Here is a 227,557-nt window from a genome sequence, read left to right as displayed (position 1 = left end):
AGGCTTCACCCAACGGTACAGGGGCTGCGCCTGTTCGAGGAAGTGCAGCGCTCATGGTACGGGCTGGACCGCATTGTCAGTGCAGCGGAAAGCCTGCGCGAGTTTCGGCAGGGCGAGCTATCGATTGTCTGCCTGCCCGTCTTTTCACAGTCTTTTTTGCCGACGCTGCTCCAGCCTTTTCTGGCCCGATATCCGGAGGTGAATCTCACGATTGTCCCGCAGGAGTCACCGCTGCTCGAGGAGTGGCTCTCCGCACAGCGCCATGATTTAGGCCTGACCGAAACCCTCTCTACGCCCGCGGGAACGGAACGCACGGAACTGCTCTCTTTAGATGAGGTGTGCGTGCTGCCAGCCGGGCACCCGCTTGCCCGCAAGCAGATTCTGACGCCAGCGGATTTTCACGGTGAAAACTACATTAGCCTGTCACAAACCGACAGCTACCGGCAGCTGCTGGATTCACTGTTTGCCGAGCATCAGGTGAAGCGCAGGATGGTGGTCGAGACCCACAGTGCGGCCTCCATTTGCGCCATGGTGCGCGCCGGGGTGGGCGTTTCGGTGGTGAATCCACTGACGGCGCTGGATTACACCGGGCGCGATATTGTCATCCGCCCGTTTAGCCTGTCAGTCCCGTTCACCGTGAGCCTGATCCGCCCCCTCCATCGCCCGGTCTCAGCGCTGGTGGAGGCGTTTACGGAGCACCTGATAGCCCATGCCCGTCAGGTGGCGCTTCGTTTATCCGATCGGCAAAGTTTATGACAGCATAAACTCCACGGCATCGGCGGCATGAATCGCGGCGGTATCGAAGACCGGAATCGGGCTTTGCTCAACCGGCACCAGTAAACCGATTTCCGTACAGCCGAAGATCACCCCTTCCGCCCCCTGCTGCGCGAGTTTTTCAATCACGCTGACGTAATATGCACGGGATGATTCGCTAAAGGTGCCGAGGCAGAGTTCATCAAAGATAATCTGGTTGATGCGGGCCCGGTCAGCCTCATCCGGGATCAGGCTTTCAATGCCAAACTGGCTGCTCAACCGACCGCGGTAAAAATCCTGCTCCATGGTGTAGCGCGTTCCCAACAGCGCCACACGACGTAACCCGGATGCGGTGATGGCCCGCCCGGTTGCATCAGCAATGTGCAGGAAGGGCAGCGAACAGCGCACTTCGATATGGGACGCGACTTTATGCATGGTGTTGGTACAGAGCAAAATCCCCTCTGCTCCCGCACGCTCCAGCCCCAGCGCGGCCTCGGCCAGTATTTCCCCGGCTTTATCCCATTCACCGCTCGACTGGCAGGCTTCGATTTCATGGAAATCTACGCTGTGCAGCAGCAGGCTGGCAGAATGCAGGCCCCCCAGACGTTGCTTCACCCCTTCATTAATCAGGCGGTAATAGGGGATTGTCGATTCCCAGCTCATCCCCCCTAACAGGCCGATCGTTTTCATCATCCCTCCTTATGTGTTTATCCCAGTGAAGCAAACTTGTGATCGTGTTTCCAGTTCTTTGTCACGTCGTTTCTTTTTAACCCATGGTGATATAAATTAAATGAAACATTGTTTTAATGCATTCTGGGGTGACGATATGTTTATTTTCCACAACGAGACCATGCTTGACGATCTGGGGAACGGCGTGACGCGCCGTATTCTTGCCCATGGCGGTAAAATGATGGCGGTGGAGGTGAATTTTGAACAGGGCGCGACAGGCCCACTGCATAACCATCCTCATGAACAGTTAACCTATGTGCTGTCCGGCGAGTTTGAGTTCACGATTGGAGACGAAAAACACGTGGTGACGGCCGGGGATACCCTCTACAAAAAGCCACATGTGATGCACGGCTGCGTGTGTCTTAAACCCGGCACGCTGCTGGATACCTTCACGCCGGTACGTGAGGATTTTTTGAAATAAAAAAAGGGCGCTGATGACAGCGCCCTTCTCGTCTGCGTTTTTTATTCCGTTACAGGCTCGACCAGAGGATTGCGGCTGAGCATGGCCTCACGCAGTAATACGCTGCCACAGGCAAACAGCCCGCCCAGCAGTCCCGCCAGGATCACAATCAGGGCTTTGCCCGGACCGTCTTTTTTCACCGGCATGGATGGAGAGAGCTGATACTTGAACGGTTCAAGTTTGACGTCTTCGACAGACAGCTTTTTCAGCTGCGCCAGGTAGTATTCCCGGTTCTGGAAGTCCGCGTTCAGCTCAGCGATGTCCTTGAGATTTTTTTCAATCTGCAGTTTTTGCGCAATACCGTCGGCACCGAGCGCGACGGAATAATCCGGATCGTCTTTAACCGCCTGACCGTTGCTGTAGACCGGCTTTTTGATACCCGCCGCGTTGGCCACTTCCAGAGAATAGTTAAGACGCTGCAGATTGGTGTTGTGAACATTCGTCAGACGTACCCGATCCAGCTCCAGCTGTTGCTCCACCACTTTGGTTTTCAGGGTGATCTGGTTACGGATATTCTCCATGGTTTCCTGCTCAACAATCTGCGAGATGTAATCCACGTAACCTTTAAGAACCGTTTGCGCATCCCCCGCCGTCGGCGCGGTGAAGCTCAATGTCCACGAGACGTACGGCGCTTTATCCGCGTCTTTTGCCAGAGTGTTATCTACCGCTTTCATCTTTTCGGAGATATTGACCACCGCACGATGCAGCTCAAGCGGATCCACATCAGTGCCTTCCAGCTGTGCCATCACGTAAGGTGAGGATTTCATGTACTCCTCAAGCAACGACTGCGACTGGAACTTTTTAATAAACTGGTTAAACACGTCCGGACGGGTAATTTTCACGTCCACGTCGAGCACCTGCAGGGCCACCATCATCTGGCGCAGCGGGTTCCACTGCGTCTGTTCCGCCGGTGTGATCACCGCTTTACTGGTCCATTTTTGTGGCAGTAAGAACGCGATGGCCAGTCCAACCAGTGCGAATGCGAAGGCAATCACGACGATACGTTTTTTTGCCGCCAGAAGAACTTCTAACAGTCCCAGAAGGTCAATTTCTTTGGAACTGACTGCCGGGGCCGCGTAATGGGGGAAGTCGAGATCCGTATTTTTTTTGAAATCCATTGCTGACATAGCCATTCTTCTTTTGAGGGTGCAGACCATTTCTGCCTGATTGGTTACAGTGGTCCGATGATACAAGAAAGTAAGAATTATCTGAACGAAAGAATGATCCAGCTGTAGACCTGCTATCTGAATTAGTAGTTAGTTTCTCCACGGTATTGTCTTTATTAATCATCCAGTTCTTTCCGCCCGCCCTCCTCTCTCTTCTTTGAACGCCTGAAATAGCGCAAAAATGCCATCCTCATCACCTTATTGAAACACCGTTTCGACTTTGATCACATTTCCGCTATTAAGCGAATGACGCAGAAACAAATAGCAATAATATAAAATAAAACGGCGTTTTATTATCCAGGAACACGAGTTCTACCGTATTGAAACCCAGGCGTTTCGCTCAACGATGAAATCGAAAAAAGTCTTATAAAACAAAGTTAAATGAAGTAACCGTGACACGTATTACCCAGAACATCGCCGTTCAGGCTCGGTTTCGACAGCCTGAAAGGTTGTTACAGACGCAGATTCCGTTTTAAACCATTGATTACCAGGTAGGTAAGTATGAATGAAAACAAGCTGCTGGGGCTCGCGTGGATATCACCCTACATCATTGGGTTGATACTCTTTACGGCTTTCCCCTTCGTCTCATCGTTTTTCCTGAGTTTTACGGATTATGACCTGATGAGCCCGCCGGTATTTAACGGCATTGAAAATTATCGCTACATGTTTACGGAAGACACGCTCTTCTGGACATCAATGGGAGTGACGTTTGCGTATGTATTTCTGACCATCCCCCTGAAACTCGCCTTTGCATTAGGGATTGCGTTTGTTCTGAACTTTAAATTACGCGGTATTGGATTCTTCCGTACCGCCTACTATATTCCGTCGATCCTCGGCAGCTCCGTGGCCATTGCTGTTTTGTGGCGCGCGCTCTTTGCCATTGATGGTCTGCTGAACAGCTTTATTGGCGTATTTGGTTTTGACCCGGTGAACTGGCTGGGTGAGCCCTCGCTGGCCCTGATGTCGGTCACCCTGCTGCGCGTCTGGCAGTTCGGTTCCGCGATGGTCATCTTCCTGGCCGCGCTGCAAAACGTACCGCAGTCGCAGTATGAAGCGGCGATGATCGATGGGGCATCCAAATGGCAGATGTTCACGAAAGTGACCGTGCCGCTGATCACGCCGGTGATTTTCTTCAACTTCATTATGCAGACCACCCAGGCGTTCCAGGAGTTTACCGGACCGTATGTCATTACCGGCGGCGGGCCAACGTATTCCACTTACCTGTTCTCACTCTACATCTACGACACCGCGTTCAAATACTTTGACATGGGTTACGGCGCAGCACTGGCGTGGATCCTGTTCCTGGTGGTGGCCATTTTTGCCGGTATCGCCTTTAAGTCATCGAAATATTGGGTGTTCTACTCCGCCGATAAAGGAGGCAAAAATGGCTGATATCCAACAACTTTCCACGGCGAGGACGATTGCCGAGCGTGAAGTCGCCCGCACGCTGCGCAGAGAGAAAATTAACGCCGCTGTGCGCTACGTGATCCTGCTGTTTGTCGGCCTGCTGATGCTTTATCCGCTGGTGTGGATGTTCTCGGCGTCGTTTAAACCGAACCACGAGATTTTCACCACTCTCAGCCTGTGGCCTGCCCATGCGACCTGGGACGGTTTTGTGAATGGCTGGAAAACCGGCACCGAATACAACTTCGGCCATTACATGCTGAACACCTTTAAGTATGTGATCCCGAAAGTGATCCTGACCATTATCTCCTCCACCATCGTGGCGTACGGCTTTGCGCGCTTTGAAATCCCGTGGAAGAAATTCTGGTTCGCTACCCTCATCACCACCATGCTGCTCCCCAGCACCGTGCTGCTGATCCCGCAGTACCTGATGTTCCGTGAAATGGGCATGCTCAACAGCTATATGCCGCTGTACCTGCCGCTGGCCTTCGCCACCCAGGGGTTCTTCGTCTTCATGCTTATCCAGTTCCTGCGCGGCGTGCCGCGTGACATGGAGGAGGCGGCGCAAATTGACGGCTGTAACTCGCTTCAGGTGCTGTGGTACGTGGTGGTGCCGATCCTGAAACCGGCCATTATCTCCGTCGCCCTGTTCCAGTTCATGTGGTCAATGAACGACTTTATCGGGCCGCTGATTTATGTCTACAGCGTGGATAAATACCCGATAGCACTGGCTCTGAAAATGTCCATCGACGTCACCGAAGGGGCGCCGTGGAACGAAATTCTGGCAATGGCGAGCATCTCCATTCTGCCATCCATCATTGTCTTCTTCCTGGCACAGCGCTACTTCGTCCAGGGCGTCACCAGCAGCGGAATTAAAGGTTAAGAGGGAAATATTATGGCTGAAGTTATCTTCAACAAACTGGAAAAGGTCTACTCCAACGGCTTTAAAGCGGTACATGCCATTGACCTGAAAATCGCTGAAGGAGAGTTCATGGTGATCGTCGGCCCCTCCGGCTGCGCCAAATCCACCACCCTGCGCATGCTGGCCGGCCTGGAAACCATCAGCGGGGGTGAAGTCCGCATCGGCGATAAGATTGTGAACAACCTCGCGCCGAAAGAGCGCGGCATTGCGATGGTGTTCCAGAACTACGCGCTCTATCCCCACATGACGGTGCGCGAAAACCTGGCCTTTGGTCTGAAGCTGAGCAAACTGCCAAAAGATCAGATTGAATCTCAGGTCAACGAAGCGGCCAAAATCCTTGAGCTGGAAGAGTTACTCGACCGCCTGCCACGCCAGCTTTCCGGCGGCCAGGCACAGCGCGTGGCGGTAGGCCGTGCGATTGTGAAAAAGCCGGATGTATTCCTGTTCGACGAACCGCTGTCAAACCTCGACGCCAAACTACGCGCCTCAATGCGCATTCGTATTTCCGACCTGCACAAGCAGTTGAAAAAATCCGGTAAACCGGCGACCACCGTCTACGTCACCCACGACCAGACCGAAGCGATGACCATGGGCGACCGCATCTGCGTGATGAAACTCGGCCACATCATGCAGGTTGATACCCCGGACAACCTCTACCACAAGCCGAAAAACATGTTCGTGGCAGGCTTTATCGGCGCGCCGGAGATGAACATTCGTCAAAGCCAGCTGGTGGAAAACGCCGGGAAACTGCACATCGCCATCGGCAATGAAACCATGCCGCTGAACGCCGGGATGCAGGAGAAAGTCTCCGCTTATGCCGGGCAGGCCATTTACTACGGCGTACGTCCGGAATTCGTTTCCCTCTCCGACGCACCATTCGTTGACGGGGGCTGCAGTGGCGAAATGGTTCGCGTGGAAAACATGGGCCACGAATTCTTCGTCTATCTGAAGGTTGCGGACTACGAACTGACCGCCAGAATTCCTTCCGATGAAGCTAAGCCAATGATTGATAAAGGCCTTCATCGCAAGGTGTATTTCAGATTTGATATGAATAAATGTCATATTTTTGACGCAAAAACTGAACAGAACCTCTCTCTCTGATGGAGTTTATAAAAATGAAAAAAGTGCTTTTAAGCGCAGCAATCTCCGCGACGCTGGGCCTTACCGCTTTGCCATCGATGGCGCAAGATGTCGAATTACGCATGTCCTGGTGGGGCGGTAATGGCCGCCATCAGGTGACGTTGAAAGCGCTGGAGGAATTCCATAAGCAGAACCCGGATATCAACGTTAAAGCAGAGTACACCGGCTGGGATGGGCACCTCTCCCGCCTGACCACTCAAATTGCGGGCGGCACCGAGCCGGATGTGATGCAGACCAACTGGAACTGGCTGCCAATCTTCTCGAAAACCGGCGACGGGTTCTACGACCTGAACAAAATGAAAGACGTGATCGACCTGACCCAGTTCGATCCCAAAGAACTTCAGTCCACCACCATCAACGGCAAGCTGAACGGCATTCCGATCTCCGTCACCGCACGCGTGTTCTACTTCAACGACGAGACCTGGAAAAAAGCCGGTATTGCATACCCGAAAACCTGGGACGAGCTGATGGCGGCGGGTAAAACCTTCGAGAGTAAACTCGGCAAGCAGTACTACCCGGTCGTGCTGGAGCATCAGGACACGCTGGCGCTGCTGAACTCGTACATGATTCAGAAGTACAACATCCCTGCCGTGGACGAGAAAACCAAGAAGTTCGCTTACAGCAAAGCGCAGTGGGTGGAATTCTTCCAGACCTACAAAACGCTGGTGGATAGCCACGTCATGCCGGACACCAAATACTATGCGTCGTTTGGTAAGAGCAACATGTATGAGATGAAGCCGTGGATCCAGGGAGAATGGGCGGGAACCTACATGTGGAACTCCACCATCAACAAGTATTCCGACAACCTGAAGCCACCGGCAAAACTGGTGCTGGGCAGTTACCCGATGCTGCCGGGCGCAACCGATGCGGGCCTTTTCTTCAAACCGGCGCAGATGCTCTCGATTGGTAAATCCACCAAAAACCCGGAAGCGGCGGCGAAACTGATTAACTTCCTGCTGAACAGCAAAGAGGGAGTAGATACGCTGGGTCTGGAGCGTGGCGTGCCGCTGAGTAAAGCCGCGGTGCAGTTCCTGACCGAAGACGGCACCATCAAAGAGAGCGATCCGTCGGTCGCGGGGCTGCGTCTGGCGCAGTCTCTGCCGGCCAAACTTTCCGTGTCACCTTACTTTGACGATCCGCAGATTGTGGCCCAGTTCGGCACCTCTCTGCAGTACATCGATTATGGACAGAAATCCGTGGAAGAGACCGCCGCTGACTTCCAGCGTCAGGCTGAACGTATTCTGAAACGCGCTATGCGCTAACGAAAAACCGGGTGGCCTCTTCGCCACCCGGCAACAGACTACACGCCAATATTACGCAGCTTCTCGCCGGACATCAGCCTGCGCTCGATATGCTCCAGCGTGACGCCTTTGGTTTCAGGGATCAGCCAGAACGTGACCCCGATAAACGCGACGTTGAGAACCGTATAGAGCCAGAAGGTTCCTGCCGCGCCAATTGAATCCAGCAGCGTCAGGAAGGTCGCGCCGATGATCATGTTCGACACCCAGTTGGTGGTCGTGGAACAGGTGATACCAAAGTCGCGGCATTTGAGCGGCTGAATTTCGGAACACAGGATCCACACGACGGGCGCAGCGCTCATCGCATATCCGGCAATACACATCATGGTCATGCCAACAGAGAGCCAGGAAAGACCGCTTGAGGCCGTGCCGTTATCAAACTGCATCAGGCAGTAGCCAAGGATCAGCGTACCGAGCGCCATGACGCTAAAGCCAATCTTGAGTGCCGGTTTACGTCCGGCTTTATCCACGGTGAACACCGCGATAAAGGTGGCGAACATAAAGGTCAGCCCCACCACCAGCGTGGCAACCATTTGTTGTTCCGTGGTGGTGAACCCCGCCATTTTGAAGATACGTGGCGCGTAGTACATGATGATGTTCATCCCGGTGAACTGCTGCATCGCCTGCAGCAACATGCCGAGGAACACCGCGCGACGTACGTTGCGGTTGATCTTAAACAGCGCCCAGCCCCCCTGCTTCAGCTTCAGGCTTTCGCGGATCTCGTTCAGCTCTTCACGTGCTTTTTCTGAGGTATCACGCAGCATCCGCAGCACCTCTTCCGCTTCCACATGACGGCCCTTTTGCGCCAGCCAGCGCGGACTGTTTGGCAGGAAAATCACCAGAACAATCAACACCAGCGCCGGGAGCGCCAGTACGCCCAGCATCGCGCGCCAGTTGCCGCTGTAGCTGAAATAAGTGTCAGACAGAAACGCCAGCACGATACCCAGCGTCACCATCAGCTGGTACATACTGATCATCTTGCCGCGCACGTTCTCGCTCGCCATTTCGGAGAGGTACAACGGCGCAGTGTAAGAGGCAATCCCCACCGCCACGCCGAGCAGCACGCGGGAGAGCAGCAGCATTTCCACGTTCGTGGCAAATGCTGACCCAATAGAGCCGGCGACAAACAGAATCGCCCCCACCATCAGGCTGTATTTTCGCCCGAGGCGGAACGAAAGCCAGCCGTTAAACAGTGCGCCGATGGCCGCACCCAGCATCATGCTGCTGACCACCCACTCCTGCAGGCGGTTACTCAACGTAAAGTGATCGGTGATAAAGGGCAGCGCCCCGGCGATCACGCCAATATCCAGACCGAACAGTAAACCGGCCACTGCAGCCGCGATGGAGACAAACTGATTCATGCGTCGGGTATCACGCAACGCGGCGGGCATAAGGGTAGAGTCATTTATAGATGTCATATTTTCCTGCCTGAACAGCGAAATTCGTTAACTGAAATTACGAGATAGCGCGGAAAAGTGTCAGGCCGTAATTCGCGAAGATATGGATTATTTCGCTGTGGCATAGCGTTCTGTGATGGACATTACAATTTCAACTAACGATGAAATACCGCCAGTTTTTATTAATCATTTAATTTTTAAGCAATAAAACTGTGATGCATATCATTTATGATTTTTTAGTATGGATTTTTCGTCTTGAGCCATATGGATAATGGCAATTTTTGAGCAAAAAAAACCTCCACCCACCGGCAGAGGTTTAAGACGGAATACGCAATTAACGCGCCAGCCAGCCGCCATCGACCGCCACGGTATAGCCGTTGATGTAATCGGATGCCGGAGAGGCCAGGAACACGATCGGCCCCTTAAGATCGTCCGGAAGGCCCCAGCGGCCCGCCGGGATACGGTCGAGGATTTCCGCGCTACGCTGTTCGTCAGCACGCAACTGCTGAGTGTTATTCGTCGCCATGTACCCCGGCGCAATCGCGTTGACGTTGATGTTGTGCTTCGCCCACTCGTTTGCCAGCAGACGGGTAACGCCCATCACCGCGCTCTTGGATGCGGTATAAGACGGCACGCGGATACCGCCCTGGAAGGAGAGCATAGAGGCGATATTAATGATCTTGCCGCCTTTCCCCTGGGCAATGAAGTGTTTCGCCGCCGCCTGGGACATAAAGAACACGCTCTTAATGTTCAGGTTCATCACGTCGTCCCAGTCGCGCTCGCTGAAATTAATCGCGTCTTCACGGCGAATCAGTCCGGCATTGTTCACCAGAATGTCGATATGGCCGAATTCCGCCACCGCGCGATCCAGCAGTTCAGGGATGGCGTCAATTTTACGCAGATCGGCGGTCAGGCTCAGAAAACGACGCCCCAGCGCGGTGACGCGCTCGATGGTTTCAGTAGGCTCAACAATGTTAATCCCGACGATATCGCAGCCCGCTTCCGCCAGCCCTAACGCCATACCCTGGCCCAGTCCGGTGTCACAACCGGACACCACAGCCACTTTACCCTGCAGAGAAAATGCATCCAGAATCATGTTTGTTCCTTAATCTTTCAACGCCTGTCACCAACAGGCAGGTTTATGCTTAACTGCCTGCGGCTAGCGCAGATCGTTAACCGCGACGTGGTCCATGTCATCAAAGACCTGGTTTTCACCGACCATACCCCAGATGAAGGTGTACGCTTTCGTGCCTACGCCCGAATGAATAGACCAGCTCGGCGAAATCACCGCCTGCTCGTTATGCATCACGATATGGCGCGTTTCCTGCGGTTGCCCCATCATGTGGAACACGCAGGCGTCCTCGTCCATGTTGAAGTAGAAATACACTTCCATACGGCGCTCGTGGGTATGGCACGGCATGGTGTTCCACAGGTTGCCCGGAGCAAGCTCGGTCAGCCCCATGCTGAGCTGGCAGGTTTCCAGCACATCCGGAACAAAGTATTTATTGATGGTGCGACGGTTGCTGGTGAGGTTGTCACCCAGCGTCACCGGGGCGACATCCGCCGGGGTCACTTTTTTGGTGGGATACGGGGTATGTGCGGGCGCACAGTTGTAGTAAAACTTCGCCGGTTTACCGCTGTCGATGCTGGCGAACACGACCTCTTTCGCCCCTTTACCGACATACAACGCGTCGCGATGACCTATCTCATAGCACTGTCCGTCTACGGTAATGGTGCCGGGGCCACCGATGTTAATCACGCCCAGCTCGCGACGCTCAAGGAAATAGCTCACACCAAGCTGTTTACCCACTTCTCCACCCACGGGGACGGTCTGCGTCACTGGCATAATCCCGCCAACGATAATACGGTCGATATGGCTGTAGACCATGGTGTACTTATCGGCCTCGAACACCTGCTCGACTAAAAACTCATTGCGCAGCCCCTGAGTATCCAGCGTTTTGGCGTGCGCACTGTGGATGCTTTGTCTGACGTCCACCGTAACCTCCAGAAATGATCGTGCCCGCAGGCAGAAAATTAACGAAACGACGTTCCGTTTTCATGATGAGCACAGTCTAGCCCCAGAGAAGGGGGTTTTCAATTACATTTAAAACAACGTTTCATTTTTTCTGTTTGTTTATACCAGAAATGGCGTTCGGATCACGATAAAGAGAGCCAGACATTAATCTCGCCAATGAAACAGACAAAGTGCGCCATCAGTCACACATAATGAAACATTGTTTTGATAATTTAATACTCACTTTTTAATCTACTTTTATCGATCAAAGGAGTGCATTATGGCTAAAGGTATGCGGGTCAAGCTGAACTACGAGGTCAGCCACGATCCGGATACAGGCGTGGAATTCACCCGCCTGACCCCACCCGACGTGACCTGTCACCGCAACTACTTCTACCAGAAGTGCTTCTTTAATGATGGCAGCCACCTGCTGTTCGCAGGGGCGTTTGACGGTCACTGGAACTACTACCTGCTGGATCTGCAGAAGGCCGAAGCGGTACAGCTGACGGAAGGCGCGGGGGATAATACCTTTGGCGGGTTCCTCTCTCCGGATGATAAATCCTTCTACTATGTGAAGAACGACCGCACGCTGCTGGAGGTAGATCTCCATACCCTGGTAGAACGCGAGGTGTACCGTGTCCCTGATGACTGGGTCGGTTACGGTACCTGGGTCGCCAACAGCGACTGCACCAAACTGGTTGGGATAGAAATCGCCCGACGTGACTGGACGCCGCTCAACGACTGGAAAATTTTCCACGACTTCTTCCATAAGGGGCCGCACTGTCGACTGCTGCGGGTGGATCTGAAAACCGGTTTAAGCACCACAATCCACGAAGAGAAAAACTGGCTTGGCCACCCTATCTATCGTCCGTTCGATGACAACACGGTCGCGTTTTGCCATGAAGGGCCGCACGACCTGGTCGACGCCCGCATGTGGCTGGTCAACGAAGATGGTACGCACGTGCGCAAAGTGAAAACGCATGCGGAAGGCGAAAGCTGTACCCATGAATTCTGGGTGCCGAACGGTTCTGCCCTTGTGTATGTCTCTTATCTGAAGGGCCAAAAGGGCCGCACCATCTGCAGCTTCAATCCGGATACGGGCGTCAATGACGCAGTCATGCCAATGCCCGCCTGTTCCCATCTGATGAGCAACGTTGACGGCTCCCTGCTGGTGGGCGACGGTTCAGGCACGCCGGTTGATGTGAAGGATACGCACGGTTACACCATTGATAACGATCCTTATCTGTACGCCTTTGACGTGGCGAAAAAAAGCTACTTCCGCATTGCCCGTCACGACACCTCCTGGGCAACGGTGGCAAATAGCCGCCAGGTCACCCACCCGCATCCCTCCTTTACTCCGGACGAGAAAGCGGTGCTGTTCAGTTCCGATAAAGACGGTCAACCCGCCCTCTATATCGCGAAACTTCCTGAGCAACCTGAAATGTTGCATGCATGATTTGAGTTTGTGTTTCTGTAACTGGCCTTGCCCTCCGTTTCGGAGGGCTTTTTTTTCAGTGGGCTTTTGCCCGTTGGGCGGCGCTTATCAGGCATGAGTAAGCCGGGTAGGCACTGGCGCTACCCGGCAATGTTCAGCGGAATAACGTGATATCAGAAAGAATAGGCCACGCCTAAACGAAGGCGGGTCTGGCGTTCATCGGTGTCTTTCACGCCGATGTTACCCACTTCAACATACGGTGCCCAGTTTTTATCCCATTTATACGCCAGCTTGGCGTTATATTCGTTGGAATAATCTTTGTTATTATTACGAACCATACCTTCAGAACTCTTCGCATAAACATAATTGAGTTCGGTACGCCAGTCACCCATTACCCAGCCAACCCAGGCATCACCACGGTTAACTTTGTCGTCATCTTTATTCGAGCTTGACGGGTAGCGGGTATATTCATAACGATAACGCGCGGCAACGTAGAAGCCGTTGTCGAAACTATATTGCAGATGCAGATTCGGTTTATATATTGTGCGGCTGTCGTTACTTTCAAGGGTAAACGCCGGCGTCAGTGCAATATTCTCAGTCGCTTTCCAGCGCCAGCTAATTTGATCTTCATGCCCGTTACCCACCACATCCGCAAACGGCTGATCGGCTTTATCACCACCGGATTTCCATTTAGCTTCAACAGAAAAACCGACCCCGTTAGCAAAGCGATGTGAGACCGAGACACGGTCAGCATTGGCACCACTGTCGATATATTCATGGCGCAGATCGACGGTAACGGCCTGAGCCATGAAGGACGTACCGATAAAGGAAGTAAGGACCAGAGATTTCTTAAACATGAAAAAACCCTCAACTGAAATAATGTTTCTTATTTATGAAACTGCAGTTTATTTTTTAAAGAACATTATTTTAGTGACAAAGATCGTAATTATTTGTTTCATTTTTTTTGGCAAAGATGGACGTGACACCCATCAACAAACAGGGTGTATTAACGTGAAATTACCGGAGGAGGATCACACTAAGACGTTAACAACGATAATAATTAAGGCCGTAATTATTCAATAACAGAGTGAGAATGTGCTAATAACGGTTAATTCGTCATACGTTATGTAAAAAAAAACCTCCTGAAGGGAGGCTCTTTTATGCGGGCGGATTTTAGCGTTCAATGGCGAGGGCGACACCTTGTCCACCACCGATACAGAGCGTCGCAATGCCTTTGCGGGCATTGCGCTTTTTCATCTCATGCACCAGCGATACCAGAATTCGACAACCGGACGCGCCGATAGGATGACCCAGTGCGATTGCCCCACCGTTCACATTCACCCGCAGGGGATCCCATTCCAGCATTTTGCCAACCGAGATTGCCTGTGCGGCGAAGGCCTCGTTGACTTCAATCAGATCCACATCAGAGAGCTGCCACCCCGCGCGTTCCAGACAGCGACGGGTAGCATAAACCGGGGCGATACCCATTAACGCAGGATCAACACCCACGCTGGCAAATGCCTTAATGCGGGCCAGGACGGGCAGATCCAGCTCGAGGGCTTTGCTTTCACTCATCATCATCACGGCCGCAGCGCCATCATTAATGGAGGAGGCGTTTCCCGCCGTCACTGAGCCCTGAGTTTCAAACGCAGGATTGAGCCTCGCCAGCCCTTCAGCGCTGGCGTCGGTGCGCGGCTGCTCATCGGTATCCACCACGGCAACCTCACCGTTCTGACGCTGCGTGCTGACCGGGACGATTTCATCCCGAAAGCGCCCGGCATCAATCGCCGCGCGCGCTTTTTGCTGCGAGCTTAACGCGTAAGCGTCCTGCAACTCACGGCTGATACCATACTCACGTGCCAGATTTTCCGCCGTCACGCCCATATGATAGTCATTGAATGCATCCCACAGACCGTCATGCACCAGACTGTCGAGCAACTGGCTGTTGCCCAGCTGCGCGCCGGTACGGCTGTCGGTCAGCACGTGTGGTGCCCGGCTCATATTTTCTTGTCCGCCGGCAATCACGACATCCGCTTCACCACACTGAATGGCCTGCGTCGCCAGATGCAGCGCTTTTAACCCTGAGCCACAGACGTCGTTGATGGTGATAGCGGAGACGGTATTGGGCAGGCCGCCCTTGAGCGCCGCCTGACGGGCAGGGTTTTGCCCGGCACCGGCGGTCAGCACCTGTCCCAGGATCACCTCATCAATTTCATGTGCTGCAATCCCGCTGCGTTCCACCAGCGCTTTTACCACTACGCTGCCCAAATCAACAGCCGAGTGGCGTGCAAGCGCCCCCTGAAAACAGCCGATAGCCGTACGCAACGCACCCACTATAACGACATCTTTCATCACAACCTCTGTGTTAAATGACATGACGATAGTAGTGGATTGTTATTGGCAATTATCTTAATTGTTTAAAAATAGTGAGTTTAATCACAAGGATTAGCGCGCATCCTGCAGATACTGCCGCAGCCAGCTTCCGGCAACGCCGGGCGGGGATCGTTTATTCCAGAGCAGATCGATACCGATCGCCCGTGGCCAGCCGGGGACATTCAGCTGCACCAGCGATTTCGCGGCGGCAAATTCATCCACCAGCGCGCACGGCAGCACGCACCAGCCAAATCCCTGCACGGCCATACTCAGCAGTAACAGGTAGTTGGGTGCCGACCAGACGGGTCCGCGTACGAGCGTTGCCTCCCGCTCCAGATAGGTGCTGAGCCGCAATTCCCGCCAGCCGTGCAGCTCATCGGCCTGGATTACTTGCTGCCCGGCCAGAGGATGGTTGGTCGCGACATAGATTGCCATCCGGGTCTGTATCGGCAACCGGGTAAAACCAATATCGGTCGGATAACTGTCACGCGCTTCCGTGAGACCAACCTGCGCACGCGACTTCTGCAGCAGATCGATAACGTCCTCTTCCTCGCCAATCAGGCACTCAAATTCGGTATGGGGAAAGCGCTGGTCGAACTGGTTCATCAGGTCTTCCAGCACGTCCGGGTTGAGGGTATCGGAAAGAACAAACGTCAGGCGCGCCTCCGTTTGTGCCGTTAACGACACCGCCAGCTCGTCAAGCCGCGTGCTGGCCGCGAGGATCGCCTGCACATAACCCAGCACCTGTTCGCCCTGCGCGGTTAACACCGGCTGACGGGCCGAACGGTCAAACAGATCAAAGCCCAGATCGGCTTCAAGATTGGCGATGGATGTGCTCACGGTCGACTGGCTTTTACGTAACCGACGCGCGGCGGCAGAAAAAGAGCCCGCCGCGACGGTCTCAACGAATGCGGTAAGGGCTTCAGGAGAATAACGCATGCACTATCTACTTTTTCGATGGATACCATCTTTAATATATCACCTTTAGCGATAACAATAGGCCGCATCAACGCCAAAATGCGTATTCACGAGGTCTAAAACTATGCAACATCAGGATGCACTCCAACGTAAACTGCCGGAGCGGATCTTTCATGCCGTCTGTTTCGAAGGGATTGCCACGGCGATCCTCGCCCCGACGGCGGCGTGGCTTATGCAACGTTCCGTGGTGGAGATGGGTGGGTTGACCATTATCCTGGCAACCACGGCCATGCTCTGGAACATTATCTATAACGTCGGCTTCGACCGTTTCTGGCCGGTTCACCGCATCACACGCACGGCAAAAATCCGCGCACTGCATGCGCTGGGATTCGAGTGCGGGTTTATTGTGATCGGCGTGTCGATAGTCGCCGCGGTGCTGGGCGTCACGCTGCTGCAGGCATTCACACTGGAAATTGGTTTCTTCCTGTTCTTCCTGCCGTACACCATGTTCTATAACTGGACTTACGATACGCTGCGCGAGAAATTCCTTAAACGTCGCCAGCAGCGACGCGCCCTCGCAGGCTAATTCCCTCTGGCCGGACGCCCGCTCCGGCCAAACTCCTTCGAAGCAACTGCGCTCTCAACCCATAATTATGGTAAATTGCGCTCCATTCTGTTGGTTTGATAGTTGATACGTTGCTCTAATGTCGAAAATTTGGTCAAAAGATGAGACTCTCTGGAGTTTCGCTCTCTATGGCACGGCCGTGGGCGCAGGAACGCTGTTCTTGCCCATTCAGCTGGGCTCCGCAGGCGCTATCGTCCTGTTTATCACTGCCCTTGTGGCCTACCCATTAACCTACTGGCCGCACCGCGCGCTGGCCCAATTCATCCTGTCGTCGAAAACAAAAGGCAATGAAGGGATCACCGGCGCCGTCTCCCATTATTACGGCAGGAAGATAGGCAACCTGATTACCACGCTCTATTTCATCGCCTTCTTCGTGGTGGTGCAGATTTATGCAGTGGCCATCACTAACTCGTTAACTGAGCAGCTGGCAAAACACATGACAGTAGATACCGCCGTTCGCGTGCTGGTCAGTTTTGGCGTGGTGCTGGTGTTAAATCTGATCTTCCTGATGGGACGGCATATCACCATAAAAGTGATGGGCTTCCTGGTGTTTCCGCTGATCGCCTACTTTCTGTTTGTCTCGCTCTATCTGACCGGAAGCTGGCAACCCGCGCTGCTCACAAGCCAGATGGCATTTGACCGCCATACGCTGCATCAGGTATGGATTTCGATCCCGGTGATGGTATTCGCTTTCAGCCATACGCCGATTATCTCGACGTTTGCCGTTGACCGCCGTGAGAAGTTTGGCGACGCCGCCATGGACAAGTGCAAGAAAATCATGAAGGTGGCGTACCTGATTATCTGCCTGAGCGTGCTGTTCTTCGTGTTCAGCTGCCTGCTCTCTATTCCACCGTCCTATATCGTTTCGGCAAAAGAGGAAGGGGTAACCATTCTGTCGGCGCTGTCGATGATGCCCTCTTCTCCGGCATGGCTGGGGATTTCCGGGATTATTGTGGCGATTATCGCCATGTCGAAATCGTTCCTCGGCACCTATTTTGGGGTGATCGAAGGGGCGACGGAGATTGTGAAGTCATCGCTGAACCAGGTGGGCGTGAAAAAGAGCCGCGCCTTTAACCGCGCGATCTCCATCATGGGGGTATCGTTAATCACCTTTGCGGTGTGCTGCATTAATCCGAATGCCATTTCGATGATTTATGCCATCAGCGGTCCGCTTATCGCCATGATCCTGTTTATCATGCCGACGCTGTCGACGTACCTGATCCCGTCCCTGAAACCGTACCGATCTGTCGGCAACCTGCTGACGCTGATCGTTGGCGTACTGTGCGTGTCAGTGATGTTTGTAGGCTAAACGCCCCTGCGCCCGGCGTTCTGCCGGGCGCGTTATTCGTCACGCCCTGAGATGTCGAGCGGAAACGGCCTGTCCTGCACGACCGTTTTCATGACCAGCGTTGAGCGAAGATGCTGAACGCCGGGCATCGCAGAGAGCTTCTCATCATAGAGTTTCTGAAAAGCCGGCAGGTCGCGGGTCACGACGTGCATCAGATAATCAGGATCGCCAAACAAACGCTGCGCCAGCACAATTTGCGGGATCTCTTCCACCGCCTCCTCAAAGGCGCTCACCGCCTTTCTGTCGCCCTCTTTCAGCGTTGCAAACACGATCGCCAGAAAGTTAAACCCCATTTTGGCGGGATCGAGACTGGCCCGGTATCCCGTAATGGCCCCGCTCTGCTCCAGTGCCCGCACGCGCCGGTGACACGGCGAGAGGCTCAGGTTCACCCGTTCAGCCAGCTCCGTAAGAGATAAACGGCCATCCGCCTGCAACTGCGCAAGAATTTTTCGATCGATGCTGTCCATGTGGAAGATTTTGTCAATTTCACCGTCTTTTGAGCATAACATTGAAAACTCATTTCGTCCGGATACCGATATGCTTTCTCTCTGTTGACGGGTGAAATTCTGGAGTTTTACAGACGATGGAAATGAGTATTGTGGCTGGGTTTTGGGTGGTGTCTTTCCTGCTCATCATGACGCCGGGCGCCGACTGGGCTTACGCCATTAGCGCCGGCATCCACGGGCGGCGCGTGGTACCCGCAGTGATGGGCCTCATGTCCGGGCATCTGCTGGCGACACTGATTGTGGTCGCGGGCGTGGGCGTCATGATGGCGCAACATCCGCTGGCATTATCCGGGCTGACAATAGCGGGAGCACTTTACTTGCTGTGGCTTGGTATCTCACTGTTACGCGCTCCTGGCGCACCGGAAAGCGCCACGACCTCGGCGGCAAACTGGAAACAGTGGGCGGTGAAGGGATTATGTATCAGCGGCCTTAACCCGAAAGTTTTTTTGCTGTTCCTGGCCCTGCTTCCACAATTTACTGACCCGAAGGGAAGCTGGTCGGTTGCGATGCAGATGTCCGCGCTGGGCTTGCTACACCTCATCACCTGTACGCTGGTCTATCTGCTGGTGGGATACGGTTCAAAAGCCATCCTGGCCACCCGCCCGCAGGCCGCGCGTCTGGTGAGCAGAGCATCAGGGGGAATGATGGTAGTGATTGCGGTGGTGCTGCTGTTTGAACAGATCAGATGAAAAAACACCGGCCATTGCCGGTGTGTTTCTACGCCCGAATATCGTCATATTCCCGTGTATTATCAAACTCATGTTTGGCAAACGGGCATAGCGGGATAATTTTTCGATTTTCACCGCGCATCTTCGCGACCACTTTTGCTACCAGCTGTTTACCCACACCTTGCCCTTTCAGGCTCGGATCCACATCGGTGTGCTCGATAATGCTCAGATGTTCACCGGTCGGTACGAAGACAATCTCTGCAACCTGGTTACCGTCAGCATCGTTGACGTAAAACTTGTTATGGCCTTCCAGAATATCCATGGTTCCTCGCTTATTTTTGGCGATACTTCAGCGCACCGCTCGGGCAGGTATCAATCACATGTACAACCGTTTCGACGTCCACTTCATCCGGTATAATCCACGGTTTACGTTTCAGGTTGAAGAGCTTAGCGCTCCCGCGCACGCAATTTCCTGAGTGTTTGCAGATCGCGGTGTTGAAGTAAACGTCAATTTTCTCTCCGGTATAGGCCCGGTAGCCTGCATCCAGTAGCGCTTTATCCACAACATTGCCTCTGTAATTATTCGGGTGCTGAATGAAGCATAGCCTTACGCGATCCTGATAGCTATAACCCCCAAAACGAAAAGCCAGGTCACAACTCTGTTTTCGCCAGATTGCATCCCCCATTTCCTCATGTCAGTCTGCGCAGACCGCTCTAATCAGACTCCCCGCATCAGGTCGTATGAAACGCAGACTCTCTTTTCAGGTAAAACTTTTTTTAGCGCTGGTGTGCTTCTCCTGCCTGCTGTTAGTTCTGCTGGGAACCATCCTGTTTCATTTTATTGACCGGCAATTGCATCACGATCTCGGCCAGCGCGCCCGGGTTCAGGCCAGCGAAATCGCGTTGATGCCGGGTCTGGCGGAAAACGTCGCGGCCAGAAATATCCCCGCCATCGCCCGTTTAATTCAGCCTATACGGGCCGAAAGTGATGCCAGTTATATTGTCATTGGCGATACCCGGGAACAGCATCTCTATCATTCAGAATCACCGGAACGCATCAATTTACCGATGATCGGCGGGGATAATGCGCAGGTATTACAAGGTAAAACGATTATTTCGGTGCGTAAGGGTGGGATTGGGGTTTCACTGCGCAGCAAAGCGCCCATCTTTAATGCGCAGCATCAGGTGATTGGGATTGTCTCGGTCGGTTATTTGACGTCGTACATTGCGAATATCAATGCGCGTATTCTCTGGCAGTCCGGGTTATACGGTATGGGTCTGTTGCTGTTACTGTTTATTTTTTCCTGGTTGTTTACCCGCAATCTTAAAAAGCAGATGTTCCGCCTTGAGCCAAAAGATATTGCGCAACTGGTCTTACAGCAACGCGCGCTCCTGGAAGCAATGTATGAAGGGGTATTTGCCGTCAATGAAGAAAAGCAGCTGATTTTAATTAACCGTGCCGCCAGAGAGATGCTGGATATTCATCAAAGTGAGAAAGCGCTTATCGGCAAACCGCTGGAAGACGTTCTGCAAACGTCCCCCGGTTTTTTATCTCAGCGCTACGCCTCGGTTAGCCGCGGCAGCCACGACCAGATTGCGGTGCTTAACCAGCGCGAGGTGATTGTGAACCGCGTGGCGATTGAGGTTGAACCTGGTGTTGAAAGCGGTTGGGTTTATAGCTTTCGCGACAAGAATGATATCAACACTCTCAGCAGCCAGCTAAGCCAGATTAAACGCTATGCGGATAACCTGCGCATTATGCGTCATGAACAGCTGAACTGGACCGCCACGCTGGTGGGGTTGCTGCAGATGAAACACTATGACGAGGCGATCCGTTATATCCAGGCACAGTCAGAAGGGGCGCAGCGCGTGCTGGACTTCGTCTCAGCCCATTTTGTCTCGCCGGCCCTGTGCGGATTGCTGCTAGGGAAATATGTCAGCGCCCGGGAAAAGGGCGTTGAACTGCAATTTGATCCCGCCTGCCAGCTCACCCGCATGCCTGCCAGCATCACGGAAACGGAGCTGGTGTCGGTGATTGGCAACCTGCTGGATAACGCCGTTGACGCCACCCTGAAAGCCCCGGTTCCCGCAGCTGTTGAGCTTTACATTTCCGATCGCAACCAGGAGTTGCTGATAGAGGTGGCCGATCGGGGTTGCGGGGTGGATGAAGCGATGAAACCGCATCTTTTCCGCCAGGGATTCAGCAGCAAGCCGGAAAGCGAGAACGACATTGTGGGCACAGAGCACGGTATTGGCCTGTTTCTGGTGGCAGGCTATATCAACAAGGCGGGCGGCAGCATTGAGATAACGGATAACGCTCCTCAAGGCACGATATTCTCTGTGTTTATTCCCAATCCACTCCCCGTTCGACAGGGCTAACGCATGACCACGACCCGAGCACTTGATGTTGTGATTGTTGAGGATGAGCCGCACCTGGCGGAACTGCATCGCGAGTATATCGAGCAAAATTTCCATTTGCGCGTGGTGGGCATTGCCGCGTCGATTGAGCAGGCGTGTAACCTGATACGCCAGTATCAGCCGAGGCTGATACTGCTGGACAATTATCTCCCGGACGGTAAAGGCGTGGCGTTAATCGATAACCCGCTCCTGAAAAGCTATGAATGCTCGGTGATCTTTATCACCGCAGCCAGCGATATGCAGACCTGTAGCCATGCCATGCGCAGCGGCGCGTTTGACTACCTGATTAAGCCCGTTTTTTTCCAGCGTCTGCACGCCTCGCTGGAGCGTTTTATGCGTTTCATCCACACCGTGCAGCAGGTGAAGGTTGTCGACCAGCATGCGCTGGATCGCCTGTTTAACCTCCCCGCCGCGGACACCTCGCAGACCCCGTCCACAAAGGGTATTGAGCCCCACACCCTGGACCGTATTAAGCGTTTATTTGCGGAACACCCCGAAAAAACAATGTCGGTGGAAGAGGTGGTGGAATACGTCGGGATCAGCAAAACCACGGGCCGCCGTTATCTGGAATACTGCGTGGAAAGTGGGTTAATCAGCATCGAAATGCTGTATGGCAATATCGGACATCCCAGAAGGCTTTACCGCAAAGCGGCAGAGAAAACGTAATCCGTAACCGTTCGTTTGCTAAGCGTCGCGGATTTTATGGTGTTAATTGCTGAAACGACGCCGACAATCACACTTCGGAACCGCAACCCGCGCCCCCCTATTGTCGGCGCGGAGCCATGCGCTATGTTGACAATTAGTTCCTCAAATGTAACTAAAAGGTTAACTATAATGTCGAACATTTTCCGAATTTCTCTGATTACCGCTACCGTACTGTGTTCTGCTTCCGCACTGTCTGCTTTGCCGCAGGGCTACCCTGCTGACTATCAAAAAATGGTCGATGCCGCGACCAAAGAGGGCAAAGTGGTGATCTACTCCACCACCGACACCAAAGCTGCCGGGCCGCTGATTGAGGGCTTCGAAAAAACCTATCCGGGCATCAAAGTTGAATATAACGACATGAACAGCACCGAGCTGTACAACCGTTTTATCAGCGAACAGGCCTCGGGTGGCGGTAGCGGCGATGTGGTCTGGAGCTCCTCCATGGACACCGGGCTAAAGCTCGCCACCGACTACGCCATGGAGTACAAATCACCGGAGCAAAGCCAGCTGCCGAAATGGGCGGTCTGGAAAGATAAAGCCTACGGCACCACCTATGAGCCCGTCGTGTTTATCTACAACAAACGGCTGATCCCGGCGGGCGACGTGCCTGATTCCCATGCGGCGCTGGCTAAGCTTATTGCCAGCCAGACGGATAAATTCAAGAGCAAAGTCACCACCTACGACATCGAAAAATCGGGTCTGGGCTTTATGCTCTCGGTGCAGGATCACAAGGCCGATCCTAACTACTTCAAAACCCTGGCCGATATCGCCAAAGGGGGCTTAGCCGTTCAGTCTTCAACCGGCACCATGATGGAGAGGGTGTCATCAGGGGAAAACCTGATCGGTTTTAATATCCTCGGATCCTACGCGGAAGCGCGTGCGAAGAACGATCCGTCGCTGGGGATCGCCTATCCAAAAGATTACACCCTGGTGTTATCACGCGTGTCGTTCATCAGCCAGCAGGCGCAAAACAGCAATGCCGCGAAACTGTGGCTGGACTACGTCCTGTCTGAAAAAGGACAAAGTATTCTGGCAAGCCAGGCGGATATCCCGTCCATTCGTAACGATATCGACGGCAAAAATGATATCGACGGCCTGACGAAAGTGCTCGGCAATGCGCTGAAACCTATTCCGGTTGATGAAAGCCTGCTGGAGTATCTGCAGCCGAAAAAACGCCTGGAGTACATCAAACAGTGGCGTACCGCCGCCGCCAAATAAGCGTCTGAGCGCGACGCGGGCCGTCGCGCTCCTGTTACCTGAGTTCGTTTTGCTGGGCTGCAACACCAGGGATACCCCATGAATACATTACGCAGAAAGTGGCAAAGCCTGCCGCGCGGTATTGTCGTGTTGATAACCGCCTTGGTTATCTACACGCCGCTGTCGTTTATCGTGATACAGAGCTTCTTGTCCGCACCGTTCTTTTCACCGGCAAAAGAGTGGAGCCTTGAATCATTTGGTTTTATCTTCACCGACCCTGATTTCTATAAGGCGCTGAAAAGCGGTTTTATTCTCGCTTTCGGGCTGGTCATCATCGCCATTCCGTTAGGGGGCGTGCTGGCCTTTCTGATGGTGCGTACCGACCTGCCCGGCCGCCGTCTGATTGAACCGCTGATCCTCGTGCCGGTTTTCGTGTCGCCAATGGTGCTGGGATTCGGCTACGTGGTGGCCGCCGGTCCGGTGGGCTTTTTATCCCTCTGGGCGCAGGCGCTGATTGGTTTCGTACCGTGGAATATCTACGACATGTCGAGCATCGTGGTCATTGCTGGCCTGACGCATGTTCCGCATGCCTATCTCTATATTTCGTCCGCGCTGCGAAGCGTCGGTTCCGATGTGGAAGAGGCCGCACGTACCGCGGGTGCGTCGCCGTTACAGGTGATGACCTCGGTCAGCCTGCCGATGGTGCGACCGTCCATTTTGTACGCCATCGTTCTGCTGTTCTTCCTCGGTCTTGAAGTGTTTGGTCTGATGCTGGTCCTCGGCGATCCGGAAGGCAACATGGTGCTGGCAACCTACCTGTACCAGCTGACCAACAAGCTTGGTACCCCTTCCTACCACCTGATGGCGGCGGTTGCGGTGGTGCTTATCTGTATCACCATTCCGCTGGTCATGCTGCAGCGTCGCCTGATGCGCACCGCCAACCGTTTCGTGACCATGAAAGGCAAAGCGTCTCAGGCCCGGGCCTTACCTCTGGGTAAATGGCGCTGGGTGGCGGGCGCGGTGGTCGCCTTCTGGCTTACCGTCACGATCGGCGTTCCCCTGCTCGGCGTGGTATTGCGCGCGTTTATCTCAAACTGGGGCGTGGGCGTTTCGCTGTGGGACGAGCTTTCCCTCAGTACTTTTCGCACGATATGGGCGCAGCCGAACCTGCTGCGCGCCATCGTCAACTCCATGTCCATTGGGGTCATTGGCGGCGCGCTGGCCGTGGCGTGCTACCTGTTTGTCGGTATCGCCATGCACCGCAAACCGGACAATACCACGCGTTTCCTGGATTACAGCGTCCTGGTGCCGCGCGCCGTGCCTGGCCTGCTCGCGGGTCTGGCCTTTCTCTGGGTGTTCCTGTTCCTGCCGATGTGGCTGGATAACTCGCTGAAATCGGGCTGGCTTTCCGGGTTCGCCTGGAGCGACTGGATGCGTGAAAACCTGATTGTCTGGCTACGTTCACTGCGCAGCACCATATTCAGCGTCTGGCTGGCCTATACGGTGGTCTGGATGGCTTACGGGCTGAGACTCATCTCGTCCACCCTGCTGCAGGTTGCGCCGGAGCTTGAAGAGGCCGCCCGCAGTACGGGGGCTACGCGTGGCCAGATTACCCGCCATGTCACGATCCCGCTCTCCCGCTACGGCCTTATCGGTTCGTGGCTGCTGATGTTCCTGATTTTTGAACGCGAATATTCAACGGGTGTATACCTGCTTTCACCCGGCACGGAAACCATCGGCTCGATGCTGGTATCCCTCTGGGCCGCGGGAGCTATTGATATTGTGGCGGCGCTCTCTTTTATTAACATCCTGCTGGTGGTGGTAGGTCTGGGCATTGCCCTTCGTTTCGGAGTCAAAATACATGATTGAATTAGCGGTTAACGATCTGCACCTGACCTACGGCGACAATCCTGTTTTAAAAGGGGTCTCCATGAACCTCAACCGCGGCGAAGTGGTGTCCCTGCTGGGGCCTTCCGGCAGCGGGAAAACCACCCTGTTGCGTGCGGTGGCGGGCCTGGAAAAACCGACTCAGGGCTCGATTATCATTGGCAAAAACAAAGTCTATGACGGCACGCCGCGCAGCGAGATCCCGGCGGAAGAGCGTAACCTGGGCCTGGTGTTTCAGTCGTATGCGCTGTGGCCGCACAAAACCGTTTTTGAAAACGTGGCCTATCCGCTCAAGCTGCGCAAGGTTCCGGCCAAAGAGATCCAGCAGCGCGTACAGGACGTGCTGGACCAGCTCGGGCTGGGCCATCTGGGCAAACGCCACCCGCACCAGCTCTCCGGTGGACAACAGCAGCGCGTGGCAATTGGCCGGGCGCTGGTCTACAACCCGCCGGTCATTTTACTGGATGAACCGCTCTCTAACCTCGACGCCAAGCTGCGCGAAGAGGCTCGCGTATTCCTGCGTGAGCTGATTATCAAGCTGGGCTTATCCGCGCTGATGGTAACGCACGACCAGAATGAGGCGATGTCGATTTCCGACCGTATCCTGCTGCTTAACAACGGTAAAATCGAGCAACAGGGCACACCGCAGGAGATGTACGGCTCGCCGAAAACGCTGTTTACCGCTGAGTTTATGGGCAGCAATAATCGCCTGCACGGCAAGGTAACGGAAGTACGCGACGGTAAAGCGCGTATCGAAGGCAAAGGCTGGGTGCTGTGGGGCCAGGCCGGTGAAGGGGTACGAAGCGGTGAAGATGCCACCGCGGTGATCCGCGTCGAGCGCGTGGCGGTGGTCGAGGGGCCGGGTGAAAACCAGCTGGCGCTCCCGTTACTGACCAGCATGTATCTCGGCGACCGCTGGGAATACCTGTTCCGCACGCCGGGGGATGATTTTGTCATTCGCGCCTATGGTCACGAGGCCCGGGACCCGCTGCACTGCCACCTTTCGCTGCCTGAAAAGCACGTGTGGATCTTCCCGAAAAACTAAATGTAAAAAGGCTGCGATAAGCAGCCTTTTTTATGCCCGACATACTGCCTGCACACGGCAGTGAAAGCCTTACGTCATCAGCTTACCAGGCAAGACTGCCCGCGCTGAGTCAACGTCCATAAGGTTGTGACCGCCGGGATGAACGCAGACTGACCGGCGTTCAGCGTCATGGTGGCACCCTCGGCGTGGCTGAGCGTGGCACTCCCCTTCAGCACCAGCAGAATTTGCGCACGGTCTGTCCGGATGCTTTGCTGCTCGCAATGTTCAATGACGCTAAAGCGAAAATCCGTTACCGGGATCGGGTATTGCTGCATCCCCTCTTCCCGGTGCGGATGCATCCTGAGGCGGTCGGCTGGGGTTTCGTCAAACACCGTACAGCGCACCAACTCTGCCACGTTGATGTTCTTGGGGGTTAAGCCCGCACGCAGCACGTTGTCAGAACTGGCCATGACCTCTACCGCCGTACCGTTCACATAGGCATGTAGCGTACCGGCGCGCAGGAACATCGCCTCACCCGGCGCAAGCGTAATGCAGTGCAGATACAGCGGGGCCAGAGCCCCGATGTCCCCCGGGTAGTCTCGCAGTAGCCGTTCGATAAAGGGCGCTACCGGAGCAAACACCCCGCATGCAAGTCGCGCTTCAAGACACGTCAGCACGCCCTCTTTTTCCGCCGGCTCAAGCGCCATCAGACGCGTAAAAAAGGCCTTAAGCCCTTCAGCATGCAGGTTGTTGCGAAACAGCGACAGCGCGGACGTCAGGGCCGGGGCATCCAGGCGCAAAAAGTGATTAGCAATCTCCTGATACGGCCGGAAGCCGTTCATGGCCATAAAAGGCGTCAGGGCAAAAACCAGCTCGGGCTTATGGTTCGCATCGGTGTAATCCTCTCCGGGCAGGTTGCCCTGACGGGCGAACCCGTCTTCTGCCTGGCGCTTATTGGGATGTACCTGCAGCGACAGTGCGCGATCCGCTGACAGCAACTTCAGCAGGTAAGGCAACTGCCCCGCAGTTTCTCCCGCGCACGCACCCAACATCTCTGCCGGCCTCTGTGAAATAAGGTCCTGTAAAGAGCGTAACCCTGTATCGGTTTCAATCTCCGAGCAGCCTGCGGGGTGGCTTCCCATCCAGACCTCGGCCTGGGGTTGATCGTCAGGGTTGAGCAGGCCAAAAAGATGATTAAGCGCTACGCGACTCCCCCAGGCGTAATTTTTGATGCCGTTACGCATCCGGTAAAAAGGCTGACTCATTGCGTATCCTTTTCACATTCGCCAGGGGTGAAGCCATTTTCAGCCGCCAGCTGCGCAAACCACAATGCGTTACGTTTGATTTGTCGCTCCCCGGTGGCTAAATCCAGACGCCAGAAGCCATATCGCCGCTTGAAGCTGTTGATCCAGGACCAGTTATCAATGAAGGTCCACTGATGAACACCAAAACAGTTGGCGCCGTCAGCGATACCACGATGCAGCTGAGCCAGATGCTCCTCCATCAGAGCGATACGGAAGGTGTCATCTATCACGCCACCGGCCTGCACCGGCCCTTCGGACTGCAGATCCATCGCGATGCCAATTTCCGCCAGATACCATTTGATGTTGCCGTAGTTATCGCGAATATTGCAGGCAATGTCATAGATAGCTTCCGGGTGGATCTCGTTATTGTCGCGATAAGGGTTAAACCGTCCCTGAGGATCGATGTAATTTTCGAAATAAACTTCCGGCGTGAAGTAATCGAGCGCGTAAACGCTTTCCCGCGCTTTCACCCTTCTCGGCACATAATAATTCACCCCCAGAAAATCAATTCTCGACTGCAGGATCGTCTCCACATCCTGCCGTGAAACCTCTGGTAAGCAGCCGTTTGCGGTTAAGATTTCGCACAGTTCTTTGGGGAATTCATGTTTAACCAGCGGGTCGAGGAAGCTGCGGTTAAACAGCAGGTCGGCATACCAGGCCGCTTTTTTATCGGCCTCGCTGTCGCTGCGGGTATAAGAAGGCGTGAGGTTGAGCACGACACCAATCTCACCCGGCAAGCCCATTTCACGGTAGACATTCACCGCCCTGGCGTGCGCCAGCATAATATTAAAGGCGACCTGAGCCGCCAGTTTGCCATCTTTTTTACACGGATAATGGAAGTCATATAAATAACCGCCTTCCACCGGCACGATCGGCTCATTAAAGGTTATCCAGTATTTCACCTTATGGCCAAACAGCTCGAACGCGGTGCGGGCGAAGCGGGCAAAAAGCTCGGTTACGTAGGATGACTCAAATCCGCCATATGCTTTTTGCAGCGCCTCGGGCATATCAAAATGGTAAAGATTGATGATGGGCTCGATGCCGTTGGCAATCATTTCATCGAAGTAATCGTTATAGAAGCGGACGGCGTCGCGGTTTGGCTGTCCGGTTTTGAAATCATCGATCAGACGCGACCACTGAATAGAGGTTCGAAACGAGTTAAACCCCGTTTGCTTCATCAGGGCTACGTCTTCTTTATATTTACTGTAGGTTTCACAAACGTGCTGCGGACCAATCTGCTGAAAAAAACGCTCCGGTTGTTCGGCAAACCAGCTGTCCCAGACAGAACGGTGCGGCTTATTGGCTATGCCTTCCGTCTGCGGACCTGATGCCGCTGCGCCCCAAAAAAAACCTTCCGGGAATTGATACCGGTTCATAACGCCTCCTGAATGAAAAAAAGGGCTGCCCCGAACAGGGCAGCCAAATAACTACTCTGCAGTGACTTCAATTGATTTGATGAACATATATCCCCAGTCGCCAGAGAACTTGCCAAAGCTAATGGTGTTGTCCCCTGCCCTGAGCGTGACTGGTACGATCATCGTCTGGCCTTTCTCATCCGTTTGCGGGAATTCAATGCTCACCGGCGTTCCGCCGTTCACAATGAACGAGTTTTTCTTACTCCCCCATTTGCCGTTAAATTTCACGTGCAGGGCAAACTTACCGTCCCAGGGGGCGTTAACCTGCCAGGTCACGCTGTCTCCGTCATTGGCAAAAGGACCAAGGAAACCGTCTTCACCAATCGCTAACGTATCTTTATCGCTCTTGGTGATGTTTAGTTTCCCCTTGCTGACGTCCAGCGTTCCGCCGCCAAAATGACAGTAGTCCGCCGGCACGGGTCCCGCCGCGGCCTTCACGCTAACGTTTACCGTCTTGCTGCTTTTCAGCAGTCCATCGTCAGCGGTAAAGGTCAACGCATAGTCACCGGGAGCCGAGAACCAGGCACGGGTTTCCGCTTTGGTGCTGTCACAAAAGTGGACGTTATCCTTGCCTTCGTGATGCCATGCCACGCTGACCTTCGGCTCCGGCAGATTGTCATCCTGCCAGGCCGCGGTGAGCTGAACGCCTTTATCCACGGTGGTAGAGAGCGCATCCTGCAGAGTGATGACCGGCGGCAGGTTTTTCTGCGTATGCTCAAGGCGAATCACGTTTGAAGGCGCAGACTGACCGCTTTCGTTCTTTGCGATCACCCGGTAGTAGTAAGTCTGGCCCAGCGTCAGGCTGCGATAGTCATCACGGAAGAGATCCATTTTTGCCGGATCCCACTCATTTTTGCCGTCAGAGATATCCTGACCAACGCGGGTCCACGGGCCGTGTGGCTGAGTCGCTCTCTCCACATCGTAATAACGCCCGACGGGGGATCCCATCCAGTTAATGGCAAACGGTGAGTTGCTCTCGCGCAGCTTAGGCGCTTCCGGGACCGGTAGAGCCGGCGCCTGACTCAACCCCGCCATTTGCGCCGAGGCGGTTCGCACCAGATTGACGACCTCCATCTCCTGGTTTGCTTTGCCCTCGACCGGGAAGCCAGGCAGGTGGTAGCTGTAGTGCCCGGTAAACTCTTTGTGCCAGTAAAAACCACCATCATGGCGATGACCACGGAAGCCCCAGATAAAGCCCCCCGCCGCCTGCGCGCCGTTGACCTCGGTATGCACAATGGCCTGCATGATAGTGTTAAGGTCTTTTTGATCGAGCAGACCAAATTCGCCCACCAGATAGACCTTTTTGCCGCCAATCGCCTCCAGATCTTTACGAACCTGCTCGGGGTGGTTGTTCTCGGCGTTGGTGTAATAGTGGTTACTGATGATGTCGACGTTCGGATCGTTGAGCGCGAAATCATTCACCTTTTTATAGGTACCATCGACGACAAGCTGATGGGGCGCCCATTTGCGGATCCAGGCCGACGTTTTCTGCAGGAAATCAGCGTTGGTGTTTTCCAGCTCATTACCCGTTTCCCAGGCCATGATCGCCTTTTCATCGTAGTAATGGCGTCCCGTAATGGTGTTGGTACGGGTAATCACCTGACGGATCACATCCTGATAAGCACGGTAGGTTTTACTGTCAGTTCGATAAAAATCTTCCGGCTTTTCATGATAAAACGCGGCCAGCTGTTCGCGTCCTCCCCACCACCACCAGTGGTCAATAAACGGCAGAATCAGGCGCAGCCCCTGCTTATCCGCCTCGGCAATCATGTTGTCATACACTTTCATGGCCGTTTCATTCAGCCGCGGCATGCCGTCCGGCGTTGCCGGTGCCAGAATATGTGTCTCACGTCCGCAGGCAGCATCATTTTCCTGCTGCACGGAAAGCACATATACGCGCTGTGCTTTAGCACCGGTTTGCACCAGCGCTTTGATCCAGTTCTCCTGCTCTTCAGCAGTCGGCCATCTAAAGTATTGCCCCCAGCCGCGCGGATCGGCCTTACAGGTTCCGCGCGCGTCATCTTCTATACGATGCAGCTCCGGGGCGTGGATCCCGGCGAAGCGAAAGACGCGATCGCCATCTTTTAACGCTGCGCCATCGCGAGTAATAAAGTGTTCAAAATGGGATTGCTCGGCCGCCAGAGCCCCCGCGCTTCCCAGCGCGGAGAGTAAGGAGACGAGAAGCAGTTTTCGAATCGGGAAAGCCATCTCTTTTCTCCTCAGAACCAGACTTCAGCCTGCACACCAAAATTCAGCGTATCGGTATCGCCGCTGCGTGAATATCCCCCCGGACTCAGGGTGCCAGTGCTCCAGTCGTAATTTCTGTCCATCGCATCCGAGACGCCTTTATCCCATTTTGCGTAGGTGGCAAAGAAGCGCAGCTGCGGACGGCTCCAGAAACCTGAATCAAAGGTCAGGGTCGGCGCAATGGTCACCTTGGTCAGGCCACCTTTCCCTTTACCGTTTACACCCATGTAGTTTTTATCATCCAGATATTCGTAGCCCACCTCATATTGCATGGCGAAGTTTTTGGTTATCTGATGATACGGACGGATACCCGCTACCCACATGGAACGTCCCCAGCCGTCATCGTCGTTGGTCCACCAGCGGTAGTTTTTGTCTTTCTGATAAAACGCAAAGGTCGATACCTCCACGTCACCCAGGTTGGCCATGCTGTCCAGCACGACGCGCCAGGATTGCGTATCGTCAAGGTTTGCCCAGCCCCAGCCGTTTTTACCCAGCGAATCTGCGGCGGCCAGGCCTTTGCCATACTGGAAAGCGATGCGGGAGTACCCGTTAGTCAGGCCGTAGAAGCTGTCAAAGTTGTACAGCGCCGTCACGCCGTACCCCTTCTCAGCCGAGGTAGGATGGTTTTCATTGCGGTTCATGTGGTGGCCGATAAGTTCGACATCGAGCCCGGTGCCGCCGATCTTTTTAAACCACAGGTTAAGCGAATAGTCGTCCGGATAGCCCTGATCCCCCAGATCTACCGGATAAGCTTTGGCTTCGTCGGTGGTCGAGAAGGCATACACACCCGCATCAAAGCGCGCAAAGCCTAAGTCCAGGTTATCGAACCCGCCCCCGGTTCCGTTGTACTGAATGTACTCCCAGTCGAACTGGTGGCTGGAAAGGTTGGAGCTGCTGTAGCGTTTACCGGCCCAGAAGGTCATGTCCGGGGCAAAATCGAGATTCGTTAATTCAGCAAACCCTTCGCGGAACTGGGTCTCTTTGCCGTCATCGTCAGTACAGTTCCAGTCGGCAGTACATTTGGTCTGGTGCGTCAGGTTGGCCTGAATACGTGCGACTGCACCTGAATCCGACTTCAGCGTCACCGTCGGGATCAGCTCAATTTTGGTATCTTCTTCGTTACCCAGACGCCATTTCCCGTCAGGCATCAGCCCCACCGAATCGACCCGGTTGCCATCGCTATTGGCAAGAATACCCGAGCGTAAATAGCCGTGGAGGGCGAAATCATATTTCTCATCGGCGCTGGCATAACCGCTGATGACAGTAAGAGCAATCAAGGACAGAGGTATTGATTTCATTAACGTTTGCATAGGTTCCCTTTGAATTTTTATTTTCACGGTTAAACGTGCAGGGGAAATGTAAGGATCAAATTCGGAAATGTACATCCACAAACGGAAAGCGCTTTCCGTGCTTGCCGGATTGAATCACAAATTTAAGATCAAAGAGCAAATTTTTGTGAAGAATGTCACGAAATAATCTTCTGCCCATCAGGAACGGGCAGAAGCAGGGAGGCGGGGATTATTTTTCCAGCTGCATCAACTGGCGTTCATGAACCTTGAAGAAGGGGCGATAGAGCATCCATGCATTGAAAAAGGCGAACAGGCACATGCACATATTTTTCCAGCTGCCGTTCGCCGACCAGGCTGCGCCCAGCGGTGAAGGCATAGACCAGGGCAGCATGGCGACGGCTCTGTCGAGCACGCCAAGCTGGGTTAAATACCAAGCTATACAGGCATTTATCAGCGGTACAAACACAAAGGGCAGTAAAAAAACCGGGTTCATGATGACGGGGAAACCAAATAATATCGGCTCGTTAATGTTGAACAGCGACGGCAGAAGGCCAATTTTCCCGACGCTCTTCAACTGCCGGGATCGGCTTCGCATCGCCATAAAGACCAGCGGCAGCGTAGAGCCGATACCGCCAATCAGCAGATAAAAATCCCAGAATCCCTGCAGATAAATATGGGGCAGCACGGCTTCCCCGGCGGCCAGGGCCCGCTGGTTTTCAAACAGATAGGTGAGCCAGAACGGGTTCATGATGCCCGTAATGATCAGGGCGCCATGAATACCGACGAACCATAAAAGATTACACAGAAACAAGGAGATAAGCACCGCCGTAAGGGTATCGGATGCCACGATAAGCGGGCGTAACGCCTCGCCAATCAGCTGTGGCAAAATTTGTCCGGTCGTCTGCAGCATCACGGCATTCATTACGCTAATGGAGAGCATGATCACCAGCAGCGGCATCAGCAGCTGGAAACCATTTCGCGTCATCACCGGTACCTCCTCCGGCAGACGAATGCACCACCCTCTCTTGTAGAAAAACCTTATTATTTCAATAGAGTAAGCGCTTGAAATGAGCGCAGTAAAAAGCCCCATCCCGCCCAGAAAAATATTCGTTGCACCGTTATCCCGAAAGCCAATGAACAGCAAAAAGGAGAGGCAACCGGTGAGTCCACACAGCCGTTCCGGCAGTTGATACTGCTTGGCCAGACTGGCGCTGGCACCAAACGCGACAATCAGCGCCACCAGTCCGAGCGTCAGCTCAAAGGTTGGCAACAGCATCGGACGCAGCAGCAGATAGACGTGCCCGAGGCGCGATGCACTTGAAATGGCGAACGGTGGAAACAGCAGTGGCACCATCAGGCTTCCCACAATCACAAAAGGCATGGCGAGGGAAAAGCCGTCCCGCATCGCGGTAATATGTTGATTTCTGGTGATTATATTGGCTGCTGGTGTGAGACGTTGCTCAATCAAATCCACAGCAACATTCATCAAATGAATGTTCATAACTCGACCTTAATAGTTCGTGAATAGCCGCGATGATCTCGCACATCCGGACAAAGTGAAAGATTCCCTCAGGTGATCGCGGTCACAATTACCTTATCCACCAACGGAAAGCGCTTTCCGTTTTGTTCCATGATGACTATATTCCAGCCATAAGTTCAAAGGAGACGTTATGAAAAAAATCATGTTGTGTTGTTCTGCCGGGATGTCCACCAGCCTGCTGGTGAAAAAAATGGTCGACGAAGCGCAAAAGCGTGGCCTGGAAGCGGAGATCAAAGCGTTTGGCGTGGCCGAATTCGCCGAGCAGGTCGGTCACTATCAGGTGGTGCTGCTTGGACCGCAGGTGAAGTACATGCAAAGCGATCTTCAGAAACAAGCTGATAAATACGGGATCCGTGTTGAGCCTATCAACATGATGGATTACGGCATGCAAAAAGGGGGCGCCGTTCTCGATTTCGCCCTCTCCCTGATAGATAACAAATAACGAAGGGAAAACCCATGAGCTCTCTGTACGCGAAACTTATCCAGGTCATTGAACAGAAAATTACCCCGATGGCAGGCGCCGTCGGGCAGCAGAAGTATGTGACCTCGATTCGTGACGGCTTTATCACCGCCCTGCCGTTCATGATCGTCGGTTCCTTTATGCTGGTGTTTATTTTCCCGCCCTTCTCACCCGACACGTCCTGGGGTTTCGCCCGGGCATGGCTGCAATTCTCCTTGGATCACCGTGAAGCCCTGATGCTGCCGTTCAACTTCAGCATGGGGATCATGACGATCTTCATTTCAGTCGGGATCGCCGCGAGCCTGGCCAAACATCACGATCTGGATGCCCTTACCGCCGGCATGCTGTCGCTGATGGCATTTCTGCTGGTGGCTGCGCCGTTAAAAGACGGACAGATTTCTACCGCCTATTTCTCCGGGCAAGGGATCTTCACGGCCATTCTGGTGGCTATCTACTCTACCGAGCTGTATGCCTTCCTGAAGCGTCACAATATTACCATCCGCCTGCCGCCAGAAGTGCCTACGGGCGTTGCGCGTTCGTTCGAAATTCTGATCCCGGTGCTAGCAATTGTTGTCACTCTGCACCCGCTCAACCTCTTCATTGAGGCTCAGCTCGGCATGATTATTCCGGAAGCGATTATGTCGCTGGTGAAACCGCTGGTTGCCGCCTCCGATACGCTGCCTGCCATTCTGCTCTCGGTGCTGGTGTGCCAGGTTCTGTGGTTTGCGGGCATCCACGGCGCACTGATTGTCACCGGAATTATGAACCCGTTCTGGATGGCGAACTTGTCGGTTAACCAGGCAGCAATGGCTGCCGGTCAGGCGATCCCGCACATTTACGTTCAGGGATTCTGGGATCACTACCTGCTGATTGGCGGGGTCGGCTCCACGCTGCCGCTGGCGTTACTGCTGCTGCGCAGCAAAGCGGTGCATCTGCGTACCATTGGGCGTATGGGCGTGGTGCCGGGGATGTTTAATATCAACGAACCGATTTTATTCGGTGCCCCTATCATCATGAATCCGCTCTTTTTCCTGCCGTTCGTGCTGGTTCCGATGGTCAATGCCACCCTCGCCTACTTTGCCCTTGATTTCGACCTGGTCAGTCGCGTGGTCTCGATGACACCGTGGACAACGCCTGCCCCTATCGGCGCATCCTGGGCGGCCAACTGGAGCTTTAGCCCGGTGATCCTCTGCCTGCTGTGCATGGTTACCTCAGCGGCCATGTACTTCCCGTTCCTCAAAGCGTACGAGAAGCAGCTGCTGGAACAAGAGCATGAAAATGCGGTTGAACAATCTGAAGAAGCGGCACAGTCCGCCTGATAGTAAAAACACAGAGGTTACTGATGGAATTAGAAGAACAGGTCATGGGCATTATTATCAATGCCGGTCAGTCACGCAGTCTCTGCTACGAAGCGCTTGGCTTCGCAAAAAAAGGTGACTTTGCCTCAGCCGACGCGCGGATGAAAGAGGCGGCGCACTTCGCCCGTGAAGCGCATCTGGTGCAAACCCAACTGATCGAAGCTGACGAAGGGGAAGGCAAAACCAAAATGACGCTGGTGATGGTGCACGCTCAGGATCATTTGATGACCTCGATTCTGGCGAAAGAACTGGTGACGGAGCTGATCGAACTGTACCGCACTCGTCAGGCATAACCATTCAGGAGAGGCGCTGGCCTCTCCTTTTCGAGGAACGTATGCACTATCTTGGACTCGATATTGGCGGCACAAAAATGGAAGCCGTCCTGCTTTCGCCTCAGGGCGAATGCCTTTGGCGTAAGCGTCGTCCGACGCAAAAAGAGAGTTATGACGCCTTTATGCACCATCTGCTGGCGTTTATCGGCGAAGCGCGCGCGGTAAGTGAAGTGCCATTCAGTATCGGTATTGGCCTGCCGGGGGCCATCGACCCACAAAGCGGGCTGATTAAAAACTGCAACTGCCTGGTGCTCAACGGTCACGACCTGAAGCATGATTTAGCAAAGCAGCTCAATCAGCCCGTGTGGATAGCCAATGACGCGGACTGCTTCACGCTGTCTGAAGCGGTTGATGGCGCAGGTGCGGAAGCAGATACCGTCTTTGGCGTAATTGTCGGTACCGGATGCGGCGGTGGCGTGGCGGTACATAAGCGTCTGCTTCAGGGGCCAAACGCCATCGCTGGCGAATGGGGACATAACCCGTTGCCTGGCTATGCCCCCGAGACGGATGGTCCGGCGCAGCCCTGCTATTGCGGGAAACATAACTGTATCGAAACCTTTATCTCTGGCACCGGCTTTGCCCGCCGTTATCCCAGCGAACTGAGCGCGCAGGCCATCATTGAAGCGGCGGCCCAGGGAGACCTGACCGCGCGGGCCCACTGGCGACACTTTATCGACGCCTTTGCCCGCAGTCTGGCCTCGGTGATCAATATTCTTGATCCGCAGGTTATTGTGTTGGGCGGTGGGTTATCAAATGTCAGCCAGCTGTACGACGAACTTCCGGCTGCCATCAGGCCCTACATCTTCTCGGAAAGCTGCCGTACCCGTATCGTCCCGGCCCGTTACGGCGACGCCAGTGGCGTGCGTGGCGCGGCGTGGCTACCGGGTTTGCACGCCGCGCAGACGTGAAACCGCCTGTGGGGGGCGCTAAGATTCTTAAGGTGGGTTATGTTAAGATAACCAAAACCCACCACGCAGAAAATGCTATGCCAACGATTGACGATGTATCACGATTAGCCAATGTCTCACGAGCAACCGTCTCACGCGTGTTGACGGGGACGCGCGGCGTGCGCGAAGAGAGCCGTGAAGCCGTGCTGCGCGCCGTAGAAGAGCTTAATTATCGCCCAAGCTTTGCCGCGCAAAACCTGGCAAGTCAGTCATCAAGCTACGTTGGTCTGGTTCTCTCTGCAAAGGATGAAAGCAGCGGAGCACGTTTGCTGCCTGCGCTCTCCCGCGCCATGAAAGCGTTGAATAAAACGCTCATCGTAGAGTACGTAAACGATCCTGTTGAGCAGGCTGTCACCGTTGATGATCTTCAGCGCCAGTGCGTTGCTGTCGTAGTCTTTGGGCCGGTTGCGGCCGGTAGCGCAGAGAATGTCATCTCCTTCGATCGTCCCGTGGTGGATGCGAAACCTCAGGGATATGACTTTGCCTTTGCGACGGAAAGCGCCTGTCGTTACATGACGGGTAAGGGCCATCGCAATATCGCACTGGTGATTGACAGCGAACACGATGACAACAGTAAAAAGATGGTGGAAGGCTATCGCAACGTCCTGCAAAACTACTCTTTGCCGTTTAATCGCCAGCTGGTTTTAACGGCGAATGAAGATGTTGAACAGGCGCTGTTGACGCTTATCAACAGCCTGAGCAAGTTTTCCGCCATTGTGGTTAAACGTGATGCCTATGCCGCTGAAGCGATGCGTCTGTTCCGGGAATTTGGCATTTCCGTTCCGCAGGAAGTATCGCTGCTGAGTCTGGAAGATTCGCCTCTGGCAACCCAGCTCTATCCACAGCTGACCTGTATCTCGTGGCCAATGGATCAGTTGCTCACTCAGTGCGTTGAGCGCATTAAAAGCCTGGTGGATGGCCGACCTGTTCGCACGTCAGAGCTCTCCCCCGTGATTGGTAAACTCACACCTCGCCAGTCGGTGATGGAAAAAAGCTAGCGGGTACGCAGCGATTACCGGCTTAAGGGTGTGATAACACAGTAAACGTTATCCCTGTTCTGGAGCGAGATGATGAAAACCTTTCTGTTCATAAGTGCCCTCACCCTTTTCCCGGCGCTCTCCTGCTATGCCATCGCCCAGGAAACGTCCCTGCCGCTGAAAGAGCAAATTCATACCGATGAAGGTACGTTATGCGTGTATGGCGATGCTTCGCGCAGTGAAAAAGTTGTGATGCAGGGCGGCAACGATTGCCCACAGAGTAAAGCGGCAAAACAGTCCTGATTTTTTTGAAGGGGTGGAGTTATTACCAGGCGGTAAGAATTTACCCCCCTATTTTTTTGATTAAAAGTCAGTCCTGCGACAAATTAAGATGGAGTCTGATCATTAAGCGATAAATGAGGTCTGTACTCGTTATAGCCCTGCCGCAAGCCATTTATGATTTTCCGGGCATGAAAATATCGCTGAATCCATATTCACTCAGACATAACACCCACGGCTTCCCGCTTCACTTCGGATACTTCCATACCGCCAGACTTCTTGCATAAGTTCCAGAAGATGGCGTCTTAAATAGCATCCTTAAGACAGCGTTTCAATGCAAAATCCCAGTCTGGCCTGGCGGAGGATAAAGATGATGTGTTTGTAAAAAACACTTTTTTAAGGGGATGTCCTCATGTTGTTTATACAGATATAACTTACATTGTGATGTGTTAATGAATGGGGAGCAGGTCACGGCGGTTATACCTGAGTTTGTTCTCAACCATCCTCAAGCGGATGTATGGAAACAATAGTCACAATGGAATATCAATATACTGGTGACTTGAAGAAGTAAGATCTTGGGGGCATTCTGCCCCCCTTATCCTTTGGGATACGAAAATTCTGCGGTGACTAAATGCGATTCTGACTTATCAGATTGGACGTCATACGCGAAGTTATATCGTTTTCCAGATGTAAATTTAAATCCAAATACTGGAAGACACTCACCCTTCGGTACATAAACAGGCTTGTCATCGAAAATCTTGTGAAGAGAGTCGCTATTATCGCTATTGATTTGAATAGCAGTGATCCGTTCCTGCGGCTCCAGTGGTGACACCACACAAACTTGATTATCTTTGATTAATGCCGTTGTAGATTCGCGATCTACCATTCGATCACCAGGCCCAGGGCATCCCGTTAAGAGGAATACAACACCCAGCAATATTTTATTCTTCATGTTTAACGCCCCTTCCCTGTTACGATTTTCTGATAAAGCGAGGGGACATCCTGCAACATATCAACGCCCCTGTACATCCCCATGCGCCCTGGTCTCTGATAGTAAGACCACTTACTGATACCATAAACCAGCAGTAACCAGTAATCAGCCAAAATAGAGGCTTGCTGTTCAAGAGAGTAATCAGTGAGCTTTTCTTTATCCAGCTTGTAGGTATATTCAGCAGCCCAGCTAAAAGCCCCCCTCACTCTCACCCATTGCCCATGTTGGTGTTGCCACACATGCCCCAGTTCATGGATGAAAACGTATTTATCTTCGATAAAAACAGAGTTTGCGGAAAAATCTTCTCTGTACATCGACTTTCTGTACCATAACTCTCCGTTGGGAGTCATCGCATAGTTTTGTTTCTGTAGTCCGAAGGGTAAATAGCTGTCGCAATGAATCCAGACACGGCTATAAACTATTGAATCTCCGAACACCCTACGAGCCATTGCAATCTCGCCTAACGTCATCCGGCGTAATGTACCTTCCTCCGCCTGCGCGCTCATAAACTGCCCTCCTTGTATGATTTATCTACATCGTAAAATCATAATTCGAAATAGTCTATACGCGAACTTTAGCCATTCATCAAACGCAGTGACGGTGCAAACACTACTCCCCGTTGCTTTTATCCCCCTCCTCTTGCCGCATAGATTCTATAAACTCTCGTTGCTCTTGTGTGAGTTCAAGCTCATCCAGCAAGCGATCTAACTCTTCTTCAGGTGATTCCTTTTGGTTCTGTCTCTTCCCGATAGCCATGCTCACCCTTGAGTTAATAGGATTAATCTCAGGGTATCCAGGGTGCATAAAATGCGCAACTAACAGATTTTGGACAATAGAAGCCATAAAGCCCCGTTAGTGGTACAAGTAACAAGCGGAGCGTAACGACGTCATCAGATTGTCTGAGGGATCACACCTTATCAGGGTGCTCGTATATCTGTCGAAGCGCTGGAAGAGCCTGTATATCGGGCTTTAATGCGAGTGATCAGTCTGTCGATGCCATAACAATGCCAGGATAGGTTTTTTTCACGTTTTACTATCGCGGTGTGAGGATGCAACTGCCGCCAACGCTGAGTTATCCTGTCATCTCACCGTGTAACTTAGCGTGACAGTTACCAGGGGCGGATCATAGTGGTAGAACCCATAGGCGACTAAAACAGGTAACTATTTAATTTGCTGATAGAGAAGGATTTAAAGGGCTTCTTCAGAAAGGGAGAGACTGGAGCGGGCGAAGGGAATCGAACCCTCGTATAGAGCTTGGGAAGCTCTCGTTCTACCATTGAACTACGCCCGCTTTGAGGTGCGTAAGGCATTATAGACCTTACGCCTCTTCATACAAGCCTCTTTGCAACTAAATGGCGATTATATAATCACTTAGCACTTTGGCTTACTGCCTGGCACCGGAAGATAACGCTGCGGATCGATGGCTGTGGCGCGATAGCGGATCTGGAAGTGTAACTTCACCGAGTCCGTGCCGGTACTGCCCATGGTGGCAATCTTCTGCCCAGCCTTCACATTCTGCCCGTTGTTCACCAGCATCGTATCGTTGTGGGCATAGGCAGTGATGTAATCTTCCCCATGTTTAATCATGATCAGGTTACCGTAACCGCGCAGCTGGTTGCCGACGTAGACCACCTTCCCTGCCCCTGATGCATAGACTGGCGTGCCGCGCGCAGCAGCGATATCAATGCCTTTATTGCCCCCCTCAGACAAGGAGTAAGGCAACACGACCTTGCCGCTGGCAGGCCAGACCCAGCAACGCTGGCCGACCGGAGGCCATGAAGACTGCGGCACCGCGTAAGACGGCGTCACTTTAGCTGTTTTGCCTTTAGAGGATTTCTTCGTTGAAGACGCGCCACCGTTAACCTTCAGTTTCTGCCCCACCTCGATGGTGTAGGGTGGAGAGATGTTATTCAGACGCGCCAGATCCTTCACGCTGGTCCCCGTTGCGCGCGAAATCCGATACAGCGTATCCCCGCGCTTAACGGTATAAACCGCACCGGAATAGCTGCCCATATCCGACGACTTGCTTCCTGAACAGCCTGCCAGTAATAGCGTCAGCGTCAGACAAAAAACGGCGGTAATGGGATTTCTCGTCAGGCTTCCTGCAAACAAAACAGATCCTCGGTCAGCGTGAATGGCGCACTATGATACCAGCCCAGACTGATATGGGTCAGCCCTTTTCCGCTCTTGAGAGCAAACGGCGCATGGAGGAATGCAGTATAATGCAACTGCTGATGGTGCTGAGCCATCCGCATCGTTGGCACTGGAGCATCAATGAGTATTCAAGAACACGTTATTTTGGTAAATGACCAGGGAATGGTGATTGGCACTCAGGAAAAGTACGCCGCGCACACCGCCCACACCCCGCTGCACCTGGCTTTCTCATCGTGGCTTTTTAACGCCAGAGGTGAGTGTCTGGTTACCCGACGCGCCTTAAGCAAAAAAGCCTGGCCAGGGGTCTGGACCAACTCCGTTTGCGGACATCCTCAGTCCGGTGAAAAGACGGAACAGGCTATCATCCGCCGTTGCCGCTTTGAGGTTGGCGCCGAGATCGCCAATATCACCCCCATCGCCGCTGAATTCCGTTACCGTGAAGCCGATCCTTCGGGGATCGTGGAGAACGAGATTTGCCCGGTATTCGCAGCACGCGTCACCAGCGAACTGCATATTAATCACGATGAAGTGTTGGAGTATGAATGGGTCGAACTGGAAGCGTTGTTCCGCGCACTGGACGCTGCCCCCTGGAGCTTTAGCCCGTGGATGGTGCAGGAAGCGACGGTCGCCCGCGACGCGCTCAGGGCCTTCGCGGCGCAATAAAAAAGCCCCTTTCGGGGCTTTTTTTACTGTCTTAACGGCTTACTTCACCGGGCGCATCGCCGGGAACAGGATCACATCACGGATGGTGTGGCTGTTAGTGAACAGCATAACCATACGGTCGATACCAATCCCCAGACCTGCGGTTGGTGGCAGACCGTGCTCCAGCGCAGTCACATAGTCTTCGTCGAAGAACATCGCTTCGTCATCGCCCGCCGCTTTCGCGTTAACCTGATCCTGGAAGCGCTGAGCCTGATCTTCTGCATCGTTCAGCTCGCTAAAGCCGTTGCCGATTTCGCGGCCACCGATGAAGAACTCAAAGCGGTCAGTGATTTCCGGGTTCACATCATTACGACGTGCCAGCGGAGAAACTTCTGCCGGGTATTCGGTGATGAAGGTCGGCTGAATCAGGTGCGCTTCGGCCACTTCTTCGAAGATCTCGGTCACGATACGGCCCAGACCCCAGCTCTTCTCAACTTTGATACCGATGCTTTCCGCGATCGCTTTCGCAGAGTCGAAGTTATCCAGATCGGCCATGTTGGTTTCTGGACGGTATTTCATGATCGCTTCGCGCATGGTCAGTTTTTCGAACGGCTTGCCGAAGTCGAAGACTTCTTCACCGTAAGGCACTTTAGTGGTGCCCAGAATGTCCTGCGCCAGGGTACGGAACAGTGATTCGGTCAGCTCGATCAGATCTTTATAATCCGCATACGCCATATAGAGTTCCATCATGGTGAACTCTGGGTTATGACGCACGGAGATGCCTTCGTTACGGAAGTTACGGTTGATTTCGAACACGCGGTCAAAACCACCGACGACCAGACGCTTCAGGTACAGTTCCGGCGCGATACGCAGGTACATGTCCAGATCGAGGGCGTTGTGATGGGTGATGAACGGACGTGCAGACGCACCGCCTGGGATCACCTGCATCATTGGGGTTTCCACTTCCATAAAGTCGCGGTTAACCATGAACTGGCGGATACCGGCCATGATCTGAGAGCGAATCTTGAAGGTCTTACGGGATTCATCGTTGGAGATGAGATCCAGGTAACGCTGACGGTAGCGCGCTTCCTGATCCTGCAGGCCATGGAATTTGTCCGGCAGCGGGCGCAGGGCTTTGGTCAGCAGACGCAGTTCGGTGCAGTGGATAGACAGCTCACCGGTCTTGGTTTTGAACAGCTGACCTTTCGCCCCCAGGATATCGCCCAGGTCCCACTTCTTGAACTGCTCGTTGTAGATGCCTTCCGGCAGGTCGTCACGGGAGACGTACAGCTGAATACGGCCGCCAACGTCCTGCAGCGTCACGAAGGAGGCTTTACCCATGATACGACGGGTCATCATGCGGCCAGCAACGGCCACTTCGATGTTCAGCGCTTCCAGCTCTTCGTTCTCTTTACCGTCGAAGTCAGCGTGCAGTTGGTCTGAGGTATGGTCACGACGAAAATCGTTCGGGAACGGCACGCCCTGCTCGCGCAGTGCTGCCAGCTTCTCGCGGCGGGTTTTCAGTTCGTTATTAAGATCGACTACCGCGTCAGCGCCCTGTGCTTGTTGTTCAGACATGTTGGTTCCTCATAACCCTGCTTTCAAACTTGCTTCGATAAATTGGTCCAGGCTGCCGTCCAGCACCGCCTGCGTGTTACGGGTTTCAACCCCGGTACGCAGGTCTTTGATGCGGGAGTCATCAAGGACGTAAGAACGGATCTGGCTGCCCCAACCGATGTCAGATTTGTTATCTTCCATCGCCTGTTTCTCAGCATTTTTCTTCTGTATCTCCAGCTCATAAAGCTTCGCTTTCATCTGCTTCATGGCCTGGTCTTTGTTCTTATGCTGGGAACGGTCGTTCTGGCATTGCGTCACCAGCCCGGTTGGAATGTGGGTGATACGCACCGCAGATTCCGTACGGTTAACGTGCTGACCACCCGCGCCGGATGCGCGGTAAACGTCGATACGCAGATCCGCCGGGTTGATGTCGATATCGATATCTTCGTCAACTTCCGGATAGACAAACGCGGAGCTGAAGGAGGTGTGACGACGGCCGCCGGAGTCGAACGGGCTCTTACGCACCAGGCGGTGAACCCCCGTCTCGGTACGCAGCCAGCCGTAGGCGTAATCGCCAATAATCTTGATGGTGACAGATTTAATACCGGCCACTTCACCTTCAGACTCTTCGATGATTTCGGTTTTGAAGCCGCGGGCTTCCGCCCAGCGCAGATACATGCGCATCAGCATGCTAGCCCAGTCCTGGGCTTCGGTACCGCCAGAACCTGCCTGAATATCGAGATAGCAGTCAGCGTTATCGTATTCACCGGAGAACATGCGACGGAATTCAAGCTGTGCCAGCTTCTCTTCGAGCACGTCGAGTTCAGCCACGGCTTCGTTAAAGGTTTCTTCGTCGTCAGCTTCGACGGCCAGCTCCAGTAAACCGGAAACATCTTCCAGCCCCTGAGCCATTTGATCCAGCGTATCTACGATAGCTTCGAGAGAGGAACGCTCTTTACCCAGCGCCTGCGCGCGTTCAGGTTCGTTCCAGACGTCCGGCTGTTCCAGCTCGGCGTTTACTTCTTCAAGACGCTCTTTCTTGGCATCGTAGTCAAAGATACCCCCTAAGAACGTCAGAGCGCTCCGTGAGGTCCTGAATACGGTTTTTTACCGGATTAATTTCAAACATGGTCTGTTTTCTTTTATGGACTTGTCAAAATGCGGTGATAAGAGCGGGATTGTACCGAATCCACGCCCTTTTTTATAGAGATTACTGCCGCTAAATTGGCCAGATATTGTCGATGATGATCTGAAGGGTGCGGTTACCGCGGAACTCGTTTATATCCAGTTTGTATGCCAGCTCAACTTCGCGCACGCCGTTGTCCGGCCAGACAGCGGTATCGACGTTAAAGGCAATACCGTCCAGCAGCGGGCCACCGCCTACAGGCTCGACCATCACTTTCAGATGGCGCTCACCAACAATGCGCTGTTGCAGCAGACGGAAGCGGCCATCGAACAGGGGTTCCGGGAACATCTGCCCCCACGGCCCTGCATCCCGGAGCATCTGTGCCACTTCCATCGTCATCTCAACCGGCGTGAGTTCGCCGTCGGAAACCACTTCGCCCTGCAGCAGGGCCGGGTCAATCCAGTCGGTGACCAGCTCGCCGAACAGACGCTGGAACTCGTCGAACTTCGCCTCTTCCAGCGACAAACCTGCCGCCATGGCATGGCCGCCGAACTTGAGCATCAGACCCGGGTAGAGGGTATCCAGACGCTCCAGCGCATCGCGCATGTGCAGCCCCTGAATCGAACGCCCGGAGCCTTTGAGGGTGCCATCACCAGCCGGTGCAAACGCAATGACCGGGCGGTGGAAACGCTCTTTAATACGCGAAGCCAGAATGCCCACCACGCCCTGATGCCACTCAGGGTGATACATCGCCAGGCCGCCCGGCAACGTATCGCCGCTGCGTTCCAGTTTTTCGCACAGGGTCAGCGCTTCAACCTGCATTCCCTGTTCAATTTCTTTACGGGTCTGGTTCAGGGCGTCCAGCTCATTAGCCAGCACGCGCGCTTCACCAATGTTGTCGCACAACAGCAACGCGACGCCAACGGACATGTCGTCCAGTCTGCCGGCCGCGTTCAGGCGAGGCCCCAGAGCGAAGCCCAGATCGCTTGCCGCCAGCTTGAGCGGATCGCGGTTAGCAATCTCAAGCAGCGCTTTGATACCGGGACGGCATTTGCCCGCCCGGATGCGGCTTAAGCCCTGCCAGGTCAGAATACGGTTATTGGTATCGAGCGGCACCACGTCTGCGACGGTCCCCAGTGCGACCAGGTCGAGATACTCGGCCAGGTTCGGCACGGTAATACCGCGGGCGTCGAACCAGCCCTTATCACGCAGCAGCGTGCGTAACGCCAGCATCAGATAAAATGCCACGCCGACGCCTGCGAGTGATTTCGACGGGAAATCGCAGTCGCGCAGGTTCGGGTTGATGATCGCTTCCGCGGCAGGCAGCGTTTCACCCGGCAGGTGGTGATCGGTAACCAGCACCGGGATCCCCAGCTGATGCGCATGATCGACGCCCGCATGGGAAGAGATCCCGTTGTCTACGGTCAGGATCAGCTGTGCGCCGCGGGCATGGGCCTGATCGACCACTTCCGGGCTGAGGCCGTAACCATCTTCAAACCGGTTCGGCACCAGATATGTCACGTTGTCGCAGCCCAGCGCGCGCAGGCTCAGCACGCTCAACGCGGTACTGGTTGCGCCATCAGCATCAAAATCCCCCACTACCACAATGCGCGTACCTTCACACAGCGCGTTGTAGAGTATTTCTGTGGCTTTTTCGATGCCGTTTAACTGCTGCCATGGCAACATCCCTTTAACGCTGCGCTCAAGGTCGGCAGCGGTACGCACGCCACGGCTGGCGTAAAGCCGCTTTAACAGCGGCGTGAGGTCGTCAGGCAAATCAGCATGTTCAACCGCCTCGCGGCGGCGCAGTTTTATTGGGGCTTTCACGCGAATTATTTACCACCAAACTGTTTCTGGTGCGCGTCGAGGAACTCTTTCATCTCTTTAGGTCCCTGATAACCCGGAACAACATAGCCATTGCTCAGGACAATCGCTGGCGTACCGTTCACGCCAAACTGCACACCCAGCGCGTAGTGGTTAGCGATATCAATGTCGCAGGATGCAGGCTGCACGCCTTTGCCATTCATCGCGTCATCAAAGGCTTTGTTGCGGTCTTTCGCACACCAGATAGCTTTCATATCCTGCTCTGGCTTGCTCTCAACGCCCGCGCGCGGGAAGGCCAGATAACGCACGGTGATCCCCAGCGCGTTGTAATCTTTCATCTCTTCATGCAGCTTATGGCAGTAGCCACAGGTGATGTCGGTGAAGACGGTAATGACGTGTTTTTCCTGCGCCGCTTTATAAACGATCATCTCTTTTTCGAGCGCGTTCAGGTTTTTCATCAGCAGCTGGTTGGTTACGTTGACCGGCTGTGCACCGCTCACGTCGTACATTGGCCCCTGAATAATGTGTTTTCCGTCTTCGGTCACGTACAGCACGCCGCTGTTCGTCAGAACCGTTTTCATGCCGGCAACCGGTGCAGACTGGATATCACTGCTGGTGACGCCAAGCTTCGCCAGAGACTGTTTGATAGCGGCGTCATCCGCATGGGCAAAACCGGTAAATGAGGCTGCCAGCAGGGTGAACAGCGCGAAAGACTTTTTCATATAAGATCCTAATTCGTCGGCACTCACGCTCGCGGGTGGTGCTGTTGGTGTAGCTGCCGCAGCCGTTCCGTCGCGACATGGGTATAAATTTGGGTCGTGGAAAGATCGCTGTGTCCCAGCAGCATCTGCACTACGCGCAGGTCGGCGCCGTGGTTCAGCAGATGCGTCGCAAAGGCATGACGCAAAACGTGTGGCGAAAGCTTTTCACTGTCGATACCCGCCAGTGTGGCGTAATGTTTGATGCGATGCCAGAACGTTTGCCGCGTCATCTGTTGTGCGCGCTGGCTGGGGAACAAGACGTCGATTGAAGCGCCATTAAGTAACCATGGACGACCGTGCTCCAGATACGTTTCCAGCCAGTACACCGCCTCTTCACCCAGCGGCACCAGCCTTTCCTTGTTTCCTTTACCGATTACGCGAACCACGCCCTGACGAAGGCTAATGTCGCTCATCGTCAGGCCGACCAGTTCAGAAACACGCAAACCGGTAGCATACAATAGCTCAAGCATGGCTTTATCGCGTAACTCCAGCGGCAGGTCAACTGCGGGTGACTGTAATAATCTCTCAACTTGTGCTTCGCTGAGATCTTTCGGCAGCCGCTGCGGGAGTTTCGGGGAGGCCAGGAGCGCGCTGGGATCGTCTTCGCGAATTTTTTCACGGTTGAGGTGCTGGAACAGCCGACGCATTGCGCTGAGCAAACGTGCGGAACTGGTGGCCTTGTAGCCCCCTTCCATCCGCTCGCCCAGCAGCGCCTGCAGGTCGTCGCTTTGGGCGTTCGCCAGCGACAGCCCACGGTGCGCCAGCCACTCCACCAGCATGGTGAGATCGCGCCGGTAGGCACTGAGCGTATTCTCGGCCAGGTTCTTCTCCAGCCACAGAGCATCGAGAAACTGTTCGATGAGTGCGAGATCCTTTTCCACATCAGCCCCTTTGATTCTGCAGTCAGGCCATTATGCCTGATTGCTACCGGTTTCTGGTACACTACGCGCAAAGTCAAAGCAAGAATTGAGATAGTCACGCGATGAATATTGGTCTGTTCTATGGTTCCAGCACCTGCTACACCGAAATGGCGGCTGAGAAAATTCGGGACATCATTGGCCCGGAACTGGTGACGTTGCATAACCTGAAAGATGACGCGCTTACACTGATGGAGCAGTACGACGTGCTGATCCTCGGCATCCCGACCTGGGATTTTGGCGAAATACAGGAAGACTGGGAAGCCATCTGGGACCAGCTTGATACGCTTACCCTCGACGGCAAAATCATTGCCATGTACGGCATGGGAGATCAGCTGGGTTACGGTGAGTGGTTCCTGGACGCACTCGGCATGCTGCACGACAAACTGGCACCGAAGGGCGTCACGTTTATCGGTTACTGGCCAACCGAAGGGTACGAGTTCACCAGTAAGAAACCGATTATTGCCGATGGGCAGCTGTTTGTCGGGCTGGCACTGGATGAAACCAACCAGTACGATCTCAGCGATGAGCGCCTGCAAAGCTGGTGTGAGCAGATTCTGGGCGAAATGGCAGAACAGTTCAGCTAACGCGAATTACTCCTGCGTCAGCTGCTGTAATAACATCCGACGCAGGTCCCGCCACTCAGCGCTATCCATACTGTCCGCGGCCAGCCACAGATGCTGGCGACGCCCGCTGTCCACGCTACGTAGCCGCAGCATCATGCCGGAAGCGATCATCCAGGGCATACCGAGAATTTCCCACTCTTTTCCCTGCCAGCGCAGGCGGGAATCCATCAGTAATTTGATCTCCCCCTGACGGGCATGAATGCGGCGCTGGCTGCGCACGCTGTCAAACACCACAAACGACAGCAACAGCAGCCACAGAGGCGTATAGCTAAGCGGCCACGGCATCAGTAACACAAAGGCCGCGACCAGGCCGTGGAGCAACAACGACATCCACTGCGAGCGCCACGAGACGCGAAGGTCAGATTGCCACAGGACCACGTTCCTGATTCCGTGTTTGAATTAATTGCACCATCCGTTGCAACTCGGTGTCGGCGGGTTTGCCGTGATTCATCAGCCAGTTAAATAAATCAGGATCGTCAGACTCAAGCAGGCGAACAAACAGACGCTTATCATCATCGCTTAAGCTGTCATACTCATATTCGAAGAAAGGCATGATGGAAATATCAAGTTCACGCATGCCGCGACGGCACGCCCAGTGAATACGGGCCTTGTTGTTAATATCCATGTTCTGTTTCCTGCATTACGTTTGGCACAGTCGGCACCCCGTCCAGTGTTCTTGATTTCTCTGCGGGGACACCAGCTAGTGTAACGTGTTTTTGACCGTTTCTTTACTGGAATATTGCGAACCACGAGCGCGCTTCCACAATAAACCCTATAAAGACAGCGGATTACACTATTTTGCGTGGCGCTACGCATAACCGGGTTATGGCACAAATGGCCTGTTGAAAGCACTTGCAATGCCAGCAGGCTCTTTTACCATTAGGCATTATCAAAGCGTTAAGCAATTCAGGATATCGTTATGGCCTTTACACCATTTTCTCCTCGCCAGCCCGCCGCCTCTGCGCGTCTGCCGCTGACGCTTATTACTCTTGATGACTGGGCGCTGGCGACACTCACCGGTGCAGACAGCGAAAAATACCTGCAGGGCCAGGTAACCGCCGACGTCAGCCAGATGGACGAACACCAGCATCTGCTGGTCGCACACTGCGATCCAAAAGGGAAGATGTGGAGCAACCTGCGCCTTTTCCGTCGTCAGGAGGGTTTTGCCTTTATTGAGCGCCGCAGCCTGCGGGACGCGCAGCTCACCGAGCTGAAAAAATACGCGGTCTTCTCAAAAGTCACTATCGCCGCGGATGATGAACACGTTCTGCTGGGCGTGGCAGGCTTCCAGGCCCGTGCGGCGCTGAAAAATCTGTTCAGTGAACTCCCGGATGCCCAGAAACAGGTCGTCAGCGAAGGTGCAACGTCTATCCTGTGGTTTGAACACCCGGCGGAACGCTTTCTGTTAGTCACGGATACCGCGACCGCCGAACGCGTCACCGAGGCGCTGCGTGGTGAAGCCCAGTTTAATAACAGCCAACAGTGGCTGGCGCTGAACATTGAAGCCGGTCTGCCGGTGATTGACGCCGCAAACAGCGGGCAGTTCATTCCTCAGGCCACCAACCTGCAAGCGCTGGGTGGCATTAGCTTTAAGAAAGGGTGCTATACCGGCCAGGAAATGGTGGCACGCGCCAAATTCCGCGGAGCTAACAAACGCGCACTGTGGACCCTGGCGGGCCACGCCAGCCGCGTGCCTGACGCTGGTGAAGATTTAGAGCTGAAGATGGGCGAGAACTGGCGCCGTACCGGCACGGTGTTAGCCGCAGTTCAACTGGATGATGGCCGCCTTCTGGTTCAGGCCGTCATGAACAACGATATGGAAGCCGACAGCGTGTTCCGCGTGCGTGACGATGCCAATACGCTGAGCATTGAGCCACTGCCGTATTCGCTGGAAGAGTAAGGCGTCATTGCCCGGCGACGAGATAAAAAAACGGTAACCTGACGGTTACCGTTTTTTTTTGCTTACTCTCACGAAGAGAGGGCGAAGGCAAGAAGATCAACGTTCTGAAATTAAACCTGCCCCACATAGAGATAAATCGCTAAAAAGTGGCACACGCTACCGCCCAGCACAAACCCATGCCAGATAGCATGATTGTACGGGATACGCTTGCAAACATAGAAAATGACGCCCAGCGAGTAGACGATGCCCCCAACGGCCAGAAGCGTCACGCCCCCTACCGCCAGCTTGATCGCCAGTTGATAAACCACAATCAGCGAAAGCCAGCCCATCGTGAGATAGGTCACCAGCGACAGCACCTTAAACCGGTGGGCAATGGTCAGCTTAAACAGGATCCCCAGCAGCGCCAGGCTCCAGATAACAATCATCAGGCCACGCGACAGCGGCGAGTTAAGACCCACCAGCAGGAAAGGCGTGTAGGTACCTGCAATAAGAAGATAGATAGCGCAGTGGTCGAATTTCTTGAGCCAGATCTTGGCCCGTTGATGCGGGATAGCGTGGTACAGCGTCGACGCCAGGAACAGCAGGATCATACTCCCGCCATACAGACTGTAGCTGGTAATGGCCATTGCGCTGGCATTCGTATCCACCGCCTGCACCAGCAATAACACTAAACCGACAATCCCAAAAACCAGGCCAATACCGTGGCTAATACTGTTGGCTATTTCCTCAGCCAGCGAATATCCCTGTGCAATTAATGGTCTGCTCACCATACAAAACTCCGGGAAAACTAACGATGAATATTCATCACCTGTCTATGCTAACTGAGAATGATTCCAGTGAACACCTGTTAGCTAAAATAATTTCACAAACATAATTTTTATCTATAAATCATGAACATAAACAAATTATTCACCTAACATTTGTTCACATTAAAATTTAATCATTAAGAATCAAGGGCATAAAATTGGATCCTGCCGACTTGCTGCATGTTATGATGGATAAATGATGTCTGAATGAGAGTTTCGCCATTGTGAGTATGTTCACCCACGCCGCCATTGCCAGTCTCAATAATCTGGAAATGATGGTCTACAACTATGTCATTAAAAATCGTGACAAAGTCATGTACATGACCATCCGCGAGCTGGCGGATGCGGCCGGCGTCTCAACGACCACTATCCTGCGCTTTTGCCGCAAACTCAACTGCGAAGGCTACTCTGAATTCCGCGTGCGCTTTAAGCTCTATTTAGAGCAGAACGAACCTCAGCAGGCAAATTTTGGTGCCAGTGAAATTATCAGCTTCTTTAAAGGCGTTAATAACGAAGAGTTCGATGCTTTATTAGATGAGGCGGTCGATATTATTTTATCCTCCGAACGTATTATATTTGTCGGTGCGGGCACGTCTGGCTCGCTGGCAAAATATGGCGCACGCTTCTTTTCGAATATCGGTAAATTCAGCAACCACATCGACGATCCTTATTTCCCGGTCACCAATGATATGGCTAAAAACGCGCTGGCGATTGTGCTGTCAGTATCCGGTGAAACCGAAGAGATCCTGCGCTTTGCCAGCCAGTTTAGCCTGCATCGCTGCAAAGTGCTCTCCATTACCAGCCACGAGCACTCGCGCCTAGCAAAGCTCGCGGACTTTAACCTCTCCTGGCATGTCCCTCAGACACGGATAGGCGGCGTGTACGATATCACCACACAAATACCCGTCATCTATATTCTCGAATCACTTGGCCGGAAACTGGCGAAGAAACTGACAGAATAAAACACCCTGTTTTTTCGATGTGACAAATTACATTTTCAGCGAATTGTTATATCGTGACATTTAATTCCGCTTTGCTAGACTCGAACGCAATATGTCATTTACTGAGAATAGCAGCGATGAAAAAACTTACCCTACCAAAAGACTTTTTATGGGGCGGCGCAGTGGCCGCTCACCAGGTTGAAGGCGGCTGGAACAAAGGCGGTAAAGGGCCGAGCATCTGCGATGTCTTAACGGGCGGTGCGCACGGCGTGCCGCGCGAAATCACGCAGGAAGTCGTGCCGGGGAAATACTATCCGAACCACGAAGCTATCGACTTCCATGGCCATTACAAAGAAGACATCAAACTGTTTGCTGAGATGGGCTTCAAATGTTTCCGCACCTCTATCGCCTGGACGCGTATCTTCCCGAAAGGGGATGAAACACAGCCGAATGAAGAAGGCCTGAAGTTCTACGACGACATGTTCGATGAGCTGCTGAAATACAATATTGAACCGGTCATCACCCTCTCCCACTTCGAAATGCCGCTCCACCTGGTGCAGGAGTACGGCGGCTGGACCAACCGTAAAGTGGTGGATTTCTTTGTGCGCTTCGCGGAAGTGGTGTTTGAGCGTTACAAAAATAAGGTCAAATACTGGATGACCTTTAACGAGATCAACAACCAGCGTAACTGGCGTGCGCCGCTGTTTGGCTACTGCTGCTCAGGCGTGGTTTATACCGAGCATGACAATCCGGAAGAGACCATGTACCAGGTGCTGCACCACCAGTTCGTTGCCAGCGCGCTGGCGGTGAAAGCGGCGCGTCGCATTAACCCGGAAATGAAAGTCGGCTGTATGCTGGCAATGGTGGCGCTCTATCCGTTCTCCTGTAAACCAGAGGACGTGATGTTTGCACAGGAATCCATGCGTGAACGCTATGTCTTTACCGATGTCCAGCTGCGCGGTTACTACCCATCCTATGTGCTTAATGAATGGGAACGCCGTGGCTTCACCATCCATATGGAAGCGGGTGACGAGCAGATCCTGCGTGAAGGCACCTGTGACTATCTGGGCTTCAGCTATTACATGACCAACGCCGTGAAAGCGGAAGGCGGTACTGGCGATGCTATCTCAGGCTTTGAAGGCAGCGTACCGAACCCGCATGTGAAAGCCTCTGACTGGGGCTGGCAGATTGACCCGGTGGGTCTGCGCTATTCCCTGTGCGAATTGTACGAGCGTTATCAGAAACCGCTGTTTATCGTGGAAAACGGCTTTGGCGCCTACGACAAAGTAGAAGAAGACGGCAGCATCAACGATGACTACCGCATCGACTACCTGCGTGCGCACGTGGAAGAGATGATGAAAGCCGTCACGTATGATGGTGTGGATCTGATGGGTTATACCCCGTGGGGCTGCATCGACTGCGTGTCGTTCACTACCGGCCAGTACAGCAAGCGCTACGGCTTTATCTATGTGAACAAGCACGACGACGGTACCGGCGATATGTCACGCTCGCGGAAAAAGAGCTTTAACTGGTACAAAGACGTGATTGCCAGCAACGGCGAGACGCTTTAACGCTTTTCTCCTCTCCCCGATGGGGAGAGGAGATGTTTATTTCCCACCCGCCAGTTCAATAAAACTTCCCGTCACATACGAGGCTTTCTCGCTCAGCAGCCAGACAATCGCCTGCGCCACCTCTTCCGGCTGACCGCCACGCTGCATAGGCAGCATGGATTTGACCCTATCCACCCGGCCCGGCTCACCGCCAGATGCATGAATCTCGGTGTAAATCAGCCCGGGACGCACGCAGTTTACGCGGATCCCTTGCGCTGCCACTTCCAGCGATAATCCCGTCGTCAACGAATCAACAGCACCTTTGGACGCGGCGTAATCCACATATTCACCCGGAGCACCGAGGCGCGATGCCGCGGATGACACGTTCACGATCGCGCCGCCTTTGCCACCATGTCTGAACGACATGCGTTTTACCGCTTCGCGGCAGCAGAGGAAATAACCGGTCACGTTCGTGGCTAACACGCGGTTGATCCGTTCAGCGGAGAGGTGTTCAATCGTGGATTGTTCAAACAGGATCCCGGCGTTGTTCACCAGTGCGGTAAGCGGTCCGGCTTCACGATCGATACTGTCGAACATTGCCAGCACCTGAGCTTCATCACTGATATCTGCACGCACGGCAAACGCGTTACCCCCCGCGTCGGTAATCATCGTGATCACATCCGTCGCGGCTTTAATGTTGTGGTGATAGTTCACCGCCACGGTGTAGCCTTCGCGCGCCAGCTGCAGCGCGGTGGCTTTACCGATACCGCGGCTGGCGCCGGTGACCAGTGCAATTGCCATCTATGTCTCCTTATAAAAAAAGCCGGGTAGCGTTAACGCTGACCCGGCCTGTACACATTATAACCGCGGAACGATTACTGGTATTCGCTCATTGGCACACAAGAGCAGAACAGATTACGGTCACCGTAGACGTCATCGAGACGTTTCACGGTCGGCCAGTATTTGTTTGCTATGCCGGCCGGGAACACCGCCTGCTCACGGGTATAATCGTGCTCCCACCCGGAGACCAGCTCATTCTGGGTGTGCGGTGCGTTAACCAGCGGGTTATCAGCCAGCGTCCACTCACCGGCTTTCACGCGGTCGATTTCAGTGCGGATAGCCAGCATCGCGTCAATAAAGCGGTCCAGCTCAACTTTGCTTTCAGACTCGGTGGGTTCAACCATCAGCGTACCCGCCACCGGGAACGACATGGTTGGCGCATGGAATCCGTAGTCGATCAGACGCTTAGCAATATCCAGCTCGCTGATACCTGTCTCTTCTTTCAAAGGACGGATATCGAGGATGCACTCGTGCGCCACACGACCATCACGGCCCGTGTAGAGCACCGGATACGCTTCTTTCAGACGCGTTGCGATGTAGTTAGCGTTGAGGATAGCCACCTGGCTTGCCTGCTTCAGCCCTTCCGCGCCCATCATGCGGATGTACATCCAGCTGATGGGCAGGATTGAAGCGCTACCGAACGGTGCCGCAGAGACCGCGCCCTGACGGGTCAACATGCCTTCAATCTGCACTACGCTGTGGCCTGGGACAAACGGCGCCAGGTGTGCTTTCACACCGATTGGGCCCATACCCGGGCCGCCACCGCCGTGTGGAATACAGAAGGTTTTATGCAGGTTCAGGTGCGACACATCCGCGCCGATAAAGCCCGGAGAGGTAATGCCAACCTGTGCGTTCATGTTTGCACCGTCGAGATAAACCTGACCGCCGAACTGATGGACGACTTCACACACTTCACGGATGGTCTCTTCGTACACACCGTGGGTGGACGGGTAGGTCACCATGATGCAGGAGAGTTTTTCGCCCGCCTGCTCGGCTTTCGCACGCAGATCGGCCAGGTCAATATTGCCATTCTTGTCGCAGGCCACCACCACCACTTCCATACCCGCCATCTGGGCAGACGCCGGGTTGGTGCCATGCGCAGAACTCGGGATCAGGCAGATATCGCGATGCCCTTCATTGCGGCTTTCGTGATAGTGACGAATTGCCAGCAGGCCCGCGTATTCCCCCTGCGCCCCGGAGTTTGGCTGCATGCAGAGTGCATCGTAACCGGTCAGCTTCACCAGCCAGTCGGAGAGCTGGTTGATCATCAGATGGTAACCTTCGGCCTGCTCTGGTGGGCAGAACGGGTGCAGCTCGGAAAATTCAGGCCAGGTGATTGGGATCATCTCTGCCGCAGCGTTCAGCTTCATGGTGCAAGAGCCCAGCGGGATCATCGCCTGGTTCAGCGCCAGGTCTTTGCGCTCCAGAGAGTGCATATAGCGCATCATCTCGGTTTCGCTGTGGTAGCGATTGAACACCGGGTGAGTCAGGATCGCATCATCACGCAGCATGCTTTCCTGGATAGAGCGGCTGTCGAGCGCGACATCTTTATCGAGCGTATCAATGTCCAGGCCGTGCGCATCGCCCAGCAAGACGTTAAACAGGTTAACGATATCTTCGCGGGTAGTGCTTTCATCCAGGGTAATGCCTACCGCGTTATGGATGTCGCTACGCAGGTTGATCTCTGCCGCGTCAGCACGAGCCAGCACCGCGGCTTTGTCAGCCACCTCAACGCACAGCGTGTCAAAATAATGGGCGTGGCGCAGTTTCAGGCCTTTCTGCTGCAGACCACAGGCCAGAATATCCGCCAGACGGTGAATACGGCTGGCAATGCGTTTCAGGCCAACCGGACCGTGGAAGACAGCGTACAGGCTGGCGATATTGGCCAGCAGGACCTGCGAGGTACAGATGTTGGAGTTCGCTTTCTCACGACGAATATGCTGCTCGCGAGTCTGCATTGCCATGCGCAGCGCGGTGTTACCGGCGGCATCTTTTGAAACGCCGATGATACGGCCAGGCATGGAGCGTTTGAATTCATCTTTTGCGGCAAAGAACGCCGCATGTGGGCCACCGTAGCCCATCGGGACACCAAAGCGTTGTGCAGAACCGAAAACAATGTCCGCGCCCTGTTTACCTGGAGCCGTCAGCAGGACCAGCGCCATAAAATCAGCCGCGACGCTGACAACCACTTTGCGGGCCTTCAGCTCAGCAATCAGTGCGCTGTAGTCGTGAACGTCGCCGGTGGTGCCGACCTGTTGCAGCAGCACGCCAAACACATCCTGATGATCGAGGACTTTGTCGGCGTCGTCGACAATCACGTCAAAACCAAAGGTTTCGGCACGGGTACGAACCACATCAAGCGTTTGCGGATGCACGTCCGCTGCCACGAAGAAGCGGTTGGCATTTTTCAGTTTGCTCACGCGCTTCGCCATTGCCATTGCTTCGGCGGCGGCGGTGGCTTCATCCAGCAGTGAAGCGGACGCGATATCCAGGCCGGTCAAATCCAGCGTAACCTGCTGGAAGTTCAGCAGCGCTTCCAGACGGCCCTGAGAAACTTCTGGCTGATACGGGGTGTAGGCGGTGTACCAGCCCGGGTTTTCCAGCATATTACGCAGAATAACCGGGGGTAACTGCACGTTGGTGTAGCCCATGCCAATGTAAGACTTATAGCGCTTGTTCAGGCCGGCAATTGCCTTCAGCTCCGCCAGAGCGGCGAATTCAGTGGTGGCTTCACCCACCTGAGGCGGCGTGGCAAGCTGGATGTCTTTTGGCACAATCTGGCCGATCAGTGCATTTAATGAATCCGCGCCAACTGTCTTCAGCATCTCCTGCTGTTGCTGAGCATCCGGCCCAATGTGACGTTCAATGAAGGCGCCACGGTTTTCAAGCTGGCTTAAAGTCTGTGTCATGAGCGATGGTTCCTGAAACGTGCAGTGAATGTGTTTTCTCCCTCTCCCTGAGGGAAAGGGCTGGGGTGAGGGTGTCGTCTGTTCCCCTCACCCTACCCTCCCCCCAAAGGGGAGAGGGTTAAGGCTTACTCGTTTTCTAACAGCGCTTCGTACGCGGTGGCATCCAGCAGCGCGGCGACCTGCGATTCGTCGCTGGCTTTGATCTTGAAGATCCAGCCGCCTTCATAAGGCTCGCTGTTCACCAGCTCCGGGGAGTCGCTCAGGGCGTCGTTCACGGCAACAATTTCACCGCTTACCGGGGCGTAGATATCAGAAGCCGCTTTTACGGACTCGGCCACGGCGCAGTCATCGCCTGCTTCCACGGATGCGCCGACTTCAGGCAGGTCAACAAACACCATGTCGCCCAGCAGCTCCTGCGCATGCTCGGTGATCCCTACGGTGTAAGTGCCGTCCGCCTCTTTGCGCAGCCACTCGTGTTCTTTGCTGTATTTCAGTTCTGCTGGCACATTGCTCATTGAAGTTCTCCTGATAAAAATGATTAGGCGACCGGCTTACCGGCGCGAACAAAAATCGGTTTGGTCACGTTGACCGGCATTTCACGGTTGCGGATTTGCACCACTGCCGTTTCGCCAATGCCCGCCGGAACACGCGCCAGTGCAATACTGTAGCCCAGCGTCGGGGAGAAGGTACCGCTGGTGATCACGCCTTCACGCGGGTTGCCGTCAGCATCTGTAAAACGCACCGGCAGCTCGCCGCGCAGCACGCCTTTCTCGGTCATCACCAGGCCTACCAGTTGTTCAGTGCCCTTTTCACGCTGCATTTCCAGCGCTTCACGGCCAATAAACTCACGGTCAGCAGGTTCCCAGGCGATGGTCCAGCCCATGTTGGCCGCCAGCGGTGACACGCCTTCATCCATCTCTTGCCCGTAGAGGTTCATACCGGCTTCCAGACGCAGCGTATCGCGCGCACCCAGACCTGCCGGCTTAACGCCGGCTTCCACCAGCGCACGCCAGAAATCGGCGGCTTTCTCATTCGGCATGGCAATTTCATAGCCCGCTTCACCGGTGTAGCCGGTGGTCGCGATAAACAGATCGCCCGCCTGTACGCCGAAGAACGGCTTCATGCCGTCGGTGGCTTTACGCTGCTCATCGGTGAACAGAGAGGCGGCTTTAGACTGCGCGTTCGGCCCCTGTACGGCGATCAGCGACAGATCATCGCGGACGGTGATGTCGATGGCGTAAGGCTCAGCGTGTTGGGTAATCCAGGAGAGGTCTTTTTCGCGGGTGGCGGAGTTTACAACGAGGCGGAAGAAATCTTCAGAGAAGTAATAGACGATGAGGTCATCAATTACGCCGCCGGAGGCATTTAGCATGCCGGTGTAGAGCGCTTTGCCTGGCGTCTTCAGTTTGGCGACGTCGTTTGCCAGCAGATAACGTAAAAACTCCCGGGTGCGGCTGCCATGCAGGTCGACAATCGTCATGTGTGACACGTCGAACATACCGGCATCGGTGCGCACCGCGTGGTGCTCATCAATCTGCGAGCCGTAGTGCAGCGGCATCATCCAGCCATGGAAGTCCACCATGCGTGCGCCGCATAACACGTGTTGTTCGTACAAAGGAGTCTGTTGAGCCATCTTTTCCTCGTTGAATAAGCAGGGCTGTCTTGCGTTTCGCACACCTGAACAGTGCCACGAAACCCGGCGCCGCGATCGCTTTCTGGACCCCGACGCAAACGTTCTCTTTTACCTGAACTTACCACCGAAACCGGCGATTAACCATAAGGTAAAACGGGCCATCACATTAGCTTATGACCTAAAAACACGAAAAAGCTTACAGAATTATTCACTGGCAAACTGCGATTAAACCCGCATAAAATTAACATTGCTCTAACAGGATTTAGCAGATGGTGATATTTCATGCGGAAAAACGGGCGGAATTTCCGTAACATAAAAATAGTAAGATTAGATTTTCTAATGCGAAAAATGCGGTGAAATTAGATTATTTCAAACGAGTGAATTTCCCCGGCGCAGAGGCCGGGAAAACAAAGTGTGACGGGGGTCTATATTAGCGCAGCCAGTCCGGCAGGTCGTTAAGACCCATCGCCTGGCGAAGGAGTTGAGGTTTTACGCCCGGAAGGGTATCGGCAAGTTTAAGGCCGAGGTCGCGCAGCAGTTTTTTCGCTGGATTCGCGCCGGCAAACAGCTCACGGAAACCCTGCATGCCTGCCAGCATCACCGCTGCACTGTGCTTACGGCTACGTTCGTAGCGACGCAGATAGAGATGCTGGCCGATATCTTTGCCTTCGCGATGCAGGCGACGCAACTCTTCTACCAGCTCTGCCGCGTCCATAAAGCCAAGGTTCACGCCCTGCCCGGCCAGCGGATGGATCGTATGCGCCGCGTCACCCACCAGCGCCAGACGGTGCGCCGCAAACTGACGCGCATAGCGTCCGGTTAACGGGAACACCAGCCGCTCGCTCTCAAGGGTGCATAGCCCAAGACGGTTATCAAACGCGACGCACAGCGCCTGGTTAAACGCCTCGGGAGTCGCCTCCTGCATCTGTTGCGCTTTATCAGGAACCAGAGACCAGACAATCGAACACAGGTGCGGATCGCTCAACGGCAGGAATGCCAGAATGCCGTCATTGTGGAAAATTTGGCGCGCCACCCCACCGTGCGGCTCTTCAGTGCGAATCGTTGCCACCAGAGCATGATGGCGATAGTCCCAGAACGTCAGCGGAATATCCGCCTTGTTACGCAGCCAGGAGTTGGCACCGTCAGCGCCCACGACCAGTCGCGCGGTCAGCATGTCACCGCTTTGCAGGGTGATAAAGGCGTCGTTTTCTCCCCAGGCGACCTGCTGGATTTGCGCCGGTGCCAGCAGCGTGACATCGCTGCAGGACTGCGCTTTTTGCCACAGAGCATGGTGAATAACGGCATTTTCGATGATGTGTCCCAGATGGCTGTAGCCCATGCTTTCATCATCAAACGCGATATGACCAAAGCTGTCTTTGTCCCACACTTCCATGCCGTGATAACAGCTGGCACGCTGCGCCACGATCTCTGACCAGACGCCAAGGTGCGTCAGCAACTTTTCACTGGCCGCATTGATTGCCGAGACGCGCAGTTCCGGCGGCGCGTCCTGCGCGACAGGCTGAGGCACGTTTTGCTCCAGTACCGCAACGCGCAGGCCGCTGCCCTGTAAACCACAGGCCAGCGCCAGTCCTACCATTCCGCCGCCAACGATGGCGACATCAACATTTTGCACGGTGATAACTCCTTAACGCGCGACCCAACCAAGAGTCCGCTGCGCCAGCACGTCACGTGCCGGAATGAATAATTCCATCGCCATTAGCCCAAGATTGCGGCCTGCAACCAGGGGTGCCCAGCGATTGGCAAACAGGTGCACCAGACCATCCGTCACACCAATCGTCGCCTCTTTATCTGCCCGGCGTCGCTTCTGGTAATGGCTGAGCACCGACCAGGCACCACAGTCTTTTTGCTCGCTCCACGCCTGTGAAAGCGCTTCTGCCAGGCTCATCACGTCGCGAAGCCCGAGGTTAAACCCCTGCCCGGCGATGGGATGCAATGTCTGCGCGGCATTGCCGACCAGCGCCATGCGATGGGAGATAGACTGCGAGGCGGTGGTCAGCGACAACGGGTATACGCTCCGCTTTCCCGCGTGGGTAATACGTCCCAGCCGCCAGCCAAAGGCTTTTTGCAGCTCGGTACAAAAACGTTCGTCAGACCAGGTCTGTATCTCAGCCGCGTTGTCCTGCGGATGGCACCACACCAACGAACTGCGATCGTGGGACATGGGCAGCATCGCCAGCGGGCCATGCTGGGTGAAACGCTCAAAAGCGCGGCCGTTGTGAGCGCCCGCTGTCGAAACGTTAGCAATGACGGCCACCTGCCCGTAGGGCTGTTGTCGCCACTCCACGCCGCACTGCGTGCCGAGCGAAGAGCGCGAACCGTTTGCCGCTACCAGAAGCTGGCCTTCAAGGACGGTACCGTTATCCAGCACCACGTTGACCGACGCGTCACTGCGGCTAAAGCTGGCCACACGCGCCGGGCAATGCAGGGTCACGCCTGGCGCATCCTTAAGCAGGCGGAACAGGCGTAACCCGACGTCGTGCAGCTCCACGACCCGGCCCAGCGCATCTATACGGTAATCATGCGCATCCAGAGTAACGAAACCGGCATGACCGCGATCGCTGACGTGAACGGTTTTAATCGCCGTCGCGCAGTCGGCTATCGCCTGCCAGATGCCAATGCGTGAGAGTTGCTGACAGGTACCCTGCGCCAGTGCAATGGCGCGGGCATCAAAACCGGGGTGTTCAGAGGCCTCTGGCGCAACGGCCTCCACCAGATGCACCGGCAGTTTTCCCTGCGTAAAATGCGAGATGGCCAGTGCCAGCGTGGCTCCGGTCATCCCGCCGCCAACGATAGTCACGCTCATACGCGTGCCGCTGCCATCAGCGCCTCGATATCGTCAGCATTTTTCACGACGCTGGCGGTCAGGTTTTCGTTGCCGGTTTCGGTAATGACGATGTCGTCTTCGATACGAATGCCAATCCCGCGGTATGCTTCCGGCACGTCGGCATCCGGCGCGATATACAGCCCCGGCTCAACGGTTAATACCATGCCTGGCTCCAGCACGCGGGAACGATCGGCACCGTATGCTCCCACGTCATGCACATCCAGCCCCAGCCAGTGGCTCAGGCCGTGCATAAAGTACGGACGATGCGCGTTCTCGGTAATCAGGGTATCCACGTCGCCTTTCAGGATACCGAGCTTCACCAGACCGGTGATCATGATGCTCACCACTTCGCCGGTCACTTCCTGAATGGACGTGCCTGGACGGTACAGCCTGAGCGCCGTCTCGAGCGATTCGAGGACGATGTCATACACCGCGCGCTGTGCGGGGGTGAATTTACCGTTCACCGGGAACGTACGGGTAATATCGCCCGCATACCCCTGGAATTCGCATCCGGCGTCAATCAGCACCAGATCCCCGTCGCGCAGCGCACTTTCGTTTTCGGTGTAGTGCAGAATGCAGCCGTTTTCACCGCCGCCGACAATGGTGTTGTATGAAGGATAACGCGCGCCGTGGCGGTTAAATTCGTGATGAATCTCCCCTTCCAGCTGGTATTCAAACATTCCCGGGCGGCATTTCTCCATGGCGCGGGTGTGTGCCAGCGCACTGATTTCACCCGCGCGGCGCATCACGTCCAGCTCTTCCGGGGATTTGAACAGACGCATCTCATGCACCACCGGACGCCAGTCCGTCAGGGTGGCTGGCGCGGACAGATTCTGCCTCGAACCTTTGCGCAGCTTATCCAGAGCAGTAAAGACAATCTCATCGGCATACGCATACTCGCCCTGCGCGTGGTAAAGCACATCCAGGCCATTGAGCAGTTGATAGAGCTGCTGGTTGATTTCACTGAATGCCAGCGCCCGATCCACCCCCAGCTTCTCTGGCGCAGCCTCTTGCCCTAAGCGGCGGCCAAACCAGATTTCTGCAGTGAGATCGCGTACGCGGTTAAAAATCACGCTGTGGTTGTGGGTGTCATTACTCTTAATCAGCACCAGTACCGCTTCCGGCTCGTTGAAGCCGGTGAAGTACCAGAAATCGCTGCTCTGGCGATAGGGGTATTCGCTGTCGGCGCTGCGCGTCACTTCTGGCGCAGCAAAAATCAGCGCGGCGCTGCCCGGCTGCATATTGGCCAGCAGCGCCTGACGACGGCGCGAATACTCTTGATTTGAGATAACCATGACACCCTCCTGTGCGTTATTTTTCTTAATGTAAGGTTGGCTTGCGGACTTCCGGCGCGGTCGGCTGCGAACGCGTAAAGTGGTCGTGGCACAGCAATGCTGCGACGCGAACGTATTCGATGATCTCTTCGAGAGACATTTCCAGCTCTTCCTGGTCTTCGTCTTCATCGTAGCCCAACTGCGCAATGTTACGCAGATCGTCGATCGCCTCACCCGCTTCGCCGGTCACTTTATCGAGTTTCGGCTGCGTGACGCCCAGCCCCAACAGGTAGTGGTTGACCCAACCTGCGAGCGCATCGGCACGATCGAAGACGCTGACGTCATCGCCTTCAGGCAGATAAAGCTGAAAAAGGAAGCCATCGTCTTCCAGCGAATCGCTGATCGCGGAGTGCATTTTACGCACGGCTTCCGCCAGCTCGTGACCAAACGCCAGCCCTTCGTTCGTCAGGTCGTGGATCAGCGGCTGCCATGAGCTGTCGCTGTTTCCGCCGCACAGCATGCCACTGATCAGACCGTGCATTTCCGCAGAGGTTAAACCGACTCCCTGCTGGTTCAGTAACTGGTTTAAATCCTTGTAACCAGGCATTTCGTTCTGTATAGACATGCGCATTCGTCATCGTTGGGAGGAATATTCATGATATGCTACCACTTTGGACCCTGGTGATACCAGAAAAGGGCTTGTATCTTCACATCAGGGTAGCTATAGTGTCGCCCCTTCGCAGCCCCCGGGGCAGTAAGCGAAGGCAGCGCAGTCAATCAGCAGGAAGGTGGCATGTCTGCACAACCCGTCGATCTCCAGATTTTTGGCCGTTCACTGCGAGTGAATTGTCCGCCTGAACAAAGGGATGCCTTGAATCAGGCTGCGGACGATTTGAATCAGCGGTTGCAAGATCTCAAAGAACGCACTAGAGTCACAAATACTGAGCAGCTGGTTTTCATCGCCGCGTTGAACATCAGTTATGAACTGACTCAGGAAAAAGCGAAGACCCGCGATTACGCGGCAAGCATGGAGCAGCGCATTAAAATGCTCCAGCAGACCATTGAACAAGCATTGCTTGATCAAGGTCGCAATCCCGAAAGACCGGGACCAAAGTTTGAATAACACTTCTCAGTTGACTATGGTAGAGTAACTGTGAAGACAAAATTTCTCTGAGATGTTCGCAAGCGGGCCAGTCCCCTGAGCCGATATTTCATACCACAAGAATGTGGCGCTCCATGGTTGGTGAGCATGCTCGGTTCGTCCGAGAAGCCTTAAAACTATGACGACACATTCACCTTGAACCAAGGGTTCAAGGGTTACAGCCTGCGGCGGCATCTCGGAGATTCCCTCTCTTTTTCTTCTACCGACTACCATGACCCAACTCCCTGAAGTCTCTTCCTCACGCCAGGACATCCGTCAGCTCATGCGTCAACGCCGTCGTGCGTTAACTCCCGAACAGCAAGCACAGTTTGCCCAGCAAGGCGCAGCCCGTATGATGGCCTATCCCCCTGTTGTGATGGCGCGTACCGTCGCCCTGTTCCTCTCATTTGATGGCGAGTTGAATACTCAACCGCTGATAGAACAGCTGTGGCGCGCCGGGAAAAGAGTGTACCTGCCGGTGCTGCATCCGTTTAGCCGGGGAAATTTGCTGTTTTTACATTACCATCCGCACAGCGAACTGGTGGTGAATCGTCTGAAAATCACCGAACCAAAACTCGACGTCCGCGACGTCCTCCCCCTATCAGAACTGGATGTGCTGATCACGCCGCTGGTGGCGTTTGATGAGCAGGGTCAGCGCTTAGGGATGGGTGGCGGTTTTTATGACAGGACGCTGCAAAACTGGCAGCAGTATCATTTACAGCCTGTGGGGTACGCACATGACTGTCAGGGCGTGGAAGCCTTGCCGATAGAGAAGTGGGATATTCCGCTGCCTGCGGTAGTGACGCCGGGCAAAACCTGGCGCTGGTAAAATAAAGCCGGGTAGCGACCCGGCTTTATGCTCACAGAAACAGAATCAGTACAGCAGACGGGCACGAATGGTACCCGGAATAGCCTTCATGCTCTGCAGCGCTTTTTCCGCTACATCTTCGTCCGCTTCAATATCAATCACCACGTAACCCATCTGAGAGTTCGTTTGCAGATACTGTGCGGCAATGTTGACGCTCTGCTCGGCAAAGATCTGGTTGATCGCAGTCAGCACGCCCGGACGGTTTTCATGGATGTGCAGCAGACGACGGCCACCGTGCAACGGCAGAGACACTTCCGGGAAGTTCACGGCAGAGAGCGTAGAACCGTTGTCGGAGTATTTGCTCAGCTTGCCCGCGACTTCCAGACCGATATTTTCCTGCGCTTCCTGCGTCGAGCCGCCGATGTGCGGCGTCAGGATCACGTTGTCGAATTCGCACAGCGGAGAGTTGAACGGATCGCTGTTGGTAGCAGGCTCAGTCGGGAAGACGTCGATTGCCGCCCCCGCCAGATGCTTACGCTTCAGCGCATCGCACAGCGCCGGAATATCGACAACCGTACCGCGCGCGGCGTTGATCAGCAGTGAACCTGGCTTCATCAGCGCAAGTTCCTCAGCACCCATCATGTTTTTCGTCGACGCATTTTCCGGCACATGCAGGCTGACCACGTCGCTCATGTTCAGCAGGTCAGAGAGGTGTTGAACCTGAGTGGCGTTGCCCAACGGCAGTTTGCTTTCGATATCATAAAAATAGACATGCATCCCCAGGGATTCAGCCAGGATCCCCAGCTGAGTACCGATGTGGCCATAGCCGATGATACCGAGTTTTTTACCACGGGCTTCGTATGAACCCGCAGCCAGTTTGTTCCACACGCCGCGGTGCGCTTTGGCGTTAGCTTCCGGAATACCACGCAGCAACAGCAGCAGCTCGCCAATCACTAACTCCGCCACGGAACGGGTGTTGGAGAACGGGGCGTTAAAGACAGGCACACCGCGTTTTGCGGCGGCATTCAGATCAACCTGGTTGGTACCGATGCAGAAACAGCCGATGGCAACCAACTTTTCCGCCGCGGCAATCACGTCTTCAGTCAGTTGGGTACGGGATCGCAGGCCAATGAAATGGGCATCACGGATGGACGCTTTCAGCTCTTCGGTGTCCAGCGCGCCTTTGTGAAATTCGATGTTGGTGTAACCTGCTGCACGAAGGCTATCAAGCGCTTTCTGATGCACGCCCTCAACCAGCAGGAATTTAATCTTGTCTTTCTCCAGTGATACCTTTGCCATTTACCTTACCCGACCCTGTTTTTGTCTGAACTGATGTTGTGCTGGATTTAAATCCGCTGTAGCCAACATATCAAAAAAAACTATTGCAGCAATATGAACGTTTGCGTCGGCACTCTGAAGAAAAGTCATACAGAGCAAAATGACAGAGGAAAATGCTGTAGAAATTTGCGAATACGGCAGGATCGGCAAACGAGAGGTAAAAAGCGTGACACAAGTCACCGAATTTAGCTTTTCAAAATTTTTTTAGCGGGGGGAGGGCTCCCCCCATCAGATCATTTTACGATGGTTTGCACGCCATCTGCCGTGCCGATCAGCGCGACATCCGCGCCACGGTTGGCGAATAACCCTACAGTCACTACGCCTGGAATACCGTTAATGGCATTTTCCAGCGCAATGGCGTCGAGAATTTCCAGACCGTGAACGTCGAGGATCACGTTGCCGTTATCAGTGATGACGCCCTGACGATATTCCGGGCGTCCACCCAGTCTCACCAGTTCACGCGCCACAGCGCTACGCGCCATTGGGATCACTTCTACCGGCAGCGGGAATTTACCCAGGATATCAACCTGCTTTGACGCATCGGCGATACAGATGAATTTATCCGCCACGGAGGCGATGATTTTTTCACGCGTCAGCGCCGCACCGCCGCCTTTGATCATCTGCATATGGCCGTTGATTTCATCCGCGCCATCCACGTAGATGCCAAGACGGTCAACTTCATTCAGATCGAAAACGGTAATGCCAAGGCTTTTCAGCTTTTCCGTGGAAGCGTCGGAGCTGGAAACTGCGCCCTCGATCTGCCCTTTCATCGTGCCCAGCGCATCGATAAAGTGTGCCGCCGTCGAGCCCGTACCAACACCGACAATGGTACCCGGTTGCACATACTGGAGAGCGGCCCATCCTACTGCTTTTTTCAGTTCATCCTGCGTCATGATCGTTTAGCCTGTGGTGTGAAAACGTAGGCCGCATTATAGAACACGTCGGATGGATTTCGTCTGCCACGAAGGGAAAATTGTGTCATAGTGCAGATTAAGCAAAATTAAGGAGTCAGCCAGAGCAATGAAACGTCCGGACTACAGAACACTACAGGCACTTGATGCAGTTATTCGTGAACGCGGTTTTGAGCGCGCAGCGCAAAAGCTTTGTATCACTCAGTCCGCCGTATCACAACGCATCAAGCAGCTGGAGAACATGTTCGGGCAGCCTCTGCTGGTACGTACCGTTCCACCGCGTCCAACGGAGCAAGGGCAAAAGCTCCTCGCCCTGCTGCGCCAGGTTGAACTGCTCGAAGATGAGTGGCTGGGCGACGAACAGACCGGCTCAACGCCGCTGCTGCTCTCGCTGGCGGTGAACGCCGACAGTCTGGCAACCTGGCTGTTGCCAGCCCTTGCGCCGGTATTAGCAGACTCCCCGATTCGCCTGAATCTGCAGGTTGAAGATGAAACCCGTACACAGGAGCGCCTGCGACGCGGTGAAGTGGTTGGGGCGGTCAGTATCCAGCCTCAGGCGCTGCCGAGCTGTCTTGTCGATCAGCTGGGCGCACTGGACTACCTGTTTGTCGGCTCAAAAGCGTTTGCCGAGCGCTACTTCCCGAACGGCGTCACCCGCGCCGCGCTGCTGAAAGCCCCTGCGGTGGCGTTCGACCATCTGGACGATATGCATCAGGCCTTCCTGCAGCAAAACTTCGATCTGCCGCCGGGCAGCGTGCCATGTCATATCGTGAACTCGTCTGAAGCGTTTGTGCAGCTCGCACGTCAGGGCACCACCTGCTGTATGATCCCGCACCTGCAGATAGAGAAAGAGTTGAAAAGCGGTGAGCTGATTGACTTAACGCCGGGGCTGTATCAGCGCCGGATGCTCTACTGGCACCGTTTTGCGCCAGAAAGCCGCATGATGCGCAACGTCACCGACGCGCTGCTGGCGTATGGGCATAAGGTGTTGAGACAGGATTAAGGAACAATCCCCCTCTCCTGACGGGAGAGGGGGAAAGTGAAGACAGATTACTGCGCTTTTGCCGGCTCAGTCTGCTGACTTTGGGTCGGCTGCAGCTGGAACACCACATCAACCTGATCGTCGAACTGAATCGTCGGTTGCTCATAAGTTTCCTGAGCAGACACCGGTGCCGCGTCGGCCTTCATCATCCGTACCATCGGGCTTGGCTGATAATTTGAGACGTGGTAACGCACGCTGTATACCGGACCGAGCTTACTGTTGAACCCGGACGCCAGCTGTTGCGCCTGATGGATTGCATCATCAATGGCGGCTTTACGCGCCTGGTCTTTGTATTTTTCCGGTTGCGCAACGCCCAGTGAGACGGAACGAATTTCGTTCAGACCCGCTTTCAGCGCGCCATCCAGCAGCGAGTTCAGTTTATCGAGCTGACGCACGGTCACTTCAACGGTGCGCACGGCACGGTAGCCTTTCAGGATGCTTTTACCGTTCTGGTAGTCGTAATCAGGCTGGGTACGCAGGTTGGCAGAGCTGATGTCTTTTTTAGCGACACCGTTCTGCTCCAGGAAAGAGAGATATTGCGCAACACGATCGTCAGCCTGCTTCTTGGCAGAAGCGGCATCTTTCGCGGCCACGTTCACTTCAATTGCCAGCGTTGCAACATCGGGTACCGCATCCACGCTTGCGGTGCCTGAAGTGACGATGTGCGGGCCATCAGGCAATTCACTTGCCTGCACCGACACCGCACCTAAACTCACTAATGCCGCCAGGGCCATCACTTTAAACTTCACTGTCATTCCTCCATGTTGCGAAGAGTGCCCAACAACAGGGCGCATGCCAGCAAGCTTAGCGGCTCTCGCTCAGTTGTCCATAAGACAACGCTTAGTTGAGCAATTCCTGAACATGATGAATCCCCTCTTTTGCCAGCTGAAAGGCGATAAACCACATCACCACGCCCACCAGCGTGTTGATGATCCGCTGGGCTTTAGCGGTACGCAGACGCGGGGCCAGCCATGCCGCCAGAATCGCGAGACCGAAGAACCACAGGAATGAGGCGCTGACGGTACCCAGGGCAAACCAGCGTTTTGGCTCAACGTCGAGCTGCCCACCCAGGCTGCCCAGCACCACAAAGGTATCCAGATAAACGTGCGGGTTGAGCCAGGTGACCGCCAGCATGGTGACGATAATCTTCCAGCGGCCCTGCTTCATGACCTCGGCGCTCGCCAGTTCGAGATTGCTGCTCATTGCCGTTTTCAGCGCCCCAAACCCATACCACAGCAGGAACGCTACCCCACCCCAGGTCACCAGCGCCAGAAGCCAGGGAGACTGCATCAGCAGCGCACTGCCGCCAAAGATTCCGGCGCAGATCAACAGCAAATCGCTCACCGCGCACAGCAGGGCAATCATAAGATGATACTGGCGGCGAATGCCCTGGTTCATCACGAACGCGTTCTGCGGGCCAAGGGGAAGGATCATGGCCGCACCTAATGCAAGACCTTGAAAATAATAAGATAACATGAATAAATTCTCAGCAAGTTGTCCTGGGAGCTGACTATACTGCGAGAATCTTATTAGAGGAAATTGATAATATTAATTGGTGATTAGTATTGCTAATAAAAAGGCCCGGTGGCGTTGCCGCTCACCGGGCCTGCTGAGGAAGAGGATTACTCGGCTTCTTTCTCGCGTTTAAGGTTCACGTCCATCTGTGGATACGGGAAGCTGATCCCGTTGGCATCAAAATCACGTTTGATACGTTCCAGAACATCCCAGTAAACGTTTTGCAGATCGCTACTTTTGCTCCAGATGCGCACGACAAAGTTGATGGAGGATGCCCCCAACTCGTTCAGGCGAACGGTTTGCTCTTTATCTTTCAGAATACGATCGTCGGAAGCAATGATATTGGCGATCAGCGATTTCACCTGATCGATATCAGAATCATACGCCACGCTGATAATCAGCTCGTTACGACGCACCGGCTCGCGGGAAAAGTTAATGATGTTGCCCGCGATAATTTTCCCGTTCGGTACCACCACGATACGGCCATCAACAGTTCGCAGGGTGGTTGAGAAAATCTGCACCTGCAGTACGGTGCCGGCAATACCGCCCAGGTCAACGTACTCGCCAGAGCGGAACGGACGGAAGGTTACCAGCAACACACCCGCAGCCAGGTTCGAGAGCGACCCCTGCAGTGCCAGACCAATGGCCAGACCGGCGGCACCGAGAACAGCAATCACCGAGGCAGTCTGTACGCCAACACGCCCCAGTGCAGCAATCAGCGTAAAGGCAATAATACCGTAGCGCACCAGTGCAGAGAGGAAGTCAGCCACAGTGGCGTCAATGTGACGCGCCAGCATCACGCGGTTTACGGCGTTTGATACGATACGCGCCACGATCATCCCGACGATGATGATGGCAATCGCCGCGACGATGTTAACGGCATAGCTCAGCAGCAGCGCCTGGTTGCGCACCAGCCAGTTACCGGCATTATTGATGCTGTCTACAACATCGAGTTGTTCCATTTAGTCTTCCTTTTGTTATCCCAAAAACACAAAATCCATCCCCCATGGAGACAGGCAGGTCAGTAAAGGGTAAACAAAAAGGACCGGTTTTGCCAAACAGATCACATAAACGGACCGGGCAGACCATTGAAAAAGCATAAAAAAAGGCCCGCATTCGCGGGCCTTCTGATGCTATGAGGAGCTTAAATTACAGAACGTCAACCGCGTTCAGTTCTTTGAAAGCCTGCTCCAGACGCGCCACCATGGAAGTCTGCGCAGCACGCAGCCATACACGTGGATCGTAGTATTTCTTGTTCGGCTGGTCTTCGCCTTTCGGGTTGCCCAGCTGGCCCTGCAGGTAAGCTTCGTTCGTTTTGTAGTACTGCAGGATACCGTCCCATGTTGCCCACTGGGTGTCGGTATCGATGTTCATTTTCACTACGCCGTAGCTTACGGAGTCTTTGATTTCCTGAGCAGAAGAACCGGAACCGCCGTGGAAGACGAAATTCAGGCTGTTGTGCGGCAGGTTGTGTTTCTTAGAAACGTATTCCTGAGAATCACGCAGGATAGTTGGGGTCAGAACCACGTTACCTGGTTTGTAAACGCCGTGTACGTTACCGAAGGACGCTGCGATGGTGAAGCGTGGGCTGATTTTGCTCAGCTCGGTGTAAGCGTAATCAACGTCTTCTGGCTGGGTGTACAGTGCAGAAGCGTCCATGTGGCTGTTGTCCACGCCGTCTTCTTCACCACCGGTGCAACCCAGTTCGATTTCCAGGGTCATGTCCATTTTGGCCATGCGCGCCAGGTACTTAGAGCAGATTTCGATGTTTTCGTGCAGGGACTCTTCAGACAGGTCGATCATGTGAGAAGAGAACAGTGGCTTACCGGTCGCTGCGAAGTGTTTTTCACCCGCGTCCAGCAGACCGTCGATCCACGGCAGCAGTTTCTTCGCGCAGTGGTCAGTGTGCAGGATAACCGGAACACCGTAGTGTTCAGCCATCTGGTGTACATGGTGCGCACCAGAGATTGCGCCCAGGATTGCCGCGCCCTGAGGAACGTCAGTTTTCACGCCTTTACCAGCGATGAATGCTGCGCCACCGTTAGAGAACTGAACGATAACCGGTGCTTTAACTTTTGCAGCAGCTTCCAGTACGGCGTTAATGGAGTCGGTACCAACGCAGTTAACTGCTGGCAGAGCGAAGTTGTTTTCTTTAGCTACCTGGAACACTTTCTGAACGTCATCACCAGTGATCACGCCAGGTTTTACGAAATCAAAAATTTTAGACATGTTGCTTAGTCCTGTATCTTCGGCCGTTAGAAAAGGTGCGAGCTCTTAAAGCGCGCTGAAAATTGGGCAGGTTTCCCTGCCCTTGAATGGCTTACTTCTTAGCGCGCTCTTCGAGCATTGCTACTGCTGGCAGTACTTTGCCTTCCACGAACTCGAGGAATGCGCCGCCACCAGTGGAGATGTAGGAGATCTTGTCAGAAATACCGAACAGGTCGATTGCTGCCAGCGTATCACCGCCGCCTGCGATAGAGAACGCTTCGCTGTCTGCGATAGCGTTAGCAACGATTTCAGTACCTTTGCGGAAGTTCGGGAATTCGAACACGCCAACAGGACCATTCCACAGGATAGTTTTCGCGTTTTTCAGGATTTCAGCCAGTTTCTGTGCAGAAACGTCGCCCAGGTCCAGAATCTGCTCATCATCTTTGATGTCGTTAACAGATTTCAGGGTCGCAGTCGCTGTTTCAGAGAACTCAGTCGCGACGCGAACATCCGTTGGAACCGGGATATCGCAGGTGGTCAGCAGACGTTTTGCTTCGTCAACCAGATCCGCTTCGTACAGGGATTTACCGACGTTATGGCCTTGTGCCGCCACGAAGGTGTTCGCGATACCACCGCCAACGATCAGCTGGTCAGCGATTTTAGACAGGGAATCCAGTACGGTCAGTTTGGTAGAAACTTTAGAACCACCAACGATTGCAACCATTGGACGAGCAGGTTCTTTCAGCGCTTTACCCAGTGCGTCCAGCTCAGCAGCCAGCAGAGGACCGGCACACGCGACGTCTGCGAATTTACCGATACCGTGGGTTGAAGCCTGCGCACGGTGAGCAGTACCGAAGGCATCCATCACGAATACGTCACACAGTGCAGCGTATTTTTTGGACAGCGCTTCGTCGTCTTTCTTTTCGCCTTTGTTGAAGCGAACGTTTTCCAGAACAACCAGTTCACCGGCAGCGATGTCTACGCCGTCCAGGTAATCTTTTACCAGGCGAACCGGGTTGGACAGTTTGTCTTTCAGGTAATTAACAACTGGCAGCAGAGAGAACTCTTCATTGTACTCGCCTTCAGTTGGACGACCCAGGTGGGAGGTCACCATCACTTTAGCGCCCTGCTTCAGAGCCAGTTCGATGGTTGGCAGAGATGCACGGATACGCGCGTCGCTGGTCACTTTGCCATCTTTAACCGGTACGTTCAGATCAGCACGGATGAAAACGCGTTTACCAGCCAGATCCAGATCGGTCATCTTAATTACAGACATGGTGAATCCTCTCGTTGATTCTTAAAGTTTTGCAGACGCACGATGCGTCTTACCTGAAACCTTGAGCGGCCATTGCTAACGTGGTGTCGAGCATTCGGTTAGCAAAGCCCCATTCGTTATCACACCAGACCAGCGTCTTGATAAGGTGTGCGCCACTGACGCGCGTTTGAGTGCCATCGACAATGGCGCTGTGCGGGTCGTGGTTAAAATCTACTGAGACCAACGGTAATTCCGTATAGTCAACTATACCATGAAATGCCCCCTGTGCCGCTTTTTGCAGCAACAGGTTGACTTCACAGGCTTTTACCGGTTTTTTCACCGTCACGCTCAGGTCAATTGCGGTGACGTTAATCGTCGGTACACGTACGGCAATTGCTTCAAAACGATCGTTAAACTGCGGGAAAAAACGGGTGATACCTGCCGCCAGTTTTGTGTCAACCGGAATGATTGACTGGCTCGCGGCTCGCGTGCGTCGTAAGTCCGGATGATAGGCGTCAATCACCTGCTGATCGTGCATCGCTGAATGAATCGTGGTTACGGTGCCGGATTCAATGCCATACGCATCGTCTAACAGTTTGATGACCGGAATAATGCAGTTGGTGGTGCAGGAGGCGTTGGAAACAATGCGGTGTTCGGCTTGCAGCTCATGCTGATTCACGCCAAATACGACGGTCGCGTCGAGGTCGTTGCTGCCAGGATGGGAAAACAGGACTTTTTTCGCACCTGCTGTCAGATGCGCTTCGCCATGCTCGCGGTTACCGTATACGCCAGTACAGTCAAGTACGATATCCACACCCAGTTCACGCCACGGTAGCCCGGCAATACTGCTCTCATGCAGCACGCGGATGGCATCGTCGCCGACAAACAGCTGATCTCTTTCCTGGCGAACATCCCAGGCAAAGCGTCCGTGGCTGGTGTCATATTTCAACAAATGCGCCATGCCCGCAGCATCCGCCAGTTCGTTGATAGCCACCACGGTTATTTCCGCCCGACGCCCGGATTCATATAAAGCACGAACCACGTTACGCCCGATGCGACCGAAGCCATTAATCGCTACGCGTACGGTCATAGATCTCCTGCAAAGCTATCCCTGAGTTTGAGGTGGCTGAAAGAGTAATCCAGCTACGCCCGAAGGGGAATCCTTGCTGTCACAAACTGCGATTGATTGGTCAATTGTCGAACATTTAGTCGACTGAAACGCTTCAGCTAGAATAAGCGAATCAGGGAATAAAAGGAATGTCTGTCCAGAGCAATAAGCGCGCTATATGACTTGCGTCACATTTCGGATGGAATAATTCACAGGAACGTTACATGTTTGAGGAATAGTGGACATATAAGGCGGATAGCGTGAAAAAAACAAAACGGTAACCCAAAGGTTACCGTTTAGGGTGTTTGCGCCCTCTTCTCAGTGAGAGCACGGACAGGGGCTCGCGCCCCTACCCTACAAACGATTACAGCAGTTCTTTTGCTTTCGCGACAACGTTTTCAACGGTGAAGCCGAACTCTTCGAACAGCAGCTCTGCCGGAGCAGATTCACCGAAGGTGGTCATGCCGACGATGGCGCCGTTCAGGCCCACATATTTGAACCAGTAGTCAGCGATACCTGCTTCTACTGCCACGCGCGCGGTAACGGCTTTAGGCAGTACGGATTCGCGGTAGGCGGCATCCTGCTTGTCGAACGCATCGGTAGACGGCATGGAAACCACGCGCGCTTTAACGCCTTCGGCAGACAGTTTTTCCCATGCGGCAACAGCCAGCTCAACTTCAGAACCGGTCGCGATGAAGATCAGCTCTGGCTGACCCGCGCAATCTTTCAGCACGTAACCACCACGGGCGATGTTCGCCAGCTGCTCTGGAGTACGCTCCTGCTGTGCCAGGTTCTGGCGGGAGAGGATCAGTGCGGTTGGACCGTCCTGACGCTCAACACCGTATTTCCACGCCACGGCGGACTCAACCTGGTCACATGGACGCCATGTGCTCATGTTTGGCGTCACGCGCAGGGAAGCCACCTGCTCTACCGGCTGGTGAGTTGGACCATCTTCGCCCAGACCGATGGAGTCGTGGGTGTAGACCATCACCTGACGCTGTTTCATCAGCGCAGCCATACGCACGGCGTTACGCGCGTACTCGACAAACATCAGGAAGGTAGAGGTGTACGGCAGGAAACCACCGTGCAGGGAGATACCGTTTGCAATCGCGGTCATACCGAATTCACGCACACCGTAGTGGATGTAGTTACCGGCAGTGTCTTCGTTGATTGCTTTAGAACCAGACCAGATTGTCAGGTTAGATGGCGCCAGGTCAGCGGAGCCGCCCAGGAATTCTGGCAGCAGCGGACCGAACGCTTCAATCGCATTCTGAGAGGCTTTACGGCTGGCGATTTTGGATGGGTTCGCCTGCAGTTTAGCAATGAACTCGTTCGCTTTGGCGTCGAAGTCAGACGGCATGTCACCCTTCATACGACGGGTAAATTCAGCCGCTTCCTGTGGGAAGGCTTTCGCATAGGCAGCGAACTTCTCGTTCCATGCGGATTCTTTCGCCTGACCCACTTCTTTAGCATCCCACTGCGCGTAAATTTCAGATGGGATTTCGAAAGCAGGATATTTCCAGCCCAGCGCTTCGCGCGTCAGAGCGATTTCCGCGTCGCCCAGTGGCGCACCGTGGGAATCGTGGGTACCCGCTTTGTTCGGAGAACCGAAACCAATGATGGTTTTGCACATCAGCAGTGACGGCTTGTCCGTCACAGCGCGCGCTTCTTCTACTGCACGTTTAATCGAGTCAGCATCGTGACCGTCAACGCCACGCACAACGTGCCAGCCGTAAGCTTCGAAACGCTTCGCGGTGTCGTCAGTGAACCAGCCTTCAACGTGACCGTCGATGGAGATGCCGTTGTCGTCATAGAACGCAACCAGTTTGCCCAGCTTCAGGGTACCTGCCAGGGAGCACACTTCGTGAGAAATGCCTTCCATCATGCAGCCGTCGCCCATGAATGCGTAGGTGAAGTGGTCAACAATGTCATGACCTGGACGGTTGAACTGCGCGGCCAGGGTTTTCTCGGCAATCGCCATACCCACCGCGTTAGCAATACCCTGACCCAGCGGGCCGGTGGTGGTTTCTACACCTGCGGTGTAACCCACTTCCGGGTGTCCTGGCGTTTTGGAGTGCAGCTGGCGGAAGTTTTTCAGCTCTTCAATTGGCAGATCGTAGCCAGTGAGGTGCAGCAGGCTATAGATCAGCATTGAGCCGTGGCCATTAGACAGCACGAAACGGTCGCGGTCAGCCCAGGAAGGGTTCTGCGGGTTGTGGTTCAGGAAATCGCGCCACAGGACTTCGGCGATATCAGCCATACCCATTGGGGCGCCCGGGTGGCCGGATTTGGCTTTCTGTACTGCGTCCATGCTCAGCGCACGAATAGCATTAGCAAGCTCTTTACGTGAGGACATTTTAACTCCAGATCGGACTGTTAAAGGCCATGCCCTTGACGACAGCGCGTTTTGGGCTACGCCGGAAAAAAGTGCCAACAATGTAACCCAAGCGGCATGTCATGTACATGGAGCATTCTTTTGCAGCTTAAGAAATCTCTGGATCATGCTCGCATGTTGCGCAATCTGCTCGCCCGGCCCCGTAGATATTCCTTATACTTAGCCCGACCCCGGCTTCGTTGCCGGTGCACTTTTCAGATTTTATTCAGATTAACGAGTACGGAAGCGACATCATGAAAATGCGTGCAATAGTGCTGGCCCTGGGTACAACGCTCCTGCTGAGCGGCTGTCAGAATATGGATTCTAACGGCCTGATGTCCTCAGGCGCAGAAGCCTTTCAGGCCTACTCCCTGAGCGACGCACAGGTTAAAGCGCTGAGCGACCAGGCCTGTAAAGATATGGACGGAAAAGCCACGCTTGCCCCGGCCAATAGTACCTACACGCAGCGTCTGAATAAGATAGCCTCCGCGCTGGGTGATAACATTAACGGCCAGCCGGTGAACTATAAGGTGTACATGGCCAAAGATGTAAACGCCTTCGCGATGGCGAACGGCTGCATCCGCGTTTACAGCGGGCTGATGGATATGATGACCGACAACGAAGTTGAAGCGGTTATCGGCCATGAAATGGGCCACGTTGCACTTGGCCACGTGAAGAAAGGCATGCAGGTTGCGTTAGGCACTAACGCCATCCGCGCCGCGGCGGCGTCTACGGGCGGTATCGTCGGCAGCCTGTCACAGTCGCAGCTTGGCGATGTGGGTGAAAAGCTGGTTAACTCTCAGTTCTCGCAGCGTCAGGAATCCGAAGCGGATGACTACTCCTACGATCTGTTGCGCAAACGCGGCATTAATCCATCAGGTTTAGCCACCAGCTTCGAAAAACTGGCCAAACTGGAAGCTGGTCGCCAGAGCTCTATGTTTGATGACCACCCGGCGTCAGAAGAGCGCGCACAGCATATTCGCGACCGTATGGCCGCAGACGGAATTAAATAATTCGAAAGGAGGCATATTTGCCTCCTTTTTATTTCGCATGAATTGTTAATTTAACCGCACATATCGGTAATAGCACTTGAGTACCTTTCTAAGCCGCGCAAACACTGGCTTATTGCCCTGAAACGTCTCGTCACATAATTATTGCAATCATTTACCATTCGGGTAATTATCGAGCTCGCAGTAATTCAATTTACAATATTAAGACAGAGACGTTCCCTCCGTGAAAAAAGAATTATCATTAATTGCGTTAAGTTTATTCGCCGCATTACCCGCCGTTGCAAGCCAGCAATCCGACAGCAAAGGCTTTGTTGATGACAGCCATTTAGATCTGTTTTTACGCAATGCGTATATCAGCCGTGATTATCATCAGGGCCAGCAGGACAAAGCCGAATGGGGTCAGGGTATCGTTGCCACGTTTGAATCCGGCTATACCGAAGGGCTGGTTGGCTTTGGTGTGGACGGCATTGCCCAGTATGGCGTGCGTCTGGACGGCGGTCGTGGAAAGAGCGGCGCGGGCGGCATTGACTTCTTTAAACAGGAAGACGATGGCCGGGCTAAATCCGATCTGGCGAAATTTGGCGCCACAGCAAAAATGCGTATTTCCAATACCGTGCTGAGCTACGGTAACCAGCGTCCGGAATTACCGATTGTTAATGCCGACAATTCCCGTCTGCTGTTTGAAAGCTTTACCGGCACCATGCTGACCTCAAAAGAGATCGCGGGTCTGGAAGTGAACGCCGGTTACTTCACCGATGAGCAGCGCAAAAGTGACGACCGCCACGACAGTGGCCTGAAGAACCTCTCCTTCGGCGGTGCGAGCTACCAGTTCAACGACCAGTTCAGCGGTGCGCTGTATGCCTCTCATGTGGAAGAGGTGATGAACAAGCAGTACCTGGGAATGAACTTCAAACAGCCGTTCAGCACCGGGCAACAGCTGGTGCTCGATTTCAACGGCTATAACTCACGCCTAGATCAGCGCTACGCAGACAGCCTTGATACCGGACGCAGCAATAGCATCTGGAGCCTGGCGGCAAGCTACATCTGGGATATTCATACCTTCAAGGTAGCGTATCAGCAGAGCAGCGGCAGCACCGGCTATCACTATGGCAGCTATCGCGATCAGGGTGGCGTAGGTGACGGCGGCAATACCATCTGGCTGGCGAACTCCTACTGGTCTGATTTCAACGGCGAAGACGAGCGCTCATGGCAGGCTTCTTACGCGCTGGACTTCGGCGGTCTGGGCTTATCGGGCCTGAGCTGGACCACAGCTTACGTGCGTGGCGACAACATCAAGACCTCTGAAACCAGCAACGGTAAAGAGCATGAGTGGTTTAACCAGATCCAGTATCAGGTGCAGGACGGCCCGGCTAAAGATCTGAAACTGAAACTCCGTTACTCCGTCCTGCGCGTGTCCAGCAACGCCAGCGACTATAACGTGGGCGGGGATGAGATCCGCGCGTACGTGGAATACCCGTTTAACGTGTTCTGATTAAGCCCCTCACCCGCCCTTCTCCCTAAGGGAGAGGGCGGAAGTGAGGGTAAACACGCTTAGTACAACGTCTTCTGCGGCGGCCCGGCAAATTTCAGCGCGCCAATCTGTCCCATCCGCACTTCCACTACCGACGGTCCTGGCATGGCAAGCGCTTCGGTCATCACCGCGTCAAAATCCTCCGCCCGTTCGACGCTCCACGCCTGTAACCCCATCGCATGCGCCAGCTGCGTAAAGTCCGGGGTATGCAGCTCGTTATAATACTGACGCCCGCCGAAATACTTATCCTGAATGCCGCGCATGACGCCGTAACCGCCGTCGTTCATCACTAGCAGCGTCACGTTGGCCTTCTCCTGCGCCAGCGTTGCCATCTCGCCCAGATTCAGGCTTACGCCACCATCGCCCACCAGCCCCACCACTTTGCGTTGCGGGTTGGCAATCGCCGTGCCAATCGCCATCGGTAGCCCCATGCCGATGGCGCCTGCCAGCGAGTGAATGTTCATCAGCGGTCCGTTGGCGCGGAACAAACGGCTGCCCCACAGGCTTCCGGAAACGGTGATATCACGAACCAGCAGGCCATCTTGCGGCAGCGCGTTCTCGATGGCGTCGTTGAGCTTCGCATAAGCACCGCACTGCTCACGCAGCCCCGCAACAGCTTTCGCCAGCGCCTGCTGCACCTGCGTATCCCACTGCGCATCGCCCCATTCACGCCCCTGCGCTTTAGCCGCCAGCGCGGTTAACAGCGCCGCGCAGTCGGCCACAAGGGTTGTGTCCATCAGATAGTTGCGGCTCGCCGCCGCGGGGTCGATATCAATCTGGACGCGGGGATGCGGTAATTCAAGCGTCCACGAGCGGGTTTCGTTGCTGCGCAGGCGTGAGCCGGCGACCAGCGTAAAGTCGCACTGGGCGATCAACGCCTCAACTGACGGCGAGTTATGAAACGCCCGCAGGCTGGCGCGATGGTTGTCCGGCAGCACGCCGCGCGCGTGGGTGCTGGAGATAACCGTCACTCCCGCATCTGCCAGTTTTTTTACCGCATCAGCGCTACCGAGCGCTCCGCCCCCCAGCCACAGCAGCGGCTGTCTGGCCTGTTTAAGCTGCGCCCACAGCGTGTCGACCACTGCCGTATCAACTGCGGAAACCGACGTCGGTTTCACCGGAGCGGTGATCAGCGACACGGGGATTTTCGCCCCCTGAATATCAATCGGGATCTCCACGGAAACCGGCCCGCACGGCGGAGTTTGCGCCTCCTGAATGGCCTTGTGAAGGATCGCGATCGCCTGGTTTGCGTTGCTGATGCGGTATGCCCGTTTTGAGCTGGCCTTCAGGAAGGTCAGCTGGTCGCGGGTTTCGTGGATAAAGCCGGTGTCGGCATCCAGCCAGGCTTTTTCCACCTGGCCGGTGATATGCAGCAGCGGCGTGCAGGCATTCATGGCTTCCACCAGCGCGCCGACGGCGTTACCCGCCCCGGCGCCGGTACTGGTCAGCGCCACACCGAGCCCGGAAAAACGGCCGTGGGCATCGGCCATGGTGACCGACCCCGCTTCGCCACGTGCGGGCACAAAGCGAATATTCCCGCGCTGCCCTACCGCATCGGCGATGGGTAAATTGTGGATGGAGATGACGCCGTAGATGGCCTCAACCTGATACTGCTCCAGCGTTCTGGCGATGGCGTCGCCGACGGTTATCATTTCGCTCATTACTCACCCTTTCTCAGTCGCACCAGTGGTTGACGCTGTTACCCGTCGCCAGATAAATGCTCTTTTGCTGCATCCAGGCTTTCAGCCCCTGAATGCCCTTTTCGCGGCCCAGACCGCTCTCTTTAAAGCCCCCGAACGGGGTCGAAATCGCAAACACTTTGTAGGTGTTTATCCACACCGTGCCCGCTTCAAGCTGCTCGCTCAGTCGCAGGGCGCGCCCGGTATCCCGCGTCCAGATCCCGGCAGCAAGGCCATAAACGGAGTCATTCGCCTCACGGATCAACGCGGCTTCATCGCTAAAGGGCATCGCCACCAGCACCGGGCCGAAGATCTCCTCCTGACAGGCACGTGCGCCGTTGGTCAGGCCTTCAATGATGGTGGGCTGGAAGTAACTGCCGTTTGCCAGCAGTGGATCGGCAGGGATCTCCCCGCCACACAGCACGCGGCCCCCTTCACGCTTTGCCAGTTCAACGTAAGCCTGCACGCTCTTGCGGTGCGCGTCGTTAATCAGCGGTCCCACATGGGTGCCGTCGGTAAAGGGATGCCCGACCCGCAGGCCGCGCGTTAATTCCAGCAGCCTCGCCATCAGCGGGGCGTAAAGGCGCTCATGGATAAAGAGTCGCGAACCGGCAATACAGGCCTGACCTGCAGAGCTGAAAATGCCGTAGCAGATCCCGCGCGCAGCCAGCTCAACGTCGGCATCTTCCAGCACGATGGTCGGGGATTTACCGCCCAGTTCCAGCGAGGCCGGGATCAATTTTTCCGCCGCCACGTGCGCCAGATGACGGCCCGTGGTGGTGCCACCGGTAAAGGAGATTTTTCGCACTTTCGGGTGACGCGCCAGCGCATCGCCAATCACCGAGCCTTTGCCCGGCAGCACGCTCAGCAGCCCGGCGGGTAAGCCTGCCTGCTCAAAAATACGCGCCAGCTCCAGCGCCATCAGCGGGGTGGCTTCGGCTGGTTTGAGAACCACCGCGTTACCGGCAGCAATGGCCGGCGCCACTTTCTGCATTTCGCTGGCAATGGGGGAATTCCAGGGCGTGATAGCCGCCACCACGCCGAGCGGTTCATATCGGCTGAGGGTAAGCACATCAGGCTGGCGTGGGGTCGGCAGTTCACCTTCCAGCAGCTCGCAGGCAGCGGCAAAATAACGCGCCGTGCCTGCCGCGCTCATCACCAGCCCTCGCGCTTCCGCCAGCGGTTTACCGTTGTCGCGACTCTGCATGCGGGCCAGTTCATCGACGCGGGATTCGATCAGATCCGCCACCTTATGCAGGATCTTCGCACGCGCATGCGGCAGGCTGTTACGCCAGGCAGGATCGCGCCACGCGCGCTCTCCGGCGTCGATAGCCTCCTGCAGATCGTCCAGGCTTGCCGCGTGGAGCGTGGCGTTCACCGCACCGTCTGCCGGGAAATGGCTCTGCATCAGGTTACCGCCGCCACGCCGCCAGTTGCCGCCAATGAAAATGTTAAGATCGTCCATCGTCGCTCCTTAGCGCTGCGTCAGTTCACGGCAGGCGCGAACCGCGCTGAGTGCCGCCAGGGTGGAGGTTTTGGGGTTGCTGGCAAGCGGTAGCCCGCTCAGCTCCAGATGGAACTCGCCAAACATCCCTTCGACGTGCAGCGTGTGGGTATTGCGTTGAGTGGCCGGGTCGACCATCAGTTGCACGCGGGTGTCATCCATCCCCACGCCGCCAAGTGCCACGGTCGCCGCCACGTTGGCGTTGGCCGGAAACAGTCGTGCCGCTTCGCGTGCGCTGCCTTCAAAGAAGATCTGCGCCTCGGACACGGCGTTAAGATCGATAAGCTGCTCGGCATAGCTGCCGCGCCAGCTGGCCGGGCTTTTACGCGACTGGTAGGTCACCTTCTCAAGCCCGCCCTCTTTTGCCGCTGCCAGGCCATCAATGCCCGCCACCGCCCCGGAGAGCAACGTCAGCTTTCCGCCTGCGTTAAGCAGACGCTGTTCCAGCGCGCTGTCTGCCAGCGCGCCGGTGGAGATCACCGCCAGATGCCATCCACGGCGTAAAATCGCTTCCCCGTACTGCGCCACCGCCTGCTGGCTGGCACATTCCAGCACCAGATCGGGAGTATCCGTACATAATGCGGGCGAGGTCAGTGCCACCACCGCATCGCCAAACTGCTGGCGAATCGCGGCATGATGCGACTCGCGCGCCACGATCCAGCCAATGGCAACCTGCTCGGGCAGACGCTCAATGACGGCCTGCGCCATGGCACCGTAGCCGATTAACATGATTTTTTTCATGATGTGTCCTTACAGATGACGGCAGTAGCCGCCGGAAACGTCCAGCGCCGCACCGGTGGTAAACGAAGCCAGCGGCGACGCGAGGAACAGCAGAGCCTGCGCAGGCTCCTGCGGCTTACCGAGACGCGCCATCGGAATGCCGCGTTTGCGGGCAATATCCGCCGTCCACTGCGGCCAGCTCTGACTTTTATCCGCCCGGTTCTCAAAGCGACGCCGCCACTGGCCGGATTCCACCATGCCAAGCAAAATGGAATTCACGCGGATACCCTTACTCACCAGCTCTTTCGAGAGCGTGAGCGTCATGTTGAGCAGCGCGGCACGTGCTGCGGAGGTGGCAATCATGTGTTCCTCTGGCTGCAGCGCCAGCAGCGAGTTCACGCAGGTAATGGAGGCAATATCCGATTGCTCCAGCTGCGGCTGAAAAGCCTGCACGGGGTTAATCACCCCAAACAGTTTCAGTTCGGCTTCATGCAGCCAGGCCTCGCGCGGGGTGTCATTGAAGTGCGCCACATACCCCTGTCCGGCGTTATTAATCAGCAAGTCTGTCCCGCCAAAGCGGGACTTAACGGCCTGGGCAAAGGTCTGAACCTGGTCTGCGTCCAGCACGTCGCAGCGGTGAGAGAAAATCTCGCCATCAGGGAATTCGTTTTGCAGCGACGCATGCGCGCTGGCAAGCCGGTCCGGGTCGCGGCCACAGAACGCCACTTTTGCCCCCTCGCCCAGCAGCAAACGCAGTGTTTCAAAACCAATGCCAGAAGAACCGCCGGTGACTACCGCTACGCGCCCGTCAATTTGTGCATTCATCGCGCACCTCTTCGTTGATACGTAAAAGCTGTTGATTAAAAAACGCGTCGTTATCGAGATAGCTGGCGTGCCCGGCCAGGGGAATCGCGGTAAACGGCATGCCGTAACGTAGCGCCAGCCCCTGAACCAGCTCAGGCTGGGTAATGGCGTCCTGCTCGCCGCACCAGACTTCAAAGTCACCGGCGTAACGCTTCAGCCAGCCGTGAATATCGTCATGTGCCAGCATCCATGCGGCAGCGAGGTAGCCTTCCGGGCGCAGTTTGCGCATGCCCGCCGCAACGGTGGCAATATCGTCCTCACGCGCGCCCGGGCGTAATAATTTAGCGGCCCGGGTTTGCGCCAGGATCTCGCCCCCAAGCGCCATCTGCTGCTCCCGGTTACGCCAGACCTGCTCGCGCTGCGCCGGCTCGGCCTGGCCGTAACCCTGCGCGGCATCGGCCAGTACCAGATGCAGTACGCGTTCGGGATACTTCGCCGCAAAGGCGCTTGCCACCAGGGCCCCAAGCGAATGCCCGACCAGAACGACCTGCCAGACGCCCGCGCGATCCAGCATGGCCGCCAGCGCGTCGGCGTAATCCCCCGCGTTGGCGCGCTCAACCGCCAGCATCGGGCTTTCGCCATAACCGGGCATGTCCCACGCCAGCACGCGAAAACCGTTCAGCGCCATCTGTTTATGCCAGGAGGCAGCACCGGAGCTGATGCCGTGGAGCAGCATCAGCGGGATGCCGCTTCCCTGTTCACGAAAGCCCGTCATCGCGCCCCCTTAGTTCCGCTTCACTTTCGACAGCGGGTGATCGGCCGGATAGGTCGGGATTTCCGGCTTGTTGGTGCCGAGCATCACGCACATCAGCGCCTCTTCTTCACCATGATTGAACAGACCGCGATAGATGCCCGGCGGAACGGAGATCAGATCGCGTTCGCGCAGCACGGTTTCGGTGTAGTGATCGCCGTCCTGGATCATCAGCGTGATCTGCCCTTTAAGCATGAAGAACACCTCTTCCACGTCGTCATGCAGATGCAATGGTCCCTCGCACTTCGACGGCAGCACCATGGTGGAGAAGGTAAAGTGCTCAGCCGGCACGGTATTGGTATCGCTTGCCACACCCGTTGCCCCGGTACCGATGTAGCGCATCTGCGCACGGCGGTATTTAGGATCGAAATCGGCCTGGAACTTCAGCGCGTTCCAGTCATATTTACGCCCTTCAAAGCGCGCAATGCGCGACTCGACCCACTCTTCCATGGTCAGATGGTCAGGTTTAATGCCTGGTTTTGCAGTTACGGTTGAATCAGTCATGACACTCTCCTCAGTAACGTCTCAGCAGCGGCAGTAACAGGACGCAGCCCACCGCCGCCATCACCGCCAGAAAAATCAGCCCGGAATCCATGCTGTGGGTGAAGGCGATCAACGCGCCCATCACCGCCGGCGACAGCGCGCCCGCAAAGTTTCCCAGCCCGTTGAAAATACCGCCCGCCGTCGCGCTCACCCGGGGATGGGTAGCCTTCGCCAGCAGTGCGAAAATGTTCGGCGCACCGGTGCCCCACATAAAGGTGCTAAAGCTCATCGCCGCGATAACGGCCAGCGGGGTATCAAGATGCATGACCGCCGTCAGGCCTAACCCCGCGCCAGCCATCGAGATAAAGCAGGCCACCGCGCGTTTATCGACCCGGTCAGAAAGCCATGCGCCAATCACCTCACCCGCCAGCATGGCGATAAACGGCATCGACGACAGCCAGCCCGCGTGTTCAAGATGAATGCCTTTCCCTTTAATCAGGTAACCCGGCAGCCAGCCATTGATTCCCCACAGGTAGGTGAGAAACGCGATGTTAAAGATGCAGATAATCCAGAAGTGCGGGCTGACAAACAGCTCGCGCCGCGCGGCACGTCGTTCATCTTGTGATTCGCGATCCGCAGCCGGTTTGGCACCCAGACGGATCCCGCGCAGACCGATGCGCACGAACACCAGCACCGGCACGGTGAGCATCGCCATCACAAAGAAGGTGCTCTGCCAGCCGAAGGCATTCAGCAGCCAGATAGAAAGAGGGAAGCCAATCGCCGCGCCTACCGGGGTACCCAGCAGCCACAACATGGTGGCTCGCGCCTGCAGATGCTGTGGGAAGTTATGCCGCACAATGGCAAACGCCAGCGGAAACAGCGGCCCTTCTGCCACGCCCAGCAAAATGCGCAGGACGATCATGACCGTGTAGTTATGGGTAAACCCCATGGCCACCATCAGCACGCACCACACCACCATCATGCCGGTGAGCAGGCGAAGCGGTGCAATCTTGTCCCCCAGTCCGCTTAAAAAGACCGATGAGAAGCCGTAGCTCAGCAGAAAGGCGCTCATCAGAATGCCGAGGCGCGTGGTGTCAAAATCAATGCCCATCGCCTGCTGAAAATGGCTGTCGGAAAAGAGCGCCGCAATGCTGATTTTGTCGAAAAATGCCAGCAGCACGCAGGCCAGCAATGACAGCGGGATGGCCCAGCGCACCGCTTTTTCGGGCGTGCGGGTGCCCTCACCGCTTGCCTCAACCGGCGCGGTGTTAGTCTCAAATGTGGTCATGTCTCCCCCTACGGGTGCGGGTTAGCTATCGCAATGACATCAGTGAAAAAGTCGGGTCAGCCAGCGGCACATCGGACAGATCCCTTCCGGCAGCCATCCAGCGCTTCGCCAGCTTGACGGTACGCGCATCGTTGAACGCCACCAGCTGGGTCAGCCGTCCGTTTTCATCCAGTGAGAAAAACAGCGCATTATCCCGGGCAAGGGTTGTGCAGCCGGCCTGCGGAATACCGAGGATCTGAATGTTGTGCTGGTATTGATCCGACCACAGCCACGGCGCGTCGTCATAGCCGGGGGCATCGGGATTGAGCATCGCCTTTGCCGTGGCAACCGCCTGATTCTGGGCAAAGGCCCACGACTGAATGCACAGCCCATAGTGATGGTGCTGGGCCACATCACCGGCAGCAAAAATAAACGGATCCGACGTTCGCCCCTGAGCGTCCACCACGATCCCGCGCTCAGTCTGCAGACCCGCATCACGCGCCAGCTCCAGATTGAGATCAACACCGATCCCGACGACCACGGCATCAAAGGTTTCACGCTTGCCGTCACAGTGAATGACCGGCAGACCATTGTTATCTTCCAGCTCCAGCGTTCCGCAGCCGGTGCGGATATCCACGCCCTGTTCGCGGTGAAGTGTTTCCAGCTGCTGCGATACCTCGGCGCTCACCGAACGCATGCACAGCGCGGGTTGCTGCTCAAACAGCGTCACGGCGACGCCACATTTACGCGCGGAGGCCGCAATCTCCAGGCCAATCCAGCCTCCGCCGATAATCGCCAGGTTTTGACTCTCTGCCAGGCGCGCCTTCAGCCGCTGTGCGTCCTGCCAGTGGCGCAGGGTATAGACCTGCGGGTGGGCCGCCCACGCGTCGCCCGGCAGACGCGCCCGACCACCGGTAGCGATTAAAAGAATGTTGTAACTAAGGCATTCACCGTTGCTTAAGCACACCGTTTTCGCGTGACGATCGAGAGATTCCGCGCGCACCGGCCGGCACCATGTCAGGTTCAATGCCTGTTGCGCCGCTTCAGGAAAGAGACGCGGTAGCGGCGCGTCCGGCTCCAGTAACGCAGCCTTGGACAGCGGCGGGCGTTCGTAGAAATCCCACGCCTCTTCCGCCACGACGCAAATCTCGCCGTCGAAGCCTTCGTCACGCAGGGTTTTCGCCGCCCAGCCACCTGCCTGACCGCCGCCAATAATGACAATGCGCGAGGTCATACCGCCTCCGGCTTTTTCTGCTGACGGCGAGTGTCGTGGTCAATCCCACCCTCAACCGCCCACTCGGTGAACGACACCAGCGAATGTTCCAGCTCGCGCGGCTGCCAGTTTTCGGTGAGGTAATCATCGTTGGTGTAGTATTCAAACGCCCCGCCGGTTGGGCTGTTGACGTACCAGAAATAGGCCGAGGAGACCGGATGACGCCCCGGGCCAATAAAGGTGCTCCAGGCGTTTTTGTTCATCGCTATCCCACCGCCGATCACCTCGTGAATGTCGCGTACGGTAAAGGCCACGTGGTTCAGCCCCCGCTTACGGTGAGGCAGCTGAAGAAGGAACAGGTTGTGATGCCCGCCGCGCACGCCACAGCGCAGGAACACCGCACGGTTGATGTAGCGGTCAGACACCTGGAACCCAAGCACCTTACGGTAGAACGTCTCCACCGCCGCCAGCTCCTCCACGAAGAACACCACGTGGCCTACATTAATAGGCTGGGCGCGATCGTAGACCGGGCTTGGCGTGTCGATACGGCGGGCATCGCCCCACTGGTTAATCGGCTCGACGTTCAGCTCCACCGGCACCTGATGGCTGACCTGTACGCGCAGGGTCATGCCGTTCGGATCGCGGCACTCCAGCGCGTCGCCCACCTCACGAAAACCGGGCTGCTTCTCAAGCTTCGGGCGCAGCGCCTCCAGATCGTCCCGGGTGGCGACTGCCCAGGTCATCCGGCGCAACGTATTTCCTGCTTCAAACGCTGGCGGCAGGTCAGGGCTGTCGACAGGATTAAGCTCCACGCGCGCGCCGCTCAGGGTAGTAAAACGCTGGCCGCTGGCATCGCCCGTCAGGCCAAAATCACGCATAAATTTTGCGCAGTGCGTCAGGTTCTCGACGCCAAATTCCAGCTTTTCAATTCCGGTTATACACATCGTTCGTTGCCTCGTCTGGCCCAGATTGGGCGTAAAACATGCCCGACGCAATGAAGCGCCTGGCGTTAACCTGATGATTTAACTGGCCTGTGACAAATACCCTAAGAAGCCAGAAATTTTATCCGCCGCCATGCGGACATCGTTTTGCAGGCGCTCGCGATCGGTCTGCGGGATCTCCTCCGAAGGCACCAGAATGCTCACCACGGCTGCCACCCTTCCGCTGCGGTCATACACCGGATAAACGATGGAGGAGATGCCATGACGGAAGAAGGATTCGCCGATCACATAGCCGCGTGCTTTGTCCTGCTGCACCATCTGCCACAACGCTTCACGGTCGTGGATCTGGCCCGGCGTGTTGCCCGGCAGACGCTCGTGCGGGAACAGCTGTTCGAAATCGGCTCGCGAAATATCGGTCAGCAGCATGCGCCCCAGCGACGTGCAGTGCACCGGCAAACGGGTACCAATGCTCACCTGATTGATGCGAGAACCGGCGGCGCTGACGCGGGCGATATAGATGATGTCGCGCCCGTCGCGGATCGCCAGATGACTGCTGCACTGGCTGACGTCACGCAGCTGCTCGATGACCGGCTGACCGACCTGCGCCACATCCAGTGAGGCGATGTATTCAAAGCCCAGACGCAGGACGTTCATGCCAAGCGAGAAGGTATTGGTTCGCGTGTTGCGCTCCAGAAAACCCATGTATTCCAGCGTTTGTACCACGCGGTAGGCGGTGGCTTTCGGCATATCGACCAGCCTGTGCAGCTCGGCAAAGGTCAGTTCACGGTGCTGCTCGCCAAAGGCCAGCAGCAGCTGTAAGCCTCGCTCCAGCCCGGGCACCAGGTACTTCACTTCGTGATCGCTTGCCATAGTTGCTTTACCTCAGTTAAAGACAAAACCGCCGTTGACCGGAATCAGCTGGCCGGTGATAAACCGCGACAGATCGCTTAACAGCCAGACCACGCTGCCGGTGACGTCTTCCGGCTGCTGCGCCCCGGTGAGCGCCCGGCCGTTTTCGTAAAGCTGATGCCGCTCTGCAGGGACATATTCCGTCGCTTCGACGCGGGTTAAGCCCGGGGCGATGGCGTTAATACGAATGCGTTTTTCACCCAGCTCACGTGCCATTGAACGGGTCATGGCAATCACGGCGCCCTTGCTGGCCACGTAGGCCATCAGACGCGGCGCGCCCCACAGCGCGGTATCGGAAGCCACATTGACAATGGCTGCCCCTTCGCGCAGCAGCGGTACCGCATCCCGGGTAACCAGCCAGGTGCCTTTAACGTTAACGCTCATCACCCGGTCCCACAGATCCGGATCGTAATCAAGCATGTCCTTGCCGCCGACCCCGGTCGCCATCGCCGCGTTATTGACCAGACCGTCGATCGGTCCCTGTTCGCCAATGGTGCTGAACACCCGCGAAATGGAGAGCGGATCGGCCAAATCGATAACGTGTGATTCAATCGCATAGCCCTTCTCACTTAAGCCATGCGCGCTTTCAGCCAGCTCGCCCTGAAGGATGTCGCACATCACCACCGCCGCGCCCTGCTCTGCGCAGGCTTTCGCAAAATGAAAGCCCAGCCCACGCGCGGCACCGGTCACCACGATGCGTTTCCCGTTCAGCAGCCCATTCATCAGGCGGCTCCCTGCTGAGCTTCACGCGCCGCCAGCTGCTCTTTCGCCGCTTTTTGCATCATGCGGCGCAGGCGCGAGAGGCCCACATCATGCTGGTAAAGGTATTCGTGTTCCCGTGCATCTGGCGCCATGCTCTCCAGCACCACGCGGTCCTGCTCAAGGACTTCCCAGTGCAGTTTTTCCAGACGGTTACGGTACATGAAACGCCACATATCGCGCTGCCAGCCCTGCACGCGGCGGATACGCCAGAAGAAGACGCGGCAGTTATCGTTATCTTCCGGCACCACCATGCCAACAATGAAGAAGTGACCACCCGGCCCGAAACGCTTCTTATAAGGAATGGACAAACGCATCCAGTAGGTGCCGCTGTTGCCCAGCTCAACCCAGTCGAAGTTGACGCCGCTCTGGCCTTTTTTCTCGAAGATAAACCCGGTTTTCGTCGGCTGCAGAACCATATCCGCTTTGCGATCCCCTTCCGCCATGGAGTGCGACGAAGAGTGCAGATAGGTGCCGTGCATCGGGTCCATCACGTTTTCCAGTGCGTACTGGTAATTGCATTTCCACGCGGCGGTGCAGAGGAAATTGCTGTAGGCGTCGGTATCAGCCAGTTCGTCCGGGAAGCTCAGTTCGTCGGGTTGCTGATCGGCGGTAACGCCAAACCAAAGGAAGATGGCCCCGTGCACTTCCTGCACGTTGTAGCTGCGCACACACTGCTGGCCGACCAGCGGACATTTGTCCACCGCAGGCACATCCTTCACTTCGCCGTTGCCCGCCACTTCCACGCCGTGATACCAGCAGGCGATACGATCGCCCAGATTCCAGCCCATCGACAGACGCGCGCCACGGTGCGGACAGCGATCTTCCAGCGCCTGCACCTGGCCATCCTTGTTGCGCCAGACCACAATCTGTTCGCCCAGACGGGTGATCCCCACGGGCGCAGACTGAACTTCCCAGCTGGCCAGCACCGGGTACCAGAGGCCGCGCAGACCTTTATCAAGATAGTTTTGTACGGTAGTCGTCATCGCATTGCCCTCAGTAGCCGTTAACCTGTAAGAAAGCCTGGAAGCTGGCATCACTCCATGGCTCGCCCTGCTGATCGTGCATACGTACCGCGTTCAGCCCGTTGACCAGTTCCGGCACGGTTTCCGCGCCCTGTTCGAAAAGGTCTTCCAGCGTGGAGATAAGCGTGATTTCCCAGTTTTCCGGTACGCGGCTGCGGGTCTGCCAGATCAGGTTCTGGTAATCACCGGGCTTATGGATGGCGCCGTTACCGCCCTCAGCCGGGGGGGTAAACTGACGGCTTTCCGGCAGCGCCGGGTTGAAGTTCAGACTTTCGCTCATGCCACTGTCTCCTCGACGAAGGTAATCTGGATCTGGTTTTCAAATACCCGAACCGGGTAACGATTGAGGTTACGTCCGCCGGGGCCGTGCAGGCACTGGCCGGTTTTGACATCGAAAACCGCCTCATGCAGCGGACATTCCACTTTACCGTCCTCGACGAAACCCTGACTCAGCAGCGCGTAAGCGTGCGGGCATACGTCTTCCAGCGCGTAATATTCGCCATCAATCAAATAAACGCCGATCTCTTTGCCCTCGACGTTACCGCTAAAAGGGAAATCTTCCTGTACTTGTTCTGCGTCACATACGCCTATCCAGCTCATCACGATCCTCCAGGCTTTTGTTTCATATATGAAACTCTGTTTCTTATTTAATACGGTCAATATAAAAGCGATGAATGTTTCGTCAAGCGCGAATGTGACGAATTTGTTAATCAGTCGAGGTTTAATTAGCTAAGTGTGCAAGCGATCACGAAAAAATGCAGCGATATGAAATTTTCATTATTCAGGCGTGAATGAATACATTTTTTTGATGATCTTTTATTTTTTAAAATAGAGATTGACTTCTTTTCTTTTTATTCCTTAAAAATTATATACGCGCATACCTCTGGCGTTTCACCTGTGAAACTTTAATTTAATTTATCTCATTAAAACAATGAGTTTCATAGGTGAACCATTTTAGTTACGTGACAATAACGTTCATAAAAAATATAAACAGACAGCACGATTAAGGCGGATTAAATGACGGCAAGATGGCAAGGCACGGTGGCACTTCTGGTGCTCATTATTATTTCCTACGTTGACCGCGTAAATATCTCGGTGATGATTTTAAACCCTGAATTTGCCGAACATTTTCAGCTAAATGAAAACAGAATGTTACAAGGAATGCTCATGACCTGCTTTTTGCTGGGTTATGGTTTTTCCGCTTTACTATTGACCCCAGTTATCGAAAGCAAATTACATTATCGACAGGGATTGTTAACCAGCATTGCGATATGGGCCGTGGTCTGCGCCATCTCGCCACTGCTGGGGTCGCTGATGGGCATGCTCATCGCCCGCCTGATTTTGGGCATTGCCGAAGGCCCACTCTTTTCACTGAAAACACGCTTTATCAGCGATAACTTTAGCGCCGGGGAAATTGGTAAGCCCAACGCCATTACCGCGCTGGGCGTTTCACTGGGGCTGGCGGTAGGCTTTCCGCTGATCACCTGGCTGATGGCACACCTTGGCTGGGCGGGCTCATTTTATGCCCTCGCGGCGATCAATCTGGCGCTGGGTGGGGGGTTAATCTGGCGTTTCCTGCCGGCCCCTCAACATTCGGAAAAGCGCCGAACGTCCGGGTTTGTACAGACCTTTACGCTTGCCTGGCAGACGCCGCTTCTGGGCTGGATCCTGCTGGTTGAAATCGCCACGCTGAGTTATCTCTGGGGCAGCAGCGCCTGGCTTCCGGCCTGGCTGCGCGATGAACACCACTTCTCCCTGCACGCGACCGGCTTTCTCGCGGCTATCCCCTTCCTGCTGAGTCTTGGCTCAAAGTTTCTGGGCGGTGTGCTGCTCGACAAAATGCGCCCGGACCAGGCACCGCTGCTGTTTGTGGTGGGCGGGATCTTAACGGCGAGTTCCGTCGTCATGCTGATGCTGAGCCACCAGCCCGGTTGGCTGGCGCTGTTTATGCTCTCGGCCAATGTTTTCTGGGGACTTCAGGGGGCGGCCATTCCGGCGGTTATCCAGCATCATGCGGTGCGGGAAGCCGTTGGCAGTGCCTACGGGATCATCAACGGGATTGGGAATATTTGCGCGGCGTTTATTCCGCTGCTGATGGGGATGGTGATGAAATCGGTGGGTTCAGTCAGCTCCGGTTTTTCGGTGCTGGTCGTCTCGCAGGTTATCACCCTGCTGGCAGGAGGCATGTTGCTGCTGCGCATGCGTCGCGCAGCAGCAATCCGGGCGTAAGGCTTATTCGCCTTTTTTCGCGGCCTGGATGTAGAGCATTTCCAGCGCGAGGGTGGCCGCTGCCAGAGCAGTGATCTCTGACTGGTCGTAAGCCGGAGCCACTTCCACCACGTCCATACCCACGATGTTCAGATCCTTCAGGCCGCGCACCAGTTTGATGGCGCGGTCAGAGGTCAGGCCGCCGATCACCGGCGTGCCGGTGCCCGGGGCAAACGCCGGATCCAGGCAGTCGATATCGAAGGTCAGGTAAACCGGCATATCGCCGACAATCTGTTTTACCTGAGCGATGATGTCATCCACGCCGCGATCGTTCACCTGGCCGGCATCCAGCACGGTGAAGCCGTTGTCTTTATCAAACTCGGTACGGATACCGATCTGCACAGAGTGGTTTGGATCGATCAGACCTTCGTTTGGCGCGGTGAAGAACATGGTGCCATGGTCGAATTCACAGCCGTTCGCGTAGGTGTCGGTATGGGCATCAAAATGCACCAGCGCCATCTTACCGAAATGCTTCGCGTGAGCACGCAGCAGCGGCAGCGTGACGAAGTGGTCACCCCCGAAAGAGAGCATGCGTTTACCGGCAGCCAGCAGTTTTTCGGCATGGGCCTGCAGTTTTTCACTCATCTCGCGCGCGTCGCCAAAGGCGTACACCAGGTCACCGCAGTCAACCACGTTCAGGCGCTCGCGCATGTCGAAGTTCCACGGGAAGCGGTTGTGCTCCCAGGCCAGGTTAGTGGAGACCTGACGAATAGCTGCCGGACCATGACGGCCACCAGCACGGCCTGACGTGGCCATATCAAACGGCACGCCGGTGATCACCCAGTCAGCGTCACTGTCGTACGGCTGGAAGTTCATCGGGAGACGTAAAAAACCAAACGCGTTAGATACCAGAGAGTTATCGTACTGATGGCCTAAAGTGCTCATGTCCTGACCTCTTTAAAGTCGATACATTAAAAACAGATGAAAAAAATCCCCTCCGCGTCGTTAAACCCGACGAGGAAGGGATTGATTTGTAAATCGCTTATTGGGGCGAATTATCGCCGCTAATTCATACGGGTTCAAGTGAGTATAGGCGAGGGTATTGCCCCTTGCCCTCACGACGCCCCTCTCCAACAGAGAGAGGCAGGTTTACTTACTCGTCTTCCAGATAGGTGTATCCGTAAAGACCCGCTTCAAACTCTTCCAGGAACTGCTGCTGCAGCGCGTCGTCCAGACCGGTATTTTTCACCTGGTCACGGAACTGGGTCAGCAGCTTTTTCGGATCCAGCTGAACGTATTCGAGCATATCCGCCACGGTGTCCCCTTCGTCGGACAGCTCAACTTCCACGCTGCCGTCAGGGAAGACAAACACGTCAACCGCTTCGGTATCACCGAACAGGTTATGCATGTTGCCGAGGATCTCCTGATAAGCACCGACCATGAAGAAGCCCAGCATCGGCGGGTTCTCCGGATCGTACTCTGGCATAGGCATCGTGGTCGCGATACCGTCGCCGTCGACGTAATGATCGATAGCGCCGTCGGAGTCGCAGGTGATGTCCAGCAGCACCGCACGACGTTCCGGGGCGTGGTTCAGCCCTTCCAGCGGCAGAACCGGGAACAGCTGATCGATACCCCAGGCATCCGGCATCGACTGGAACAGCGAGAAGTTGACGTACATTTTGTCCGCCATGCGCTCCTGCAGTTCGTCAATAATCGGACGGTGAGCACGGTTGCTCGGGTCCAGTTGCTGCTGTACGTCGTGGCACATGTTCAGATAAAGCTGCTCAGCCCATGCGCGTTCCTGCAGGCTGAACGTGCCCGATGAATACCCCACATGAATATCATGCAGATCCATCTGGCTGTCGTGCAGCCACTCGCGCAACGAGCGGCGGGTACCCGGCTCGTGCATCTCCTGCCAGGTCTCCCACATGCTTTGCAGCGCACGAGGCGCGTCCTCAGCCGGCGGGGTTACCTCGGAAATTTCACTGCGTTCAACGCCGATAATGTTCGATACCAGCACGGTGTGGTGTGCGGTAACCGCGCGACCAGACTCGGTGATCACCGTTGGGTGCGGCAGGCCGTGCTCTTCACAGGCATCGCCAATCGCCCAGATGATGTTATTGGCATATTCGTTCAGGCCGTAGTTCACGGAACAGTCGGACTGCGAGCGGGTACCTTCATAATCCACGCCCAGACCACCGCCCACGTCGAAGCACTGAATGTTTACGCCAAGCTTGTGCAGCTCAACGTAAAAACGTGCTGATTCGCGTACGCCGGTGGCGATGTCGCGAATGTTGGCCATCTGCGAGCCGAGGTGGAAGTGCAACAGCTGAATGCTGTCCAGACGACCACGCTCACGCAGAATCTCAACCAGCTGCAGAACCTGGGTCGCCGCGAGACCAAATTTGGATTTTTCGCCGCCTGAGGACTGCCACTTACCGGAACCCTGCGACGCCAGACGCGCACGCACGCCCAGACGCGGGATAACGTTCAGACGCTCCGCCTCTTCCAGCACGATAGCGATCTCTGTCATCTTCTCGATTACCAGATAGACCTTGTGGCCCATCTTTTCGCCAATCAGCGCCAGACGAATGTATTCACGGTCTTTATAACCGTTACAGACGATCACCGAACGGGTCATGCCAGCATGTGCCAGCACGGCCATCAGCTCCGCTTTGGAACCCGCTTCCAGGCCCAGCGGTTCACCGGAGTGGATCAGGGATTCAATCACGCGGCGGTGCTGGTTCACCTTGATAGGGTAAACCAGGAAGTAATCGCCTTTATAGCCGTAAGATTCACGCGCGCGTTTAAACGCGGCGTTAATGGAACGCAGACGATGTTGCAGGATCTGCGGGAAGCAGAACAGTGCAGGCAAACGCTGGCCCTGCGCCTCGCGTGCTTTCACCAGTTTGGCGAGATCCACGCGCGCTTCAGGAACGTCAGGATCCGGGCAAACGCTGATATGGCCCAGTTCGTTGACGTCGTAGTAGTTATTGCCCCACCAGGCAATATTGTAAGTGCGCAGCATCTTGCTGGCTTCCTGGGAGCTCATCGCAACCTCCTGCATGGAACGTAGTACACCCTGTTCGCCCGCTGACGAAGGCGAAAGCGAAGACATGTCGTCAGACATAGCGAACCTCAACTCTTTGTATTAAGTGTAAAACAGTTGACTACTATCGCAGCGTTATACGGCGATAACAACCCATAAACGGATCCATTTCCCAGCAGACTATGCTGAAAACCAGACCGTGCGACCGGTTTCATATTCATATCATTGTAAACACGTGTCCGAACTTAATTATGACAACGTTCGGCGAAACCACGAGAAAACTCTTGTCTTAACAAGAGCGCCCTTGTTCAGTTTTCACAAAGCGTGACCGGCCCTGGAATCCTGAGAAGCCCCGAGATGGGTATAACATCGGCAGGTTTGCAGATTAGAAATGCGGGTTGCGGGAATCAAATACGCGCCAGAACGGCTGCGCTGAATTAGCGGAAAACACTGGTTCATTATCTCGTATCACCTCCACGGCCGCTCCTGCTGAAACGGACCACAAGCCAAAGCTAAAAGTTCACTGCTTAACCCGGCTGGAAGTGGCGACACGATGAGTTCATCGAGCGCTTATTGGTATGAGCCGCGCGCCGCGTTTTATACCGAGAACAGGGGTAAATTGCAAAAGATAAATGCGCGGGTTGCCAGCGCCGTCAGGAAAAATTTCCAGCAGCGAATTCAACTCAGTGAGAGGTTAGTCAAAAAAAACTGGAAATCGGGCGAAGAACTGACCTAAAATAGCCATCCAGATGTTAATCCATCCATACTGATTAACACTCAGACTGCCAGTGTCATTAACCTGCAGGCCTTGGTAGAATTATCTCCTTTGGCTATTCCACACAGCAGCTTGAGCTAAACAAATTCCTTTTAGGTGAAATAAAACATGGCAAAACACCTGTTTACGTCCGAGTCCGTATCAGAAGGACATCCAGATAAAATTGCTGACCAAATCTCCGATGCGGTGCTTGATGCGATCCTGACGCAGGATCCAAAAGCGCGCGTCGCGTGTGAAACCTACGTCAAAACCGGCATGGTTCTGGTTGGCGGTGAGATCACCACCAGCGCATGGGTGGATATCGAAGAGATCACCCGTAACACGGTTCGTGAGATCGGTTATGTCCATTCTGATATGGGCTTTGATGCCAACTCTTGCGCGGTACTGAGCGCAATTGGCAAACAGTCTCCGGACATCAACCAGGGCGTTGACCGTGCCGATCCGCTGGAACAGGGCGCGGGCGACCAGGGCCTGATGTTTGGTTATGCAACCAACGAAACTGACGTGCTGATGCCAGCGCCCGTGACCTACGCACACCGTCTGGTGCAGCGTCAGGCTGAAGTGCGCAAGAATGGCACTCTGCCATGGCTGCGTCCTGATGCGAAAAGCCAGGTGACCTTCCAGTACGACGACGGCAAAATCGTCGGTATTGACGCGGTCGTTCTGTCTACTCAGCATTCCGAAGAGATCGACCAGAAATCCCTGCAGGAAGCAGTGATGGAAGAGATCATCAAGCCGGTTCTGCCAACTGAATGGCTGAGCTCCGCAACCAAATACTTCATCAACCCAACCGGACGCTTTGTAATCGGCGGCCCAATGGGTGACTGCGGTCTGACCGGCCGTAAAATCATCGTTGATACCTACGGCGGCATGGCGCGTCACGGTGGCGGTGCCTTCTCCGGTAAAGACCCGTCTAAAGTTGACCGTTCTGCTGCGTACGCTGCGCGTTATGTTGCGAAAAACATCGTTGCTGCTGGCCTGGCTGACCGCTGTGAGATTCAGGTTTCCTACGCTATCGGCGTGGCTGAACCGACCTCCATCATGGTTGAAACCTTTGGTACCGAGAAAGTGCCATCCGAGCAACTGACACTGCTGGTGCGCGAGTTCTTCGACCTGCGCCCATACGGTCTGATTCAGATGCTGGATCTGCTGCACCCAATCTACAAAGAAACCGCTGCATACGGTCACTTTGGTCGTGAACATTTCCCATGGGAAAAAACCGACAAAGCCGCTCTGCTGCGTGAAGCTGCCGGTCTGAAATAATCGACTGACAGCGAATGTTAAAAAGGCCAGCCCCGTGCTGGCCTTTTGCTTTTGTCAGCCAGAGAGCCTGACATTGCGCTTTACGTGAAACCGATTACACCCCACCCGATATACCTCGCTTTCAGAATAATCTCTTTGCATGATCGCATGTCTTATGCTGTTACATTTCCTTTCAGTTAAGTCTGAAATTCATTCAAACGCGATGCACATCAACTAATTTACCTCTATATTTTCAAAGCTTTAATTTTATTTACGGTTGTACACCAGTGTAACCGATTACACCAATGTGATTTATCTCACATATTTATACGGGTTGCTCACTTACCCTTAACATCGATAAAACTGATAACCCAACTGGAGGGCATAATGCCTGACAATAAAAAACAGGGGCGTACGTCCAATAAGGCGATGACATTTTTCGTCTGCTTCCTCGCCGCCCTGGCAGGATTACTTTTTGGCCTGGACATTGGCGTGATTGCCGGTGCGTTACCCTTTATCACTGAAGAGTTCCAGATAAGCGCTCACACCCAGGAGTGGGTAGTAAGTTCCATGATGTTTGGTGCGGCCGTGGGTGCCGTGGGCAGCGGCTGGCTCTCTTTCAGACTGGGCCGCAAAAAGAGCCTGATGATCGGTGCAATCCTGTTTGTTGCCGGTTCGCTCTTCTCAGCAGCGGCTCCAAACGTTGAGGTATTGCTGCTTTCTCGCGTGCTGCTTGGCCTGGCCGTGGGTGTGGCATCGTATACCGCCCCACTCTATCTCTCTGAAATCGCACCCGAGAAAATCCGTGGCAGTATGATTTCGATGTACCAGTTGATGATCACCATCGGCATCCTCGGAGCTTACCTTTCCGATACCGCGTTCAGCTACAGCGGCGCATGGCGCTGGATGCTTGGCGTGATCATTATCCCTGCCATTCTCCTGCTGATTGGCGTTTTCTTCCTGCCGGACAGCCCACGCTGGTTTGCAGCGAAGCGTCGTTTCGTCGATGCCGAGCGCGTGCTGCTGCGACTGCGCGATACCAGCGCGGAAGCGAAAAACGAACTGGAAGAGATCCGCGAGAGCCTGAAGGTAAAACAGTCAGGCTGGGCGCTGTTTAAAGAGAACAGCAACTTCCGTCGTGCGGTATTCCTGGGCGTGCTCCTGCAGGTGATGCAGCAGTTCACCGGGATGAACGTCATCATGTACTACGCGCCAAAAATCTTTGAACTGGCGGGGTATACCAACACCACCGAGCAGATGTGGGGGACCGTCATCGTTGGGTTGACCAACGTTCTGGCGACCTTTATCGCTATCGGTCTGGTGGACCGCTGGGGCCGTAAGCCAACCCTGACGCTGGGCTTCCTGGTGATGGCCGCCGGTATGGGTGTTCTCGGCACGATGATGCACGTGGGGATTCACTCTCCAACCGCCCAGTATTTCGCAGTGGGGATGCTGCTGATGTTTATCGTCGGGTTTGCGATGAGCGCCGGTCCGCTGATTTGGGTGCTGTGCTCTGAAATCCAGCCGCTGAAAGGGCGTGATTTCGGTATCACCTGCTCCACCGCGACCAACTGGATTGCCAACATGATTGTCGGTGCGACGTTCCTGACCATGCTCAATACGCTGGGCAACGCGAACACCTTCTGGGTCTACTCCGGCCTGAACATCTTCTTTATTGTTCTGACGCTGTGGCTGGTTCCTGAAACCAAACACGTGTCACTGGAACATATTGAACGTAACCTGATGAAAGGTCGTCCACTGCGCGAGATTGGCGCACACGACTAATTCTCTGGCGGGAGGTGCCTCTTGCACCTCCCCGCTTCGCGCTTTATGCTCTGCCCCTATGAAAGCACCCCGTCTCCCCATCGCCCTTCAGCAAGCCGTTATGCGCAGCCTGCGGGAAAAACTCGCCCAGGCCAACCTGAAACTCGGCCGGAATTACCCTGAGCCGAAACTCGTCTACCAACAACGTGGCACGGCGGCGGGCACGGCGTGGCTCGAATCCTATGAGATCCGCCTGAACCCGGTGCTGATGCTGGAAAATCAGCAGGCGTTTATTGAGGAAGTGGTGCCACACGAGCTGGCGCACCTGCTGGTATGGAAACACTTTGGCCGCGTGGCACCCCACGGCAAAGAGTGGAAGTGGATGATGGAAGCCGTGCTGGGCGTTCCGGCACGCAGAACCCATCAGTTTGAACTTGAGTCGGTACGCCGCAATACCTTCCCCTACCGCTGCCAGTGTCAGCAGCATCAGCTTACCGTTCGCCGTCATAATCGCGTGGTGCGCGGCGAGGCCACCTACCGTTGCGTCAAATGTGGTGAACCGCTGGTCGCGGAATAACCAACTGAACTTTCAGGAACTTTCCTGATCTGACTGATTGCATACAGGAACAACATTCGTTACGTTGCGGGCTCGTTTTGACACGGAGTGTAAGATGTCCCGTAATTTTTCTCTCGCGGTCGCTTTTCTGGCGACAGCACTCTCCGGCCAGGCTCTGGCCGACGGTATTAACAGTTTCTCCCAGGCAAAAGCGGCAGGCGTAAAGGTCAACGCGGATGTTCCCGGTGATTTTTATTGCGGCTGTAAGATTAACTGGCAGGGTAAAAAAGGGATCGTTGATCTCGAATCCTGCGGCTATAAAGTGCGTAAGAATGAAAACCGCGCCAGCCGCATCGAGTGGGAACATGTGGTGCCGGCATGGCAGTTTGGCCACCAGCGTCAGTGCTGGCAGGATGGCGGTCGTAAAAATTGCGCCAAAGATCCGGTCTATCGCCAGATGGAAAGCGATATGCACAACCTGCAACCCGCGGTTGGCGAGGTGAATGGCGATCGCGGCAACTTTATGTACAGCCAGTGGAACGGCGGAGAGGGTCAGTACGGCCAGTGCGGCATGAAGGTTGATTTTAAAGAGAAAGTCGCTGAGCCCCCGGCCCGCGCGCGCGGCAGTATCGCCCGCACCTATTTCTATATGCGTGACCGTTACGATCTCAACCTTTCCCGCCAGCAGACGCAGCTGTTCAACGCATGGGACAAGCAATATCCGGTGACGGAATGGGAATGCCAGCGTGACGCGCGCATCGCGAAAGTTCAGGGTAATCACAACCCTTACGTCCAGCGGGCTTGCCAGGCGCAAAAGAGCTAACCTACACTAGCGGCAATTCGCTTACACCGCATGACATATGGAATTTCTGACTATGCGCATTCCTCGCATCTACCACCCTGAGCTGATTACCGTCGGCCGCGAAATTGCCCTCTCTGACGATGCCGCCAACCATGTTGGTCGCGTACTGCGCATGGGAGCAGGACAAGCTATTCAGCTGTTTGATGGTTCTAATCAGGTTTTCGACGCGGAAATTACGCGTGCTGATAAAAAAAGCGTGCATGTAACGATATTGCGCGGCGAAGTGGATGACCGTGAATCTCCGCTGCACATACACCTGGGACAGGTGATGTCGCGCGGAGAAAAGATGGAATTCACCATCCAGAAATCCATTGAACTGGGTGTAAGCCTCATTACGCCACTTTTTTCTGAGCGCTGTGGCGTTAAACTGGATGCGGAACGTCTGAATAAAAAGATCCAGCAGTGGCAGAAAATTGCCATTGCTGCCTGTGAACAGAGTGGCCGCAACCGTATTCCGGAGATCCGCCCGGCGATGGATCTGGAGGACTGGTGTGCTGAAGAGGAAAGCGGGCTGAAGCTCAATCTCCATCCACGCGCCAGCGCCAGCATCAATACGCTGCCGCTACCCGTTGAACGTGTTCGCCTGCTGATTGGTCCGGAAGGCGGCTTGTCTGCTGACGAAATTGCCATGACGGCGCGTTACCAGTTTACTGATATTCTGTTGGGACCTCGCGTTCTGCGTACTGAGACAACGGCACTCACAGCCATTACCGCGCTACAGGTGCGTTTTGGCGATCTGGGTTAACGCTAAGCCTGAGCCCTCAGGCTTTTAACGGAGATGAAAATGATCAAGCTCGGCATCGTGATGGATCCCATCGCAAACATTAACATCAAGAAAGATTCCAGCTTCGCGATGCTGCTGGAAGCGCAGCGTCGCGGCTATGAACTCCACTACATGGAGATGAACGATCTTTACCTGATCAACGGTGAAGCCCGCGCACGCACCCGCATCGTTAACGTCGAGCAGAATTACAACAAATGGTATGAATTCGGCACCGAGCAGGATATTGCCCTTGCCGACCTCAATGTCATTCTGATGCGTAAAGACCCTCCGTTCGACACCGAATACATCTACTGCACCTATATCCTTGAGCGCGCGGAAGAGAAAGGAACGCTGATCGTCAACAAACCGCAAAGCCTGCGCGACTGTAACGAGAAGCTCTACACCGCATGGTTCTCTGACCTGACGCCTGAAACGCTGGTGACCCGCAACAAGGCACAGCTGAAAGCGTTCTGGCAGAAACACGGCGACATCATCATGAAACCGCTGGACGGCATGGGTGGCGCATCTATTTTCCGCGTGAAGGAGAGCGACCCGAATATTGGGGTGATTGCCGAAACGCTGACCGAGCTGGGCACGCGTTACTGCATGGCACAAAACTACCTCCCGGCCATTAAAGATGGCGATAAACGCGTTCTGGTGGTGGATGGTGAACCGGTGCCGTATTGCCTCGCGCGTATTCCGCAGGGCGGCGAAACCCGCGGTAACCTGGCGGCCGGTGGCCGCGGTGAGCCGCGCCCGTTAAGTGAAAGCGACTGGGAAATTGCCCGCCGCGTTGGCCCGACACTGAAAGCCAAGGGCCTGATTTTTGTCGGCCTGGATATCATCGGCGATCGCCTGACCGAAGTGAACGTGACCAGCCCAACCTGCATTCGTGAAATCGAAGCGGAATTCCCGATTTCGATCACCGGAATGCTGATGGATGCCATCGAGAAACGTTTACAGAAATAACCTTTCAATACTATTAGTGACAGCACCCCGGTTTGTCCGCATACTGGGGCTGTCGCTTTTTAAACCAGGAAACAGTACCTCTGACAATGAATTTACAGCATCACTTTCTTATTGCCATGCCTGCTCTCCAGGATCCGATTTTTCGCCGCGCCGTGGTTTATATTTGTGAATACAATGAAGACGGCGCGATGGGCATTATCATCAACAAACCGCTGGAAAACCTGCAGGTTGAAGGGATTCTGGACAAGCTGAAAATTTCGGCTGAAGAGCGTCTGCCGGAAATCAGGCTTGATAAACCGGTGATGCTGGGCGGGCCACTCGCAGAGGATCGCGGTTTTATCCTGCATACGCCGCCGGTCTTCTCTTCCAGTATTCGCATCTCTGACAACACCGTCATTACGACCTCTCGCGACGTGCTCGAAACGCTGGGTACCGCTGAGCAGCCGTCGGAAGTGCTGGTGGCCCTGGGCTACTCCTCCTGGGAGAAAGGCCAGCTTGAGCAAGAGATCCTCGATAACGCCTGGCTGACCGCGCCTGCGGACATGAACATTCTGTTTAAAACCCCTATTGCCGATCGCTGGCGTGACGCCGCGAAACTGATCGGCATTGATATCCTGACTATGCCTGGCGTAGCGGGGCATGCCTGATGAGCGGAACACTTCTGGCCTTCGATTTTGGCACCAAAAGCATAGGCGTCGCCGTGGGTCAGCGAATCACGGGTACCGCACGCCCGCTCACGGCCCTGAAGGCCAGTGACGGCACACCGGACTGGAACCTCATCGAGCGCCTGCTAAAAGAGTGGCAGCCGGATGACGTCATCGTTGGGTTACCGCTGAACATGGATGGCACTGAACAACCACTTACCGCCCGAGCGCGTAAGTTCGCCAATAAAATCCATGGCCGCTTTGGCGTCTCCGTGAAGCTCCACGACGAGCGTCTGAGCACCGTTGAAGCACGTGCAGGTCTTTTTGAACACGGCGGCTTCAGGGCTCTCAACAAAGGCAGCGTTGACTCCGCGTCTGCTGTCATCATTCTCGAAAGCTATTTCGAACAGGGTTATTGAGCGCCGGGGCCTGGAGTTGCCCCTGCGCCCGTCTTTCAGCCAGGCTCTGGTCAAAGTTCTGCATCCCCGCCTGCTGGCCGGTTTGAATAATACCGGGCAATTGCCACGTTTTTCCTTCGCGAATGAGATTCGCCGCCGCCGGAGTATTCACCAGCAGCTCATAAAGCGCCACGCGCCCGCCCTGCGCATCGGGGAGGAGCTTTTGCGCCAGCACCGCCCGCAGGCTGCCGGCCAGCTGATTGCGCACCGGATCTTTCTCCTGCGCCGGAAACGTATCGACCAGCCGCTCAATCGCCTGCGCTGCCCCGCGAGTATGCAGTGTCGCGAGCACCAGATGTCCGGTTTCTGCCGCCGTCAGCGCGAGGCGGATTGTTTCACTGTCGCGCAGCTCACCCAGCAGTATGACATCAGGATCCTGGCGTAACGCCCCGCGCAGCGCGTCGGCAAATGACGGGCTGTGTTGGCCAATCTCGCGCTGCTGGATCAGGCACCGTTCGCTCTGGTACAGAAACTCCACCGGGTCTTCGAGCGTCAGAATATGCCCGTCAGTATGGTGATTAAGAAAATCCACCATCGCTGCCAGCGTTGTGGACTTACCGCTGCCGGTTGCCCCGGTGACCAGGATCAACCCGTTGTCACTGGATAACAGCTCAGGAACAACCCGGGGCACCCCCAACGCGGAGAGTTGCGGGCAGACCCCGGGCAACAGCCGCAGCGTCATTGAGACGCCGCTTGTCTGTTTAAACGCGCTTCCGCGCAGGCGCTGGTTGCCCGCCAGGGTGACGGCAAAATCCACCTGCCCGTTCGCCCACCACGTTCCCTGCTGTTCATCGTTGAGCCACGCTTTTAATAGCGTATCGACTTCGGGCGGCGGAAACGGCGCGGGTTCAAGACGACCTGATCTGCGCCAGCGCGGTGGCGAATCACTGCACAGGTGTAGATCGGAGACATTATGCTTTACACTAAGGGCCACAATTTCTTCCACATCCATACAATACTCCTCGGAAAATGAACGACATTGCGCACAACCTGGCACAGGTCCGGGACAAAATCTCAGCTGCAGCAACACGTTGCGGCCGTGCTTCAGAAGAAATTACGTTACTTGCAGTGAGTAAAACCAAGCCTGCGAGCGCCATCGCAGATGCGATTGCGGCGGGTCAGCATGCGTTTGGTGAAAACTACGTGCAGGAGGGCGTGGATAAAATTCGCTTCTTCCAGGAACAGGGGAAGACGGATCTGCAATGGCACTTTATTGGCCCCTTGCAGTCGAACAAAAGCCGTCTGGTCGCTGAACATTTCGACTGGTGCCATACCATTGACCGTTTGCGTATTGCTTCGCGTCTGAACGACCAGCGCCCTGAAGCGTTACCGCCGCTGAATGTGCTGATTCAGGTCAACATCAGTGACGAAAACAGCAAGTCCGGTATTGCGCTGGAAGAACTGGATGCGCTGGCAGCAGACGTCGCGGCACTGCCGCGCTTAACCCTGCGCGGGTTAATGGCCATCCCGGCACCGGAGTCAAGTTATGAAAGGCAGTTTGCCGTGGCACAGCAAATGGCTGTAGCATTTGAGGCGCTTAAAGCGCGCTATGAAACGGTAGACACGCTTTCTCTGGGCATGTCGGATGATATGGAAGCCGCCATCGCGGCAGGCAGCACTATGGTGCGCATCGGCACGGCAATTTTCGGTGCGCGCGATTACACCCAATAATAAGGAAACCTGAGGAACGCCATGAAGACGTTGACTTTCCTGCTTTCAACGGTCATTGAGCTGTATACGATGGCGCTGTTACTGCGCGTCTGGATGCAGTGGGCCCGCTGTGATTTTTACAATCCGTTCTCGCAGTTTGTCGTGAAAATCACGCAACCTATCGTAGGACCGCTGCGTCGCGTCATTCCGGCGATGGGCCCCATTGACAGTGCTTCTCTGCTGGTCGCGTTTATTCTGAGCGTTATCAAAGCGATTGTGCTGTTTATGGTTATCACCTTCCAGCCGATAATCTGGATTGCCGCTGTTCTGATCCTGATAAAAACCGTCGGTCTGCTGATCTTCTGGGTGCTGCTGGTCATGGCGATCATGAGCTGGGTAAGCCAGGGCCGTAGCCCGGTGGAGTACGCGTTAATTCAGCTGGCTGAACCGCTGCTGCGTCCAATCCGTAACCTGCTTCCGTCTATGGGCGGCATCGATTTCTCTCCGATGATCCTGGTTCTGCTGCTGTACGTCGTGAATATGGGGATCGCTGAGCTGTTACAGTCCACGGGCGATATGCTGCTGCCGGGGCTGTGGATGGCGCTATGAGTGCAGTGAGCACCTGCGCTGACGGGCTGGTTTTACGGCTGTATATTCAGCCGAAAGCCAGCCGTGACAGTATTGTTGGGCTGCATGGCGATGAGCTAAAAGTCGCCATCACTGCCCCACCGGTTGATGGCCAGGCGAATGCGCATCTGATCAAATATCTGGCAAAACAGTTTCGTGTCGCCAAAAGCCAGGTGATCATCGAGAAAGGTGAACTTGGGCGGCATAAACAGGTAAAAATTCTCAACCCGCAATCTATCCCGACGGAAGTCGCGGCGCTGACAGAGCAGGATTAAACCATGCAGAAAGTTGTTCTCGCTACCGGTAACGCCGGTAAAGTGCGCGAGCTGGCCTCGCTATTAAATGATTTTGGACTGGATGTCGTTGCACAGACCGAACTGGGTGTGGATTCCGCCGAAGAGACAGGGCTGACGTTTATCGAAAACGCGATCCTGAAAGCGCGCCATGCCGCACAGATTACCGGTTTGCCCGCGATTGCCGACGACTCCGGTCTGGCGGTAGATGCCCTTGGCGGTGCGCCGGGTATCTACTCCGCACGCTATTCAGGCATTGATGCCACCGACCAGCAGAATCTGGAAAAGCTGCTTGTCGCGCTGAAAGACGTGCCAGATGATAAACGCCAGGCTCAGTTCCACTGCGTACTGGTCTATCTGCGTCATGCCGAAGACCCTACGCCAGTCGTCTGCCACGGCAGCTGGCCGGGTGTGATTACCCATGAAGCGGCAGGCAGTGGCGGCTTTGGCTACGACCCGATTTTCTTTGTCCCGTCTGAGGGCAAAACCGCTGCGGAACTGTCCCGCGAAGAGAAAAGCGCGATTTCCCACCGTGGACGCGCCCTGAAACTGTTACTGGAAGCACTGCGTAATGGCTAATTTGCCGCCTCTGAGTCTTTATATTCACATCCCGTGGTGCGTGCAGAAATGCCCGTACTGCGATTTCAACTCGCACGCGCTGAAAGGTGAAGTGCCGCATGATGACTACGTTGCGCATCTGCTGGCCGACCTCGATGCCGATGTACCTTACGCACAGGGACGTGAAGTTAAGACCATTTTCATTGGTGGCGGTACGCCGAGCCTGCTTTCTGGCCCGGCGATGCAAACGCTGCTGGACGGCGTGCGTGCGCGCCTGAACCTGGCCGCGGATGCTGAAATAACAATGGAAGCCAACCCCGGCACCGTTGAAGCCGACCGTTTTGTCGATTATCAACGTGCAGGCGTAAACCGCATCTCGATCGGTGTCCAGAGCTTTAGCGAGCCGAAGCTGAAACGTCTGGGACGCATTCACGGCCCGGAAGAGGCAAAGCGCGCGGCAAACCTGGCCACTGGCTTAAGCCTGCGCAGCTTTAACCTGGATTTGATGCACGGCCTGCCGGACCAGTCGCTGGAGGAAGCGCTGGACGATCTGCGTCAGGCGATCGCGCTTAACCCACCGCATCTCTCCTGGTATCAGCTGACTATTGAGCCAAACACGCTGTTTGGTTCCCGTCCGCCGGTGCTGCCGGATGATGACGCCCTGTGGGATATCTTTGAGCAAGGTCATCAGCTTTTGACCGCGGCAGGTTATCAGCAGTACGAAACCTCCGCATACGCGAAGCCGGGTTACCAGTGTCAGCACAACCTGAACTACTGGCGCTTTGGTGATTATCTGGGGATTGGCTGTGGCGCACACGGTAAAGTGACCTTCCCTGACGGGCGCATCCTGCGTACCGCCAAAACGCGTCATCCGCGTGGTTACATGGAAGGCCGCTACCTTGAACGTCAGCATGATGTTGAGGCGACGGATAAACCGTTTGAGTTCTTTATGAACCGCTTCCGCTTGCTGGAACCCGCACCACGTGCGGAGTTTGCGCGTTATACCGGATTGCCGGAAGCCACGATTCGTCCGCAGATTGACGAGGCGCTGGCGCAGGGATATCTCACCGAGTGTGAGGATTACTGGCAGATCACCGAGCACGGCAAACTGTTTTTAAACTCCCTCCTTGAGTTGTTCCTCGCAGAAGATTCCTGAAGGCTGATTCAGGATTTTGCACCCCATTCTGCCGGCTGAGGGAAAGGCTGGCAGAGTGTGGGGATGGATATTACTCGTACTTATGCAAAACAGCTTAGACGGGAGCTGACAAAAGAAGAAAGACGGCTTTGGTATCTACTGCGCATCCGCCGTTTCGAAAATTATAAATTTCGTCGACAACATCCTGTAGATCACTACATTCTGGTTTCGCCTGCTGTGCGGCTCATCTGGCTATTGAACTGGATGGCGGGCAACATGATGAAAAGCAGGAATACGATCGTCAAAGAACGTGCTGGCTTAACGAGAAAGGCTGGTATGTCATTCGATTTTGGAACAACGAACTCTGGAATAACGAAGAAGCGGTGTTAGAAAAGATCCTTGAAACACTGCAAATGCTGCAACCCTCACCCCGGCCCTCTCTCTAAAAGGGAGAGGGCGCAAACCATCCCCTCGCCCCTTTGGGGAGAGGGTTAGGGTGAGGGGAAATTACTTCAGCGTTCCCACCAGCGCCTTGCGGCTATCTTCCAGCGACACCACGCGTTTACAGACGTCTTTGCCGAACTGCTGGAAATCGTCTTCCTGGTTCTTCCACTCGTTCTGAATCGAGGTCTGCAGACCACCCAGGCTACCGAGCACGCCCTGCAGTGGGTTACCGCCGCCTTTCAGCACCGCTTTAGCCCCCATCTCGTTAATGCTGTCCTGCAGGATGCCACCCATTGCCTGGTTCACCAGCTGTTGACCGTCGGCACGAACCTGATCGATTGCCTTGTAATGGAACGTCAGGCCGTCGGAGCGATGCTCAATAATGCGGTTCATCTGCTCTTTCAGCTGTTTGTCGAGCTTCGTCAGGCGGGTGCGCATGTTACTGCTCTCTCCCACCTCTTTGGTGATGATCTTATCCAGCGCGACGCGGCTCTTCTCTACGCGCGTCAGGGCACCTTCATCAATCCACGGCAGCGCGGTACGCAAATCGGCCTGGTAGTCTTTCGCCTGCTCACGCTGAGCGGGGGTCAGGTTGTACTGTTTACCGTTAAATGTGACGTTCCCGTCCGGCGTAATCACCAGATGACCGTTCTCGCCTTTGACCTGCACGGTTTGCGGGCTTAACACCACGTCATCACGCGGGGTGACGCTACATTTATACTCCGCATGAGCGGTGAATCCGGTTGCCATTAAGGCAACAGCCAGCAACGTTTTGCGCATCTTAAACACTCCCTCAGACAAAATGGGCCAGCTAATGCTGGCCCCCTTACTGCTTAATTAGTCCCACCAAACGTCAAAAAGTTCGCTGACGCGGACATCTTCCAGTTTGTGGTCTTCGAGCCATTTGCGCACAAGCGCCTGATGTTCTCCGGTGCATTTACCGACTTCCTGGGTGCAGATCAGACCTTCCCATGCCAGGTAACCGCTACCATCAAAGGCCAGCTTGTTTGGCTCGATCACTTCATTAATGAACGCATCTACGTCCTGATCGATCTGGTCTACGCTGGTGCCTTCCGGGAAACGCCACGCAACGGAGAAGCCCACTTCCTGGAATTCTTCGATGTGCATTTTTTTACGCAGACGACGGCTACGATTCTTTGCCATTATTTCACCCTCTCGAACATTAAGTCCCATACGCCGTGACCAAGACGATGGCCACGCTGTTCAAATTTTGTCACCGGACGTGAATCCGGACGCGGTACATAGTCGTTGCTTGCAGACTGGTTTTTATACCCGTCCAGAGACGACATGACTTCCAGCATATGTTCCGCATAAGGTTCCCAGTCGGTCGCCATATGGAAGACACCGCCCAGTTTCAGCTTACTTTTTACCAGCTCAGCAAACGGCGCCTGAACGATACGGCGTTTATTATGCCGTGCTTTGTGCCACGGGTCAGGGAAAAAGAGCTGAACCATGGTCAAAGAATTGTCAGGAATCATTTTGTGCAGCACTTCAACCGCGTCGTGACACATAACGCGCAGGTTCTCAACGCCCTCTTCATGAGCCGTTGCCAGACATGCGCCTACGCCTGGTGAGTGCACCTCAATGCCGAGGAAATTTTGCTCCGGGCGCGCGTGGGCCATGGTAACCAGTGAAGACCCCATACCGAAGCCAATCTCCAGTGTTACCGGTGCGTCGCGGCCAAACAGCTCGGTAAAATCCAGAGGCTGCTCGCTGAACTCAACGCCCATCACCGGCCAGTAGTTGTCCAGCGCATGTTGCTGCCCTTTGGTCAGGCGACCCTGACGGCGGACAAAGCTGCGAATACGGCGCAGCGGGCGACCGTTTTCATCAAATTCCGGTGAAATGACGTCGTTTTTCATAAAAGAGTTGTCTGCTTGTGAGAATGTTCGGGAAACGGGCATTATCCAAAGTTAAGGCTTCTATGCAAGCATGGGAAAGATCCGGTTTACAGCAGATTGACGCTGTGCTGCAATCGGCGTCCCTGATTATACGAATCGATGACCATGCAAGCCTCTCAATTTTCAGCCCAGGTGCTGGACTGGTACGACAAATACGGGCGTAAAACCCTGCCCTGGCAAATTGAAAAAACGCCTTACAAAGTATGGCTCTCCGAAGTGATGTTGCAACAAACGCAGGTCGCCACGGTGATTCCTTACTTCGAGCGCTTTATGGCACGTTTCCCAACGGTGACCGACCTGGCCAATGCGCCATTAGACGAGGTGCTGCACCTGTGGACCGGTCTCGGTTACTACGCCCGTGCGCGCAATTTGCATAAAGCCGCGCAGCAGGTGGCGACCCGACACCGCGGCACATTTCCGGAAACCTTCGATGAAGTGGCTGATTTGCCCGGCGTCGGACGTTCAACCGCAGGCGCGATCCTCTCCCTGTCTTTAGGCAAGCATTTCCCGATCCTCGACGGCAACGTGAAGCGCGTCCTCGCTCGATGCTATGCCGTTGACGGCTGGCCGGGAAAAAAAGAGGTCGAAAAACGGCTGTGGGAGATCAGCGAAGCGGTTACCCCGGCAAAAGGCGTGGAGCGCTTTAACCAGGCGATGATGGACCTGGGGGCCATGGTCTGCACGCGATCAAAACCGAAATGCGAACTTTGCCCGGTCAATAATCTCTGCGTGGCTTATGCGAACCATTCATGGGCGCAGTATCCGGGCAAAAAGCCAAAGCAGACGCTGCCAGAGCGCACCGGCTACATGCTGTTGATGCAGCATGGCGATGGCGTCTTTCTGGCGCAGCGGCCGCCGAGCGGCCTGTGGGGTGGTCTATACTGCTTCCCACAGTTTGAAGATGAAGAATTGTTACGGGAATGGCTTAAACAGCGCGGCATCGCTGCCGATAACCTGACGCAGCTGACCGCGTTTCGTCATACCTTTAGCCATTTCCATCTGGATATTGTACCGATGTGGCTTCCCGTGTCCTCAATCACCGCCTGCATGGATGAAGGAGCGGCTCTCTGGTATAACTTAGCGCAACCGCCATCAGTCGGGCTGGCGGCTCCCGTGGAGCGCCTGTTACAGCAATTACGTGCCGGTGCAATGGTTTAGCATCAGCCACCAACAGAGGAATGAGTATGGCCAGAACTATTTTTTGTACTTTCCTGCAGCGTGACGCTGAAGGCCAGGATTTCCAGCTTTATCCGGGCGAACTGGGTAAGCGCATCTATAACGAAATTTCCAAAGAAGCCTGGGGACAGTGGCAGAAAAAACAGACCATGCTGATCAACGAGAAGAAACTCAGCATGATGAACCCGGAGCACCGCAAGCTGCTTGAGCAGGAGATGGTGAACTTCCTGTTCGAAGGCAAAGACGTCCACATCGAAGGCTATACGCCGCCGGAACAATAACAGCGTGCGGGGGCAACTCCGCCGTACAAGCAAACACAACACGCACTCCCGGAATGATGAAAAAATTTTTAGCGCTAGCCCTTGTTGCGCCGTTGCTTGTCTCTTGTTCTTCCAAAAAAGGCGATGATTACAACGAAGCCTGGATAAAGGACACCAACGGTTTTGACATTTTGATGGGGCAGTTTGCCCATAACATCGAAAATATATGGGGATTTAACGAAGTTCTTATTGCCGGACCTAAGGACTACGTTAAGTACACCGACGCCTATCAGACCCGTAGCCACATCAACTTTGATGAGGGGACTATCACGGTTGAAACCATCGCAGGCACCGAACCTGCCGCACGGTTACGTCAGGCGATCGTGAAAACCTTGCTGATGGGTGACGATCCAGGCTCAATCGATCTCTACTCCGACGCCGATGACATCACCATCTCCAAAGAACCGTTCCTGTACGGCCAGGTTGTCGATCAGACCGGACAGGCCATTCGCTGGGAAGGGCGTGCCACAAAATTTGCCGATTATCTGCTGCAGACACGCCTGAAAAGCCGCTCTAACGGCCTGAAGATCATCTACAGCGTCACCATTAACCTCGTGCCGAACCACCTCGACAAACGTGCGCATAAGTACATTGGCATGGTACGTCAGGCCTCGCGTAAGTACGGCGTGGATGAGTCGCTTATCCTGGCGATCATGCAGACCGAATCGTCGTTTAACCCGTACGCGGTAAGCCGTTCCGACGCGCTGGGACTGATGCAGGTCGTGCAGCACAGCGCAGGTAAAGACGTCTTCCGCGCTCAGGGTAAATCCGGTACGCCGAGCCGCAGTTATTTGTTCGATCCGCAAAGCAACATTGATACCGGCACCGCCTACCTGGCGATGCTCAACAATGTCTACCTGGGCGGGATTGATAACCCGACATCACGTCGCTATGCGGTGATCACCGCGTATAACGGCGGTGCGGGCAGCGTCCTGCGCGTCTTCTCGAGTGACAAAGTGCAGGCGGCGAATATCATCAACAGTATGGCGCCGGGGGATGTCTATTCCACGCTCATCACCCGACACCCGTCTGCGGAATCGCGTCGTTATCTGTATAAAGTGAACACGGCGCAAAAAAACTACCGTCGACGCTAAACCCTTTACCCTGCCCTCTTCCTGTGGGAGAGGGCCAGGGTGAGGGCATCAGACCGCACCTTCCCCGCGCCCACCCATACGAAAATGTTATTTGCATCACAATCCAAACTGCAAATTAATGTGGATTGCATTTTTTTGCGGGAGGTAACAAAACATAACCTCGCCTGCTGATAGAATTGCATCAAATAACAACCCTGAATGTTCCTATAACAACATATCTCCCGCTCACTTGTGAGGAAAGTAACATGAACCTTAAGCTGCAGCTTAAAATATTGTCGTTTCTGCAGTTCTGCCTGTGGGGTAGCTGGCTGACTACACTCGGCTCCTATATGTTTGTGACGCTCAAGTTCGATGGTGCGTCTATCGGTGCCGTCTACAGCTCGCTCGGCATTGCGGCTGTCTTTATGCCAACGCTGCTGGGTATCGTGGCGGATAAATGGTTAAGTGCGAAATGGCTGTACATGCTTTGCCATCTGGTGGGTGCGGGGACGCTGTTTATGGCAGCCCAGGTCACCACGCCGGGGGCGATGTTCATGGTGATCCTGTTTAACTCGCTGGCCTATATGCCAACGCTTGGCCTGATCAACACCATCTCCTACTACCGCCTGAAATCTGCCGGTATGGAAATCGTCACCGATTTCCCACCAATCCGTATCTGGGGCACCATCGGCTTTATCATGGCAATGTGGGGCGTGAGCTTCGCAGGCTTCGAACTGAGCCATATGCAGCTCTACATCGGGGCGGCACTCTCCGTGGTACTGGCGCTGTTCACCCTGACCCTGCCGCATATTCCGGTGTCTAACCAGCAGAAAAACCAAAGCTGGAGCACCATGCTCGGTCTGGACGCCTTTGCGCTGTTTAAAAACAAACGTATGGCGATCTTCTTTATCTTCTCCATGCTGCTGGGTGCGGAACTGCAGATCACCAACATGTTCGGCAACACCTTCCTGCACAGCTTCGACAATAACCCGCTGTTCTCTGGCAGCTTTATCGTTGAACATGCGTCAGTGATGATGTCCATCTCTCAGATCTCTGAGACGCTGTTCATCCTGACCATCCCGTTCTTCCTGAGCCGCTACGGCATCAAGAACGTCATGCTGATCAGTATCGCTGCATGGATGTTGCGCTTCGGTCTGTTTGCCTACGGCGACCCAAGCCCGTTCGGTACCGTGCTGCTGGTTCTGTCGATGATTGTTTACGGCTGCGCCTTCGACTTCTTCAACATCTCTGGTTCGGTGTTTGTGGAAAAAGAGGTGAAACCTGAAATCCGCGCCAGTGCTCAGGGTATGTTCCTGATGATGACCAACGGCTTCGGCTGTATTCTGGGCGGTGTGGTGAGCGGTAAAGTGGTTGAGATGTACACCACTAACGGCATCACCAACTGGCAGCCCGTGTGGCTTATCTTCGCCGCGTACTCATTGGTACTGTTCTTCGCGTTTATCGCACTGTTCAAGTACAAGCACGTACGCGAACCGCACGCTGCGCAGCCTATCGCGCATTAATGATTATCCCCTCTCCTTTCAGGAGAGGGGTAATTTCGCCAGCACCCATCCTACCGACAATAAATCCGCACTGCCCCCCGGGCTTAAATTCCGTTCAATGAGCGCATTGTCCATCTGTATTAATGCATCACGATCCCAGCCACGCGTCAGTAATGACCGCGCATAACCCTGCACATAACGCAGCCCTTCCATACCGCCGCGCGACACCAGGTTACTGTCCTGATTCATCGCCATCAGGCGCAGCAGCAGGTCATGCAGCGCGTGCCCGTTCCATTGCGCCAGCGCTGCACGCACCGTAGCAAAACCGCTTTCCGCTTCGCCCCGCGCGCCGGTTAACCCATACTGCTGAAACTGCCGCTCCCCTGCCGTCGCCTGTCCACTGCGGGCCGCCAGCTCACGCGCCACCAGCCCGCGACAGAGGTGACTCACCTCACTACAGAGGCTCTCAGCCGTGGCGTGTTTCACACGTCCGGCGGCAAAGCACAGCAAACCGAGGGCAAAAATGCCGCCTTTATGCGTGTTCACCCCGCATGTTGCAGCGTACATTGCCTGTTCACAGGCAATGCCCATCGGGCGAATGATCCGTATTTGTTCTGCCGCGGGTTTATCCGCATGGGTATGACCCAGCTCTGCAAAGCGCGCAAACCACGGGGTGATAGCCGCAATACTGCGGGCAAACAGCGCATGGTCCATATCGCGGTGTGCACCGTTGTTGAGCTTATCCACCAGACCCGGCTTTGGCGTCAACGCCAGCTCCTGCCATAACGCCTCTTCGGCGAGCCCTGGCACATCGCATGGCTGCGGGTTAGTCGCGAGCAAACCAGTCATCGATCATCTTCTCCACGCGAGCCACCACCTGCTCTACAGGATGCTTACGCGAACGGGAACAGGCGTGGGCAGGCTCATCACATACCAGACAGCGCCGGAGGTGTGACCCTAAAGACTGGCGCCCCACATGCCCCTGTACCGGGCAGATCACATCCAAATCCCACAGCCTGCCGAGCGGGTGAGTCTGCTCCAGATCCGTACAGTGCGCTTTGATTTCCGCCGCCGGATGCGCCACGCACCAGATTGCTTCTGGCCCGGTGGGCAGCCACAGCACCTGGCGGTCCAGCACCTGCCAGCGGTTTTCCCACAGCAGCTGGTCGCACATCTGCAATGCCACGCCCATCGTATTGCGATAGCGCAGGCTGTCTTTGATCTCCCCGGGGGTGACGAGCGTGAGAGAAATCACCGGTTGTTGATAGTGCGTGAGCCAGTCAGTCTGGCGTGCTGCACGGCGCTCTTTCGCCGCCAGCAGCTCCTCCAGGCTGACACCCGCCCGCACGGGTGTCGCTACAGTCATCATTACTCCTTCACCTGTCGAACGGTGTCGATGACGCTGCCGTCGCGGTAGCGGATCACACCAACGATTTTGTCGGTAAACTCAATGGGTTTTGGTACGCCGGTCAGTGATATCGCCCGCTCGAAAAGCGCGTTGATATCGACAACGTTGAGACCTGCGGCAAGCAGTCGTTCGCGGATTTCCGGGCGTGCCGGGTTAACCGCGATGCCGTGATCGGTAACCAGCACGTCGATGCTCTCCCCGGGCGTCAGCCGGGTGGTCACCCGCTTCACGACGGTTGGAATACGGCTACGCAGCAGGGGGGCGACCACGATGGTCAGGTTTGCCGCCGCGGCCACATCACAATGTCCGCCGGATGCCCCACGCATTACGCCGTCAGAGCCGGTAATAACATTGACGTTAAAATCGACGTCAATTTCCAGGGCGCTGAGGATCACCACATCAAGCTGGTCGCAGCTTGCTGCCTTGCTGCCGGGGTTGGCATAAACGTTGGTGGAGATCTCCACATGATTCGGATTTCGTGCCAACGAGGCCGCGGCCTGGCCGTCGAAACACTGGGTATCAAGCAGCTTTTCGATCAGGCCTTTCTCGTGCAGATCCACCAGGCTGCCGGTAATGCCCCCGAGAGCGAAGCGCGCCTTCACGCCGCTGCGCTCCATTTTCTCCTCCATAAAGCGGGTACAGGCGGTAGCCGCCGCACCGGAGCCGGTCTGCATGGAAAAACCGGGTTTGAAATAGCCTGAATGTTCAATCGCATCCGCCGCGTAGCGGGCAATCATCAGCTCACGCGGATTACTGGTCACGCGAGCCGCACCGACGCTGATTTTCGCCGGGTCACCCACGCTCTCCACCTGCACAATGTAATCCACCTGATCCTGCACCAGGCTGGCGGGCATATTCGGGAACGGCACCAGTTCTTCGGTCAGCAGCACCACCTTGCGGGCAAAATGCGCATCCACCATTGCATAGCCAAGCGAGCCGCAGCACGATTTCCCGTGCGTGCCGTTGGCGTTGCCAAATTCATCGCTGCACGGCACGCCAAGAAACGCCACGTCAATATTCAGCTCGCCGTCCTGCAACAGCTTCACGCGCCCGCCGTGGGAGTGAATTTGTACCGGCTCGGCCATCAACCCGTGTGAGATAGCGTCCGCCAGCTTGCCACGCATACCGGAGGTGTAAATCCGGGTGATAACGCCGCTTTCGATGTGTTCGATCAGCGCGTCGTTACAGGTCATCAGCGAGCTGGAAGCCAGCGTCAGGTTTTTAAAGCCCATACGCGCAAGCAGCGCCATGACGGTATTGATCACCCGGTCGCCTTCGCGAAACGCGTGGTGGAAGGAGACGGTCATCCCGTCCTGTAACCCGCTGCGTAACACCGCCTCTTCGACCGAAGCACAGAGCTTACGGGTGTGTTTTTCGTCAGGGCTGTTCAGCCATGGCGTTGCGCTGTGGGCGGCATCAAACGGTTTTAAGTCCCGCAGATGGGGGAAATTCACATGGAGAAGTTCTGTCTGATTCATTGTGTAATCCTTAACGACGCACGCCGGAGGCCGCCGCGCGTTCCAGCACCATCTGCGCGTGGTTAATAATAGGGGCATCGACCATTTTGCCGTTGAGCGACACGACGCCCAGGCCGTTACGCTCCCCCTCTTCTGCCGCTTCAATCACCCGTTTCGCGTGATCCACTTCCTGCTGGGTTGGGGCATAGGCGTTATGTAACAGGTCAATCTGACGTGGGTTAATCAGCGATTTACCGTTAAAGCCCATCTTGCGGATCAAATCGACCTCGCGCAGGAAGCCGGCTTCATCGTTAACGTCCGACCACACCACGTCGAAAGCGTCGATACCCGCGGCGCGGGCGGCGTGCAGCACGGCACAGCGGGCATAAAACAGCTCAGTGCCATCCCCGCGTTCCGTCTGCATGTCCATCACATAGTCAAAGGCGGCCAGCGCGATCCCGATTAAGCGCGGAGAACTGCGGGCAATGGCCACGGCGTTAATCACCCCAATCGCGGACTCAATAGCCGCCATGACGCGGGTCGAGCCCGGCTCGCGCCCGCATTCACGCTCAATACGCGCCAGATGCCCTTCCAGCTCATCGATATCCTCCGGGGTGTCGGTTTTCGGCAATCGAATCACGTCCACCCCTGCCCGCACGGCGGCTTCCAGATCCAGCAAGCCAAACGGCGTGCTCAGCGGGTTAATGCGCACCACGGTTTCGATATCCTGATACATCGGGTGCTGCAGGGCATGAAACACCAGCATGCGCGCGGTATCCTTCTCGCGCAGGGCGACGGCGTCTTCAAGGTCAAACATGATGGAGTCCGGGCGGTAGATAAATGCCGTAGAGAGCATGGCGGCGTTTGCGCCCGGCAGGAACAGCATACTGCGGCGGAGTTTGCTCATTTCAGCGCCCCCCAGTTAAGTGTTGGCTCATCGGCTGCGCGCAGGAGCGCGCTTTGCAGGCGGGCGCGGATCACACAGTCCAGCGCCCCTTTGTCTTCAACAATAATTAATCCCTGGTGCACGTTCATGGCGCGCAATGTGTCGTTAACGACCTGGCGAATATGTTCGCCAAACTGCTTAATCACTTCACTGTGGATGATAATTTCCAGCTCACCCTGAGCGGGGGCAATTTTTACCATCAGGTCGCTGGACTCCTGCGTACCGGCCAGCGCCTCCCTTACAATTTTCATGATAAATTCCTGATAGTTATGCGACTTCCGCACTCGCACGGTAATGCGTTTCGAGGTGCGCGAAGGTGGAGTCCGGGACAATCTCCCGGATCCGGGAAAACTGCTGTGTCTTGAGCAAGCGGCGGACTTCCGACGCGGAAATAGCGTTGCCGGTGACCTTGATGCGCGGCATTTCCACCACGTCAATCTGTGAGGCCAGCAGGTCGTGCAGGGTCTGGTTGTACTGACGGGTGATATCGCAAAACGGCTCCGAGCCGATAAAGCGATGCGTAATACCCAGCGCCGGGGCGATAAAGTCCCGAAAGATCAGCACATCGATTTCGCTCCACGCCTGCTGTACTTTGCCGGTCTCTTTCAGGAAGTAGGCCGGGAACGTGGCGCGGGAGATGATGTACTGCGATCCTTCATGCACAATCACGTTCGGCAGATGCGCCACGCCCGCCCGTACCATCTCTAGCCGGGCGCTGAACGGGAAGAACGAGGCATCCTCGCGCACCACAAACAGATGCAGCGCATCGCACTGCCCCGCGGCCTGCTCGACCAGATGCCGGTGGCCGAGGGTAAACGGATTCGCATTCATCACGATCGCGCCAATCTTCTTCCCGGCCTTGCGCTGACACTTGAGCGCGCGGCAGTAGCGCTGGATCCCCTGCGGGGTGTTCTCCATCAGCACCGCGTTGTTCCCGCTCTGGGCAATCGGCCAGAAGCCGCTGCGGCCAAAGCGCTCCTTGTTGCACGGACGGGTGCAGAGGAAGAGGTGAAAATGGCCGCGCTCCAGCGCCGCATTTTCCACCTCTGCCAGCAACCGTGCGCTGAGGTTCTCCCCACGAAGCTGCTCGTTTACCGCCACGCACTTGATGACGTTAGCGGCAAGCCCGGCACAACCCACCAGCTGCGTGCCGGACCAGGCTTCGACAAACAGCGTGATGTCGTTGTCCAGGCCAAGGCCGCTGTCTGCCAGCAGGTAACGGATCTGGCTTAAGCGTTCCGGGTGTTTCGCCACAAGGGTGTGGCGAAAATCGATAGTGGGTTGACTGTTCATGCCGTTTTACTCAGTGTGCTGCCGCAAGCCCGGTGGCGGGCGCTTCCATGATCACATTGCTCAGATGACCGATATGCTCGATCTCCACCTCAATGCGATCGCCCTCTTTCATGAACAGCGGCGGGTTGCGCTTTTTGCCGACGCCGCCAGGGGAGCCGGTGATGATCACATCGCCCGGGCTGAGACGGGTAAAGGTGCTTATGTATTCGATAAGCTCCGCGACCTTGTGGATCATGCTGCTGGTGTTGTCTTCCTGCACCATACGGCCGTTAAGCCAGGTGCGGATCGCCAGCTGGTGCGGGTCCGGGATCTCATCAGCCGTCGCCATCCACGGGCCAAACGCTCCGGTCTGACGCCAGTTCTTGCCTGCCGTAAACCAGGTGTGCTGCCAGTCGCGGGCGGAGCCGTCCATATAGCAGCTGTAACCCGCCACATGGCGCAGCGCCTCATCACGGCTGATGTTCTCTCCGGCTTTGCCGATGATGACCGCCAGCTCTCCTTCGTAGTCGAATTCACTGGAGTGACGCGGCTTCAGCACCGGTTCGTTGTGGCCGGTCTGCGAATCCGGGAAGCGGACAAACAGCGTCGGCGCCGGGTTGTGCTGGTCAAACTCTTTGCGTTTGTCGGCGTAGTTCATGCCCACGCAGAGGATTTTTTCCGGCTGCTCAATCACCGGTAAGAAGGTGATGGCATTCAGAGGGACATCCACGGCGTCGTTGAGATAACGGGTGGCCTCAGCCAGCCCGTTGCCCTGCAGCAGCGCTTTGAGGTCGCTGTAGCGGTCGCCGAGACGGCGACCTAAATCAATCACACCTTCGGCCTGAACGATGCCGTAGCTGCGTGTTCCCTGGTATAAAAAGCTTGCGAGTTTCATTGTTCTTTCCTGAAAACTTAAACGAGGAAGTTGCCCAGTATCAGCAGAGAGATGGAGACGTTAATCGCGCCGCCGATACGGGTAGCAATCTGGGCGAAGGGCATCAGGCTCATACGGTTGCCTGCGGTCAGAATCGCCACGTCACCGGTACCGCCCTGGCCGCTCTGGCAGCAGGAGACGATGGCGACATCAATCGGGTGCATGCCAATCTTTTTGCCCACGAAGAAACCGGTCGCCACCAGCGCGGAGACGGTGCTGACAATCACCAGCAGGTTGGTCAGCGTGAATGCGGCGACCAGTTCATGCCAGGGGGTAATGGCCACGCCCACGGCGAAGAGAATGGGGTAAGTTACTGATGTCTGGAAGAATTTATACACCACCTGAGAGCCTTCCAGCAGACGCGGAGAAGCACCATTGCAAAGCTTGACCAGCACCGCCATAAACAGCATGCCAACCGGCGCAGGCAGGCCAATCAGCTTGTGGCCGAGCATCCCCAGCATGTAGAGCAGAACGGCCAGCAGTGCGCCAGAAGCGATCGTGGTGACGTCTGCTTTACCGGAGAACGCAGGCTGTGCGGTGGTTTCATCGGTATTCGCACGGTTAGGCATCAGCTGGCCTTCGCCGGTCAGGTGCGGGTAACGTTTACCGAGCTGATTGAGGCAGCCGGAGATGATGATTGCCGTCAGACCGCCGAGCATAACCATAGGCAGAACGCGACCGAGCGCCACGCCCTGGTCCATATGCAGCAGGGTGGCATAGCCGATGGAGAGCGGGATCGCCCCTTCCCCAACACCGCCCGCCATGATCGGCAGAATGATAAAGAAGAAGATCTGGAATGGCTCAAGGCCCAGCGCTATCCCTACGCCCATGCCAACAATCATGCCGACAATTTCGCCGCACAGCATCGGGAAGAAGATGCGCAGGAAGCCCTGAATCAGCACGGTGCGGTTCATGCTCATGATGCTGCCGACAATGATGCAGCAGATGTAGAGATACAGAATGTTGGTGGATTTGTAGAACTTCGTGGTGGACTCCACCACCACATCCGGCAGCAGGCCGTAATAGACCAGTGCCGAAGGAATAAAGGTGGCGCAAATCGCCGCCGCGCCGAGTTTACCGACAATCGGCAGGCGCTTGCCAAACTCACCGCAGGCAAAGCCGAAGAACGCGAGCGTGGCGACCATCACCACGATATCGCTGGGCAGTTTGCCGCCGAGGCAATCAATGGCAATCAGCGCGCCGGCCAGGACAAACAGTGGCAGAGGGATAATTCCGATTTTCCACGTATCCATAATATGCCACCAGCGCTCTTTGAGTGATGGTCGCTGAATATCAATCGGGTCGTGGGTAACAGAGAAAGAATCGTCAGTTGTGCTCATAATAAGCCCCTTAGTTATTTTGTGCGTTCAGCTTAGAGTCACAAAGGCTTACTTTATGTGAGGAATGGCATATTAAAAGCGAAGTTTTTATGGCAGCTATGGTTTTAATGGTTTCTTTTATTTAATGTGATTTACGCCTTATTTATTGCCGTGGTTTTTATGGTTTCTTTTCTAAAACGAACAATCAAATAACATTTCTCCAGACGGTTTCAGGCGCATAGGCTATTCGGAAAATTCTTTTACAGGGCCTGCTGTGCAAGGGATCACAAGTTTTCGGCAAACCGGGTATCCGCGCGAAAAAAGATGATATATTGGCAATCTTTGCTGCTACCTCGCGTGATAGTTATGAAAGTATCGTTTCAGATTAAGCTGTTTATTTCGCTGGTCGCCTTTTTCTCAGTACTTTTTGCGTTACTGGGCGGATATTATTACGTCGATGTCGGCAAGCAGCTTTATCAGGAAATGAGCGCACGTGCCAAAATACAGGCGGAAGAGATCGCACTTATTCCCTCATTACGTGATGAGGTTGAACAAAAAGATATCAAAGCCATCCATGATTTTATGCAGAAAATTGCCGCTCACAGTGATGCCAGCTTTATTGTGATTGGGGATAATAAAGGTCTGCATCTTTTTCATTCGGTCTTTGCCGACAGAGTGGGCAAGACGCTTATCGGTGGAGACAATGAGGAGGTCCTGCAGGGAAAAAGCACCACCACCATCCGCAAAGGGGGGTTGGGTATTTCGCTGCGCAGCAAAGCGCCCATCTTCAACGATGCGGGGCAAGTGGTGGGGATTGTCTCGGTGGGTTATCTCACCAGCTACCTTGATACCATTACCGTCAGCAAAGTGGTCAATATCCTGCTGGCCGCCGTGCTGCTGTTGATTGCGCTCTTTATCTTCTCCTGGTTCTTTACCCGCAGTATTAAGAAGCAAATCTTCTCCCTGGAGCCACGAGAAATCGGCCTGCTGGTGCGCCAGCAAAAGGCGATGATGGAGTCTATCTATGAAGGGGTGATCGCCATTGATGATGAGCTGCGCATCGAGGTGATCAACCAGGCGGCGCGCAAGCTGCTTGGCCTGAGCCAGCCAGCCCGTGAACTGCGCGGGCAGCTGATTAGCCAGGTTATCGACCCTGTCCCGTTCTTCTCGACGCAGACGATGCTGGCAAAAGATACCCATGATGAAATTTGCCGTTTTAACACCCTCACGGTGATTGCCAGCCGGGTGCGCATCATGCTTGAGGATTCGCTGCAGGGCTGGGTGATCACTTTCCGCGATCGGAATGAAATTGACTCGCTTAGCGCCCAGCTCAGCCAGGTTAAACGCTATGTCGATAACCTGCGCATCATGCGTCATGAGCAGTTGAACCGCATGACCACTCTGTCCGGCCTGCTGCACATGGGCCGCTATGAAGAGGCGATTGGCTATATTCAGGCGCAGTCGGAACACGCTCAGGAGCTGCTGGACTTTATCTCTTCCCGCTTCAGTTCCCCGACTCTGTGTGGCCTGCTGCTGGGTAAAGCCGCCCGCGCGCGGGAGAAAGGGGTCGAGCTCAGTTTTGACCCGGCCTGCCGGCTGGACAGGCCGTTCCCGTCGCTGGCTGAAGAAGAGCTGATCTCAATCATCGGCAACCTGCTGGATAACGCCATCGAAGCGACGCAGCGCTCACCGCTTCCCCATGCACCGGTCGAAGTGCTGATCAAACTGAGCGAGCAGGAGCTGATTATCGAAGTGGCCGACCAGGGCGTTGGCATCAAACCGGAGATCCGTGACAGGATATTTGAACGCGGCATCACCACCAAAACACGCGGCGATCACGGGATTGGCCTGTATCTGATCGAAAGCTATGTTACCCAGGCTGGCGGCGCGATAGAAATTGCCGATAACACCCCGCGCGGCGCCATTTTCTCACTGTTTATTCCCGCCCGGCGTCCCGCCCAGCAACTGGAAGATACCGACTATGCAACATGAACTTATCGACGTATTGATTGTTGAAGACGAGAACGAACTGGCGCAACTGCACGCGGAACTTATCGGTAAACATCCGCGCCTGAGGCTGGTAGGGATCGCCTCGTCTCTCGCTGCCGCCCAGGTCCAGCTTGAAAGCAAACAGCCGCAGCTTATGCTGCTGGATAACTATCTGCCGGACGGTAAAGGGATCACACTGATCAATGACCCCATGCTCACCCGCGCCAACTGTTCGGTAATTTTCATTACTGCTGCCAGCGACATGGACACCTGCAGCCAGGCCATCCGAAATGGCGCCTTTGATTACATCCTGAAGCCGGTCTCCTGGAAACGCCTCAGCCAGTCGCTTGAACGCTTTGTGCAGTTTGCCGAACAACAGCGGGTCTGGAAGATTGTCGACCAGCAGAACGTCGACTCGCTCTACCAGCTGCAGGCGAAAAACTACCGTCTGGATAACGGCAGCAAAGGCATTGAGGAGAATACGCTGGCACGGGTGCAGGCGTTGTTTAACGACAAGGCGACACACTGTTTTTCCGTCGACGAGGTCGTGCAGGAGACAGGATTAAGTAAAACCACCACCCGACGCTATCTTGAGCACTGCGTGGAGGCGGGGTTTCTGAGCGTAGAGATGTTGTACGGGAAGATTGGGCATCCGCGGAGGATGTATAAGAGAAGTGCGGTGTGAGCCCTGACCCTCTCTTTTGGGAGAGGGCCGGGATTACGGATGACGGCGGCTATGACAAAACATACCCGTACAGTCGCTTAATCCCATCGGGATCCTTTTCGCTGTAAACGCCCTGCAGCTCCGGCGAGAAGCCTGGCAGCAGGTTGATGCCCTCCTCCAGCGCCAGGAAGTAACGCTGTACCGACCCACCCCAGATTTCACCCGGCACCACGCACAGTACGCCAGGGGGATACGGCAGCGCGCCCTCGGCGGCAATGCGTCCGCCGGCATCACGGATGCGCACCAACTCCACCTTCCCGCGAATATACGCCTGATTCGCATCCTGCGGATTCATCGCCCGTTCTGGCAGACTCTCTTTACGGAACATTGCCTTCTGCAGATCTTTCACGTCAAAGCTCACGTAGAGATCGTGCATCTCCTGGCAGAGCTGGCGAAGGGTGTAATCGCGATACCGTACCGGGTATTTCTGGTAGATGGTCGGCAGGACGTCAGCGAGCGGCGTATCGTCTTCAATATGCTGTTCAAACTGACCCAGCATTGCCACCAGCTGCGCCAGCTTCTCACTGCTTTCGGCAGGCGTCAGCAGGAAGAGGATCGAGTTGAGATCGCACTTCTCAGGCACAATGCCGTTTTCACGCAGGTAGTGCGCAAGAATGGTCGCCGGAATGCCGAACTCGGTATATTCCCCGGTTTCCGCATCAATACCCGGCGTGGTCAGCAGCAGCTTGCACGGATCGACGAAATACTGCTCGCTGGCATAGCCTTCAAACCCGTGCCATTTAGCCCCCGGCTCAAAGCTGAAGAAGCGGCGCTCGCTGGCGATGGCGTGAGTGGGATGATCCTGCCACGGACGCCCGGCAACACTCGGCGGAATAAACGGTTTGATCATATGGCAGTTGGCAATGATCGCCTTGCGGGCCTCAATGCCCAGCTCAACACACTCCGCCCAAAGCCGGCGCCCGCTCTCCCCTTCATGGATTTTCGCGTTCACATCAAGAGCTGCAAACAGCGGATAGAACGGACTGGTCGAGGCATGGAGCATGAACGCATTGTTGAGGCGCTTGTGCGGACAGAAACGCGCCTGGCCGCGAATGTGATTATCCTTTTTATGGATCTGCGAAGTTTGCGAGAACCCGGCCTGCTGTTTATGCACCGACTGCGTCACGAAAATGCCCGGATCGTTCTCGTTCAGAGCCAGTAACAGCGGAGAGGTTTCCGCCATCATCGGAATAAACTGCTCGTAGCCCACCCAGGCCGAATCAAACAGGATGTAGTCACAAAGATGGCCGATCTTGTCGATCACCTGACGGGCGTTGTAGATCGTGCCATCGTAGGTACCAAGCTGAATGATCGCCAGACGAAACGGGCGTTTCTCCATGGCCTTTTCCGGCGCAACTTCACGGATCTGATTTCGCAGGTACGCGTCGTCAAAGCACTGCGCGTCAATCCCGCCAATAAAACCAAACGGGTTACGCGCCGCTTCAAGATAAACCGGCGTGGCACCCGCCTGGATCAGCGCACCGTGGTGGTTGGACTTATGGTTGTTGCGATCGAACAGCACCAGGTCGCCGCGGGTCAGCAGCGCATTGGTGACCACCTTATTTGCAGCGGAAGTGCCGTTCAGCACAAAGTAGGTTTTATCAGCATTAAAGACTTTTGCTGCGAACTTCTGGGCATGCTTGGCGGAGCCTTCGTGGATCAGCAGATCGCCCAGTTTCACATCGGCATTGCACATATCGGCGCGAAATACGTTCTCACCGAAGAATTCATAGAACTGCCGTCCCGCAGGGTGTTTTTTAAAAAATGCACCGTGCTGGTGTCCCGGACAGGCAAAAGTACTGTTGCCCATCGCCACGTACTGGCTCAGGGTGTCAAAAAATGGCGGCAACAGATTCTCTTCATACCGGCTGGCCGCCGTCTCCAGTTCCAGAAACTCCTGAGCTTTACCTGATATCACTGCCGTTGCGCCATCAGGAACGTCTGACGGCTCTTGCGAGTAAATAAACACCGGAAGCTGAAAGCCCGTGCGTTTAAGCAATGCCAGAATGCCGCTGCAACTTTCCGCGGGGGTAATGACGACTGCCGCCACATCCGTAAAATCAGTGTTATCCAGCGTCACCTTTTCGCGGTGCGTAGACACAGTAGAGACCAGCTCGCGGCTGACGGCGATTTTCATGGTTTTCATAAGTGCAGTTACCCTCACCGAACGGTGAGACAGGAGTAGATAATATCGATACGGGTGAGCGTTCGCGCAGCGACAGACAACATCATCATTGGCGGCTCCGTACACAGGAAGGAGAAATTTCGCGCAATCATGTCACCTTTTATTTTGAGGTGCAAGAAGCAATCAGTATGCGTTAACCCGCCTAAACCTAAGCTTAACAGGCCCCTGGCGTGTCATAATCCTGCAATACCCATGATTAACTAACAGGAGTTCACGGTGGTTATCGGACCCTTTATCAATGCCGGTGCCGTATTGCTGGGCGGCGTACTTGGCGCCGTATTAAGTCAGCGGTTGCCGGAGCGTATTCGCTCTTCCATGCCCTCAATATTCGGCCTGGCCTCGTTAGGTATCGGCATTTTGCTGGTGATTAAGTGCGCCAACCTGCCGGTGATGGTGCTTGCTACCCTGCTCGGCGCGCTCATTGGCGAGTTCTGCTATCTGGAAAAGGGTATTAACAATGCGGTCAGCAAAGCCAAAAACCTGATTGCCCACCCGGGCAAGGCGAAAAACGGCACTCACGAGTCGTTTATTCAGAACTACGTCGCGATAATTATTCTTTTTTGCGCCAGCGGCACAGGCATTTTCGGTTCAATGCAGGAAGGCATGACTGGCGACCCCAGCATATTGATTGCGAAGGCGTTTCTTGATTTCTTCACGGCCACCATTTTTGCCACGACCCTCGGCATCGCCGTCGCCGCGATTTGCGTGCCCATGCTGCTTATCCAGCTGGCCCTCGCTACCTGCGCCACACTGATCCTTCCTCTCACCACGCCGGCAATGATGGCCGACTTCACCGCCGTCGGTGGCCTGCTGCTGCTGGCGACAGGGCTGCGGATATGCGGAATAAAGATGTTTGCGGTGGTGAATATGCTGCCCGCGTTGTTGATTGCGATGCCGCTATCCGCGCTCTGGACGCACTTTTTTGCTTAAGTTTACGGCGAACTGGTGAGAGAGTGTGCAGTCCGTTACGAAAACAACAAATTTCGTTGACGGCAGAGGGCATATCAGGTTTAATGCGCCCCGTTGCCCGGATAGCTCAGTCGGTAGAGCAGGGGATTGAAAATCCCCGTGTCCTTGGTTCGATTCCGAGTCCGGGCACCACTCTTCAGAAAACCCGCCCTCGTGGCGGGTTTTTGCTTTTGGGGTAAAGCAAAGCTAGGGATCGTTCCCATCCGAATCCAGCAGTTTATTTTTAAAGATAAACAAACAAGCCTCGTTGAAGTTCTCTGCCCCCAGCCGTTCTGAAAGCGCGGTCCGTTTACGGTAGAGGCTTTTAATCGACGTATTCAGTTCCTGTGCCACCTCTTCCATCGCCATGCCAGCCCTGAGCAACCGCAGCATAATGGCTTCATGCGTGCTCAGCCGTAAGTTCAGCAGCCACTTTGTTGTCAGACGTTTGCCCTTCATGTTGAGCACCAGGTTGAATAACGACGCCATATCGGGTGCCGTGAGCGACGTGTTCATGAACAACTTCATGCTGAGCAGATTCTCCTCGCGATGCCGCATATCGAGCATAACGCAGCAGATTGTTTTTTTCGTTCTGGCCGGATGGCGTATCAGGTAATCATATAAACGCAGCGGTGCACGGCTATCAATCAATACAGAATATTCATCTGCGCCGTTATCAAATATCTTTCTGTCAATGGAGTCCAGCAGGATTATATCCGGAAAAAATATCCTCATCCCCCTGACAAGGTAGCGATCCTGTGTCACTAACACTATTGAAGTTGCCACTAACCATCCCTTTTAGATTAAAGCAAGAACGACCCTTCGGAAAGAAGTCCGCCTTCGTTTTATAGCGCTTTTATATTAACGATAAATGTATTCTGGCTTTGATTGACCCTCAATTCGCACATTCATTGATACGTCCTCCCATAGACTATCATTCAATGGCTGCCATTAATTATAAGTAAAAAACAATCTCAGAAAAGTCACTTTTATGGATATTAAGAATTTTTGTCATGAAACTTCCCAAACATGCACCGGAAAGTACTTTAATTCACACCAATAAGGCACATTAAAAATATAAACAAATTTGTCACAATATAAATAAAAACCAATAAAATCATAAAATTACAAATATAAACTCATTTCAAAATAATCGTTTAGGACAGCTCATTACAGAATTATCTCAAAACAACCACCCTGCTTTTCAACATATTTATCTGCCAACATATCGGGTGTACATTACCAGCCACTTAGCCCTGACCATAAGGACCCATAATTACCTTTAAGTAAGTACCCCATAACGTAACTGCATTCAGATTAAACGTTCTCATTTATGGCCTTTAACCCCGTGCTTAAAGGCGGCCGTGTTATGCAATGGATTTATGATAAACAAATGGCAAATAGATATGGAAAGATCACTTCGCTTCAATACGTTATTCTTTTACCGCACTCCCGCTTTATTGTTTCTGTTATTACTTTTCCCCTTTCTGGTTCAGGCAGCAGAATCAGTATATGAACAACAGATTCAGCAGGCGCGTAACGGTAATTACGCTCCTTTTCTGCAATATCTTCAGCGTTATCAGCAGCAACATGCCCTGACGCCTGAGCAGGTTGCGGACTGGTTGCAGGTGGCGTCCTGGGCGGGTCGTGATGACGACGTTATTCAGGTCTGGCTGCGTTACAAGGTCTATATGGCTCTTCCTGCCCGTGGCGTGGCTGCTGCTGCTCAGGCAAGGCGAAACCAAAAGGCGTGGCAACCTGCGTTAATGCTCTGGAAGGAGGCGTGTAACCTTGCACCGGATAACGACGATTATCGCATCGGCTACATCAAAACCCTCGCCGACGCCCGCATGGATACACTGGCTCTGCAGGAAGCCCGGCAACGGGTGGCGGAAAAGCCCTCTCTGGCTCACCTCCAGACGCTCTCTTATGTCTATTCACGTCAGGGGAAAAACCAGGAGCGGCTTTTGGCAGACATCCGTGCGTTGAATAGTGCGCCAGCGGATGACGCCCTTCGTACTGAGTTGATTGATGCGTTAACAGACAACCGGGCCGACACGCCTGCCCTGCGGCTTTCACAAACGGTGACGCTGCTCCCCGCGCAACGCCGCCGTCTGGCACTCAACGCCGCCGCTGAAATGGTACGCCTTGCCGATGTGCCTGCCCGTACTGAAACAGAGCGTTTGCAGCTCGCGCAAGCGGCGCTGAACCGCTATGACGAACTGCTGTCCCGCTGGCAAAACGAACCTCAGGCAGCGGAGGACGTTATCCGGGCCCGTGTCGATCGGCTTGGCGCGCTTCACGCCCACGGTGATTATCCACAGGTCATCAGGGAATATCAGGCGTTAACGTCGGCTCAGCATCCCGTGCCGACCTGGGCAATTGGCTGGGTTATCTCCGCGTATCTGGAGGAGAAAAATGCCGATGCCGCCCTCTCGCTTCTCAAACGGTATCCAGACTATGCGCCGGATCCGCAGGACGACGATCATGCGCTTTTCTACGCCTGGCTGGATACCGGGCAGTATCAGGCCGCTCGCCAGTATGTTGAGAAGATAACCCGTAACACGCCCTGGACCCGCTACGATTTCGGTTCGCCAACCCCGCAACCCAACGATCAATGGCTCATCGGGCAGTCGCTCACCTTTAACTATTTGCTGATGACCAATGCCCTTCCGCAAGCCGAAAAGCTGGCGCAACGTCTGGCTGCGTCAGCGCCGGGAAATCAGGGATTACAGATTGATTACGCCACCTTACTTCAGGCGCGGGGTCTGCCGCGGGCGGCGGAGCAAAAGCTCAAAATGGCCGAGACGCTGGAGCCATCCAATATCGAGCTGGAACGGCAGCAGGCCTACGTCGCAATGGATCTGCAGGAGTGGCGACAGATGGATTTACTGGCCGATGACGTTATCGCCCGCGCGCCTGTCGACGGGAGCGCCCGACGTCTGGACAGGCTCAGAAACGTCCATCATCTGTCCGAACTGCGTCTGAACGCGGGCAAAGGACTGCACTCTGATAACCCCGTCAGCGGCACACACGATCTGAGCTGGGATGCCACGATCTACGGTCCGCCCGTCGCGGATAACTGGCGGCTGTTTGGTGGAACCCGATTTGCGCAGGGCAATTTCGACGAAGGCAAAGGCAGCAGCCGCCACCTGTTTGCCGGCATCGAATGGCGGCCTCGCGACCTTCTGGTCGAAGCAGAACTCTCCGGTAACCATTATCACGGTGCAAACAAGCCCGGTGCTCGCCTCTCGGCGGCGTACAGCCTGAACGATAGCTGGCAGGTGGGTGGAAACCTCGAACGTCTTTCACGCACGACGCCTTTACGGGCACTGCGTAATGGCGTCAGCGCAAACCGGGGAGAAGGCTGGGTCCGCTGGTATCAAAACGAACGCCGTGAGTACCAGTTTAACGCCTCTGCCAGCCACTTTTCCGACCATAACCGCCGCCAGGAGTTCGCCCTTACGGGTAAAGAGCGGCTGTGGCAGACACCCACCCTGACGCTGGATCTCGAACCGGGTATATCAGCGAGTACCAACACCCTGCGGGACACGCTCTATTACAACCCGGAGCGAGATCTGTCCGTAACGGCGGCCCTGTCCGTCGATCACCAGATGTACCGCCATTACGACACGCTCTGGAGCCAGCAGGTCGTTCTCGGAGGTGGGGAATACTGGCAGAAAAATCAGCCCGCTGGCGCCATCGCCCTGCTGGGTTACGGGCAGCGCATTCAATGGAACAACGTCATTGATAGCGGCGTGATGCTGAACTGGGACAAGCGCCCTTTCGACGGTAAACGAGAAAGCAATCTCTCCGTCACGTTTGATGCGAATTTACGCTTTTAAGGATGAATATGCTGAACAAACGTTTTTCTGTGAGCCTGATAATTATCGGCTGGTTATGCCTCAGCGCGAGCGTTTGCGCTCAGGCCCTCTCGTTTATGTCCCCCCAGGAACGGCCACAGCCTGAGGCGAGTAAACCCTGGCCAAAGAACCATTTTCTGGTTCTGGCCTACCATGACGTTGAAGATGATGCAGCCGATCAGCGCTACCTGTCCGTTCGTACCAGCGCCCTAAACGAGCAGATCGGCTGGCTTGTGCATCACGGTTATCACGCCATTAGCGTGCAGGATATTCTGGATGCGCATGAGGGCAAAAAAACGCTGCCGCCCAGAGCCTATTTACTCAGTTTTGATGATGGCTACAGCAGTTTCTACACCCGCGTCTGGCCACTTCTTCAGGCCTGGAACGTCCCTGCGCTGTGGGCACCGGTGGGCAGTTGGGTAGATACGCCAGTGAATCAGCAGGTCAATTTCGGCGGACTGATGACGCCCCGCGAGCGCTTTGCAACCTGGGATATGGTGCGGGAGCTAAGCCAGTCTCCGCTGGTTGAGATTGGCTCGCATACCTGGGCTTCGCATTACGGCATACCGGCTAACCCACAGGGAAGCCGTGAACCCGCCATCGCCAACCGCTTTTATGATAAAGCGACGGGGCGTTATGAAACCGATCGGCAGTTCAACCAGCGGATCGCTGATGACGTGCGCAAAGTTACCGACAAAATTACCCGGGTGACGGGAAAAGCGCCCCGCGCCTGGGTCTGGCCCTATGGCGCCGCGAACGGCACATCGCTCGCCATCGCCAGAAAGCAGGGTTATCAGCTGGCCTTTACCCTTGAGGACGGGCTGGCGGATGTGCGCGATCTCGGCAATATTCCGCGTCTTTTGATTTCCGGAAATCCCTCGCTCAAATCCTTTGCCAGCACGGTCAGCCAGATTCAGGAGGCCGATCCCGTGCGCGTCATGCATGTCGATCTCGATTATGTCTACGATCCCGATCCGGCCCAGCAAACCAACAACATCAACAAACTTGTCCAGCGGGTTTACGACATGAAAATCAGTCATGTTTTCCTGCAGGCGTTTTCCGATCCGCTGGGCGATGGCACGATCAAAGCGCTCTACTTCCCTAACAGCCGGCTTCCGGTGCGCGCCGATCTGTTTAATTTTGTCGCCTGGCAGCTGCAAACCCGTGCAGGCGTAAAAGTCTATGCGTGGATGCCGGTGCTCTCTTTCGATCTCTCACCCGCACTCCCGCGGGTACAGCGCTGGGATCGTCAAACGGGCCAATTGCACGAGGCTACCGACCCCTACATCCGCCTCTCCCCGTGGAACCCCGAGGTTCGTCAGCAGGTCACGGAAATCTATGAAGATCTTGCCCGCTACGCCAGCTTCAATGGGATCTTATTTCACGACGATGCGGTACTGACAGACTTTGAAGATGCCGGCCCGGATGCCCTGCGCGCCTGGAATAACCGCAGCATCGCCGCGATGCAACACGATCCGGCCGCCCTTCACGCCTGGAGTCGCTTTAAAAGTCAGACGCTCATCGGCTTTACCCGCAGCCTTAGCCAGGCGGTGAAAAACATACGCGGCCCGCAGATTAAAACTGCGCGGAATATGTTCGCCCTGCCCATCCTGCAGCCCGAGAGCGAAGCGTGGTTTGCACAAAATCTGGATGATTTTCTGATGACCTACGACTGGACGGTTCCGATGGCTATGCCGCTGATGGAATCCGTTCCGGCCGAGGAAAGCGATGCCTGGCTCACGCGGTTGATCGCCGCCGTTGCCGCACGGCCCGGTGCGCTCAATAAAACCCTTTTCGAGCTACAGGCCCGGGACTGGGAGCAGAAACCTCAACGTGCCGTGCCCGACACGCGTCTGGCGCAGTGGATGCGCGTTCTCCAGCTGAACGGCATCAAAAATTATGGTTACTACCCCGACGATTTCATCAACAACCAACCTGATATTTCACGCATCAGGCCTGAATTCTCTTCGTACTGGTACCCTGACAATGACTGATCGCATTATCGCATTCTCTATTTTATGCCTGGTATTCGGGTTGCCTCTGGGCGTGGCTGCCCTCTTTACCGGAGAACTGATTCTGGATTTTGTCTTCTTCTGGCCACTGTTCATGTCCGTGCTCTGGATAACCGGGGGACTCTATTTCTGGTTTCAGCTTGAACGGCACTGGTCATGGGATAAGCAGACGCCTGCTCCGACGTTAGACGGCGATCCGTTAATTTCAATCCTGATCCCGTGTTTCAACGAGGAAAGAAATGCCCGGGAGACCATTAGCACCGCGCTGGATCAGCGCTACCCCAATATCGAAGTTATCGCGATCAACGATGGTTCTTCTGACAACACCGCAGAGGTGCTGCAGCAGCTGGCGCAGGAACAGCCGCGCCTGCGCGTCATTCACCTCGCAGAAAACCAGGGGAAGGCGGTGGCGCTTAAGGCCGGCGCGGCGGCGGCACGCGGCGATCTGCTGGTCTGTATTGATGGCGACGCCCTGCTCGATCGTGATACCGCAGCCTATCTGGTAGAGCCGCTGATTAAGTATCCCCACGTCGGGGCCGTCACCGGGAATCCGCGTATTCGCACACGATCAACGCTGATTGGCCGTATTCAGGTAGGCGAGTTCTCATCGATTATTGGTCTCATCAAACGGACACAGCGGATCTACGGCAGGGTCTTTACCGTCTCCGGGGTTATTGCGGCCTTTCGCCGGCAGGCGCTGGCAGATGTGGGGTACTGGAGCCCGGATATGATCACCGAAGATATCGACATCAGCTGGAAGCTTCAGCTTCGACACTGGGATATCTTTTTTGAGCCGCGGGCGCTGTGCTGGATCCTGATGCCAGAGACGTTAAAAGGTCTGTGGAAACAGCGTTTACGCTGGGCGCAGGGCGGTGCAGAGGTCTTTCTGGTTAACCTTCGCAAGATCGTGCGCTGGGAACATCATCGCATGTGGCCGCTGTTTTTAGAGTACGCGTTGTCAACGCTGTGGGCATTCGCCTATGCGGTGACCGTGTTGCTGTTCATTGTCAGCCATATCATTACGTTACCCACAAACCTGACCGTCGAGAGTCTGTTTCCTCCTGAATTTACCGGGTTGCTTCTGGGGGTCATGTGTCTGATGCAATTCCTCGTCAGTTTGTATATCGAGCGACGCTATGAAAGAAACGTGGCGAGTTCGCTTTTCTGGGTGATCTGGTTCCCGATGGTGTACTGGATGATTGGTCTGTTCACCACCCTCGTCGCCTTTCCAAAAGTCATGCTTAAACGCCAGCGTGCACGTGCGCGCTGGATCAGTCCGGACCGGGGAAAAGGAAGCATTCAATGAACGAAAATACGCTAATTCTGACTGAACATCGGCTATTGCCCCGTCTTTTTGATGCGGTGCTGACGCTACTGGCATGGGGAGGTTTTCTGTTTTTCCTCTATGCCAATCTGTGGATGCAGGTAACCGAGGAGAGCAACTACCGCTGGGGCATTATTATTGCCTCGTTTAATACGGTGCTGATCTATTTGCTGATCGCCGCGCTTAACGGCTGGTTGCTCATTCTGTGGTATCAGTACAATCGCCGTCGCGCTCAGGTAAGGCGGCGGCGTCCCGATGCCTGGCGTCACGATGAGCTGGCGAGAAGCTTTAACGTTCCCCCACAAATCATTTCAGAGATGAGTCAGTACAATTTGCTGACGGTCTATCATGACCAGATCGGCCGCATCATTGACCTGAAGATAAGTCAGCAGCACGACGAGCATCCCTGAGCCGCCAGAAAACCAAAAACACCCGCAAGGAACACTTGCGGGTGTGTGTTGACAGCCGGAACAGCTTACTTGTCTTTCACCACAATCAACGGTTCGATGTCGCTCTCTTTCTTCACCACCAGCGAATCATCCCCACGCAGACAGGTTCCGCCGTAGTTACCGCCCACGGTAAACGTACAGACCTGGATATGCTTGCCATCCACCTTCGGCAGGCACCACAGCTGCTGGTAGATATTTTTGCGATCGACAAACTTGCCGCTCGATTTATCCAGCACTTCATCCCCGGCGCTAATCAGATCGATATTGCTGCCGCAGCGTCCGGCAATCGGTTTGATGGCGTAACCGGTCTGTTTCAGCAGGTCGTTAACCTCGAAATCGGTATCGAGCAGATAACGGTGATTCGGGAACAGCTGCCAGAGCACCGGGAGGATCGCCTTGTTGCCGGGAATAACCGTCCACAGCGGTTCGAACACCAACACTTCCGGACGCAGCAGGACGTCAATCAGCCGTACGTCACCTGCCGGATGCCCGGTGCGGATCGGCACGGCGGCGTATTCGGTTTCGCTCACCTCGCGGATCTGCTCTATCGCCGTCTCCCACGCCCAGGTTTTCCACACGCAGTTAACGTGACGGCCTTCGTCGTCAATCAGTTGCCCGGCCGCATCCCAGCTGAGAGCGTTAAGCCCATGCAGAATTTTGGTTTCAAACCCGGCCTGCAGCAGAGAGCGCTGAATAAAGAGCGCGTGATAATCCTCTTCGACGTCATTGTCCTGCATGATGTGCACGAACGGACGCGCATGGCTGTGCTTCCACGCGCCGGTAAGTTCTTCCAGCAAACCTTCCGCCGGATTGTGGCCGTTACCTCGGTAACCGTTCTTCACCCACTCTTCGAGGATTAATCCCCCTTCCGTGTGGCAGGAGGCGGAATCGGCGTTGTACTCGTAAACCTTGATGCCACGCTCATCCATGCAGAAATCCATACGACCGGTGATCATATGGTGACGACGCCACTGCCATGAGAGGCGCAGACGCGGCCAGAGGATTTTAGGGATGTCAAAAAGCGCCAGTAAGTTATCGTCTTTCAGCACTTTGTCGGTCGCGTGCAGGTACATCAGGTGCAGTTCATTGGTCGCTTTGATCAGCTCCTGCTCGGCACTTTCGGTAATGGTAAAATACTGGCAGGGATCTTTATTGATAAAGTGGCCGTTTGCGCGGACATACGCCTGCTGCAGGGCGTCGTTTTCGTTGAGCCATTTCCCGTCAAACTGACGTTTATTCTTCAGCCGCGCACCGCTGATTTTGAGCAGTTCACCGTCGAGTTCCGGCTGCGGGATGCTGTGCTCCGTGTCGTCCGTCTGGATCATCCAGCCGAGAATTTCGGTATCGTTAAAGGTGTCATGCAGCGTGTAAGTACCGTTCTCAACGGTCATTCGCAGCTCGCGCGTCCACTGCTGCCCGAGCGGGAGCGGAGAGTGAATAACGTTCTGCTCGGCAATGCGCACCTTATCATCCAACAGTTGCGTGATCACAGCAACGTGGCCGGTCTCATGAAACTCCCCGCCCTTTTGCCAGATAAGCAACGCCCCGGCCTGCGGCGCGCGTTTCGACCCATTGGCAAAGGCCTGAAGCGGCAGGATGTTATCGTTCACGACCTGGCGCAAAAAGCGCAGAGAGAAGATCTCCCACGCCATACCGACGTCGGTGAAAACACATCCATAATTGAGGAACAGAAAACGGCGGGCGAACTCAACACACTGCCACTTGTGGCCCATGTATTCATTGCCAATATAGCTGCGAAAATCCGCGTCTTCCGGATAACGACGCGGATCGAGACTGCCGTAGTTTGAAGAGTAAATCGCCACGCCACCCGGCGCATAACCTAATAACGTCCCGAATGGCGCGTCACTGCTTAACTTTCCTTTACGCATGTATCCAACCTAAGACGGGCAGGCGGCAATGTTGAAAGGGTTGTCGTCGTCTGCACGTTGTAATTAACCTGACAGAGGTGGGATTTATCATACACCCGTTCCGCTGTCTGTGTAGTGTGGCGCGAAGGGGAAATGTATTGCGCTCAGTTCGCTAAACCCTCCCATGAACTCCTGCTACACTCCCTCAACACATCACAAAAAAGGCAGGCCAACATGTCAGACGAAAATACCTATCAGCCACCCAAAGTGTGGGAATGGAAAAAGAACGGCGGCGGCGCGTTCGCCAATATTAACCGTCCGATCTCCGGTGCGACGCATGAGAAAGAGTTACCCGTGGGTTCGCATCCGCTGCAGCTCTATTCTCTGGGCACACCAAACGGGCAGAAAGTGACCATCATGCTGGAAGAGCTTCTGGCGCTTGGCGTGACGGGTGCCGAGTACGATGCATGGTTGATTCGCATTGGTGAAGGCGACCAGTTCTCCAGCGGCTTTGTTGAAGTGAACCCGAACTCGAAAATACCGGCGCTGCGTGACCACTCCACGACACCGCCCACGCGCGTATTTGAATCCGGCAGCATCCTGCTCTATCTGGCAGAGAAGTTCGGCCATTTCCTGCCAAAAGATCCGGCGGGACGTACGGAAACCCTGAACTGGCTGTTCTGGCTGCAGGGCGCGGCCCCGTTCCTCGGCGGCGGTTTCGGCCACTTCTATAACTACGCACCGGTGAAGATTGAGTACGCGATTGACCGCTTCACGATGGAAGCCAAACGCCTGTTCGACGTGCTGGATAAACAGCTGGCGCGTAGCCGCTACGTGGCCGGTGAAGAGTACACCATCGCCGATATGGCGGTCTGGCCGTGGTTCGGCTGCGTGGCGCTGGGTAGCGTGTATAACGCCGCCGAGTTCCTCGACGCTGAGAAGTACACCAACGTTCAGCGCTGGGCGAAAGATGTGGCACACCGCCCTGCCGTGAAGCGCGGGCGTATCGTTAACCGCACCAGCGGCGAGCTCAACGAGCAGCTCCACGAACGCCACGCGGCGAGCGACTTCGAGACCAATACGGAAGACAAACGTCAGGCGTAATTCTCTGCCGGGCGGACCACCGCCCGGCAACAGGGATCCCTGCCAGGGGCATGATTTGCTTAAGGGTTGAGCCGGTATTACTGGCACTATGCGGACGTTTTTCTCAGATCAGATGACGAGAAAAGCGGACTCAACCGACAGCAGTCACAAAGGATTTGTTATGAAATTGATGAAAACAGCGCTGATTATCAGCACCCTGATCTTTTCCACTTCTGGTATGGCGATAGATAAAACCGCCGCCGGTGCAGTGGCCGGTGCGGCAATTGGCGCAGCCACGGGCAAAGATTTGAAATCCACGGTAGGCGGTGCGGTCGTTGGCGCGGGTACCGGTGCGATGTTCAAAAACGGCGACAAAGGTAAAGCTGCGCGTAAAGGCGGTGCGGTGGGTGCCGTGGTGGGTGCAGGTGCTGCGGCGGTAACAGGCAACAGCGTACTGAAAGGGGCCGCCGTCGGTGCCGGCTCTGGCGCACTGATTGGTGAAGCCACCCACTGATAAGCGGCAGGCGGCGCTCCGTTTGGTTCGCCTGCATTTAACCGAAAAAAAGGCCGCACACGGCGGCCTTTTAACAGTGATTAAGCCGAGAGGCGGAATTTCTGCACCGACCGCTGGAGCTCTTCGGTCTGACGTTCAAGCGCGGAGGCCGCTGCCGAGACCTCTTCCACAAGCGAGGCGTTTTGCTGTGTCACGCCATCCATTTGCGTGATAGCAATACCCACCTGCGAAATCCCCTTACTTTGCTCCTCAGAGGCAGACGCGATTTGCTTCATGATGGTCGTCACTTCCGTCACATCACGCAAAATGGCATCCATGGTGGTGCCCGTGTCGCCCACCAGCTTTGCGCCCTGCTCTACGCGGGAAACGGAATCGGTAATCAATCCCTCAATTTCTTTTGCCGCGTTGGCGCTGCGGCTTGCTAGGTTACGCACCTCGCCGGCCACGACGGCAAACCCACGTCCCTGCTCGCCCGCGCGCGCCGCTTCCACGGCAGCGTTGAGCGCCAGGATATTGGTCTGGAAGGCAATGCTGTTGATCACATTGGTGATTTCAGCAATCTTCTTCGAGCTCTCAGAAATACCGCTCATGGTGGTCACCACCTCTTCCACCAGCGAGCCGCCGCGGCTGGCCGTTGTTGACGCCACATCCGCCAGCTGGCTGGCCTGACGCGCGCTTTCCGCGTTCAGCTTCACGGTGGCGGTCAGCTGTTCCATGCTGGCCGCCGTCTCTTCCAGTGCGGCGGCCTGCTCTTCGGTACGGGACGAGAGATCGTTATTACCGCTGGAGATCTCCGTCGCGCCGCGCCAGATATTCTCGCTGCCGGAGCGAATAGAGCTCACCGCTTCTCGCAGGCTATCCTGCATCGCGCTCAGCAGAGGAACCAGTTGACCCACGCAGTTGCGACCGAACGGTTCAATCGGCTGACTGAGATCGCCCTGGGCAATCTGGCGGAACTGCTGGCGAATGCGAGCCAGCGGTTTTACCAGCATCGCCACCAGGTAACGGTCGGTGAAGAGCAGTATTAACAGGCCAATAATCGTGGCGGTGATAATCACCGTGCGGGTCATGCTGGTCAGGCTGTCTACGACGACTCGGGTGCTGTCGAGTGCCCGGGCGGCCGCGTTGTTAAAGTTCTCCGCAGCAGCACCAAACGCACGACTCAGCGGAGGGGTGATGTTATTCGCCTGCTGACGGTAGCCCTCCAGAGAGGACTGCTTCGCCTGCTGCATTTGCGGCGTTACGCCCTGCTCAAGCAAAGCCTGCCAGCTACCGATCACCTGAGCTGAAACTTGCTCATCCATCGGTCCTGGTGAGATTGCCTTCATCTCAGCCAGTTTCTTCCCCATATTGTCCAGCGCCTGCTGGGCAGGGGCCAGATCCGGTGTGCCGCCCGCGGCTTTCACTTCCATCGCGCGACTCAACCGGGTCACAAAGCGAAAATACTGATCGTTACCCTGACTGAGTATGGTCATCTGTTTGACCAGCTGGCGATCCACCTCATTGCCCTCTGATACCCGTGACAGAGACCAGGTGCTGTAAAGCCCCACGCCCGCCCACATTAAACAAAAGATCCCGAGAATCGTCAGCATGACGAAACGGATCGTGAAATTACGCAACATATTCATAAGTCTTCCTTGCCGTGAGGGTGAATTCGCCCAGAGGCGAGTCTTACCCTCGTTATCGGCAGGAATGAGCAAATTCATCACCTTTCACGCATTATTTTTATTAAAATTTTTACTGCTCCTGCGTTCATTCAGAAAAAAGAGACATTTTCGAAGGGGAAAATTACCCTGCTAAGAATGTGTTTTACTTTGTCAGTGGATAAATAAATGTAAAACTGCAGCGCATTAAATTAACGGCCATACCTCCTGAGGAGTACATCATCAACAGGTTGCGTCAATCAATAGCGCTACCCTTTCGCGAAAACCCGCTTAATTTGCAGGGTAACTATTCAGCTCTATTTATCACACAAATATATTAACACCTAATTATCAGATTTCTTGATTTAAATACCCCAATAACTTACCTCCCCATTTTTCAAATTTCATTACATCCTTTACTTATGAGAAATTTCTTAAATTAAATAAATTCCTTTACAAGGATGTCGACGATTTTTTATTAACGGAGTTTCAGATGCGTAAATTTATGAACCGCACATTGCTTTCGCAGTGTGTCTTAATGGCTTTAACCTCTTTCGGTACCCAGGCAGCAATGACGGCAGCGACACCGTGTGAGGATGGCGTGACGACGCAAACCTGTGGATTAACGAAATATACCGATGACAGCTTTTATCAAAGTCCCGGTGTGACAAATGCGGTTATGGCCGACGCCACGGCGAATAATATTTTCATGGATGGTCATCGAGGGGATGGCGACACGCAGTCATTAACGGTATCCGGAACGGATATGTCAGGCCACTATATCCAGGGAAGCAACGGCGGTACCGCGAATATCACCCTGAATAACGGCGCTACGGCCGATATGATTGAAGTCGGTAGCGGAGGTGCGACCACCAATACCACCGTGACGGTTGATGGCGCGACGCTGAACGGTGAAAACAGCACAGGCAATTACCAGCGTAATAAAACCTATATGATGGGCTCAGCGATTTATCTCGATCCCCTGGATAAAGGCTACCACACCGTCAATATTGAGAACGGGAGCGCGCTGCACGGCAGCATTGTAAGCGCCGGCGCTGGCGAACAGGATATTACCCTCAGCAACAGTACAATGGATAAGGGCGGTATTTATGCAGGGAGCGATCAATCAAATACCCGCATTACGCTGACCGGAGCCACCGTCGATGCCTCGCAGAGTGAAATCGCGCAGAACATGGGCGACCTGGCCGAAAAACTCAGCGAGTATAAGCCGTTCAGTGACATCAACCTGGATGGCGTGGGCGATCTTGCCATCGCCATGTACGGCACCCAGGCCGATTCCCTGGCCCTGAATAACAGTACCGTCACTGGCGATATTGGCGTTATTAATGAAAAGGGGTCGACATCACTTACGTTTACTAATAAGAGCGTCGTGAATGGCAATATTACCCTGAACGGCAGTTCAGCGAATTCTGTTCTGGTGGATAACAGCACCATTAATGGTGCTGTAAATACCGGTCAAAACAGCGGCAATACCACCATCACGCTGCAAAACAATGCCACCGTAAATGGTGATATTACAACCGGTGCGGGCGATGATACGGTCGTGCTGACCAATAATTCTCATGTTAACGGCAATGTTGATGGCGGTGACGGTAGCGACACGCTGTCAATGGATGCCGGCAGTTCTGTTTCTGGTGAAATTAGTCAGTTCGAGACGGTGAACACGACCAGCAATAACAGCATCGCCATTGATAAAATTAACGATGCCACCAGCTGGAGTTTGCAAAATGGCTCAACGCTTGTCGCTACTACCACCGGCAGTAATGCGATGGTAAATATGAGCACCGACAGCTTTGTTGATTTCGGCAATATCACCGGGGTTAATAACGCCGTTGTCGTCAACAGCATTACTCCCTCGGCACAAAATCAGCAGAACGTGATTCTGGGTACGTTCACCACTTCAGGCACCAGCACCCCGCAAAATTATGCGGCGGCCACCTTCACAAATGGCCAACAGAATGTTGAAAACCGTAGCGGCGCTTATAACTATAACAACAGTCTGAATATTGTGGCCGTAGATACCGCGCCGCAGACACGCCTTACCGCCGATAATACGCAGTCGTGGAATATCGAATTTAACAGCCAGAAGGGCAGCCTCGCGAGCGACGTTCAGGGCCTTGTTGCCGGTCTGGACGCTGCCGAGCAGGCCGGACATCAGGTGGCTGATGATATCAGCAACCATATGAATCAGGTGCATCTGGCTAACCTGCTCGGCAAGCAGGAGGAAGGTGCGCAGGTCTGGGGTGATTTCCTCTATCAGAATGGCAACTTCAGCAATGATGTTGACTATAAGAGCATCACCCAGGGCGCTCAGGGTGGCGTGGACTGGACGGCGCATCTGGACAACGGTGATAGCGTCACTGGCGGTATTGCACTGGCATGGACACGCAGCCGCGTGCAGGATACCCATGACGGCGCTGATAGCTTTAATGACAGCGTCTACGGAAATTACTACAGCCTGTACGGTGGCTGGCAGCAGGCGCTTAACGGCAGAACATGGGGTATGTTTGCCGACGGTCGCTTCAGCTATGGCGATATGCGGTACACCCTGTCTGCGAATAACGTGACGGGGAATACCAGCGGCATGACCGAAGCACTGCACGGTTCGACGGATGGCACCCTGTATATGGCGCAGGCGCGTACCGGTGTGAACGTGTTGCTGCCAGGTGAAACCCTGCTGCAACCTTACGCCACCTTAGGCTGGGATCAAACCAAAGCAAACGGCTTCTCCGACAGTGAAGTGACCTTCGCCGACAGTCAGGTCTCTTCCTGGAACAGTGGGGTCGGGTTGAGACTCACCACAACGCTTCGCGATCTGAACAAGAACGTGCAGATGATGCCGTGGATCGACGCACGCTTCCAGAAAGAGTTCAGCGACGATACTGATATTCAGGCGGCGGATTACCACACCACCTCCGGCCATAACAACACGATGGGGATCTTCGGAGCAGGCATCAATGCAACCATCGCGCATAACTTCACGCTCAATACTGGGGTGTATGTCGGCACCGGTGACGTGGACAACGATGCCAGCGTGCAGGCGGGGATGAGCTACAGCTTCTGACGAGTGAACGCCCGGTCAGTCTGATGCTGCCGGGCTTTAATCATTCAGGGTGGTCAGGCATGTCATCGCTTATCAACAGGATTTGTGATTTGATAAGCACAGAATGAAAACGTTGTTTCGAAAATTCATCGACAAGAAAGGAGACATCATGTCCTGGCACCCTTACCCCGCCCGCTACGAAAATATGCAGTACCGCTACTGCGGAAAAAGCGGCCTGCGCCTGCCGGCGCTGTCGCTTGGTCTGTGGCATAGTTTCGGCCACGTACAGCCTCTCGACTCTCAGCGGGCGCTGTTGCATAAAGCCTTCGACCTCGGCATTACCCATTTCGATCTTGCCAACAACTACGGCCCGCCGGCGGGAAGCGCGGAAGAAAACATGGGTCGTCTGCTGCGGGAAGATTTTGCCGCGTATCGTGATGAACTGATCATCTCAACCAAAGCAGGCTATGACATGTGGCCGGGGCCGTATGGGTCGGGCGGGTCGCGCAAATACCTGCTCGCCAGTCTCGATCAGAGCCTCAAGCGCATGGGGCTGGAGTATGTAGATATTTTCTATTCTCATCGCGTGGATGAAAATACGCCGATGGAAGAGACCGCCGCTGCGCTGGCCCAGGCCGTGCAGAGCGGTAAAGCGCTGTATGTCGGTATCTCCTCCTATTCCACGGAGCGCACCCAGAAAATGGCGGACCTGTTGCGTGAGTGGAAGATCCCGCTGCTTATCCACCAGCCATCTTACAACCTGCTCAACCGCTGGGTCGATCACACCGGCCTGCTGGATACGCTTGAGAAAAACGGGGCGGGTTGCATTGCGTTTACGCCGCTGGCGCAGGGTCTGCTGACCGGAAAATACCTGAACGGTATTCCTGAAGATTCTCGTATGCAGCGTGAAGGCAAGAAGGTGCGCGGTCTGACGGAAAACATGCTGACTGAAGCCAACCTGAACAGCCTGCGTTTACTGAATGAGATGGCACAGGCCCGTGGTCAGACGATGGCGCAAATGGCGCTGAGCTGGCTGCTGAAGGATGAACGCGTGACGTCAGTGCTGATTGGTGCGAGCCGTCCGGAGCAGATCGAAGAGAACGTGCAGGCCCTGAATAACCTGCACTTTAGCGACGATGAGCTGAAAAGGATTGACCAGCATGTTGCGGATGGGGAATTGAATTTGTGGCAGGCATCGTCGGATAAATAGCGCGGTCTGTCGCGCTCACGCTCCCCCTCTCCCTTGGGAAGAGGGGGGAAAATTACTTCTTACTGATCTTATCCAGATACCCCATCACGAACGCAGACAGCACAAACGTCAGATGGATAATCACATACCACATCAGTTTGTTGTCCGGGACATTCTTGGCGTCCATGAATACGCGTAACAGGTGGATAGATGAGATCGCCACAATCGACGCGGCCACTTTATTCTTCAGCGACGAGGCATCCATTTTGCCCAGCCAGTTGAGCTTCTCTTTGCGCTCGTCGATATCGAGCTGAGAGACAAAGTTCTCATAGCCGGAGAACATCACCATCACCAGTAATCCGCCCACCAGCGTCATATCCACCAGCGAGAGCAGAACCAGAATCAAATCTGCTTCGGCAATGGAAAAGATGTTCGGCAGAACATGCAAGATTTCCTGGAAAAACTTAATCGTCAGCGCAATCAGCGCCAGCGAAAGGCCAAAATAGACGGGTGCCAGTATCCAGCGAGAGGCGTACATCGCGTTTTCAAAGAAGCGTTCCATAAAGTCCTGTCTGCAAACGAAACCAGCGCCCAGTATATCTCAACGGCGCTGACTGTTTGCAACAACTCACTCGTTGTACGTTCAGACATTGTCAGGATTAACGTCCGGGCGCGCATACTCCGGCCAGACCAGCACCACCAGTTCCGGATACGCCTCCAGGCTGAACTCACGAAAACACTGGCGCAGGTTTAATACGTCCAGATCGGAACAGGAGACCTTCTCACCGTTAAGGCAACGCTTTTTGATATTGTCATAATATTTATACACCGCGGAATTCAGGTCGCTGCAGCGGCGCTGCGCTTCAAACAACCCAGGCGTGTCATTAATTTCCGACATTTTCATTCGCTTAATTGTCGCGTGCAAAAAGTCGATATATTCATGGTTCACCCGCCAGTACCAAACCGGTGTAACCGAGTTCATCAATACGGAGAAATGGTCTTCACCTTCCTCTTTTGTCATCAGTTCAGGTAGCGGAGGTTCACTGGCGTCTTTCGACACTTGCGTTTTATTGAACTCCTGCATCAATAAAAGAACACCAGCGGTCAGTAATAGTAATGTGATGACCGTAAAAAAAATGCTGTTCATGGGTAGGCTCCATTTTTTTTGATTTTAAAATTGCCTCATGATATTGTCAACGAATCTCACGCCTTTACCAACCCCACCCTGTTGTAATTAAAGGAAATTAAAATGCTGCCCGACTACCTCGTCCCGGCTAAGTACCACATTGCGCCTGTGGAACAGCAAACGACGGAAGCAGAAAAAGAGGCTAATTTCACTCAGGGGAAAAGAAAGCTCTCTGATTACGAGTCTGACATATTAATAGGCGTTTCTCGCACCGGTAAATCCCGTAATATGTTACTGGAAGAGCACGACCGTCATATAAAGGACCGGTTATTTCGCGCCGTTAAAATAGAAGCCTTTGTCCACCTGCTGAATGACCTGCAGGCCGAAGGTGAAATAGATGCCCAGAAACTAAGTCAAATAATCGCGGAAAAAACCAAAGAAATAAACGAAGCCGGCAATGAAATTTGGCTTAATCTAATTACGCGTGAAACCAACAACCCTATTTTTTATAACCTGGGGGAAGAGTAACGTGAAAGAAATTAAAGATAACGACGTTTATTTGGCTTTAGATAACAAAAAAAGTGATGAATTTATCTTAAAGCAAAATCTCGATGCACTGCGAAACACAAAAAATGCCGAGATGACGCGAATAACTCAGGACCTGGTATCGATCCCGGCGACGCTGGTACGCCTAAAATGGCATAATCGCCGCGAGATTTATCCTCTGCAGGTGAAGGAAGAGATATACGGCGCGGTGATGAATACCCTCATCGAACAGCGGCCTGAGCTGAAAGAGAAGCTTCTCGGGCGTCTGGAGGCCAATTATCAGTATCTGCTCGCCAGAGAAGTGGCCACCCTGCGTCTGACGCGCAAACTGTCTGACGGCGAGTACCGCACGTCAAACGTCACCTGCGTTGCGCTTGATGAAGACGCGCTGGCGTCCCACGCGCCTGCACCTGCGTCCACTGAGACAAAAAACTGATCGCCCGACACGCATAAAAAAAGCCGGCTTTCGCCAGCTTCTTTGTTATTTCGCGGCCGCTTTCTCTTCGCCGACCAGCCCAATCTTGAGATAACCCGCCTGATGCAGCGTGTCCATTACCTTCATCATGGTTTCGTAATCGACGGTTTTATCCGCGCGGAAGAAGACCGTGGTGTCTTTCTTGCCGCCGGTGAGCTGATCCAGCGCCGGGATAACAGACTGATCCGTCACCGGGTCGTTGCCGAGGAACATCGATTTATCCGCTTTCACCGACAAATAGACAGGTTTCTCAGGACGCGGCTGCGGCTGGCTGGAAGAGGCAGGCAGATTCACCTTCACGTCGACCGTCGCCAGCGGCGCAGCCACCATGAAGATAATCAGCAGAACCAGCATGACGTCGATAAACGGCGTCACGTTGATTTCATGCATTTCGCCGTTATCGTCCAGATTTTCGTTAAGACGCATCGCCATACAATCAACCTACGCGCAGTTTAGACGCCGCATGCACCGGTTTAACGGAGCTGGCATTGAGGTCAAGATCGCGGCTTTGCAGCAATAGCACCTGCGCGGCGACGTCACCGAGCGTGGCTTTATAGTTGCCAATCATACGCGCGAAGATGTTATAGATGACGACCGCAGGAATGGCCGCGACCAGACCGATTGCGGTCGCCAGCAGCGCTTCGGCAATCCCTGGCGCAACCACCGCCAGGTTGGTGGTCTGCGTCTGCGCAATGCCGATAAAGCTGTTCATGATGCCCCAGACCGTACCGAACAGACCGATGAACGGTGAGATCGCCCCGATAGTGGCCAGATAACCGTTACCGCGGCCCATATGGCGGCCAACGGCAGCAACGCGACGCTCCAGGCGGAAGCCGGTACGTTCTTTAATGCCTTCGTTATCTTCACTGCCTGCGGAGAGTTCCAGCTCGTTCTGTGCTTCGTTGACTAACAGGGTGGTCAGGCTTTTTCCATGGAAGGATGAGGTCATGTCTAAGGCCTGATCCAGGGAGCGGGCTTCAGCCAGTTGCTGTTGTTCCCGCTTGAGGCGACGCTTCTGCGACAGCAGTTCGACGCTCTTACTGAAGAAGATAGCCCAGGTGATCACGGACGCCAGAACCAGGCCGATCATCACAATCTTAACCACGATGTCAGCATGATGATACATGCCCCAGACGGAGAGATCCGTCTGCATCAAATTATTACCCACTCTGTATCTCCAGGACGCAAATCACAAAATCTGACCGTAATAATATCAAAACGTCGTCGAATTGATAGTAGTTCTCATTAGTATTTACATACTGCCGTAATTTTCGTTCACTTTCCTTGCGCTTACGCAGTAAAAATTTCTTATGCGTATTTTTGCTAATATTTTCTGCTTATTCGATAAGCCCCCGGGTGCAGATTTTTACAATCGTGGTAGTCTGGACGTCCAGACGTATAAAAACAGGGTTAGCGAACATGACAAAGAAGCATCTTGATACCACGCTGGTACAGGCAGGACGCAGCAAAAAATACACTCAGGGATCGGTCAACAGCGTGATTCAACGCGCCTCCTCGCTGGTATTTGATACCGTCGAGGATAAAAAAATCGCCACGCGCAACCGCGCCAAAGGCGGGCTGTTCTATGGCCGTCGTGGCACGCTAACCCATTTTTCACTTCAGGAAGCCATGTGCGAACTGGAAGGCGGCGTGGGCTGCGCCCTGTTCCCCTGTGGTGCGGCGGCAGTCGCCAATACCATTCTGGCGTTTGTGGAACAGGGCGACCATATCCTGATGACCAATACCGCTTATGAACCAAGCCAGGATTTTTGCACCAAAATCCTCAGCAAGCTCGGCGTGACCACCGGCTGGTTCGATCCGCTGATTGGCGAAGGTATCGCTGAACTTATCCAGCCGAACACGCGCATTGTGTTTCTGGAATCCCCAGGCTCTATCACCATGGAAGTGCACGACGTCCCGGCTATTGTGAAAGCAGTGCGCAGCAAAGCCCCCGAGGCAATCATCATGATCGACAACACCTGGGCGGCGGGCGTGCTGTTCAGGGCGCTGGAATTCGACATTGATATCTCTATTCAGGCAGCGACCAAATATCTGATTGGTCACTCTGATGGCATGATCGGTACTGCGGTATCCAACGCGCGCTGCTGGGATCAACTTCGGGAGAATGCCTACCTGATGGGCCAGATGGTGGATGCGGATACGGCCTACATGACCAGCCGCGGTATCCGTACGCTGGGAGTGCGCCTGCGTCAGCACCATGAAAGCAGTCTGAAGGTGGCCGAATGGCTGGCCCGGCACCCGCAGGTCGAGCGCGTTAACCATCCGGCGCTTCCGGGCAGCAAAGGCCATGAATTCTGGCAACGTGACTTTACGGGCAGTAGCGGGTTGTTCTCATTTGTTCTTAAAAAACGGCTCAGTAACGACGAATTGGCGAACTACCTGGATCATTTTACCCTCTTCAGCATGGCTTACTCCTGGGGCGGGTTTGAATCCCTGATCCTGCCTAACCAGCCGGAGCAAATTGCGGCCCTACGCCCCGGTGGAGAAGTGGATTTCAGCGGCACGCTTATCCGACTGCATATTGGTTTAGAAGATGTTGACGATTTAATTGCGGATTTAGCGGCAGGGTTTGAACGTATCGTGTAGAGTGCATGCTGAAAATGTACTCCCTGGACGCTTTTGTGAACACTGCCACCAGAAAAGTCTGCATTAGTTGCGCCCGCGATCAAACCCCACGGGCGAATTAGGGAGTACAATAGCGCTATATCTGCATCTGCTGTTCCACAGGAAAGTCCATGGCTGTTATTCAAGATATTATTGCGGCGCTCTGGCAACACGATTTTGCCGCGCTGGCGGACCCTCACGTTGTAGGTATCGTCTATTTCGTGATGTTCGCAACCCTGTTTCTGGAAAATGGATTACTGCCAGCCTCATTTTTACCCGGTGACAGCCTGCTTTTACTGGCCGGGGCGTTAATCGGTAAAGGCGTCATGGACTTCACGCCGACGATGGTCATACTTACCTCCGCTGCCAGCCTCGGTTGCTGGCTGAGCTATCTGCAGGGCCGCTGGCTCGGCAATACGCGCGTCGTGAAAGGCTGGCTGGCTCAGTTACCGCATAAATATCATCAACGTGCGACCTGCATGTTTGACCGCCACGGTCTGTTGGCGCTACTGGCCGGGCGTTTTCTGGCGTTTGTTCGCACGCTGCTGCCGACCATGGCAGGCATTTCCGGGCTGTCAAACCGCCGCTTCCAGTTCTTCAACTGGTTGAGCGCCCTGCTGTGGGTAGGCGTGGTGACCACGCTTGGCTACGCGCTGAATATGATCCCCTTTGTGAAACACCACGAAGACCAGGTAATGACCTTCCTGATGATCCTCCCGCTTTTCCTGCTGGTCGCGGGACTGCTCGGGACGATTGCGGTCGTGATTAAGAAGAAATACTGCAGCGCGTGATATAAAAAAGCCGGGTGACGTTGCGCTTACCCGGCTGGACTCTCCCCTCAGGTCCCCTGCATCATTCTGATGCGCGACGCATCTTCCCCCGGCGTGACGCCGAAGTAACGCTTAAACTCCCGGCTAAACTGCGACGCACTTTCATAGCCCACCCGCATCGCCGCCGCGCTGGCCTTCATGCCGTCGTGGATCATCAGCATACGAGCCTTATGCAGCCGATAGGTTTTAAGATACTGCAGCGGCGAGGTGCTGGTCACCGACTTAAAATTATGATGAAACGCCGAGACGCTCATGTTTGCTTCCGCCGCCAGCTGGTCAACGCTCAGGTTTTCCGTGTACTGGCTTTCGATTCGCTTGAGCACGCGGCTAATCAGGCTGAAGTGCGTCTGGCGGCTGACCAGCGCGAGTAATGCCCCACCGCCCGGCCCCAGCAGCACATGGTAAAGAATTTCGCGGATAATCTGTTTGCCCAGGATGCGTGCATCCAGCGGCCGTTCCATAACGTCGAGCAGACGCTCAATGGCGCAGAGGATCTCCTCGGATAACGTCGCGGAGTTAATCCCGCTCGCGGGCATCGACGGGCGGAACAATGCGTCCTCGCCAATCTCCATCAGCAGCTCCTGCAGCTGAAGGAGATCAACATTTAAACGAATGCCCGCCAGCGGTACCGCTTCTGTCGCGAAAGTTTCACATTCAAAGGGTAAAGGTACTGTGAGCAGAAGATATTCATTGGTGTCATACCGGAACACGCGCTCATTGATATAGCCAATTTTATGGCCTGAAAAGAGAAAAACGATGCCCGGCTGGTACATGACCGGTGTGCGTGTCCCTGGCTGCGTCCCATACAGAAGACGAATGTCAGGCAACATTTCACCGACGCCATTTTCTTTATCAATCAGTCTTTTAATCTGCGCAGTAAGCTGAAGGCAGATCGCTTCACGGTTCATTTTACGTTACTCCGGCTACGGTTTCCGACGTTAACAGTGTGCGCAGTTTACCGTGTTTTCTCCAGCGTTCTGTAGAAATGGGCAAGACATCGGCAGGAATGTGCATTGAGAGGATAGCCCCGGACGGCCACAATGTGCAGCATCAGGTCGCCTTCAGCGCCACCACGGTTTTTCACCCACATAAGGGAACGAGCAATGAATAATTTTAATCTCCACACCCCAACCCGCATTCTGTTTGGTAAAGGCGCTATCGCCGACCTGCGCGCACAGATCCCCGCTGACGCCCGCGTACTGATCACCTACGGTGGCGGCAGCGTGAAAAAAACCGGCGTACTGGATCAGGTTTACAGCGCGCTGGAAGGTCTGGACGTGCGTGAGTTCGGCGGTATCGAGCCTAACCCGTCTTATGAAACACTGATGAACGCGGTCAAGATCGCCCGTGATGAAAAAGTCACCTTCCTGCTGGCAGTCGGCGGCGGCTCCGTCCTGGACGGCACCAAATTCATCGCCGCTGCGGCGCACTACGCGGACGGTATTGACCCGTGGCACATTCTGGAAACCCGCGGCAGCGATATCAAAAGCGCGATCCCAATGGGTTCCGTGCTGACCCTGCCTGCGACCGGTTCTGAATCCAACAAAGGTGCCGTTATCTCCCGTAAAACCACGGGTGATAAGCAGGCCTTTATGAACGATCACGTTCAGCCTGTATTCGCCATCCTCGATCCGGTTTACACCTACACCCTGCCTGCACGTCAGGTCGCGAACGGTGTGGTCGATGCGTTTGTGCACACCGTTGAGCAGTACGTTACCTACCCGGTAGATGCCAAAATTCAGGATCGCTTCGCGGAAGGCATTCTGCTGACGCTGATTGAAGACGGCCCGACAGCGCTGAAAGAGCCGGAAAACTACGATGTGCGCGCCAACGTGATGTGGGCGGCAACCCAGGCGCTGAACGGTCTGATCGGTGCCGGCGTGCCGCAGGACTGGGCAACCCATATGCTGGGCCACGAACTGACGGCCATGCACGGTCTGGATCACGCGCAAACGCTGGCCGTCGTCCTGCCTGCACTGTGGAACGAAAAACGTGATACCAAACGCGCTAAATTGCTGCAGTACGCTGAGCGCGTGTGGAACATCACAGAAGGTTCTGACGATGCGCGTATCGACGCGGCTATCGAAGCAACCCGCAGCTTCTTTGAAGGTCTGGGCGTGCCAACGCGTCTGTCCGGCTATGGTCTGGATGGCAGCTCCATCCCTGCCCTGCTGGCGAAACTTGAAGAACACGGTATGACCCAGTTGGGCGAGCACGGCGACATTACGCTGGAAGTGAGCCGTCGTATCTACGAAGCGGCACGCTAAGCGTTTTTGACATCCCGCCTTTCGTTTTTTGACATTTCGTCCAGACTTAATGCACATCACATCGTCGGGGGTTCCCTCCGACGATGAGCACCTGAAGGAGGAAAAATGGCAAACCAAACCGTAATCAAGCTGCAGGATGGCAACGTGATGCCCCAACTGGGGCTAGGTGTATGGAAAGCCGGTAACGACGAGGTCGTCTCCGCCATTCATAAAGCACTGGAAGTCGGCTATCGGTCGATTGATACCGCCGCCGCGTACAAAAATGAGGACGGCGTGGGTAAGGCACTGGCCAGCGCTGGCATGCCCCGCGACGATCTTTTCATTACCACCAAACTGTGGAACGACGATCAAAAACGCCCCCGCGAAGCCTTGCAGGAGAGTCTGGACAAACTCCAGCTCGATTTCGTCGATCTCTATCTGATGCACTGGCCAGTCCCGGCTATCGATCACTATGTTGACGCCTGGAAAGGGATGATTGAGCTACAGCAGGCAGGGCTGGTGAAAAGCATCGGCGTGTGTAATTTCCAGGTTCACCACCTGCAGCGCCTGATTGACGAGACGGGTGTCGCGCCGGTTATCAACCAGATTGAGCTGCACCCGCTGATGCAGCAGCGTCAGCTTCACGCCTGGAACGCCACGCACAAGATCCAGACCGAGTCCTGGAGCCCGCTGGCACAGGGCGGTGAAGGGGTGTTCGACCAGAAAATTATTCGCGATCTCGCGGATAAATACGGCAAGACGCCGGCGCAAATCGTTATTCGCTGGCATCTGGACAACGGCCTGGTGGTGATCCCGAAATCGGTCACGCCATCGCGTATCGCTGAGAACTTCGACGTCTGGGATTTCCGCCTGGATAAAGATGAACTGAGTGAAATTGCGAAGCTGGACAAGGGCAAGCGTTTAGGCCCGGATCCCGATCAGTTTGGCGGGTGAATAAAAAAACCCCGGCTCGCCGGGGTTTTTATTTTTTACGCTTTACGTTTCACGGGTTTCTTCGCACTGGCGTTACCGTTTGAACGCTGATGCACAATCGGCGTGTGCTTGGTCAATGCCGGGCGCGTGTGGCGGTTCTGGCGGCGCGCTTCACGCATCTCGTCAAGCGTAGGCGCAGGCACCAGGCAGTCGCGGCGCGAGCCGATCAGATGCTTTTTACCCATATCTTCCAGCGCCTGACGGATCAGCGGCCAGTTAGCCGGATCGTGGTAGCGCAGCAGTGCTTTATGCAGACGGCGCTGTTTATCCCCTTTCGGCACCACCACATCTTCACTCTTATAACCAATTTTACCCAGCGGGTTCTTGCCGGTGTAATACATGGTTGTTGAGTTCGCGAGCGGTGATGGATAGAAGTTCTGCACCTGATCCAGACGGAAGCGACGCTGTTTCAGCCACAGCGCCAGGTTCACCATGTCCTCATCGCGCGTGCCAGGGTGCGCGGAGATGAAGTATGGGATCAGATACTGCTCTTTACCCGCCTGCTTCGAGTAGGTGTCAAACAGCTCTTTAAAGCGATCGTAGCTGCCCATACCCGGCTTCATCATCTTGGACAGCGGGCCTTCTTCGGTATGCTCAGGGGCAATCTTCAGGTAGCCACCCACGTGATGCGTCGCCAGCTCTTTGATGTAGCGCGGATCTTCCACGGCGATATCGTAACGTACCCCAGAGGCGATCAGGATCTTCTTGATCCCTTTCAGGTCACGTGCACGACGATAAAGGTTGATCGTCGGTTCATGGTTGGTATCCATGTGCTGACAGATATCCGGGTACACGCACGACAGACGACGGCAGGTCTGTTCCGCGCGCGGTGATTTACAGCGCAGCATGTACATGTTCGCAGTCGGGCCGCCCAGATCGGAGATCACCCCGGTGAAGCCAGGCACGGTATCGCGAATGGCTTCGATCTCATTGATGATCGAATCTTCGGAGCGACTCTGAATAATGCGCCCTTCGTGCTCGGTAATGGAGCAGAAGGAGCAGCCGCCGAAGCAGCCGCGCATGATGTTTATTGAGAAACGGATCATCTCATACGCCGGGATTCGGCTCTCGCCGTATGCCGGATGCGGCACGCGTTTGTACGGCAGCGCGAAGACGCTGTCCATCTCTTCGGTGGAAAGCGGGATGGCCGGCGGGTTGATCCAGATAAAGCGCTCGCCGTGCTTTTGCATCAGCGCACGCGCGCAGCCCGGGTTGGTTTCGTGGTGCAAAATACGGGACGCATGCGCGTAGAGCACTTTATCGGCTTTGACCTTCTCAAAGGAAGGCAGCAGCACGTAGGTTTTTTCCCACGGTTTCGGGCGCGGCGGCTGAACAACAATAGCTTTCGTTTCAGCTTTCTTTGGCTCTACCGGTTTGTTATCCGCACACGGCAGATCGTCGCCGTACGGGTGCGGGATCGGGTCGATTTTACCCGGCATATCAATGATACGGGAATCCACCCCGCTCCAGCCCGGCAGCGCCTCTTTCACCATGATCGCGGTGTTGCGCACGTCGCGGATGCTGCTCACCGGCTCACCCTGTGAGAGACGGTGCGCCACTTCCACCAGCGGACGTTCACCGTTACCGTAAATCAGCATATCGGCTTTGGAATCCACCAGCACCGAACGGCGCACGGTGTCTGACCAGTAGTCGTAGTGCGCGGTACGGCGCAGACTCGCCTCGATGCCGCCCAGGATAACCGGCACGTCTTTCCAGGCTTCTTTGCAGCGTTGGGTGTAGACCAGCGTCGCGCGGTCAGGACGTTTACCCGCGACGTTATCCGGCGTGTAGGCATCGTCATGACGCAGCTTACGGTCGGCGGTATAGCGGTTGATCATCGAGTCCATGTTGCCTGCGGTCACGCCGAAGAACAGGTTGGGTTTCCCCAGACGCATAAAGTCGTCTTTGCTGTTCCAGTCAGGCTGGGCGATGATCCCCACACGGAAGCCCTGCGCTTCAAGCATACGGCCACAGATAGCCATGCCAAAGCTCGGGTGGTCGACATAGGCATCGCCCGTCACCAGAATGATATCGCAGCTGTCCCAGCCCAGTTGGTCCATCTCTTCCCGGGACATCGGCAGGAACGGCGCCGGTCCAAAGCAGGCCGCCCAGTACTGGGGCCAGGAGAAGAGGTCACGATCCGGCTGGATCAGGGAAATTGCGCTCATAGTGCTTCCGAAGAAAAAATAGACAAAAGGAGCGGGATTATACGCTGTTAGTCCGCCGGATTTGAAGAAAAGGATGCAAGAAGTAAACAGAAAATCCTGGAAGCCGTTAAAATACAGCGCACTGTTAATTTTGGATCATAATATCCACTATATCTTGCGGTAATCAGTTACCGGGATGCATTCTGGCACGGAGTTTCTTTGTGAAGTTCAACGATTCGTTACATGTGTCCCAGCTGCGGGTTGTGCTTCACCTCTGCGGTTTTCTGGTTCTTCTGTACAGCCTGTCCATGCTGCCGCCGATGGTTATCGCCCTGCTGAATAAAGAGCGAACCTACTTTGCTTTTTTAACCACCTTTTTGACCTTTTTCACCCTTGGCGGACTCACCTGGCGGGCAACACGTCATTCCGGTATACAGCTGCGCACCCGTGACGGTTTCGTGATTATCGTTCTGTTCTGGCTGCTGTTTTCATTGATTAGCGCCATGCCGTTATGGATGGATGACGGTCTGCAACTCTCCTTTTCCGATGCGCTCTTTGAAGGGGTCTCAGGGATCACCACCACCGGGGCGACGGTGATTGGGGACGTCAGTGCCCTGCCGAAGTCGTACCTTTATTACCGCGCTCAGCTCAATTTCATTGGCGGATTAGGGGTCATCGTACTGGCCGTCGCGGTCCTGCCGCTGCTCGGTATCGGTGGCATGAAGCTGTATCAGTCGGAAATGCCTGGGCCGTTCAAGGAGGAGCGCCTGACGCCCCGACTCGCCGATACCGCGCGTACGCTGTGGGTAACCTATCTGGCGCTGGGACTGGTCTGCACGCTGGCGTACTGGCTGGCGGGCATGCCCTTTTTTGACGCCGTCTGTCACGGGCTTTCCACCGTCTCATTGGGTGGGTTTTCAACCCGAAGTGAGAGCATCGGGTTTTACGACAGCCACGCGATTGAGCTTGTCGCCGGGGCTTTTTCACTGCTTTCCGCGTTTAACTTTACCCTCTGGTATGTCGTCATCGCGCGCCGCACGCTGAAACCGATTCGGCGCAGCCCGGAGGTGAAATTCTTTCTCGGTGCCGCCACCGTCATTATCGCCATTACCGCCTGGCAGGTGTGGCACGCGGGGATGTACAACGGTACCGACAGCCTGGTACATGCCTTCTTTCTGGCCAGCTCCATGATGACCGACAACGGTCTTTCGACGGCCGATTACGCTCACTGGCCTCCCCACACCATTTTCCTGCTGCTGAGCGCCAGTTTTTTTGGCGGCTGCGTCGGCTCTACCTGCGGCGGGATCAAAGCGCTGCGTTTTCTCATCATGTTTAAGCAGTGTATTCAGGAGATGAATCAACTCGCGCATCCGCGCGCGCTGCTGAGCATTAAGGTCGGCAAAAGCGTCGTGAATGAGCGCGTTCTGCGCTCGGTGTGGAGCTTCTTTTTTCTCTACGTGATGATAACGGGCTTTTTCGTCTGGGCGCTGAACCTGCTGGGATACGATCTGTTCACGTCATTTGCCACCGTTGCGGCCTGTATTAACAATATGGGGCTGGGGTTCGGCGAAACGGCGTCAACCTTCGGAACGCTAAAAGACGAGGCCAAGCTGTTGATGTGTGCGGCGATGATTATGGGGCGTCTGGAAATTTATCCGGTACTGATCCTGTGCTCACGCTTTTTCTGGCGGGCATAAACATTCCCGGCGAACCGGGAATCGTATCGTGGTTTAGGGTGCCGGGTTGACCAGCATCTGGCCGACGGATCCCCTGTCCATCATCTCCAGCGTCTGGCTGTGGAACAGGAACGGGAAGTGCGGCCACGAAGGCTGTCCGTAGTAGACCAGCAGTTCAACCTGCCCATCCACCCAGACGGTATCCTTCCAGCCCCTGTCTTCGGGGAACGGCATCGCGCCATTGACGTTGCGGATCAGGAAACTCACCCCTTCGATATGGAACGACTGCGGCATGTCCGAGCGAACCGTCCAGCGCTCCCAGGTACCCTGCTGCGCGGTAATATCGATACGATTAACGTCCCACAGCGTACCGTTGATCCCCGGATCGTCGCCCAGGCTGATATCGCGGCTGCGCACCGGCGAACCGCTCATGATCTCCTGCGGTAGCAGGCGCATCGGCAGGCTGTCGGTCACCAACGGCAGCAGGCCGGTAGGACGCAGGGTCAGCACCAGGGTGGAGACCAGGATACTCGACGGCTCAAAGAAACCGCGAATGCGGTCCACAATGCTGGCCGCTTCGCCACAGGTGATCGACACCTCATCACCGTTGGTCATATCAATAAGGATTTCGCGGCGTTCGCCTGGCGACAGCGCCAGCTGCTTCACGGAAACCGGCGCCGGTAAAAAGCCTTGGTCGCCGGAGATGACGTGTAGCGCGCGGCCATCGCTCATTTGCAGCTGGTAGCGGCGCGAGTTAGAGGCATTCAGCAGACGCAGACGTACCCATCCGCGCGACACTTCGACATACGGACTTTGCGCGCCGTTAACCAGCAGCGTATCGCCAACGAAGCCACCGCTGCCCGGCTCGCTGTATTCCGGCGTGCCGAAATTATCCAGCCGTTTGTCCTGAATAATGACCGGAAAATCATCCACGCCATAGTGGTTCGGGATTGGCAGGGATTTACTGATTTCATCTTCCACCAGCCACATGCCGGCCAGGCCGTTATACACCTGCTGGGCCGTGCGGTTAGGGGTATTGGCATGATACCAGAGCGTCGCCGCGCTCTGACGAATCGGCAGAACGGGCGCCCAGTCAGCGTTAGGCGACATCATGCGTGCCGCGCCGCCAAGCAGCGGGCCAGGCACCTGTAAACCACTGATGGTCATGGCGACATTTTCCGTCGTACGGTTACTGTAGATCAGCTTAACGTCATCGCCATTCCACACGCGTATGGTCGGCCCAAGGTAACGCCCGTTAATGCCCCACACCGGCGCACGCGTGCCCTGGGTAAAGGACCAGTGGCTGCGCTGTAGCGTCAGGAAAAGCGGCTGCCCGCGACGGGATTCTATTAACGGCGGAATGGGCAGCGGCTGTTGCTGCCCGGCGGCGTTGGCTGTCAGCGGCAGCGCACCCGCACAAAGGGCGATCCCGGAAGCCTGAATAAACTGACGCCGACTGAATGACATATAAGCTCCATCTGAAACGACTAACAACGCGGGAATTCGTTTTCCCTTTTAACGCCGGCTTACTTCTTACCGGCGGCTTCTCTCTCTGCGACTTCTTTGTCGAGCAGCGCAATATGCTGAGCCATCAGTTCACGGCAGTGTGCTGCCAGCTCGCGAACCTGATCTTTACCGTATTTGCTGGTATCCACCGGCGGCAGCATTTCGACAATCACCAGCCCGTTATTCAGGCGGTTAAGATTAATCTTATTAGAAGTATTGGAAACACACACAGGAATAATTGGAACACCTGCCGCAATTGCAGCATGAAACGCACCGGTTTTGAACGGCAGCAGGCCACGGCCACGGCTGCGCGTCCCTTCCGGGAACATCCAGATTGAGATCCTGCGCTTTTTGAAGTGATTAACCACTTCAGCAATAGTGCTGTGCGCTTTCGCGCGGTTGTTACGGTCAATCAGCAGGTTACCAGTCAGCCAGTACAGCTGGCCGAAAAAAGGGATCCACAGCAGGCTCTTTTTGCCCACGGTCACGGTCGGTGGCAGAACAATGTTGGAGGCCGTCACCATATCGTAGTTGTTCTGATGATTAGCGATAAAGATGGCGTTACCGAAGTTCTCAGCCCCTTCCGGCAGGCGTTTTTCAACCTTCAGGCCAAACAGCGGCGCAAGGCGGCCGAACATATGGCCGAAGGTGGCGACATGTTTCGGATTGCGCGGACTGAACAGGCAATAAATAGAGCCGAAAATACAGACCAGAATGCAGTAAATAATGGTAAGAATTAAACGAACAATGAATAGCATAGCGACCTCTGAAGCCCTGACAGCTGACAATTATACTTCACCTGTGGCCAGGTAAGGACTTTATTACGAGCGCGTATTGTTAATCGCAACGCACGAATTAACAACGATTTTACGGGAAATTTTATTGAAATTCCCCCTCCGGAACAGAGGGGGAGATAACGGCGTTACTCTTCGCTGTCGCCCGCGGTACTGCGCGCGGGAGAGTCAATCTCCACGCGGTCAATACGCTGCAGGCCGCGCATCAGCGAGCCGCGTCGACCGCGCTCGCCCACCACTTTCTGCAACTCTTCCGGACGAAGCTTGATTTTACGTTTGCCGACATGAATGGTCAGCGTGCTCTGCGGCGGCAGAATAAAGAGGTGCGCCAGACCATCTACCCCTTTCGCCGCTTCCGCTGACGGGATGCTGATGATCTTGTTGCCCTTGCCTTTTGACAATTCCGGCAGGTCGCTGACCGGGAACATCAGCATACGTCCGGCGGCAGTGATCGCCAGCAGCATATCGCTATCGTTTTCCACCACCAGCGGCGGCATCACATGCGCGTTGTCAGGCAGGCTGATCAGCGCCTTACCGGCACGGTTGCGGGAAACAAGATCGTTAAAGGTACAGATAAAGCCGTACCCCGCGTCAGACGCCAGCAGCAGTTTCTGGTCATCGGCTTCCATCAGCATATGGTCAACCGTCGCACCCGGCGGCAGCGTCAGCTTACCGGTAAGCGGTTCGCCCTGTCCGCGGGCAGATGGCAGCGTGATCGGGTCGATGGCGTAGCTGCGCCCCGTCGAGTCGATAAAGGCGACCGGCTGGTTGCTCTTACCTTTCACGGCCGCTTTAAAGCTATCGCCCGCCTTGTAGCTCAACCCTGGCGCGTCGATATCGTGACCTTTAGCACTGCGCACCCAGCCGCTCTGAGACAGCACAATGGTGACTGGTTCTGATGGCTGCATGTCGTGCTCATTCATCGCCTTCGCTTCTTCGCGCTCATGCAGCGGAGAACGACGGTCGTCACCGAATGCATCGGCGTCAGCCTGCAGCTCTTTCTTGAGCAGGTTGTTCATCTTGCGTTCGGACGCGAGGATCGCCTGCAGCTGATCGCGCTCTTTTTCCAGTTCGTTCTGCTCACCGCGGATCTTCATCTCTTCGAGTTTGGCGAGATGACGCAGTTTCAGCTCAAGGATTGCTTCGGCCTGGGTTTCACTGATGCCAAAGCGCGACATCAGCGCCGGCTTCGGCTCGTCCTCGGAACGGATTATCTCAATAACTTCGTCGATATTGAGGAACGCCACCAGCAAACCTTCAAGGATGTGCAGGCGTTTAAGCACTTTTTCCAGTCGATAGTTCAGACGGCGGCGAACGGTATCGCGGCGGAACGTCAGCCATTCGCTCAGGATCTCCAGCAGGTTTTTCACTGCCGGACGACCGTCGAGGCCGATCATATTCAGGTTGATGCGGTAGCTTTTTTCCAGATCGGTGGTGGCAAACAGGTGGTTCATCACCTGCTCCATGTCCACGCGGTTGGAACGCGGCACGATCACCAGACGCGTCGGGTTTTCGTGGTCGGATTCGTCGCGCAGGTCATCCACCATCGGCAGCTTTTTATTGCGCATCTGGGAGGCAATCTGTTCCAGCACTTTCGCGCCGGAGACCTGGTGCGGCAGCGCGGTGATGACCACTGCGCCGTCCTCTTTGGTCCACACCGCACGCATGCGCACGGAGCCGCGGCCGTTCTGGTAGATTTTGCGGATTTCCGCGCGCGAGGTGATGATTTCGGCCTCGGTCGGGTAGTCCGGCCCCTGCACGATATCCAGCAGATCGTCCAGCGTGGTTTTCGGCTGTTCAATCAGGGTGATGGCGGCTTTCGCCACTTCACGCAGGTTGTGCGGCGGAATGTCCGTCGCCATACCCACCGCGATACCGGTAGTGCCGTTCAGCAGGATGTTCGGCAGACGCGCAGGCAGCATTTTCGGCTCCTGCATCGTACCGTCGAAGTTTGGCACCCAGTCCACGGTTCCCTGACCCAGCTCGCCCAGCAGCACTTCAGCGTAGCGGGAGAGACGGGATTCGGTATAACGCATCGCTGCGAAGGATTTCGGATCGTCCGGCGCGCCCCAGTTCCCCTGACCATCCACCAGCGGATAACGGTAAGAGAACGGCTGTGCCATCAGCACCATCGCTTCATAACAGGCGCTGTCGCCGTGCGGATGGTATTTACCCAGTACGTCACCGACGGTACGGGCGGATTTTTTGAACTTGGCGGTCGCATTCAGCCCTAGCTCGGACATCGCATAGACGATGCGGCGCTGAACGGGCTTCAGGCCATCCCCGATAAACGGCAACGCCCTGTCCATGATGACGTACATGGAGTAGTTCAGGTAGGCGTTTTCCGTGAATTCATGTAGCGCGAGGCGCTCTGCCATATCGCTCATTATGTGTGATTCCTCAACTCAGAAACCGAAAGGTTTCAGGCAATATTGCCGCAGATACTACCTTATCTGGCGTGTTGAGTCACAAAGAAAAAGGGCCGCATCCGCGGCCCTTTCGGGGTTATTTGTTCAGTTTGATAACCTGCTTCACGTCGATTTCAAAATCGTTCCACTCTTTATCGACTTTACCCTGGATTTCCACCTTATCCTGCGGGGTTACGGTCACGCCGTTCCAGCGCTTGTGGTCAATCTCCACGTTAACCGTACCGGTCTCATCGCGGAAGGTGTAGCGGTCATCAGACAGGCGCTGAGTGATGTTCCCGCGCAGCTTCACCCAGCTGTCGTCCTTCATGTCCTTCACTTTCACCGCGGTGGTGAGGTTCGCGTCATTATCGACAAAACCGCCCGCCTGCGTCTGGGCCTGGGTTTGTGCGGCAGAGGGGCCGTTAAATCCGCCCTGTGCAGCAAAAACAGGGGCAGTGGTCATCATCATGATGGCGGCAATCGCAGCGAATTTTTTCATATTAACTCTCCCTTTAATGTGGTTTCGCAGTCCATTTAACAGGGTAAACCTTAACAACTTCTTAAGGGAAAAATTTATTTATTATTACTGTACAGCAGGCTGATGCAGAGGGTTTACTGACGTTATCAAGGAGGGAACATGCGCATTTTACTGGTTGAAGACGACAAGCTGATTGGCGATGGCATCAAGGCGGGGTTAAGCAAAATGGGCTTTAGCGTGGACTGGTTCACCGACGGAAAAACCGGCCAGACCGCGCTTCATTCCGCTCCGTATGATGCCGTAGTGCTGGATCTGACGCTGCCGGAAATCGACGGACTGGATATTCTGCGCGCCTGGCGCGAAAGCGGGCGCCGCGAGCCGGTATTGATTCTGACGGCGCGGGATGCGTTGAACCAGCGTGTCGAAGGGCTGCGTCTGGGGGCGGATGATTACCTGTGCAAGCCCTTTGCACTGATCGAAGTGGCTGCCCGCCTTGAGGCGCTGGTGCGCCGAAGCCACGGCCAGACCCGCAGCGAGTTGCACCACGGAAAGGTCACGCTCGATCCCACCAGTCTCGTGGCCACGCTGGACGGCGAAACGCTGACGCTCAAGCCGAAAGAGTTCGCCCTGCTGGAGCTGCTGATGCGTAACGCGGGCCGCGTGCTGCCGCGCAAGCTGATCGAGGAAAAGCTCTACACCTGGGACGACGACGTCTCCAGCAACGCCGTTGAAGTCCACGTCCACCATCTTCGTCGTAAACTGGGCAGCGAATTTATCCGCACCGTGCACGGTATCGGCTATACCCTGGGTGACGCATGAAACTGACCCAACGCCTGAGCCTGAAGCTGCGCCTGACGCTCCTCTTTTTAGTGCTGTCGCTGACGGCGTGGTTTGCCGCAAGCCTGGTCGCCTGGCAGCAGACCACCCACACGCTGGATAAGCTGTTCGATACGCAGCAGATGCTGTTTGCCAAACGCCTGTTGACCATGGATCTGGATGAGATCCGGGCCCCCGAACGGATGCGTGAGATCCCCAAAAAAGCGAAGCACGGTCGTCTGGATGACGACGCGCTGGCCTTCGCCATCTACGCCACCGACGGCAAGATGATATTAAATGACGGCGAAAACGGGCGGGACATTCCGTACCACTATCGCCGCGACGGGTTTGATAATGGACGGCTACAGGGCGACAACGACGAGTGGCGTTTTTTATGGCTCACCTCACCCGACGGGAAGTACCGCGTGGTGGTCGGACAGGAGTGGGAGTATCGCCAGGAGATGGCGGTAGATGTGGTCAGCTCCCAGTTGACCCCGTGGCTGGTGGCGCTGCCCCTGATGCTGCTGTTGCTGATCGTTCTGCTGAGCCGGGAACTGAAACCGTTAAAAAAACTGGCGCAGACCCTGCGCTCCCGCTCACCGGATGCCACCGACGCGCTCCCGACTCAGGGGGTTCCCACTGAGGTGCGCCCGCTGCTCGACTCGCTGAACCATCTGTTCACGCGAACCCAGGAGATGATGACCCGCGAGCGTCGTTTTACCTCAGATGCCGCGCACGAGCTACGCAGCCCTCTCGCGGCCCTGAAGGTGCAAACCGACGTGGCGCAACTGTATCAGGACGATCCGCAGGCGCAGCAAAAAGCGCTGGCGCAGCTGCATGCGGGTATCGATCGCGCATCCCGGCTGGTGGATCAGCTCCTTACGCTGTCGCGTCTGGACTCGCTGGATAACCTCGACGATATCGAACCGATCGTGATGGCCGATCTCCTGCAGTCGGCGGTGCTGGATATCTGGCATCCGGCACAGCAGGCCGGGATTGATATTCGTCTGAACATTCATGCCCCACAGGTCACACGTCAGGGCCAGCCGCTGCTGCTGAGCCTGCTGGTGCGTAACCTGCTGGACAACGCCGTGCGTTATAGCCCGCATGGCAGCGTGGTGGACGTCACGCTGGACACCCGGCGTTTTACCGTGCGTGACACCGGCCCCGGCGTTTCCACCGATGCGCTGGCGCGTATTGGTGAGCGTTTTTATCGCCCACCGGGACAGGATGCAACGGGTAGCGGCCTGGGGTTATCGATCGTCAGGCGCATTGCCGCCCTGCATGGTATGCGCGTCGCGCTGGGCAATGCGGCAGAAGGCGGCTTCGAAGTGAAGGTCAGCTGGTAAGGCATTATTGCGTTTAATGCAAAAGACTTTGCACATTTTGCTCATTTAACCGCATCGCTCGCGCGCGTAAAATCCTCGCCATACTTTCATCTTCGAGGACACCTCATGAGCAACATTCTGATTATCAACGGTGCAAAAGAATTTGCGCACTCTAAAGGCCAGCTGAATGACACCCTGACCGAGGTCGCGGACGGTTTTCTGCGCGACGCCGGGCATGATGTTAAGGTCGTGCGCGCGGACAGCGATTACGATGTCAACGCGGAAGTGCAGAACTTCCTGTGGGCTGACGTGATTATCTGGCAGATGCCTGGCTGGTGGATGGGCGCCCCCTGGACCGTGAAAAAATACATGGATGATGTCTTCACCGAAGGCCATGGCGCACTGTACGCCAGCGACGGTCGCACCCGCTCCGACGCATCCAAAAAATACGGTTCTGGCGGCCTGATTCAGGGCAAAAAATATATGCTGTCCCTGACCTGGAACGCACCGCTGGAAGCGTTCACCGAGAAAGATCAGTTCTTCGAAGGGGTGGGCGTTGACGGCGCGTATCTGCCGTTCCACAAAGCTAACCAGTTCCTCGGAATGACGCCGCTGCCAACCTTTATCGTTAACGACGTCATCAAAATGCCTGACGTCCCGCGCTATATCGCAGAATATCGCAAGCATCTCGCGGAAATTTTTGCTTAACTGGTAACCTGGAATTAGAAGGAGTTAACCATGCTTACTGTTATTGCTGAAATCCGTACTCGTCCAGGCCAACATCACCGCCAGGCGGTGCTGGATGAGTTCGTGAAAATTATCCCCACTGTACTGAAGGAAGAAGGCTGCCACGGCTACGCGCCGATGGTCGACGCCACCACCACCGCCAGCTTCCAGGCTACTGCCCCAGACTCGATCATTATGATTGAGCAGTGGGAAACCGTGGCCCATCTTGAAGCCCACCTGCAGACCGCGCACATGAAAGCGTGGAGCGACGCGGTGAAGGGCGATGTGCTGGAAACGCATATCCGCATTCTGGAGCAAGGGGTGTAAGTTTACCCTGTTCCTGATTCCTGCCCTCCCCCTTTCGGGAGAGGGTCAGGGAGGCATATTACCAGTACAACTTCCAGCTTTGGGTAAACCTGACCAACGCCTCCACGTAGAAGTAGTCCCCCCAGCTCGCGCACTCGTCCACGCCTTTATTGCTTGCCAGATGATAAACGGAGTGCTTCAGCAGCCCAGTGCCCTTCTCGTCTTTGCCCATCAGGTAGTGTTTCGTCAGTGACGACATCATTCCTTTTGCCCATTCAGAATACCGCTCGCGATCCGGATCGGTCACCGGCAGGTGCTTCACCAGCTCCAGCAGGCCACATACCGCAATCGCCGCCGAGGACGCGTCGCGTAGCGCATCCGTGCCGACCAGCGCCAGGTCCCAGTGGCAGACGTAATCTTCCGGCAGACGGTTGAGGAAGTAGTTCGCCAGCCGTTTCGACAGGGCAATCATCGTCGCATCACCGGTATAGATGTAGCTCAACAGGAAGCCGTAAATTCCCCACGCCTGCCCGCGCGACCAGCAGGAGTCATCGGCATAGCCTTGCTGAGTATTGCCGTAGCGCGGCGCGCCGGTGTGCACATCCATATAGTAGGTGTGGAACGTTGAGGCATCTTCACGGATAAGGTACCTCGCTGCCTGCATCACGTGTGCTTTGGCGGCATCGGCAAAGCGCGGATCGCCCGTCTGTTCGCTCGCCCAGTAGAGCAGCGGCAGGTTCATATTGCAGTCGATAATCATCCGCCCGGCCTGTTCCGGGTCAGCCAGATCGCCCCACGCCTGAATAATTTTTGCCTTCTCGTGGAAGCGCTCCAGCAGCGCCTCTGCCGCCAGCAGCGAGAAGCCACGCGCCTCACGGTTACCGGTCAGTCGCCAGGCCGCCACGCAGGAGAGCGTATACAAAAAGCCCAGATCGTGGGTGTTAGTGTCGTGGCGCCCGGCGATACGCAGGCCAAACGAGCGCACATGTTTTTCCGCCATCGCGCGGAATTTCGCTTCGCCGCTCATCTCCCACGCCAGCCACAGCTGCCCGGTCCAGAAGCTGGTGGTCCACTCCACGTTGTCGGTCAGCGGATAAAAACCCTGCTGGCAGGTTTCCGCCGGGAACTGCTCACCAAACGCCGTTAAATGGCGGCTAATCAGCGCGAGGACATGGTCGCGCGCTGAACTCAGTTCATCGCGGAATACGCGCGAATCAACGGGCACGGGGATAGCGGGCAGGCGTTCCTCTGCGATACGACTTAACATATTTCGGTTCCTTCTTTGACGGCTTAATTATCGTGATGAGGGTTCTGCTACGTTCAGCGCGCGGGGGCCGCGCCATTTACTCTGGCAGGCAGATAACGTAAAGGCAGAAATAAACGTGAAGATCAGCGCCGTGGCGCCCATGATGATATAGGTGTTCTCGAAACCGATGCGGTCATACATATAGCCAGCAGGCGACGAGACCACGACATTGCCGACGTACAGCATCGCCTGATATCCCAGCAAATACATGGTGGCGTTAACGCGCTTATCGAAATGTTCGGCAATATATTTAAAGACGGAGACCAGCAGCAGACAAATTTCCAGACCGTACAGCGGCTTAAGAATGGAAATTAACAGATGTGAATCACACAGACCGGAAATAATCAGACGCGCACCGACCACCAACCCGACAATTAACAGCCCACGTTTGGCGCCAATAGCGTTCACCAGCAGCGGGATCACCATATACATGACAAACTCCATTCCCGACTGCACGGTCCCCAGATAACCAAACACCGCATTGCCCTGGTGAATATCATCAAAGAAGGTCACGAAATAGCGCGAAAACTGCTGCTCGGCGATAAACATCATCCACGCCACACCGGCCACGTACAGACAGAAGGCCCAGAATTTACGGTTACGCAGCAGCGCGTAAACGTCTGACGGGGCAATTTTCTCTTTCGTCAGCACTTCGCCGGCATGTGCGGAGTTAGTGTTCACTTTCAGGCTCAACAGGACAATCAGCATGACCACCGATGCCACGCTGCCCATCATAAAGTTATACGCTGGCGAGAGATTAAACAGCAGGCCGGAGAAGGAGGACGCCACTGCCCAGCCAAGGGAGCCCCACATCCGGATCTGGCCAAATTCCATGCCATTTAAACGGCTAAACCGGTCAGAATAGGATTCGCACGCCGCCACGCCCGCATACCAGGCAAAGCTTAAATAGAGTGCGCCAATAATAATCCCCAGCAGCGTGTTGGACATTAACAGCGGCTGATAGACATAAATAAAGAACGGCGCCATCAGGGCAGACATTGCCACCACAAAATAGAGCAGGTATTTGCTCATGCCGATCTTATCGAGAATATAGCCATAGATGGGCTTCAGAATGACGGAGAAAATCCCGTTCACCGCAAATACGGTACCAATCACCGAACCACTGAGGTTCGCTTTCTGGCCTAACCAGATAGCCAGCAGGCCAATACTGGCAGACCAGGTAAAGAAATAGAGAAATATAAAACTGCTGATTTTGTAATATTCAGTTCTGTTTGTTGTAGCGGTCTTTTTCATATCATCCTCGCCGACGTGTAGGGTCAGAGTTTTTATAATGAGAACGACAGCTGTCGCTCACCGCCGGGCTCGCGGATAACAACCCGGTTCTCGCTAATATTCAGTTGTGGGACTGCCATAACCGGCTGGCTTTCGCCGGCGACGGCGGCACAACAGAGCCAGCTCTCCCCCTGCGCAAGCGTGGTTTTCAACAGCGGAATGGCAGCGCATTCCGGGAACATGATGCTGCTGTTCGGCGGTGTGATGATGCTGTCCGGTTCACGGTTAATCACCGGAGAGAGATCGACCAGCACGCTGGTGCCATTACCGGCGACAAGCCAGCATCCGTTCTCACGGATCTGCGGTTCGGTGTTCATCACCGCAAAACCGCCCTCCGCCGTATTCAGTCGACGGGCGCTGTTGATACGGTGCAGGCGCAGGTGCCACTCACCAAACGGCACTTGCCAGGTTTCGATATGAACGTCATGCCACGGAGACCAGCGTGAGTAGAGATAATCTTCAGTGACCCGCACCGCTTCACACTCGCGGCGCCCGCGGAAATAGTTATCCCCGTCTGCCAGCAGCAGCATGGAGTCGCAGGCGGCATGTTTCAGGCCAAACCGTCCGCGCTCAATCGTGAAACCAAAGCGGCTGGAGTAGGCAAATTTGGTGTATTTGGCTTCCGTATTCACGTAGTTATTCAGCTCAAGCTGCCCGGCGGTAAGCATAGTGACATGCTGCGACTGACCGGCATGCATCAGGATCTGCTGCGCGTGCGGGATGACGCGTTTTTCCGCAAGCGCGGGCAGCGGCTGCTCTTCAGCCTGCCAGAACGGATGGTCCTCCGGCATCGCCAGAATCAGGTAGGTTTTCAGCGCCCAGTATGGCGAGCCGGGGGCGTTATAGTCCTCACACATCGCCAGGTTCGGGTAAGCAAAACCGAGGGTCAGAATGCCGTCCCGATCGGTGATGGGCTGTTGCTGCCACCAGCGCAGATGGCGCAGCACGATGCCCTTCACAATCCCCGGGGTGAACACCTCCAGACCGGAAAAGGCGACCGCACTCCAGAAGGCGACCATTGCAAAGCGATAGGTCAGGCTGCGACCAAACGGTACCGAGGCACCGTCGGCGGCTGACCAGTAGATAAAATCTTCGGCGAACAGGCGCGAACGCGCTCGCAGCACCTGCGCCCTCTCCTCGTCACCGCTCAGGGTGGCGTAAATCAGGCCGTAGAAATGGAATGCCATCGAGATGTAATAGTCTTTCGGCCGCCCCGGCCCGTCGGAATACCAGCCATCGCCCAGGTAATAGGCCTCCATCATCGCAAACCGTCGGTCAATCGCCGTCTGGTCATACGGCAGCCCGGCGCGCTTAAAACCGAGCTGCACCATAATGGCAAAGTAGTTCCAGTTGCTGTCCGGCATTTGCGCATGGACGATCTGGTTGAGCCATGCGTGCAGGTTTATGACCTCGCGCCCGGTGAAGTGCGTGGTGAGTTTATCCCCCAGCAGGGCAAGCCCCAGACCGTAGGCCGCCATCTCAACCAGACGCTGATCGTAGGGTCCGGTTTCGCCCCAGTAACCGTCACTGTGCGGATCGGTGCCGAGTTTGATCGCGGTAAGGTATTTTTCGCAAAAGGGGCTGGCATCGCCGGATGCCAGCAGCGGAAACAGCCCCCATAACGCACGTGAGAGTCCCTCCATCTGCGCGATATCCGTGCTGTAGTGCGCACAGGTTTCACCCAGCGAAAATCGTGAACTGCCCGGCGCAAACGCCTTATCCAGCGCACTCAACAGAGTATTCAGTGACGCCACGATATCCTGGCGTGAAGACAACGGATTTGATTTTTCTTTGTTTGCCGCCCACATACGCTCACCCTCGTAATCAACTGCGGCAAAGCATAGTGAATCCGCACGGGGCAGAAATGTTAGCCATGTCACAGCTAAGAGCGATGAATAAACCCACAGTTAAGAAAATTTAAAAAGGTGGTTTATAAAGAGATTCTGACGGGAAAAAGTTGAGTTTTATTGCACTATGCGCGACACGCCAACATCCGATCATCTGGAGCTGATTACCTTAAATGACACCGTGGTGTCGTTTAGCCGCCTGTTCGCCAATACGGTGCGCTATCACCACTGGCATCAGTGTCTGGAAATTCTCTATGTGGAAGAAGGCTTTGGCGTGGCGATTGTCGATAACCGTCATTACACCATGCGACCCGGGCGGCTGTTTTTCTTCCCACCGTTTACCCTGCATAAGGTGATGGTGGACGAGAAGGCAGAAGCCCTTTACAGGCGCACCATTATTCATCTCGACCAGCATGCCGTACTGAAAACCCTGCGTGATTTTCCGCAGGCTCAGCAGCGTCTACAGAAGCTGTCTCGTCGTGGCGGCGAGGCCTGGGTCGCTGACCTGGCGCATTGCCAGAAGCATATCGATTATCTTCTTGGCTGTTATCAGCCGCCGCTGAACAGCGAAAACATTGCCGGGCTGTTGATTAGCCTGTTTGCCATGCTGCCGGATGATAACGACGGTGCCCCGGGGAGCAGTCAGGGGGTGGCAAGCCAGGTGATGTACTGGCTCGATGAGCACTATCGGGAGAAATTTCGCCTGGATGCGCTGGCGGCTGAGCTGGGAAAATCACGCAGCTATGTATCGCGAAAATTCCATGCGGAAACAGGCGAGAAGATCCACGACTATCTGAATACGCTACGGCTGCGAAAAGCCTGCGAGTACCTGCTGCACAGTGATGCCAGCGTGCGTGAGATTGCCGCGCGGGTGGGATTTTCCGACGTGACGTGGTTTATCAGCGCCTTTAAAAAAGGAATTGGTGAGACGCCGCTGCAGTACCGGAAAAATCATGGCGCGGCGTGAACCCCTCACCCGCTCTTCTTGCCCGGTTTTAACCCGCGATGAAATTCGTTAATGCGCTTCATCGACCTGATGGTGCGCTGGGGCTCCGTTGACGCTACAGATAAAATAATCATCTCCAGACACAGCAGTACCGTGCCGTGGAGCGGAATTTTGCCCTTTTCACCGCCGCGCGGAACGTGGATCACCACGCTGGCCTCTTTGCTGAAGCGCGAGTCCGTAGCATTGGTCAGCAATATCGTGGGAATACCCAGCCGTTTCGCTTCACGCAGCGTGGTTTGTCCTTCCCGGTGGGCCGATTTTTGCGCCATCATCACCAGCACGTCGCCGCGCTGTAAGGCTATCAGTTGCTCTGCCAGACCAATGCCGGTGCGGTTGAGCGCAATAGCGGGCAGGCCGATACGGCTGAACAGCCGGGAAGTGTACTCGGCCAGAATGCCGGAAGCCCCAATCCCAAAGATCGCGACCTGACGTGCCTGCGCCAGCAACGACACCGCCTGCGCCATTGCGTAGCGGTTGTGCGGCTCGGATAGCACATCACAGGTATGCTGATGCCCTTCCAGCACAAAATCGATGCTCGCGTTCACGTCGCTGGTGAGCGTATTCACCGTGGTGGACATTTTTTCGCTGGAGGAGACCACCGGCCCAAACCACTGCTCCAGAGTCTGCTTCAGATCACGCAGCCCGGCAAAGCCAAGAGCCTGAATGGCGCGTACCACCGTAGCGTCCGAGGTTTTCAGCAACGCGGCAATCTCCATCGCCGTCTGCTCCATCACCGCTTCGCGGTTTTCATTGATGTAACGCGCAACCTGCAGCAGGCGCGGCGTGAGCTGGTGCCCCCGCGAGCGAAAGCGGTCGCCATAGACATCAACCCGGGCTTTGTCTTTTCTGATCACTGTGACGCCTCCGGCAGCGGTCGACCGGCAATCTGCGACTGCACCTGGGCGGCCATCAGGCCTAAGGAGGCAAAGGAGTTCGAGATGGCCTCTTCACGGGAGATCAGTACGTAGTGGCCGGTGCGACAGGCATTGAGGAACTGACACCAGCCAGGCATCACGGCATCCATCGCTGCCAGCTCATCCTGCGGTTTGCCGCCGGTATCCCCGCGCCAGGTGGCAAAGACAAAATCTGCATCCAGCTCGGGCAGACGCTCGGCGTTGACGTCAATTCGACCGCCGTCAGGGATGGACTCAATCAGCGGCGGGAATGTGAATCCTGCGTCACGCAGCACGCGCCCCAGCGAGTGGTAGCTGTGCATGGCGCTGATTTTGCCCTGGTTGGCCTGTATCACCGACACGGTGATGTTGCGGGTGTCGATGGTCGCTTTCAGAGCGTTAATCTGCTCCTGATAGCGACGTTCAAGGATTTTCAACCGGGCTTCGGTGCCCGTGAGCTGTGCCAGCTTGCGGTAGATCTCCGGCGCGCCGCCATCGAGATGATCGATACTCACCGTCGGGGCAATTTTCTCCAGCTGTTCAACCGACGTGTTACGGGTCGGTTCGGTGATGATCAGATCCGGCTTTGCAGCGGCGATGGCCTCGATGTCGATATCCGCGGAGCCGATAAATTTGATGTCGGCGTTATCAAAATCAACGCCCGTCAGCATGCCGCTGGCGCGCAGAAAATGGCTACCGTCCGGCCGCGTGCGCCCGTGGCTTGCCACTGGCGGCACGCCGAGCTCAATCAGCGGAATGGTGATATCCAGATCGTGCAGCGAGACAATCCGCTTTGGGTGAAGGGGCACAGTCACCTTGCGGTTCAGATCGTCGGTAAACGTCTGCGTCGGCTCCGCCGCACTCACGGTAAACCCCACCAGCAACAACATCGAAAAAAGTATACGCATCACCATCCCCTAAAATCTGTCCCGTCGCTGCCAGAGCAGCAGCAGGAAAAACGGTCCGCCAATCAATGAAATGACTACGCCTGCCGGCAGCTGCAGCGGCAGGAAAGCCAGACGTCCGACGTTATCTGCCAGCAGAACCAGCAGCGCACCCAGCACGGCACTTCCCGTCAGCAGCGCGGTTTGTCCGCCGCGCAGCAGCAGGCGTGCCATATGTGGCGCAATCAGTCCCACAAAACCGATACTGCCCACGCAGGAGACGCAGGCCGCAGTCAGCACCACCGGGGCAAGCACGCGCAGCAGCGCCAGACGCGAGGTGTGTACGCCAAGCCCCGTTGCGGTGGGGTTGCCCATCAGGGCCACGTCTGCGGCGCGCGCGGTCAACAGCAATAGCGCAAATGCCGGCAGCGTCCAGGCTGCCGCAATGCCCACCAGCGTCCAGTTTGCTGCATGCAGGCTTCCCGCCAGCCACAGCATCGCCGTCTGCACGTCACGCACGTCGGCGGTGGTCATAAAGACCCCCATTGCCGCGGCAAATGCCCAAGAAACACCGATCCCCGTCAGGATAAATCGCGGCCGCGAAATATCGCGCGCCAGCGCCACCACCAGCAGCGCGGTGAGTATGCCCCCCGCCATTCCCGCCAGCGGTCGCCAGGCCAGGCTGAGCGCCGGGAACTGAAAAATCAGCACCAGCACCGCCGCGCTACATCCCTCTTTCACGCCGATAAGCCCCGGGTCGGCAAGGCCATTACGGGTGACAGACTGCATCGCTGCCCCCGCCATACCGAGCATGGCACCGCATAACACCGCCATCAGCAGACGCGGCAGACGAATATCCATCACGATGTAGCGCGTATCCGCCTCCAGATTTTGCGGATACAACAGCGCCCGTCCGATGGCCGACGTCGGGATCGGCAGCGAGCCGTGCGTCAGGCCAAACCCGAGCAGGATAAAGGCCGCGAGCGAAATCAGCGCAAGGCAGGCCAGCGCCCTCGGGCGTACCAGCGTTGAAAAGGTGCCAATACGCAACGCGCGCAGTCCGGCCCGGCTCATTTGAACGCCCTCGAGGCCATAAAGATAAAGACGGGAGCACCGACCAGCGCGGTCATAATGCCGGTCGCCAGTTCATAAGGGGTAAACAGCGTGCGGGCGGCGAGATCCGCCAGCAGCAAAATCAACCCTCCACACAGGGCTGAAAGCGGCACCATCACGCGCAGATCCACCGTCACCAGACGCCGTATCAGCTGTGGCACCACGAGGCCAATAAAACCAATCGGCCCGGCAACGGAGACTGCCGCGCCACACAGCAGCGCAATTGAAAGCAGCGCGAACAGGCGCGTCCTGAGAAGCGATACGCCAAGCCCCTGGGCCATCCGGTCCCCCAGTGCCAGCATATTGAGTGACGGCGACAACCAGAGCGCAAGAGCGAAACCCGCGCCAGCGGCCCACGAAGCGCTGCGAAGCGTTCCTTCTGTTATCCCGGCCAAATCCCCCGCCAGCCAGGTGCGTAAGGCGAGAAGCGTCTGCTCATCAAGGATCAGAACCGTGGCGGTAATCGAGGAGGCGAACGCCGACATCGCCACCCCGCACAAGGTGACTTTCATCGGCGTCAACCCGGTGCGTCCCGAAGAGGAGAGCATCAGTACCAGCAGAAACAGTGCGGCGGCGCCGGTGGCGGCAATCAACGGGCGACCAAACGGCAGGGTGAACCCAAGTGCGCTTGTCAGCACGACGGCCAGCGCGGCGCCGGCATTCAGCCCCAGAATATGCGGCTCGCCCAGCGGGTTACGGATAACGGACTGCAGCAAGACGCCTGCCACGCCAAGTGCAGCGCCGGTCAGCATGGCCGCAAGGAGGCGTAACAGGCGCAGCCTGATAATGATGTTATGGTCGAAATTGCGCGGGTCGAAATCGACAAAAGCCTGCACGACCGTCAGGGGAGAAATAACGCGCGCGCCCGTGCCCAGGTGTACAATTGCGCCCATCACCAGCAGCAGCGCAAAGAGCAGAAAAGCCAGTGACGTTCGCATCATGATTTTTCTGCGACCTGGCGAAACGGCATGAAGAACGGTTTGCCGGTGAGCGGATTAACTGACATATGTACGTCAACCTCAAACACCGCTTTGATCAGTTCCGGCGTACAGGTATCGCCCTCGTGAAGCACGCCCTCTACTTTCCCCTGGCGTAAAAAGACCAGGGAATCACCGTAGTTCACCGCGAAGTTAAGATCGTGCAGCACCACCACGACGGTGCGCCCGTGCTGGCGGGTCAGCGTATGCAGCAGTTCAAGGATTTCCACCTGATAGCGGAGGTCAAGAAACGTTGTCGGCTCGTCGAGCAGGATATAGGGCGTTTGCTGCGCCAGCGCCATCGCAATCCAGCAGCGCTGACGCTGGCCGCCGGAAAGGCTTTCCACCGGCAAATGGGCAAACTCCGCCGTACCGGTCAGGCGCAGTGCCTCTTCCACGGCCTGCTCGTCTTCGTCACTCCACTGGCGCATAAAATTTTGCCAGGGGAAACGCCCGCGCGAAACCAGTTCAAACACGGTTAACCCTTCCGGCAACAGCGGTGACTGCGGCAGAATGCCCAGCTGACGGGCGACTGCTTTGGTTGGCTGTTGATGAATGGCTTTGCCATCCAGCAGCGCAGCTCCCCCGAGCGGTTGCAGCAGACGTGCGATCGTGCTCAGTAGCGTGGATTTTCCACAGCCGTTCGCGCCCACCAGAACGGTTATTTTCTGTGGGGGGATCGCAAGCGAGATCTCATCGACGATGATTTTTTTCTGATAGCCAGCAGAGAGGTTCTCAAGAACCAGCCCTGACTTATTCGTGTTGTGAGCCACGTGAACGCCAACTTAATAAAAAACTAACAAATAAAAATAAAACTCATTCTCTTTTGAGAGTTTGCCGCTGCGCCATGTAGTAGTCAAGAGAAGAAACACCCTTAAAACCCCAGGGTTATCGTGCAGGAACAGGAAAACCGCTAAACACATTAAGTAATTTATTTTCAACAGGTTAATTACTTACCCCGCTAAGCATCAGAGGGGAAGTACCGCTGTAGTCGATTTTTGCTTTTTTCCATTTACTACTACATCAGCGCATGATTGAATGATTCTCAATTACATGTTCGATGCCAGCGATGGCTAACGAGCAGACCGTAAAGGGCAATGACTCACACATTCTTCCGTGACGCTTCATTCGCGGGATATTTCGGGAAAACAGATGTAATGGCTACGTTCACTCCTTCACTCTCTGGGGTAAAAGGGCGCGCGCTCTTTTCACTGCTGTTTATGGCGCCGCTGGTGCAGGCAGCAGACAACACCGCGGCTCAGGACGGCGAAACGCTTACCGTCACCGCCGATCCTAATGCCGTGGCCGATGCCACCAACGGCTATCAGCCGCTGAACACCTCCACCGCCACGCTGACCAACATGCCGATGCTGGATATCCCGCAGGTGGTAAATACTGTCAGCGATAAAGTGCTGGAAGATCAGCACGCTACCACGCTGGATGAAGCCCTCTATAACGTCAGTAACGTGGTGCAGACCAACACGCTGGGCGGCACGCAGGATGCGTTTGTACGCCGTGGATTTGGCGCGAACCGCGACGGTTCAATCATGACCAACGGCCTGCGCACCGTGCTGCCGCGCAGCTTTAACGCGGCCACCGAGCGTGTGGAAGTCCTCAAGGGACCGGCCTCAACGCTGTACGGCATCCTCGATCCGGGAGGGCTTATCAATGTGGTCACCCGACGTCCGGAAAAACAGTTTGGCGGTTCGATCTCGGGCACCTCCTCAAGTTTTGGCGGCGGTACCGGCCAGCTCGATGTCACGGGTCCCATTGAAGGAACGCGCCTGGCTTACCGCCTGACGGGCGAGTACCAGGACGAAGATTACTGGCGAAGTTTCGGCAAGGCGCGCAGCACCTTTATCGCGCCCTCGCTGACCTGGTTTGGCGATGACGCCACCGTGACCGTGCTCTATTCACATCGTGATTATAAGACGCCGTTCGATCGCGGCACGATCTTCGATCTCACGACCAAACAGCCGGTGAATGTTGACCGTAAAACCCGGTTTGACGAGCCGTTCAACATTACCGATGGCCAGTCCGATCTGGCGCAGCTCAACGCGGAATACCGCCTTAACAGCCAGTGGACGGCGAAGTTCGATTACAGCTACAGCCAGGATAAATACAGCGATAACCAGGCGCGGGTGATGGCCTATGACGCGAAAACCGGCAACCTGACCCGTCGTGTCGATGCGACGCAAGGATCAACGCAGCGCATGCATTCCACCCGTGCAGACCTGCAGGGGAACGTGGATATCGCGGGATTTTACAATGAGATCCTGACCGGCGTGTCGTATGAGAATTACGACCTGCTGCGCACGGATATGATTCGCTGTAAGAATGTAAAAGATTTCAATATTTACCATCCGTCTTACGGCAATCTGAGCAAGTGTACGACCGTTTCCGCCGCGGACAGCGATCAGACGCTCAAACAGGAGAGTTACTCCGCTTATGCTCAGGACGCCCTGTACCTGACGGATAAATGGATTGCCGTCGCCGGGCTGCGTTATCAGTACTACACCCAGTACGCGGGCAAGGGCCGGCCGTTCAACGTCAATACCGACAGCCGCGACGAGCAGTGGACGCCAAAGCTGGGGCTGGTCTACAAGCTCACGCCATCCGTCTCGCTGTTTGCGAACTACGCCCAGACGTTTATGCCGCAATCGTCCATCGCGAGCTACATTGGCGACCTGCCGCCAGAAACGTCCAATGCCTACGAAGTCGGCGCTAAATTTGACCTGTTCAACGGCATTACCGCCAACATCGCGTTGTTTGATATCCACAAGCGCAACGTGCTGTACACCGAAAGCGTGGCGGGTGAAAACATTGCTAAAACCGCTGGCCGCGTGCGCTCGCAGGGCGTGGAAGTGGATCTGGCTGGCTCTCTGACCGAGAACACCAATATTATTGCCAGCTATGGCTACACCGATGCGAAAGTGCTGGAAGACCCGGATTACGCCGGCAAACCGCTACCAAACGTGCCGCGCCATACCGGTTCGCTGTTCCTGACGTACGATATTCACAACGTCATCGGCGGGAATACCCTGACAATCGGCGGCGGTGGACACGGCGTGAGCCGTCGCTCCGCGACCAACGGTGCGGATTATTATTTGCCAGGGTACGTTGTTGCTGATGCCTTTGCGGCCTATAAAATGAAGCTACAGTATCCGGTGACGCTGCAGGTCAACGTGAAGAACCTGTTTGATAAGACCTACTACACCTCGTCGATTGCGACCAATAACCTCGGCAACCAGCCAGGCGATCCACGTGAAGTGCAGTTTACGGTGAAGATGGAATTTTGATGTAAAAAAGCCCGGTGGCGCTAGCGCCTACCGGGCCTTCGTTCCATCCCCTCTCCCGGTGGGAGAGGAGTAAAGAGAGGGCATCAGGCCTCAATATCCGCCATATCGCCTTTTTCCTGCAGCCAGTTGCGTCGGTCTTCCGAACGCTTCTTAGCAAGCAGCATATCCATCATGGCGTTGGTTTGCTGTTCGTCTTCGTCGCTGATGGTCAATTGCACCAGGCGGCGGGTGTTTGGATCCAGCGTGGTTTCGCGCAACTGCATCGGGTTCATCTCGCCCAGCCCTTTAAAGCGCTGCACGTTCGGTTTGCCCTTCTTACGCTTGAGCTGTTCCAGTACGCCCGCTTTTTCCTCTTCCGTCAGCGCGTAGTAGACCTCTTTGCCGAGGTCGATACGGTAGAGCGGCGGCAGCGCCACGTGGACGTGACCGTTTTTCACCAGCGTCCTGAAGTGCTTCACAAACAGCGCGCACAGCAGCGTAGCGATGTGCAGACCATCGGAGTCCGCATCCGCGAGGATACAGATCTTACCGTAGCGCAGCTGGCTCAGATCGTCGCTGTCCGGATCGATGCCGATCGCAACGGAGATATCATGCACTTCCTGCGAGGCCAGCACTTCATCCGACGACACTTCCCAGGTGTTCAGGATCTTACCCTTGAGCGGCATGATCGCCTGATATTCACGATCGCGCGCCTGCTTGGCAGAGCCTCCTGCCGAGTCCCCTTCCACGAGGAACAGTTCGGTGCGGTTCAGATCCTGCGCAGTACAGTCCGCCAGCTTGCCCGGAAGCGCCGGGCCACTGGTCAGTTTTTTACGTACCACCTTCTTGGCAGCACGCAGGCGTCGCTGGGCGCTGGAAATGGCCATTTCTGCCAGCATCTCGGCGGCCTGCACGTTCTGGTTCAGCCACAGGGTGAAAGCATCTTTGACCACGCCGGAGACGAACGCCGCACACTGACGTGAGGACAAACGTTCTTTGGTCTGACCGGCGAACTGCGGATCCTGCATCTTCACCGACAGGACGTAGGCGCAGCGATCCCAGATATCTTCCGCCGACAGCTTCACGCCGCGGGGCAGAATGTTGCGGTATTCGCAGAACTCGCGCATTGCATCCAGCAGCCCCTGACGCAGACCGTTGACGTGCGTACCGCCAAGCATGGTCGGGATCAGGTTGACGTAGCTTTCGGTCAGCAGCTCGCCGCCTTCCGGCAGCCACAACAGCGCCCAGTCCACCGCTTCCGTATCACCGGTGAAATTACCGACAAACGGTTTTTCCGGCAGGGTTGGCAGGCCGTTAACGGCTTCGCACAGATAGTCGTTTAGACCGTCTTCATAGCGCCAGGTCTGTTCGGTGTTGTTGACGTTATCTTTAAAGGTAATTTCCACGCCAGGGCACAGTACCGCTTTGGCTTTCAGCAGGTGCGTCAGGCGTGAAACAGAGAAACGAGGACTGTCAAAGAAGCTTTCGTCAGGCCAGAAGTGGACGCTGGTCCCGGTATTGCGCTTGCCGCACGTGCCGACGACCTGCAGATCCTGCACCTTCTCGCCGTTTTCAAAGGCGATGTTATACACCTGACCGTCGCGGCGGACATTGACTTCCACGCGTCTGGACAGGGCGTTAACCACGGAGATCCCCACGCCGTGCAAACCACCCGAGAACTGGTAGTTTTTGTTGGAGAACTTACCGCCCGCATGAAGACGACAGAGGATCAGCTCAACGGCTGGCACCCCCTCTTCCGGGTGGATATCCACCGGCATGCCGCGTCCGTCGTCGATGACTTCCAGCGACTGATCGGCATGGAGGATGACGTCAACGCGTTTGGCATGGCCAGCCAACGCTTCATCCACACTGTTATCAATAACTTCCTGGCCCAGATGGTTTGGGCGTGTCGTATCGGTGTACATCCCAGGGCGGCGGCGAACCGGCTCAAGCCCGGTGAGTACCTCAATGGCATCAGCGTTATAGGTTTGCGTCATGATTTAAACTAGCAGTTCGCATTGATTGTCAGTGGCTGTGCAGTCCAAGAAAATCGACAATCTGGGTGAAATGATTCTCAAAGCCCGTGAAAGCATGGTTTCCGCCTTCTTCTATAGTCTGGCGGCAGGATGCGTAATACGCCACTGCCTGGCGGTAATCCAGCACTTCATCACCCGTCTGTTGCAGCAACCAGATAAGATCGGGCGCTTCAAGCGGGTCTACCTGCATAACTTTGAGATCGTAAATATGGCGTGACTCTAGCACATATTGTTGGCCGGTGTAGGGGTTCTCGTTTTGCCCGAGAAAGTCCCGCAGCAGCTCAAATGGCCGAACCGCCGGGTTAACCACCACCGCAGGCAGCATAAAACATTGCGAGAGCCAGGTGGCGTAATATCCGCCCAGCGAAGAACCGACCACGCCGAACGATTCGCCGCCGTGTTCCATCACTACCGATTCCAGCATTTCTGCGGCTTCCGCCGGGTAAGGCGGCAGTTGAGGGATAATCATCTCAACGTGCGGGTGATGTTCGCTCAGCCACTGGCGAAACTGCGTCGCTTTCGCAGAGCGCGGCGAACTGTTGAATCCGTGCAGATAGAGGAGCGTAGACATCAATAGCCTTCTGAAGCGGTGTCCGGGCGGAATTTTGCGCCGGTTAAACGGCAGACTTCCGTGGTGAGCAGGCCATCGGGATGCAGTTCGAGCCAGCGCCAGCCCGGTGCGATGGTGTCCAGGGTAAAGTTTGCGCAATGCGGCTTGAACTGAACGCAGGTCGAGGGCGTGGCCAGCAGTCGGCGGCCATTCCAGTCGAGATCCTGTTCCTGATGAATGTGTCCGCACAGGAGATTCTGCACCCGCGGGAATTTCGCCAGCACTCTGTCCAGCGCGGCAGAGTTGCGCAGGCTGTGTTGATCAAGCCAGCTACAGCCCGCCGGCAAAGGATGATGATGCAGCAACAGCAGCGTATGACGTTCAGGTTCGGCAGACAGTTTGGTCTCAAGCCAGTCGAGTTGAAAGTCGCTTAACTCACCGTGTGGGACGCCAAAGACCTGGCTGTCCAGCAGCAGGATCTGCCAGTGGTCACCCACAAAAACACATTTTGCCGGAGAGATCCCCGCATCCTGCAGCGAGCTGTACATGGCAGGCTGGAAATCGTGGTTTCCCGGTAGCCAGACGCAAGGCACGCTAAAACTCGCGATGCCTTCAGCGAAATGCTGGTAGGCCGCGGAGGATTGGTCCTGCGCCAGATCGCCCGTCGCGACAATCAGATCGCATGGGCGATTTTCAGCGTGTATGGCGCTAAGTACCGCCTGATAGCTCTCCCAGGTATTCACCCCAAGCAGAGTTTCATGCTTTTCGGCAAAAAGGTGGGTATCGGTGATTTGTAATATCCTGACTGGTGCCCCACCAGCAACAGTCAGGTTCAACAGGCTTTCCAAATGGTGTCCTTAGGTAGGTTTATGACGCTAACAAACCGGAATCGCCATTGCTCCATGTGCTAAACAATATCTTAGCCAGTCGGCTAAAAACTGGTTAATTTGATGCTTTTCGTCGCGTTGATGCAACTTTTTATTCGGATAATCATACCGCGCTTTGAAGCGAAAGATCTGCTGGCTTGAACACACTTCAGCGACCATCGCGTCATGGTAAAGGCGCACCGTCATCGACGGCAGGCTCCAGTAGCTAATGCTGGGCGCCGTTTGTTCAATTTCGACAAGCGTAGTGTAGCGCGTTGATTCTGTTATCGTTAATCGATACTGCGCGTTGCTCACCTGATAGCTCACCGTTTCGCCGGGTGCGTCGTTTTTCGGCAGCAGGCGGCGCAATTGTGCGAAATTGGTTTCGCACAGGCGCATCATTTCTGGGAAGTCAGGTGTATAACGCTTCATTTTTTCCACTCGTTTCGTAAAGTCTGATAATGCAGTTGCAGCCATTGCAGAGCGATGACAGACGCTGCGTTGTCGATTTTCCCCTCTTCTACCCACTGATAAGCCTGCTCCCGACTCACCACATGAACCCGAATATCTTCGTTTTCATCTGCCAGACCGTGGATCCCTTCCGCCGTCGTGGCGTCCACTTCGCCCACCATAATGGACAAGCGCTCGCTGGTGCCGCCTGGGCTTGCCAGATAACTCAGCACCGGTTTTGTCCGGCCAACCACCAGCCCCGCCTCTTCCAGCGCCTCGCGGCGGGCAACGTCTTCGACCGATTCGCCCTCTTCAATCATGCCGGCCACCATCTCCAGCAGCCAGGGGCTGGCGCTGACGTCATACGCGGCAATGCGGATCTGCTCCACCAGCACGACTTCATCACGCACTGGGTCAAAGGGTAGCAAGACTGCCGCATGCCCGCGCTCAAAAATTTCGCGTCTGATTTCACCGCTCATTTCGCCGTTAAACAGGCGATGCCTGAAACGGTAAAGTTCCATTGAAAAAAAACCGCTATAAAGCGTTTCTCGTGCAATAATTTCTACATCGTTTTTCGCGAATGTCACGGGCAAGTTTTCTGGTTTTTGCATGAGTCGAGTCCTGGTAGCAATGGTGATGAAATTATGAATTTCAAGGCTGTTTGGCTGCCGTTTGTAAGGCTATATGGTAGATTGGTGCAAATTACCGCCAGATGGCACGTAACGCCAACCTTTTGGTATGGAAGATTCTGTTAGAATCGGCAATTATTTTTTAATTAGATCAGCGCTAATACTGCTTCACAACAAGGAATGCAAATGAAGAAATTGCTCCCCATCCTTATCGGCCTGAGCCTGACGGGCTTCAGTGCAATGAGCCAGGCGGAAAACCTGTTACAGGTCTACCAGCAGGCACGTCTGGGCAACCCTGATTTACGTAAATCAGCGGCCGATCGTGATGCTGCGTTTGAAAAGATTAACGAAGCGCGTAGCCCATTGCTGCCACAGTTAGGTTTAGGTGCAGATTATACCTACAGCAACGGCTTCCGCGACGCCAATGGCGTTAACTCCAATGCTACCAGCGCCTCACTGCAATTAACACAGACGCTGTTTGATATGTCCAAATGGCGTGCCCTGACCCTGCAGGAAAAGAGCGCGGGCATCCAGGATGTGACGTATCAGACCGATCAGCAGACGCTGATCCTGAACACCGCCACCGCATACTTCAACGTGCTGAGCGCAATTGACTCGCTCTCCTACACCGAAGCGCAGAAACAGGCGATTTACCGCCAGTTAGATCAAACCACCCAGCGTTTCAATGTGGGTCTGGTGGCAATCACTGACGTTCAGAACGCCCGTTCACAATACGATAGCGTCCTGGCCAACGAAGTGACCGCACGTAACAACCTCGATAACGCGCTGGAATCCCTGCGTCAGGTTACCGGGAATTACTACCCTGAGCTGGCGTCTCTGAACGTCGACAGCTTCAAAACGGATAAACCGCAGGCCGTTAACGCCCTGCTGAAAGAAGCGGAAAACCGCAACCTGACGTTACTGCAGGCGCGTCTGAGCCAGGACCTGGCCCGCGAGCAAATCCGTCAGGCACAGGACGGCCACCTGCCGACCCTGAGCCTGAGCGCGTCTACCGGCGTGTCTGATACCACTTACAGCGGATCTAAAACGAACACCTCCCAGTACGACGACAGCAACATGGGTCAGAACAAAGTGGGTCTGAACTTCTCGCTGCCACTGTACCAGGGCGGCCAGGTGACCTCTCAGGTGAAACAGGCGCAGTACAACTTTGTTGGCGCGAGCGAACAGCTGGAAAGTGCCCACCGCAACGTGGTACAGACCGTTCGTTCGTCCTTCAACAACGTGAATGCCTCTATCAGCAGCATCAACGCCTATAAACAGGCCGTTGTGTCTGCACAGAGCTCTCTTGATGCCATGGAAGCGGGTTACTCCGTGGGTACGCGTACCATCGTTGACGTCCTGGACGCAACGACCACGCTGTACAACGCGAAACAGCAGCTTTCCAGCGCACGTTATCAGTACCTGATTAACCAGCTGAACATCAAACAGGCGCTGGGTACGTTGAACGAGCAGGATCTGCAGATGCTGAACAGCACCCTGGGTAAACCTGTCTCTACTTCTCCGGAAAATGTTGCGCCAGAGAACCCTGAGCAGGTTGCCGCCGTTGATAACTTCAACGGTAACGGTGCTGCACCTGCCGCGCAGCCAGCTGCCGCACGTACGACTGCCCCCGCCAGCAGCGGTAACAATCCGTTCCGCAATTAAGCATGTCATCGGGCCCATTGCGGCCTGATGCCTTCGCTATACCCCTCTCCTTTCGGGAGAGGGCGTACGCAAATCACACCTGAACGTAAGCCAACGTAAAGATCCCCCTCATTCCGGCCATCATCGCTTCATTTTCAACCACTCATCCTCTATCCTGAGCGTTATTACCACTGGGTCCAGGAAGACAACGATGAAACGGACAAAATCTATCAATCACGCTTCGTTCCGCAAAAGCTGGAACGCGCGTCATCTCACCCCTGTTGCGCTGGCCGTCACGGCAGTCTTTATGCTGGCAGGCTGTGAGAAAAGCGATGAAACAGTTTCGCTTTATCAAAACGCGGACGACTGTTCTGCTGCAACCGGCAACGCCGCAGAGTGTAAAACGGCATATACCAACGCCCTGAAAGAGGCGGAACGTACTGCGCCGAAATATGCTTCACGTGAAGACTGCGTGGCAGAGTTCGGTGAAGGTCAGTGTCAGCAGGCACCGGCTCAGGCAGGCACAGCCCCTGAAAACCAGGCACAGGCCCAGTCCAGCGGCAGTTTCTGGATGCCGCTGATGGCAGGTTACATGATGGGCCGCCTGATGAGTGGTGGTGCGGGTTACCAGCAGCAGCCGCTGTTTAGCTCGAAAAACCCGGCCAGCCCGGCTTATGGTCAATATACCGATGCCAGCGGCAAAGGCTATGGCGCAGCCACCCCTGGCCGCTCCGTAACCGTACCGAAAACGGCGATGGCTCCGAAACCTGCGACCACCAGCACCATTACCCGTGGCGGGTTCGGTGAGTCTGTGGCGAAACAGACCAGCATGCAGCGTAGCGCGTCAGGCACGTCCACTCGCTCAATGGGCGGCTGATCATGGAACGAGTCAGTATCACCGAGCGCCCGGACTGGCGCGAAAAAGCGACCGAATACGGTTTTAACTTCCACACCATGTACGGCGAGCCATACTGGTGTGAAGACGCTTACTACAAGCTCACGCTTGCCCAGGTTGAGAAACTGGAAGAGGTGACCGCCGAGCTGCACCAGATGTGCCTGAAGGTGGTGGATAAAGTCATCGACAGCGACGCGCTGATGGCGAAGTTCCGCATTCCGAAGCACACCTGGAGTTTCGTCCGCCAGTCGTGGAAAACCCACCAGCCTTCGCTTTACTCACGTCTCGATCTGGCGTGGGACGGCGTGGGCGATCCTAAACTTCTGGAAAACAATGCTGATACGCCAACCTCGCTGTACGAAGCGGCGTTCTTCCAGTGGATCTGGCTGGAAGACCAGGCCAATGCCGGCAACCTGCCGCAAGGCAGCGACCAGTTCAACAGCCTGCAGGAAAAGCTGATTGAGCGTTTCGCCGAACTGCGCGAACAGCATGGTTTTAATCTGCTGCACCTTGCCTGCTGCCGCGACACGGAAGAAGACCGTGGCACGGTGCAATATCTGCAGGACTGCGCGGCCGAAGCTGAAGTGGCGACCGAGTTTCTCTATATCGAAGATATCGGCCTGGGTGAGAAGGGTCAGTTTACTGACCTGCAGGATCAGGTGATAAGCAACCTGTTCAAGCTCTACCCGTGGGAATACATGCTGCGTGAAATGTTCTCCACCAAGCTGGAAGACGCCGGCGTGCGCTGGCTGGAGCCGGCGTGGAAGAGCATTATCTCCAACAAAGCCCTGCTGCCGATGCTGTGGGAGATGTTCCCGAACCATCCGAACCTGCTGCCGGCTTACTTTGCGGAAGACGATCACCCGCCGATGGAGAAATACGTCGTTAAACCGATCTTCTCCCGCGAAGGGGCGAACGTGTCGATTATTGAAAATGGCAAAACGCTGGAAGCCGTTGAAGGGCCTTACGGCGAGGAAGGAATGATCGTCCAGGCGTTTTATCAACTGCCGAAGTTTGGTGACAGCTATACCCTGATTGGCAGCTGGCTCATCAACGATCAGCCAGCCGGGATTGGCATCCGCGAAGATCGCGCGCTGATCACGCAGGATCTGTCACGGTTCTATCCGCACATTTTCGTCGAGTGATCGGGTGTGCCGGGGTGCGAGCGGAAGCCCTCACCCCGGCCCTTTCTCTTTGGGAAAGGCACACATACGTTATCCAATCTGCACCGACAACATACTTAAGCTTCCCATCTCAATACCATCGACCGGTATGCTGATCGGCTCCTGACCATCCCACGCGCCCAATACATACAGCAACGGCAGGAAGTGTTCCGGCGTCGGGTTAGAGAGTGAACCGCCTTCGTGATCCAGATAGTTCACCAGCGGATGCTCCTCAACCGGCCCTTGCCAGGTCAGATTCGCTTTCACGTAATCGTTAAAAGACGTCGCCCACGGATATGGCGTGTTCTCACCGTGCCAGCGCGCTGTACGCAGGTTATGTACCACGTTGCCGCTTGCGATCAGCATGATGCCCTCGTCGCGTAAGGTCGCCAGTTTTCGCCCCATCTCCAGGTGCCAGGCCGCAGGTTTAGTGCTGTCGATACTCAACTGCACCATTGGGATGTCCGCCTCGGGATACATCTTTATCAGTACGCCCCACGAGCCATGGTCAAAGCCCCAGGCTTCGTTATCCAGCGCCACAGGCACAGGCGCGAGTAATTCCACCAGCTGTCGGGCCAGCGCTGGCGAGCCGGGTGCCGGATAGTGCGTGTCGTACAACGCCTGCGGGAAGCCGCCGAAATCATGAATGGTTTTTGGCGTTTCCATTGCGGTCACGCCCGTGCCCCGGGTAAACCAGTGCGCAGACACCACCACAATCGCTTTCGGACGCGGTAGCGTCTCGCCCAGATGACGCCATACTCGGGTATAGACGTTGTCTTCCAGAACGTTCATTGGGCTACCGTGGCCTAAAAACAGTGCTGGCATACGGGAAGAAGTCATGGTGATATCCTTACAGAAGGTGTCAATTTAATGGTTCTACATTACGCGCAATCTCGCCCGGATGAACGCTGATAAGCGTGAAGATCATCATCAGGAAATTTGAATGTAAGGAATGTGTAAAGCAGGGTTTCGCCTCTCGCTTTGACCGAAATGAACCATTAATATTAATGATAATCATTATCATAAGGAGCAATGCATGTCAGTCCCCTTGATCCTGACTATACTGGCGGGCGCCGCAACGTTCATCGGTGCCATTCTCGGTGTGCTTGGTCAAAAGCCGTCTAACCGCGTGCTGGCCTTCTCATTGGGCTTTGCTGCCGGGATCATGCTGCTCATCTCTTTGATGGAGATGCTCCCTGCCGCACTGGGCACCGAAGGCATGTCTCCGGTGCTGGGGTATGGCATGTTTGTATTCGGCCTGCTTGGCTACTTTGCCCTCGACCGCATGCTGCCGCACGCGCATCCGCAGGATTTAATGCAAAAAAGTGTGACCCCGATGCCGCGCAATATTAAGCGCACGGCCATTCTGTTAACGCTCGGCATAAGCCTGCACAACTTCCCGGAAGGCGTGGCAACCTATGTCACCGCCAGCAGCAATCTGGAGATGGGCTTTGGTATCGCCCTGGCGGTAGCCTTGCACAATATTCCTGAAGGACTGGCAGTGGCCGGGCCGGTTTATGCCGCCACGGGCTCGAAACGGACTGCGGTCTTCTGGGCGGGGATCTCGGGGATGGCCGAAATTCTCGGCGGCGTGCTGGCGTGGTTGATTCTGGGCAGTCTGGTCTCGCCTGTGGTGATGGCCGCTATCATGGCCGCCGTGGCCGGGATAATGGTGGCGCTCTCCGTGGATGAGCTGATGCCGCTGGCGAAAGAGATCGATCCGAATAATAACCCAAGCTATGGCGTGCTGTGCGGTATGTCGGTGATGGGCTTGAGCCTGGTGCTGCTGCAAACAGCAGGGATCGGCTAAGACAATAGCGCATTAACGTCTCACAACAAAAAAGCCGGGTTTCCCCGGCTTTTTCACATCAGCCCTTTCAGCTGGCTTTGCGCGCGTGCGCCTGGCGATACTCCACCAGATCTTCAATCGTCACCACGGGCATATTATGCAGACGGGCAAAGGTGATGCACTCCGGCGCACGCGCCATGGTGCCATCGTCGTTGGTGAGTTCACACAGTACGCCCGCAGGTTTAAAGCCTGCCAGGGTCACGAGGTCAATGGTCGCTTCGGTGTGACCGCCACGGGTCAATACACCGCCGGCCTGCGCACGCAACGGGAAGACGTGGCCTGGACGATGCAGGTCTGATGGCTTCGCATCATCGGCAATCGCGGCACGTACGGTGGTCAGACGGTCAGCCGCCGACACGCCGGTGGTCACGCCATGTGCCGCTTCGATGGTCACGGTAAAACCGGTTCCAAAGGCGCTGGTGTTATTTTCAACCATCATGGGCAGGTCGAGCTGCTTACGACGGTCTTCGTTGATACACAGGCACACGATGCCGCTACCGTGACGGATGGTCAGCGCCATCTGCTCAACGGTCATGTTTTCGGCGGCGAAAATCATGTCGCCTTCATTTTCACGGTTTTCATCGTCAAGCACCATCACGCCGCGGCCTTCGCGCAGTGCATCCAGTGCATGTTCAACACGTTCAATAGAAGTGCCAAAAGAGGAAAGTAGCGTCTGATTCATGGTAAAAAAACCTCATTAACATTATGGTTACCAGAATCAGGGCAGTCTTAGGAGCGCCGTATAAGCGGCAAAAAGATAACGTGAGCGGGCCAGGCCCGACTTGATCGTTACTCTCTCCCATCCGGACTCTAACCGTCGGCCCCGGAATTACACCGGATCTGCTGTCCTTTGAGTGGTGACCCAAAGCGCTCGCGGGCTTTCAGCGTTACGCTGATTTACCGCCGGTGGGGAATTTCGCCCCGCCCTGAGAATAAGCGAGATAACTATAACGCGATTGATTACCCTGGGCAATGCGCAGACATAAAATCTCCTTTATCCTGGGGCATGACGCGCTACAATGTTCATTAACACCGTCTTATCAAGGGAAGCCACAATGATTGACCCGAAGAAAATTGAGCAAATTGCGCGCCAGGTTCATGAGTCTATGCCAAAAGGTATTCGTGAGTTTGGGGATGACGTAGAGAAGAAAATCCGCCAGACGCTGCAGGCGCAGTTGGTTCGCCTTGATTTAGTCAGCCGCGAAGAGTTTGACGTGCAGACGCAGGTTCTGCTGCGTACCCGCGAGAAGCTGGCCCTGCTGGAGCAGCGTCTGAACGAGCTGGAAAACCGCAATACGCCAGCGGAAGTAAAACCGGCACCGGCCATTCCACCGGTTGATGAAGCAGAATAATAGCCACGTATAACGGGCTGTTTGCGAAGATACCCTCTCCTGCAAAGAGAGGGTGAAAAAAAACGGGCCAGATGGCCCGTTTTTTATTGGCTGACTTTATTTGCTGTCTTTCTGGATCTTCTTGATGATGTTGGTGGTTGAGCACCCATCCTCAAAGTTGAGCACCATCACTTCACCGCCATTAGCCCAGACCTCTTCGCTGCCTGCGATTTGATCCGGTTTGTAATCGCCGCCTTTCACCAGCAGATCCGGCAAAATACCGGCAATCAGGCGCTGCGGGGTATCTTCTTCAAACGACACCACCCAGTCCACCGCTTCCAGTGCACCCAGCACGATCATGCGCTGCTCCAGCGGGTTCACCGGACGCGTTTCACCTTTAAGACGTTTCGTCGACGCATCGCTGTTCACCGCCACAATCAGACGGTCGCCCAGCTTACGCGCATTGGCCAGATAAGAGACATGACCGGCATGCAGGATGTCGAACACGCCGTTGGTCATCACCACTTTTTCACCGCGTTTACGGGCGGCGGCAACGGCCACTTTCAGCTCATCTTCGCTCATCACGCCAAAACCGGTATCGGCACGACCGCGCACCGCGTTTTCCAGTTCGATCGGCGAAACGGTGGAAGTCCCCAGCTTGCCGACGACCACGCCTGCTGCCGCATTAGCGAAGTAGCACGCTTCTTCCAGAGAGTTCCCTGCCGCCAGCGTCGCCGCCAGAACGCCAATGACCGTGTCGCCGGCACCGGTCACGTCATACACTTCCTGCGCCTGGGTCGGCATATGCAGCGGCGCTTTGCCAGGCTGCAGCAGCGTCATCCCCTGCTCGGAGCGGGTCACCAGCAGCGCGGAGAGTTCGAAGTCAGCAATGATCTTCATGCCGCGCTCAACGAGCTCTTCTTCCGTCTTACATTTGCCCGCCACCGCTTCAAACTCAGAGAGGTTTGGCGTCAGCAGCGTTGCGCCGCGATAGCGCTCAAAGTCAGTACCTTTCGGGTCGATCAGCACGGGCACATTGGCTTTACGCGCGAGCTGAATCATCTGCTGTACGCTTGCCAGCGCACCTTTGGCGTAGTCGGACAGCACCAGCGCGCCGATAGTGCTCAGCGCCTGGTTAATGCGCTCGTGCAGCGGCTCAGGATCAACGCCCTCAAAGCCTTCCTCGAAGTCGAGGCGGATCAGCTGCTGGTTACGCGACAGAACGCGCAGTTTGGTGATCGTCGGGTGTGTCGGAACCGAAACGAAGTCGCACTTCACATTCACGTCCGCCAGCGACTTGCTCAGCGCACGCGCCGCATCGTCAATGCCGGTTAAGCCAACCAGACGCGACTGCGCGCCCAGAGAGGCAATGTTCATCGCCACGTTTGCCGCGCCGCCAGGACGCTCTTCAATGGTGTCGACCTTAACTACCGGTACCGGTGCTTCCGGAGAGATGCGGCTGGTCGGCCCGTACCAGTAGCGATCCAGCATGACATCCCCGACAACCATAACTCCAGCACGTTCAAACTCTGGCAGTGTTACTTTCATTCCTGACTCCAGAAAGATTCACAATTTGCGCGCGATAATATCACACTTGTTTTGTTACGCACGGTTCCACCAGCCACTTCTGCCAGCTGGCGGTGACCTGCGCGCGTTCAGTGGCGAAACAGTCCAGCGCAACGTGGCCAGGCTGCTCCTGTAAGGCCAGGTGGTGCAGCTCGTCGCGCAGCGTGGTATAGGCGCGCGTTAAGGCCTGCGCCTCCTGCTCATCCATAATGTCGTTTTGCGCCAGCAGTTCCAGAATACGCACATTATCAGACCAGCGGGTCAGCTTCGGTTTAGCGTGCGCATGGCGTAGCACCAGATATTGCGTAATAAATTCAATATCGGTAATGCCGCCCTCATCCGCTTTAATATCAAAGCGATCGCGATGCTTATTGCCCAGGTGCGCGCGCATTTTCTCGCGCATCTCACGCACCTCGGTCTGCAGCGTGCTGCCGTCACGCGGGGTTGTCATAATCTCCCGACGAATGGCATCAAACTGCGTTTTCAGCGACGGATCGCCGTACACCACGCGGGCACGCACCAGCGCCTGATGTTCCCACGTCCAGGCTTCATTCTTCTGGTACTCAGCGAAGGACTCCGTTGAGGTCACCAGCATGCCGGCCGCGCCGGAAGGACGCAGACGCGCATCCACTTCATATAAAATGCCGGATGACGTGCGGGTGCTGAACAGATGCATAATGCGCTGGGCCAGACGCAGGTAGAACTGACGCCCGTCGATTTCACGCTCGCCGTCGGTCATGACGTCTGCCGGGCAGTCATGCAGGAAGATTAAATCGAGATCCGAGCTGTACCCCAGTTCCCATCCGCCGAGCTTACCGTAACCCACAACGGCAAAACCGCGGCCTTCGCGGTCAGCAAGGTGTTTCGGCTGGCCGTAGCGCGCCACCATCTGAATCCATGCCTGATGCACCACCGCATCAATGATCGCTTCTGCAAGCCAGGTTAAGTGATCGCTCACTTTCATCACTGGCAGCGTTCCGGCGATATCTGCCGCCGCCACGCGCAGCATTTGCGCCTGCTTAAATTGACGCAGCGCCTCCAGCTGTTGCTCTTCGTCCTCTTCCGGTACGCGCAGCAGATACTGACGCAGCTCGTCACGGTAGGCGTCCGTTGCCGTCGGCTGGTAGAGCGTATTGGGATCGAGCAACTCATCCAGCAGCAGCGGATACCGCGCCAGCTTGTTGGCCACCATCGGCGAGGCGGCGCAAAGCGTAATCAGATGCTTGAGCGCGCCCGGGAACTCGCTCAGCAACTCAAGATAGGTCGTACGGGTGACGATCCCGCTCAGCAGCGGCATCATGCGCGACAGCGGGACCGGCGCATCCGCACGCGAGCAGACGTTGCTCAGCAGGTGCGGCATCAGATGATCCAGCACCTGACGACCGCGCGGACCAATGGCCCGTTTATTCAGTTCGAGACGGAAATCAGCAATTAACGCCACCACACGATGGCGATCGTCGTCGCTCAGGTGCGCCAGCACCGGCGTGGTGTCATCTTCCTGCAGCGCGTCCTGCCACAATTCGCGCCAGTGTTCAGAGAGCGTATCGTCCTGCGATTCACTTTCATCGTCACCAATCAGCGCGTTAAAGACACGGCGCACGCCGGCCATATGCGCATCCAGTTGCCCGGTCAACGTTGACCAGTCGTCGACGTGCATCCCCCAGGCCAGCCGCGCCCGGTTCAGATCATCGCCTGGCAAAGTCTGGGTCTGCTCGTCATTGATGCTTTGCAGCAGGTTTTCCAGGCGACGCAGGAACAGATAGGCCTCACGCAGGATCTGCGCGTCGCCTTCCGGCAGCAGATGCAGTTGCTCTATGGCTGACAGCGTCGGCAGCAGCGAACGGGATTGCAGTGAAGGCTCACGTCCGCCGCGGATCAGCTGGAAGACCTGAACGATAAATTCGATTTCGCGAATGCCGCCCGCGCCGAGCTTGATGTTGTCCTTCAGACCCCGGCGACGCACTTCACGGGCGATCATTCCTTTCATGTTGCGCAGCGACTGAATAACGCTGAAGTCGATATAGCGACGGAACACGAACGGGCGCAGCATGGCGCGCAGCTCGTTGGCGTAGGCATCGTCGCTGTCTCCCATGATCCGCGCTTTGACCATCGCGTAACGCTCCCAGTCGCGCCCCTGCTCCTGGTAATAATCTTCCAGTGCCGCAAAGCTCAGCACCAGCGGACCGCTGTCGCCAAACGGGCGCAGGCGCATATCCACGCGATAGACAAAACCATCCTGGGTAGGTTGATCCAGCGCTTTAATCAGACGTTGCCCGAGACGGGTAAAGAACTGCGCATTGTCCAGTTCACGGCGGCCCCCGCGTGTGGAGCCGTTCTCCGGCCAGGCAAAAATCAGGTCGATATCCGAGGAGAAATTCAGTTCGCAGCCCCCGAGCTTGCCCATGCCCAGAATCAAGAGTGGCTGAGGAACCCCATCCTCATTGCACGGCGTGCCCCACTCTTTACAGCAGGCGGCATAGAGCCAGTCCCGTGCGGCAACAATCAGCGTCTGTGCCAGCTCGCTCAGCTGCTGCAGGGTACTTTCTTCGTTGACCAGTTCCAGCGCCTGAGCCCAGGCAATACGCACCATCACCCGGCGGCGGAACTGGCGCAGGACGCGCATCAGTGTTGCTTCATCCGCGACCTCTTCAAGTGCGGTTTGCAACCAGCCCGCATAATGCCGCCACTCGTCTGCCTGCGGTGGGGTGCTCTCAAGCGCCTCCAGCCAGTCCGGGTAAGCGGTGATACTTTCTTGCACAAAATCACTGAAGGTGAGCACGCTCCTGGCCTGCTCGCTTAACGATGACGCCGGTAATGACTCAGGCAGACGTTCGCAAACGGTCTGCCACTGCTGCTGTAACTGCGAAGAAAGCGGCATTATAGGGTTCCTTGCCAGAGTTAACGTTTTCCGCTGTGCAGCCAGAACGGCTCCTGCGAAATGGCTTCATTGCGGAAATGCTCAATCTCAATGTGCTGACGGGTTTCGATAGCATGTTTCAGCCCCTGCCAGTTCTCCAGCCAGGCCTGCGCTTTAGGGCCGTCATAGGCACCCGACAGCAGCAGCATGCTGTCGATATTGCGCGACAGTCGGATCAGCTGATCGCCATACTGGTCTCCCAGCGGATACGCAAAGGTGGTTTTAAGCTCCGCCGCGTGGCGTGAAAGATGGATATCCGCGAAACGTTTGAAGTTATCTTCAATTTTGGCCTGCGCTTTTGCATCCAGGAAGGCACGCCAGCTACGCGTCACCAGAAACTCGGTCAGCGCCAGCCTGGCGGCGGCGTTTTGCGGGCTGTAGAGCGCCGTTTGTGCGGATACATCAGAGAGCAGCAGCGCTTCGGTCTGGGTCAGCAGGTCACGTAAGTGAGCGCTCGCTTTACGAGGTACGATGCCGCCGAACAGCGCCAGGGTATGACGCACAAGGCTCATCGCCGCTAACACGTGCGCTTTTGCGTTTTTCACATTACGCACCCACAGCTCTTCATGATAAAGCCACTGTGAAAGCGCCAGTTCCAGCGCCGCCTCCATGCCCTGCTCAACGCTGGCTTTCGGTGGCACGTGCAAAATAGTCGTCTCTTTCAGCAGGCGTGGCGCATTCCCGGCGGCCAGATGATACCCCCGCGCCGCTTTGCTCAGGCTGCCCTGACGCAGGCCCGGCTGGCTTACCAGCTTACGCGCCAGCTTCAGTACGTCCTGGACTTCACCTTCCAGCAGTTCAAGCTCCAGCTCGCAAATCGGCTCCTGAAGCTCACCCGCTTTTACCTCACCCTGATCGAGGGCGATTTCAATGCGGCTTTTCCCTTCCGTTACCAGCCATTTTTCACGCCAGAAATCGGTACTAAACAGCGGTTTCACCTCGGCGGATAAGGTTTCTGGCAGCACGCCGTCCGGCCAGACTTCTGCCGGGAAACGATCCAGCTCAAGTTCTGGCTGATTGATGTCGATATTGTATTCCGGGCGCTGATGCAAACCGCCGACCACGCGGCCAGCGATTTTCATCGTCATCTCGTAGCGCCCGTTCGCGCCACGGATGCGCAGTCCCATATCATGGCGGCGCAGCCAGTTGTCTGGCGTTTCGTAATAAATATTAAGCAGTTGTACCGGTTCATGGTGTTCGCCGGAAAGGGTCTGCAGATGCTGACGGAGTGCGTCAACGCTGTCTTTTTCGACGATAAATTTTAATTCGATTTCTTGAGCCATAGCCTTGTACTTTTGCAGGCGTCACAGACGCGTCAATGAGGGCGAACTTCCTCGCCATTTGTTTGTCAGTACATAGTATTTTGCGCCAAATTGCCACGCAATGAGCAATTTGACGGGCGTAAATGTTTAGGGTCGTGACACAGATGATTCTGATTGCTGACGAATGCTTTGCGTAGAGACACTGTTGCCACTACTATCGTTCCACTATTTATGAAAATAACGACTAATGATGCTTAAATTACGCCTGATTGGACTTACTTTCCTCGCTTTTAGCGCCGCAACCGCCGTGCACGCTGAAGAGAAGCGTTACGTTTCTGACGAACTGAACACCTGGGTACGCAGTGGCCCTGGAGATAATTATCGCCTCGTGGGTACGGTCAATGCCGGCGAGGAAGTGACGCTGTTACAGACCAACGCGGAGACCAATTATGGTCAGGTTCGCGACAGTACCGGCCGCACGTCCTGGATCCCACTGAAAGAGCTGAGCGCGGTGCCAAGCCTGCGCACCCGCGTGCCGGATCTGGAAAATCAGGTGAAAACGCTGACCGACAAGCTGAACAATATCGACGGTACCTGGAACCAGCGCACCGCGGAAATGCAGCAGAAGGTGGCCCAGAGCGACAGCGTGATTAACGGTCTGAAAGACGAGAATCAGAAACTGAAAAACGAGCTGATTGTCGCGCAGAAGAAGGTGAACGCCGCCAATCTGCAACTTGATGACAAACAACGTACCATCATCATGCAGTGGTTTATGTACGGTGGCGGTGTGCTGGGTGTTGGCCTGGTGCTGGGTCTGGTGCTTCCTCACCTGATCCCAAGCCGTAAGCGTAAAGACCGCTGGATGAACTAATTCGTCTTCTCTGCCAGACTTACGTATTATCTTGCGAAAAGAGAAAACGGGAGTACAGGGCGTGAAGAGTTATCTGGTCGGTGGTGCGGTACGTGATGCGTTGTTAGGTCTGCCGGTCAAAGATAAAGACTGGGTGGTGGTGGGAGCCACACCTGAAGAGATGCTTAACGCGGGCTACCAGCAGGTAGGCCGCGATTTTCCCGTGTTTCTGCACCCGCAAAGCCGTGAGGAGTACGCCCTGGCGCGTACCGAACGGAAATCCGGTTCGGGTTATACCGGCTTCACCTGCTATGCCGCACCGGACGTCACGCTGGAGCAAGATCTCCTGCGTCGCGATCTCACCATCAACGCCCTGGCGCAGGACGAAGACGGCCAGATCATTGACGCGTATGGCGGTCAGGACGATCTGCGTAATCGACTGCTGCGTCACGTCTCCCCGGCGTTTTCTGAAGATCCGCTCCGCGTGCTGCGCGTGGCGCGCTTTGCGGCGCGTTACGCGCATCTGAGCTTCCGCATTGCCGATGAGACCCTGGCACTGATGACCGCCATGACCGAGGCGGGCGAACTGGCCCACCTCACGCCAGAGCGCGTCTGGAAAGAGACGGAAAACGCCCTTACTACCCGCAACCCGCAGGTCTTTTTCCAGGTGCTGCGTGACTGTGGCGCACTGAAAGTGCTGTTCCCGGAAATTGACGCGCTGTTCGGCGTGCCCGCCCCGGCGAAATGGCACCCGGAAATCGATACCGGCGTGCATACCCTGATGACCCTGAGTATGGCTGCCATGCTCAGCCCCGAGGTGGATGTGCGTTTTTCAACGTTGTGTCACGATCTCGGCAAAGGATTAACGCCAAAAGCCATGTGGCCGCGCCACCATGGCCACGGTCCTGCCGGGGTGAAGCTGGTCGAAGGGCTTTGCCAGCGCCTGCGGGTACCCAACGAGATCCGCGATCTCGCCAGACTGGTGGCGGAATTTCACGACCTGATCCACACCTTCCCGATCCTCAAACCGGCCACCATCGTTAAGCTGTTTGATAACATCGACGCATGGCGCAAACCCCAGCGCGTCGAGCAGATCGCGTTGACCAGCGAAGCCGACGTACGTGGCCGCACCGGTTTTGAAGCCTGCGATTATCCGCAGGGGCGGCTGTTACGCGCAGCGTGGGAAGTGGCAAAAGCGGTACCGACTAAAGCGGTTGTCGAGGCGGGCTTCAAGGGACCGGAAATCCGGGAAGAGCTGACGAAACGTCGAATTCAGGCGGTGACGGACTGGAAGGAAAAGCATTGCCCTCAGCCTAAAGACTGAGGGCCGTCGGTCAGAAGAAGACCACGTAAACCGCAGCCGCCACGATAAAGCGATAGATCGCGAACGGAATAAACGAGATACGCTTAATCAACTGCAGGAAGGTTTTGATGGCGATCAGCGCCACGATAAAGGCGGTGACAAAGCCCACGGCGAACATCGGAATGTCACCCGTGGTGAGGAAGCCAATGCTTTTATAGACGTCGAGTGCGGTCGCGCCCATCATCATCGGTACCGCCAGCAGGAACGAGAACTCCGACGCAGCATAACGGCTAACGCCCATCAGCATCCCGCCAGAGATGGTCGCGCCTGAGCGTGAAAAGCCCGGCCACAGCGCCAGACACTGGAAACAACCAATGATAAACGCCTGACGGTAGGTCATGTCATCCAGACCTTCCGCGCGTGGCGTTTTCGGCTTAAGCAGTTCTGCCGCGATCAGCAGGAAACCGCCGACGACCAGCGCATACATGACGTTAATCGGGTTAAACAGCGATTTAATGGTGTCGTGGAAAACCAGGCCCAGAACCACTGCCGGAACCATGCCAAGCAGAATATGGATAAGCGTCAGGCGACCTTTGCTTTCACCCTCGCGCTGAGGAAGACGGCCAAAATGGATACCGATAAGCCCGAACAGACGACGCCAGAACATCACAACGACCGCCAGAATAGACCCCAACTGAATGACAACTTCAAACGTCTTTGCGGTATCGCCTTCAAAGCCCAGCAGATGGCCAACGATAATCATATGGCCCGTACTTGAAACCGGCAAAAACTCCGTCAATCCTTCGACCACACCCAGTATTGCCGCCACCAGCAGCGAGTGCATATCGCTCATCTATAAACCCCTAAAAAGATATAAAAAAAACGGTGTCCTACGCGGACAACCGTGAAAGATACAGCTTTAAGACCGGTATAACCTAAAATGGTTTAGCTATTATGACGTTAAATCTTCCCTTTCAGATTTGTGCCACGCTCAATGATCACGCCGACGTTAGCAGCACGCGCCACGGCCCCCGGTTTGCTCAACCTGATGCGTACCCACGGTGCGTTGAACTTGCTCAGCAGCAGCTCAGCCACCTCTTCTGCCACACGCTCCACCAGCGCAAAACGTTGCCCTTCGACGTGGCCCACGACCGTTTCACTGATATCGGCATAGCTCAGACAGTCATTCACGTCGTCGCTTTTTGCTGACTTGCGGTTATCCCAGCCCATTTCGATATCGAACACGAGTTTCTGCTCAATGGTCTGTTCCCAGTCGTAAACACCAATAGTGGTGATTACCGAAAGTTGCTCTATAAATACAATATCCATCACGACCTGCCTGCTTTTTGGCTAAACCGGATACCACTTCCGGCGAATTATGCGTATTATCCACAGATGCTGAGAATACAGATACATTTTCAAAACGGAACAGCGTTATGAGTGCAATCGCGCCTGGAATGATCCTCCTCGCCTACCTTTGCGGCTCAATCTCCAGCGCCATTCTGGTCTGCCGCATTGCCGGGTTACCTGACCCGCGCGAAAGTGGTTCCGGGAATCCGGGGGCGACCAATGTACTACGAATTGGCGGCAAGGGAGCAGCCGTAGCGGTATTGATTTTTGATGTTCTGAAAGGAATGTTACCCGTCTGGGGAGCGTATGCGCTGGGCGTTACGCCGTTCTGGCTGGGGCTCATTGCTATCGCCGCCTGTGTCGGCCATATCTGGCCTGTATTCTTTGGTTTTAAAGGCGGTAAAGGCGTCGCCACCGCCTTTGGTGCTATTGCCCCAATCGGCTGGGACTTAACCGGCGTGATGGCCGGCACCTGGCTACTGACCATTCTTCTGAGCGGTTACTCGTCACTGGGCGCCATCGTCAGCGCGCTGATCGCGCCATTCTATGTCTGGTGGTTCAAACCGCAGTTCACCTTCCCGGTGTCGATGCTCTCCTGCCTCATCCTGCTGCGTCATCACGATAATATTCAGCGCCTGTGGCGTCGCCAGGAGACCAAAATCTGGTCGAAGCTCAAGAGAAAGAAAAAAGACGCCCCGTAAGGGGTTAGTTATGCCTTATAACCAAATGTGATTTTGGTCACCTTCTGCCTGTGGTAACTGTTAATGACACAACACAACCACACAAAAAGAAAATGGCAGACATTACAGACACAACTCCCCTTTCAACGGCAGGACATTCGCCTGATGGCGACATCAAGTGGGTACGTAACGCCTCTGACGTTTCACGTCTGGTCAACGACGGTTCTCAGGGTCGGGCCAACGCCCGCATCGTAGTCGGTATCGCGCTGGGCGGTATTTTCCTCGATGCGTACGACCTTGGTGCGCTGGCGTTCGGCATCAAAGACATCACCCGCGAATTTAATCTCACCCCTGCCGGTACCGGCATGGTGGCCTCGGCCATTACCTTTGGTGCGATTGTCGGGGCGCTACTGGGTGGCTATCTCACGGACAAGATCGGACGCTACCGCGTCTTTATGGCCGATATGCTGTTCTTCGTGGTAGCGGCCATCGCCTGTGCACTGGCACCGAACGAATATGCGCTGGCGGGCGCACGCTTTGTGATGGGCCTCGGCGTGGGGATCGATCTGCCGGTGGCGATGGCGTTTCTTAGCGAGTTCGCCAGGCTCAAAGGCCCCGGAAACAAGGCCTCCAGCGTGGCAATGTGGTGCCCAACCTGGTATGCCGCAATCAGCATCTCTTACCTGTTGGTGTTATTCTTCTACGCCGTACTGCCAGAAAGTCACAGCGACTGGCTGTGGCGCTTAATCCTGGGGTTTGGCGCGGTGCCTGCGCTGGTGATTATCGCCATTCGTAGCCGCTACATGAGCGAGTCCCCGGTCTGGGCGGCGAATCAGGGTAACCTGAAAGAGGCGGCCGCTATCATGCGGCAATCGTATAACATCAACGCCCACGTGCCGCAGGATGCGCTTAACCAACCGGCACCGGTGGTCAACAAGGCGAAGTGGGCAAATTATCTGAACCTGTTCCGTGGCGTCTATCTGCGACGTACCACGCTCGCCACCCTGCTCTCGGTGGTGTCGTCTTTCGCCTATAACGCCGTCGCATTTGGTCTGCCGGTCATTATCTCCAGCTTCTTTGTGCAGTCGATGCTGACCACTATTCTGATCTCGCTGGTGCTAAACCTGCTGTTTGCCTTCGTCGGCGGATTGCTGGCGGTGCGCTATGTTCCGCGCTTCGGCGCGTGGCGGATGTCACTGGCGGGCTACGCCTGTCAGCTTGTTGCTCTGCTGGGGCTGGCGCTGATTGGTCGTCCGGAAGGCGTATCGGAAGGCATTATCGCCGTCGCGATGCTGGCGCTGTTCCTGTTCGGTCAGGGCTTTGGGCCCGGCGCCCATACCATGACGTTTGCGTCCCTGAGCTATCCCACCTCTCTGCGCGGCGTGGGCGTGGGCCTTAACCAGACGCTGATGCGCAGCAGTTCTACGCTCTCCCTGTTTCTGTTCCCGCTGCTGGTGGCCTCTCTTGATACCGCCGTGTTCTGGGTGATCGCCCTGGCACCGTTTATCGGGCTGGCTTCGCTGCTGGCGATCCGCTGGGAGCCATCCGGCTATGATGTGGATGCAGAGGATTACCGATAACCTTCTCAACCGGCTCCTTGAGCCGGTTTTTTTATCCATAAGCGACTCATATGACAGCCTTCATTTCTGCCAGGGCATACTGAAACGTCTCCCGATGATGAGCAGATGGATGCAGCATGTTAGCAGCTCAGGTCACTGATAATTCTTACAAAGGCTGGCAGGCATCGCTTGCCCTGCAGTTTTGTTACACCCCTGAAAAAACCCTCCTGCACGCTGCTCATCACATCGGGCCCCTCACCGTACAGCGGCCTTTTTATCCCGAAGGCGACACCTGCCACCTGTATTTACTGCACCCGCCAGGCGGGATAGTCGGCGGCGATACGCTGGATATTTCGGTGCATCTGGACGCGAAAAGCCATGCGCTGATCACCATGCCCGGCGCGAGCAAGTTCTATCGCAGCAGCGGTCCGCAGGCCTGTCTCAATCAGCACTTCTGGCTCGATGATGAGGCTACGCTGGAGTGGCTGCCGCAGGACACCATTATCTTTCCCGGTGCGAATGCCGCCCTGCGTTCCGTTTTTCATCTGAAGGCCTCCAGTACGCTACTGGCGTGGGAATTGTACTGTCTGGGTCGCCCGGTGATCGGCGAAACCTTCAGCCACGGCACGCTGGAAAGCCGCCTTGAGATCTGGGTCGACGATGAGCCACGGCTGATTGAACGTCAGCACCTCAGCAATGGCGATCTCACGCCCGTTGCAGGTCTCCCGTGGGTCGGCACGCTGCTGTTCTTTCCGGCCAGGGAAGCGCACCTCGAAACGGTGCGCGAGCTGCTGACGCCGCTGAGCCATTTTGCCGGGGCAACGCTCACAGACGATCTGCTGTCGGTGCGTTTTCTCTCCCACGACAACCTGATTTGCCAGCGGGTGATGCGCGATATCTGGCAGTCGCTTCGCCCGCTTTTAACCCCCAAAACCGCCTGTTCGCCGCGTATCTGGCAGACATAAGAGAAACGTTATGGAACTGACCCCCAGAGAAAAAGACAAGCTGTTGCTGTTTACCGCTGCGCTGGTTGCCGAACGCCGCCTTGCGCGCGGGGTAAAACTGAATTACCCGGAATCAGTCGCGCTGATCAGCGCGTTTATTATGGAAGGCGCCCGCGATGGCGAAACCGTCGCCTCACTGATGGAAGCGGGCCGTCACGTCCTGACGCGCGACCAGGTGATGGAAGGCGTACCGGAGATGATCCCCGACATTCAGGTGGAAGCGACGTTCCCGGACGGATCAAAGCTCGTCACCGTCCATAACCCGATCGTATAAGGAGCGCGTGATGATCCCAGGCGAATACCAGATCCAATCCGGAAACATTGCGATCAACGTTGGGCGAGACACGCAAAACGTGATCGTCGAAAACCATGGCGACAGGCCGATCCAAGTGGGATCGCACTACCACTTTTATGAGATTAACCCGGCGCTGAAATTCGACCGGGAAGCCACCAAAGGCTATCGGCTGAATATTCCGGCAGGCACCGCCGTGCGTTTCGAACCCGGACAGAAGCGCGAGGTGACGCTGGTTCAGGTCAGCGGCGCGCAGCGTATTTTCGGCTTTCGCGGCGAGGTGATGGGAGAGGTGAAAAATGGCTGAAATTTCACGCCAGGCCTACGCCGATATGTTCGGTCCCACCACTGGCGATAAAGTGCGTCTGGCCGACAGTGAGCTGTGGATAGAAGTGGAAAACGATCTCACCGTCTACGGCGAAGAGGTCAAATTCGGCGGCGGGAAGGTGATCCGCGACGGTATGGGCCAGGGGCAGATGACATCCGACGGCTGCGTGGATCTGGTGCTGACCAACGCGTTGATTATCGATCACTGGGGGATCGTTAAAGCCGATATTGGCGTAAAAAACGGCCGGATCTTTGCCGTGGGTAAAGCCGGTAACCCGGATATACAGCCCGGGGTCACGATCCCGATTGGCGCAGCGACAGAAGTGATAGCCGCCGAAGGGAAAATTGTCACCGCCGGCGGGATCGACACGCACATCCACTGGATCTGCCCGCAGCAGGCGGAAGAGGCGCTGGTCTCTGGCGTCACCACCATGATTGGCGGGGGCACGGGCCCTGCGGCAGGCACCAACGCCACGACCTGTACGCCGGGGCCCTGGTATATCGCGCGAATGTTGCAGGCGGCCGATACACTCCCGGTGAATATCGGCCTGCTTGGCAAAGGTAATGGTTCCAACCCTGATGCCCTGCGCGAGCAGATCGCAGCGGGTGCCATCGGGCTGAAGATCCACGAAGACTGGGGCGCGACGCCAGCCGCCATCAACTGCTCACTGGCGGTGGCGGAGGAGATGGATATTCAGGTGGCGCTGCACAGCGACACGCTGAACGAATCCGGGTTTGTTGAGGACACGCTGGCGGCTATCGGTGGGCGGACCATTCACACCTTCCATACGGAAGGGGCAGGCGGCGGACATGCACCGGATATTATTACCGCCTGCGCACACCCGAATATTCTGCCCTCCTCCACTAACCCGACGCTTCCTTACACGGTGAATACCATCGACGAGCATCTCGACATGCTGATGGTGTGTCACCACCTCGACCCGGATATCGCCGAGGACGTGGCCTTTGCTGAATCACGCATTCGCCGGGAGACCATCGCCGCGGAAGATGTCCTTCACGATATCGGCGCCTTCTCGCTGACCTCGTCCGACTCCCAGGCAATGGGTCGCGTCGGCGAAGTGATTATTCGTACCTGGCAGGTGGCGCACCGTATGAAGGTTCAGCGCGGCGCACTGCCGGAAGAGACCGGGAACAACGATAACTACCGCGTGAAACGCTATATCGCCAAATACACCATTAACCCGGCGCTAACCCACGGGATTGCCCATGAAGTGGGCTCGATTGAGGCCGGGAAACTGGCGGATTTAGTGGTCTGGCCCCCCGCGTTCTTTGGCGTCAAACCCGCCACCATTGTGAAAGGCGGGATGATCGCCTGCGCGCCGATGGGGGATATCAACGCCTCTATCCCAACGCCGCAACCGGTCCATTACCGTCCGATGTTTGGCTCGCTGGGTGCCGCACGCCATGCGACACGGCTGACGTTTGTCTCCCAGGCTGCCGATGCGAAGGGCATTTCGCACCAGCTCAGCCTGCAGAGCGGCATAGCCGTCGTAAAAGGCTGCCGCACGGTGAAAAAGGCCGACATGATCCACAACAGCCTGCAGCCCAACATCACCGTTGATGCACAAACTTACGAGGTTCGCGTTGATGGCGAGCTCATTACCAGCGAGCCGGCAGACGTTCTGCCGATGGCCCAACGCTATTTCCTGTTTTAAGGAGTGACGATGATCTACCTGACCCAACGCCTTGACCATGCCCATCCGATAACCGCCAGCGTCACGCTGCCGATTGATGTCCGGGTAAAAAGCCGTGCCCGCGTGACGCTGAATGACGGTCGCGAAGCCGGGCTGATGCTGCCGCGCGGCCTGCTGCTGCGCGGGGGAGATCTGCTGACCACTGACGACGGCAGCGAGGTGATCGAGGTGATCGCCGCGCCGGAATCGGTCTCCGTGGTGCGCTGCGACGATCCGTTCCTGCTCGCCCGCGCCTGCTACCACCTCGGCAACCGCCACGTGCCGCTGCAGATCATGCCTGGCGAGCTGCGCTATCACCACGATCATGTGCTCGATGACATGCTGCGCCAGTTCGGGCTCGAGGTGACATTTGCCACCCTCCCGTTTGAACCGGAAGCAGGGGCGTATACCAGCGATGCCCATAGCCATAGTCATAGTCACTCTCATTCACATTAAGGATTCATCATGCGTACGTTTTTACCTCTGTTACTGCTGGCCTTTTCTCTTCCTGCCCTGGCGCATCCCGGACACGGCACAGACAGCTTTCAGGCCGGTTTTTTCCATCCGCTGACGGGTCTTGATCATCTGCTGATGCTAACCGGTGCGGGCGTACTTTCGGCCCTGAGCGGGCGCAAGCTGCTGCTGCCCCTTGCCACTCTCGGCATGATGCTGGCCGGGGCCGTTGCAGGCAGCCTGCTTGGCGGCTTTAGCGGCATGGAAATGCTGATTATCGCCTCGCTGGCGGTCTGCGGCGCGATGATGTTTAAAACCGAAAATCGCCTGCTGTTGGCCGTGCCGGCGCTGGCAATGTTCCACGGCTGGGCGCACGGGGTAGAGATGTCTGGCCACAACTTCTGGCTCTTCACCAGCGGCTTTATGTTTGCCAGTGCCACGGTGCTGTGCGCCAGCTTCGCCGCCGGGTTACTGCTGCGCCGTCACGACGGGTTGCGTAAAACCTTTGGTGGCGGGCTGATTGTCTCTGCGCTGCTGGCGCTGATGAGCTGATGGAGCACGTCCGCCAGCGGCTGCGCCTGATGCAGCTCTCCAGCAGCAGCCTTCCGGTCGGGTCATTCACCTGGTCGCAGGGGCTGGAGTGGGCCGTAGAAGCAGGCTGGGTCCCCGATGCTGAGGCGTTCAAAAACTGGCAGATCCTGCAGATGGAGCAGAGCTTGTTCTGTGTCGATCTGCCGCTGTTTTCCCGACTTTATCAGGCGTGCGAGCAAAACGATTTGGCGACGGCAACACGCTGGACGGCCTACCTTCTCGCCTGCCGTGAAACGCGTGAACTGCGTGAAGAGGAACGCAACCGCGGAGCGGCCTTTACGCGCCTGCTCAAAAGCTGGGAGCCGGACTGTCCGGCAGAGTGGCGGACGCTGTTTATGCTGAGCCAGCTCAGCGGCATGGCGTGGCTCGGAGTACGCTGGGGCATTAGCGCCCATGAGCTGGCCCTGAGCCTGGGCTACAGCTGGATTGAGAGCGCGGTCATGGCAGGTGTCAAGCTGGTGCCGTTCGGGCAACAGGCGGCGCAGCAGCTGATTATCGACCTGAGCGACCACTTTGCCGCTGGGCTTGAACCGGCTTTTTTGCGTGGCGACGACGCGCTGGGTGCGGCAACGCCGCTGTCGGCCATCGCCTCTGCGCGCCACGAAACACAATATTCACGATTATTCCGTTCCTGAGGAGACAACATGGCTGATTACAAACATCCCCTACGCGTGGGCGTGGGCGGCCCGGTGGGGTCGGGTAAAACCGCGTTACTGGAAGCACTCTGCAAAGCAATGCGCGACACCTATCACCTGGCAGTGGTGACTAACGATATCTACACCAAAGAGGATCAGCGCATTCTCACCGAAGCGGGCGCTCTTGAGCCAGAGCGCATCGTGGGCGTGGAGACGGGCGGCTGCCCGCATACCGCAATCCGCGAAGATGCCTCAATGAACCTGGCGGCAGTGGAAGCGTTAAGCGAAAAGTTCGGCAATCTGGACCTGATCTTCGTTGAAAGCGGCGGTGACAACCTGAGCGCCACCTTCAGCCCGGAGCTGGCTGACCTGACGATCTATGTGATTGACGTCGCTGAAGGGGAGAAGATCCCGCGTAAGGGCGGCCCAGGGATTACCAAATCCGATTTTCTGGTGATCAACAAAACCGACCTGGCACCCTATGTGGGGGCCTCACTGGAGGTGATGGAGCGTGACACCAACCGCATGCGCGGCGAGCGCCCGTGGACCTTCACCAATCTGAAGGCGGGCGACGGACTGGCGACGATCGTGACATTTCTGGAAGAGAAAGGGATGTTGCGGGTGTAACCGTATAACTCCCCTCTCCCTGGCGGGAGAGGGTCAGGCATTACGCCTCCGGCAACTCCGCCAGCGGCCAGCGTGGACGTACAGAGACGCTCAGATCGGCGGTCGCGCCAGCGTTCAGACGTACCATACCCGCGTAGGCGATCATCGCCCCGTTATCGGTACAGAATTCCGGACGGGCATAAAATACTTCCCCACCACGCTTTTGCATCATCTGCGCGAGTTTTGCACGCAGCGTGCGGTTGGCGCTGACGCCCCCGGCCATCACCAGACGCTTAAAGCCGGTCTTTTCCAGTGCGCGTTTGCATTTGATCATCAGGGTATCGACCACCGCGTCTTCGAACGCACGGGCGATATCAGCACAGGTCTGCTCGCTATCGTCGTTATTGCGAATGGTATTGGCCGCGAAGGTTTTCAGACCGGAAAAGCTGAAATCCAGCCCTGGACGGTCAGTCATCGGACGCGGGAAGACGAAACGCCCTTCCGTGCCCTGCGAGGCCATTTTCGAGAGCATCGGACCGCCAGGATAATCCAGACCCAGCAGTTTGGCCGTTTTGTCGAAGGCCTCACCGGCTGCGTCGTCAATGGACTCGCCGAGCAGCTCATACTTGCCAATGCCCGTTACGCTAATCAGCTGGGTATGGCCACCTGAAACCAGCAGCGCCACAAAAGGAAACGCAGGCGGATTATTTTCCAGCATCGGCGCCAGAAGATGCCCTTCCATATGGTGAACCGGAATGGCCGGCACATCCCACGCGAATGCCAGCGAACGGCCCACCGTTGCGCCGACCAGCAGCGCACCCACCAGGCCCGGGCCTGCGGTATACGCTACAGCATCAATATCAGTAGAGCTCAACCCGGCTTCTTTCAGCGCCGCCTGAATCAGGGGAACCGTTTTACGCACGTGGTCACGAGAAGCCAGTTCAGGCACGACGCCGCCGTAGTCAGCGTGTAATTTCACCTGACTATACAGTTGGTTGGCAAGAAGCCCTTTTTCGTCGTCGTAAATGGCGATGCCGGTCTCATCGCAGGATGTTTCAATACCCAGTACACGCATGACTTGTTTTACCTCGTTTCAATACCGCGCAGTGTAGGGCCAATGCGGATTGATGTAAAACTTTGTTCGCCCCAGGAAGAAGCCTCGTGTATACTCCTCACCCTTATTAAAGTCCCTTTCAAAAACGCGTCGGTGCTTTACAAAGCAGCAGCATTTGCAGTAAAATTCCGCACCATTTTGAAATAAGCTGGCGTTGATGCCAGCGGCAAACCGAATTTATCAAAGGTGAGAGTTACATGCCGGTAATTAAAGTACGTGAAAACGAGCCGTTCGACGTTGCACTGCGTCGCTTCAAACGTTCATGCGAGAAAGCAGGTGTTCTGGCTGAAGTTCGTCGTCGTGAGTTCTATGAAAAACCAACGACCGAACGTAAGCGCGCTAAAGCTTCTGCTGTGAAACGTCACGCGAAGAAACTGGCTCGCGAAAACGCACGCCGTACTCGTCTGTACTAATCAGTTGAGGGCCTCAGCCCTCAATGACAGACAGAGTTGTAGTCGTAAGGCCGTGCTTCCGGAAGGAATGCGCGGCTTGTTTTCGTTTATGAGTTACTAAAATTTTTGGGGCATATGGCCGGACGAATCCCACGCGTATTCATCAATGACCTGCTAGCCAGAACCGACATCGTCGATCTCATCGACGCGCGGGTAAAGCTGAAAAAGCAGGGCAAGAACTACCATGCGTGCTGTCCTTTCCATAACGAAAAAACCCCCTCCTTCACCGTAAACGGTGAAAAGCAGTTTTACCATTGCTTCGGCTGTGGTGCTCACGGTAATGCTGTCGATTTTTTAATGAACTACGACAAGCTCGAGTTCGTTGAAACCGTCGAAGAGCTGGCGGCGATGCACAACCTTGAAGTGCCGTATGAAGCAGGCAGTGGGCCAAGCCAGATCGAGCGCCATCAACGGCAGACGCTGTACCAACTGATGGATGGTCTGAACTCGTTTTATCAACAGTCTCTTAAGCACGCTGCTGCTGAGCCTGCGCGTCAGTACCTGACAGCGCGCGGACTGAGTGACGATGTGATTGCGCGTTTCGCTATTGGTTACGCCCCGCCCGGCTGGGACAACGTGTTAAAGCGTTTTGGCGGCAATAGCGAAGATCGTAAGTCCCTTATCGATGCCGGCATGCTGGTCACCAATGACCAGGGACGAAGCTACGACCGCTTCCGCGAACGGGTGATGTTCCCGATCCGCGACAAGCGTGGCCGGGTGATTGGTTTTGGTGGTCGCGTGCTGGGTGATGCCCTGCCGAAGTACCTCAACTCCCCGGAGACCGATATTTTTCATAAAGGCCGCCAGCTTTACGGTCTTTATGAGGCGCTGAAGGATAACGCGGAACCTCCGCGCCTTCTGGTCGTCGAAGGCTATATGGATGTCGTCGCGCTGGCGCAGTACGACATCAACTATGCGGTTGCATCTCTGGGCACCTCGACCACAGCCGATCACATTCAGCTGCTGTACAGGGTGACTAACAATGTCATCTGCTGTTACGACGGTGACCGTGCAGGGCGCGACGCCGCCTGGCGTGCGCTGGAAACCGCACTGCCTTATATGACCGACGGGCGTCAGTTACGCTTTATGTTCCTGCCCGACGGCGAAGACCCGGATACGCTGGTGCGTAAAGAGGGCAAAGCGGCGTTTGAAGCGCGGATGGAGCAGGCTCAGCCGCTCTCCACGTTTTTGTTTAACAGCCTGATGCCGCAGGTCGATTTGAGTACCCCTGACGGGCGCGCGCAGCTCAGCACGCTGGCGCTGCCGTTAATCAGTCAGGTGCCCGGCGAAACGCTGCGCATCTATCTGCGTCAGGAGCTAGGCAACAAGCTCGGCATTCTGGATGACAGCCAGCTTGAACGTTTAATGCCTAAACAGTCTGAAAACGGTGCGGTTCGTCCCGCGCCTCAGCTAAAACGCACAACCATGCGTATACTGATAGGGTTACTGGTTCAAAACCCCGAACTTGCTCCGCAAGTGCCATCGCTGGCGGGTTTGAACCACGAAAAATTGCCCGGGCTTGGCTTATTTTCAGAATTGGTCAACACTTGTTTGTCTCAGCCAGGTCTGACCACCGGACAACTTTTAGAACATTATCGCGGCACAAAAGAGGCTGCTACCCTTGAAAAACTGTCGATGTGGGACGATATAGCAGATAAGGACATTGCAGAAAAAACGTTCACCGACTCACTCAACCATATGTTTGATTCGATGCTTGAGCTGCGCCAGGAAGAGTTGATAGCTCGCGAGCGCACACACGGCTTAAGCAGCGAAGAACGCCGGGAACTCTGGATGCTGAACCAGGAGCTGGCAAAAAAATGAATTCAACGGCTTAAGTGCCGAATATCGATCGGGAAGCCCCCGGCAGCCGCACTGAGAGGCAGCGGCACAAATATAAGTACGCCCTCGCTTTAAAGGTTGGCAGCCCCATCGCCGACACCAATCAAACGAATTAAGTGTGGATACCGTCTTATGGAGCAAAACCCGCAGTCACAGCTGAAACTTCTTGTCCAACGCGGTAAGGAGCAAGGCTATCTGACCTATGCCGAGGTCAATGACCATCTGCCGGAAGATATCGTCGATTCAGATCAAATCGAAGACATCATCCAAATGATCAATGACATGGGTATTCAGGTGATGGAAGAAGCACCTGATGCCGATGATCTGTTGCTGGCTGAAACCTCCAACAACACTGACGAAGATGCGGAAGAAGCTGCTGCACAGGTCCTGTCCAGCGTGGAATCTGAAATCGGGCGTACCACTGACCCGGTCCGCATGTACATGCGCGAAATGGGTACCGTTGAACTGTTGACCCGCGAAGGCGAAATTGACATCGCGAAACGCATCGAAGACGGGATCAACCAGGTTCAGTGCTCTGTTGCCGAATACCCTGAAGCGATCACCTATCTGCTGGAGCAGTACGATCGTGTTGAAGCGGAAGAAGCGCGCCTGTCTGACCTGATCACCGGTTTTGTCGACCCGAACGCTGAAGAAGATATGGCACCGACCGCCACTCACGTGGGTTCTGAACTGTCTCAGGAAGAGATGGATGATGACGAAGACGAAGATGAGGAAGATGCCGACGACGACACCGCCGATGATGACAACAGCATCGACCCGGAACTGGCACGCGAGAAGTTTGCCGAGCTGCGTACCCAGTACGAAGTCACGCGTGACACCATCAAAGCAAAAGGTCGCAGCCACGCAGCCGCACAGGAAGAGATCCTGAAACTGTCTGAAGTTTTCAAACAGTTCCGTCTGGTGCCTAAACAGTTCGACTACCTGGTTAACAGCATGCGCGTGATGATGGATCGCGTACGTACCCAGGAACGCATCATCATGAAACTGTGCGTTGAGCAGTGCAAAATGCCGAAGAAGAACTTCATCACCCTCTTCACCGGCAACGAAACCAGCGAAACCTGGTTCAACGCGGCTATCGCGATGAACAAGCCGTGGTCTGAAAAACTGCATGACGTGAAAGAAGACGTGTTCCGCGGCCTGCAGAAACTGCATCAGATTGAAGAAGAGACCGGCCTGACCATTGAGCAGGTTAAAGACATCAACCGTCGTATGTCCATCGGTGAAGCGAAAGCCCGCCGTGCGAAGAAAGAGATGGTTGAAGCGAACCTGCGTCTGGTTATCTCTATCGCCAAGAAGTACACCAACCGTGGCCTGCAGTTCCTGGATCTGATTCAGGAAGGCAACATCGGTCTGATGAAAGCGGTTGATAAGTTTGAATACCGTCGTGGTTATAAGTTCTCCACCTATGCTACCTGGTGGATCCGTCAGGCTATCACCCGCTCTATCGCGGATCAGGCGCGCACCATCCGTATTCCGGTGCATATGATTGAGACCATCAACAAGCTCAACCGTATTTCCCGCCAGATGCTGCAGGAGATGGGCCGCGAGCCAACGCCGGAAGAGCTGGCTGAGCGCATGCTGATGCCGGAAGACAAGATCCGTAAAGTGCTGAAGATCGCCAAAGAGCCAATCTCCATGGAAACACCAATCGGTGATGATGAAGATTCGCATCTGGGTGATTTCATCGAGGATACCACCCTCGAGCTGCCGCTGGACTCTGCGACGACCGAGAGCCTGCGTGCTGCAACGCACGACGTTCTGGCTGGCCTGACCGCCCGTGAAGCAAAAGTGCTGCGTATGCGTTTCGGTATCGATATGAACACCGACCATACGCTGGAAGAAGTGGGTAAACAGTTCGACGTTACCCGCGAACGTATCCGTCAGATCGAAGCGAAGGCGCTGCGTAAACTGCGCCATCCAAGCCGCTCTGAAGTACTGCGTAGCTTCCTGGACGATTAATCGATCCTGTCAGTGAAAAAGCTCCCTTTAGGGAGCTTTTTTTTTGCATTTTCTCCGCCCCTCAGGGACAAGGAAACACCGCCCTACAGCCCACGCACAACCAGGGCCTCATCCAGCTCCCGATACGCCTCCACCAGCTTATCCAGCGTTGCCCTGTTAAGCCCGCTCGGGTTCGGCAGCACCCACACCTGCGTGACGCCAATGGTGATGGCCTGTTTGCCCCACTGCGCACCGCGCTGACTGAACGCCTGTTCGTAAGCCTGCTTGCCCAGGATGGCCAGCGCTGCCGGCTGATAATCTTCAATCTTCTTAATCAGCTCCCGCCCACCGCTGCGCAGTTCATGCAGGTTCACCTCACTCGCCTGTACCGTGGGCCGCTCGACCAGCATGGTAATCCCGCAGCGCGTATCCAGCAGGTGTTGCTCCTCTTCAGGCTTCAGTAGCCTGTCGGTAAACCCGGCCTGGTAGATAACCTTCCAGAAGCGATTCCCCGGATGGGCAAAGTGAAAACCGGTGTGCGCTGAGGACTTCCCCGGGTTAATCCCGCAAAACACCACCCGCAAGCCCGGGGCCAGAATATCGTTGATCATCTCTACTCCCATTGATACATCCTTATGGAAGTATAAAGGATTGATTATGCATTGTTTATAAAAACAGCAGGCAGGTGTGAATGGCTGGATTGCTGAAGGGAGTTCCTCTATAATTCACCGCCACGGCCCCTTAGCTCAGTGGTTAGAGCAGGCGACTCATAATCGCTTGGTCGCTGGTTCAAGTCCAGCAGGGGCCACCAAATTTAGCTGTAGAATCAAATGATTAAGCCACTCGATTGAGTGGCTTTTTTATTGGTTTTTTTGAGCCGGTGGCGCAGTCGCTAACCGTGGGTCTGCGAAGCCGTTCGGACACGCTCAGCGGCGCCAGGTGTCGCAATCAGACGCTCCACGGACTCCATCGTCACGAACGTACAGCTGCAGTCCACATTGGTGCACTGGTGATAGCGCTCTTTGGTATTTTCACTTAAATAGCGACTGGTACGCGCATGCGCGGAATGCTTGCACTTAGGACAATGAAACATGTACCCCTCCACATAATTCACAATTTGTGAATTAATAATACCCAAAAAGACATCAATAGCAAATAAATTACTCATTTGAGATAGAAAATTTTTCATCCGCGACGTTCAGCTCAAGCTTAAGTTGCGTGGTAAATCCACTCTCGCTGAGAGTATGAACCACCTCGTTGATAATCCACGCCTGCTCGTCAATGACCCGTTTAAAGCCGTTGACCAGCACCGGCGTTTCGGGATACAGATCGGCGCGTCCCAGCGCCAGCTGGATAGAAAAATTCACGGTACCCCGCTGAAGCGCGCGCCACTTCGCCTCCGCAGCCCTGAGCGCCTGCTCTTCAGAGGCATAAACCGTGGTGAGCTCAAAAACGTTTTCCGCCGACCCCACCAGCCTCTCTTGCGGCTTCTCTGCCTTGCCTCCTGCTCCCGCTACCGGTACAGCGGCATTCGGATGCTGTAGTCCTTCTGTCGGCTGCCCCCCGGGCTGACGATTAATACTCAATTGAGTATTTTGTTGTTTTGGGTCACGCGTTTGCAGCCATTTGGCCGTCACGCCGGAATAATTTTCACGGTCAGCGACGGAAAAAAGGTGCCGATCGCCATCCCCACGCTCAATCATCATTAAGGGAAGCGGTGTGCCACTGGCCGTCACGGCATGGCCCGCTTTCATAAAAATAACCTTCCCGGCTTTGATTGAAACAAATGCACCATTACGTTCGGCCAGGCGGGAGAGAAACGCCGCGTCAGTCTCCTGTGACTGATCGATATGAGAAATGGCGATGGATGCAAGTCCCGCCCCGACGCTGGCGGTAAACTGGTTACGCTGAGCAATGGTGTTGACTATCGCGCCGATCGTCGTGTCATGCCACGACTGTTCGCGCCGCACGTTGAGCTTCCCACGAAAATCTGCGCTGCATCCCCGGATGGTCAGCGTGTCCGGCGTGCCCCGGAATTCAATCGCATCTATCGTAAACTCCCCTTTAGGCTGGAGCGGTGTTCCCTCCCATCCCAGCCATAAGGACAGTCTTGCCCCCCGGGCAGGCAGGTCTAACAACCCGTCGGAATCATCCAGTAGAATATCCAGCTGATCGGCTTCCAGCCCACGTTTGTCGGTCATGGTCAAACTGATAAGACGATGGCTGAAATTTTGCGTGATATCGCGCTCGTCAAGCTTAAGCATGAAATCAGGGGCGATTTTCCCACCCGCCCGGATATTCATTTCGGTGATCATCCCACCAGCCCTCCAATGCTATTACGTGCGCTTTCCACCAGCTCTGAGGCCTGCGTTCTCAGGTCGCCAAACGTCGTCATCAGCGATTCGTCCACGCGTTTCAGTACCAGGGTAAAATCAATTTTCCGGGCAGTGCCATCGCTGTAAAAATCCGAATGCGTATGCGTGACTTTCTCAATGATAAACATGCCGTGAATGATGCCGGTACCGTCTATCAACGGCCATGCCCGCCCTTCATTCGCCATCAGCTCAACTGCCTTGAGAGAAAGCCGCCCTCCCGTGAGCTCCGGGTAAAGTAATCCGGAAAGGTTAAAGGATGTCTCACCTTCGCCAAGGTACTGCCAGGCTTTGGGTTTCCCGATGCGTTCGTTGGATGCCCAGCGGTAGTCTTTTGTAAATATCATTGACTGATACGGTAAGGTTCGTCGTTCAAAGACAAACAGACCCAGCACCATTAACATTTTCTCTCTCCTTAACCATACATAAAGCTGGATTGCTGCCGTCTCGCTTTTACCTGCTCACTGCTCTCTATAGCCTCCCGGATTTGACGAGTCAGATCCGTTCCGGAGACTGCGCTCCCCTGCAGCGTGAAGTTGTATTCACTTTTACTCTGATCGATGTAAGAACGCCCTCCCGCTGCTGCCATCGGCTGGTATCCCATGAAGCCGCCGTAAACAGGTGACGCCGGGTCCCAGGCACTGCCGGCGTCAGCAGAGGATGTGCCCTCTTTCGGTACAGCCGAGTCGATATTGCCCGACTCTTTTTTTATGACGCCGAGTTTCTCCAGCAGCCAGCTGGCCTTGCCGCGCAGGCTGTTAAAGAGATTTAGCGGCGCCATTAGCGCATCACCCAGTGCCTGACCGAACGCCACGCCGACATTTTTGCAGCTGTCGAGCGTTTCCTGCGTCGCCTTAATCGGCGCAATCAGTTCGATGAACCACTGCCAGATCCCGCCCAGTTTTTCTGAAATGAAACCAAAGGCCTGTAACAGCGGAGAGAACAGCTCGCCCAGCGGCGCGAAGGCCGCAGAAAGCCCCTCAATCACCCCGCCAAAGAAGGCGCTAATGGGCTCCCAGTATTTAAGAATCAGTAAAGCGCCAGCGGCAATTGCCGCTCCGAGAGCAATAACGGGCCAGCTCAGGGCGCCCAGCACCGTCATGATGCTCCCCCCCACTACGCTGAATACCGTGCCCAGCATCCCGGCAGCGGTTATCACCAGATTCAGGCCTGACACAATGGGGGCGACCACCATACCTAGCGTGCCCAGGACACCGGCAAAGGCTTGTGCGCCCATAACCACGCTGACCAGGGCTTGCGTCAGTGCAGGGTTAGCGTTGACCCAGAGAGAGAGCGTACTAAGCCATCCGGTCGCGGTTGAGATCAGCGTGCGCAGGGCACCATCGGCCTTATCAAAGACATCAATCTTCAGGCCGTTTAATGCAGCCTGGAACTTGCTGATATCACCCTCGAGGTTATCGCCCTGAACCGAGGCTGTCAGCGCGGTGCTCCCCCTCGCGCCCTGGAGTGTCTGGCGCTTGTTATCCAGTGCTCCATTCCCAGCCGCTGAAACCAGTACGCCTGCGCCTTGCATCGCATCCGCACCGAAAATGGCCTTCAGGTATTCCGTTTGTTGAGCCGCACCGATTTTGCTGTTTTCGAATGAGGCAGAGATCGCCTTGAGGATATTCTCTGTCGGCAGTGGATTACCCTCACCATCCCGGGTTTGCACCTTCAGTTCATTCAGCGCTGCAGAACGCTGCCCATCCGGCGTCTGCAGGCGGCTCAACATGGCGCTAACCTCTGCGCCGGCATCTGCCCCTTTCATCCCCTTTTCCATCAGAATACCAAGCAGCGCGGTGGTCTCCTCAAGGCTGGCGCCGGCTTCTCCGGCGGCAGGTGCGGCGGATGCAACGGCGGTACTCAGTTCGGTGAGACTGGTATTTGACGCAGTGAAACCGCGGGTAAGGACATCTGCAACGCGTTCAACATCCGTATTCGCCAGGTTAAACGAGGCCTGCGTGCTGCGGATGATGTCGACCGCTTTTGCGGCATCAATATTCCCTGCGAGGCTGAGGTTAACCGTCGGCACAGTGGCGGCCACCACCCCGTCGGCGTCATAGCCTGACCGGGCCAGCTCGCCCTGCGCCCGGGTGACAACATCTGTAGAGGTTCCTGTACTGACGCTGACATCCCGTGCCTGCTGACGAATGGCCTCCAGCCTGGTATCCCCCTTCTGCAGTCCCAGGCTTGCCTGTATGGCAGACATCTGTTTTTCAAAACGGATGCCCGGGGCAATAAAGCGGGACGTCTGATTAAAACCCTCCTTTGCCATTCCTGCGCTCGCATTAGCAAACTGCTGCACACCCGCGGCAACACGTTTGCCAGACTCGTAGCGGTTCTGGACGGTATTAAGCCGCTCCTGTTGCTGATTGACCCTGGCAAGCGCCTCTTTATGTCGATTTAGTTGTAGCGTTTTTTCGCTGATACCCTGTCTTAAACGACGCTCATCTGACGACAGCGTGCGCGTATTAATCCCTGCCTGCGCCAGCTCACCGCGCTGGCGCTGCACTGACTGGCGTAAATTGTTGTACTCAAGCTTAAGCGCGGCGGCAGATTGGCGGGCTGCCGCCAGCGCATCCGCCTGGTCACGGGTTGGGTTCTGGGTGTTTTTGAGCTGGAGCGCCAGCTCCGCGGTCTGCTGTTTCGCCCGGGCAAGAGATTGCCCCGTCACGGCGAGCTGTTCGTTGGCTTTTCTGAAGCCGTTAATGCGGCCCGCCTGTTCATCAAGCGCGCGCAACGCCGCCTCTGAATCGCGGATACTGGCCGCGAGAGAGAGACTGGCGTTCTGAATAGCGTTAAGCGGTCGGCTTGCCCGGTCGACTGCCTTAAGCAACTCCTGAAGTCTGACATTATTACTCATGGTAGTTTCCGCTTCGCTGCAGCGCCTTTTCGCGCCATATAAGGAGTTCGGTCATGCTCAGCGAGTACAGCTCTGACGGCGGCCAGTGAAAGATCACCGCGATATCCGCCATCAGATCATCGACCGACAGGTTTTCGGGAAATGTTAGCGAGCCGAAGCCGGTGACAAAAAACCGATCACCTTGCCCGCAAAAGAGAGCAGATCGGAAGCATCCAGACGCGCAATCTCATGCTCGGTCAGGGCCGGCGAGGTCATTCGCGGCAGCACTTTAATCAGCGCATCGACGTCAGATTGTGCCAGCGACGCCAGCGATACCCCACGCAGAGTCCCCGCGTTAGGTTTTGCGACGGTCACCTTTTCGATTTTTTGCTCGCCGCGCAGAACGGGGGTGTCGAGCGTAATGGTGTTCGGGTTTTCGCTTTCGTTAATGACGGTCTCGTTGATATTTTCCATTTCGTTACTCTTCAGAAAGTTAACTTACCGGCCGGCAGTCCCGGCCGGTTAAAGGTTTACAGGCCAATCGCCTTACGGTGTTCCGCCAGACGATCGACGCCGTCGACTTTCAGCACCATGTTGATGATGTCAATTTCGATGATCTCTTTGCCATCGATGGTCAGCTGGTAGTAAGCGCACTCGGTGGACATCTTGGTGGTGCCGCTCTCGCCCTGCTTGTTTTCACCACCATCAAACTCTTTATGACGGCCTCGCATGACGATTTCGACGGCGGAGATTTCGCCCGTGTCGTCACGCTGGAAGGAGCCGGTAAAGCGCAGAGGCACGCTGTCCGCGCCCGGAGAGGCATACTGTGCCCACAGCGCGACGTCCGGCAGACCGCCAATGGTCCACTCAAGCGCCAGGGCATCATCGTCCAGGCCGAGGTCGACAGAGACCGAGCCCGGCATACCGCCGCCGCGATACTTCTCCAGTTTGCGGGTGAGCTTCGGTAAGGTGACAGACTCAACAACGCCCATATAGCTCAGGCCATCGTTGAACATGTTCAGATATTTAAGTTTGCGTGGTAACGCCATGCTTCAGCTCCTTAGCTGTTAACCGAATCGGACAGGTCTGCCAGATAGGTATCGGTGATGCGCTGGCGCAGGGTCAGGTTCTCCAGCGGCGGGACAGGGGTGTAGTCGTAATCGATGTACAATTTCCCTGCTTTCAGGGTCGATGCATCATTTGATTCCGGGTCATACCAGCAAGTGCCATCAACGATATAGCCGTTGGTTTTCAGCTCACGGAATTTGGCATTGATACCGGAAACGATGTCGCGGATGAGCGTTGGCGTAATGGGTTTATCCATTGCCCATGCGTGTGCTTCGGCCATGGTATCGGCCAACACCTGCGCGGTACGGGTGTAGTTTTCAAAGACGAAGAGCGGATCGTCTGAACAGGTACGGTTGCCCCAGAATTTGAAGCCGTCGTTACGAATAAGCGTGGTGACGCCGGCCTGGTTAAGCAGGTTCGCATCGGTCGCTTGTTCCTGCAGATCCCAGGACACGGAGGCGCTTACACCTGTGACACCGTTAACGCCGATGTTGGACAGGGTTTTGTGCCAGCCAATCGTCTGGTCGATTTTGGCGCGCAGGCCGAGAGCACGTGCAGTGGCCCAGGCGTGGGTCGTCGTGTTGGTGGTGGTATCCCACGCCAGAAAATCAGGGTGAATCACCATCAACTCGCGCTGACTGAAGTTTTTGCGGTAATCGATAGCGGCTGAAATGGTTTTACAACCCCATGCACTGACATAGCCAAACGCGCGCAGGCTCTGGCACATGGCGGCCAGCGCGGTCGCCACTTCCTGCGAATCCAGCCCCGGAACACCGAGAATACGTGGCTTAACGCCAGTGACCGTTTTCGCGGTAAGGAGCGCTTTCAGACCGGTATATTTACCGTTTTCATCGGTTGTACCGATGATATTAGAGATAGTCTCTTTCTGTGCTTCCTCAGCGGTATCAGCGGTGCCTTCAGCGACACGCACGACAACAACAACCGGTTTACACTGATCGGCAATCGCCTGCAGGGAAGCGGACAACGTCCCCATTTTCCCGGCTTTCGCAATCGCGGTTTGCACGTTGGTAATGAGCACAGGCTCGTTTAAAGGAAATGTCTTGTCGTCCGCATCGCTGGCCGTACAGACCATGCCGATGATTGCCGTCGAGACGGTGGAAATGGTGCGGGTGCCATCGTTGATTTCGATGACTTCCACGCCGTGATGATAGTCGCCCATCCGTTTAACTCCGTGGTGTAGTGGAGTCATCATTTTGTGGTGAGTTCGAAATATTAGAAATGAAATGCCGTTGGTGAAGTTACAGCACAACGCATAATGGCAGGACGTAGGTTTGCCAGAAAAAAATATTGACGGTAGCGTTTAAAAAAAGGCGAAATGCTTACTCAAAGCAATCATGAAGGTTTTTTATCTTATCTCGCGAAAAATGTAGATATGACAATGCCGGTTGCTGTCGGGGAAGGATAGAGTGTAATGATGGGTTAGTGTTTAGAAGAAAGAAAAAATGAAGCCCGCGACATACGCGGGCTTTGTGTTAATTGTTAGACGGAGCGTCAGGCCAGATAATATCCGGTGCGTTGTTGGTATCAACACGATTAAGCAATACCCGGTATTTCTTCCACTGCTGTAAAGAGAGAATTTCCGCTTCAGTCGCCATAGATAAATCAACGGCATCCTGAAGAGGTGAGATAGCTTGTGTCGCCAGAGACAATAACCTCGACTTCATTGACTGGGCATTATAAATATACTCTTCATGTGATGGCGGGGCAATTTCAACCCATTCCATGCAACTTTTATTAACATTGTAATGAGGGGTCATCCTGTCAGGTGATACCATGAAAGATTCGTATTCCTGTTCTGAGATCTCCTTCAAATCTGGAGGAACAGCAATACCTTGAGCTTCGTAAACCTGAATAGTGTCTTCAAGATAAAAGCTGCTATCTGAGTTACTAAAATATTTTTTCATCTCAATAGCCTGCCACAATTAATGAAAATGTACCGTTACAGTTATGCGTTTCTATTTTCACCTGATTTTTCCCAACAGGTGTGCAAAGATAAAATGAATCGGAATTATTACCACCGCTTCCAAAATAACTGACACCAGTACCTAAAATACCATTAGGGAATGACGTTGGCAGGGTGACAGTCACAGCTGTGTTATTGCCTACTGCAATACTTCTAACTGCCTGCATAAAAACAGTGCCATTGCCATGGGTGTAATAAGCGCTATTGTTACCCGTCGTGGTTCTTCCCGTTCCATAACGAGCATCCGATTCAGCTTTGGTATAAGCCTGGCCAGCAGGTGTGTAGCTGCCTTTCGCCTGAAAACGTCCATCACTTTCGGTTTTAGTATACGCACTGGTTTTAGGCATATAACCGGCATCTGACTGCGCTTTCGTGTAATAGCGGGCGTCAAAATTGGCATAATCACCAGGCACAAATTGACCAATTGTTCTTAGTTGCTTGCTTGCCCCGGCATAAGAAATAACAAAATTACCGCCAGTTGAATCTTCATTAATACGAAACCCACTCCCATCAGCAACTATAAAATACTTTTTCCCAGTATCGGATTCAGAAAAAGTAATGATGGGCGCGTTATTATTAATCTCCAGATTCCCGCTAAGCCTCCCCCCAGCTAACTTGAGATATCGTTCATCGAAGTTGGCATAATCGCCTGGAATGATTCGCTCCTTCATCTCAAGGCGACCGTTGCGGGTATTGATGTACCCTGTAATACCCGCTTCTGGACCACCTGCTGAGGTTAAGGTGCAATAAAATCCAATCCCATACCACGATTTCAATAGCATATTGTTATCAGAAAAACTTGCTGCATCGCCCCCAGAAAAAATCCCGGTAGCACTTCGCACGCTCAGACCGCCATTAAAATTTACAGTTCTCTGAAATGCTCCGCCTTGTGACGCTGAAACAGCATCAACTTCACCAGCGGTTGGTTTATTTACAGCATCATACTGTTTAGTCCAGGCTGACCACGTTCCACTGTAGAGCGTGCGGATGTAAGCGCGAGAGTTGTTGTAGATCCGATAAACCTGCGTAATACCCGCGTGTTTATAAACCTCAAGTGAACCGGCATTCGACTCTGGGTAATTCTTACCCGTTTGGGCCTGTGCATTCGCTGGCTGATAATATAGTCCCGGCATGGTGTAGGCATTCAAATCTTCAGCATTGCCAATCCCCACTGCCTGACCGTTAAAAATATCCTGTGCCGTAATATTGATATCGCTAGTCAATGGCCGCCCATTTACTTTACGCCCTGACGGCACGCGTCCATTAGCATTGTCATACGCAGCCTTCACCGCTTTCGGCGTCGCGGCCAGCGTCTCAGATACACTGTCAATGGCGCTGCTGAGCTGGACGATACCTTTTTGTGCCGTGCTGGCATCCTGAGCCGTATATTTCCCTTTGGCCAGGTCATAGGTGGCCTTTACCGCTTTAGGCGTTGCGGCCAGCACCTCAGACACGCTGTCGATCGCACTACTGAGCTGGACGATACCCTTTTGTGCCGTGCTGGCATCCTGAGCTGTATATTTCCCTTTAGCCAGGTCATACGCGACCTTCACCGCTTTTGGCGTCGCGGCAACGACTTCAGAGACACTGTCGATCGCACTACTGAGCTGAGTAAAACCTTTTGCCGTCAGAGAAGCATCAGGATGGCGTCGGGACTGCTCGTGCTCGGTAAGTTTGTCGTCGACGTAATCCTGCGTCGCCATCACCGTTGAGGTGTCAATCGTCAACTCAACCGAAGCGATATCACTCACCATGATGACCATACGCACAGTCTGCGCACGTCCCGATCCTTCAGCGAGTGCAGGTTTGTAACTTTCAGCCATATTGCCGACAGCAATCAGCGTCCCGGTATCATCATAGAGCCCCATTTCACGCATCCAGAACCCGCCGATCTCAGGAGGGATCAGCAGCTCCGCCACGACATAATTTTTATTCTTTTTGTCCTGGCTGATTTTGTTCAGCGCATGACGCCAGACCTCATTGATGAGTTTCGTCTGGCTGGCATTTGGCGTCGGGAGTTGCCCGCCGCCATCACCCACCGCCATCGCCGTAAAATTCACTTTCTTCCCGTTCGGGACGGTTGCGGCAGCCAGTTTTTCGGCGCCGGCTTTGGTGATAACCGTTTTATACTTCACTGTCATTGTGCTCTCACTTATCCGGGGTAAACCGTGATGATGTCGCCGTCATAGCTCAGGGCACCGGTATAGAGATAGCCCGGAACATCCTGAATGATATTGAGGCCGATAAGATGTCGGCTGGCAGGCTTTGCATCAGCAATAAGCCGCTCCATTTCGTAATACATTTCTTCGGTGATGCCGGTTTCCAGCACGCCAATGTCCAGGCGAAACGTGCCTGCCGGGTCGTTGGTTTGCCACCACTCCGTCACGTTGATCAGATAGCCAAGTGGCTCCACCACGCGGCGTACTGCGCCAATCGTTCCTTTGTGTGCATGGATAAACCATGCATTGCGGATAACATCGCGCTTGGTAGCCTCCGGCCAGTTTTCATCCCAGCGGTCAACCGAAAACGCCCACGCCAGCCAGGGCAACAGATTTGCCGGACAGGTGTCGGCATTCCAGAGGTGACGAAGCGGGACGGGGGTATTCTCAATGTCGGCACAGGCGCGCGCCGCCGCGACCTCAAGCGGCGACGACCCCACCGGTAACAATCGGGCATTACTCATCGTTTCCCCCAACGGTTACGCTGTACTGGCTGCACCATGAGGCCTGGGTTTCATCAAGCACAATATCGGCCGCAGGCGCGGTCAGTTCGACGCGTTGTACACCCTCAACATGCAGTGCAGCGTAAATGGCGGACTTACGAATATCCCGCCCGAGCCGGTGCTGTGCCGTTATATAGGCCTGCAGCCGGGCCCTTGCCGCGTTGAGCACTGGCTCGCTTTCGGGACCTGGGAAGAGAAAAAGAGAAGCCGCAATGTTGTAGTCGACAATGCTGGCGGACTGAACGGTCACACGATCGGCAACGGGCCTGACGTCCTCATCGTTCAGCGCGTTGCGAACAATGGCCAGCAGCTCTTCAGACGCCACGCCGTTATTCTCCCGGGACAGCACGGAGACGGTAACGTTCGCAGGCTGAGGACTGATGACAGAGATGTCCGCTACCCGGCCATCCGCGCTGCGGCCATGGAACTGATAAGCCCCCGTCGATCCCGCCACGCTCAGCCCTTCCGGGGCTTGCTGGATACGCAAACGAAAGTCGGTGTCAGACTCCATCACCGCCGGCGTGGGCGGAAACGTCGTGTCGTCGGCAGGCGTTATCACCAGACGCGCAAGGTTAGCGTTAGCTCCAAGCTGGTCGAGATCGCTACCGGTGGCGTAGGCCAGCATGACCGCACGCGCGGCCTCGTTAACGCGCTGGCGCCAGATAACTTCCCGATACGCATTCTCCTGCAGCAGTTTCACAATCGGCTCTGACTCAAGCGTCAGCGTTCGTGCAATTGCCTCCTGCTCTTCTTCAGGATAGAGCGAGACAAAAGTGGCCTTTCGTTCTGCCAGCAGCGTTTCGTAATCCACCTCCTCCACGACATCCGGCGCGGCGAGCTGGCTCAGATCAACAATAGCCATAGCGTTTAACTCAATGAAATAGTGATAGAAAAGGAATGTCCGGAGGTCTGGCGGGTGCCGGTGAGATCGACATACAACGTCCCGTCATTCTCCGAACGTTCGAAAGTGATGGCCGTCAGGCTGATCCGCGGCTCCCATTTCTGGATAGCGGAGTAACATGCGGCCATGATTTGCAGGCGCAGCGCCGGACTCTGCGGCCTGTCGATCATTGCCGCCAGCAGTGAACCGTACTCGCGGCGCATCACCCGCGAGCCAATCGGCGTGACCAGAATGTCCCGCACGCTTTGTCTGATATGTTCAGCCTCTGAAATGCTGAGCCCGGTCTGACTGTTCATTCCCCTGTAGCGCACCGTCATTGCGTCCCCTTAGTCCAGCTTCCGCCGCTTTGCACACTGCCGTGAGCATGGTTGTCCACCTGCACCCCATTGGAGGTGAATTTACCGCCGGAATGCTCAATATTGCCGGCCATTACCCCGCCCTTCTGCACTTCAAGAGAGGCGGTAATTAGCTTGTTGGTACACACCACCTCAGGTGTATCCAGGGTGATGCGCGTCTCAGACTTCACCAGGACCACCGGTACGGTGGCGGTGAGTGATTCAGAGGCTGTGATGTCAGCCGTTTTAATGCCTGTGGCCGTGAGTGCTCCGCTCCCGGGCTCGTACTCGATAACCGCCCCATCAGGGAACGAGACGTGGAGTGCGTCAGGGGAACCTGACGGCGCCGGGTGGTCATCGGAAAAGATACCTGGCAGCACGAAGGCGGTATCAAGCTCACCGCCGATGGCCAGCAGCAGCACTTGTTCTCCCTCGGACGGTGCCCACCACACGCGCGAACGGCCGGCGCGACAGGTCAGCCAGTTCAGCCAGGTGGTTTTCATCCCTCCGGACTGGACGCGGCAGAGCCCTCTGTTGAGGTCAACATCGGTGACAACACCGATACGAATCAGGTTACGGATCGCGCGAGCGATACCGTGCATGGAAGTGAGTGTATTCATGAGAAGAGGATGCCCTTCAGGGGGATCGGCAGCAACGAGACGGGGTTTTATGCGGGATGAAACAACAATCGTTCACGCTGATGGCTGGACAGCCATCAGCGTGGTGAACTTACGCTTTCCACTGACTGACCAGTTCACCGTTGATATACAGCTCCAGCGGACGTGTGACGGGCTCTGGCAACGGCGGCTCCGGGGAATAGGTGGCATGCAACGTTCCCTGCTCCTGCGAAACAAGAATGCGCTCGGTGAGCTGCAGGCTAAAGCTGATATTTGCCGTACCGTCGTCGTTGAAGGTGACGCCAAAGAGAAACCCGTTTTTTCGCCCGTCATCGAGGGTAAAAATATCTGGCTGATTTTCACGCAGCCAGGCCAGTACCGGGACGGAGATCCCCTCGCTGTCGCCGGCGAAGCTACTGATATTCGCTTTCAGTTCATACTTTTTTTCAAAGGAGAGCGAGGACGCGAGGCGGGCGTCAATATTTCCGCTCCCCACCGACATCTGCAGATGATCAGGGTGATCGTTCAGTTGGGGAACGGCGTCAATTAATGCCTGACGCAGGCTGTTGAGTTTGTGCATCGAGTTTATCCTGACAGTCTTTTATGGTTTCGACCTGCAGCGCGCAGGCGATAAGGGCATGCTCAAGCCGACGAATATCAGCACTGAGATCGCCGTTGGTGATGGGCTCACTTCCCGGCATCGGACAGGCGCTCACCTTCGGGCAGGCGTTGTAAACAATGTGCTGCGGAGGCGCAGGCGGCGCGGGTGTGCAACCTGCGCACAGCATCAGGCAGCTGAGCGTTATACCAGCGGCGTAACTCTTCATTTTCATTTACCCATTTCCCGATAGCCGCTTCG

At 55.4% G+C, this 227,557-nt stretch carries 223 protein-coding genes, 3 tRNA genes, 1 other RNA gene, 1 pseudogene and 1 riboswitch (2 of these 229 cut by a window edge); of the genes and pseudogenes, 98 read left to right on the top strand and 130 right to left on the bottom strand.

Features of this window, described 5'->3' with window-relative positions; translation table 11 throughout:
• Window positions 1–756, top strand: the 3' portion of a protein-coding gene (locus tag AC2FAP_RS12440; RefSeq protein WP_449541300.1) for a LysR family transcriptional regulator. The gene continues 168 nt to the left of window position 1, outside the view; only the last 756 of its 924 coding nucleotides appear in the window; the start codon falls outside the window, past its left edge; it ends in the stop codon at window positions 754–756.
• Here the strand turns inward: AC2FAP_RS12440 and AC2FAP_RS12435 are convergent.
• On the bottom strand, window positions 751–1,443 hold the full coding sequence (locus AC2FAP_RS12435; RefSeq protein WP_449541301.1) for an aspartate/glutamate racemase: 693 nt from the start codon (window positions 1,441–1,443) through the stop codon (window positions 751–753). The genes AC2FAP_RS12440 and AC2FAP_RS12435 overlap by 6 nt on opposite strands.
• Window positions 1,444–1,579: 136 nt before the next feature.
• Here AC2FAP_RS12435 and AC2FAP_RS12430 point away from each other — a divergent pair, with 136 nt between their 5' ends.
• Window positions 1,580–1,903 carry a cupin domain-containing protein gene (locus AC2FAP_RS12430; protein WP_059305878.1) on the top strand — a complete coding sequence of 108 codons (324 nt, stop codon included), beginning with the start codon at window positions 1,580–1,582 and terminating at the stop codon, window positions 1,901–1,903.
• A 41-nt stretch (window positions 1,904–1,944) separates the two neighbouring features.
• Here AC2FAP_RS12430 and wzz(fepE) read toward each other — a convergent pair whose 3' ends face one another.
• Window positions 1,945–3,069, bottom strand: coding sequence for an LPS O-antigen length regulator Wzz(fepE) (wzz(fepE), locus tag AC2FAP_RS12425; protein ID WP_032670189.1), 1,125 nt, complete (start codon window positions 3,067–3,069; stop codon window positions 1,945–1,947).
• A 540-nt stretch (window positions 3,070–3,609) separates the two neighbouring features.
• Here wzz(fepE) and AC2FAP_RS12420 point away from each other — a divergent pair.
• The 4 genes from AC2FAP_RS12420 to AC2FAP_RS12405 are packed head-to-tail and all read left to right on the top strand — an operon-like array spanning window position 3,610 to window position 7,836.
• The gene (locus tag AC2FAP_RS12420; protein ID WP_014171468.1) at window positions 3,610–4,500 is read left to right on the top strand and encodes a carbohydrate ABC transporter permease; all 891 of its coding nucleotides are present in this window, start codon (window positions 3,610–3,612) and stop codon (window positions 4,498–4,500) included.
• A complete protein-coding gene (locus AC2FAP_RS12415; protein ID WP_025203331.1) occupies window positions 4,493–5,395 on the top strand; it encodes a carbohydrate ABC transporter permease in 903 nt (300 codons plus the stop codon). The genes AC2FAP_RS12420 and AC2FAP_RS12415 overlap by 8 nt, the downstream gene beginning before the upstream one ends.
• A 12-nt stretch (window positions 5,396–5,407) precedes the next feature.
• Window positions 5,408–6,535: an ABC transporter ATP-binding protein gene (locus AC2FAP_RS12410; protein ID WP_322415209.1), complete on the top strand. Its 1,128-nt coding sequence runs from the start codon at window positions 5,408–5,410 to the stop codon at window positions 6,533–6,535.
• 14 nt (window positions 6,536–6,549) lie between these two features.
• Window positions 6,550–7,836: an ABC transporter substrate-binding protein gene (locus AC2FAP_RS12405; protein ID WP_020883762.1), complete on the top strand. Its 1,287-nt coding sequence runs from the start codon at window positions 6,550–6,552 to the stop codon at window positions 7,834–7,836.
• A 38-nt stretch (window positions 7,837–7,874) separates the two neighbouring features.
• Here AC2FAP_RS12405 and araE read toward each other — a convergent pair whose 3' ends face one another.
• The 3 genes from araE to kduI form a co-directional block, all read right to left on the bottom strand.
• Window positions 7,875–9,308, bottom strand: coding sequence for an arabinose-proton symporter AraE (gene araE / locus AC2FAP_RS12400; RefSeq protein WP_226777985.1), 1,434 nt, complete (start codon window positions 9,306–9,308; stop codon window positions 7,875–7,877).
• Between the two features lie 295 nt (window positions 9,309–9,603).
• Window positions 9,604–10,365, bottom strand: a complete 762-nt coding sequence (gene kduD, locus AC2FAP_RS12395) for a 2-dehydro-3-deoxy-D-gluconate 5-dehydrogenase KduD (protein ID WP_014171473.1) — start codon at window positions 10,363–10,365, stop codon at window positions 9,604–9,606.
• A gap of 63 nt (window positions 10,366–10,428) precedes the next feature.
• Window positions 10,429–11,265, bottom strand: coding sequence for a 5-dehydro-4-deoxy-D-glucuronate isomerase (gene kduI / locus AC2FAP_RS12390; protein WP_449541302.1), 837 nt, complete (start codon window positions 11,263–11,265; stop codon window positions 10,429–10,431).
• A 298-nt stretch (window positions 11,266–11,563) separates the two neighbouring features.
• Between kduI and AC2FAP_RS12385 the strand changes: the two genes are divergently transcribed.
• Window positions 11,564–12,739, top strand: coding sequence for an oligogalacturonate lyase family protein (locus AC2FAP_RS12385; RefSeq protein WP_485452945.1), 1,176 nt, complete (start codon window positions 11,564–11,566; stop codon window positions 12,737–12,739).
• A gap of 152 nt (window positions 12,740–12,891) precedes the next feature.
• Here the strand turns inward: AC2FAP_RS12385 and AC2FAP_RS12380 are convergent, their stop codons facing one another.
• The 3 genes from AC2FAP_RS12380 to AC2FAP_RS12370 all read right to left on the bottom strand — a co-directional run bounded on the left by AC2FAP_RS12380 (window position 12,892) and on the right by AC2FAP_RS12370 (window position 16,030).
• Complete coding sequence (locus tag AC2FAP_RS12380) at window positions 12,892–13,575, bottom strand: porin (RefSeq protein ID WP_485452944.1); 684 nt, start codon at window positions 13,573–13,575, stop codon at window positions 12,892–12,894.
• 316 nt (window positions 13,576–13,891) lie between these two features.
• Window positions 13,892–15,070, bottom strand: coding sequence for an acetyl-CoA C-acetyltransferase (locus AC2FAP_RS12375; protein ID WP_020883759.1), 1,179 nt, complete (start codon window positions 15,068–15,070; stop codon window positions 13,892–13,894).
• Between the two features lie 93 nt (window positions 15,071–15,163).
• Window positions 15,164–16,030: a LysR family transcriptional regulator gene (locus tag AC2FAP_RS12370; RefSeq protein ID WP_449541303.1), complete on the bottom strand. Its 867-nt coding sequence runs from the start codon at window positions 16,028–16,030 to the stop codon at window positions 15,164–15,166.
• Between the two features lie 103 nt (window positions 16,031–16,133).
• Here AC2FAP_RS12370 and AC2FAP_RS12365 point away from each other — a divergent pair, with 103 nt between their 5' ends.
• Together AC2FAP_RS12365 and AC2FAP_RS12360 are read left to right on the top strand one after the other, a co-directional pair.
• Entirely contained in the window at window positions 16,134–16,595 is a 462-nt protein-coding gene (locus AC2FAP_RS12365) for a multidrug/biocide efflux PACE transporter (RefSeq protein WP_063925561.1), read from the top strand.
• A gap of 118 nt (window positions 16,596–16,713) precedes the next feature.
• Entirely contained in the window at window positions 16,714–17,943 is a 1,230-nt protein-coding gene (locus AC2FAP_RS12360) for an amino acid permease (protein WP_020883758.1), read from the top strand.
• A 32-nt stretch (window positions 17,944–17,975) separates the two neighbouring features.
• On the opposite strand, the gene AC2FAP_RS12355 is transcribed toward AC2FAP_RS12360, so the two are convergent.
• The gene (locus AC2FAP_RS12355; protein ID WP_032670215.1) at window positions 17,976–18,449 is read right to left on the bottom strand and encodes an Lrp/AsnC family transcriptional regulator; all 474 of its coding nucleotides are present in this window, start codon (window positions 18,447–18,449) and stop codon (window positions 17,976–17,978) included.
• Between the two features lie 116 nt (window positions 18,450–18,565).
• Between AC2FAP_RS12355 and AC2FAP_RS12350 the strand changes: the two genes are divergently transcribed.
• Window positions 18,566–19,177 carry a LysE family translocator gene (locus AC2FAP_RS12350; protein WP_032680350.1) on the top strand — a complete coding sequence of 204 codons (612 nt, stop codon included), beginning with the start codon at window positions 18,566–18,568 and terminating at the stop codon, window positions 19,175–19,177.
• A gap of 28 nt (window positions 19,178–19,205) precedes the next feature.
• On the opposite strand, the gene AC2FAP_RS12345 is transcribed toward AC2FAP_RS12350, so the two are convergent.
• Window positions 19,206–19,478, bottom strand: a complete 273-nt coding sequence (locus tag AC2FAP_RS12345; protein WP_014171484.1) for a GNAT family N-acetyltransferase — start codon at window positions 19,476–19,478, stop codon at window positions 19,206–19,208.
• Window positions 19,479–19,488: 10 nt separating this feature from the next.
• Entirely contained in the window at window positions 19,489–19,719 is a 231-nt protein-coding gene (gene yjdI / locus AC2FAP_RS12340) for a 4Fe-4S mono-cluster protein YjdI (protein ID WP_020883756.1), read from the bottom strand.
• Between the two features lie 178 nt (window positions 19,720–19,897).
• Here yjdI and AC2FAP_RS12335 point away from each other — a divergent pair, with 178 nt between their 5' ends.
• From AC2FAP_RS12335 to AC2FAP_RS12315, 5 genes are all read left to right on the top strand, one after another.
• Window positions 19,898–21,535, top strand: a complete 1,638-nt coding sequence (locus AC2FAP_RS12335; protein WP_449541304.1) for an ATP-binding protein — start codon at window positions 19,898–19,900, stop codon at window positions 21,533–21,535.
• Between the two features lie 3 nt (window positions 21,536–21,538).
• The gene (locus AC2FAP_RS12330) at window positions 21,539–22,240 is read left to right on the top strand and encodes a response regulator (RefSeq protein ID WP_079231701.1); all 702 of its coding nucleotides are present in this window, start codon (window positions 21,539–21,541) and stop codon (window positions 22,238–22,240) included.
• Between the two features lie 168 nt (window positions 22,241–22,408).
• Window positions 22,409–23,497 carry an ABC transporter substrate-binding protein gene (locus AC2FAP_RS12325; protein WP_020883753.1) on the top strand — a complete coding sequence of 363 codons (1,089 nt, stop codon included), beginning with the start codon at window positions 22,409–22,411 and terminating at the stop codon, window positions 23,495–23,497.
• 78 nt (window positions 23,498–23,575) lie between these two features.
• On the top strand, window positions 23,576–25,345 hold the full coding sequence (locus AC2FAP_RS12320) for an ABC transporter permease (protein WP_020883752.1): 1,770 nt from the start codon (window positions 23,576–23,578) through the stop codon (window positions 25,343–25,345).
• Window positions 25,338–26,408 carry an ABC transporter ATP-binding protein gene (locus tag AC2FAP_RS12315; RefSeq protein ID WP_020883751.1) on the top strand — a complete coding sequence of 357 codons (1,071 nt, stop codon included), beginning with the start codon at window positions 25,338–25,340 and terminating at the stop codon, window positions 26,406–26,408. Before AC2FAP_RS12320 ends, AC2FAP_RS12315 begins: the two co-directional genes overlap by 8 nt.
• A gap of 77 nt (window positions 26,409–26,485) precedes the next feature.
• Here AC2FAP_RS12315 and manA read toward each other — a convergent pair whose 3' ends face one another.
• From manA to AC2FAP_RS12290, 5 genes are all read right to left on the bottom strand, one after another.
• Window positions 26,486–27,652, bottom strand: coding sequence for a mannose-6-phosphate isomerase, class I (gene manA / locus AC2FAP_RS12310; RefSeq protein ID WP_207968528.1), 1,167 nt, complete (start codon window positions 27,650–27,652; stop codon window positions 26,486–26,488).
• Window positions 27,649–29,067 (bottom strand): glycoside hydrolase family 1 protein, encoded by a 1,419-nt coding sequence (locus AC2FAP_RS12305; protein WP_207968529.1) that lies wholly within the window; start codon window positions 29,065–29,067, stop codon window positions 27,649–27,651. The genes manA and AC2FAP_RS12305 overlap by 4 nt, the downstream gene beginning before the upstream one ends.
• A gap of 51 nt (window positions 29,068–29,118) precedes the next feature.
• A complete protein-coding gene (locus AC2FAP_RS12300; protein WP_106503466.1) occupies window positions 29,119–31,314 on the bottom strand; it encodes a CBM35 domain-containing protein in 2,196 nt (731 codons plus the stop codon).
• Window positions 31,315–31,325: 11 nt separating this feature from the next.
• Window positions 31,326–32,663, bottom strand: a complete 1,338-nt coding sequence (locus tag AC2FAP_RS12295; protein WP_032678913.1) for a maltoporin — start codon at window positions 32,661–32,663, stop codon at window positions 31,326–31,328.
• A 208-nt stretch (window positions 32,664–32,871) separates the two neighbouring features.
• The gene (locus AC2FAP_RS12290) at window positions 32,872–34,143 is read right to left on the bottom strand and encodes a PTS sugar transporter subunit IIC (protein ID WP_020883745.1); all 1,272 of its coding nucleotides are present in this window, start codon (window positions 34,141–34,143) and stop codon (window positions 32,872–32,874) included.
• Between the two features lie 169 nt (window positions 34,144–34,312).
• Between AC2FAP_RS12290 and AC2FAP_RS12285 the strand changes: the two genes are divergently transcribed.
• From AC2FAP_RS12285 to AC2FAP_RS12260, 6 genes are all read left to right on the top strand, one after another.
• Window positions 34,313–34,624 (top strand): PTS sugar transporter subunit IIB, encoded by a 312-nt coding sequence (locus tag AC2FAP_RS12285; protein WP_014171497.1) that lies wholly within the window; start codon window positions 34,313–34,315, stop codon window positions 34,622–34,624.
• A gap of 14 nt (window positions 34,625–34,638) precedes the next feature.
• The gene (locus AC2FAP_RS12280) at window positions 34,639–35,961 is read left to right on the top strand and encodes a PTS sugar transporter subunit IIC (protein ID WP_014171498.1); all 1,323 of its coding nucleotides are present in this window, start codon (window positions 34,639–34,641) and stop codon (window positions 35,959–35,961) included.
• Window positions 35,961–36,293 carry a PTS lactose/cellobiose transporter subunit IIA gene (locus tag AC2FAP_RS12275; RefSeq protein WP_254915524.1) on the top strand — a complete coding sequence of 111 codons (333 nt, stop codon included), beginning with the start codon at window positions 35,961–35,963 and terminating at the stop codon, window positions 36,291–36,293. Before AC2FAP_RS12280 ends, AC2FAP_RS12275 begins: the two co-directional genes overlap by 1 nt.
• Window positions 36,294–36,334: 41 nt before the next feature.
• Complete coding sequence (locus AC2FAP_RS12270) at window positions 36,335–37,240, top strand: ROK family protein (RefSeq protein ID WP_429862544.1); 906 nt, start codon at window positions 36,335–36,337, stop codon at window positions 37,238–37,240.
• A gap of 77 nt (window positions 37,241–37,317) precedes the next feature.
• Complete coding sequence (locus tag AC2FAP_RS12265) at window positions 37,318–38,277, top strand: LacI family DNA-binding transcriptional regulator (protein WP_025203317.1); 960 nt, start codon at window positions 37,318–37,320, stop codon at window positions 38,275–38,277.
• Between the two features lie 69 nt (window positions 38,278–38,346).
• The gene (locus AC2FAP_RS12260) at window positions 38,347–38,559 is read left to right on the top strand and encodes a hypothetical protein (RefSeq protein ID WP_080765218.1); all 213 of its coding nucleotides are present in this window, start codon (window positions 38,347–38,349) and stop codon (window positions 38,557–38,559) included.
• An 83-nt stretch (window positions 38,560–38,642) separates the two neighbouring features.
• Here the strand turns inward: AC2FAP_RS12260 and AC2FAP_RS12255 are convergent, their stop codons facing one another.
• The 6 genes from AC2FAP_RS12255 to actS form a co-directional block, all read right to left on the bottom strand.
• Window positions 38,643–38,717, bottom strand: a complete 75-nt coding sequence (locus AC2FAP_RS12255) for a hypothetical protein (RefSeq protein ID WP_369797172.1) — start codon at window positions 38,715–38,717, stop codon at window positions 38,643–38,645.
• A gap of 413 nt (window positions 38,718–39,130) precedes the next feature.
• Window positions 39,131–39,487: a putative T6SS immunity periplasmic lipoprotein gene (locus AC2FAP_RS12250; RefSeq protein ID WP_025203316.1), complete on the bottom strand. Its 357-nt coding sequence runs from the start codon at window positions 39,485–39,487 to the stop codon at window positions 39,131–39,133.
• Between the two features lie 2 nt (window positions 39,488–39,489).
• Window positions 39,490–40,032 (bottom strand): type IV secretion protein Rhs, encoded by a 543-nt coding sequence (locus tag AC2FAP_RS12245; RefSeq protein WP_032680339.1) that lies wholly within the window; start codon window positions 40,030–40,032, stop codon window positions 39,490–39,492.
• A gap of 103 nt (window positions 40,033–40,135) precedes the next feature.
• Window positions 40,136–40,369: a hypothetical protein gene (locus AC2FAP_RS12240; RefSeq protein ID WP_047356716.1), complete on the bottom strand. Its 234-nt coding sequence runs from the start codon at window positions 40,367–40,369 to the stop codon at window positions 40,136–40,138.
• A 374-nt stretch (window positions 40,370–40,743) separates the two neighbouring features.
• A tRNA-Gly gene (locus AC2FAP_RS12235) sits at window positions 40,744–40,817 on the bottom strand.
• An 80-nt stretch (window positions 40,818–40,897) separates the two neighbouring features.
• Window positions 40,898–41,638 carry an amidase activator ActS gene (actS, locus tag AC2FAP_RS12230; RefSeq protein ID WP_032680337.1) on the bottom strand — a complete coding sequence of 247 codons (741 nt, stop codon included), beginning with the start codon at window positions 41,636–41,638 and terminating at the stop codon, window positions 40,898–40,900.
• A gap of 162 nt (window positions 41,639–41,800) precedes the next feature.
• On the opposite strand from actS, the gene idi reads away from it, so the two are divergent.
• Window positions 41,801–42,343 (top strand): isopentenyl-diphosphate Delta-isomerase, encoded by a 543-nt coding sequence (idi, locus tag AC2FAP_RS12225; RefSeq protein ID WP_040018866.1) that lies wholly within the window; start codon window positions 41,801–41,803, stop codon window positions 42,341–42,343.
• A 39-nt stretch (window positions 42,344–42,382) separates the two neighbouring features.
• On the opposite strand, the gene lysS is transcribed toward idi, so the two are convergent.
• The 5 genes from lysS to xerD all read right to left on the bottom strand — a co-directional run bounded on the left by lysS (window position 42,383) and on the right by xerD (window position 48,471).
• Entirely contained in the window at window positions 42,383–43,900 is a 1,518-nt protein-coding gene (gene lysS, locus AC2FAP_RS12220) for a lysine--tRNA ligase (protein ID WP_150342962.1), read from the bottom strand.
• A gap of 9 nt (window positions 43,901–43,909) precedes the next feature.
• Window positions 43,910–45,008, bottom strand: a protein-coding gene (prfB, locus tag AC2FAP_RS12215; RefSeq protein WP_485452943.1) for a peptide chain release factor 2 whose coding sequence is annotated in 2 segments (ribosomal slippage) — window positions 43,910–44,932 and window positions 44,934–45,008 — 1,098 coding nt in all. Because the reading frame shifts where the segments join, the coding sequence is not laid out codon by codon here.
• Between the two features lie 90 nt (window positions 45,009–45,098).
• The gene (gene recJ / locus AC2FAP_RS12210) at window positions 45,099–46,832 is read right to left on the bottom strand and encodes a single-stranded-DNA-specific exonuclease RecJ (RefSeq protein ID WP_449541305.1); all 1,734 of its coding nucleotides are present in this window, start codon (window positions 46,830–46,832) and stop codon (window positions 45,099–45,101) included.
• A gap of 5 nt (window positions 46,833–46,837) precedes the next feature.
• Complete coding sequence (dsbC, locus tag AC2FAP_RS12205; protein ID WP_020883731.1) at window positions 46,838–47,551, bottom strand: bifunctional protein-disulfide isomerase/oxidoreductase DsbC; 714 nt, start codon at window positions 47,549–47,551, stop codon at window positions 46,838–46,840.
• A gap of 23 nt (window positions 47,552–47,574) precedes the next feature.
• Window positions 47,575–48,471 (bottom strand): site-specific tyrosine recombinase XerD, encoded by an 897-nt coding sequence (xerD, locus tag AC2FAP_RS12200; RefSeq protein WP_014171511.1) that lies wholly within the window; start codon window positions 48,469–48,471, stop codon window positions 47,575–47,577.
• Between the two features lie 101 nt (window positions 48,472–48,572).
• On the opposite strand from xerD, the gene fldB reads away from it, so the two are divergent.
• Window positions 48,573–49,094, top strand: coding sequence for a flavodoxin FldB (gene fldB / locus AC2FAP_RS12195; protein ID WP_049023375.1), 522 nt, complete (start codon window positions 48,573–48,575; stop codon window positions 49,092–49,094).
• A 6-nt stretch (window positions 49,095–49,100) separates the two neighbouring features.
• On the opposite strand, the gene AC2FAP_RS12190 is transcribed toward fldB, so the two are convergent.
• Window positions 49,101–49,511 carry a protein YgfX gene (locus tag AC2FAP_RS12190; RefSeq protein WP_014171514.1) on the bottom strand — a complete coding sequence of 137 codons (411 nt, stop codon included), beginning with the start codon at window positions 49,509–49,511 and terminating at the stop codon, window positions 49,101–49,103.
• Complete coding sequence (gene sdhE / locus AC2FAP_RS12185) at window positions 49,492–49,758, bottom strand: FAD assembly factor SdhE (RefSeq protein WP_003863437.1); 267 nt, start codon at window positions 49,756–49,758, stop codon at window positions 49,492–49,494. The genes AC2FAP_RS12190 and sdhE overlap by 20 nt, the downstream gene beginning before the upstream one ends.
• A 294-nt stretch (window positions 49,759–50,052) precedes the next feature.
• On the opposite strand from sdhE, the gene ygfZ reads away from it, so the two are divergent.
• The gene (gene ygfZ, locus AC2FAP_RS12180; RefSeq protein ID WP_020883730.1) at window positions 50,053–51,033 is read left to right on the top strand and encodes a tRNA-modifying protein YgfZ; all 981 of its coding nucleotides are present in this window, start codon (window positions 50,053–50,055) and stop codon (window positions 51,031–51,033) included.
• Window positions 51,034–51,143: 110 nt separating this feature from the next.
• Here the strand turns inward: ygfZ and trhA are convergent, their stop codons facing one another.
• Window positions 51,144–51,803, bottom strand: a complete 660-nt coding sequence (trhA, locus tag AC2FAP_RS12175; RefSeq protein ID WP_014171517.1) for a PAQR family membrane homeostasis protein TrhA — start codon at window positions 51,801–51,803, stop codon at window positions 51,144–51,146.
• A gap of 266 nt (window positions 51,804–52,069) precedes the next feature.
• Here trhA and AC2FAP_RS12170 point away from each other — a divergent pair, with 266 nt between their 5' ends.
• Window positions 52,070–52,801: a MurR/RpiR family transcriptional regulator gene (locus AC2FAP_RS12170; protein WP_040018863.1), complete on the top strand. Its 732-nt coding sequence runs from the start codon at window positions 52,070–52,072 to the stop codon at window positions 52,799–52,801.
• A gap of 116 nt (window positions 52,802–52,917) precedes the next feature.
• Entirely contained in the window at window positions 52,918–54,351 is a 1,434-nt protein-coding gene (bglA, locus tag AC2FAP_RS12165) for a 6-phospho-beta-glucosidase BglA (protein ID WP_032678925.1), read from the top strand.
• 36 nt (window positions 54,352–54,387) lie between these two features.
• On the opposite strand, the gene AC2FAP_RS12160 is transcribed toward bglA, so the two are convergent.
• The 8 genes from AC2FAP_RS12160 to AC2FAP_RS12125 all read right to left on the bottom strand — a co-directional run bounded on the left by AC2FAP_RS12160 (window position 54,388) and on the right by AC2FAP_RS12125 (window position 64,456).
• Complete coding sequence (locus tag AC2FAP_RS12160; RefSeq protein WP_014171520.1) at window positions 54,388–55,131, bottom strand: SDR family oxidoreductase; 744 nt, start codon at window positions 55,129–55,131, stop codon at window positions 54,388–54,390.
• Between the two features lie 74 nt (window positions 55,132–55,205).
• Window positions 55,206–58,079, bottom strand: a complete 2,874-nt coding sequence (gene gcvP, locus AC2FAP_RS12155) for an aminomethyl-transferring glycine dehydrogenase (protein ID WP_449541306.1) — start codon at window positions 58,077–58,079, stop codon at window positions 55,206–55,208.
• Between the two features lie 125 nt (window positions 58,080–58,204).
• Entirely contained in the window at window positions 58,205–58,594 is a 390-nt protein-coding gene (gcvH, locus tag AC2FAP_RS12150) for a glycine cleavage system protein GcvH (protein WP_014171522.1), read from the bottom strand.
• 23 nt (window positions 58,595–58,617) lie between these two features.
• Complete coding sequence (gcvT, locus tag AC2FAP_RS12145; protein WP_040018862.1) at window positions 58,618–59,712, bottom strand: glycine cleavage system aminomethyltransferase GcvT; 1,095 nt, start codon at window positions 59,710–59,712, stop codon at window positions 58,618–58,620.
• A 430-nt stretch (window positions 59,713–60,142) separates the two neighbouring features.
• On the bottom strand, window positions 60,143–61,345 hold the full coding sequence (gene ubiI / locus AC2FAP_RS12140; RefSeq protein WP_032680331.1) for an FAD-dependent 2-octaprenylphenol hydroxylase: 1,203 nt from the start codon (window positions 61,343–61,345) through the stop codon (window positions 60,143–60,145).
• Between the two features lie 12 nt (window positions 61,346–61,357).
• Window positions 61,358–62,536, bottom strand: a complete 1,179-nt coding sequence (ubiH, locus tag AC2FAP_RS12135; protein WP_449541307.1) for a 2-octaprenyl-6-methoxyphenyl hydroxylase — start codon at window positions 62,534–62,536, stop codon at window positions 61,358–61,360.
• Window positions 62,533–63,846, bottom strand: a complete 1,314-nt coding sequence (gene pepP, locus AC2FAP_RS12130) for a Xaa-Pro aminopeptidase (protein ID WP_449541338.1) — start codon at window positions 63,844–63,846, stop codon at window positions 62,533–62,535. The genes ubiH and pepP overlap by 4 nt, the downstream gene beginning before the upstream one ends.
• A 31-nt stretch (window positions 63,847–63,877) precedes the next feature.
• The gene (locus AC2FAP_RS12125; protein WP_025203274.1) at window positions 63,878–64,456 is read right to left on the bottom strand and encodes a YecA/YgfB family protein; all 579 of its coding nucleotides are present in this window, start codon (window positions 64,454–64,456) and stop codon (window positions 63,878–63,880) included.
• A gap of 168 nt (window positions 64,457–64,624) precedes the next feature.
• Between AC2FAP_RS12125 and zapA the strand changes: the two genes are divergently transcribed.
• The 3 genes from zapA to AC2FAP_RS12110 all read left to right on the top strand — a co-directional run bounded on the left by zapA (window position 64,625) and on the right by AC2FAP_RS12110 (window position 65,801).
• Window positions 64,625–64,954, top strand: a complete 330-nt coding sequence (gene zapA / locus AC2FAP_RS12120) for a cell division protein ZapA (RefSeq protein ID WP_006811891.1) — start codon at window positions 64,625–64,627, stop codon at window positions 64,952–64,954.
• Window positions 64,955–64,995: 41 nt separating this feature from the next.
• A non-coding RNA gene (ssrS, locus tag AC2FAP_RS12115) (6S RNA) lies at window positions 64,996–65,179 on the top strand.
• Window positions 65,180–65,204: 25 nt separating this feature from the next.
• Window positions 65,205–65,801 (top strand): 5-formyltetrahydrofolate cyclo-ligase, encoded by a 597-nt coding sequence (locus AC2FAP_RS12110; RefSeq protein WP_185791319.1) that lies wholly within the window; start codon window positions 65,205–65,207, stop codon window positions 65,799–65,801.
• 45 nt (window positions 65,802–65,846) lie between these two features.
• Here AC2FAP_RS12110 and serA read toward each other — a convergent pair whose 3' ends face one another.
• Together serA and rpiA are read right to left on the bottom strand one after the other, a co-directional pair.
• Window positions 65,847–67,079 (bottom strand): phosphoglycerate dehydrogenase, encoded by a 1,233-nt coding sequence (gene serA, locus AC2FAP_RS12105; protein ID WP_185791320.1) that lies wholly within the window; start codon window positions 67,077–67,079, stop codon window positions 65,847–65,849.
• A gap of 272 nt (window positions 67,080–67,351) precedes the next feature.
• Window positions 67,352–68,011: a ribose-5-phosphate isomerase RpiA gene (gene rpiA, locus AC2FAP_RS12100; protein ID WP_014171530.1), complete on the bottom strand. Its 660-nt coding sequence runs from the start codon at window positions 68,009–68,011 to the stop codon at window positions 67,352–67,354.
• 127 nt (window positions 68,012–68,138) lie between these two features.
• Here rpiA and argP point away from each other — a divergent pair, with 127 nt between their 5' ends.
• Window positions 68,139–69,032: a DNA-binding transcriptional regulator ArgP gene (gene argP, locus AC2FAP_RS12095; protein WP_008499727.1), complete on the top strand. Its 894-nt coding sequence runs from the start codon at window positions 68,139–68,141 to the stop codon at window positions 69,030–69,032.
• A gap of 47 nt (window positions 69,033–69,079) precedes the next feature.
• Here argP and AC2FAP_RS12090 read toward each other — a convergent pair whose 3' ends face one another.
• From AC2FAP_RS12090 to tkt, 7 genes are all read right to left on the bottom strand, one after another.
• Window positions 69,080–69,820 carry an oxidative stress defense protein gene (locus AC2FAP_RS12090; protein ID WP_025203272.1) on the bottom strand — a complete coding sequence of 247 codons (741 nt, stop codon included), beginning with the start codon at window positions 69,818–69,820 and terminating at the stop codon, window positions 69,080–69,082.
• Between the two features lie 91 nt (window positions 69,821–69,911).
• Window positions 69,912–70,547: an arginine exporter ArgO gene (gene argO, locus AC2FAP_RS12085; RefSeq protein ID WP_014171533.1), complete on the bottom strand. Its 636-nt coding sequence runs from the start codon at window positions 70,545–70,547 to the stop codon at window positions 69,912–69,914.
• Between the two features lie 146 nt (window positions 70,548–70,693).
• The gene (gene mscS, locus AC2FAP_RS12080) at window positions 70,694–71,548 is read right to left on the bottom strand and encodes a small-conductance mechanosensitive channel MscS (RefSeq protein ID WP_014171534.1); all 855 of its coding nucleotides are present in this window, start codon (window positions 71,546–71,548) and stop codon (window positions 70,694–70,696) included.
• A 187-nt stretch (window positions 71,549–71,735) separates the two neighbouring features.
• Complete coding sequence (fbaA, locus tag AC2FAP_RS12075) at window positions 71,736–72,815, bottom strand: class II fructose-bisphosphate aldolase (protein ID WP_014171535.1); 1,080 nt, start codon at window positions 72,813–72,815, stop codon at window positions 71,736–71,738.
• Window positions 72,816–72,906: 91 nt separating this feature from the next.
• Window positions 72,907–74,070 (bottom strand): phosphoglycerate kinase, encoded by a 1,164-nt coding sequence (gene pgk / locus AC2FAP_RS12070; protein ID WP_014171536.1) that lies wholly within the window; start codon window positions 74,068–74,070, stop codon window positions 72,907–72,909.
• A gap of 49 nt (window positions 74,071–74,119) precedes the next feature.
• Window positions 74,120–75,139, bottom strand: a complete 1,020-nt coding sequence (epd, locus tag AC2FAP_RS12065; RefSeq protein ID WP_014171537.1) for an erythrose-4-phosphate dehydrogenase — start codon at window positions 75,137–75,139, stop codon at window positions 74,120–74,122.
• A 382-nt stretch (window positions 75,140–75,521) separates the two neighbouring features.
• Complete coding sequence (tkt, locus tag AC2FAP_RS12060; RefSeq protein WP_020883715.1) at window positions 75,522–77,513, bottom strand: transketolase; 1,992 nt, start codon at window positions 77,511–77,513, stop codon at window positions 75,522–75,524.
• Window positions 77,514–77,785: 272 nt separating this feature from the next.
• On the opposite strand from tkt, the gene loiP reads away from it, so the two are divergent.
• Together loiP and AC2FAP_RS12050 are read left to right on the top strand one after the other, a co-directional pair.
• Window positions 77,786–78,544: a metalloprotease LoiP gene (loiP, locus tag AC2FAP_RS12055; RefSeq protein ID WP_020883714.1), complete on the top strand. Its 759-nt coding sequence runs from the start codon at window positions 77,786–77,788 to the stop codon at window positions 78,542–78,544.
• A 220-nt stretch (window positions 78,545–78,764) separates the two neighbouring features.
• Window positions 78,765–80,033: an OprD family outer membrane porin gene (locus tag AC2FAP_RS12050; RefSeq protein WP_485452942.1), complete on the top strand. Its 1,269-nt coding sequence runs from the start codon at window positions 78,765–78,767 to the stop codon at window positions 80,031–80,033.
• Between the two features lie 59 nt (window positions 80,034–80,092).
• On the opposite strand, the gene AC2FAP_RS12045 is transcribed toward AC2FAP_RS12050, so the two are convergent.
• From AC2FAP_RS12045 to AC2FAP_RS11980, 14 genes are all read right to left on the bottom strand, one after another.
• Window positions 80,093–81,733 (bottom strand): thiamine pyrophosphate-binding protein, encoded by a 1,641-nt coding sequence (locus tag AC2FAP_RS12045; RefSeq protein WP_025203269.1) that lies wholly within the window; start codon window positions 81,731–81,733, stop codon window positions 80,093–80,095.
• A 13-nt stretch (window positions 81,734–81,746) separates the two neighbouring features.
• The gene (locus AC2FAP_RS12040; protein WP_421636899.1) at window positions 81,747–83,216 is read right to left on the bottom strand and encodes an aldehyde dehydrogenase; all 1,470 of its coding nucleotides are present in this window, start codon (window positions 83,214–83,216) and stop codon (window positions 81,747–81,749) included.
• 9 nt (window positions 83,217–83,225) lie between these two features.
• Window positions 83,226–83,996, bottom strand: coding sequence for an aspartate dehydrogenase (locus AC2FAP_RS12035; protein WP_449541309.1), 771 nt, complete (start codon window positions 83,994–83,996; stop codon window positions 83,226–83,228).
• Window positions 83,997–84,005: 9 nt separating this feature from the next.
• Window positions 84,006–84,800, bottom strand: coding sequence for an SDR family oxidoreductase (locus AC2FAP_RS12030; protein WP_449541310.1), 795 nt, complete (start codon window positions 84,798–84,800; stop codon window positions 84,006–84,008).
• Entirely contained in the window at window positions 84,784–85,554 is a 771-nt protein-coding gene (locus AC2FAP_RS12025) for an alpha/beta fold hydrolase (RefSeq protein ID WP_025203266.1), read from the bottom strand. The genes AC2FAP_RS12030 and AC2FAP_RS12025 overlap by 17 nt, the downstream gene beginning before the upstream one ends.
• Before the next feature lie 9 nt (window positions 85,555–85,563).
• A complete protein-coding gene (locus AC2FAP_RS12020; protein ID WP_014171547.1) occupies window positions 85,564–86,094 on the bottom strand; it encodes a cupin domain-containing protein in 531 nt (176 codons plus the stop codon).
• A 10-nt stretch (window positions 86,095–86,104) separates the two neighbouring features.
• Complete coding sequence (locus tag AC2FAP_RS12015) at window positions 86,105–87,361, bottom strand: MFS transporter (RefSeq protein ID WP_025203265.1); 1,257 nt, start codon at window positions 87,359–87,361, stop codon at window positions 86,105–86,107.
• Between the two features lie 25 nt (window positions 87,362–87,386).
• Entirely contained in the window at window positions 87,387–88,574 is a 1,188-nt protein-coding gene (locus tag AC2FAP_RS12010; RefSeq protein WP_449541311.1) for an NAD(P)/FAD-dependent oxidoreductase, read from the bottom strand.
• On the bottom strand, window positions 88,571–89,497 hold the full coding sequence (locus AC2FAP_RS12005; RefSeq protein ID WP_185791325.1) for a VOC family protein: 927 nt from the start codon (window positions 89,495–89,497) through the stop codon (window positions 88,571–88,573). Before AC2FAP_RS12005 ends, AC2FAP_RS12010 begins: the two co-directional genes overlap by 4 nt.
• Before the next feature lie 78 nt (window positions 89,498–89,575).
• Window positions 89,576–90,364, bottom strand: a complete 789-nt coding sequence (locus AC2FAP_RS12000; RefSeq protein ID WP_020883705.1) for an IclR family transcriptional regulator — start codon at window positions 90,362–90,364, stop codon at window positions 89,576–89,578.
• Between the two features lie 12 nt (window positions 90,365–90,376).
• Window positions 90,377–91,126: an SDR family oxidoreductase gene (locus tag AC2FAP_RS11995; RefSeq protein WP_063156838.1), complete on the bottom strand. Its 750-nt coding sequence runs from the start codon at window positions 91,124–91,126 to the stop codon at window positions 90,377–90,379.
• Window positions 91,126–92,148 (bottom strand): aromatic ring-hydroxylating oxygenase subunit alpha, encoded by a 1,023-nt coding sequence (locus AC2FAP_RS11990; RefSeq protein WP_020883703.1) that lies wholly within the window; start codon window positions 92,146–92,148, stop codon window positions 91,126–91,128. The genes AC2FAP_RS11995 and AC2FAP_RS11990 overlap by 1 nt, the downstream gene beginning before the upstream one ends.
• 10 nt (window positions 92,149–92,158) lie before the next feature.
• On the bottom strand, window positions 92,159–92,467 hold the full coding sequence (locus AC2FAP_RS11985; RefSeq protein ID WP_014171555.1) for a recombinase-like helix-turn-helix domain-containing protein: 309 nt from the start codon (window positions 92,465–92,467) through the stop codon (window positions 92,159–92,161).
• A complete protein-coding gene (locus tag AC2FAP_RS11980; protein WP_013098654.1) occupies window positions 92,464–92,787 on the bottom strand; it encodes a Rieske (2Fe-2S) protein in 324 nt (107 codons plus the stop codon). Before AC2FAP_RS11980 ends, AC2FAP_RS11985 begins: the two co-directional genes overlap by 4 nt.
• A 417-nt stretch (window positions 92,788–93,204) precedes the next feature.
• On the opposite strand from AC2FAP_RS11980, the gene AC2FAP_RS11975 reads away from it, so the two are divergent.
• Window positions 93,205–94,416: an MFS transporter gene (locus tag AC2FAP_RS11975; protein ID WP_449541312.1), complete on the top strand. Its 1,212-nt coding sequence runs from the start codon at window positions 93,205–93,207 to the stop codon at window positions 94,414–94,416.
• Between the two features lie 3 nt (window positions 94,417–94,419).
• On the opposite strand, the gene speB is transcribed toward AC2FAP_RS11975, so the two are convergent.
• The 4 genes from speB to AC2FAP_RS11955 all read right to left on the bottom strand — a co-directional run bounded on the left by speB (window position 94,420) and on the right by AC2FAP_RS11955 (window position 97,903).
• Entirely contained in the window at window positions 94,420–95,340 is a 921-nt protein-coding gene (gene speB / locus AC2FAP_RS11970) for an agmatinase (protein WP_014071686.1), read from the bottom strand.
• 208 nt (window positions 95,341–95,548) lie between these two features.
• Window positions 95,549–97,525, bottom strand: a complete 1,977-nt coding sequence (speA, locus tag AC2FAP_RS11965; protein ID WP_020883700.1) for a biosynthetic arginine decarboxylase — start codon at window positions 97,523–97,525, stop codon at window positions 95,549–95,551.
• 8 nt (window positions 97,526–97,533) lie between these two features.
• On the bottom strand, window positions 97,534–97,665 hold the full coding sequence (gene yqgB, locus AC2FAP_RS11960) for an acid stress response protein YqgB (RefSeq protein WP_071605459.1): 132 nt from the start codon (window positions 97,663–97,665) through the stop codon (window positions 97,534–97,536).
• 94 nt (window positions 97,666–97,759) lie between these two features.
• Window positions 97,760–97,903 carry a hypothetical protein gene (locus AC2FAP_RS11955; protein WP_419763464.1) on the bottom strand — a complete coding sequence of 48 codons (144 nt, stop codon included), beginning with the start codon at window positions 97,901–97,903 and terminating at the stop codon, window positions 97,760–97,762.
• A 94-nt stretch (window positions 97,904–97,997) separates the two neighbouring features.
• Between AC2FAP_RS11955 and AC2FAP_RS11950 the strand changes: the two genes are divergently transcribed.
• From AC2FAP_RS11950 to ruvX, 9 genes are all read left to right on the top strand, one after another.
• Window positions 97,998–98,180 carry a hypothetical protein gene (locus AC2FAP_RS11950; protein WP_025203262.1) on the top strand — a complete coding sequence of 61 codons (183 nt, stop codon included), beginning with the start codon at window positions 97,998–98,000 and terminating at the stop codon, window positions 98,178–98,180.
• Window positions 98,181–98,327: 147 nt separating this feature from the next.
• Window positions 98,328–99,482: a methionine adenosyltransferase gene (metK, locus tag AC2FAP_RS11945; protein WP_014171559.1), complete on the top strand. Its 1,155-nt coding sequence runs from the start codon at window positions 98,328–98,330 to the stop codon at window positions 99,480–99,482.
• Window positions 99,483–99,848: 366 nt separating this feature from the next.
• Window positions 99,849–101,246 carry a galactose/proton symporter gene (galP, locus tag AC2FAP_RS11940; RefSeq protein WP_014171560.1) on the top strand — a complete coding sequence of 466 codons (1,398 nt, stop codon included), beginning with the start codon at window positions 99,849–99,851 and terminating at the stop codon, window positions 101,244–101,246.
• Between the two features lie 58 nt (window positions 101,247–101,304).
• Window positions 101,305–101,802 carry a SprT family zinc-dependent metalloprotease gene (locus AC2FAP_RS11935; protein WP_032670169.1) on the top strand — a complete coding sequence of 166 codons (498 nt, stop codon included), beginning with the start codon at window positions 101,305–101,307 and terminating at the stop codon, window positions 101,800–101,802.
• Window positions 101,803–101,896: 94 nt separating this feature from the next.
• Window positions 101,897–102,604: a deoxyribonuclease I gene (gene endA, locus AC2FAP_RS11930; RefSeq protein WP_020883698.1), complete on the top strand. Its 708-nt coding sequence runs from the start codon at window positions 101,897–101,899 to the stop codon at window positions 102,602–102,604.
• A 52-nt stretch (window positions 102,605–102,656) separates the two neighbouring features.
• A complete protein-coding gene (rsmE, locus tag AC2FAP_RS11925) occupies window positions 102,657–103,388 on the top strand; it encodes a 16S rRNA (uracil(1498)-N(3))-methyltransferase (protein WP_020883697.1) in 732 nt (243 codons plus the stop codon).
• Window positions 103,389–103,427: 39 nt separating this feature from the next.
• Window positions 103,428–104,375 (top strand): glutathione synthase, encoded by a 948-nt coding sequence (gshB, locus tag AC2FAP_RS11920; protein ID WP_449541313.1) that lies wholly within the window; start codon window positions 103,428–103,430, stop codon window positions 104,373–104,375.
• Between the two features lie 86 nt (window positions 104,376–104,461).
• On the top strand, window positions 104,462–105,022 hold the full coding sequence (locus AC2FAP_RS11915) for a YqgE/AlgH family protein (RefSeq protein WP_020883695.1): 561 nt from the start codon (window positions 104,462–104,464) through the stop codon (window positions 105,020–105,022).
• Window positions 105,022–105,438: a Holliday junction resolvase RuvX gene (gene ruvX / locus AC2FAP_RS11910; RefSeq protein WP_014171567.1), complete on the top strand. Its 417-nt coding sequence runs from the start codon at window positions 105,022–105,024 to the stop codon at window positions 105,436–105,438. Before AC2FAP_RS11915 ends, ruvX begins: the two co-directional genes overlap by 1 nt.
• On the opposite strand, the gene AC2FAP_RS11905 is transcribed toward ruvX, so the two are convergent.
• Window positions 105,404–106,429: a type IV pilus twitching motility protein PilT gene (locus tag AC2FAP_RS11905; RefSeq protein ID WP_032678947.1), complete on the bottom strand. Its 1,026-nt coding sequence runs from the start codon at window positions 106,427–106,429 to the stop codon at window positions 105,404–105,406. The two genes, ruvX and AC2FAP_RS11905, sit on opposite strands and share 35 nt — an antisense overlap.
• Window positions 106,430–106,446: 17 nt before the next feature.
• On the opposite strand from AC2FAP_RS11905, the gene AC2FAP_RS11900 reads away from it, so the two are divergent.
• From AC2FAP_RS11900 to AC2FAP_RS11875, 6 genes and pseudogenes are all read left to right on the top strand, one after another.
• Window positions 106,447–107,148 carry a YggS family pyridoxal phosphate-dependent enzyme gene (locus AC2FAP_RS11900; protein ID WP_020883693.1) on the top strand — a complete coding sequence of 234 codons (702 nt, stop codon included), beginning with the start codon at window positions 106,447–106,449 and terminating at the stop codon, window positions 107,146–107,148.
• 21 nt (window positions 107,149–107,169) lie between these two features.
• The gene (locus tag AC2FAP_RS11895; RefSeq protein ID WP_014171570.1) at window positions 107,170–107,736 is read left to right on the top strand and encodes a YggT family protein; all 567 of its coding nucleotides are present in this window, start codon (window positions 107,170–107,172) and stop codon (window positions 107,734–107,736) included.
• A complete protein-coding gene (gene yggU / locus AC2FAP_RS11890; protein WP_449541314.1) occupies window positions 107,733–108,029 on the top strand; it encodes a DUF167 family protein YggU in 297 nt (98 codons plus the stop codon). Before AC2FAP_RS11895 ends, yggU begins: the two co-directional genes overlap by 4 nt.
• Before the next feature lie 3 nt (window positions 108,030–108,032).
• Window positions 108,033–108,626: an XTP/dITP diphosphatase gene (locus AC2FAP_RS11885; RefSeq protein WP_449541315.1), complete on the top strand. Its 594-nt coding sequence runs from the start codon at window positions 108,033–108,035 to the stop codon at window positions 108,624–108,626.
• Complete coding sequence (gene hemW, locus AC2FAP_RS11880) at window positions 108,619–109,761, top strand: radical SAM family heme chaperone HemW (RefSeq protein WP_121339819.1); 1,143 nt, start codon at window positions 108,619–108,621, stop codon at window positions 109,759–109,761. Before AC2FAP_RS11885 ends, hemW begins: the two co-directional genes overlap by 8 nt.
• 63 nt (window positions 109,762–109,824) lie before the next feature.
• Window positions 109,825–110,186 (top strand): annotated as a pseudogene (locus tag AC2FAP_RS11875) (endonuclease domain-containing protein).
• Between the two features lie 61 nt (window positions 110,187–110,247).
• Here the strand turns inward: AC2FAP_RS11875 and AC2FAP_RS11870 are convergent.
• From AC2FAP_RS11870 to trmB, 3 genes are read right to left on the bottom strand one after another with little or no spacing between them, the layout of a single operon-like run.
• On the bottom strand, window positions 110,248–110,964 hold the full coding sequence (locus AC2FAP_RS11870) for a YggN family protein (protein ID WP_020883689.1): 717 nt from the start codon (window positions 110,962–110,964) through the stop codon (window positions 110,248–110,250).
• Window positions 110,965–111,021: 57 nt separating this feature from the next.
• On the bottom strand, window positions 111,022–111,348 hold the full coding sequence (locus AC2FAP_RS11865) for a YggL family protein (RefSeq protein ID WP_449541316.1): 327 nt from the start codon (window positions 111,346–111,348) through the stop codon (window positions 111,022–111,024).
• Window positions 111,348–112,067, bottom strand: a complete 720-nt coding sequence (trmB, locus tag AC2FAP_RS11860) for a tRNA (guanosine(46)-N7)-methyltransferase TrmB (RefSeq protein WP_020883687.1) — start codon at window positions 112,065–112,067, stop codon at window positions 111,348–111,350. The genes AC2FAP_RS11865 and trmB overlap by 1 nt, the downstream gene beginning before the upstream one ends.
• 144 nt (window positions 112,068–112,211) lie before the next feature.
• Here trmB and mutY point away from each other — a divergent pair, with 144 nt between their 5' ends.
• The 4 genes from mutY (at window position 112,212) to AC2FAP_RS11840 (ending at window position 116,198) form a co-directional block, all read left to right on the top strand.
• Window positions 112,212–113,264 carry an A/G-specific adenine glycosylase gene (gene mutY, locus AC2FAP_RS11855; RefSeq protein WP_333083841.1) on the top strand — a complete coding sequence of 351 codons (1,053 nt, stop codon included), beginning with the start codon at window positions 112,212–112,214 and terminating at the stop codon, window positions 113,262–113,264.
• 26 nt (window positions 113,265–113,290) lie between these two features.
• Complete coding sequence (locus AC2FAP_RS11850) at window positions 113,291–113,563, top strand: oxidative damage protection protein (RefSeq protein WP_032678953.1); 273 nt, start codon at window positions 113,291–113,293, stop codon at window positions 113,561–113,563.
• A gap of 56 nt (window positions 113,564–113,619) precedes the next feature.
• On the top strand, window positions 113,620–114,696 hold the full coding sequence (gene mltC, locus AC2FAP_RS11845) for a membrane-bound lytic murein transglycosylase MltC (protein ID WP_449541317.1): 1,077 nt from the start codon (window positions 113,620–113,622) through the stop codon (window positions 114,694–114,696).
• A 245-nt stretch (window positions 114,697–114,941) separates the two neighbouring features.
• Window positions 114,942–116,198: a nucleoside permease gene (locus tag AC2FAP_RS11840; protein ID WP_020883685.1), complete on the top strand. Its 1,257-nt coding sequence runs from the start codon at window positions 114,942–114,944 to the stop codon at window positions 116,196–116,198.
• A gap of 18 nt (window positions 116,199–116,216) precedes the next feature.
• Here the strand turns inward: AC2FAP_RS11840 and citG are convergent, their stop codons facing one another.
• Genes citG through AC2FAP_RS11800 form a run of 8 tightly spaced genes read right to left on the bottom strand, consistent with a single transcriptional unit; the run spans window position 116,217 to window position 123,534 of the window.
• Window positions 116,217–117,026, bottom strand: coding sequence for a triphosphoribosyl-dephospho-CoA synthase CitG (gene citG, locus AC2FAP_RS11835; protein ID WP_063925584.1), 810 nt, complete (start codon window positions 117,024–117,026; stop codon window positions 116,217–116,219).
• Entirely contained in the window at window positions 117,004–117,543 is a 540-nt protein-coding gene (gene citX, locus AC2FAP_RS11830) for a citrate lyase holo-[acyl-carrier protein] synthase (protein ID WP_049023391.1), read from the bottom strand. Before citX ends, citG begins: the two co-directional genes overlap by 23 nt.
• Window positions 117,544–117,545: 2 nt before the next feature.
• Window positions 117,546–119,063 (bottom strand): citrate lyase subunit alpha, encoded by a 1,518-nt coding sequence (gene citF / locus AC2FAP_RS11825; RefSeq protein ID WP_449541318.1) that lies wholly within the window; start codon window positions 119,061–119,063, stop codon window positions 117,546–117,548.
• 10 nt (window positions 119,064–119,073) lie between these two features.
• Entirely contained in the window at window positions 119,074–119,949 is an 876-nt protein-coding gene (citE, locus tag AC2FAP_RS11820) for a citrate (pro-3S)-lyase subunit beta (RefSeq protein WP_014171585.1), read from the bottom strand.
• Window positions 119,946–120,239: a citrate lyase acyl carrier protein gene (citD, locus tag AC2FAP_RS11815; protein ID WP_020883681.1), complete on the bottom strand. Its 294-nt coding sequence runs from the start codon at window positions 120,237–120,239 to the stop codon at window positions 119,946–119,948. The genes citE and citD overlap by 4 nt, the downstream gene beginning before the upstream one ends.
• Window positions 120,240–120,255: 16 nt before the next feature.
• Window positions 120,256–121,281: a [citrate (pro-3S)-lyase] ligase gene (gene citC, locus AC2FAP_RS11810; protein ID WP_014171587.1), complete on the bottom strand. Its 1,026-nt coding sequence runs from the start codon at window positions 121,279–121,281 to the stop codon at window positions 120,256–120,258.
• Between the two features lie 10 nt (window positions 121,282–121,291).
• A complete protein-coding gene (locus AC2FAP_RS11805; RefSeq protein WP_014171588.1) occupies window positions 121,292–122,155 on the bottom strand; it encodes a fumarylacetoacetate hydrolase family protein in 864 nt (287 codons plus the stop codon).
• Between the two features lie 17 nt (window positions 122,156–122,172).
• Window positions 122,173–123,534: a 2-hydroxycarboxylate transporter family protein gene (locus AC2FAP_RS11800; protein WP_014171589.1), complete on the bottom strand. Its 1,362-nt coding sequence runs from the start codon at window positions 123,532–123,534 to the stop codon at window positions 122,173–122,175.
• 345 nt (window positions 123,535–123,879) lie between these two features.
• Between AC2FAP_RS11800 and AC2FAP_RS11795 the strand changes: the two genes are divergently transcribed.
• The gene (locus AC2FAP_RS11795; protein ID WP_025203246.1) at window positions 123,880–125,505 is read left to right on the top strand and encodes an ATP-binding protein; all 1,626 of its coding nucleotides are present in this window, start codon (window positions 123,880–123,882) and stop codon (window positions 125,503–125,505) included.
• Window positions 125,495–126,187: a response regulator gene (locus tag AC2FAP_RS11790; RefSeq protein ID WP_014171591.1), complete on the top strand. Its 693-nt coding sequence runs from the start codon at window positions 125,495–125,497 to the stop codon at window positions 126,185–126,187. Before AC2FAP_RS11795 ends, AC2FAP_RS11790 begins: the two co-directional genes overlap by 11 nt.
• Window positions 126,188–126,236: 49 nt before the next feature.
• Here the strand turns inward: AC2FAP_RS11790 and AC2FAP_RS11785 are convergent, their stop codons facing one another.
• Window positions 126,237–128,372 (bottom strand): ornithine decarboxylase, encoded by a 2,136-nt coding sequence (locus tag AC2FAP_RS11785; protein WP_485452941.1) that lies wholly within the window; start codon window positions 128,370–128,372, stop codon window positions 126,237–126,239.
• Window positions 128,373–128,627: 255 nt separating this feature from the next.
• Here AC2FAP_RS11785 and AC2FAP_RS11780 point away from each other — a divergent pair, with 255 nt between their 5' ends.
• Both AC2FAP_RS11780 and AC2FAP_RS11775 read left to right on the top strand, forming a co-directional pair.
• Window positions 128,628–129,341, top strand: coding sequence for a DUF554 domain-containing protein (locus tag AC2FAP_RS11780; RefSeq protein WP_025203244.1), 714 nt, complete (start codon window positions 128,628–128,630; stop codon window positions 129,339–129,341).
• A gap of 95 nt (window positions 129,342–129,436) precedes the next feature.
• Window positions 129,437–129,512: transfer RNA gene (locus tag AC2FAP_RS11775), tRNA-Phe, on the top strand.
• A 54-nt stretch (window positions 129,513–129,566) separates the two neighbouring features.
• Here the strand turns inward: AC2FAP_RS11775 and AC2FAP_RS11770 are convergent.
• On the bottom strand, window positions 129,567–130,094 hold the full coding sequence (locus AC2FAP_RS11770; RefSeq protein WP_044857798.1) for a helix-turn-helix transcriptional regulator: 528 nt from the start codon (window positions 130,092–130,094) through the stop codon (window positions 129,567–129,569).
• 671 nt (window positions 130,095–130,765) lie between these two features.
• Here AC2FAP_RS11770 and pgaA point away from each other — a divergent pair.
• From pgaA to pgaD, 4 genes are read left to right on the top strand one after another with little or no spacing between them, the layout of a single operon-like run.
• Entirely contained in the window at window positions 130,766–133,204 is a 2,439-nt protein-coding gene (pgaA, locus tag AC2FAP_RS11765) for a poly-beta-1,6 N-acetyl-D-glucosamine export porin PgaA (protein ID WP_449541320.1), read from the top strand.
• A gap of 2 nt (window positions 133,205–133,206) precedes the next feature.
• Window positions 133,207–135,216, top strand: a complete 2,010-nt coding sequence (pgaB, locus tag AC2FAP_RS11760) for a poly-beta-1,6-N-acetyl-D-glucosamine N-deacetylase PgaB (protein ID WP_479435839.1) — start codon at window positions 133,207–133,209, stop codon at window positions 135,214–135,216.
• Window positions 135,209–136,540 carry a poly-beta-1,6-N-acetyl-D-glucosamine synthase gene (gene pgaC, locus AC2FAP_RS11755; protein WP_449541322.1) on the top strand — a complete coding sequence of 444 codons (1,332 nt, stop codon included), beginning with the start codon at window positions 135,209–135,211 and terminating at the stop codon, window positions 136,538–136,540. Before pgaB ends, pgaC begins: the two co-directional genes overlap by 8 nt.
• The gene (gene pgaD / locus AC2FAP_RS11750) at window positions 136,537–136,968 is read left to right on the top strand and encodes a poly-beta-1,6-N-acetyl-D-glucosamine biosynthesis protein PgaD (protein WP_014171599.1); all 432 of its coding nucleotides are present in this window, start codon (window positions 136,537–136,539) and stop codon (window positions 136,966–136,968) included. The genes pgaC and pgaD overlap by 4 nt, the downstream gene beginning before the upstream one ends.
• A gap of 65 nt (window positions 136,969–137,033) precedes the next feature.
• Here the strand turns inward: pgaD and gss are convergent, their stop codons facing one another.
• On the bottom strand, window positions 137,034–138,896 hold the full coding sequence (gene gss / locus AC2FAP_RS11745) for a bifunctional glutathionylspermidine amidase/synthase (protein WP_014171600.1): 1,863 nt from the start codon (window positions 138,894–138,896) through the stop codon (window positions 137,034–137,036).
• A gap of 213 nt (window positions 138,897–139,109) precedes the next feature.
• On the opposite strand from gss, the gene yghU reads away from it, so the two are divergent.
• Together yghU and AC2FAP_RS11735 are read left to right on the top strand one after the other, a co-directional pair.
• Window positions 139,110–139,979 (top strand): glutathione-dependent disulfide-bond oxidoreductase, encoded by an 870-nt coding sequence (gene yghU, locus AC2FAP_RS11740; RefSeq protein WP_020883668.1) that lies wholly within the window; start codon window positions 139,110–139,112, stop codon window positions 139,977–139,979.
• Between the two features lie 160 nt (window positions 139,980–140,139).
• Window positions 140,140–140,472 carry a glycine zipper domain-containing protein gene (locus AC2FAP_RS11735; protein ID WP_020883667.1) on the top strand — a complete coding sequence of 111 codons (333 nt, stop codon included), beginning with the start codon at window positions 140,140–140,142 and terminating at the stop codon, window positions 140,470–140,472.
• 80 nt (window positions 140,473–140,552) lie between these two features.
• Here the strand turns inward: AC2FAP_RS11735 and AC2FAP_RS11730 are convergent, their stop codons facing one another.
• Complete coding sequence (locus tag AC2FAP_RS11730; RefSeq protein ID WP_032678967.1) at window positions 140,553–142,100, bottom strand: methyl-accepting chemotaxis protein; 1,548 nt, start codon at window positions 142,098–142,100, stop codon at window positions 140,553–140,555.
• A gap of 508 nt (window positions 142,101–142,608) precedes the next feature.
• On the opposite strand from AC2FAP_RS11730, the gene AC2FAP_RS11725 reads away from it, so the two are divergent.
• Window positions 142,609–145,200, top strand: coding sequence for an autotransporter family protein (locus AC2FAP_RS11725; protein ID WP_479440113.1), 2,592 nt, complete (start codon window positions 142,609–142,611; stop codon window positions 145,198–145,200).
• A gap of 148 nt (window positions 145,201–145,348) precedes the next feature.
• Window positions 145,349–146,389: an aldo/keto reductase gene (locus tag AC2FAP_RS11720; RefSeq protein WP_025203160.1), complete on the top strand. Its 1,041-nt coding sequence runs from the start codon at window positions 145,349–145,351 to the stop codon at window positions 146,387–146,389.
• A 52-nt stretch (window positions 146,390–146,441) separates the two neighbouring features.
• Here AC2FAP_RS11720 and AC2FAP_RS11715 read toward each other — a convergent pair whose 3' ends face one another.
• Both AC2FAP_RS11715 and AC2FAP_RS11710 read right to left on the bottom strand, forming a co-directional pair.
• The gene (locus AC2FAP_RS11715; protein WP_014171606.1) at window positions 146,442–146,930 is read right to left on the bottom strand and encodes a TIGR00645 family protein; all 489 of its coding nucleotides are present in this window, start codon (window positions 146,928–146,930) and stop codon (window positions 146,442–146,444) included.
• Between the two features lie 81 nt (window positions 146,931–147,011).
• Complete coding sequence (locus AC2FAP_RS11710) at window positions 147,012–147,515, bottom strand: ESA_00282 family adhesion-associated protein (RefSeq protein ID WP_020883663.1); 504 nt, start codon at window positions 147,513–147,515, stop codon at window positions 147,012–147,014.
• 102 nt (window positions 147,516–147,617) lie between these two features.
• On the opposite strand from AC2FAP_RS11710, the gene AC2FAP_RS11705 reads away from it, so the two are divergent.
• Entirely contained in the window at window positions 147,618–148,022 is a 405-nt protein-coding gene (locus AC2FAP_RS11705) for a hypothetical protein (RefSeq protein ID WP_020883662.1), read from the top strand.
• A 1-nt stretch (window position 148,023) separates the two neighbouring features.
• On the top strand, window positions 148,024–148,476 hold the full coding sequence (locus AC2FAP_RS11700; RefSeq protein WP_020883661.1) for a hypothetical protein: 453 nt from the start codon (window positions 148,024–148,026) through the stop codon (window positions 148,474–148,476).
• A gap of 45 nt (window positions 148,477–148,521) precedes the next feature.
• Here the strand turns inward: AC2FAP_RS11700 and exbD are convergent, their stop codons facing one another.
• Entirely contained in the window at window positions 148,522–148,947 is a 426-nt protein-coding gene (gene exbD / locus AC2FAP_RS11695; protein WP_014171610.1) for a TonB system transport protein ExbD, read from the bottom strand.
• A 4-nt stretch (window positions 148,948–148,951) separates the two neighbouring features.
• The gene (gene exbB / locus AC2FAP_RS11690; protein ID WP_014171611.1) at window positions 148,952–149,683 is read right to left on the bottom strand and encodes a tol-pal system-associated acyl-CoA thioesterase; all 732 of its coding nucleotides are present in this window, start codon (window positions 149,681–149,683) and stop codon (window positions 148,952–148,954) included.
• Window positions 149,684–149,934: 251 nt separating this feature from the next.
• On the opposite strand from exbB, the gene metC reads away from it, so the two are divergent.
• Together metC and yghB are read left to right on the top strand one after the other, a co-directional pair.
• On the top strand, window positions 149,935–151,122 hold the full coding sequence (gene metC / locus AC2FAP_RS11685; protein WP_025203159.1) for a cystathionine beta-lyase: 1,188 nt from the start codon (window positions 149,935–149,937) through the stop codon (window positions 151,120–151,122).
• Between the two features lie 149 nt (window positions 151,123–151,271).
• A complete protein-coding gene (gene yghB / locus AC2FAP_RS11680) occupies window positions 151,272–151,931 on the top strand; it encodes a DedA family general envelope maintenance protein YghB (protein WP_014171613.1) in 660 nt (219 codons plus the stop codon).
• Window positions 151,932–151,978: 47 nt separating this feature from the next.
• Here the strand turns inward: yghB and AC2FAP_RS11675 are convergent, their stop codons facing one another.
• Window positions 151,979–152,878, bottom strand: coding sequence for an AraC family transcriptional regulator (locus AC2FAP_RS11675; protein ID WP_040018832.1), 900 nt, complete (start codon window positions 152,876–152,878; stop codon window positions 151,979–151,981).
• A 195-nt stretch (window positions 152,879–153,073) separates the two neighbouring features.
• Here AC2FAP_RS11675 and yqhD point away from each other — a divergent pair, with 195 nt between their 5' ends.
• Window positions 153,074–154,237 (top strand): alcohol dehydrogenase, encoded by a 1,164-nt coding sequence (yqhD, locus tag AC2FAP_RS11670; RefSeq protein ID WP_020883658.1) that lies wholly within the window; start codon window positions 153,074–153,076, stop codon window positions 154,235–154,237.
• A 105-nt stretch (window positions 154,238–154,342) separates the two neighbouring features.
• Window positions 154,343–155,170 (top strand): 2,5-didehydrogluconate reductase DkgA, encoded by an 828-nt coding sequence (gene dkgA / locus AC2FAP_RS11665; protein ID WP_020883657.1) that lies wholly within the window; start codon window positions 154,343–154,345, stop codon window positions 155,168–155,170.
• Window positions 155,171–155,205: 35 nt separating this feature from the next.
• Here dkgA and AC2FAP_RS11660 read toward each other — a convergent pair whose 3' ends face one another.
• Window positions 155,206–157,377, bottom strand: a complete 2,172-nt coding sequence (locus tag AC2FAP_RS11660) for a YgiQ family radical SAM protein (protein ID WP_020883656.1) — start codon at window positions 157,375–157,377, stop codon at window positions 155,206–155,208.
• 200 nt (window positions 157,378–157,577) lie between these two features.
• Here AC2FAP_RS11660 and AC2FAP_RS11655 point away from each other — a divergent pair, with 200 nt between their 5' ends.
• Window positions 157,578–159,053 carry a TrkH family potassium uptake protein gene (locus AC2FAP_RS11655; protein ID WP_014171619.1) on the top strand — a complete coding sequence of 492 codons (1,476 nt, stop codon included), beginning with the start codon at window positions 157,578–157,580 and terminating at the stop codon, window positions 159,051–159,053.
• A 33-nt stretch (window positions 159,054–159,086) separates the two neighbouring features.
• Here the strand turns inward: AC2FAP_RS11655 and ftsP are convergent, their stop codons facing one another.
• The 4 genes from ftsP to AC2FAP_RS11635 all read right to left on the bottom strand — a co-directional run bounded on the left by ftsP (window position 159,087) and on the right by AC2FAP_RS11635 (window position 164,239).
• Window positions 159,087–160,499 (bottom strand): cell division protein FtsP, encoded by a 1,413-nt coding sequence (gene ftsP, locus AC2FAP_RS11650; protein WP_020883655.1) that lies wholly within the window; start codon window positions 160,497–160,499, stop codon window positions 159,087–159,089.
• A 59-nt stretch (window positions 160,500–160,558) separates the two neighbouring features.
• Complete coding sequence (gene plsC, locus AC2FAP_RS11645; protein WP_020883654.1) at window positions 160,559–161,296, bottom strand: 1-acylglycerol-3-phosphate O-acyltransferase; 738 nt, start codon at window positions 161,294–161,296, stop codon at window positions 160,559–160,561.
• Between the two features lie 164 nt (window positions 161,297–161,460).
• Window positions 161,461–163,719 carry a DNA topoisomerase IV subunit A gene (gene parC, locus AC2FAP_RS11640; RefSeq protein ID WP_014171622.1) on the bottom strand — a complete coding sequence of 753 codons (2,259 nt, stop codon included), beginning with the start codon at window positions 163,717–163,719 and terminating at the stop codon, window positions 161,461–161,463.
• A 118-nt stretch (window positions 163,720–163,837) separates the two neighbouring features.
• On the bottom strand, window positions 163,838–164,239 hold the full coding sequence (locus AC2FAP_RS11635; RefSeq protein ID WP_020883653.1) for a YgiW/YdeI family stress tolerance OB fold protein: 402 nt from the start codon (window positions 164,237–164,239) through the stop codon (window positions 163,838–163,840).
• Window positions 164,240–164,377: 138 nt separating this feature from the next.
• On the opposite strand from AC2FAP_RS11635, the gene qseB reads away from it, so the two are divergent.
• The 4 genes from qseB (at window position 164,378) to AC2FAP_RS11615 (ending at window position 167,415) form a co-directional block, all read left to right on the top strand.
• The gene (gene qseB / locus AC2FAP_RS11630; RefSeq protein WP_025203157.1) at window positions 164,378–165,037 is read left to right on the top strand and encodes a quorum sensing response regulator transcription factor QseB; all 660 of its coding nucleotides are present in this window, start codon (window positions 164,378–164,380) and stop codon (window positions 165,035–165,037) included.
• Complete coding sequence (gene qseC / locus AC2FAP_RS11625; RefSeq protein ID WP_032680289.1) at window positions 165,034–166,383, top strand: quorum sensing histidine kinase QseC; 1,350 nt, start codon at window positions 165,034–165,036, stop codon at window positions 166,381–166,383. Before qseB ends, qseC begins: the two co-directional genes overlap by 4 nt.
• 105 nt (window positions 166,384–166,488) lie before the next feature.
• Window positions 166,489–167,070: an NAD(P)H-dependent oxidoreductase gene (locus AC2FAP_RS11620; protein WP_014171626.1), complete on the top strand. Its 582-nt coding sequence runs from the start codon at window positions 166,489–166,491 to the stop codon at window positions 167,068–167,070.
• A gap of 30 nt (window positions 167,071–167,100) precedes the next feature.
• Entirely contained in the window at window positions 167,101–167,415 is a 315-nt protein-coding gene (locus AC2FAP_RS11615; RefSeq protein WP_014171627.1) for a putative quinol monooxygenase, read from the top strand.
• Between the two features lie 58 nt (window positions 167,416–167,473).
• Here the strand turns inward: AC2FAP_RS11615 and AC2FAP_RS11610 are convergent, their stop codons facing one another.
• Genes AC2FAP_RS11610 through AC2FAP_RS11600 form a run of 3 tightly spaced genes read right to left on the bottom strand, consistent with a single transcriptional unit; the run spans window position 167,474 to window position 171,801 of the window.
• Window positions 167,474–168,661 carry a glycoside hydrolase family 88 protein gene (locus AC2FAP_RS11610; RefSeq protein ID WP_020883650.1) on the bottom strand — a complete coding sequence of 396 codons (1,188 nt, stop codon included), beginning with the start codon at window positions 168,659–168,661 and terminating at the stop codon, window positions 167,474–167,476.
• A 27-nt stretch (window positions 168,662–168,688) separates the two neighbouring features.
• Complete coding sequence (locus AC2FAP_RS11605) at window positions 168,689–169,954, bottom strand: oligosaccharide MFS transporter (protein ID WP_020883649.1); 1,266 nt, start codon at window positions 169,952–169,954, stop codon at window positions 168,689–168,691.
• Window positions 169,955–169,986: 32 nt separating this feature from the next.
• Window positions 169,987–171,801, bottom strand: a complete 1,815-nt coding sequence (locus AC2FAP_RS11600) for a DUF2264 domain-containing protein (protein WP_449541323.1) — start codon at window positions 171,799–171,801, stop codon at window positions 169,987–169,989.
• 166 nt (window positions 171,802–171,967) lie between these two features.
• Between AC2FAP_RS11600 and AC2FAP_RS11595 the strand changes: the two genes are divergently transcribed.
• Window positions 171,968–172,807 carry an AraC family transcriptional regulator gene (locus AC2FAP_RS11595; protein WP_063214076.1) on the top strand — a complete coding sequence of 280 codons (840 nt, stop codon included), beginning with the start codon at window positions 171,968–171,970 and terminating at the stop codon, window positions 172,805–172,807.
• 5 nt (window positions 172,808–172,812) lie between these two features.
• Here AC2FAP_RS11595 and AC2FAP_RS11590 read toward each other — a convergent pair whose 3' ends face one another.
• Genes AC2FAP_RS11590 through AC2FAP_RS11570 form a run of 5 tightly spaced genes read right to left on the bottom strand, consistent with a single transcriptional unit; the run spans window position 172,813 to window position 177,486 of the window.
• Window positions 172,813–173,700 (bottom strand): MurR/RpiR family transcriptional regulator, encoded by an 888-nt coding sequence (locus AC2FAP_RS11590; protein WP_014171632.1) that lies wholly within the window; start codon window positions 173,698–173,700, stop codon window positions 172,813–172,815.
• Window positions 173,697–174,647 carry an iron-siderophore ABC transporter substrate-binding protein gene (locus AC2FAP_RS11585; RefSeq protein WP_485452940.1) on the bottom strand — a complete coding sequence of 317 codons (951 nt, stop codon included), beginning with the start codon at window positions 174,645–174,647 and terminating at the stop codon, window positions 173,697–173,699. Before AC2FAP_RS11585 ends, AC2FAP_RS11590 begins: the two co-directional genes overlap by 4 nt.
• A gap of 9 nt (window positions 174,648–174,656) precedes the next feature.
• Entirely contained in the window at window positions 174,657–175,697 is a 1,041-nt protein-coding gene (locus AC2FAP_RS11580; protein WP_020883644.1) for a FecCD family ABC transporter permease, read from the bottom strand.
• Complete coding sequence (locus AC2FAP_RS11575; RefSeq protein ID WP_449541324.1) at window positions 175,694–176,677, bottom strand: FecCD family ABC transporter permease; 984 nt, start codon at window positions 176,675–176,677, stop codon at window positions 175,694–175,696. The genes AC2FAP_RS11580 and AC2FAP_RS11575 overlap by 4 nt, the downstream gene beginning before the upstream one ends.
• Window positions 176,674–177,486 (bottom strand): ABC transporter ATP-binding protein, encoded by an 813-nt coding sequence (locus tag AC2FAP_RS11570; protein ID WP_014171637.1) that lies wholly within the window; start codon window positions 177,484–177,486, stop codon window positions 176,674–176,676. The genes AC2FAP_RS11575 and AC2FAP_RS11570 overlap by 4 nt, the downstream gene beginning before the upstream one ends.
• Before the next feature lie 384 nt (window positions 177,487–177,870).
• Between AC2FAP_RS11570 and AC2FAP_RS11565 the strand changes: the two genes are divergently transcribed.
• A complete protein-coding gene (locus AC2FAP_RS11565; protein ID WP_047355865.1) occupies window positions 177,871–180,012 on the top strand; it encodes a TonB-dependent siderophore receptor in 2,142 nt (713 codons plus the stop codon).
• A gap of 83 nt (window positions 180,013–180,095) precedes the next feature.
• On the opposite strand, the gene parE is transcribed toward AC2FAP_RS11565, so the two are convergent.
• From parE to nudF, 5 genes are read right to left on the bottom strand one after another with little or no spacing between them, the layout of a single operon-like run.
• Window positions 180,096–181,988, bottom strand: a complete 1,893-nt coding sequence (parE, locus tag AC2FAP_RS11560) for a DNA topoisomerase IV subunit B (RefSeq protein WP_020883640.1) — start codon at window positions 181,986–181,988, stop codon at window positions 180,096–180,098.
• Window positions 181,989–182,016: 28 nt separating this feature from the next.
• Window positions 182,017–182,598 (bottom strand): esterase YqiA, encoded by a 582-nt coding sequence (gene yqiA / locus AC2FAP_RS11555; RefSeq protein ID WP_025203008.1) that lies wholly within the window; start codon window positions 182,596–182,598, stop codon window positions 182,017–182,019.
• Window positions 182,598–183,425 (bottom strand): 3',5'-cyclic-AMP phosphodiesterase, encoded by an 828-nt coding sequence (cpdA, locus tag AC2FAP_RS11550; protein ID WP_014171641.1) that lies wholly within the window; start codon window positions 183,423–183,425, stop codon window positions 182,598–182,600. The genes yqiA and cpdA overlap by 1 nt, the downstream gene beginning before the upstream one ends.
• 27 nt (window positions 183,426–183,452) lie before the next feature.
• Window positions 183,453–183,875: a DUF1249 family protein gene (locus AC2FAP_RS11545; protein ID WP_014833293.1), complete on the bottom strand. Its 423-nt coding sequence runs from the start codon at window positions 183,873–183,875 to the stop codon at window positions 183,453–183,455.
• On the bottom strand, window positions 183,872–184,504 hold the full coding sequence (nudF, locus tag AC2FAP_RS11540) for an ADP-ribose diphosphatase (RefSeq protein WP_014171643.1): 633 nt from the start codon (window positions 184,502–184,504) through the stop codon (window positions 183,872–183,874). The genes AC2FAP_RS11545 and nudF overlap by 4 nt, the downstream gene beginning before the upstream one ends.
• A gap of 204 nt (window positions 184,505–184,708) precedes the next feature.
• Here nudF and tolC point away from each other — a divergent pair, with 204 nt between their 5' ends.
• The 3 genes from tolC (at window position 184,709) to AC2FAP_RS11525 (ending at window position 188,206) form a co-directional block, all read left to right on the top strand.
• A complete protein-coding gene (gene tolC / locus AC2FAP_RS11535) occupies window positions 184,709–186,187 on the top strand; it encodes an outer membrane channel protein TolC (RefSeq protein WP_020883637.1) in 1,479 nt (492 codons plus the stop codon).
• Window positions 186,188–186,377: 190 nt separating this feature from the next.
• Window positions 186,378–187,043 carry a DUF1190 family protein gene (locus AC2FAP_RS11530; protein ID WP_014171645.1) on the top strand — a complete coding sequence of 222 codons (666 nt, stop codon included), beginning with the start codon at window positions 186,378–186,380 and terminating at the stop codon, window positions 187,041–187,043.
• A 2-nt stretch (window positions 187,044–187,045) separates the two neighbouring features.
• Complete coding sequence (locus tag AC2FAP_RS11525) at window positions 187,046–188,206, top strand: glutathionylspermidine synthase family protein (protein ID WP_014171646.1); 1,161 nt, start codon at window positions 187,046–187,048, stop codon at window positions 188,204–188,206.
• 69 nt (window positions 188,207–188,275) lie between these two features.
• On the opposite strand, the gene ygiD is transcribed toward AC2FAP_RS11525, so the two are convergent.
• Window positions 188,276–189,064 carry a 4,5-DOPA-extradiol-dioxygenase gene (gene ygiD, locus AC2FAP_RS11520; RefSeq protein ID WP_020883636.1) on the bottom strand — a complete coding sequence of 263 codons (789 nt, stop codon included), beginning with the start codon at window positions 189,062–189,064 and terminating at the stop codon, window positions 188,276–188,278.
• A 196-nt stretch (window positions 189,065–189,260) separates the two neighbouring features.
• Between ygiD and zupT the strand changes: the two genes are divergently transcribed.
• Window positions 189,261–190,034, top strand: a complete 774-nt coding sequence (gene zupT, locus AC2FAP_RS11515) for a zinc transporter ZupT (RefSeq protein ID WP_014171648.1) — start codon at window positions 189,261–189,263, stop codon at window positions 190,032–190,034.
• Between the two features lie 67 nt (window positions 190,035–190,101).
• Here zupT and ribB read toward each other — a convergent pair whose 3' ends face one another.
• Window positions 190,102–190,755, bottom strand: coding sequence for a 3,4-dihydroxy-2-butanone-4-phosphate synthase (ribB, locus tag AC2FAP_RS11510; RefSeq protein WP_014171649.1), 654 nt, complete (start codon window positions 190,753–190,755; stop codon window positions 190,102–190,104).
• 105 nt (window positions 190,756–190,860) lie between these two features.
• A riboswitch (FMN riboswitch) is annotated at window positions 190,861–191,011 on the bottom strand.
• Window positions 191,012–191,128: 117 nt separating this feature from the next.
• On the opposite strand from ribB, the gene ubiK reads away from it, so the two are divergent.
• A complete protein-coding gene (ubiK, locus tag AC2FAP_RS11505) occupies window positions 191,129–191,425 on the top strand; it encodes a ubiquinone biosynthesis accessory factor UbiK (protein ID WP_020883634.1) in 297 nt (98 codons plus the stop codon).
• A gap of 96 nt (window positions 191,426–191,521) precedes the next feature.
• Here the strand turns inward: ubiK and hldE are convergent, their stop codons facing one another.
• Genes hldE through AC2FAP_RS11490 form a run of 3 tightly spaced genes read right to left on the bottom strand, consistent with a single transcriptional unit; the run spans window position 191,522 to window position 197,170 of the window.
• Entirely contained in the window at window positions 191,522–192,952 is a 1,431-nt protein-coding gene (hldE, locus tag AC2FAP_RS11500; protein WP_020883633.1) for a bifunctional D-glycero-beta-D-manno-heptose-7-phosphate kinase/D-glycero-beta-D-manno-heptose 1-phosphate adenylyltransferase HldE, read from the bottom strand.
• 40 nt (window positions 192,953–192,992) lie between these two features.
• On the bottom strand, window positions 192,993–195,851 hold the full coding sequence (glnE, locus tag AC2FAP_RS11495) for a bifunctional [glutamate--ammonia ligase]-adenylyl-L-tyrosine phosphorylase/[glutamate--ammonia-ligase] adenylyltransferase (RefSeq protein ID WP_421633522.1): 2,859 nt from the start codon (window positions 195,849–195,851) through the stop codon (window positions 192,993–192,995).
• Between the two features lie 17 nt (window positions 195,852–195,868).
• Complete coding sequence (locus AC2FAP_RS11490) at window positions 195,869–197,170, bottom strand: CYTH domain-containing protein (protein ID WP_032678982.1); 1,302 nt, start codon at window positions 197,168–197,170, stop codon at window positions 195,869–195,871.
• A gap of 229 nt (window positions 197,171–197,399) precedes the next feature.
• Between AC2FAP_RS11490 and AC2FAP_RS11485 the strand changes: the two genes are divergently transcribed.
• Window positions 197,400–198,020, top strand: coding sequence for a TIGR04211 family SH3 domain-containing protein (locus tag AC2FAP_RS11485; RefSeq protein WP_025203004.1), 621 nt, complete (start codon window positions 197,400–197,402; stop codon window positions 198,018–198,020).
• A 61-nt stretch (window positions 198,021–198,081) separates the two neighbouring features.
• Window positions 198,082–199,323, top strand: coding sequence for a multifunctional CCA addition/repair protein (locus AC2FAP_RS11480; protein WP_020883630.1), 1,242 nt, complete (start codon window positions 198,082–198,084; stop codon window positions 199,321–199,323).
• A 10-nt stretch (window positions 199,324–199,333) separates the two neighbouring features.
• On the opposite strand, the gene bacA is transcribed toward AC2FAP_RS11480, so the two are convergent.
• Both bacA and folB read right to left on the bottom strand, forming a co-directional pair.
• Window positions 199,334–200,155, bottom strand: a complete 822-nt coding sequence (gene bacA, locus AC2FAP_RS11475; RefSeq protein WP_014171656.1) for an undecaprenyl-diphosphate phosphatase — start codon at window positions 200,153–200,155, stop codon at window positions 199,334–199,336.
• Window positions 200,156–200,262: 107 nt separating this feature from the next.
• Entirely contained in the window at window positions 200,263–200,631 is a 369-nt protein-coding gene (gene folB, locus AC2FAP_RS11470) for a bifunctional dihydroneopterin aldolase/7,8-dihydroneopterin epimerase (protein ID WP_148576782.1), read from the bottom strand.
• 107 nt (window positions 200,632–200,738) lie between these two features.
• Here folB and plsY point away from each other — a divergent pair, with 107 nt between their 5' ends.
• The 10 genes from plsY to ureG all read left to right on the top strand — a co-directional run bounded on the left by plsY (window position 200,739) and on the right by ureG (window position 208,514).
• Window positions 200,739–201,353 (top strand): glycerol-3-phosphate 1-O-acyltransferase PlsY, encoded by a 615-nt coding sequence (gene plsY, locus AC2FAP_RS11465; RefSeq protein WP_020883628.1) that lies wholly within the window; start codon window positions 200,739–200,741, stop codon window positions 201,351–201,353.
• A 92-nt stretch (window positions 201,354–201,445) separates the two neighbouring features.
• A complete protein-coding gene (locus tag AC2FAP_RS11460; RefSeq protein ID WP_449541325.1) occupies window positions 201,446–202,912 on the top strand; it encodes an MFS transporter in 1,467 nt (488 codons plus the stop codon).
• A gap of 116 nt (window positions 202,913–203,028) precedes the next feature.
• Window positions 203,029–203,856: an urease accessory protein UreD gene (locus AC2FAP_RS11455; RefSeq protein WP_014171660.1), complete on the top strand. Its 828-nt coding sequence runs from the start codon at window positions 203,029–203,031 to the stop codon at window positions 203,854–203,856.
• A gap of 10 nt (window positions 203,857–203,866) precedes the next feature.
• The gene (locus AC2FAP_RS11450; protein ID WP_003862556.1) at window positions 203,867–204,169 is read left to right on the top strand and encodes an urease subunit gamma; all 303 of its coding nucleotides are present in this window, start codon (window positions 203,867–203,869) and stop codon (window positions 204,167–204,169) included.
• 10 nt (window positions 204,170–204,179) lie between these two features.
• Window positions 204,180–204,494, top strand: coding sequence for an urease subunit beta (locus AC2FAP_RS11445; RefSeq protein WP_020883624.1), 315 nt, complete (start codon window positions 204,180–204,182; stop codon window positions 204,492–204,494).
• Window positions 204,487–206,190, top strand: coding sequence for an urease subunit alpha (ureC, locus tag AC2FAP_RS11440; protein WP_032680266.1), 1,704 nt, complete (start codon window positions 204,487–204,489; stop codon window positions 206,188–206,190). Before AC2FAP_RS11445 ends, ureC begins: the two co-directional genes overlap by 8 nt.
• A 9-nt stretch (window positions 206,191–206,199) precedes the next feature.
• A complete protein-coding gene (gene ureE, locus AC2FAP_RS11435) occupies window positions 206,200–206,664 on the top strand; it encodes an urease accessory protein UreE (RefSeq protein ID WP_449541326.1) in 465 nt (154 codons plus the stop codon).
• Between the two features lie 9 nt (window positions 206,665–206,673).
• On the top strand, window positions 206,674–207,213 hold the full coding sequence (locus AC2FAP_RS11430) for a HupE/UreJ family protein (RefSeq protein WP_020883621.1): 540 nt from the start codon (window positions 206,674–206,676) through the stop codon (window positions 207,211–207,213).
• Window positions 207,213–207,887: an urease accessory protein UreF gene (locus AC2FAP_RS11425; protein WP_044857722.1), complete on the top strand. Its 675-nt coding sequence runs from the start codon at window positions 207,213–207,215 to the stop codon at window positions 207,885–207,887. The genes AC2FAP_RS11430 and AC2FAP_RS11425 overlap by 1 nt, the downstream gene beginning before the upstream one ends.
• Window positions 207,888–207,896: 9 nt before the next feature.
• Complete coding sequence (ureG, locus tag AC2FAP_RS11420; RefSeq protein ID WP_014171666.1) at window positions 207,897–208,514, top strand: urease accessory protein UreG; 618 nt, start codon at window positions 207,897–207,899, stop codon at window positions 208,512–208,514.
• 40 nt (window positions 208,515–208,554) lie between these two features.
• Here the strand turns inward: ureG and tsaD are convergent, their stop codons facing one another.
• Window positions 208,555–209,568: a tRNA (adenosine(37)-N6)-threonylcarbamoyltransferase complex transferase subunit TsaD gene (gene tsaD / locus AC2FAP_RS11415; protein ID WP_148576787.1), complete on the bottom strand. Its 1,014-nt coding sequence runs from the start codon at window positions 209,566–209,568 to the stop codon at window positions 208,555–208,557.
• Between the two features lie 236 nt (window positions 209,569–209,804).
• Here tsaD and rpsU point away from each other — a divergent pair, with 236 nt between their 5' ends.
• The 3 genes from rpsU to rpoD all read left to right on the top strand — a co-directional run bounded on the left by rpsU (window position 209,805) and on the right by rpoD (window position 213,878).
• Window positions 209,805–210,020, top strand: coding sequence for a 30S ribosomal protein S21 (gene rpsU, locus AC2FAP_RS11410; RefSeq protein ID WP_001144069.1), 216 nt, complete (start codon window positions 209,805–209,807; stop codon window positions 210,018–210,020).
• A gap of 114 nt (window positions 210,021–210,134) precedes the next feature.
• Window positions 210,135–211,880, top strand: coding sequence for a DNA primase (gene dnaG, locus AC2FAP_RS11405; RefSeq protein ID WP_025202985.1), 1,746 nt, complete (start codon window positions 210,135–210,137; stop codon window positions 211,878–211,880).
• 150 nt (window positions 211,881–212,030) lie between these two features.
• Window positions 212,031–213,878 carry an RNA polymerase sigma factor RpoD gene (rpoD, locus tag AC2FAP_RS11400; protein WP_020883616.1) on the top strand — a complete coding sequence of 616 codons (1,848 nt, stop codon included), beginning with the start codon at window positions 212,031–212,033 and terminating at the stop codon, window positions 213,876–213,878.
• An 83-nt stretch (window positions 213,879–213,961) separates the two neighbouring features.
• Here rpoD and mug read toward each other — a convergent pair whose 3' ends face one another.
• A complete protein-coding gene (gene mug / locus AC2FAP_RS11395) occupies window positions 213,962–214,468 on the bottom strand; it encodes a G/U mismatch-specific DNA glycosylase (protein WP_025202984.1) in 507 nt (168 codons plus the stop codon).
• 124 nt (window positions 214,469–214,592) lie between these two features.
• Here mug and AC2FAP_RS11390 point away from each other — a divergent pair.
• Window positions 214,593–214,668 (top strand) — tRNA-Ile (locus AC2FAP_RS11390).
• Between the two features lie 81 nt (window positions 214,669–214,749).
• Here AC2FAP_RS11390 and AC2FAP_RS11385 read toward each other — a convergent pair.
• The 17 genes from AC2FAP_RS11385 to lysB all read right to left on the bottom strand — a co-directional run.
• Window positions 214,750–214,950, bottom strand: a complete 201-nt coding sequence (locus tag AC2FAP_RS11385) for an ogr/Delta-like zinc finger family protein (RefSeq protein ID WP_025202983.1) — start codon at window positions 214,948–214,950, stop codon at window positions 214,750–214,752.
• A 67-nt stretch (window positions 214,951–215,017) separates the two neighbouring features.
• Window positions 215,018–216,172, bottom strand: coding sequence for a phage late control D family protein (locus AC2FAP_RS11380; protein WP_449541327.1), 1,155 nt, complete (start codon window positions 216,170–216,172; stop codon window positions 215,018–215,020).
• The gene (locus tag AC2FAP_RS11375; protein ID WP_449541328.1) at window positions 216,169–216,633 is read right to left on the bottom strand and encodes a phage tail protein; all 465 of its coding nucleotides are present in this window, start codon (window positions 216,631–216,633) and stop codon (window positions 216,169–216,171) included. Before AC2FAP_RS11375 ends, AC2FAP_RS11380 begins: the two co-directional genes overlap by 4 nt.
• Window positions 216,634–216,644: 11 nt before the next feature.
• A complete protein-coding gene (locus tag AC2FAP_RS11370; RefSeq protein WP_449541329.1) occupies window positions 216,645–219,092 on the bottom strand; it encodes a phage tail tape measure protein in 2,448 nt (815 codons plus the stop codon).
• On the bottom strand, window positions 219,085–219,204 hold the full coding sequence (locus AC2FAP_RS11365) for a GpE family phage tail protein (protein WP_014171679.1): 120 nt from the start codon (window positions 219,202–219,204) through the stop codon (window positions 219,085–219,087). The genes AC2FAP_RS11370 and AC2FAP_RS11365 overlap by 8 nt, the downstream gene beginning before the upstream one ends.
• Before the next feature lie 32 nt (window positions 219,205–219,236).
• The gene (locus AC2FAP_RS11360; RefSeq protein ID WP_014171680.1) at window positions 219,237–219,545 is read right to left on the bottom strand and encodes a phage tail assembly protein; all 309 of its coding nucleotides are present in this window, start codon (window positions 219,543–219,545) and stop codon (window positions 219,237–219,239) included.
• 56 nt (window positions 219,546–219,601) lie between these two features.
• Window positions 219,602–220,120: a phage major tail tube protein gene (locus tag AC2FAP_RS11355; RefSeq protein WP_014171681.1), complete on the bottom strand. Its 519-nt coding sequence runs from the start codon at window positions 220,118–220,120 to the stop codon at window positions 219,602–219,604.
• Window positions 220,121–220,131: 11 nt separating this feature from the next.
• Entirely contained in the window at window positions 220,132–221,319 is a 1,188-nt protein-coding gene (locus AC2FAP_RS11350; RefSeq protein ID WP_025202978.1) for a phage tail sheath protein, read from the bottom strand.
• 313 nt (window positions 221,320–221,632) lie between these two features.
• Complete coding sequence (locus AC2FAP_RS11345) at window positions 221,633–222,064, bottom strand: tail fiber assembly protein (protein WP_025202977.1); 432 nt, start codon at window positions 222,062–222,064, stop codon at window positions 221,633–221,635.
• Between the two features lies 1 nt (window position 222,065).
• Entirely contained in the window at window positions 222,066–224,264 is a 2,199-nt protein-coding gene (locus AC2FAP_RS11340) for a phage tail-collar fiber domain-containing protein (RefSeq protein WP_449541330.1), read from the bottom strand.
• 11 nt (window positions 224,265–224,275) lie between these two features.
• Window positions 224,276–224,806, bottom strand: a complete 531-nt coding sequence (locus tag AC2FAP_RS11335) for a phage tail protein I (RefSeq protein ID WP_040018803.1) — start codon at window positions 224,804–224,806, stop codon at window positions 224,276–224,278.
• Window positions 224,799–225,707 (bottom strand): baseplate assembly protein, encoded by a 909-nt coding sequence (locus tag AC2FAP_RS11330; protein ID WP_025202974.1) that lies wholly within the window; start codon window positions 225,705–225,707, stop codon window positions 224,799–224,801. Before AC2FAP_RS11330 ends, AC2FAP_RS11335 begins: the two co-directional genes overlap by 8 nt.
• Before the next feature lie 5 nt (window positions 225,708–225,712).
• On the bottom strand, window positions 225,713–226,063 hold the full coding sequence (locus tag AC2FAP_RS11325; protein ID WP_014171687.1) for a GPW/gp25 family protein: 351 nt from the start codon (window positions 226,061–226,063) through the stop codon (window positions 225,713–225,715).
• Window positions 226,060–226,701, bottom strand: a complete 642-nt coding sequence (locus AC2FAP_RS11320; protein ID WP_020883605.1) for a phage baseplate assembly protein V — start codon at window positions 226,699–226,701, stop codon at window positions 226,060–226,062. Before AC2FAP_RS11320 ends, AC2FAP_RS11325 begins: the two co-directional genes overlap by 4 nt.
• Window positions 226,702–226,810: 109 nt before the next feature.
• Window positions 226,811–227,278, bottom strand: coding sequence for a phage tail protein (locus AC2FAP_RS11315; RefSeq protein ID WP_449541331.1), 468 nt, complete (start codon window positions 227,276–227,278; stop codon window positions 226,811–226,813).
• Complete coding sequence (gene lysC, locus AC2FAP_RS11310; protein WP_072126476.1) at window positions 227,241–227,486, bottom strand: Rz1-like lysis system protein LysC; 246 nt, start codon at window positions 227,484–227,486, stop codon at window positions 227,241–227,243. Before lysC ends, AC2FAP_RS11315 begins: the two co-directional genes overlap by 38 nt.
• On the bottom strand, window positions 227,386–227,557 hold the 3' portion of the coding sequence (lysB, locus tag AC2FAP_RS11305) for an Rz-like lysis system protein LysB (RefSeq protein WP_032670153.1). It continues 242 nt past the right edge of the window; only the last 172 of its 414 coding nucleotides appear in the window; its start codon lies off the right edge, out of view; the stop codon is at window positions 227,386–227,388. Before lysB ends, lysC begins: the two co-directional genes overlap by 101 nt.

Source organism: Enterobacter cloacae complex sp. 394I7, assembly GCF_057320345.1.
The sequence above is the reverse complement of the archived record's forward strand: the minus strand, read 5'-3'. Positions and strand labels throughout refer to the sequence as shown.

Coding starts and splice junctions, on each gene's coding strand:
- AC2FAP_RS12435 (WP_449541301.1), bottom strand. CDS start 1,443: ATGAAAACGATCGGCCTGTTAGGGGGGATGAGCTGGGAATCGACAATC.
- AC2FAP_RS12430 (WP_059305878.1), top strand. CDS start 1,580: ATGTTTATTTTCCACAACGAGACCATGCTTGACGATCTGGGGAACGGC.
- AC2FAP_RS12420 (WP_014171468.1), top strand. CDS start 3,610: ATGAATGAAAACAAGCTGCTGGGGCTCGCGTGGATATCACCCTACATC.
- AC2FAP_RS12415 (WP_025203331.1), top strand. CDS start 4,493: ATGGCTGATATCCAACAACTTTCCACGGCGAGGACGATTGCCGAGCGT.
- AC2FAP_RS12410 (WP_322415209.1), top strand. CDS start 5,408: ATGGCTGAAGTTATCTTCAACAAACTGGAAAAGGTCTACTCCAACGGC.
- AC2FAP_RS12405 (WP_020883762.1), top strand. CDS start 6,550: ATGAAAAAAGTGCTTTTAAGCGCAGCAATCTCCGCGACGCTGGGCCTT.
- kduD (WP_014171473.1), bottom strand. CDS start 10,365: ATGATTCTGGATGCATTTTCTCTGCAGGGTAAAGTGGCTGTGGTGTCC.
- AC2FAP_RS12385 (WP_485452945.1), top strand. CDS start 11,564: ATGGCTAAAGGTATGCGGGTCAAGCTGAACTACGAGGTCAGCCACGAT.
- AC2FAP_RS12380 (WP_485452944.1), bottom strand. CDS start 13,575: ATGTTTAAGAAATCTCTGGTCCTTACTTCCTTTATCGGTACGTCCTTC.
- AC2FAP_RS12375 (WP_020883759.1), bottom strand. CDS start 15,070: ATGAAAGATGTCGTTATAGTGGGTGCGTTGCGTACGGCTATCGGCTGT.
- AC2FAP_RS12370 (WP_449541303.1), bottom strand. CDS start 16,030: ATGCGTTATTCTCCTGAAGCCCTTACCGCATTCGTTGAGACCGTCGCG.
- AC2FAP_RS12365 (WP_063925561.1), top strand. CDS start 16,134: ATGCAACATCAGGATGCACTCCAACGTAAACTGCCGGAGCGGATCTTT.
- AC2FAP_RS12360 (WP_020883758.1), top strand. CDS start 16,714: ATGTCGAAAATTTGGTCAAAAGATGAGACTCTCTGGAGTTTCGCTCTC.
- AC2FAP_RS12355 (WP_032670215.1), bottom strand. CDS start 18,449: ATGGACAGCATCGATCGAAAAATTCTTGCGCAGTTGCAGGCGGATGGC.
- AC2FAP_RS12350 (WP_032680350.1), top strand. CDS start 18,566: ATGGAAATGAGTATTGTGGCTGGGTTTTGGGTGGTGTCTTTCCTGCTC.
- AC2FAP_RS12345 (WP_014171484.1), bottom strand. CDS start 19,478: ATGGATATTCTGGAAGGCCATAACAAGTTTTACGTCAACGATGCTGAC.
- AC2FAP_RS12335 (WP_449541304.1), top strand. CDS start 19,898: ATGAAACGCAGACTCTCTTTTCAGGTAAAACTTTTTTTAGCGCTGGTG.
- AC2FAP_RS12330 (WP_079231701.1), top strand. CDS start 21,539: ATGACCACGACCCGAGCACTTGATGTTGTGATTGTTGAGGATGAGCCG.
- AC2FAP_RS12325 (WP_020883753.1), top strand. CDS start 22,409: ATGTCGAACATTTTCCGAATTTCTCTGATTACCGCTACCGTACTGTGT.
- AC2FAP_RS12320 (WP_020883752.1), top strand. CDS start 23,576: ATGAATACATTACGCAGAAAGTGGCAAAGCCTGCCGCGCGGTATTGTC.
- AC2FAP_RS12315 (WP_020883751.1), top strand. CDS start 25,338: ATGATTGAATTAGCGGTTAACGATCTGCACCTGACCTACGGCGACAAT.
- manA (WP_207968528.1), bottom strand. CDS start 27,652: ATGAGTCAGCCTTTTTACCGGATGCGTAACGGCATCAAAAATTACGCC.
- AC2FAP_RS12305 (WP_207968529.1), bottom strand. CDS start 29,067: ATGAACCGGTATCAATTCCCGGAAGGTTTTTTTTGGGGCGCAGCGGCA.
- AC2FAP_RS12300 (WP_106503466.1), bottom strand. CDS start 31,314: ATGGCTTTCCCGATTCGAAAACTGCTTCTCGTCTCCTTACTCTCCGCG.
- AC2FAP_RS12295 (WP_032678913.1), bottom strand. CDS start 32,663: ATGCAAACGTTAATGAAATCAATACCTCTGTCCTTGATTGCTCTTACT.
- AC2FAP_RS12290 (WP_020883745.1), bottom strand. CDS start 34,143: ATGAACATTCATTTGATGAATGTTGCTGTGGATTTGATTGAGCAACGT.
- AC2FAP_RS12285 (WP_014171497.1), top strand. CDS start 34,313: ATGAAAAAAATCATGTTGTGTTGTTCTGCCGGGATGTCCACCAGCCTG.
- AC2FAP_RS12280 (WP_014171498.1), top strand. CDS start 34,639: ATGAGCTCTCTGTACGCGAAACTTATCCAGGTCATTGAACAGAAAATT.
- AC2FAP_RS12270 (WP_429862544.1), top strand. CDS start 36,335: ATGCACTATCTTGGACTCGATATTGGCGGCACAAAAATGGAAGCCGTC.
- AC2FAP_RS12265 (WP_025203317.1), top strand. CDS start 37,318: ATGCCAACGATTGACGATGTATCACGATTAGCCAATGTCTCACGAGCA.
- AC2FAP_RS12260 (WP_080765218.1), top strand. CDS start 38,347: ATGATGAAAACCTTTCTGTTCATAAGTGCCCTCACCCTTTTCCCGGCG.
- AC2FAP_RS12250 (WP_025203316.1), bottom strand. CDS start 39,487: ATGAAGAATAAAATATTGCTGGGTGTTGTATTCCTCTTAACGGGATGC.
- AC2FAP_RS12245 (WP_032680339.1), bottom strand. CDS start 40,032: ATGAGCGCGCAGGCGGAGGAAGGTACATTACGCCGGATGACGTTAGGC.
- AC2FAP_RS12240 (WP_047356716.1), bottom strand. CDS start 40,369: ATGGCTTCTATTGTCCAAAATCTGTTAGTTGCGCATTTTATGCACCCT.
- idi (WP_040018866.1), top strand. CDS start 41,801: ATGAGTATTCAAGAACACGTTATTTTGGTAAATGACCAGGGAATGGTG.
- lysS (WP_150342962.1), bottom strand. CDS start 43,900: ATGTCTGAACAACAAGCACAGGGCGCTGACGCGGTAGTCGATCTTAAT.
- dsbC (WP_020883731.1), bottom strand. CDS start 47,551: ATGAAAAAGTCTTTCGCGCTGTTCACCCTGCTGGCAGCCTCATTTACC.
- fldB (WP_049023375.1), top strand. CDS start 48,573: ATGAATATTGGTCTGTTCTATGGTTCCAGCACCTGCTACACCGAAATG.
- sdhE (WP_003863437.1), bottom strand. CDS start 49,758: ATGGATATTAACAACAAGGCCCGTATTCACTGGGCGTGCCGTCGCGGC.
- ygfZ (WP_020883730.1), top strand. CDS start 50,053: ATGGCCTTTACACCATTTTCTCCTCGCCAGCCCGCCGCCTCTGCGCGT.
- trhA (WP_014171517.1), bottom strand. CDS start 51,803: ATGGTGAGCAGACCATTAATTGCACAGGGATATTCGCTGGCTGAGGAA.
- AC2FAP_RS12170 (WP_040018863.1), top strand. CDS start 52,070: ATGTTCACCCACGCCGCCATTGCCAGTCTCAATAATCTGGAAATGATG.
- bglA (WP_032678925.1), top strand. CDS start 52,918: ATGAAAAAACTTACCCTACCAAAAGACTTTTTATGGGGCGGCGCAGTG.
- AC2FAP_RS12160 (WP_014171520.1), bottom strand. CDS start 55,131: ATGGCAATTGCACTGGTCACCGGCGCCAGCCGCGGTATCGGTAAAGCC.
- gcvP (WP_449541306.1), bottom strand. CDS start 58,079: ATGACACAGACTTTAAGCCAGCTTGAAAACCGTGGCGCCTTCATTGAA.
- gcvH (WP_014171522.1), bottom strand. CDS start 58,594: ATGAGCAATGTGCCAGCAGAACTGAAATACAGCAAAGAACACGAGTGG.
- gcvT (WP_040018862.1), bottom strand. CDS start 59,712: ATGGCTCAACAGACTCCTTTGTACGAACAACACGTGTTATGCGGCGCA.
- ubiH (WP_449541307.1), bottom strand. CDS start 62,536: ATGAGCGTGACTATCGTTGGCGGCGGGATGACCGGAGCCACGCTGGCA.
- AC2FAP_RS12125 (WP_025203274.1), bottom strand. CDS start 64,456: ATGTCTATACAGAACGAAATGCCTGGTTACAAGGATTTAAACCAGTTA.
- zapA (WP_006811891.1), top strand. CDS start 64,625: ATGTCTGCACAACCCGTCGATCTCCAGATTTTTGGCCGTTCACTGCGA.
- AC2FAP_RS12110 (WP_185791319.1), top strand. CDS start 65,205: ATGACCCAACTCCCTGAAGTCTCTTCCTCACGCCAGGACATCCGTCAG.
- serA (WP_185791320.1), bottom strand. CDS start 67,079: ATGGCAAAGGTATCACTGGAGAAAGACAAGATTAAATTCCTGCTGGTT.
- rpiA (WP_014171530.1), bottom strand. CDS start 68,011: ATGACGCAGGATGAACTGAAAAAAGCAGTAGGATGGGCCGCTCTCCAG.
- argP (WP_008499727.1), top strand. CDS start 68,139: ATGAAACGTCCGGACTACAGAACACTACAGGCACTTGATGCAGTTATT.
- argO (WP_014171533.1), bottom strand. CDS start 70,547: ATGTTATCTTATTATTTTCAAGGTCTTGCATTAGGTGCGGCCATGATC.
- mscS (WP_014171534.1), bottom strand. CDS start 71,548: ATGGAACAACTCGATGTTGTAGACAGCATCAATAATGCCGGTAACTGG.
- fbaA (WP_014171535.1), bottom strand. CDS start 72,815: ATGTCTAAAATTTTTGATTTCGTAAAACCTGGCGTGATCACTGGTGAT.
- pgk (WP_014171536.1), bottom strand. CDS start 74,070: ATGTCTGTAATTAAGATGACCGATCTGGATCTGGCTGGTAAACGCGTT.
- epd (WP_014171537.1), bottom strand. CDS start 75,139: ATGACCGTACGCGTAGCGATTAATGGCTTCGGTCGCATCGGGCGTAAC.
- tkt (WP_020883715.1), bottom strand. CDS start 77,513: ATGTCCTCACGTAAAGAGCTTGCTAATGCTATTCGTGCGCTGAGCATG.
- loiP (WP_020883714.1), top strand. CDS start 77,786: ATGAAAATGCGTGCAATAGTGCTGGCCCTGGGTACAACGCTCCTGCTG.
- AC2FAP_RS12045 (WP_025203269.1), bottom strand. CDS start 81,733: ATGAGCGAAATGATAACCGTCGGCGACGCCATCGCCAGAACGCTGGAG.
- AC2FAP_RS12040 (WP_421636899.1), bottom strand. CDS start 83,216: ATGGACGATCTTAACATTTTCATTGGCGGCAACTGGCGGCGTGGCGGC.
- AC2FAP_RS12035 (WP_449541309.1), bottom strand. CDS start 83,996: ATGAAAAAAATCATGTTAATCGGCTACGGTGCCATGGCGCAGGCCGTC.
- AC2FAP_RS12030 (WP_449541310.1), bottom strand. CDS start 84,800: ATGAATGCACAAATTGACGGGCGCGTAGCGGTAGTCACCGGCGGTTCT.
- AC2FAP_RS12025 (WP_025203266.1), bottom strand. CDS start 85,554: ATGACGGGCTTTCGTGAACAGGGAAGCGGCATCCCGCTGATGCTGCTC.
- AC2FAP_RS12020 (WP_014171547.1), bottom strand. CDS start 86,094: ATGACTGATTCAACCGTAACTGCAAAACCAGGCATTAAACCTGACCAT.
- AC2FAP_RS12015 (WP_025203265.1), bottom strand. CDS start 87,361: ATGACCACATTTGAGACTAACACCGCGCCGGTTGAGGCAAGCGGTGAG.
- AC2FAP_RS12010 (WP_449541311.1), bottom strand. CDS start 88,574: ATGACCTCGCGCATTGTCATTATTGGCGGCGGTCAGGCAGGTGGCTGG.
- AC2FAP_RS12005 (WP_185791325.1), bottom strand. CDS start 89,497: ATGTGTATAACCGGAATTGAAAAGCTGGAATTTGGCGTCGAGAACCTG.
- AC2FAP_RS12000 (WP_020883705.1), bottom strand. CDS start 90,364: ATGGCAAGCGATCACGAAGTGAAGTACCTGGTGCCCGGGCTGGAGCGA.
- AC2FAP_RS11995 (WP_063156838.1), bottom strand. CDS start 91,126: ATGAATGGGCTGCTGAACGGGAAACGCATCGTGGTGACCGGTGCCGCG.
- AC2FAP_RS11990 (WP_020883703.1), bottom strand. CDS start 92,148: ATGACGACTACCGTACAAAACTATCTTGATAAAGGTCTGCGCGGCCTC.
- AC2FAP_RS11985 (WP_014171555.1), bottom strand. CDS start 92,467: ATGAGCGAAAGTCTGAACTTCAACCCGGCGCTGCCGGAAAGCCGTCAG.
- AC2FAP_RS11980 (WP_013098654.1), bottom strand. CDS start 92,787: ATGAGCTGGATAGGCGTATGTGACGCAGAACAAGTACAGGAAGATTTC.
- AC2FAP_RS11975 (WP_449541312.1), top strand. CDS start 93,205: ATGACGGCAAGATGGCAAGGCACGGTGGCACTTCTGGTGCTCATTATT.
- speB (WP_014071686.1), bottom strand. CDS start 95,340: ATGAGCACTTTAGGCCATCAGTACGATAACTCTCTGGTATCTAACGCG.
- speA (WP_020883700.1), bottom strand. CDS start 97,525: ATGTCTGACGACATGTCTTCGCTTTCGCCTTCGTCAGCGGGCGAACAG.
- yqgB (WP_071605459.1), bottom strand. CDS start 97,665: ATGAATATGAAACCGGTCGCACGGTCTGGTTTTCAGCATAGTCTGCTG.
- AC2FAP_RS11955 (WP_419763464.1), bottom strand. CDS start 97,903: ATGAACCAGTGTTTTCCGCTAATTCAGCGCAGCCGTTCTGGCGCGTAT.
- AC2FAP_RS11950 (WP_025203262.1), top strand. CDS start 97,998: ATGAGTTCATCGAGCGCTTATTGGTATGAGCCGCGCGCCGCGTTTTAT.
- metK (WP_014171559.1), top strand. CDS start 98,328: ATGGCAAAACACCTGTTTACGTCCGAGTCCGTATCAGAAGGACATCCA.
- galP (WP_014171560.1), top strand. CDS start 99,849: ATGCCTGACAATAAAAAACAGGGGCGTACGTCCAATAAGGCGATGACA.
- AC2FAP_RS11935 (WP_032670169.1), top strand. CDS start 101,305: ATGAAAGCACCCCGTCTCCCCATCGCCCTTCAGCAAGCCGTTATGCGC.
- endA (WP_020883698.1), top strand. CDS start 101,897: ATGTCCCGTAATTTTTCTCTCGCGGTCGCTTTTCTGGCGACAGCACTC.
- rsmE (WP_020883697.1), top strand. CDS start 102,657: ATGCGCATTCCTCGCATCTACCACCCTGAGCTGATTACCGTCGGCCGC.
- gshB (WP_449541313.1), top strand. CDS start 103,428: ATGATCAAGCTCGGCATCGTGATGGATCCCATCGCAAACATTAACATC.
- AC2FAP_RS11915 (WP_020883695.1), top strand. CDS start 104,462: ATGAATTTACAGCATCACTTTCTTATTGCCATGCCTGCTCTCCAGGAT.
- ruvX (WP_014171567.1), top strand. CDS start 105,022: ATGAGCGGAACACTTCTGGCCTTCGATTTTGGCACCAAAAGCATAGGC.
- AC2FAP_RS11905 (WP_032678947.1), bottom strand. CDS start 106,429: ATGGATGTGGAAGAAATTGTGGCCCTTAGTGTAAAGCATAATGTCTCC.
- AC2FAP_RS11900 (WP_020883693.1), top strand. CDS start 106,447: ATGAACGACATTGCGCACAACCTGGCACAGGTCCGGGACAAAATCTCA.
- AC2FAP_RS11895 (WP_014171570.1), top strand. CDS start 107,170: ATGAAGACGTTGACTTTCCTGCTTTCAACGGTCATTGAGCTGTATACG.
- yggU (WP_449541314.1), top strand. CDS start 107,733: ATGAGTGCAGTGAGCACCTGCGCTGACGGGCTGGTTTTACGGCTGTAT.
- AC2FAP_RS11885 (WP_449541315.1), top strand. CDS start 108,033: ATGCAGAAAGTTGTTCTCGCTACCGGTAACGCCGGTAAAGTGCGCGAG.
- hemW (WP_121339819.1), top strand. CDS start 108,619: ATGGCTAATTTGCCGCCTCTGAGTCTTTATATTCACATCCCGTGGTGC.
- AC2FAP_RS11870 (WP_020883689.1), bottom strand. CDS start 110,964: ATGCGCAAAACGTTGCTGGCTGTTGCCTTAATGGCAACCGGATTCACC.
- AC2FAP_RS11865 (WP_449541316.1), bottom strand. CDS start 111,348: ATGGCAAAGAATCGTAGCCGTCGTCTGCGTAAAAAAATGCACATCGAA.
- trmB (WP_020883687.1), bottom strand. CDS start 112,067: ATGAAAAACGACGTCATTTCACCGGAATTTGATGAAAACGGTCGCCCG.
- mutY (WP_333083841.1), top strand. CDS start 112,212: ATGCAAGCCTCTCAATTTTCAGCCCAGGTGCTGGACTGGTACGACAAA.
- AC2FAP_RS11850 (WP_032678953.1), top strand. CDS start 113,291: ATGGCCAGAACTATTTTTTGTACTTTCCTGCAGCGTGACGCTGAAGGC.
- mltC (WP_449541317.1), top strand. CDS start 113,620: ATGAAAAAATTTTTAGCGCTAGCCCTTGTTGCGCCGTTGCTTGTCTCT.
- AC2FAP_RS11840 (WP_020883685.1), top strand. CDS start 114,942: ATGAACCTTAAGCTGCAGCTTAAAATATTGTCGTTTCTGCAGTTCTGC.
- citG (WP_063925584.1), bottom strand. CDS start 117,026: ATGACTGGTTTGCTCGCGACTAACCCGCAGCCATGCGATGTGCCAGGG.
- citX (WP_049023391.1), bottom strand. CDS start 117,543: ATGACTGTAGCGACACCCGTGCGGGCGGGTGTCAGCCTGGAGGAGCTG.
- citF (WP_449541318.1), bottom strand. CDS start 119,063: ATGAATCAGACAGAACTTCTCCATGTGAATTTCCCCCATCTGCGGGAC.
- citE (WP_014171585.1), bottom strand. CDS start 119,949: ATGAGCAAACTCCGCCGCAGTATGCTGTTCCTGCCGGGCGCAAACGCC.
- citD (WP_020883681.1), bottom strand. CDS start 120,239: ATGAAAATTGTAAGGGAGGCGCTGGCCGGTACGCAGGAGTCCAGCGAC.
- citC (WP_014171587.1), bottom strand. CDS start 121,281: ATGAACAGTCAACCCACTATCGATTTTCGCCACACCCTTGTGGCGAAA.
- AC2FAP_RS11805 (WP_014171588.1), bottom strand. CDS start 122,155: ATGAAACTCGCAAGCTTTTTATACCAGGGAACACGCAGCTACGGCATC.
- AC2FAP_RS11800 (WP_014171589.1), bottom strand. CDS start 123,534: ATGAGCACAACTGACGATTCTTTCTCTGTTACCCACGACCCGATTGAT.
- AC2FAP_RS11795 (WP_025203246.1), top strand. CDS start 123,880: ATGAAAGTATCGTTTCAGATTAAGCTGTTTATTTCGCTGGTCGCCTTT.
- AC2FAP_RS11790 (WP_014171591.1), top strand. CDS start 125,495: ATGCAACATGAACTTATCGACGTATTGATTGTTGAAGACGAGAACGAA.
- AC2FAP_RS11785 (WP_485452941.1), bottom strand. CDS start 128,372: ATGAAAACCATGAAAATCGCCGTCAGCCGCGAGCTGGTCTCTACTGTG.
- AC2FAP_RS11770 (WP_044857798.1), bottom strand. CDS start 130,094: ATGAGGATATTTTTTCCGGATATAATCCTGCTGGACTCCATTGACAGA.
- pgaA (WP_449541320.1), top strand. CDS start 130,766: ATGGAAAGATCACTTCGCTTCAATACGTTATTCTTTTACCGCACTCCC.
- pgaB (WP_479435839.1), top strand. CDS start 133,207: ATGAATATGCTGAACAAACGTTTTTCTGTGAGCCTGATAATTATCGGC.
- pgaC (WP_449541322.1), top strand. CDS start 135,209: ATGACTGATCGCATTATCGCATTCTCTATTTTATGCCTGGTATTCGGG.
- pgaD (WP_014171599.1), top strand. CDS start 136,537: ATGAACGAAAATACGCTAATTCTGACTGAACATCGGCTATTGCCCCGT.
- gss (WP_014171600.1), bottom strand. CDS start 138,896: ATGCGTAAAGGAAAGTTAAGCAGTGACGCGCCATTCGGGACGTTATTA.
- yghU (WP_020883668.1), top strand. CDS start 139,110: ATGTCAGACGAAAATACCTATCAGCCACCCAAAGTGTGGGAATGGAAA.
- AC2FAP_RS11735 (WP_020883667.1), top strand. CDS start 140,140: ATGAAATTGATGAAAACAGCGCTGATTATCAGCACCCTGATCTTTTCC.
- AC2FAP_RS11730 (WP_032678967.1), bottom strand. CDS start 142,100: ATGAATATGTTGCGTAATTTCACGATCCGTTTCGTCATGCTGACGATT.
- AC2FAP_RS11725 (WP_479440113.1), top strand. CDS start 142,609: ATGCGTAAATTTATGAACCGCACATTGCTTTCGCAGTGTGTCTTAATG.
- AC2FAP_RS11720 (WP_025203160.1), top strand. CDS start 145,349: ATGTCCTGGCACCCTTACCCCGCCCGCTACGAAAATATGCAGTACCGC.
- AC2FAP_RS11715 (WP_014171606.1), bottom strand. CDS start 146,930: ATGGAACGCTTCTTTGAAAACGCGATGTACGCCTCTCGCTGGATACTG.
- AC2FAP_RS11710 (WP_020883663.1), bottom strand. CDS start 147,515: ATGAACAGCATTTTTTTTACGGTCATCACATTACTATTACTGACCGCT.
- AC2FAP_RS11705 (WP_020883662.1), top strand. CDS start 147,618: ATGCTGCCCGACTACCTCGTCCCGGCTAAGTACCACATTGCGCCTGTG.
- exbD (WP_014171610.1), bottom strand. CDS start 148,947: ATGGCGATGCGTCTTAACGAAAATCTGGACGATAACGGCGAAATGCAT.
- metC (WP_025203159.1), top strand. CDS start 149,935: ATGACAAAGAAGCATCTTGATACCACGCTGGTACAGGCAGGACGCAGC.
- yghB (WP_014171613.1), top strand. CDS start 151,272: ATGGCTGTTATTCAAGATATTATTGCGGCGCTCTGGCAACACGATTTT.
- AC2FAP_RS11675 (WP_040018832.1), bottom strand. CDS start 152,878: ATGAACCGTGAAGCGATCTGCCTTCAGCTTACTGCGCAGATTAAAAGA.
- yqhD (WP_020883658.1), top strand. CDS start 153,074: ATGAATAATTTTAATCTCCACACCCCAACCCGCATTCTGTTTGGTAAA.
- dkgA (WP_020883657.1), top strand. CDS start 154,343: ATGGCAAACCAAACCGTAATCAAGCTGCAGGATGGCAACGTGATGCCC.
- AC2FAP_RS11660 (WP_020883656.1), bottom strand. CDS start 157,377: ATGAGCGCAATTTCCCTGATCCAGCCGGATCGTGACCTCTTCTCCTGG.
- ftsP (WP_020883655.1), bottom strand. CDS start 160,499: ATGTCATTCAGTCGGCGTCAGTTTATTCAGGCTTCCGGGATCGCCCTT.
- plsC (WP_020883654.1), bottom strand. CDS start 161,296: ATGCTATTCATTGTTCGTTTAATTCTTACCATTATTTACTGCATTCTG.
- parC (WP_014171622.1), bottom strand. CDS start 163,719: ATGAGCGATATGGCAGAGCGCCTCGCGCTACATGAATTCACGGAAAAC.
- AC2FAP_RS11635 (WP_020883653.1), bottom strand. CDS start 164,239: ATGAAAAAATTCGCTGCGATTGCCGCCATCATGATGATGACCACTGCC.
- qseB (WP_025203157.1), top strand. CDS start 164,378: ATGCGCATTTTACTGGTTGAAGACGACAAGCTGATTGGCGATGGCATC.
- qseC (WP_032680289.1), top strand. CDS start 165,034: ATGAAACTGACCCAACGCCTGAGCCTGAAGCTGCGCCTGACGCTCCTC.
- AC2FAP_RS11620 (WP_014171626.1), top strand. CDS start 166,489: ATGAGCAACATTCTGATTATCAACGGTGCAAAAGAATTTGCGCACTCT.
- AC2FAP_RS11615 (WP_014171627.1), top strand. CDS start 167,101: ATGCTTACTGTTATTGCTGAAATCCGTACTCGTCCAGGCCAACATCAC.
- AC2FAP_RS11610 (WP_020883650.1), bottom strand. CDS start 168,661: ATGTTAAGTCGTATCGCAGAGGAACGCCTGCCCGCTATCCCCGTGCCC.
- AC2FAP_RS11605 (WP_020883649.1), bottom strand. CDS start 169,954: ATGAAAAAGACCGCTACAACAAACAGAACTGAATATTACAAAATCAGC.
- AC2FAP_RS11600 (WP_449541323.1), bottom strand. CDS start 171,801: ATGTGGGCGGCAAACAAAGAAAAATCAAATCCGTTGTCTTCACGCCAG.
- AC2FAP_RS11595 (WP_063214076.1), top strand. CDS start 171,968: ATGCGCGACACGCCAACATCCGATCATCTGGAGCTGATTACCTTAAAT.
- AC2FAP_RS11585 (WP_485452940.1), bottom strand. CDS start 174,647: ATGCGTATACTTTTTTCGATGTTGTTGCTGGTGGGGTTTACCGTGAGT.
- AC2FAP_RS11580 (WP_020883644.1), bottom strand. CDS start 175,697: ATGAGCCGGGCCGGACTGCGCGCGTTGCGTATTGGCACCTTTTCAACG.
- AC2FAP_RS11575 (WP_449541324.1), bottom strand. CDS start 176,677: ATGATGCGAACGTCACTGGCTTTTCTGCTCTTTGCGCTGCTGCTGGTG.
- AC2FAP_RS11565 (WP_047355865.1), top strand. CDS start 177,871: ATGGCTACGTTCACTCCTTCACTCTCTGGGGTAAAAGGGCGCGCGCTC.
- parE (WP_020883640.1), bottom strand. CDS start 181,988: ATGACGCAAACCTATAACGCTGATGCCATTGAGGTACTCACCGGGCTT.
- yqiA (WP_025203008.1), bottom strand. CDS start 182,598: ATGTCTACGCTCCTCTATCTGCACGGATTCAACAGTTCGCCGCGCTCT.
- AC2FAP_RS11545 (WP_014833293.1), bottom strand. CDS start 183,875: ATGAAGCGTTATACACCTGACTTCCCAGAAATGATGCGCCTGTGCGAA.
- nudF (WP_014171643.1), bottom strand. CDS start 184,504: ATGCAAAAACCAGAAAACTTGCCCGTGACATTCGCGAAAAACGATGTA.
- tolC (WP_020883637.1), top strand. CDS start 184,709: ATGAAGAAATTGCTCCCCATCCTTATCGGCCTGAGCCTGACGGGCTTC.
- AC2FAP_RS11530 (WP_014171645.1), top strand. CDS start 186,378: ATGAAACGGACAAAATCTATCAATCACGCTTCGTTCCGCAAAAGCTGG.
- AC2FAP_RS11525 (WP_014171646.1), top strand. CDS start 187,046: ATGGAACGAGTCAGTATCACCGAGCGCCCGGACTGGCGCGAAAAAGCG.
- ygiD (WP_020883636.1), bottom strand. CDS start 189,064: ATGACTTCTTCCCGTATGCCAGCACTGTTTTTAGGCCACGGTAGCCCA.
- zupT (WP_014171648.1), top strand. CDS start 189,261: ATGTCAGTCCCCTTGATCCTGACTATACTGGCGGGCGCCGCAACGTTC.
- ribB (WP_014171649.1), bottom strand. CDS start 190,755: ATGAATCAGACGCTACTTTCCTCTTTTGGCACTTCTATTGAACGTGTT.
- ubiK (WP_020883634.1), top strand. CDS start 191,129: ATGATTGACCCGAAGAAAATTGAGCAAATTGCGCGCCAGGTTCATGAG.
- hldE (WP_020883633.1), bottom strand. CDS start 192,952: ATGAAAGTAACACTGCCAGAGTTTGAACGTGCTGGAGTTATGGTTGTC.
- AC2FAP_RS11490 (WP_032678982.1), bottom strand. CDS start 197,170: ATGGCTCAAGAAATCGAATTAAAATTTATCGTCGAAAAAGACAGCGTT.
- AC2FAP_RS11485 (WP_025203004.1), top strand. CDS start 197,400: ATGCTTAAATTACGCCTGATTGGACTTACTTTCCTCGCTTTTAGCGCC.
- bacA (WP_014171656.1), bottom strand. CDS start 200,155: ATGAGCGATATGCACTCGCTGCTGGTGGCGGCAATACTGGGTGTGGTC.
- folB (WP_148576782.1), bottom strand. CDS start 200,631: ATGGATATTGTATTTATAGAGCAACTTTCGGTAATCACCACTATTGGT.
- plsY (WP_020883628.1), top strand. CDS start 200,739: ATGAGTGCAATCGCGCCTGGAATGATCCTCCTCGCCTACCTTTGCGGC.
- AC2FAP_RS11460 (WP_449541325.1), top strand. CDS start 201,446: ATGGCAGACATTACAGACACAACTCCCCTTTCAACGGCAGGACATTCG.
- AC2FAP_RS11455 (WP_014171660.1), top strand. CDS start 203,029: ATGTTAGCAGCTCAGGTCACTGATAATTCTTACAAAGGCTGGCAGGCA.
- AC2FAP_RS11450 (WP_003862556.1), top strand. CDS start 203,867: ATGGAACTGACCCCCAGAGAAAAAGACAAGCTGTTGCTGTTTACCGCT.
- AC2FAP_RS11445 (WP_020883624.1), top strand. CDS start 204,180: ATGATCCCAGGCGAATACCAGATCCAATCCGGAAACATTGCGATCAAC.
- ureC (WP_032680266.1), top strand. CDS start 204,487: ATGGCTGAAATTTCACGCCAGGCCTACGCCGATATGTTCGGTCCCACC.
- ureE (WP_449541326.1), top strand. CDS start 206,200: ATGATCTACCTGACCCAACGCCTTGACCATGCCCATCCGATAACCGCC.
- AC2FAP_RS11430 (WP_020883621.1), top strand. CDS start 206,674: ATGCGTACGTTTTTACCTCTGTTACTGCTGGCCTTTTCTCTTCCTGCC.
- AC2FAP_RS11425 (WP_044857722.1), top strand. CDS start 207,213: ATGGAGCACGTCCGCCAGCGGCTGCGCCTGATGCAGCTCTCCAGCAGC.
- ureG (WP_014171666.1), top strand. CDS start 207,897: ATGGCTGATTACAAACATCCCCTACGCGTGGGCGTGGGCGGCCCGGTG.
- tsaD (WP_148576787.1), bottom strand. CDS start 209,568: ATGCGTGTACTGGGTATTGAAACATCCTGCGATGAGACCGGCATCGCC.
- rpsU (WP_001144069.1), top strand. CDS start 209,805: ATGCCGGTAATTAAAGTACGTGAAAACGAGCCGTTCGACGTTGCACTG.
- dnaG (WP_025202985.1), top strand. CDS start 210,135: ATGGCCGGACGAATCCCACGCGTATTCATCAATGACCTGCTAGCCAGA.
- rpoD (WP_020883616.1), top strand. CDS start 212,031: ATGGAGCAAAACCCGCAGTCACAGCTGAAACTTCTTGTCCAACGCGGT.
- mug (WP_025202984.1), bottom strand. CDS start 214,468: ATGATCAACGATATTCTGGCCCCGGGCTTGCGGGTGGTGTTTTGCGGG.
- AC2FAP_RS11385 (WP_025202983.1), bottom strand. CDS start 214,950: ATGTTTCATTGTCCTAAGTGCAAGCATTCCGCGCATGCGCGTACCAGT.
- AC2FAP_RS11380 (WP_449541327.1), bottom strand. CDS start 216,172: ATGATCACCGAAATGAATATCCGGGCGGGTGGGAAAATCGCCCCTGAT.
- AC2FAP_RS11375 (WP_449541328.1), bottom strand. CDS start 216,633: ATGTTAATGGTGCTGGGTCTGTTTGTCTTTGAACGACGAACCTTACCG.
- AC2FAP_RS11370 (WP_449541329.1), bottom strand. CDS start 219,092: ATGAGTAATAATGTCAGACTTCAGGAGTTGCTTAAGGCAGTCGACCGG.
- AC2FAP_RS11365 (WP_014171679.1), bottom strand. CDS start 219,204: ATGGCGGATATCGCGGTGATCTTTCACTGGCCGCCGTCAGAGCTGTAC.
- AC2FAP_RS11360 (WP_014171680.1), bottom strand. CDS start 219,545: ATGGAAAATATCAACGAGACCGTCATTAACGAAAGCGAAAACCCGAAC.
- AC2FAP_RS11355 (WP_014171681.1), bottom strand. CDS start 220,120: ATGGCGTTACCACGCAAACTTAAATATCTGAACATGTTCAACGATGGC.
- AC2FAP_RS11350 (WP_025202978.1), bottom strand. CDS start 221,319: ATGGGCGACTATCATCACGGCGTGGAAGTCATCGAAATCAACGATGGC.
- AC2FAP_RS11345 (WP_025202977.1), bottom strand. CDS start 222,064: ATGAAAAAATATTTTAGTAACTCAGATAGCAGCTTTTATCTTGAAGAC.
- AC2FAP_RS11340 (WP_449541330.1), bottom strand. CDS start 224,264: ATGACAGTGAAGTATAAAACGGTTATCACCAAAGCCGGCGCCGAAAAA.
- AC2FAP_RS11335 (WP_040018803.1), bottom strand. CDS start 224,806: ATGAGTAATGCCCGATTGTTACCGGTGGGGTCGTCGCCGCTTGAGGTC.
- AC2FAP_RS11330 (WP_025202974.1), bottom strand. CDS start 225,707: ATGGCTATTGTTGATCTGAGCCAGCTCGCCGCGCCGGATGTCGTGGAG.
- AC2FAP_RS11325 (WP_014171687.1), bottom strand. CDS start 226,063: ATGACGGTGCGCTACAGGGGAATGAACAGTCAGACCGGGCTCAGCATT.
- AC2FAP_RS11320 (WP_020883605.1), bottom strand. CDS start 226,701: ATGAATACACTCACTTCCATGCACGGTATCGCTCGCGCGATCCGTAAC.
- AC2FAP_RS11315 (WP_449541331.1), bottom strand. CDS start 227,278: ATGCACAAACTCAACAGCCTGCGTCAGGCATTAATTGACGCCGTTCCC.
- lysC (WP_072126476.1), bottom strand. CDS start 227,486: ATGCTGTGCGCAGGTTGCACACCCGCGCCGCCTGCGCCTCCGCAGCAC.